The organism is Microbacterium sp. GXF0217, from assembly GCF_054798195.1.
In genome coordinates this window covers 226,160-452,354 of record NZ_JBSJZG010000001.1, presented here as the reverse complement: position 1 = coordinate 452,354, position 226,195 = coordinate 226,160, and the positions used below count along the sequence as shown (strand labels likewise).

The window sequence follows — 226,195 nt, the reverse complement described above, 5'->3', positions numbered from 1 at the left end:
GAGTGGATCGCCGCGCTCGAGGGCGTGGATGCCGCTCTCGCGCACCCGGTGCCGGACGGCGTCGGCGTTGTCGTCACCGCCGATCACGGGATGATCGACGTCCCGTCCCATCGTCAGAGCGTGTTCGACGAGACGAGTCCTGGGATGGACCGGGTCCGTCATTTCGGCGGCGAGCCGCGCATGGTGCACCTGTACCTCGAAGCGGACGCCGACCACGACCGGGCCGCCGAGCTCTGGCGGTCGGGCACGGACGGTGTCGCGGACGTGGCGACGCGTGCTGAGGCGATCGCCTCCGGGCTGTTCGGCCCGCGGGTGACCGAGGCCGCGGCATCGCGCATCGGCGACCTCGTGCTGGCAGCTCGTGGCAACCGGGCGCTGTACGACGGAACAGCGGCTGATCAGCGCAGCCGGGGGATGATCGGCCAGCACGGCTCGCTCACGCCGGAGGAGCGGCAGGTCCCGTTGATCCGCCTGGGCGCGCTCGCGCGCTGACCGCTACTCGTCGGTGCGTGCGCCGAAGACGATCTCGTCCCACGACGGCATCGCGTTGCGCCGACGCTTGCGCGACGAGGAATCCGTGCCGTTCGCGTCGCTCTCGGGCTCGGAGGCGCGCTCGACGTCGTCGTGGACGCTCTCCGGAGTGTCGAACAGGGCGATGGGACTCGGCGGCGCGACATCCTCGTGCTCATCGATCACAAGCGGTGCGCTCTCGCGCTGACCTCGACGCCGACGCAGGGCCTCGAGCAGATCCGCGGTCTCCGGGCTGGTGTTCGACTCGTCCGGGGCGCGCTTGATCGCGGCATCCTGAGCGGCGGAGCGCTCCGGTGCTGCCGAATCGACGTGCTCGGGCTCGGACTCCGCCACCAGACGAGGACCGAATGCTCCGGAATCGAATCGCGTGTCGTCCTTGTAGGGCGATTGCTGACGCTCCCTCTCCACGGCGCGCAGCCGGGGGATGAGCCCGTCGGGCAGCGAGCCCTGGCGCGACAGCTGCGTGGCATCGCCGTTCAGCGGGGCCAGCGTGCTGCGGCGGGGGTCGAAGCTCCAGCGGGCGTCGTGATCGACGTCGTTCGCCGTGAACTCGAGCTTGATGATCCAGCCGGAGTCCTCCTTCCAGCTGGCCCAGCGCTCGGCCTCTGCGGCGACATCGGCGAGCTTCGCGCGGATCGCGGTTCCGAACGTCGGCTGCGCATCGGGCTCGACCTCGCTGCCGATCAGCACGGGGACGGCGAGCGCCTGGCCGACGATGTGCTCGCGCTCGGCGAGTACCGGGCCCTCGAAGCGCTCGACATCGGAGCGCTCGATGCCGAGCAGCTCTGCGACCTCGGCCGCCGACATCCCGGACCGGATGTGCGCCTGGATCTCGCGCGGACTCGCGGCGAGCTTCGGGGCCGCCGGCGCAGCCTGGGCGCCTGCGCGTCGGATCTCGGCGCGGAGAAGGTCGTCGATGGGCAGCGCGAAGCGCTGGCCGTTCTCGGTGGCGAGCACGAGGACACCGGCTTCGGTGCCCACGATCGTGACGTTTTCCATTCGAATGCCCCTCTGATGGGTGTCAGATCATCGTGTCACGCGGGCCCTTCGGAGGCCGGGAATAGCCTGGGCGTGCCGTGAGTTTGATCGGGTGCGATGATCGGCATTTGCGTAATCCGCTCCGGTCGTGCAAACTATGGCCGCCGATTACCCGACGGCGCCCCGCCCACTAGCACCATGAAAGTGGAGATCTACCGCATGGCAACCGACTACGACGCCCCTCGAAAGAGCGAAGACGACTCCGAGTCGATCGAAGCCCTCAAGGAGCGTGTGCCGGACAAGCTCTCCGGCTCGACCGGGGACGAAGACTCCGACAACCCGTCGAGCTTCGACCTCCCAGGGGCCGACCTGTCCGACCTCGAGCTCGACGTCGTCGTGCTGCCCGCGCAGCAGGACGAGTTCACCTGCATGAACTGCTTCCTCGTGAAGCATCGCTCGCAGCTCGACCACGAGGGTCCGGATGGACCCATCTGCAAGGAATGCGCGGCCTGACCGCAGCAGAACCGAACGCGCCCCGACCGATCAGGTCCGGGGCGCGTCGTCGTTCCTGGGCGCTCAGGCGCCGGCGTTCCTGATGGCCGCGGCCAGTCGGTCGGGCGTGCGCGTCGAGATCGTCCACTCGGAAACCGGGTCATCCGGGTCCGTGTTCGGGACGACGACGACGCCGTCGATGCCCCCGCGGATGAGGTGCCAGCCGGATGCCGCCAGTGCGGGCCCTCTGGCCGCGCGGGCCTCCTCGCCGACGAGTGCCACCGGCTCTCCGAGCCAGCGGACGTCGATGTGCGCGCGTCCGGCGCGCAGGACGCCGTCCTGGACGGCGACGACCGGCGCGGCGACGACGAGCAGTGCGATCACCGTCAGGCCGACGAGGACGCCGATCGCAAGTCCCAGCGCCGAGCTCACCGGCACGAGGGTGAGCGCGACCATGGGCGCGAGGACCGCAGCGGACACCAGCAGCCAGAGGCTCGGTGCGAGGCGCTCCCGATAGCGCGGGCGAGTAGCGGGGACCGTGTTCTGCATTAGCCTCTTGGGGTGAGCGATTCCATCGACCTTCCCATTATCGCCTCCGTGGTCCCGCACTACGCGCATCCAGGGGACGCGGGCGCCGATCTCGTCGCCGCCGAGGCCGTGCATCTCGAACCGGGGGAGCGTGCTCTCGTCGCGACCGGTGTGCGCCTTGCGCTGCCGGAGGGATACGCGGCGTTCGTCGTCCCGCGCAGCGGTCTCGCCGCCAAGCACGGCATCTCGATCGTGAACGCGCCGGGCACCGTCGATGCGGGGTACCGCGGCGAGATCAAGGTGAGCCTGATAAACACGGACACCCGCAGCGCGTACGATGTGGCGATCGGCGATCGCATCGCCCAGCTGATCATCATGCCCGTCACCCGGGCCGTGTTCCTCCCCGTCGACGAACTCCCAGAGAGCGCACGGGGCGAAGGCGGATTCGGTTCGACGGGATACCAGGCAGGAAAGAACTCATGACCGACAACAACGCCAGCGGATCGAAGTCGGCGCCCGTGGACCGTGCCGTCGACGGCCCGTTCGACGAGTCCGAAGTGAATCCGGTCCGCCCGTACATCGACCTCGGCGGAATCAAGATCCTCCCTCGGGACGGACTCAATCTTCGCCTCGAGGTCGAGGAGCAGACCAAGCGCATCGTCGCTGTCGGCCTCGACTACGCGGAATCGTCGCTTCAGGTCCAGCCCTTCGCCGCGCCCCGGTCGGGCGGCCTGTGGGACGAGACCCGGGTGCAGCTCAAGGATCAGGTGCGCTCGCAGGGCGGTCGTGTGGAGGAGCGCGAAGGGCCTCTCGGCAAGGAACTGCTCGCGGAGGTCCCCGCGACGGCAGCCGAAGGATCGGGCCTGCGGCTCGCGCGCTTCGTCGGCGTCGACGGGCCGCGGTGGTTCCTGCGCGGCGTGATCGGCGGAGCGGCGGCGTCCGATCTGGACGCGGCGGCGAAGATCGAGGATCTCTTCCGCTCGCTCGTCGTGGTCCGCGGCGGATCGCCGATGCCGCCGCGCGATCTGATCCCGCTCAAGATGCCCGCGTCCCCCGGCTCGGCGTGAGCGAGAACCTCTCGCGTCCGGATGACGAGCGCGATCAGGATGCTGAACCCCGGGTCTCTGAGGTGCTCGGCGCCGCACTGGGCGGCGCTGCGCGCAAGGCCGGTCTGGATCCGGACGCTCGGTCAGGCACGCACCGGGTCGTGTGGTCCGCGATCGGCGGATGGCGCGGCATCTTGGAATCCGTCCTGCCGAGCCTCGCGTTCGTCATCATCTTCACCATCCGCCCAGAGCCGCTTGTGCTCTCGCTCGGTGTCTCGGTCGGTCTGGCCGCTGTCTTCACGGTCATCCGGCTGATCCAGAAGTCGCCGCCCTCGGCCGCGATCGGCGGCCTCGTCGCGGCGGGAGCCGCGGCGGCGCTGGCGTTGTTCACCGGCCGGGGGGAGGACAACTTCGTCCCCGGATTCCTCACGAACACGCTGTACGGCAGCGCGCTGCTGATCTCCGCGCTCGTCGGCTGGTCGTTGATCGGACTCGCCGCCGGATTCCTCATGGGCGAGGGGACCGCATGGCGACAGGATCGCCGCAAGAAGCGCGCGTTCTTCTGGCTCGGCATCGCCTGGGCCGCCCTCTTCTTCGCGCGTCTCGCCGTGCAGCTGCCGCTGTACTTCGCGGGCGACGTCACCGCGCTGGGGACGTTGAAGCTCATCATGGGTCTGCCGCTGTTCGCTCCGATGATCGCTGTGACCTGGCTCGTCGTCCGTGCGCTCTACCCGCGTGACTTGCCGAAGGAAGACGCCGCCGACTCGTGATAGATTTATCTTGACATCAAGATAAATTGAAGGCTTTCGCACACGGCTTCGGCGGAGCAGACTGGTTAGGTCCGCCTTGCTGGCAGTGCGGGCTCGCTGGCGAGCAAGATGGAGTCGCCAGTTGCCTCCATCCGAGTAGAAGGAGACGTATTCGTGTCCACGGTGAACAGCTTCGGTGCCCAGAGCACCCTGACGGTCGGCAGCACCGACTACGAGATCTTCCGTGTGGACACCGTTCCCGGTTACGAGAAGCTCCCGTTCAGCCTCAAGGTCCTCCTGGAGAACCTGCTTCGCACCGAGGATGGCGCGAACGTCACCAAGGCGCAGATCGAGGCGCTCGGTTCGTGGGATGCCTCGGCCGAGCCGAACACGGAGATCCAGTTCACGCCGGCGCGCGTGGTCATGCAGGACTTCACCGGTGTGCCGTGCATCGTCGACCTCGCCACCATGCGCGAGGCTGTGACGGCACTCGGCGGCGACGCCAGCCGGATCAACCCGCTCTCGCCCGCTGAGATGGTCATCGACCACTCGGTCATCGCCGATCTCTTCGGCAGCGACAACGCCCTCGAGCGCAACGTCGAGATCGAGTACGAGCGCAACGGCGAGCGCTACCAGTTCCTGCGCTGGGGCCAGACCGCCTTCCAGGACTTCAAGGTCGTCCCGCCGGGGACCGGCATCGTCCACCAGGTCAACATCGAGCACCTCGCCAAGGTCATCTACGACCGCGACGTCAACGGCGTCCTGCGCGCGTACCCGGACACCTGCGTCGGCACCGACTCGCACACCACCATGGTCAACGGCCTCGGGGTTCTGGGTTGGGGCGTCGGCGGTATCGAGGCCGAGGCCGCTATGCTCGGCCAGCCGGTCTCGATGCTCATCCCGCGCGTCGTCGGCTTCAAGCTCACGGGTGAGATCCCCGCCGGCGTCACCGCCACCGACGTGGTGCTCACGATCACCGACATGCTGCGCAAGCACGGTGTGGTCGGCAAGTTCGTCGAGTTCTACGGTGCCGGAGTCGCATCGGTGCCGCTCGCCAACCGCGCCACCATCGGAAACATGTCGCCGGAGTTCGGTTCGACCGCCGCGATCTTCCCGATCGACGACGTCACGACCGACTACCTGCGCCTGACCGGTCGCGACGAGCAGACGGTCGCGCTCGTCGAGGCGTATGCGAAGGAGCAGCGCCTCTGGCACGATGCGGACAACGAGCCCGTGTTCAGCGAGTACATGGAGCTCGACCTCGGCACGGTCGTCCCCTCGATCGCCGGCCCGAAGCGCCCGCAGGACCGCATTCTGCTCTCGGAGGCCAAGGGCCAGTTCGAGCAGGACATCCTGAACTACGCCACCGCCTCGACGACCGAGGACGTCGTCGACCTGGAGTCGAAGCACTCGTTCCCGGCATCCGACCCTGGATCCGTCCCCGGCGAAGAGGACACCCACACCCGGCCGGTGCACATCTCCAGCGGTGTGAAGGGCGCATCCAAGCCGGTGCCGGTCACGACGCCGAACGGGGAGAAGTACATCCTCGACAACGGCGCCGTCACGCTCGCGGCGATCACGTCGTGCACCAACACCTCGAACCCCTCCGTGATGATCGCGGCCGGGCTCGTGGCGCGCAAGGCGCTCGAGAAGGGCCTCAAGCAGAAGCCCTGGGTCAAGACGACGCTCGGCCCCGGCTCCAAGGTCGTCACCGACTACTACGAGAAGTCCGGTCTCGACAAGGATCTCGAGGGTCTCGGCTTCTACACGGTCGGCTACGGCTGCACGATCTGCATCGGAAACTCCGGCCCCCTGATCGAAGAGGTCTCGGCCGCGATCAACGACAACGACCTGGCCGTCACCGCGGTGCTGTCCGGCAACCGCAACTTCGAGGGTCGCATCAGCCCCGATGTGAAGATGAACTACCTGGCTTCGCCCCCGCTGGTCATCGCGTACGCGCTCGCCGGATCCATGCACTTCGACTTCGAGAACGACGCGCTCGGACAGGGCGCCGACGGTCAGGACGTCTTCCTCAAGGACATCTGGCCCACGCCGGACGAGGTCCAGGAGATCGTGGACTCGTCGATCTCGCGCGAGCAGTTCATCAAGCAGTACGCCACCGTCTTCGACGGCGACGAGCGCTGGACGAGCCTGCCCACGCCGACCGGTCCCGTTTTCGAGTGGGACGAGGACTCGACCTACGTCCGCAAGGCGCCGTACTTCGACGGCATGACCATGGAGCTGACTCCGGTCGCCGACATCTCCGGCGCCCGCGTGCTGGCGACCCTCGGCGACTCGGTCACGACCGACCACATCAGCCCGGCCGGGAACATCAAGGCCGGCACGCCGGCCGCTCAGTACCTCACCGAGCACGGCGTCGCTCAGAAGGACTTCAACTCCTACGGTTCCCGCCGAGGCAACCACGAGGTGATGATCCGCGGCACCTTCGCGAACATCCGCCTGAAGAACCAGCTCGTCAGGGCGGTCAACGACGGCGCTGAGGTCGAGGGCGGCTACACCCGCGACTTCACGCAGCCCGGCGCTCCGCAGTCGTTCATCTACGACGCCAGCCAGAACTACCAGGAGCAGGGAACACCGCTGGTGATCTTCGGCGGCAAGGAGTACGGCTCAGGGTCGTCGCGCGACTGGGCCGCCAAGGGCACGAGCCTGCTGGGCGTCAAGGCCGTCATCACCGAGAGCTTCGAGCGCATCCACCGCTCGAACCTCATCGGCATGGGCGTCGTGCCGCTGCAGTTCCCGGCAGGCGAGAGCTGGGAGTCCCTCGGACTCGACGGCACCGAGGTCGTCTCGATCTCGGGTCTCGAAGAGCTCAACAACGGTGTCACACCGAAGACGGTCCGCGTCACGGCCACCCCGAGCGCGCAGTCGCCCGAGGGCAAGCAGGCAGTCGAATTCGACGCGGTCGTCCGCATCGACACCCCCGGTGAAGCGGACTACTACCGCAACGGCGGAATCCTGCAGTACGTGCTGCGCTCGCTGGTCTGATCCCGCGTTCGCTGAGGGCCCGGATGCTTCGGCATCCGGGCCCTCAGCGATGACGCGGGTGGGTGCATGCAGCATCCGACTGCGGGTTTCCCGGAAGTGCACACGGGGGATTCCCGGAGCCCGGCGGTAAGATCGATGAAGACTTCAGGAGGTGCGGATGCCCATTCTTCCCGGCATCACGGGGCCGCGGGATCTCGACGGACTCAGCTCGAAGCAGCTGGGACAGCTCGCCGACGAGATCCGGTCGTTCCTGATCGAGAACGTGTCCCGCACCGGCGGGCATCTGGGGCCGAACCTCGGCGTCGTTGAGCTCACGCTCGCGCTGCACCGGGTGTTCCAGTCACCGGCGGACCCGATCATCTTCGACACCGGTCATCAGTCCTACGTGCACAAGCTGCTCACCGGCCGTCAGGACTTCTCGCAGCTGCGGCTGCGCGGGGGACTGGCCGGATATCCGCAGCGCTCCGAGAGCACGCACGACGTCGTGGAATCGTCGCACGCCTCGAGCTCACTGAGCTGGGCGGACGGGGTGTCTCGGGCTCTGACCGCCACAGGTCGCTCCGACCGGCACGTGGTGGCCGTGGTCGGCGACGGCGCACTCACGGGCGGGATGACCTGGGAGGCGCTCAACAACATCACGGACGACAACGATCGGAATCTGGTCATCGTCGTCAACGACAACGGACGTTCCTACGCGCCGACGATCGGCGGGATGTCACGGTATCTGAACCGCGTGCGCACGGCGGCCGCGTACAAGGATCTGCACCGCAGATCCGACCGGCTGTTCCGGTCGTTCGGCGCGTTCGGCCGGGCGATGTTCCGCGGCGTCCGCGGCGGTACGCACGGGTTCCTGTCCCGCTTCACGAACAACGCAGCGCTGTACTCCAACCTCGACATCAAGTACCTCGGGCCGGTGGACGGGCACGACCTGAACGCGCTGATCGAGACGCTCGAACTCGCGAAGTCGTACGGCGCACCGGTGATCGTCCACGCGATCACCGAGAAGGGACGCGGCTATCAGCCCGCGCGCGATGACGTCGCCGATCAGTTCCATGCCGTGAACCGCATCGATCCGTCGACCGGTGAGCCGCTCTCGAGCAGCGGCACCGGCTGGACCGACGTGTTCTCCGAGTCGCTCGTACAGGCGGGGGAGCGCGACCCGAAGGTCATCGCGATGACCGCGGCGATGCTGCGCCCGACCGGGCTCGCCCCTTTCGCCGAGCGGTTCCCCGAGCGCGTCTACGACGTCGGCATCGCCGAGCAGCACGCGGTCACGGCCGCCGCAGGCCTCGCCTACGGCGGCCTGCACCCCGTCGTCGCGCTGTATGCGACCTTCATCAACCGGGCGTTCGATCAGGTGCTCATGGATGTCGGCCTGCACAAGGCCGGCGTCACGTTCGTGCTCGATCGAGCCGGTGTGACGGGACCCGACGGGCCGAGCCACCACGGTATGTGGGATCTGGCCATGCTCCAGATCGTGCCGCACATCCGCATCGCCGCCCCCCGCGACGGGGCGAGACTGCGCGAGGCACTGGATGAGGCCGTACTCGTGGATGACGCACCGACCGTGATCCGGTTCCCCAAGGGCGAGGTCGCCCCCGACCTTCCTGCTCTGGAACGTCTGCAGGACGGCGTGGACGTGCTGGCGCGCGGTGAGTCGGAGGACGTGCTGCTGGTCGGAATCGGCCCGTTCGCCGCGCTGGCGGTGGATGTCGCGACGCGCCTGCGTGCGCAGGGGATCGGCGCGACCGTGATCGACCCGCGGTGGGCGATTCCGGTTCAGCCGTCGGTCATCGACCTCGCACGCCGCCATCGGCTCGTCATCACGCTCGAGGACGGCATCCGGGTGGGAGGAATCGGGACGCGGGTGCGTCAGGTGCTCCGCGAAGCGGGGATCGACACCGCGGTCGACGAGCTCGGCCTCCCCGACGAGTTCATCGATCATGCCTCACGCGACCAAATCCTCGCCGATGCGGGCCTGACCGCTCCCAAGATCGCGCAGGACGTCGTCTCGCAGGTGCTCGGCATCCGCATCCCGGTGGCGCGCAACGCCGGCGAGACCGGCGCGATCGACCTGCCGCTGCACGAGAAGCGCTGACCCCGCCGCGCGTTCAGTTCAGAGCGTGCAGCGCCGCGACAGCGGCCTCGGCATCCCGATCCCCGGCGCGCAGCGCCTGCGACAGCAGGTAGCCGTCCGTCAGGGCGTCGCCGGTGATCATGACGCGCACGACCTCGACGCCGCAGTCGCGGAGAGCCGTCTGGGCGCAGGCCGAGAGCACCTGAGCGCCGAGATCGGCGTTCTCCGGCAGGACGTCGCCCGGCAGACCCCGGATCACGTCGCGCATCGCCGAGCCGACGATGTTGGCCGTGCGTTCGGTGACATTCACGACGTCGAGCTCGAACACGCGCAGCTCGCGTCCTGTCGCCACGGGGCGCCATTCGAACGAGGCGTGCACCAGATGCTGGTGGCCGGAGGCGCCGGTGAGCTGACGGGCAGGCAGATCCGTGGCGCGGCAGCGGACGTCGATCAGCTTGTACCAGTAGAACATCGGGAACGCGCCGTGCGTGCCTGGCGGGAGGACCACGACTTCGCCCGGTGCACCGGGAACGCCCTTGGGCTTTCGGACGATGGGTTTGCCGTTCCGCGTGCGGATCGCGGCCCACCCCTCGTCGATCGTCACGAGGAAGAGTTTCAGCAGGGCCGGAACCACAAGCAGCACGGTCAGGATGGCCGTGCCCGTCTTCAGAAGGCTGCTCATGCCGGGAACGCTGAAGAACGAGAGGAACGTGTCCATGGGTCCACTTTCACGGATGCGCGAGTGCGCGGAGGCCGATCAGGGCCCGTGGACCGAGAAGTTCACCGAGCCTTCGCCGGCTGTTCGCGGATCCGCCGCCTGGGACGCCGAAGGCGGGGCGGTCACGAGGACCGTCCCGCCTTCGACGCTGAGATCAACGGTGTGCGATGCCGCGAATCGGCGGCGTGTGGAACGCGCCGCCGAAGACCCGCTCCGACGCGCCTTCACGGTCGAGATACGGCGATGCGCCGCCATCGATGAACGGCCAGCCCGCGCCGAGGATGAGGCACAGGTCGATGTCTTCGACTTCGGGCACGACGCTCTCGTCGAGCATGAGGCGGATCTCCTGCGCGAGACCGTCCTGCACCCGGGTGAGGATCGTGGCGGCGTCGGCGGGGGTCGTCCCGACGGCGCCCTTGATCGCCTTCTCTGCCGCCTTCGTCCAGCCGGTCACGCGACCGCCCTTGTCCTTCTCCACGACCTGATCGAGCTCGGCGAGAGCGTGGAAGTTCTCGTTCGCGTAGAAACGGTCGGGGAAGGCGTGCACCATGGTGTCCTGGACGTGAGCTGCGACCTTCCAGCCGACCAGATCGATGAGCTGGAACGGCCCCATAGGCAGTCCGAGCGGCGCGAACGCCTTCTCGACGTCCTGCACCGGTGTGCCCTCGTACACGGCTCTGGCCGCCTCGCCCATGACCTTGGCGAGGAGCCGGTTCACGACGAATCCCGGCGCGTCCGCGGTGAGCACCGCGTTCTTGCCGAGGGCCTTCGCGACCACGAACGCCGTCGACAGCGTCTGCTCGTTCGTCACCGGCGTCTTGACGACCTCGATCAGCGGCATGACCGCGACCGGGTTGAAGAAGTGGAAGCCGACGAGTCGCTCGGGATGCGCGAGGTTCGCGCCGATCTCCTCCACCGACAGCGATGATGTGTTCGTCGCGAGGATCGCGTCCTCGGCGACGATCTTCTCGATCTCGGCGAACACCTGCTGCTTGACGCCGACCTCTTCGAAGACGGCTTCGATCACGAAGTCGGCATCCGCGTACTCCGACTTGTCCACCGTGCCGTGGACGAGCGCGCGCAGCTTGTTCGCGGTGTCGGCGTCGAGACGGCCCTTCGCCTCGAGCGTGTCGATCTCTCCGTGGATGTAGGCCACGCCCTTGTCGACTCTGGCCTGGTCGATGTCGGTGATGAGCACCGGCACCTGCAGCTTGCGCACGAACAGGAGCGCGAACTGGCTCGCCATGAGACCGGCGCCGATGATGCCGACCTTGGTCACCTTCTTCGCGAGCGCCTTGTCCGGTGCTCCGACCGGGCGCTTGGCCCGCTTCTGCACCAGATCGAAGGCGTACATGGATGCCGCGAACTGGTCACCCGTGACGAGCTCGGCCAGGGCTTCGTCCTCACGGGCGAATCCCTCGGCCTTGGTGCCTCCGCGTGCCTTGTCGAGCAGGTCGAGCGCGGCATAGGGCGACCGCGGAACGGTGCCGATCTTCGACTCCAGCATTCCGCGGGCCATCTTGATCGCGATCGGCCACTTCGTGAGTCGCTCCAGCTTGCCGGGCTCGTTCTTCCGCTCGACCTTGACCGTACCGGTGAGAACAGCATCCGCCCAGGCGAGCGAGCTCTCCAGGTAGGTCGCCGCCGGGAAGATCGCGTCGAAGATGCCGTACTCGAACGCCTGCTGCGGCTTCAGCATCCGGTTCTGCTTGAGCGGGTTCGAGATGACCACTTCGAGCGCGTTCTCGATGCCGATGAGGTTCGGCAGCAGATAGGCGCCGCCCCAGCCGGGGATGATGCCGAGGAACACCTCGGGCAGCGCAACCGCGGCGGCGGAAGCATCCACCGTGCGGTACGTGCTGTTCAGCGCGATCTCGAGGCCACCGCCGAGCGCGAGGCCGTTCACGAAGGCGAAGGACGGCACGCCGAGCTCGCCGAGCGAGCCGAGGACCTTGTGCCCGAGTTGCGCGATCAGGCGCGCGTTGTCCTTCGACCCGACCTTGCTGATGTCGGAGAGATCGGCGCCGGCGGCCATGATGTACTGCTTGCCGGTGATGCCGACCGCTTGGATCTCTCCGGCCGCTGCCCGGCTCTTCAGCTGTGCGAGCGTCTCGCCGAGCTGGGTGAGCGTGGCCGGTCCCAGAGTGTTCGGGCGCGTGTGATCCCGCCCGTTGTCGAGCGTGATGAGGGCCAGCGTCCTGCCCGAGGCGAGCCGGACGTCGCGCACAGGGGAGTGCGTGACGACTTCGCCGTCGGTGAGCGCCAGGATCGGGGAGAAGTCGACGTCGTCGTAGTTCGTCATGCCTTCGCTCACTTCCGCTTCTTCTTGCCGTCGTAGTAAGGGTTCTCCCAGATCACGGAGCCGCCCTGGCCAAGACCGACGCACATCGCCGTGAGGCCGTAACGGACATCAGGCCGCTCGGCGAACTGAGCCGCGAGCTGGATCATCAGGCGGACACCGGATGCCGCGAGCGGGTGGCCGACCGCGATCGCGCCGCCCCACTGGTTGACACGGGGATCGTCATCGGCGATGCCGAAGTGATCGAGCAGCGAGATCACCTGGATGGCGAACGCCTCGTTCAGTTCGAACAGGCCGATGTCCGAGATGGTGAGCCCGGCCTTCTTGAGCGCCTTCTCGGTGGACGGGATCGGTCCGATGCCCATGATCTCGGGCTGCACCCCCGCGAACGCGAACGAGACCAGCTTCATCTTCGGACGCAGACCGAACTCCTTCACGGCGCCACCGCCGGCCAGCAGCGACATCGTGGCCCCGTCGGTCAGAGGAGAGGACGTGCCGGCGGTCACGCGTCCGTGTGGACGGAACGGGGTCTTCAGGCTCGCGAGGTCCTCCATCGTGGTCTGGGGGCGACGGCCCTCGTCCTCGGTGGCCAGGCCCCAGGCGCCATCCGCTCCCTTGATCGCGACGGATACGAGGTCGGGCTGGATCCTGCCGGCGTCATAGGCGGCCTGCACCTTGTGCTGGCTCAGCATCCCGTAGCGGTCGGAGCGCTCCTTGGTCAGGTGCGGGAAGCGGTCGAAGATGCGCTCGGCCGTGACGCCCATGTTGAGTGCGCCGGGGTCGACCATCTTCTCCGCGACGAACCGAGGGTTCGGATCGGCGTTGCCGCCGATCGGGTGGTGCCCCATGTGCTCGACGCCGCCGGCGAGGGCGAAGTCGTACATGCCGACGCCGATGGATGCCGCCATCGTGGTCACGCTCGTCATGGCGCCCGCGCACATGCGCTCGACGGCGAGACCGGGGACGGTCTGCGGCAACCCGGCGAGGATCGCAACAGAGCGTCCGAGCGTGAGGCCCTGGTCGCCGGTCTGGGATGTCGCGGCGATCGCCACGTCATCGATGCGATCCGCCGGGACGGAGCCGTTGCGCTCCATCAGACCGATCGTCGCCTTGACGGCGAGGTCGTCTGCGCGGGTGTTCCAGTACATGCCTTTTTCGCCGGCGCGCCCGAACGGGGTGCGCACTCCATCGACGAAGAAGACGTCCGAGATCTCGGCCACTCTGCCTCCTGGGTTGGGTATGACCTCAGCCTAGGAGTGGGGGTGGACGGGAGGGAATCGGTTGGACCGACTCTACGAACCGGCTTCCTCGGCCACTCCGGGCGATTGCGCGGCTTCTACAAAGGCATCCGCGATCCTCTGTGCAGTCTCCGCAATCTGCCAGGGCCGCGCGCCGAGCTCTTCGAGCGCGGTGCCGATGGTCTCCGCGGTCGCCGGCACCGGCGGCTCCCACGCGACACGACGCAGGTGATCCGGTGTCAGGAGGTTCTCCGTCGGCATGGTCATCTCCACCGCGCGGGCTTCGATGACGGGGCGCGCCGCTTTCAAGCGCGCATCGGCCTCCGGGTTGCGGTCGCTCCAGGCCCGCGGCGGAGGCAGCGTGTCGCTGGGGACGCGCTCCTTCGGCAGGTCGGCGGTCGTTCGCCCCGCTTCGATCGCGCTCCACCAGCGATCCAGCTGGGTGCGACTTGCGCGCCCGGTGAAATCGGACAGCGAGGCGAGGGCGTGCTTGTTGGACGGCATGGTCAGGACAGCGGCGATGAGCGAACGGTCCGGGACGAGCCGGCCGGGGGAGACATCCTGCTCCTGGGCGTACTGCTCGCGCGCTTCCCAGAGCGCTCGGGCGATGGCGAGGTTGCGCGCTCCGCGCACGCGGTGCAGGCCGCTCAGACGGCGCCAGGGCTCGGTCCGCGGCGGCTTCGGCACGCGCGTGAGCGTCGCCGCGAACTCTTCGGCGGCGATCTCGACCTTGTCCTGAGCGACGATCTCGGCCGCGAGCACGTCGCGGACGTCGACGAGATGCAGCACGTCGAGGGCCGCATAGTCGAGCCACGCGTCCGGGAGCGGCCTGGTCGACCAGTCCGCGGCAGAATGCTCCTTCTTCAGCGTGATGCCCAGCGTGTCTTCGACGACGGCGGCGAGGCCGACGTGCTCGTGTCCGAGGAGTCGGGACACGAGTTCCGTGTCGAACAGGGACGCCGGCTCGAGCGCCAGTTCGCGCAGCGACGGCAGATCCTGGCTGGCCGCGTGCAGCACCCACTCCTCGTCGCCGATGGCCTCCTGGAGGGCACGAAAATCGCCGATCGCCGGAGGATCGAACAGGAACACTCCGGCATCCCGCCGGTAGACCTGCACCAGATACGCGCGCTGCGAATAGCGGAATCCCGAGGCCCGCTCCACATCGACCGCCGCGGGCCCTGAGCCTGCGGCCAGCTGCGCGCACGCGCGCTCGAACTCATCCCGATCATCGATCACGGAATACTCAGTCACGGGCCGCCTTTCGCGCACCGAACACGGCGATGTCCTCAGAACCGGGCGGAAGCCCGGCGAGCATCCCCACCAGCTCTGCCCATGCTTCCACATGCGGGCGCAGACTGCCCTCCGGCGTCCACGACGCGCGCAGTTCTATCTGGGCTCCGTCGCCCTCGGACGCCAGGCCGCCGAAGCCTTTGGACAGCGTCTTGGTCGAGGTCCCGGATGCCGAGTGGTACACGGCATCCCGAGACTCGAGCGCATCCACGAGCCAGGACCAGGTCACGTCGGCAAGCAGAGGGTCCGTGCCGATCTCGGGTTCCAGGGGAGCCTGGGCGAACGCGACGATGCGCCATTGGCCGGACCACGCATCCGGAGCATCCGGATCGTGCAGCAGGACGAACCGAGCGGTTCCGTAGATCGAGTCGCCGTGATCGTCCGGGCGGACGTCGGCCGCGAACGCGATCGAGAACGGGGCGAGGCCCTGCGGAGAGGGGATCTCGCGCACGGTGATGTCCGAGCGGAATCGCGTCTCACGCAGTTCGGCTGCGGCATGCTCGAAGCGCGCCCCGGCATCGGAATGTGCGTCCACGCTGACAGGCTAGAGTCAGGAGGCGATGAAGAGTATCAGGCACGCCGTCACGGCCCTCGTCCTCACCCTGCTCGCTCTGGTCACGGCGGGCGGCCTGCTCGTGCTCGCCGTCGCCCGACGTGTCGTCACGCCCGAGAAGCGCGGGATGGACACCGAGATCCTCGCGGTCGACACCGGCGCGCAGACCATCGAACTGAGCCGCACGCTCGACACCGAGCTCCCGGGCCGCTATGGGCTCTTCACGACCGGCACGTACGGCTACGTGAAGCTCGGTGCGGTGCTGAGCGCGGATGCTGCGAGCGTGCGTCGCAAGCTGCTCACGCAGATCGACCCCGGCGCGCGCATTGATCGGGTGGCGGCGTTCAGCGGCTGGTATTACAGCTCGCCCCGCGAACTGCATCTGCGGTGGGAGAACGTGCTGGTCGGGTCGCCGAGCGGACCGTGCCCCGCCTGGCTGTTCCCGGCGGCTCCGGATGCCCCGGCATCCGACGTCTGGGTCATCCAGATCCACGGGCGGGGCGGCAACAGGGCCGAGTGCCTGCGTGCGGTCCCGATCTTCCACTCGTTGGGCATGGCGAACCTCGTCGTGTCCTATCGCAACGACGGCGAGGCGCCCCGCACGCAGGGCGGCGCGTATGCGCTGGGGGCATCCGAGTGGCGCGACGTCGACGGCGCGATCGAGTACGCGCTGCGACACGGAGCGCGACGGATCCTCCTGATGGGATGGTCCATGGGTGGGGCGATCGCGCTGCAGACCGTGGTCTCCTCCGAGCACCGTGCGGCGGTCATCGGCCTCGTGCTCGAGTCGCCCGTGATCGACTGGCGCTCGGTGCTGCGGTTCCAGGCACGCGAGCAGGGTGTTCGCGATCCTCTGCCCGAGTTGGCGATGACCGTGCTGTCCTCACCGGTGACGGCGCGGTGGGGCGGTGCGGACGAGGCGATCTCCTTCGACCGGCTCGACATGCTCGCGAGAGCAGAGGAGCTCGACATCCCCATCCTCATCCTGCACAGCGACGACGACGGCTTCGTTCCCGCTGATGCGTCGCACGCTCTCGCCCAAGCGCGGCCGGACATCGTGACGATGCCGCATTTCGCCGGAGCCAGGCACACCAAGCTCTGGAACTACGATCAGACCGGCTGGACGGGCGCGATCACGGAATGGGTCGCAACGCAGAGCTTCAGCGCTTCTGCCTGACCTGGTTCTTCGCGCGCAGCAGCATCCCGGTCATCCCGGAGATCCGCAGGGGAGAGACGACGCGGGTCAGCCCGATCGATTGAGGGTAGTCGTCCGGGATCGCCAGGACCTCATCGGCCGTCAGGCCCGTGATCCCCTGCGTCAGGATGCTGGCGAAGCCACGTGTGGTCGGCGCCTCCGGCGGCGCGGTGGCGTGCATCGTGACCACATCGTCGTGCACCTCGACATGGATGTAGACGGGGGATTGGCACTCGGCGACGCGTTCCGTCATCTCGGGGTGTGCGGCGACCTCGGCGGACACCGGCGGCAGTTCGTTCGAGAACTCCAGCAGCAGCTGCAGCCGCTCGGATTCGTCGAGCGCCAGGAAGTCGTCGCGGAATTCGGCGAGAGTGGCGGGAACGTGCGTAGTGCTCATCCCCGACATTCTCCCACGGTCAGATCGATCCAGGCTCGGCACCGGTCGCGATCGGCACGCGGACGGCACTGCCCCACTCGGTCCATGAACCGTCGTAGTTGCGCACGTTGTCGAAACCGAGCAGGTGCTTGAGGACGAACCAGGTGTGGCTGGAACGCTCGCCGATGCGGCAGTACGCGACGACCTCGTCGCCGTCCTGCAGTCCAGCGTCGCCGCGGTAGATGGCGTCGAGCTCTGCCCGGGTGCGGAAGCCGCCGTCCTCGGCAACAGCCCTGGCCCATGGCACGCTCTGCGCCGTCGGGATGTGGCCGGCGCGCAACGCGCCCTCCTCCGGATAGGCGGGCGCGCTCGTGCGCTCTCCGCTGTACTCCTCGGGGGAGCGCACGTCGATGAGCGGCTTGCCGATGTGGGCGAGCACGTCGTCCTTGTACGCGCGCAGGATCGTGTCGTCGCGCTCGACCACCGGGTACTCGGTCGGCGCCGCAGCACTCGCTTCCGTTGTCAGTTCGCGTCCCTCGGCGATCCACCGGTCGCGTCCGCCGTCCAGCAAGCGCACGTCCTCGTGGCCGAACAGGGAGAAGACCCACAGGGCGTACGCCGCCCACCAGTTGTTCTTGTCGCCGTAGATGACGACCGTGTCCGAGCGGGAGATGCCCTTGCGACTGAGCAGTGTCGCGAAGCCTTCCCCGTCGACGTAATCGCGGACCACCGGATCGTTGAGCTCGGTGTGCCAGTCGACCTTCACCGCGCCGGGGATGTGCCCGGTCTCGTACAGGAGCACGTCCTCGTCGGACTCCACGACGACGAGACCAGGGGAGCCGAGGTGCGCGGCGAGCCACTCTGTCGTGACGAGGCGTCCCGGTTCCGCGTACTCGGCGAACTTCTCAGATGTGGTGTCGAACTCGATGGTCACAGCGCGCTCCTCGATGGTGTGCGAGCGAAGGCTCAGGCGTCGACGGCGTAGTGTTGTGCCGTCCCCTTCGACGATAGATCCATTCGGTGCGCCCGGCGCCCGATCCGTAAGACTCCGACACAGGACCTCATGACCGAATCGACGCCCCGCGCCGGCACCGTGCGCCTCTCCGACCGGCAGCCCGTGGTCACGGGTCCCGAGATGCTCGCCGGGCTCGTTCCGCCGCCGCAGTTCGACGACGCGACGTTCGAGAGCTACCGCGCCGATCCGGAGTATCCGTCGCAGGAGCAGGCCAAGGACCTGCTGCAGCGATTCGCGGGGCGCACGGCAGCAGTGAAGCGCGGTGGGTTCTTCCGACGGGCGCCGAAGGAACCGGACCTCAAGCCGGGCTTCTACCTCGACGGCGGCTTCGGCGTCGGCAAGACCCACCTGCTCGCGTCGATCTATCACGCCATGCCGGCGAGACGGAAGTACTTCGGCTCGTTCATCGAGTACACCGCACTCGTCGGAGCGCTCGGATACAAGAACACCGTCGATCTGCTCCGCGGCGCCGATCTGCTTTGCATCGACGAGTTCGAGCTGGATGATCCGGGCGACACCATGGTGATGACCCGCCTGCTGGGCGAGCTGGTCATCTCGGGCACGCGCCTCGCCGCTACCTCGAACACGCCGCCGAACGCACTGGGCGAGGGGCGGTTCGCCGCGCAGGACTTCCTGCGCGAGATCCACCAGATGTCGGACAGCTTCCAGACGCTGCGCATCGACGGCGTCGACTTCCGTCAGCGCGCAATCGACGGGCACGCGATCGTGCTGGACGATGCGGCCTACGGCGTGCGGGTGGATGCTGCGACGGCGGCGGGCGCGGCATCCGACGACGAGTTCGACGAACTGATCCGGCACTTGGCGCGCGTGCACCCGTCGCGCTACATCCGCCTGATCGACGGCGTCGACCTGATCGGCCTGCGCGGCGTCCGCGAACTGACGGACCAGTCCGAGGCGCTGCGGTTCGTCGCCTTCGTCGATCGCGTCTACGACGCGCAGATCCCGATCGCGGCGACGGGGCGGGCTCTGGATGCCGTCTTCTCCGAGGAGATGCTGGCCGGCGGCTACCGCAAGAAGTATCTGAGGGCCATCTCCCGACTCAACGCGCTCACGCATTCTGTGTGAGCGCGCAGGTCTGCGTAACGCGATGTTCACGGACAAAGCCCTGGTGTAACCGCGGCGAAACAAATCACACGCATTTCCGAAATCGGGCCTCGCCACACTGAAGCTCTCAATTACTTCGGATGTGAGGTTTTCCTATGGATGCTCCCGGCAACATCTCGTGGGGTATTACCGCGACGGCGCTGGTCCTGCTGATGACGCCAGGCGTCGCGTTCTTCTACGGCGGTCTCGTGAAGGCCAAGAGCGTCGTCAGCATGATGATGATGAGCTTCGGCTCGATCGGACTCGTCGCCGTGCTGTGGATTCTCTTCGGCTTCTCGATGAGCGCCGTCGATTCTCCGACGGCGTTCGCCGGCAACCCCTTCGCCGATTTCGGTCTGGGCGGCCTGGCTTCCGGTGAGGGCTCGAACGTCGCGCTCATCGGCGTCGCCTACGGCGCCACGTTCGCGATCATCACCATCGCGCTGATCTCGGGTGCGATCGCGGACCGCGCCAAGTTCGGCAGCTGGCTGATCTTCGCCGGCATCTTCGCCACGGTCGGCTACTTCCCGATCGCCGCCTGGGTATGGGGCGGCGGCTGGATCATGAACCTCGGCGCCACCATGTTCGGTGAGGACAGCGGTATCGCCGTGATCGACTACGCCGGTGGCACCGCGGTGCACATCAACGCCGGCGCGGCTGCCCTGGCGCTCGCGCTCGTGCTCGGCAAGCGCATCGGCTTCCAGAAGGGCATCCTCAAGCCGCACAACGTGCCGCTCACCCTGCTGGGTGCGGCCCTGCTCTGGTTCGGCTGGTTCGGCTTCAACGCCGGTGCCGAGTGGCTCGCGGAGGACATGGGCGGCGTCGGCCTGATCGGTCTGAACACGCTGGGCGCCACCGCTGCGGCCATCCTCGGCTGGATCCTCATCGAGCGCATCAAGGACGGCAAGGCGACTTCGGTCGGCGCCGCCTCCGGTGCGGTCGCAGGTCTCGTCGCCATCACCCCGGCCTGCGCCGCGCTGACGCCCGGATGGTCGCTCCTGCTCGGCGCTCTCGCCGGAATCCTCTGCGCGCTGGCCGTCGAGCTGAAGTTCCGCCTCGGCTTCGACGACTCGCTCGACGTCGTCGGCATCCACCTCGTCGGTGGCCTGTTCGGCACCCTGTACCTCGGCTTCTTCGCCACCGGAACCGGACTCTTCGTCGGAGGCGACTTCCGCCAGCTGGCCGTCCAGGCGATCGCCGCGATCGGTGTGCTGATCTACTCGTTCGTCGTCGCGTTCATCATCGGCTTCGCGATTGAGAAGACGATCGGCTTCCGCATCACCAACGAGGACGAGATCGCCGGTGTCGACTCGGTCGTCCACGGCGAAGAGGGCTACGCACTCGTCGACGCCTGATCGGTCGATAGGGTGACGGGGTGAGTTCGTCTCGAAGCCTTTTCACCCGGATCGCCGCAACGGTGATCGATGTTCTGACCAGCCGTACGTCCCGGACTCCTGCGAAGGGGCCGGGACGTACGGCTGTTCCTGTTCCGGGGCAGGCGAAGGGGCGACAGACCACGCGCGTGGATCCGAGCAGTATCCGGCGGCTGACGCTCGCGTATTCCCCTGCGCTGGACGGTGCTCCGGATGCCGGGGAGATCATCTGGACCTGGGTGCCGTACGACGAGAACGACGGGCGCGGCAAGGATCGCCCTGTACTCGTGCTCGGCCCTCAGTCGACGGATCGCGTCTACGCGGTCCGTATGACGAGCAAGCCGCACGACGGGCGCCGCGACTACCTCTCGATTGGATCGGGATCATGGGATCGCGAAGGCCGAGAGTCGTGGGTCGACATCGAGGAACTGTACAGCGTGCACCATCAGGGGATGCGTCGCGAGGCGGCCATCCTGGACAGGGAACGCTATCGACGCGTGACGTCGGCGCTCGCGCACAGGTACGGGTGGCTGGCGAGCTGATCCGTGCGACCCGGTGCGACGCGAGGCGACGTGCTGAGCAACCCCTATGCGGCGCGAGCCGCCACCGCATTGCTGCGTTGGCGGAACGCCGAGACGAAGGGAGCGTTCGGTATAGGCATGTGGCCGCTCCTCATCGACGACACGACGGGGTGCCTTGTCCGGATCACCGAGCGGCCGGTTCGCGGACCGGCGACACTCTTGCCTGCGGCTCTGTCCACCGCATTGCTGCGTTGGCGGAACGCCGAGACGCTGCATCGTCTCGCCTACCTCGCCGAAGGCGGGGCAGGAGGCAGCGCTGCGGGACTCGAACACCGCGAACGAAGCGCTTCGGGGGTTGATCGGCCGATCGCCTCTGCGGCCGTTCACCTCACCACCCACTCGGCGGCAGATGCAAGCATCGACCAGCGGCGGAGCGCCGCAGGCCGTCGCATCAACGATGCGCTGGGCAGCGTGTTGCGCCGCGCGTCGCGCGGACAAGCGCTCCCGACGCGGGCATCGTCGGCAGGCGTCGACGGTTCACGTCGAGTCGCGCGCCCAGAATGGTCACCCGCGAGTCGCTCAAGGCCGAAACTGCCGTGGCGAGTCCGGCGATCGCGAGTTTTTCCCCCGGGCAGCGGTGCCCGATGGGGACGGACCCGCCTCCGTGTGGGATGAACTCCTCGATCGCCTCGTAGTCGTCCTGCCCGATGAATCGCTCTGGCGCGAACCGCTGCGCGTCGGCCCACGATGCCGCGTCGAGATTCGTCCCCAGGATGTCCAGCACGACGCGACCGCCCTCGGAGACCCGCTGACCGTCGAGTTCGACATCGGCCACCGCGCGCCCCGGAAGCATCGGTACGAACGGCGCTGTGCGGCGGATCTCCTGCGCGAATGCGGTCGCGATGGGTCCGCCGGTGAGCGCACCGCGCGCGGCGCTCTCCTCAGCGATACGGGCCCGCCACTGCGGATGAGTGTGCAGACGAAGGCCGGCGAAGGCGGTGAAGCGGGCGACGGCGACCATCGGACGGATGCTGTTCTGCAGTTCGACACTCGTAGGCGGAGCGTCGACCGCCTCCGATCCAGGCCGTCAGTTCCCTCTGCCATTCCTGTTCGAGAAGAGGTGCGAGCCTGGCGGCCTGGGCGTCCTCGTACGCGGCTGCGACGAAAGCGGACTTGCGATGGTGCTGCTGGTCGCCGTCGAGGCCGTGCACGGATCCATGACCGAAGAGAGTCTCCTGGACGATGCGAGGCATCGCTCCCTGCCGAGCGATGGCTGTCTCGTCGTAGAACAGGCGAACACCCTCGGCGCCGCGCACGAGCAGCGCATCATCGCCGAGGAGCCGCATGGGCGCCGCGCGGGAACCGGGGGAGACGCGCTCCCAGATCCGTTCCGCGAAGTCGTAACCGCGCAGGAGGAGGAAGAGCGAATCATCGTGGAGCAGGTTCCTCATGCCGCCACAGTGACACGGCGCCTCGCCCCTGCGAAGGGGGAGGCGCCGTGGCAGCACGTGTGCGAAATGCGCTCAGTCCTCGAAAGCGCGACGCACCTCGTCCTCCTCGCCGGACACGAGGTTGCTGGCGATGAGCGTGCCGTTCAGGCCGTGGAAGCGCTCGGCGAGGCGGTCGCGGTCGCTGTCGTGATTCACGACGAACAGCGCCGACGTCCCGGGGATGACTGCCTTGCCGATGGTGTCGAGCTGGTCCTTGGTGATGCCGACGGCATCCATCTTCTTCGCCAGCACGCCGATGGCGGCTCCCGCCGCGGCCCCGATCAGGGGCAGGAAGAACAGGGCGCCGATCAGGACGCCGAGGAGCGCGCCCCAGCCGGCGCTGCGCGCTTCGTCGCGATTCTCGTACTTGACCTTCGGACGGTCGGCACCGGGCTCCCACTCGATGACCGCGTAGTCCTCGATCTTGATGAGGCCCTCGCTGGCAGCCTCGCGCAGAACAGCAGTGGCGTTCTCGGCTCCCTCAACGGTCTCGAACTTCCAAGCGGTGAATGTCGTCATTGTGATCCCTTCGTCGGGGTGGTGGTCGCGCAACCATTATGTCTATGGCGCGGTCGCTTCGCCGGGAGGATCGAAAGCGCGTCGCGCCCGCGCAGGGTGACCCACAATGGGAAAGCAAGCGAAACGGAGTCCTGATGGTCGAGACCGCGTCGGAACGTCCTCTCGGACGCACCTTGCTGGTCGGTTACGGCAAGCTCGGGCGTCGGGTCGCGTCACTGCTCAGTGCGGATGCCGAGCTGCTGTACGCCCTGCGCCGAACAGCAGTCGACCTGCCGCCCGGTGTCGAGGGCATCACCGCGGATGTGTCGTATGCGATCGAGCGGCTTCCGTCCATCGATTCGATGCTCGTCACGTTGCCGCCTGGCGATTCCCGCAGCAGTTACCGGACCGCGCTCTCGAACATCGCCGCCGCGCTGCCGAGCAGTCCCGCTCGCACAGTCTTCGTCTCCTCCACGGCCGTCTTCGAAGGCGCCGGTCCCCATCGTGTTCTGACCGAGGACGATGAACCGATCGCGGTGTCCGACCGCTCGCACCGGCTGATCGAGGGCGAACGCGCGGCGGTCGATTTCTTTGGCGCGACCATCCTGCGCCCTGCCGGGATCTACGGCCCCGGGCGCGAGTTCATGCTGCGCCGAGTCCGCGCGCAGACTCCTGCGGATCACTCTCGATGGACGAATCGCATCCACCAGGATGACCTGGTGTCGGCGCTTGCGGTTCTTCTGCGCGCACAGGAGGCGCCCTCGCTGCTGCACGCCGTCGACGGACACCCTGCACAACTGGGGGAGGTGCTGGAGTACGTCGCGACGATGCTGGGTCTGCCCGTCCCGCACGACGAGGGAACGGGACTCGCGAGCGGCCACATCCTCGACGGGACGCGCCTGCGCGGCTGGATCGGAGAACTGCAGCATCCGTCGTATCGCTCGGGATACGCCGAGATGAATCGGCCTGCTGAATGATTGCGGTGGTGGGCGATGCCGGACTCGAACCGACGACCTCTTCCGTGTGAAGGAAGCGCGCTACCAACTGCGCCAATCGCCCATGACCTGTGTGGTCGAGAACCGATACTACCGGACGCCGCAGGGGCATCTTGACCATTTGATCGGACACACCCGAGATCCCGTGTCGGTTTGGCGTCGCGCAGAACGTCGGCTATTGTTTTACAAGTGCCCGGTCAGCCGGAACACAACGCGGATGTAGCGCAGTTGGTAGCGCACAACCTTGCCAAGGTTGGGGTCGCGAGTTCGAGTCTCGTCATCCGCTCGAGTGCAGGGACTCCTTCGGGAGTTTCGGCATGTGGGTTCGAATCCACCTCCTGGTGGCGTGGCCGAGAGGCTAGGCACCGGCCTGCAAAGCCGTTTACACGGGTTCGAATCCCGTCGCCACCTCTCTGCACAACTGAATAGCCCGAACGGGCGCGATTGGCGCAGCGGTAGCGCGCTTCCCTGACACGGAAGAGGTCACTGGTTCGATCCCAGTATCGCGCACAGATAAAACCCCCGGATCTCCGGGGGTTTTTGCGTTTCCGGGAAGAGCGGGTCGTCCAGCGCCGCCGACGTGCGACCGGCGGGAAACTCGTCCCCCTTTCGGCCTACAGACAGCCGCGCACATCTCCGCAAGGCTGGGTGAGTACACCCACGAACGGAGCGACATGGTCAGCGAAGGCCTGATGATCGGATACGTCCTGCTCGGCTGCGGAGTCGTCGGCGCGGTGCTGGCGACGGTGCAGGCGGTGCGCAGCACGCGACGCGGAGCACGCGACCACGCCGTATCACGATGACGATCGACACCGACGCGGTAGAGCCGCAGACTTCGGATGCCGTGCGGGCCGAGCGGCCGGCATTGATCGGCGGGGGACTGCTCTCGCTCATGCTCGCGGTCGTCGGATCCGTGACCTCGTGGTCGGCCGTCGGATCGGCCAGCGCAGACGGCGTCCGCTATCTCACCGTCAACATCGGCCTGGGGGTGCTGGGCGCGGTGCTGCTGCTGACAGCCTGGCGACGACGACGTCGCGAGTCGGACCCCATCGCCGACGCGCAGGTCTGAGCGCACGCGACGGACCAGCGGCGGGCCGGAACGCATCGCACACGAAGACCGATCAGCCTCGGTTCTCAGCCATCCAATCGGCGGCGTGAGCGACGGCATCCGACATCGGAAGCAGCCGAGCATCCGCCGCACCGACCATTCCCGAGCTGACCGCACCCGTGCGGTCGAAAGCGGCGCCGATCGCCTCGAAGTCGTCGTCATCGAGCGCGACGTCGGCCCACGTCTGCCACGTTCGCACCCCTCGTGCATCACGCGTCGCGGCGCTGACGCGCTCCATCGGCGGCGCGTCCTGTCGGTACTCGGCGAGGTGGAACGCCGTGCAGCTGCCGTATCCGACGCCGAGCAGCAGGACGACCGCATCAGCACGCTCCAACGCGCCCAAGGGCGAGTCCGGCCCCAGGGAGCACTCGAGCGGATGCCGGGTTACGAGACTCCCCGACTGAGCGCCGACCGCGGCGAACGAGGTCTGTGGATGGACGCTGCGCTCCGCCGCCGGCCACGTGCGCACCTGCTCGGCGATGGCTCCCATGCCGCGACTCGGCGTGATCGCGGGGTCGAACGCGGGCATCTCGTCGCGGATGATCGGCCACCAGGACGCCGGAACAGGTGGGTGCGCCCAACCATCGGGGTCGGAGTTGTCGTTCGTCTGGGTCGGTACGACGATCGTGCCCTCGGTACCCAGCACGTCGAGCAGGGCTTCGACGACAGTCTGGCTGCCGCCGCACACCCAGCCGAGGGAGCGCAACGAGCTGTGCACGAGCAGGGTCTGTCCGGCCCGCAGGCCGAGTCTGTCGAAGTCCGCCGCGAGCGAGGTGCGCGTCTGCGGGGCATCCGTATCCATGGCGGCAGTCAACCGCGACGCGCAACGAGGGTCAATACGGCGAGTAATCTTGAACACGACCCAGATGGAGTGTTCTGTGCCTGAAAACGCCCAGCCGCAAGACGGCTTCGCCCTGTTCACCGACCGATCCGTCGTCGCCATGCGCGTCAACGGCACGCTCAAGGATCTCGCAGCGACCGTGACCGATGCCGACGAGGTCGAACCGGTGACGATCGACAGCCCCGATGGCCTGAACATCCTGCGCCACTCCACCGCGCACGTGCTCGCGCAGGCCGTCCAGCGCCTGCGCCCCGAGGCGAACCTCGGCATCGGCCCGTTCATCACCGATGGCTTCTACTACGACTTCGGCACCGAGACGCCGTTCACGCCCGAAGACCTGAAAGCCGTCTCCAAGGAGATGCAGCGGATCGTCCGCGAGGGCCAGCGCTTCACTCGCCGCGTCGTGTCGGCAGATGAGGCGCGGGCCGAGCTGTCGAACGAGCCGTTCAAGCTCGAGCTGATCGATCTCGCCGGAGGGCCCGGATCCGGTGCGGATGCCGCTGAGGGCGCCTCCGTGGAGGTCGGAGCCGGCGAGCTCACGATTTACGACAACGTCACGCGTGACGGCGAGACCGCCTGGAAGGATCTCTGCCGGGGTCCGCACGTGCCGAGCACCCGAATGGTCGGCAACGGCTGGGATCTGACCCGCGTCGCCGCCGCCTACTGGCGCGGCAGTGAGAAGAACCCGCAGCTGCAGCGCATCTACGGCACCGCATGGCCGTCTAAGGACGAGCTGCGGGCCTACCAGGAGCGTCTGGCCGAAGCCGAGCGCCGCGATCACCGCAAGCTCGGCGCGGAGATGGACCTGTTCTCGTTCCCGGACGAGATCGGATCGGGGCTGGCGGTGTTCCACCCCAAAGGCGGAATCATCCGATACGAGATCGAGGAGAACCTCCGTCGCCACCTGCTGCGCAACGGGTACGACGTGGTCAACAGCCCGCACATCACGAAGAAGGATCTGTTCCAGACTTCGGGGCACCTGCAGACGTATGCCGACGGGATGTTCCCGCCGATGCACCTCGACGAGCTGCGCGATGAGGACGGCAACGTCACCCGTCAGGGCCAGGACTACTACCTGAAGCCGATGAACTGCCCGTTCCACAACCTCATCTACCGTTCGCGCGGGCGCTCGTACCGCGAGCTGCCACTGCGGTTGGCCGAGTTCGGCACCGTGTACCGCTACGAGAAGAGCGGCACGCTCTCCGGCCTCACCCGCGTGCGCGGACTGACTCAGGACGACGCGCACATCTACGTCGCCCAGGAGCAGGTGAAGGAAGAGCTCACCACCAACCTCAACCTCGTCCTCGAGCTGCTGCGCGACTACGGGCTGAACGACTTCTACCTCGAGCTGTCGACGAACGAGGAGGGCAACCCGAAGTTCCTCGGTGCCCCCGAGCAGTGGACCGAAGCCATCGACACGCTGCGCGAAGTGGCCGAAGCATCCGGTCTGGAACTCGTCGCAGACCCCGGAGGGGCCGCGTTCTACGGCCCCAAGATCTCGGTGCAGGCGCGCGACGCGATCGGGCGCACCTGGCAGATGTCGACCATTCAGCTGGACTTCAACCAGCCGGAGCGCTTCGAGCTGGAGTACACCGGATCCGACGGGCAGAAGCATCGTCCGGTGATGATCCACCGCGCGCTGCTCGGCTCGGTCGAGCGGTTCTTCGCGATCCTGCTCGAGCACTACGCCGGCGATTTCCCGCTCTGGCTCGCGCCGGCGCAGGTCGTCGCGGTCCCCGTCGCCGAGCAGTACGCCGGCTATCTCGAGGAGGTCGTCGGCCAGCTGCGCTCGGTCGGCGTCCGGGCCGAGGTCGATCATTCGGATGATCGGATGCAGAAGAAGATCCGCAATCACACCACGGCCAAGGTGCCGCTCATCCTCATCGCGGGGGAGCAGGACAGCGCGGCGGGCACCGTCTCGTTCCGCTTCCGTGACGGCACCCAGGAGAACGGCGTGCCCATCGCGGATGCGGTCGCCCGGATCCGCACGGCGATCGAGGGGCACACACTCGTGCTGAAGGCAGGGGATCTGGCGTGACCGGCCAGGACCCGGCATCCGGTGCGGCGGTGTTCCCCGAGGACGCCGCACACCTCGCCGGCGTCCCCGACGAGTTCCAGCGGCTGTGGACTCCGCATCGGATGGCCTACATCCAGGCCGGTCCGGAGCCGCTGCGCGAGGAATGCCCGTTCTGCGAGGCCCCGAAGCACGCGGACGAGGAGCGCCTCATCGTCGCCAGAGGTCGAACGTCCTACGTGCTGCTGAACCTGTTCCCGTACAACTCTGGTCATCTGCTCGTCTGCCCGTACCGGCACATCGCCACGTACGATCAGGCGACGCCGGAGGAGGTCGCCGAGATCGGGGCGCTCACGCAGATCGGCATGCGCGTTCTGCGCGAGGTGTCGAACTGCCACGGGTTCAACCTGGGGATGAACCAGGGAGCCGTCGCCGGGGCCGGCATCGACGCGCACCTGCACCAGCACATCGTTCCTCGGTGGAACTCCGACGCGAACTTCTTCCCGATCATCGCGAAGACGAAGGCTCTGCCGCAGCTGCTCGGCGAGGTGCGGCACGCCGTCGCCGCCGCGTGGCCGGAGGGCTGACCGTCAGCGGACCTGTTCTGCGGTGAACTGCATGCGGGGGTTCGCGTAGTACTCCTGCGACTCGATGAGCTGCAGCTCGCGATCGCCCGAATCCAAGGTCGCCTGAAGCAGGTCGAAGACACTCGACACGGTCCGCTCGAGCGCGAGCTTCGCGTCCTTCGTGGCGACGTAGTGCGCAGTGAACAGCGCTGCCGTGACATCGCCAGAGCCGTTCGCCTTCATCGGCAGGTGCGGCGTGGCGACCAGCCAGGCGCCCTGGTCGTCCACCGCGAGCATCTCGATCGTGCCCTCGGCGCGATCGGGGCGCTCGACGCTCGTCACCAGCACGATCGACGGTCCCATAGCACGCGCCGCGTCGACCGACGCGAGCGTGGACTCGAGCGTCGACGGCTCGGTCCCGGTGAGGAAGCCGAGCTCGAACTGGTTGGGCGTGATGATGTCCGCGACGGGGACGACCTTCTCGCGCAGCAGCTCGGGGATCGCCGGCGCGACGAAGCATCCGCTCTTGGCATTGCCCATCACCGGGTCGCACGCGTACAACGCGGCCGGGTTGGCTGTCTTCACGCGAGCGACGGCGTCGATGATGACCTCTCCGATGCCCTCGCCGCCCTGGTATCCGCTCAGCACGGCGTCGACGTGGGCGAAGGCGCCCCGCTCCTCGATGCCGGTGATGACGTCGCGGACGTCGGACGGATCGATGAGCGGCCCGCGCCAGGAGCCGTACCCGGTGTGGTTGGAGAAGTTCACCGTGTACACCGGCAGCACATCGACGCCGATGCGCTGCAGGGGGAACACGGCCGCGGAGTTGCCGACGTGGCCGTAGGCGACGGCGGACTGGATCGACAGGATCTTCATGGGTGCGCTTCTTTCGGGATCAACGGGTGGCGGAGACGAGGTCGGCGAGCAGAGCATCGCCCTCCTCGGCGGTGAGATCGTGGACGGTGAGTCGCAGATGATGCGACGGGGCGGCCTTGTCGGACAGCCGGAACGCGTCCCCGGTGCGGACGAGCCAGCCGCGGCGCATCATGCGCTCGGACACGACGGATGCCTGTTCGGGCAGCTCGACCCAGAGGTTCATGCCGTCGCCCTGGGTGGCGTGCAGACCGTGCTCGCGGAGTCGATCGGCGAACTCGCCGTTGCGCGTCGTGTAATGGCGGCCGGCCTCGGCGATCTGCTTCTGCACTGCGGCATCCGTGACGAGACCGAGCACGAGCCGCTGCAGCAGATGGCTGACCCAGGTCGTCCCAGGGCTGAGGCGCTCTGCCAGGCGGGCCGACGTCTCCGGGTCTGTGGCGGCGACCGCGAGGCACATGTCCGGACCCAGGAACTTCGACACGCTGCGGATCAGAGCGAAGCGCTGGTGATCGGCGCTGATGAGCGACTCGTACGGGTGCGGCGAGAGCATCGAGAAGTGGTCGTCCTCGATGAGCAGGACGTACGGGTGATCGGCCAGCACAGCGCGAAGAGCCGCCGCGCGCGCAGGACTCAGGCGAGCGCCCGTCGGGTTCTGAGCTCTCGGGGTGCAGATCACGGCGCGCACTCCGGCGTCGAGCGCGGCTCGCAGACCGTCGACCGTCATGCCCTCGTCGTCCACCGGCACGGGGACCGCCCGGTACCCGCCGAGACGGACGGTGTGGATGCTGGCGAGGAAGCACGGGTCCTCCAGCGCCACCGCGTCATCGCGCGTCAGAGCCTGAGCGAGCAGTCGCTCGACGGCATCCACGGCCCCGCTGGTGATGGTGATGCGGAACTCGGCGCCCGGGAGAGCCGCGCCCATCCATTCGCGTGCCCAGGCATCCAGCCCTGGGTCGATCACGGGCTCGCCGTACAGCACGGGACGTCCGCCGAACGATGCGAGCACGGGGGAGGGATCGGGGATGAGAGCCGGATCGGGGTTGCCGGTGCCGACGTCCCTGAGCACCGTGTCAGCCGCGTAGCCGTCCTGCGCGGCGGGTGCGCGCCCGGTGATCACCGTCCCGGCGCGCCCTCTGGTCTGAACGAGACCGGCCTGGGAGAGCTGGCGGTACGCGGCGACCGCGGTGTTGCGGTTGATGCCGAGGCGCTCGGCGAGCTCGCGGACGGGAGGCAGCACGTCGCCGCCGCGAAGCACGCCGCGATCGCGCATCCCTCGCACGCTGGCGGCGATCTCGGCGGCCGTCGCGCCGGTGATCTGTTCGTTCGTGTCACCCATCGACACATGAGTCTAGTTCGTCCTGCGACAGTGCTATCTTTTGGCATAGATCAAACGGATCATTGACCTCATCGAAGGGAAACCCGATGTCCCAGCCAGTCGCCAGCGGAACCGGGCGCGTCAAGCGCGGCCTCGCAGAGATGCTGAAGGGCGGCGTCATCATGGACGTCGTCACGGCGGAGCAGGCCAAGATCGCCGAGGACGCCGGCGCGGTGGCCGTCATGGCCCTCGAGCGCGTGCCGGCGGACATCCGCGCTCAGGGCGGCGTCTCGCGCATGAGCGACCCCGACATGATCGACAGCATCATCGACGCCGTCTCGATCCCCGTGATGGCGAAAGCGCGGATCGGACACTTCGTCGAGGCGCAGGTGCTGCAGGAGCTCGGTGTCGACTACATCGACGAATCCGAGGTCCTGTCGCCCGCCGACTACGTCAACCACATCGACAAGTACGGCTTCACGGTGCCGTTCGTCTGCGGCGCGACCCACCTCGGTGAGGCGCTCCGCCGCATCACCGAGGGGGCGGCGATGATCCGCTCCAAGGGCGAAGCGGGCACGGGCGACGTGTCCGAGGCCATGAAGCACATCCGCAGGATCCGCGGTGAGATCGCGGGCCTCACGGCTCTGCCCAAGGACGAGCTGTTCGTCGCCGCGAAAGAGCTGCAGGCGCCGTACGAGCTGGTCGCCGAGATCGCTGAGACCGGCAAGCTCCCGGTCGTCCTGTTCGTCGCCGGCGGCGTCGCCACCCCCGCGGACGCCGCGATGATGATGCAGCTCGGAGCAGACGGGGTGTTCGTCGGCTCCGGCATCTTCAAGTCCGGCAACCCGGCCGAGCGCGCCAAGGCGATCGTGAAGGCGACGACCTTCTTCGACGACCCGAAGGTCATCGCCGAGGTCTCCCGTGGACTCGGCGAGGCGATGGTCGGCATCAACGTGTCCGACTTGCCGGCGCCGCACCGCCTGGCCGAGCGTGGCTGGTAGCCGCCGCGTCGGCGTCCTCGCCCTCCAGGGCGACGTGCGCGAGCACGTGCAAGTCCTGGAGAGCCTGGGCGCTCTGGTGACGCCGGTGCGCCGGCCGGAAGAGCTCGCCGCCGTCGACGGAATCGTCCTCCCCGGCGGCGAGTCGACCGTGATCGACAAGCTCGCGCGCGCCTTCGGGCTCGCGGACCCGCTGCGTGCGCGCATCGCCGACGGGATGCCGGTCTACGGCACGTGCGCCGGGTTGATCCTGCTCGCGGACGCCGTGCTGGACGGCACGGAGGATCAGCAGACGTTCGGCGGGCTTGACATCGTCGTGCGCCGGAACGCCTTCGGGCGGCAGAGCGAGTCCTTCGAGACCTCCCTCGACATCGACGGATTCGACGCGCCGGTGGAGGCGACGTTCATCCGGGCACCCGTGATCGACAGTATCGGTGCGCACGCACGCGCGATCGGCGTGCTGCCGGACGGCGCAGTCGTGGCGGTCGAGCAGGGAGTTCTGCTCGGCACCTCGTTCCACCCCGAGATGACCGGCGAGGATCGGTTCCACCGGCGGTTCCTCGCGCACGTCCGCGCACGCCGCGCATAGTCTGGCCGGCATGCGTCTGCCGATCGGGTCCAGAGATGTCAGCACCAGCGGCGGCAACGCCGTTCTCATCGGCCGGCGCGGCGAGGGATGGCAGCCGATCTCGACCAGCGGATCGTCGCTGGAGGACGCGGTCGCGCTGCTCGAGACGGCTGGCATCCGGGACGCCCACATCGATCCGGCGTTCGCCGACGCAGTAGTCGCCGGAGAAGATGCACCCGTGTTCACGGCCGGCGATCCGATCCTCTGGCGCTACGGCCGCTATGTCGAGACCGCACGCGTGATCCGCGATGACGAGCGCGGTCTCGTCGTGTGGATCGCCTCCGGCTCCGCTCGCCTCGAGTCCGTCCCGGCCGACGGGCGGAGCACGCGCGAGGTGCCGCTGGACGAGAGGTTCAGCGTGCCCTGGGTCACCAGGGAGTCCACCTGGCGCGGCCAGGGCATCGTGAGAGTGGCTCCCGCCGGGCGGCCGTGGTCGATCTGGTACTTCCGCAACCCGGACGGCACCCCCGCCGGCGCGTACGTGAACATCGAGCTTCCGCACCGACGGGTCGCGGGCGACCTGCCCGGCGTCTTCACCCGAGACCTCGTGCTCGATCTCGTGATCGATCTCGAGCATCCTGGTTCGGAGGACATCTGGTTGAAGGATGCCGATGAGCTCGAAGCCGCCGTGACGCAGGGGCGCTTCACCGCGGAGCAGGCCGATGCCGTGCGCGTGCTCGCCGAGCACGCCTGCCGCGACTTCACCACCGACGGATTCTGGCTGCACGATGAGGGCTGGGATCGATGGAAACCGGATGCCGCCATGGACGAGCCGCTGCAGCTGCCCGCGGACCCGGTGATCGACCTCATGCGACAGAGATCAGGGCGATCCAGCATCCACGGCTGATCGGCGCAGTGCCGAACGCGTAGACTGAGGCGCGCGAAACGCGAGAACGAGCGGGAGTCATATGTCCGGGCATTCCAAATGGGCCACCACGAAGCACAAGAAGGCTGCGATCGACGCCAAGCGCGCGAAGTCGTGGGCGAAGCTCATCAAGAACATCGAGGTCGCCGCGAAGCTGGGCGGTGCTGACCTTCAGGGCAACCCGACCCTGTTCGATGCGGTGCTGAAGGCGAAGAAGACCTCGGTTCCGAAGGACAACATCGATCGCGCCATCAAGCGCGGCGCCGGCATCGGCGGCGAAGCCGTCGAGTACACCTCGATCATGTACGAAGGCTACGGACCCAATGGTGTCGCCCTCATGATCGAGTGTCTGACGGACAACAAGAACCGCGCCGCCGCCGAGGTGCGCACCGCGCTGAGCCGTAACGGCGGCACGCTCGCCGACCCGGGCAGCGTCGCCTACAACTTCAGCCGCAAGGGCGTCATCGTGGTCAGCTCCGAAGGCGCCACCGAGGACGACGTGATGATGGCGGCGCTGGAGGCGGGTGCCGAGGAGATCGAGCCGCACGCCGAGGGCTTCGAGATCGTCACGGAGGCCACCGACCTCGTCTCGGTCCGCAGCGCGCTCGTCGATGCAGGCATCGAATACGAATCCGCCGACGTCGAGTTCGTCCCGAACCTCAAGGTCGAGATCGACGCGGACACGGCCCGCAAGATCTTCCGTCTGATCGACGCGCTCGAGGACAGCGAGGACGTCCAGAACGTGTTCAGCAACTTCGACCTGACGGCGGATGTTCAGGCCGAGCTCGCGAACGACGACGAGTAAGCACGCGTGACGGCGCCGCAGATCGTCGCCTACGATCCGTCGTGGCCCGCGCTCGCGGACGAGTGGATGGTGCGGGTGAGCGCCGCGGTCTCGTCTGCGGCCGGGCCGACCACGATCGAGCACATCGGCTCCACATCGGTGCCGGGGCTCGCAGCGAAGCCGTTCCTTGATCTGCAACTGCTCGTGACCGAGCTCCCGGCGCCGTCGGCGCTCGAGGCGGCGCTGCGCGGATCCGGTTTCGTCAGGGCCCTCGGCTCGCGGCCCGACTCTCCGGGGGTGCATGCCGACGTCCCGCGTCCCGGATGCTCGAGCGATCGGCACGAGAAGATCCTGTTCTACGCCGACCTCACTGATTCCTCCGCCGGTGTCGACGGGGTGATCCTGCACGTGCGGCGAGCGGATTCGCCCTTCGCCGATTTCGTCCGGTCGTTCCGGGACTGGCTGCGTTCGGATGTCGCGGCGCGCGGGGAGTACGAGACGATCAAGCGCGAACTCGCCGCCGACTACGCCGATGCGCCGGACTACGACGACTACACCCGCGCGAAGTCGGCGTTCATGGATCGCGCCCAATCGGCGATTGGCTGGGGCGCTTAGTAGGGCGCGCCGCCGCGGTCGGCGTCTGCGGCGCGCATAGCCTGGGGCAGTGACCTCCTCGACGATTCGCGTACTCGGGATCGACCCCGGCCTCACCCGCTGCGGTGTCGGTGTCGTCGACGTGTCCCGATCGCGCCGCGCGAGCCTCGTCCATGTCGGTGTCGTCCGCACTCCGCCCGACGCGCCGATCGGCGAACGCCTCGCGGCCGTGGCCGCCGGCATCCGCGAGGTCGTCGCGACCTACGGGCCGGACGCCGTGGCGGTCGAGCGGGTGTTCGCTCAGCACAACAGTCACACCGTGATGGGCACGGCTCAGGCGAGCGGCGTCGCCCTGCTCATCGCCGCCGAGGCGGGGCTTCCGGCGGCGACGCACACGCCGAGCGAGGTCAAGGCGGCGGTGACCGGGTACGGGTCAGCGGACAAGAGACAGGTCCAGTCGATGATCGCGCGCATCCTGCGGCTGGATGCGCCGCCGCAGCCCGCCGATGCCGCGGATGCTCTCGCCATCGCTCTCTGTCACGCCTGGCGCCGCGACGTCGGAGCCGGGGCGGGGCGGGGCGATCTCACGCCGGCTCAGCGCGCGTGGGCGGAGGCCGAGCGTGTCGCTCGAACATAACTACGATGTCTCTCGTAGGCTGGACGCATGATCTCCTCCCTGCATGGCGTCGTCCTGCATGCCGCATCCGATCAGGTCGTCATCGAGGTCGGGGGAGTCGGCTTCTCCGTTGCCGTGCCGGCTGATGTCGCCCACACGGCGCGTGTCGGGGAACGGCTGCAGCTGCACACCAGCCTGATCGTGCGCGAGGACTCGCTGAGCCTGTTCGGCTTCGCCGAGCGCGACGAACTGGAGATCTTCGGTCTGCTGCTCGGCGTCACCGGCGTCGGACCCAAGTCCGCTCTCGGGGTACTCTCGCACCTCACCGTCGACCAGATCGCCGTTGCCGTGACGGCCGAGGACGACGCGCCCTTCCGACGAGTCTCCGGCATCGGGCAGAAGACGGCGAAGCTCATCGTCCTGCAGCTCGCCGGCAAGGTGCACGCACCGGCCCCTGGGGCGCGCGCGACGACGGCCGCCCCGGATGTCGCCGATCAGGTGACCGCAGCGCTGGTGGGTCTCGGGTGGTCGGAGAAGGTCGCCGTCGAAGCGGCCGCGAAGACGATCGAGGAGGCCAGCGAAGCGGAGCGGACGTCGGTGCCGGCTCTCCTGCGCCGCACGCTCGCCCTGCTCGGACCGGCTCAGGGCGGATCCCGTGGCTGACGCCGGAGACGCCCGCGACGCCGCAGAACCGCAGGACGAGATCGAGCTCGCGATCGAGGGTGCGCTGCGCCCCACGAGCCTCGGCGAGTTCGTCGGCCAGCCGAAGGTGAGAGGGCAGCTGCAGCTGCTGCTGGAGGCGGCGCGCATCCAGCAGCGCCCGGCAGACCACATCCTGCTCGCCGGGCCCCCTGGCCTCGGCAAGACGACACTGGCGATGATCGTGGCGCACGAGAGCGATCGCCCGCTGCGGCTGAGCAGCGGACCGGCGATCCAGCACGCCGGCGACCTCGCGGCGCTGCTGTCGAGTCTCGTCCCCGGCGAGGTGCTCTTCATCGACGAGATCCACCGCATGGCGCGCTCCGCCGAGGAGATGCTCTACCTCGCGATGGAGGACTTCCGCATCGACATCATGGTCGGCAAGGGTGCTGGAGCCACCAGCATCCCTCTGGATCTGGCGCCGTTCACGCTCGTCGGCGCGACGACCAGATCCGGGCTGCTGCCCAACCCGCTGCGCGACCGCTTCGGATTCACCGGCCACCTCGAGTTCTACGACGAGTCCGATCTGGAGCGGGTCATCGCCCGGTCGGCCCTCGTGCTGGATGTCCGCCTCCCGGATGACGCCCTCGCCGAGATCGCCCGTCGCTCCCGCGGCACGCCCCGGATCGCGAACCGGCTGCTGCGCCGCGTCCGCGACTACGCACTCGTGCACGGTGCCGGAAACCAGGCGTCGCTGGCGGATGTGCGCGCTGCGCTCGAGCTCTACGACGTCGACCCCATCGGACTCGATCGGCTGGACCGCGCTGTCCTGGACACGCTCGTCCGTCGTTTCCGCGGGGGACCGGTCGGCCTCAGCACGCTCGCGGTCGCGGTCGGCGAGGAGGCCGAGACCGTCGAAAGCGTCGTCGAACCGTACCTGGTGCGCATCGGATTCCTGGGACGGACACCACGCGGTCGCGTGGCGATGCCCGAGGCGTATGCGCACCTCGGCATCGTTCACCCGGACGGGTCCGCATTGTTCGATGACTTATAATCGCTGGAGACTTCACCCGATCCCCCCACTTCTGCACGCTCTGGCGCGTGCGCCCCGGAAAGGTTCCTCCTGATGGAAATCATGCTGTTCGGTCTTCTTGCTGTTCTCGTCATCTTCATGGTGATCAACACGCGCAAGCGCAACAAGCAGATGAAGGCCGAGCAGGAGGAGAAGGCGCAGAAGACGGTTCCCGGCGCCAAGGTTCTGCTGCAGGGCGGTCTGTACGGCACGGTGGTCTCGTTCGACCCTGAGAACCTCGACCAGCCGGCGCAGATCGAGCTGGCCCCCGGTGCGGTCGTCGAGGTGCACAGCCAGGCGATCCTGCGGGTCGTCGACCCGACGGACGATGCTGAGGACGACGTCGAGGACGAGTCCGAGTCCGAGACCGCGGATGAGGACGTCACGACGGATGCCCTCTCCGATGAGCTCCCACCGCTCACGGTCGAGACGCCCGAGCAGACGCGCGCGCGCCTCGAGGGCGACGCCGACGCCAAGTAGCATCGCAGCGAGCACGCACACCCTCCCCGCCGGCCTTCTCAGAAAGCGCGACCCACGTGGCATCCTCCACTCCGACTCGTCATGCATGGCGAGTCCTTCTCGGCCTGCTCCTGGTGACGGCCGCCCTCTTCGGAATCAACGCGATCGGCGTCTACGGGGTCAAGCAGAGCTCGTGGACGCCTGAGCTCGCGCTCGACCTCCAGGGCGGGACGCAGATCATCCTGAGCGCGGTCACGGAGGACGGCTCCGATCCGACGCAGGAGCAGCTCGACCAGGCGGCGGACATCATCCGCCAGCGTGTCGACGCGTCCGGCGTCGCCGAGTCGGACATCACGACCGAGGGCGGCCGCAACATCGTCGTCCAGATCCCCGGCGAGGCCGACGCGGAGACGCGCGAGCGCATCCAGTCCGCAGCCCAGCTCGAGCTACGCCCCGTGATCTACACCAGCGCGGCAGCGACGGAGTTCACCGGCGAGGACGGCAACGCGACCCCGTACCCGTCGCCCGATCCCGCGGCGAACGCCACACCGAGCGTCGAGCCGACAGACTCCAGCGATCTGTCCTGGGTCACCGAGAGGCTCCAGCAGGAGTTCCTGGCCTACGACTGCGCGAACCCCCAGAACGACCCGGCCAACGCGCCGTCGGATCAGCCTCTGATCACCTGCGACGACCTCGGTTCGGTGAAGTACATCCTCGGTCCGCAGGAGCTCGACGGCACCGCGATCGACGATGCGACCAGCGGCCGCGACCCGCAGAGCGGCGCGTGGCTCGTGCAGCTCGACCTCGACGACGACGGCGCGAGCGTCTTCGGCGAGATCAGCCAGCGCCTCTACCAGAACAAGCTCGACAACCTGTCGCCGCGCGACCAGTTCGCGTTCGTGCTGGATGGCAAGGTCATCTCCGCTCCGCAGATGAACGGCGTGATCCTCGACGGGCGGCCCAGCATCTCCGGCAGCTTCGATCAGGAGAGCGCACAGGCACTCGCCGATCAGCTCAAGTACGGCGCGCTGCCGCTGAGCTTCACGGTCGAGAGCACCGACACCGTCTCCGCCACGCTCGGCACCCAGCAGCTGCAGATCGGTCTCATCGCCGGCCTCATCGGCCTCGTCCTGGTCGCGCTCTACTCGCTGCTCAGCTACCGCGCCCTCGGCTGGGTGATCATCGCGTCGATCGCCGTCATGGCGGTGCTGACGTACATCATCATCTGCATCCTGGCGTGGCGCATCGGCTACCGCCTTTCGCTCGCCGGCGTCGCGGGTCTGATCGTGTCCATCGGCTTCACCGCCGACTCGTTCATCGTCTACTTCGAACGCATCAGAGACGAGCTCAGAGACGGCAAATCCGTCACCTCGGCGGTCGAGGACGGCTGGGGCCGCGCGAAGCGCACCATCTACATCTCGAAGTCGATCAACATCCTCGCCGCCGTCGTGCTGTACATCCTCGCGGATGCCACGGTGAAGGGCTTCGCGTTCACGCTCGGCCTCACGACACTCATCGACGTGTTCATCTTCGTGATCTTCACGCACCCCGTCATGCAGCTGCTGGCGCGCACGAAGTTCTTCGGCGAGGGCCACAAGCTGTCCGGGCTCGACCCGGAGAGCCTCGGCGCTGTCTACCGCACCCGTGTGCAGTACCGCGAGGTATCCACCGCGAGCACCGGTCGAGCCGCCAAGAACGCTCGTTCGCGCTCCGAGGCGGATCGCCGTCAGACGATCGCCGAACGCAAGCGCGCCGAGGCGCTGTCCGCCACCGATTCGACGAGCACGACCGGAAACGAGGGCGAGCACTGATGTTCTCCATGAATGAGTTCGGAAACAACCTCTACACGGGCAAGACGTCGTTCCCCTTCGTGGGAAGGCGCGTGCTCTGGTTCTGGATCGCCATCGCCCTCGTGGTCGGATCCATCCTCGTGCTGTTCATCCGCCCGCCGCAGTTCTCGATCGAGTTCACCGGTGGGTCGCAGTTCACGGTGGCCGCCCCCGAGTCCACGGACCAGGGCCTCGCTACCGACGCCGTGCACGAGATCGTCCCCGAGGCGACGACGAAGGTGGCGGTCATCGGCGGCACGGACGTCCGTGTCCAGACCTCACAGATGAGCTCAGAGGAGACCCAGCAGGTCGCCGGCGCTCTCGCCGATGCCTACGGCGTCGAGCCGAGCGAGGTCACGTCCTCGTTCATCGGTCCGGCCTGGGGCGAGAACGTCACGCGGCAGTCGCTGTGGGGTCTGGCGATCTTCCTCGCGCTGACCTTCCTGATCCTCGCGATCTACTTCCGCACCTGGAAGATGTCCGCCGCAGCCATCCTGGGCCTCGTCGATGTGCTGATCATCACGGTCGGGATCTACTCGCTCGCCGGCTTCGAGATCTCTCCTGCCGCGGTGATCGGCTTCCTCACGATCCTGGCGTACTCGCTGTACGACACGACCGTCGTGTTCGACAAGATCAGGGAGAACACCACAGAGGACGGCGAGAAATCGGCTCGCACGTTCGGAGAGTCGGTGAACCTCGCGGTGAACCAGACGCTGGTCCGCTCGATCAACACGTCCATCGTCGCGGCGCTGCCGGTCGGTGCGATCCTCTTCATCGGCGCCTTCTGGCTCGGCGCGGAGACGCTCACGGACATCTCGCTGTCGATCTTCATCGGCATCCTGGTGGCGACATACTCCACGCTGTTCGTGGCAGCTCCGCTGTACTCGCTGTTCCGCGAGAAGGAGCCGGCGCTCGCTGAGCGCGACGCCCGCATCCTCGACGCACGCGAGCGCGCTGTCGAGAGTGTCTGACGCATCACGGTGGGGCCGGGGTCGCTCCCGGGCGCGTAGGATTGCAGAGCCCAGGAGGTAGGCCATGGCGGAGGCGAACACGCAGGCGCAGGGATCCAGTCTGAGACGACTCGTGCCCCGCATCTTCTCGCGCGCGCCTCGCGTCGACGATCTCGACATGCTCAACCGCACGGTGCGGGCGAACCACCCCAAGGGCGACCTCGCGATCATCGATCGCGCGTACGCGGTGGCGAAGGAGAAGCACACCGGGCAGAAGCGGCAGAGCGGTGAGCCGTACATCACGCATCCGCTCGCCGTCGCCCAGATCCTGGCCGAACTCGGCCTCGGGCCTCGGGCGATCGCGGCAGCGCTGCTGCACGACACGGTCGAGGACACTGGCTACGCCCTGAGCGAGCTGACCGCCGAGTTCGGCGACGAGGTCGCGATGCTCGTCGACGGCGTGACCAAGCTCGACAAGGTCAAGTACGGCGAGAGCGCTCAGGCCGAGACCGTGCGCAAGATGATCGTGGCGATGTCGAAGGACATCCGCGTGCTGCTCATCAAGCTCGCCGACCGCCTGCACAACGCGCGCACGTGGGGCTTCGTCCCGCCGGAGAAGGCTGCGAAGAAGGCCAAGGAGACGCTCGAGATCTATGCGCCGCTGGCGCACCGCCTCGGAATCCAGGCGATCAAGAGCGAGCTCGAGGATCTCTCGTTCGCCGTACTGCACCCGAAGATCTACGCCGAGATCAACAGCCTGATCGCTCAGCGCACTCCGCAGCGCGAGAAGTACCTGGGTCAGGTGATCGAGGCGATCGACCAGGATCTGCGGGATCTCCGCATCCGGGGCAAGGTCGTCGGCCGCCCGAAGCAGCTGTACTCGGTGTACCAGAAGATGGTCATCCGCGGCCGCGAGTTCGACGACATCTACGACCTCATCGGCATCCGCGTCCTCGTGAACTCCGTGCGCGACTGCTACGCCGTGCTCGGTGCGATCCACGCGCGCTGGACGCCGCTGCCCGGGCGCTTCAAGGATTACATCGCCACGCCCAAGTTCAATCTCTATCAGTCGTTGCACACGACCGTGATCGGCCCGAGCGGCCGTACCGTGGAGATCCAGATCCGTACGCACGAGATGCACCAGCAGGCCGAGTTCGGCGTCGCGGCCCACTGGATGTACAAGGAGCGTATGAACGGCGGCAAGGCCGAGCTGCGCGCCTCCGACACCGACATGGCGTGGCTCGCGCACATCTCGGACTGGCAGGCGGAGACCGCCGACCCCGGCGAGTTCCTGGATTCGCTCCGGTTCGAGATCGGCGCCAAGGAGGTCTACGTCTTCACGCCCAAGGGCCGCGTGATCGGACTGCCCGCCGGTGCGACGCCCGTGGACTTCGCGTACGCCGTGCATACCGAGATCGGCCACCGCACGATGGGCGCCAAGGTCAACGGCCGCCTCGTCCCGCTGGAGTCGGTGCTGACGAGCGGTGATGTGGTCGAGGTCTTCACATCCAAGAATCCGGATGCCGGGCCCAGCCAGGACTGGCTCAGCTTCGTCAAGAGCACCCGCGCCCGCAACAAGATCCGCGGCTGGTTCACGAAGGAGCGCCGGGAAGAGGCGATCGAACAGGGCAAGGAGGCCATCGCCCGCGCGATGCGTCGTCAGAACCTGCCGCTGCAGCGTCTGATGAGCCAGGAGTCGTTCTCCGAGCTCGCCCGTCAGCTGCACTTCGAGGACGTCTCGGCGCTGTACGCCGCGGTCGGCGAGGGGCACGTCTCCACGCAGTCCGTGATCGAGAAGGTCACGGCGCTGGTCGCCGCTGCCGATACGAGCACGGGTGCGATCACGATCCCGGTCGTCCCGTCCCGAGAGCCGCGGGCGGGGGACTCCGGCGTGCTCGTTCGCGGCGCCTCCGACATCCTGGTCAAGCTCGCGAAGTGCTGCACCCCCGTGCCGGGCGACGCGATCGTCGGCTTCGTCACCCGCGGAAGCGGCGTGTCCGTGCACCGCACCGACTGCGTGAACGTGAAGGCGCTCAGCGGAGACGAGCAGCGCTTCGTCGAGGTCGAGTGGGGCCCGACCTCGAAGAGCGTGTTCCGCGTGCAGATCCAGGTCGAGGCGCTCGATCGCTCCGGTCTTCTGTCCGACGTCACTCGCGTGCTCAGCGAGCACCACGTCAACATCCTGTCTGCGACCGTGCAGACGACCGACGAGCGCCTCGCGCTCAGCCGGTTCGTGTTCGAGATGGGGGACGCCGTGCATCTGGATCGCGTCCTCAACGCCGTGCGTCGCATCGACGCGGTCTACGACGTCTACCGCGTCACCTCTTCGTAAGCCGACTCGATCGCTGCGATCGCCTGCCGCTTTCCGGGCAGACGATCCCGCGCACGCAGCAGTTCGACTGCGGGCGAGGCCTGGCTCGGATCGAGGGCTAGCAGTCCGGTCAGCCACCCGTCGGCTGGTCCCGCCCCGCGCACCCGCGCGAGGTCGACGAGGGCGGCCGGCACGGTGAGGACCCGGACGCCGACGAAGAGCTGGATCTCGGATGCCGGGACCACCCCGTCGTGCAGCACGACATCGGTGTCGGCTGACGCGCGCAGTCGACGCGCGACGTGCGGCCGCACATGGCAGCGTCGCGGCCGCGCATCGCCCGCCCCGTGCACCCATGCAGCGGTGGCTCCGGACACCACGTACTCGTCGCGCAGATGGACAGCGAGCGACAGCGCGCGCACCTCGGCCGTTTCAGGGACATCGGCGGGAAGAAACGCGCCGCCGACGTCGAACAGCAGCCCGTCCAGGCGCAGGGCGCGCAGCTCCGCTTCGGAGAGGGGACCGTCCGCTCCGTAGATCAGTGTCGGGTGCATGTCCCACAGCATGCACGAAGCCGCCCTCCGGAATCATCGGAGGGCGGCTTCTGTGGATAACGCGGTGGTCCGGTCAGCCGCCGAGCGCGTTGAGCCAGGTGCGACGTGCCTCGAGGGCCTCAGCAGCCTCGGCCGCCGCCTTCTTGTTGCCGGCCTTCTCGGCTGCGGCCTTCTCGGCTTCGAGCTTCTCGATCGCGTCGACCAGCTGCTGGCTCATGTCGCCGACGCGCGCCTTCGTCTCCGGATCGTTCTTCTTCCAGTCGACGTCCTCGCGGGCCTTCAGCGCCTGCTCGATGACGCGCAGCTTGTCATCCAGTGCGCGTTCCTTATCGCGCGGGAAGATCCGCCCGACCTCATCCCACTGCCGCTGGATGTTCGTGAGCAGGGCCCGAGCACGCTTGATGTTCGGCTCATCGGCGACGGCCTTGGCCTCCACGAGCAGCGCGGTGCGGGCCTCGATCTTGGGTGCGGAGTCGGCCTCATCGGCTGCGCTCTGCTCTGCACGGGCGGCGTAGAGCGCGTCGCCTGCGGCCTTGAACCGAGCCCACAGCGCGTCGTCGACCTTGCGGCCGGCGCGACCCGCAGCCTTCCACTCGTCGAGCAGGGCGCGGTACGAAGGGATGCCGTCGACACCCCGCGGCGCGAGTGCCTCGGCACGCTCGACCAGCCGTGCCTTGACGTCGCGAGCGGCCTTGTGCGTCTCATCCAGCTCGGCGTAGAACGCGCGACGCTGGCGGTCGATCGTCGCCCTGGCATCGCGGAATCGCTTCCACAGCTGCTGCGAGACGGACTTCGGCAGACGCGGGCCGTTCTGCTGCTGCGCCTGCCATGCGTCGAAGAGCTCGGTCACCTCGGCGGTGACCTGCTTCCAGTGCGCCTTGGTCAGGTCGCCGGCGGCGATGGCTTCGATGCGCTCCACCAGAACGGTGCGCTCGGCGATCGCCTGGTCGAGAAGCTCCTTGGCCTGCTCGGCCTCCTGTGCGGTGGCCTCGGCCAGCGACGCCGTCAGCACGTCGAGGCGCTCGCGCAGGCCGGCGAGATCGCCGACGGCCGCGGCATCCGTCACCTCTGCGACGAGATGCGACGCCTGTGCGGTCAGTTCGCCCGCTGCGGCGCCACCGGCCGCGTGCCGCTGCTCGAGCGTGGTGATCTTGAAGGCGATGTCCTCGAACTTGCGGACGAAGTAGGCGATCGCCTCATCGCCGGACGCATCCGGGTACTGCCCGACGACGCGCCAGTCTTCGCCTTCGCGCACTTCGACGGTGCCGTCCTCGGTGACGCGACCCCAATCGGCTGCGCCGGCGATCGTCGGCGCAGAGGGCGCGGCGGGCGCGACAGCGACGCGCGGCGGACCGGGCACGCGCGGCGGGGCGGGGACAGGGGGAGTCGGCTTCGGCGATTCCGATTCGGTGGCAGACACGATGGTGCTCCTTGCGCGGTCATCCCGCGGGAGGTGGAAGGGACGGTGTTCAGCCTAGTATGCGCGGCGCCGCCGCTCGGCTTCCGGCTCAGCCTGCCGGCCTCACATGTTCGTTACGGATTTGTGAGCGGATCGTTCGAAGCGCGTAACGGGCATCGAACACTGCGCGAAACACCGCCGATCTAGCTTCGGGAGCACCGAACACAGGAGGCACCGTGAGAGACCGAACAGCATCATCGTCCGATGTGCTCGTCGTGGGCGCAGGCATGGTCGCGCACCGCTTCGTGGAGAGCCTGCTCACCCGCACCGATGAGAACCTCACGGTCACCGTCATCGGCGACGAGGGGCGCGCCCCGTACGACCGGGTCGGTCTCACGTCGTTCTTCGCCGGCGCGACGCCGGAGGACCTCACGCTCGACCCCCAGGTGCTCGACGACGAGCGCGTGCGGCTGATCGGCGGCGACCGCGTGACCGGCATCGACCGTCGCGCCCGCACCGTCCGGACGCGCTCCGGTCTCGACTACGGCTACGGCACCCTGGTGCTCGCGACCGGTTCGTACGCGGCGCGCGTCGCCGTCGACGGCTCCGACCTGCCCGGATGCTTCGTCTATCGCACCCTCGACGACGTCACCCGGATGCGCGAATTCGTCGCCCGCCGGACGGCCGAGCTCGGTCGCCCCCTACGCGGCGCCGTGATCGGCGGCGGGCTGCTCGGATTGGAAGCCGCCGGCGCACTGCAGGGCCTGGAGGTCGAGTGCACCGTCGTGCAGTCCTCCGACCGGCTGATGTCCGCGCAGCTCGATCTCGCCGGCGGCACGATGCTCCGTCGGCTCATCGAGTCCCGCGGCATCGCTGTGCGCACGCAGAGCCGCACGACGCGCCTGGACCCCGATGCCTCAGGTTCCGTCACTCAGCTGCAGTTCCAGGACGGCAGCATGCACGCCGCGGACATCGTCGTCTTCACAGTCGGTGTGCGCCCCCGTGACGAACTCGCCCGCATCGCGCAACTGGCCGTCCACCCGACCGGCGGCGTGCTGATCGATGATCGCTGCCGGACGGCGGATGAGCACATCCTCGCGATCGGAGAGGTCGCGAACTACGACGGGCGCTCGGTCGGACTCGTCGCTCCCGGCTACGCCATGGCGGAGGTGGCCGCGACCCGACTGCTCGGAGGCGATGCGACCTTCCCCGGCTACGACGAGTCGGCGAAGCTCAAGCTCTCGGGCGTCGACGTCGCGAGCTTCGGCGACGCCATGGCGACGACCCCGAATGCGCTCGACGTGGTCTACGCCGACCCGGTCGCCGGTGTGTACAAGAAGCTCGTTCTCTCCGATGACGCGAAGACGCTGCTCGGCGGCATCCTCGTGGGCGACGCCTCCGCCTACGGCTCGCTGCGCCCGCTCGTCGGCGCACCCCTCGGAGCAGACCCTGCGGCGTACCTGATGCCCGAGGGCGGTGTGGAAGCTCCCACCGGCGAGCTGCCGGATGCCGCGGTGGTGTGCTCCTGCTCCAACGTGTCGGCCGGGCGCATCCGGCAGGCGGTGCATGAGGAGGGCTGCGCGGATGCCGGGGCCGTCAAAGCCTGCACCAAGGCCGGCGCGACCTGCGGCTCGTGCATCTTCAGCGTCAAGAAGATCGTCGGGCAGGAGCTCGCGAAGCTCGGTCAGACCGCGTCCAACGCTCTGTGCGAGCACTTCGACATGTCGCGTCGTCAGTTGTTCGACGCGGTCCGCGTCTCCGGCCTCACGACGTTCAGCACGGTCATCGCGCGCTTCGGCCGAGGCCGCGGCTGCGATGTCTGCAAGCCGGCACTCGCCAGCATCCTCGCGGTGCTCGTGGGCGAACATGTGCTCGCCGGCGAGAACGCGGCGCTGCAGGACACCAACGACCACGTGATGGCCAACATGCAGAAGGACGGCACTTACTCCGTCGTGCCGCGCATGCCCGGTGGCGAGGTCACCCCGCAGGGTCTCATCGCGATCGGGCGCATCGCCGACGACTACGGGCTCTACACGAAGCTCACCGGCGGGCAGCGCATCGACATGTTCGGGGCGCGACTGGAGCAGCTGCCCGAGATCTGGCAGCGCCTGGTGGATGCCGGCTTCGAGTCCGGCCAGGCCTACGGCAAGGCGCTGCGAACCGTGAAGTCCTGCGTCGGCTCGACGTGGTGCCGCTACGGAGTGCTCGATTCGGTCGGCATGGCCGTCCGCCTCGAGCTGCGCTACCGCGGCCTTCGCTCACCGCACAAGCTGAAGATCGGCGTCTCGGGCTGTGCACGAGAGTGCGCCGAGGCCAGGGGCAAGGATGTCGGCGTGATCGCCACGGAGACCGGCTGGAACATGTACGTCGGCGGCAACGGCGGGTTCTCGCCGCGTCACGCTGAACTGCTCGCGTCCGATCTGGACGATGAGGGCCTTATCCGCGCCATCGACCGGTTCTTCATGTACTACATCCGCACCGCCGATCGTCTGCAGCGCACTGCGGGCTGGTGCGAGGAGCTCGAGGGCGGTCTGGACGGACTCCGCGAGGTCATCTTCGACGACAGCCTCGGCATCTGCGCCGACCTGGACGCCGCGATGACGTCGCACGTCGACCGGTACGAGGACGAGTGGGCCGCGACGCTGAAGGACCCGGAGAAGCTGCGGCGGTTCGAGTCCTTCGTGAACGCGTCGGACACGCCTGATCCGTCGCTCGCCTACGTCCCGGAGCGCGGTCAGGTCCGCCCCGCGACCGCACAGGAGCGCGCCGAGGGCGGCGTGCTCATCGCAGGAACGACTCTGGAGGTGCGTCGATGACCATCGCAGCAGACCAGCAGACACTGATCCGTGTGTGCGGCGTCTCGGATCTCGAGGTGGAGAGAGGGAGGGCTGCCCTGTTCGGGACCACGCAGATCGCACTGTTCCTGCTCGCCGACGGGAGCGTGCACGCCCTCGACAACTTCGATCCGTTCAGCGGCGCGAACGTCATGTCGCGCGGGATCGTGGGTTCGAAGGGCGAGGCCCCCACGGTCGCCTCGCCCATGCACAAGCAGATCTTCGATCTGCGCACCGGCGAGTGCCTCGAGGCGCAGGGCAAAACGCCGGTCGCACTGCGCGTCTGGCCCGTCACGGTGGTGGACGGCACCGTCTACATCGACTCCGAGGAGCTGCGATGACGCTCATGCTCGGGGTGACGCTCGCCGGACGCGATGTCCTGCTCGTCGGCGGCGGCGCTGTGACGGCACGTCGCCTGCGCCGGTTCCTCGCCGAGGGCGCGCTGGTGCGGATCGTGGCGCCGGGGCTGAGCCCGGAGACCGCAGCTCTCATCGAGGCCCATGACCTCCCGTGGAGGCAGGGACGATTCCGGCCCGCGGATCTCCGCGGCGCCTGGCTCGTCCATGCCGCCACGGGCGACCAGCGCGTCGACCGCGACATCGCGGCGCGCTGCGACCGGCTCCGTGTCCTGTGCGTGAACGCGAGCGACGGGGGGCACGGCTCGGCGAGGCTGACCGCACAGGTGGATGCCGGTGACATCACGGTCGCGGTCACGAGCGCCGTGGGCGCTGATCCACGTCGTTCGGTCACGCTGCGCGATGCGATCGGGGACCTCCTGGCGAACGGCAGGCTGCCTCTTCGTCGTCGCCGCAGCGGCGGTGCAGGACGCGTCGATCTCGTCGGCGGTGGCCCGGGTCCTGCCGACCTCATGACGGTGCGCGCTCGACGACTCATCGCCGAGGCCGACGTGATCGTCGCCGACCGGCTGGGCCCGACCGCCGAGGTGCTTGAGGGTCTCGATCCGGACGTCGAGGTGATCGACGTGGGCAAGCGCCCTGGCAACCACACGGTCCCGCAGGAGGAGATCAATCGCATCCTCGTCGCGCACGCGGCCGCTGGTCGGCGTGTCGTGCGTCTCAAGGGCGGCGACCCCTTCGTTTTCGGTCGTGGTGGTGAGGAGATGCAGGCGTGCCATGCGGCCGGCATCCCCGTCGACGTCGTGCCTGCTCCGTCCAGCGCGATCGCGGTCCCGCAGGCGGCGGGAATCCCCGTGACCCATCGCGGCACGGCGTCGGCTTTCCACGTCGTGAACGGGCAGGGACCCATCACGGCCAGTACGCTGGATTCGATGGCGGATGACTCTGTGACCACAGTCGTGCTGATGGGCGTCGCAGCCCTCGGCGGGATCGTCGACGCCGCGCTGCGCCACGGCATCCCGTCCGACCGTCCCGTGGCGTTCGTGGAGAGCGGGCACACGCCGCAGCAGCGCACGACGCGGACGACTCTCGGACTCGCGGTGCGGGATGCCGAGGCGATCGCGCTCCGCAACCCCGCGGTGATCGTGATCGGCGACGTGGCACGGGCGGACCTGCTCATGCCGGCACCCGAGCGGATCGGGGCATCCCTGGCGTGACCGAACGACCCACGCTCGATGCTGTACTGACCGGCTGCACGATGGTGATCGCCGCCGATCGGCGCTCCGGCGACCTCGCGACCGCGCTCGAACGCCGCGGCGCCCAGGTCTACCGCGCCCCGGCTCTGACCATCCTGCCCAACGCCGACGACGATCTGCTGCTCCAGCGCACGCGCGAGCTCATCGATCAGCCGCCAGACATCGTGATCGTCACTACCGGAGTCGGATTCCGCGGGTGGATGGATGCCGCGCACGAGAACGGGCTCGTGGACGACCTCACGGAGGCCTTCCGAGGCACGCAGTTCGTGGCCAGAGGCCCCAAGGCGCACGGCGCTATCCAGCAGGCCGGTTTCGTGGCCGACTGGGTCGCCGAGACCGAGACGGCGGCCGAGGTGGGGGAGTACCTCACCCAGGCCGGAGTCGCCGGCAAGCGCATCGCGATCCAGCATCACGGTGCCGGATCCGACGGTTTGGACGAGCTCATGACCGCGCACGGAGCGGATGCCGTGAACATCACGGTGTACCGCTGGGGGCCGCCACCGGATCCCAAGATCGTCAGCCGTTCGGCGATGCAGGCGGCGACCGGCGAAGTCGACGCGGTGCTGTTCACCTCCGCCCCGGGAGCTGCGGAATGGATCAGGGCCGCTGAGCGCGGCGGGCGACTCGACGCGATCCGTCATCGCGCGGCAACCGGACGCCTCCTGCTCGCCTCCGTCGGCCCAGTCACCGCCACGCCGCTCGTCGAGGCAGGGCTGAGCACCACGCTGGCGGTCCGCGGCCGCCTCGGCTCGCTGGTGCGCTGCGTCGTCGACCACTACGCGAACGGTGCGGCACCGACCCTGGTGACCGTGGCGGGCACGATCGAGGTCCGAAGCGGCGGCGCCGTGCTGGACGGGCGGTTCATCCCCCTGTCCCGCGCATCGGCCAACGTGCTCGGAGCGCTCTTCGACGCGGGCGGACGCGTGCTCTCGCGCGAAGAACTCGGCCGTGTGCTGCCGCGCGGAGGAGAGAACGCGCACGCCGTGGAGATGTCCATCGCACGCCTGCGCGAGGCTCTCGGCTGCCCCGAGGCCGTCAAGACCGTGATCAAGCGAGGCTACCGGCTCGCCGTCCAGGAGGAGTGACACTCATGACCACACTCATCGCCTGCTCGCACGGCACGGATTCGCCCGAAGGTCGCCGCACCGTCGAAGAGATCGTCGAGCTGGTCCGCGCACGGAGTCCGCAGACGCGAGTCGTCCAGGCGTTCGTCGACGTGCAGGAGCCGGACATCGTGACGGTCGTTGACGAGGAGATCGCCCACGATGACGTGGTCGTCGTCCCGCTGCTCCTCTCCGTCGGCTTCCACACCGCTGTCGACATCGCCGGTGCCGTGCGCCGCCATGCCGGAGCGCGCCAGGGCGATCCGCTCGGCACGCATCCGCTCATCGCGCAGATCCTCGCGACGCGCCTGCGCGCGTCGATCGGCGGCACCTGGCTCGACGGCGACGCCGTCGTCCTCGCCGCCGCAGGTTCCAGCAACCCGGCCGCCGTCGCGGACGTCGAGGCCGCAGCCCATCGGCTCGCGACCCTGATTCCCGCACCGGTGACGATCGGCTACGCCTCGGCCATCGAGCCCCGCATCCCACAGGCGGTGCAGACCGCACGGGATGCCGGAGCGCGCCGGGTCATCGCAGCGAGCCACGTGCTGGCACCGGGTTACTTCGCGGGTCTCGTCGAGGCGGCCGGCGCGGATGTAGTGTCGGCACCGTTGGGCGCGGACCCTCGGATGGCCGACGTCATCATCGATCGGTTCCGCGCGACCTGATCGAGTACGCAGAAGAGCCGGGGCGCCCATGGCGCCCCGGCCCTTTGTGCACTCCGGGATCAGGAGACCTTGACCGGCTCCCGGTCGATCACGGGAGCGGTCGCCTCGGCATCCGTGCGCACAGGCTCCTGCGGAGCGGCCGCGGCGACGCGGCTCGCGCGCTTGGCCGCACGAGCCTTGCGCGCCTTCGGACGACCGTGCGTGAAGTACAGCGGGAGTCCGACGAAGAGCAGTCCGCCGACGAGGTTTCCGAAGACCGTGGGGATCTCGTTCCAGACCAGGTAGTCCCACAGGGTGAAGTCAGCGCCGAGCAGCAGGCCGGACGGGAACAGGAACATGTTGACGATCGAGTGCTCGAAGCCCATGTAGAAGAAGAGCATGATCGGCATCCACATCGCGACGATCTTGCCGATGGTCGAATCCGAGACCATCGCGAGGACGACGCCGGTGGAGACCATCCAGTTGCACAGGACGCCGCGGATGAACAGCGTCAGCATTCCGGCTGCGCCGTGATCGGCGTACCCGACCGTACGGCCGTGGCCGATCTCGCTGATCGCGTTTCCGACGGCACTCGGCTCGGTGGAGAACCCGTAGGTGAAGTAGATCGCCATGAGGATCGCGACCAGGAAGGCACCGCCGAAGTTGCCGAGGAAGACGAGCCCCCAGTTGCGCATGAGAGCGCCGAAGGTCGCTCCCGGCCTGCGGTCGATGACGGCGAGCGGCCCGAGCGTGAACACACCGGTCAGCAGGTCGTAGCCGAGCAGGTAGAGCATGACGAACCCGACGGGGAACAGGAGCGCTCCGAGAAGCGGCTGCCCGGTCTGGGTCGAGACGGTCACGGCGAACGCGGCCGCGATCGTCAGCATCGCCGCGCCCATGAACGCGCGGATCAGCGTGTCGCGGGTGGACAGCTGCATCTTGTAGGCGCCGGCGTCGACCATGCGGGTGACGAGCTCGGCAGGTTTGATGTAGGACACGGGACCTCCACGGGGGACGGGAGCACTCTGGCGAGGCTGCGTCCAGCGTGGCGGAGGCGCGTTTCGGCGGCCGACCGCAGAAGTTACGACTGTGGTGCGAAGTTCTCACATCGTCGGATGGCGACGGTGAGCATCACTCCGCTGCGGGTGCCGTTGGCGTCGGTGTGGGGACCGTGCTGGGCAGCAGCGGATCCAGCGGCGCGGTGGACTGCGTCGGGCTTGGAGTGGGCGTCGGCTCGGGCGTCGTGACCTGCGCATGCGCGAACTGGCTCGCCATCGCGCCGACGACGATGAGGCCGCCGGCGATGCCCGCGATCGTGTTGTCGCGCACGCGCCGACGGATCTGGCCCTCGTGCCACTGGGAGCGGGCGGCATACAGGCGGGCGCGCTCGTGATCGGCGCGCTGGGCGTTCTTGCGTCCGGCCATCGGTGACCTCTTCTCCGTCGTGGCAGCACCTGCGAGCCTACCGGCCGCGGCGGCGCGTGCTCATCGCACAGGGGCTGCGTGTCCGCCGCCCGCATTAGCCTGGAGTCATGAGCTCATCCGCGTCCCTGATGTCAGGGCAGACCCCGCTTGCGGTGCGGATGCGTCCGGTCTCACTCGACGAGGTCGCCGGGCAGAAGCATCTGCTGCGTGCCGGATCCCCGATCCTCGCGCTGGCCGACCCCGATGCGACGTCTCCCGGAGCCGTGTCGATCATCCTGTGGGGGCCGCCCGGCACGGGGAAGACGACTCTCGCCCAGGCGATCGCACGCTCCTCGGGGCGGCGGTTCGTGGAGCTCTCCGCGATCACCGCGGGAGTGAAGGACGTGCGGGAGGTCATGCAGGAAGCCGTGACCCAGCGCGACCTCTACGGCCAGACGACGATCCTGTTCCTCGACGAGATCCACCGGTTCACCAAGGCCCAGCAGGATGCGCTGCTGCCCGGTGTCGAGAACGGCTGGGTCATTCTCATCGCCGCCACGACCGAGAACCCGTCGTTCTCGGTCATCTCGCCGCTGCTGTCCCGGTCGCTGCTGCTGACGCTGCAGCCCCTCACGGACGACGAGGTCGGCGAACTCGTCGACCGCGCGGTCGCCGACGCCCGCGGTCTGCGCGGCGCGGTGATCCTGAGCGACCCCGCTCGTGCCGCGCTCATCCGTCTCGCCTCCGGCGATGCGAGACGCGCGCTCACCGGTCTCGAAGCCGCGGCGGCGGTCGCGGCATCCGGATCGCAGGACGAGTCCCCGACCCTCACAGACGACGACGTCGCGCAGGCCGTCGACCGTGCGCTGCTGCGCTACGACCGCCAGGGCGACGAGCACTACGACGTCATCAGCGCCTTCATCAAATCGATCCGTGGATCGGACCCCGACGCCGCACTGCACTACCTCGCGCGCATGATCGAAGCGGGGGAGGACCCGCGCTTCATCGCCCGGCGGCTGGTGATCTCGGCGGCGGAGGACATCGGACTGGCGGATCCCCAGGGGCTCGTCATCGCCACGGCCGCAGCGGACGCGGTGGCCTTCATCGGGATGCCGGAGGGACGCATCCCGCTCGCCGAGGCGACGGTGTATCTCGCGACGACGGCGAAGTCGAACGCCGCGTACGTCGGCATCGATGCCGCGATCGCGGACATTCGCGCCGGCGGCTTCGGTCGCGTGCCCGTTCATCTGCGGGATGCGCACTATCCCGGTGCGAAACGGCTCGGCCACGGCAAGGGCTATCGATACCCGCACGACAGCGAGCACGGCGTCGTTCCCCAGCAGTATCTGCCGGATGAGCTCGACGGGCGGCGCTACTACAACCCCAAGACGCTCGGAGCCGAGCGCGATGTCGCGGCGCGCCTGGAGCGGATCCGGCGCATCCTCGGCGATCGCTGATCCACTGCGGGCGATCTGTTAGACTTGATCGGCTCGAAACCGTGTTTTCGGGCATCCCCGTGTTCATCCCCACCTTCTCAGCGCCCCGGCGTGCGCGAGCAGGCAGAGCGCGGGAGATACGCCCGTGCGACGTGAAAGACACGTCCACGTCATCGGAAGGAAGTACTTCGTGGTTACGAAGTCCCAGGACCGCCGCAAGGTCCGTCTGAGCCGTGCCCTCGGCATCCCGCTCACCCCGAAGGCCGCCCGCTACCTCGAGAAGCGTCCCTACGCTCCCGGCGAGCACGGCCGCACCAAGCGCAAGACCGACAGCGACTACGCCGTCCGTCTGCGTGAGAAGCAGCGTCTGCGCGAGCAGTACGGCATCCGCGAGAAGCAGATGCGCAACACCTTCAACGAGGCTCGTCGTCGCGACGGCCTGACCGGTGAGAACCTGGTCGAGCTGCTCGAGATGCGTCTGGATGCCCTCGTGCTCCGTGCCGGCTTCGCCCGCACCACGGCACAGGCGCGCCAGATGGTCGTGCACCGTCACATCCTCGTCGACGGCCAGCTCGTCGACCGCCCGTCCTTCCGCGTGAAGCCGGGCCAGCTCATCCACGTCAAGGCCAAGAGCGAGGGCACCGAGCCCTTCCAGGTGGCGGCAGCCGGCGGTCACGCCGAGGTGCTTCCCCCGGTTCCGGGCTACCTCGAGGTCGAGCTCGACAAGCTGCAGGCACGCCTGGTCCGTCGTCCGAAGCGCGTCGAGGTCCCCGTGACCTGTGAAGTGCAGCTCGTCGTCGAGTACTACGCGGCTCGCTGATCCGCTTCACTGCGAAACAGCTTCAGAGAGGCGTCGGGGATACCCGACGCCTCTCGTCGTTTCCGCATACGATGGAACCACCGCGCCTGGGCGGATTGAGGGCAAGGACATCGTCATGAAGAAGCTGCTGTGGTTCCTGATCGGAGTGATCGGCGGATTCGTCGCTGCCCACTTCATGAACAAGGACCCTCGCGGTCACGACATGCTCGCCGAGATGGATGCCCGCATCAATGGGTTCACCGCCATCCTCAGTGAGTCGTACCGGGCGCAGGAAGCCCGCCTCACTCAGCCAGACGAGAACTGATCTCCGATCGGCCCCGCGACCGGGGAGCCGATTCCCATCCACACGAGGACAGCCGTACCCCTATGAAAACTGCGGACATCGCGCAGCGCTATCTCGCTTACTTCGAGAAGAACGACCACACCATCGTCCCTTCGGCGTCGCTCGTCAGCGATGACCCGACGGTGATGTTCACGATCGCCGGAATGGTGCCCTTCGTGCCGTACCTGACCGGTGTCGTCCCCGCGCCGTTCTCCCGCGCAGCCGACGTGCAGAAGTGCATCCGCACCAACGACATCGAAGAGGTCGGCAAGACCGCGCGTCACGGCACGTTCTTCCAGATGCTCGGCAACTGGTCCTTCGGCGACTACTTCAAGGAAGGCGCCATCAGCTACGCCTGGGAGCTGCTGACCACGCCAGAGCGCGACGGCGGACTCGGCTTCGCGGAGAAGGACATCTGGGTCACGGTCTACGAGACCGACGACGAGGCAGCAGCACTTTGGCAGAAGATCGCAGGCCTCCCGGCCGAGCGCATCCAGCGCATGGGCAAGGAGGACAACTACTGGCACACCGGCCAGCCCGGTCCCGCCGGCCCCTGCTCCGAGATCTACATCGACCGCGGACCCGCATACGGCCGCGACGGCGGACCGATCGTCGACGACAACCGGTTCACCGAGATCTGGAACCTCGTCTTCATGCAGGAGCTGCTGAGCGAGGTCCGCTCGAAGGTGGACTTCGACATCGCCGGCCCGCTGCCGAAGAAGAACATCGACACCGGCATGGGCCTCGAGCGCGTCGCGATGTTCAAGCAGGGCGTCGAGAACATGTACGAGACCGACCAGGTGCGCCCTGTGCTCGATCGCGCCGAGCAGATCTCCGGCCGTGCCTACGGCAAGGTCCACGAGGACGACGTGCGCTTCCGCGTGATCGCCGACCACGTGCGCTCTTCCCTCATGCTGCTCTCCGACGGCGTGAAGCCGTCCAACGAGGGGCGCGGCTACATCCTGCGTCGCCTGATGCGCCGTACGGTGCGCGCCATGCGCCTGCTGGGCGTCGACGCTCCCGTCTTCCCCGAGCTGTTCGAGGCCTCCCGCGACGCCATGAAGAGCGCTTATCCGGTGCTCGACACCGACTGGGCTCGTCTCTCCGCCACGGCGAACGCCGAGGAGGAAACCTTCCTGCGCACCCTCGCCCAGGGCTCCACCATCCTCGACCTCGCCCTGACCGAGACCAAGAAGACCGGCGCCTCGACGCTGGCGGGTTCCGAGGCGTTCCTGCTGCACGACACCTACGGCTTCCCGATCGATCTCACGCTCGAGGTCGCTGAAGAAGCCGGTCTGTCCGTGGATCGAAGCGCGTTCGACGAGCTGATGCGCGAGCAGCGCACCCGCGCCAAGGAGGATGCGAAGAGCCGCCGCCGCCAGCTGGCCGACGTCTCCGTCTACCGCGAGCTGCGCGGCCTCGGGGAAACCGGCTTCGACGGTTACAGCGAGCTCGAGACCGATTCGACCGTGCTCGGCATCCTCGTCGACGGCGTGCCGGTAACGAGCGCGACCGAAGGCCAGGTCGCCGAGGTGATCCTCGCCGAGACGACGCTCTACGCCGAGTCCGGCGGCCAGGTCGCCGACAAGGGCACGATTACCGGCCCCGGGTTCTCACTCGAGGTCCTGGACGTGCAGAAGCCCGTCCCAGGGCTCATCAGCCACACCGTCGAGGTGACGACCGGCACCGTTGCGGTCGACGATCGCGCGACCACCGTCGTGGACGCGGCCAACCGCCGCGCCGCTCGCCAGGCGCACTCCGCGACCCACCTCGTACACGCCGCGCTCCGCGACACGCTGGGTCAGAACGCCACGCAGGCGGGTTCGCTCAACCGCGCCGGCTACCTGCGCTTCGACTTCTCCTGGAGCCAGGCGCTCTCGTCCGAGACGCGCACCGAGATCGAGGAGATCACCAATCGCGCCGTCCACGACGCTCTCGAGGTCACGACGCGCGTCATGACGCTCGACGAGGCGAAGGAAGCCGGCGCCATGGCGCTGTTCGGCGAGAAGTACGGCGAGGTCGTCCGCATGGTCGACATCGGCGGTCCGTGGTCGCGCGAGCTGTGCGCCGGTACGCACGTGTCGTCGAGCGCCGAGATCGGTCTGGTGAGCATCACCGGCGAATCGTCGGTCGGCGCATCGAACCGGCGCATCGAGGCGCTCGTCGGACAGGATGCCTTCCGCGAGCTCGCTGCGGAGCGCACACTCGTCTCGCAGCTGACCTCGACGCTGAAGACGCCGCGTGATCAGCTCGCCGAGCGCATCGCCGAGATCGCCGCGAACCTGAAGACCGCCGAGAAGCGCATCGCGCAGTTCGAAGCCAAGGAGCGCGAGGGCCGCGTGCCCGCGATCGCCGAATCCGCTGAGCGCGTCGGCGCCTACCGTGTCGCTGCGCAGTCGCTGGGCGAAGTCGGCTCGGCCGACGACATCCGCGGCGTGGCACTGAGCGTGCGCGACCGCCTGGGCGCGGACGCGGCTGTCGTCGCCCTCGGCGGCGTCGTGTCCGGACGGCCGATCGTCGTGGTCGCCACGAACGACGCGGCGCGGTCCGCGGGTGCGAAGGCCGGATCGCTGGCCAAGATCGCCGCCGGCGCTCTCGGCGGCGGTGGCGGTGGCCGTGATGACGTCGCCCAGGGCGGCGGCGCGGACGCATCGGCTCTTCCGGCTGCCCTCGACGGCATCGTCACGGAGCTGCGCAGCGCGTGAGCGGCTTCCGTCGCGGCATCCGCCTCGGGATCGACGTCGGAAAGGCGCGGGTCGGGGTCGCCAGGTGCGACCCCGACGGGATGCTGGCGATCCCCGTCGAGACAGTGAAGCGCGACGACGCCTCGATCGAACGCCTCACGCAGCTGGCGGGGGAGTACGAGCCGCTGGAATTCGTCGTGGGGCTCCCCGTCAACATGCAGGGCGCGGACACGGCTTCGACGACGGACGCCCGCGAGTTCGCGACGGCTCTCGCGCGCCGCACCGGTCTGCCGGTGCGGCTCATCGACGAGCGACTGAGCACGGTCTCCGCACATCAGGCGCTGCGCGCTTCGGGGAGATCCCAGAAGAACTCTCGTAGCATTGTCGATCAGGTTGCGGCAGTGGTCCTGCTGCAGCAGGCGATCGACATGGAGAAGAGCTCCGGAATCCCGGCCGGAGCGTCCGTCGATCTCGATGAGGAGACCCACTGACATGCCCCAGGGAGACCTGTTCGACAACCTCCCCGATCCGTCGACCGAGCATCCGACGATCGACCAGGCACCCCCGCCGCCCGGATCCCGCAGAGCCGCTCGCGAGGCTGCTCAGCGCACCGGCGAGACGGGCGCCATCGCGACCGACGCCGCCGAGCTGTCCGGCTCTGCCAGGGCTGAAGCGCCCGCGGCACCAGCATCCGCTCCGGTCACCGGCGGAACCCTCGACGATCTGTTCGCTCCGCATGCCGACGACCACCACACCGTGCCGAAGCGCAAGCGTCGCGCCGGCTGCTTGGTCGCACTGATCATCGTGCTCCTGCTGCTCGGCGGCATCGCCGCCGGCGGGGTCTGGGTCATGAACACCTACGGCGACCGGATCAACGAGGCGATGGGGTGGGGCGAGCCCAAGGACTACGAAGAGGGTCAGACCGGCGCGGATGTCCTCATCACGATCGAAGAGGGCGACACCGGGCAGCCGATCTCGCAGGCCCTGTACGCGGGCGGCGTCACGAAGACCGAGGACGTCTTCTACGACATGCTCATCGACGAGGGGCTGAACCCGAACTTCCAGCCGGGGGTCTACCAGCTTCAGGAGCGGATGACGGCTGCCGCCGCTCTGGAAGCGATCGAGAACCCAGAGAACCGCATGGAGCACTCCGTCGGCTTCGCCGAAGGCGCATCGCTCAAGGTCATCGTCCCGACGATCGCCGAAGCCCTGGAGCTCCCGGTGGAGGACGTCCAGGCCGCCGTGGCCGACCCGGCAGCGTACGGCGTCGCGGCAGACACGCTCGAGGGATGGCTGTTCCCGGCCGTCTACACGTTCGATCCGGACGTCACGCCCGCCCAGGCCATCCAGACCATGGTCGACCGCACGCGCGAGTCCTTGGCCGCCGCTGGCGTTCCGGATGCGGATGCGCAGCGCATCCTCACGATCGCATCGGTCATCCAGCGGGAGGGACGCACCGCCGATTTCTCGAAGGTCTCGCGGGTGATCGAGAACCGTCTGCAGGAGGGGAACCAGGAGACCCACGGGCTGCTCCAGATGGATTCCACCGCGCAGTACGGGTACGGGCTCACGCACGACGGCCCCGTGTCCGAGTGGCCGTGGAAGGACGTCGTCGGCGACCAGAACCCCTGGAACACCTACCAGCACGTCGGGCTCCCGGCCGGTCCCATCTCCGCCCCGAGCGCCGCCGCGATCGACGCGGCGATGCATCCGGCCGACGGCCCGTGGTTCTACTTCGTGACGGTGAACCTGGACACCGGAGAGACGGTGTTCTCGGCGACGTACGCGGAGCAGCAGCAGGCCGAGCAGCAGTACCAGCAGTGGTGCGACGACAACCCGGATGGCGGCTGCTATTGACGCGGTGACCCGTGGATCGCGGCTCGCCGTCTGGGGCGACCCGATCGCGCATTCGAAATCGCCGGCGCTGCACGCCGCCGCGTACGCGGTGCTCGGGCTGGACTGGACGTACGACCGCCGCCAGGTGACGGAAGCGGCTTTCGCGCAGACCGTCTCGTCACTGGACGAGTCCTGGCGCGGGCTGTCGCTCACCATGCCGCTCAAGGACGAGGCGTTCCGCATCTCGGACACGCACGACCGGCACGCCGAGCTCACCGGCGTGGTCAACACGCTGATGCTCGGCGACAGCATCCACGGATTCAACACCGACGTCGGCGGCATCGTCGACGCGCTCGGCGAGAACGGCATCACCGCGCTCGAACACGTGCGCCTGCTCGGTGCCGGAGCGACCACGTCCTCCGCCCTGGTCGCGGTCGCCGACCTCGGAGCGACCAGCGTGGATGTGCGTGCGCGCCGTCCGGAGCGTGCGGCATCCGTGGTCGCACTCGGTGCGCGTCTGGGCGTGGACGTGCGGGTGTCGACGTTCACGTCGGCGGCCGACGACGTCGACCTGACGATCGCATCGCTGCCGGGCGGCACCGTGCTCGCCCCGGACATCGTCGTTCCGCTCGCGGACACCGGGGGCGCGCTCTTCGACGTCGCGTACTCGCCGTGGCCGTCCGCACTGGCCTCGTCCTGGTCGGATGCCCCGGCGATCTCCGGCCTGGGCATGCTTCTGCACCAGGCGATCCGCCAGATCCGGATCTTCCGGCACGGCGATCCTGCGGTCGTCCTGCCGGACGAGGCAGCGGTTCTCGCCGCGATGCGCACCGCACTCGCGTCGTAGGACGACACGCGGCGCATCCGGGTCCGGAACACGTGGGAGACTGGAGCAATGCTCCGCGTGCTCACGGCCGGCGAATCGCACGGCCCCGAACTCATCGCCGTCATGGAGGGACTGCCCTCCGGCGTCCCCATCTCTCCCGACCAGATCCAGGCGGATCTCGCGCGCCGCAAGCTCGGCTACGGCCGCGGCTCGCGGATGAAGTTCGAGCAGGACGAGCTGACGCTGTCCTCCGGCATCCGGCACGGCAAGACCCTCGGCAGCCCGATCGCGCTGCGCATCGGCAACACCGAGTGGCCGAAGTGGACCGAGGTCATGAGCCCGGAGCCGGTCGAACTCACCGAGAAGTCCCGCGGTCGCGGGGCTCCGCTCACGCGCCCGCGCCCCGGCCACGCCGATCTGGTCGGCATGCAGAAGTACGACTTCGACGAGGCCCGACCGATCCTCGAGCGCGCCAGCGCGCGTGAGACCGCTGCCCGCGTCGCCCTCGGTGCCGTCGCCCGCGCTTTCCTCTCCGAGCTCGGCATCTCTCTCGTCAGCCACACCCTCTCGATCGGCCCCGTGCAGGTGCCGGCCGACGCTCCGCTGCCCGTCCCGGACGATGTGGACACGCTGGATGCCGATCCGTTGCGGTGCTTCCACTCGGAGACCTCCGCGCGGATGGTGGCCGAGGTCGACGACGCGAAGAAGGACGGCGACACGCTCGGCGGCATCGTCGAGGTCCTCGCGTACGGTCTGCCGCCTGGACTGGGATCCCACGTGCAGTGGGACCGCCGCCTCGACGCGCGTCTCGCCCAGGCGCTCATGAGCATCCAGGCGATCAAGGGCGTCGAGGTCGGCGACGGCTTCGAGACGACCCGCCGTCGCGGTTCCGCGGCGCACGATGAGCTGTTCACCGCGGATGCCGGGATCACCCGATCGTCCGACAAGGCCGGCGGCACCGAAGGCGGCATGTCCACGGGCACCGTGCTGCGGGTCCGCGCAGGCATGAAGCCGATCGCCACGGTGCCGCACGCGCTGCGCACGATCGATGTCGCGACCGGTGCCGAGGCGACCGCCCACCACCAGCGCTCCGACGTCTGCGCGGTCCCCGCCGCCGGCGTCGTGGCCGAGGCGATGGTCGCGATCGAGCTGGCCGGCGCCGTACTGGAGAAGTTCGGCGGCGACAGCGTCGGCGAGACCCGTCGCAACCTGCAGGGCTACCTGGACGCGATCCCTGCGGAGCTCCGCACCGCGGCCGCGTCGGAGGCAGGCCTCGCCGTCGGCGATGTCTGACGACCGGCCGTTGACAGTCGTGCTCGTCGGTCCGATGGGCGCGGGCAAGACCAGCGTGGGGCGCCGCGTCGCGAAGCACCTCGGTGTGCCGTTCATCGACACCGACAAGCGCGTGGTGGTCCAGCACGGGCCGATCCCCGACATCTTCGCCGCGCACGGCGAGGCGCACTTCCGAGAACTCGAGCGCGTCGCCGTCGCGGAGGCCGTCCGTAAGGGCGGCGTCGTCTCGCTCGGCGGCGGTGCTGTCACGGACGACGGCACGAGGAAACTGCTGCAGGAGGAGCCCGTCGTGTTCCTCTCGGTGAGCCGGGAGGCGGTCGCCGAGCGCATCCGCGGGACCGGTCGTCCGCTGCTGGCCGGCGACGAGGATCCGCTGGATCGCTGGGAGCGCATCATGCAGGCGCGACAGGAACTGTACGAACAGGTCGCGACCGTCGAGTTCGACACGTCGCGCCGACCGATGGCGCGCATCGCGCGGGAGATCGCCGATTGGCGGAGAGGACTGGCATGAGCATCACGACCATCAGCGTCACGGGGCAGAGCGCGTACGACATCACGGTGGGGCGCGGCATCCTGGACCAGGTCTCGCGAGCGCTGGATCCGGCCGTCCGCAAGGTACTCGTCGTGCACCCGCCGACGCTCGGCGCCCGCGCGGCCGAGCTGCGCGATCGGCTGCTCGCCGACACGGCCGAGGGCCCGCGGGAGGTGCTGCTCGCCGAGATCCCGGATGCCGAGCAGGGCAAGCGCATCGAAGTCGCCGCGTTCTGCTGGCAGATCATGGGGCAGGCGGACTTCACCCGTACGGATGCCGTCGTCGGCTACGGCGGGGGAGCGGTGACCGACGTCGCCGGCTTCGTCGCGGCCACCTGGCTGCGCGGCATCCAGGTCGTGCAGGTCCCCACCACCGTGCTCGGCCTCGTCGACGCGTCCGTGGGCGGCAAGACCGGCGTGAACACGGCCGAGGGCAAGAACCTCGTGGGTGCGTTCTGGGCGCCGCGCGCCGTGATCGGTGACCTGGACGAGCTCGCGAGCCTCAGTGCGCACGAGGCCACCGCCGGGTACGCCGAGGTCGTCAAGGCCGGCTTCATCTGGGCGCCGGAGATCCTGGACATCGTCGAGGCCGATCCGCAGCGCGCGGTCGACACCACGACGGACGAGTTCCGGCGGACGATCGAGCTCGCGATCGGCATGAAGGCCACGGTCGTCTCCGAGGACTTCCGCGAAGCCGGCCAGCGCGAGATCCTCAACTACGGTCACACCCTCGGACACGCCATCGAGCACGCGGAGCGGTACCGCTGGCGTCACGGCGCGGCGATCTCGGTCGGGATGCTGTTCGCCGCCGAGCTCTCGCGGCTCGCCGGACGACTTCCGGATGCCGCTGCCGAACGCCACCGCGCCATCCTGGAGTCCCTCGGTCTGCCGACGAGCTACCGGGCCGGCGCCTGGAAGACGCTGCTCGCCACCATGCAGCGCGACAAGAAGTCCCGCGGCGGGATGCTGCGATTCATCGTCCTCGACGACATCGCCAAGCCCACCGTGCTGCAGGCCCCGGATGAGTCGCTGCTGTTCGCTGCTTACCAGGAGGTGAGTGAGTGAGCGTCGAGATCCGCCGTGTGCACGCGCACGAATGGCACGCCGTGCGGGAACTGCGCCTGCGCGCGCTGGCCGACGACGCGGCACCCATCGCGTTCCTGGACACCCTGCAGAACGCGTCGGTGCGTCCGGACGAGTTCTGGCAGGAGCGCACATCCCGCGCCGCGGACACGGATGAGAGTGCACAGTTCGTCGCGGTCGAGGGCGCCGATTGGATCGGCTCGGTCTCAGTGATCCGGCGTGCGGCGGGGGAGTCGGACCATCACGGCACCTGCCTCACCGAGGCGCGGGCCGACGTCGTCGGCGTCTTCCTGGATCCTGCTCACCGCGGGAGGGGCCTCATCGACGCCCTGCTCGAAGCGGCCGCCGCATGGGCGAGCGCTCGGGGCGACGCTGCGCTGTGGCTCGACGTGCACGCCGACAACGCGCGGGCGCAGGCGGCCTATGCGCGCTGCGGATTCGCGCCGACCGGCCACCGCTTCACCGGCCCCATCGGAGCGGAGGTCGAGATGGCCCGCCCGCTCACCGACGGCGATAGGGTGCCAGCGTGACCTCCCGCCGCCTGCTGCTCGTCAACGGACCGAACCTCAACCTGCTGGGAACGCGTGAGCCGGACGTCTACGGCACCGCCACCCTCGCGGACGTGGAGCGCATCACGGCGGCGGCCGCGGCATCCGTCGGGTTCGAGATCCAGTCGATCCAGAGCAATCACGAGGGTGTGCTCATCGATGCGATCCATGCCGCACGCGAAGACTGCGCCGGCATCGTGATCAATCCGGGTGGACTGACGCACACGTCGGTGTCGCTGCGCGATGCGCTCACCGGTGTGACGCTGCCCTTCGCCGAGGTGCACATCTCCGACGTGCACGCGCGCGAGTCCTTCCGGCACTTCTCCTACCTCGAAGATGTCGCTGCGGTCCGCGTGATCGGTGAGGGCGTCGACGGGTACGCGACCGCGGTGCGGCAGCTGACCGCCCTCATCCCGTAGAATCGACTGTCGGCCGTCCGCGCGGCCGCGCACCCCTCGAAACGAAACGGAACCCGCTCCTCATGGCATCCACCGCAGACATCAAGAACGGCGTCGTCATCAACATCGATGGCCAGCTCTGGAGCGTGGTGGAGTTCCAGCACGTCAAGCCGGGCAAGGGCGGCGCCTTCGTGCGCACCAAGCTGAAGAACGTCATGACCGGCAAGGTCGTCGACAAGACCTACAACGCCGGCACGAAGATCGAGCTCGAGAACGTCGATCGCCGCGACTTCACCTACCTGTACACCGACGGCGACGGCTTCGTTTTCATGGATGTCGCGGACTACGACCAGATCACGGTCGGCGCCGCCACCGTCGGCGACGCGAAGAACTTCCTCCTGGAGAACCAGCAGGTCACGATCGCGACCAACAACGGCAACCCGCTCTACATCGACCTCCCGGCATCCGTGACCCTCGAGGTCACGTACACCGAACCCGGCCTGCAGGGCGACCGTTCGTCCGCCGGCACGAAGCCCGCCACCGTCGAGACCGGCTACGAGATGCAGGTTCCGCTGTTCGTCGAGACCGGCACCAAGATCAAGGTCGACACCCGTACGGGTGAGTACCTGGGCCGCGAGAAGTAAGGCGTGGGCGCACGTACGAAGGCGCGCAAGCGCGCTCTCGACATCCTGTTCTCGTCCGACGTCCGCGGCGACACGATCGGCGTGACGCTGGCCGCTGAGGCCAAGCGCGCTGCCGGTGAACCGGCCCGCGAGGCCAGCTGGCTGTATGCCCGCGAGATCGCGGACGGGATCGTCGACCACCAGGACGAGATCGACGAGCACATCACGACCCACAGCCGGGACTGGAAGCTCGAGCGGATGCCCGCAGTCGATCGTGCCCTGCTGCGCATCGCGGTGTGGGAGATCCTCTACAACGACGAGATCCCGACGGCTGTCGCGATCGACGAGGCGGTCGAACTCGCCAAGGAGTTCTCCACGGACGACTCCGGTGCGTTCGTGCACGGTGTCCTCGCTCGCGTGGCGCGCGCGAGCTGACGCACGCGCACGCCGCTGAATCCCGGCCGATGTCGGATGCCGAGAAGATGACGGACATGACCGCGCCGTATGTCCTCGAGGAGGACATCCTCGCGCATACGGATCCGGGCAGTTTCGAGCGCGGATTCGCGTACGCACGCGACGGCAAGGTGCTGTACGCGATCTGGAACTCCGAACGCCGCCGTCTGAACGGACAGGTATCAGGCTCCGGCGGCCGGCCGTACAGCTGCGCGATCGAGTTCGCCGACGACGGGTCCATCGCCGTGAGCCGGTGCGCGTGCCCCGTACGTTCGCAGTGCAAGCACGTCGTCGCTGTGCTCCTGGTGAGCAACGAGAAGCAGGATCGGCCCGCATCGACGCGGGCGACGTCGTCACGCACGCAGGTCCCCGCATGGCGCACGCTGCTGGCGGAATCCGCGCGCTCGGAGGATCCGGTGCCTCTGGCGCTCGGCGTCGAGGTGCGCCAGCGCGCTGCGCGCGGCGCCCATCAGTGGGCACCGCGTCCGGTGACCGCAGCGCACCCGCGCGAACTCGCCCGCGAGGGCGGCGATGTGCTGCTGGCGGTTCGGCCGCTCATGCGCAGCGCATCGACCGGCAACTGGATCCAGGGCGACGCTGGTTGGGATTCGATCCGCCGCTCGTTCGGCCGGTTCGCCCCCGATCAGGTGCGCTGGTTCGGCGATCTGCTCAGCATCGCACGCGAATCGTTGACCTCCGGCACGGCGGGGGAATGGATACTTCTCGATCTCGTCGCCTCGCGCCTGCTGTGGAGCCACCTGAGCGGGGCGCGCGACCTCGGCATCGAGCTCGTCGCGACGCAGAAGCACACTGATCTCCGATTCGCCGACCACGCATCGGTAACCGCCGCGATCAGCGCCGCGGACGACGGACTGCTGCTGTCGTCGCAGGTCGAGATCGACTCGACCCCGCACGCGTCGAGCCGGGTGCGCCCGCTCGGCCGTTCCGGCATCTACGCGTGGGACGTGCAGGGCTCCCGCATCCAGGTGATCCTGGCTCCGGTCGAACTCCAGCCGATGGAGTACGCGCTGCTCACCGGGCCGGGAACGATCGAGATTCCCGAGGCGGAGCGCGACGCCTTCCTCGCCGAGGCCTACCCGCAGCTGGTCCGCCAGACCGACGTGCGCGTCGCGCCGGGCATCGAGCTCCCGGAGCCGAGCGAACCGCGAGCCGTCGTCACGGTCGCGTATCGGGCAGGGCACGTGATCGAGCATTCGCTGCAGTGGGAGTATCCGGGATTCGGACGCTTCGGCGTCCAGCCGACGAGCGATGCCGTGCGCGATCCAGCGCAGGAGTCCGAGATCCTCCGCGCCCTGCGCGCGATCTGGGACCTGGTGCTCCCCGAGACGTACGAGGGCGGTGGCGCTCTGCTCGACACGGATGCCGCCGAGTTCGTTTCGCACATCGTCCCGCAGTGGGAGTCGATCGGCGTGATCGTCGAGACCCGGGGCACGCCGCAGGCCTATCGCGAACTCACCGGAGACCCGCTCATCACGGTGTCGACCGTCGAGACGACCTCGACGGACTGGTTCGATCTCGGCATCCTCGTGACGATCGACGGACGCACCATCCCGTTCCAGCCGTTGTTCACCGCCCTGGCCATGCGCCGGACGAAGCTGCTGCTCGTGGACGGAAGCTACTTCTCGCTCGCACATCCTGCGCTGCAGCGCCTGCGCGATCTGCTCGATGAAGCGGCGGAGCTCGCGGAATGGGAGGCGGGACCGAAGATCAGCCGCCATCAGGTCGCGCTCTGGGAGGAGTTCGAGGACCTCGCCGACGAGGCGCAGCCGGCGGTCGCCTGGCGGGAGACCGTCGCGGGGCTGCGCGGCGCGGAGGGCGTACCGACCACGGACGTTCCGGCACGGCTGCGAGCGGAGCTGCGTCCGTACCAGAAGGCCGGGTTCGACTGGCTCGCGTTCCTCTGGCGCCATCGCCTGGGCGGTATCCTCGCCGACGACATGGGCCTCGGGAAGACGCTGCAGCTGCTCACGCTCATCCTGTACGTCCGCGAGACGGACGAACAGCGGCCGATTCTCGTGGTCGCTCCCACCTCGGTCCTCGGCACCTGGCAGGACGAGGCGGCGCGTTTCGCTCCGGACCTTGACGTGCGGATCATCGACGGCACCCGCGCGAAGAGCGGGCGCCGAATGGCGGATGCCGTCGCCGGCGCCGATCTCGTCGTCACGAGCTACACCGTGGCCCGACTCGACCAGGACGAGTTCCAGACCGTCGAGTGGGCAGCGCTCATCCTCGACGAGGCGCAGTTCGTCAAGAACCCGGCGACGCTTCAGCATCGGGCCATCGCGGCTCTGCGCGCGGACGTGACCTTCGCCGTCACCGGAACCCCGATGGAGAACAGCCTCAGCGAGCTCTGGGCTCTGCTGCGCCTGGCGGCCCCCGGCCTCTTCCCGTCAGCGCGCAAGTTCCGGCAGGAGTACATCCAGCCGATCGAGCAGGGCAAGGTGCCGGAGAACGAAGAGGGCGCACCGTACCGCCAGCGGCGTCTGGAACGGCTGCGCCGTCGCATCCGCCCGCTCATGCTGCGTCGCACCAAGGACCTGGTCGCCGCCGATCTGCCGCCCAAGCAGGAGCAGCTGCTGCACGTGGATCTCACCCCTGCGCATCGCGCGCGCTACGACACCGTGCTGCAGCGCGAGCGGCAGAAGGTGCTCGGTCTGCTGCAGGATCTCGATCGCAACCGCTTCATCGTGTTCCGCTCGCTCACGATGCTGCGCATGCTGAGTCTCTCGCCCGCGCTCATCGACGGCGAGGATGCGCGGATCGGCTCCGCGAAGCTCGACGTGCTGCTCGAGCGCGTGCAGGAACTGCAGGCCGAGGGGCACCGTGCGCTGGTGTTCAGTCAGTTCACCTCGTTCCTCGCCCTCGCCGCCGAGCGGCTGGACGCTGCCGGCGTTCCGCACGCCTACCTCGACGGCTCCACACGCAACCGCCGGGCCGTGATCGACGGATTCCGCTCCGGCGAGCAGCCGGTGTTCCTCATCAGTCTGAAGGCCGGCGGGTTCGGGCTGACGCTCACCGAGGCCGACTACGTGTTCCTGCTGGATCCGTGGTGGAACCCGGCCGCCGAGGCGCAGGCCGTCGATCGCACCCACCGGATCGGCCAGACCGAGCAGGTGTTCGTGTACCGGATGATCGCATCAGGAACCATCGAGGAGAAGGTGCTCGCGCTTCAGCAGCGCAAGGCACGGCTGTTCACCGCGGTCATGGACGACGAGCAGCTGTTCGCCCAGTCGCTGACGGCCGATGACATCCGCGGATTGTTCGAGTCCTGACGCCGCTCGGTCGATTGTTTCCAGCACATGACGACGCCCTCACCGCGCGCGCGACGGCGGGTGACACAGAAGTGACCATGCGGTAATCCGCGGCGACGTCGGATGAAACACCGTGCTCCTATCTTCAGTGGCATGAGCACATCTGACGTCGCCATCGCGCAGCCCGACACCGCCGTCGTCCTCACCCGCCGTCCCGGTCGCTGGGTCGACGGCTTCGACCCCGAGAACAAGACCTTCTGGGAGGCGGAGGGCCGCTCGATCGCCCGCCGCAACCTCGGCTGGTCGATCTACGCCGAGTTCCTCGGCTTCATCGTCTGGCAGCTGTGGAGCATCGTCGTCGTCATGCTTCCCGCCGCAGGATTCACCTTCACCAGTTCCGAGATCTTCTGGCTCATCTCGCTGCCGAGCCTCGTGGGCGCGACGCTCCGCTTCCCGTACACGTTCATGGTGCCCCGCTTCGGCGGCCGCAACTGGACCATCGTGTCCGCCCTGCTCCTGCTGATCCCGGCGGTCCTGCTCGGTTTCGCCGTCGGCAACCCGGAGACTCCGTTCTGGATGATGCTCTGCATCGCCGCACTGGCCGGCTTCGGCGGCGGCAACTTCGCCAGCTCGATGTCGAACATCACCTACTTCTTCCCGCAGCGCGAAAAGGGCTGGGCGCTCGGCCTGAACGCCGCAGGCGGCAACCTCGGAACGTCGGTCGCCCAGTTCCTCGTGCCGATCGTCGTGTCCCTGACCGCCGGAATCGGACTCGGCCTGCCCCTGGCAGGCTGGATGTGGGTGCCGTTCATCCTCGTCGCAGCCTGGGGCGCCTGGCGCTACATGGACAACCTGTCCTCCGCGAAGGCGGACTTCGCCGGCTCCGCCGCCGCACTGCGCGAAGGGCACCTATGGCTGCTCTCGTTCCTCTACATCGGCACCTTCGGATCGTTCATCGGCTTCGCGAGCGTCTTCCCGAAGCTCATCGCCGACCAGTTCCCGGAGTTCTCGGCGCTGCACATCGGCACGGCATCCGTCACGCTCGCGTTCCTCGGTGCGCTGGTCGGCTCGCTCTTCCGGCCGTTCGGCGGGCGGCTGGCTGATCGCTTCGGCGGTTCGCGTGTGACGATCGCGGCCTTCGCCGTCATGGCGCTGGGCGCCTTCGGAATCCTCGCCGTCCTCGCGGTCGGACAGTTCTGGGCGTTCCTGCTCTGCTTCCTCGTGCTGTTCGCGGCCACAGGGGTCGGCAACGGGTCGACCTACCGCATGATCCCGATCGTCTTCACCGCCCGTGCGGTGGCGCGCAGGGAAGGCGACGCCGCCGCCGTTCAGCGCCGCGCAGCAGCCGCGCTCGGGATCATCTCCGGCATCGGCGCCTACGGCGGATTCCTCGTGCCCCAGGTCCTCAACGCCTCGCAGCTCGCCTCCGGAGGCTACGAAGGGGCCTTCATCGGCTTCGGCATCGTCTACGTCGTGATGCTCGCCATCACGCTGTTCGTCTACGGCGTTCCGCGCGCCGCCCTCGACGGACGGCGGATCTGACCGTGCCGACGCCCCTCCGCGTCGTGGTCGTCGGGTTCGGTCCCGTCGGAGCGCGCCTGTGCGAGGACCTCCTTCCCGCGGTCCAGGACGGCACGATCGACCTGTCGGTCATCGGGGCGGAGGAGCACGCCCCGTACAACCGCGTCCTCATCGCCGAACTCGCCGCTGACAGGGCCGATCGGGAGGGCATCGTCCTGCACGACCCGGCAGACAGCGAAGCCGCCGGCGCACGGGTGATCCTCGGAACGCGCGTCGTCGGCATCCATCGCGACGTCAAGGCGGTCGAGCTCGAGACCGGAGAGCGGATCGCGTACGACCGGCTCGTGATGGCCACGGGGGCACGGGCGAACGTCCCGACGCTCGCCGGGCTCGAGCGCCCGCGCTACGACGAGGCCTCCCTGGTCCGCGCCGGCACCGCGGTCGTCGGAGCGGAGCCGGCGCTTCCCGCCGGTGTGACAGTGCTGCGCGATCTCGCCGACGCGGAGCGCGTGCGACAGGCCGTCGAGGCGAAGGCGCGGATCATCGTGCTCGGCGCCGGCGTGCTCGGTCTCGAGTTCGCCCTGCTCGCCGCCGACGCCGGTGCCGAGGTGAGCGTCCTGCATCACGGACCGACGCCGATGCCCCGGAACCTCGACCGGGGGGCAGGCACCGTGCTCGCCAGGGCTCTGAGGGCCAGGGGAATCACGGTCTTCGCGCACAGCCGCGCCGAGGCGATCGCCTTGCGCACCGTCGTCGACGGCGAACGCGCTTTCGACGCGGTCGTGACCGCCGACGGCAACTACGTCCGCGGCGACCTGCTCGTGCTCTCCTGCGGTGTCGGCGCGCGCACCGAGCTGGCGACGCTCGCCGGCATCCGCGCGGGCGCAGGAATCATCGTCGACGAGCAGTTGCGCTCGTGGACCGATGCGGACGTCTACGCGATCGGCGACTGCGCGCACATCGTCGCGCGCACCCCGGAGAACGAAGCGCTCTCGCGCCTGCCCGGCGCACCGGCTGGGCTCATCGGTCCAGGGTGGCGCCAGGCGTCCTGGCTGGCCGGACGCCTCGTCGCGGAGGCCGGCGGCGACGCGCACGCTGAGCCGGCCCCGGGGGAGAAGGACGCCGTGGTGATGCTCAAGGACCAGGGAATCGACGTCGTCGCGGTCGGCGATCTCGACATCGACATCTGGGACCAGCCGCACGGCGATGATCCGCACCGTCATGTGGCGCAGTGGGCTGACCCGCAGCACGGTCGCTACGTGAAGATGGTCACGGTCGACGGCGTGCTCGACGCCTTCGCCTGCGTCGGGATGCCGCGGACGGCGGCCGAGCTGACCCTGCTGTACGACCGTCAGGGCGAACTGCCCTCGGACCGTTCCCTGCTGCTGCGCCTGGACGGCGCGGACGACGTCGGTACCGGGGAGGACGCCTTCGCACCGACCTCAACGGTGTGCTCCTGCAACGGCGTCAGCGTGCAGCAGATCACGGATTCCATCGCCGACGGCAACGACACGGTCGCCTGTCTCGGGCGCGACACCAGAGCCGGGACCGGCTGCGGCGGATGCAAGCCGCGCCTGACCGAACTAATCGAGCGGTTCGCGCTCGTGGAAGCAGCACGCGCATGACCAGCACCCACTGCCCGTACTGCGCGCTCCAGTGCGCGATGACGCTCACGCCTCGCGCTGCGGATGCCGCGGCATCCGATCCGACCATGACCGTCGCCGGACGCGATTTCCCGACGAACCGCGGAGGTCTGTGCAAGAAGGGCTGGACGTCATCGACACTGCTCGATGCGCCCGACCGCCTCACGCAGCCGCTCATCCGGCGGGCGGACGGTGCGCTGACGGAGGCGAGCTGGGACGAGGCGCTGGATCTGCTGGTGTCCCGGATCCGGAGTCTGCAAGCCGAGTCGGGCCGGGATGCGATCGGGGTGTTCGGCGGCGGCGGACTCACCAACGAGAAGGCCTACCAGCTCGGCAAGTTCGCTCGGATCGCGCTCGGGACGTCGCGGATCGACTACAACGGCCGGTTCTGCATGTCGTCGGCCGCGGCCGCCGCGAACAGGGCCTTCGGGATCGACCGCGGCCTGCCGTTCCCGTTGACCGATCTCGACGATGCGCACACCGTGCTGCTGCTCGGTTCGAACGTCGCCGACACGATGCCCCCGTTCCTGTCGCATCTGGCGGGTGTCCGCGAAGCCGGCGGCCTGATCGTCGCGGACCCACGACGCAGCTCGACGGTGCGTCTGACCGACGACGGCCAGGGGATCCACCTCGCCCCAGCCCCGGGAACGGATCTCGAACTGCTCCTCGGGCTCACGCACATCGTGATCGCCGACGGACTGCACGATGCCGCCTCCGTCGAGCGGTGGACGACCGGTTTCGACGCGCTGCGCCGCAGCGTGTCCGCCTGGTGGCCGGCCCGCGTGCAGCAGGTCACGGGCGTCCCCGTCGAGCTTCTCCGCCGCGTCGCACGCCGGCTCGCTTCCGGCGAGAACACGTTCATCCTGACCGGACGCGGCGTGGAGCAGCATTCGAACGGCACCGACACCGCGACCGCGGCGATCAATCTCGCCCTCATCCTCGGCCTGCCCACGCGCGAGGGCAGCGGCTACGGCACGCTCACCGGGCAGGGCAACGGCCAGGGCGGACGCGAGCACGGTCAGAAGTGCGACCAGCTCCCGGGCTATCGCAAGATCACCGATCCGGATGCCAGGGCGCACGTCGCCGCGGTGTGGGGCGTGTCGCCCGACGACATCCCCGGTGCAGGCCTTCCCGCCGTGCAGCTGCTGCAATCGATCGGCGAGGACGACGGCATCCGTGCGCTGCTCGTGCACGGATCGAACCCCGTGATCTCAGCGCCGGACGCCGGAGCCGTGCGCGCGCGCCTGGCCCGGCTGGATCTGCTGGTCGTGTGCGACATCTTCCTCTCCGAGACCGCCGCGATCGCGGACATCGTCCTTCCCGTCACGCAGTGGGCGGAGGAGGAGGGCACGATGACGAACCTCGAAGGTCGTGTCATCCGGCGCCGCCACGCACTGACCGCGCCGGACGGAGTCCGCAGCGAGCTGTGGATCCTCGCCGAGCTCGCTCGACGCCTGGACGCCCCTGGGCGCTTCGATCTGGACCCTGCGGCGGTGTTCGACGAGCTGGCCCGTGCCTCGGCCGGCGGGATCGCAGACTACTCCGGGCTCAGCCACGCGGTTCTGGATGCCGAGATCGACGCCTTCTGGCCGTACCCGACGGGTTCCCGCGGCACGGCGCGGCCGCTGCTCGGCGGCTACCGGCATCCGGATGGCCGCGCTCGGATCGTGCCTGTCGCGGTGCGGCCGAGACCGGAGGCTCTGGCGGTGGGCGACGAACTCACCCTGATCACGGGGCGCCTGCTCGAGCACTACCAGTCCGGCGCTCAGACGCGGCGCGTCGACGAACTGGTGACCGCGCGTCCGGGGCTCGAGGCGACGGTTCATCCCACGACCGCGGCCGACCGGGGGATGCGGGACGGCGACCGCGTCGTGCTGGTCAACGCTCGGGGTTCCGTGAGTGCCGAGATCGTCACCGACACCGGCATCCGACCGGACACGGTTTTCCTCCCGTTCCACTATTCGGATGAGCATTCGGCCAACCTGCTGACGATCGCGGCGACCGATCCGATCTCGGCCATGCCGGAGTTCAAGCGCTCGGTGGTTCGGGTGCTGTCGGCGCCCTGACGCCGGTTTTGCCCGGCTCCGCTTCGGCGGCCTTCCTGCGCGCGCCGGGTAGACTCGGTCGGTCCAGTTCGGGAGGAATCAGCATGCGGATCACGGGACTCGGCCACGCCGGGATGTTCATCGAGACGGCCAGCGGGAACATCATCTGCGACCCCGTCCTCGGTCCCTCGTTCTTCGGATCCTGGTTTCCGTTCCCCGACAACCGCGGTCTCGACTGGGAGAAGTTCGGCCGCGAGGCCGACTTCCTGTACATCTCGCATCGGCACAGGGATCACTTCGACCCCCGACTGCTCGAGCGGTACATCCGCAAGGACATCGAAGTGCTGCTGCCGGAGTACCCGACCGACGAGCTCGAGCAGGACATCCGTGCCCTCGGCTACACGAACATCACGTACGCACCGGCCGGTGAGATCATCCATCGCGGCGAGCTGAAGATCATGATCACCCCGCTGCGCGCGCCCAGCGACGGCCCGATCGGCGACTCGTCGCTGAGCGTCGACGACGGCACCGGATCCGTGCTCAACCAGAACGATTCGCATCCCCTCGACCTCGAGAAGCTCCTCGGGTTCGGCAAGCCGGATGCCTACTTCACCCAGGTCTCCGGAGCCATCTGGTGGCCCATGGTCTACGACCTGCCCCTGGACGCGAAGCAGAACTTCGCCCAGCTCAAGCGGGACGCGCAGAACAAGCGCGCGATGTACTACATCGAGAAGGTCGACGCGCCGCACGTGTTCCCGATGGCGGGCCCGCCGATGTTCCTCCGTGACGATCTGTTCGACTTCAACGGCCTCGGCCGCAACGGACAATCGATCTTCACGGACCAGAAGCAGTTCCTCGAGCATCTCTCGGAGAAGGCGCCGCAGTACGACGGCCGGCTGTTCATCCCCGGCACCGTGGTCACGGTGTCGGGCGGCGACGTCTCGACCGAGCAGACGCTGTACACGGATGCCGAGATCGCGCACATCTTCGACGAGAAGTGGGACTACCTCGAGTCCCAGCGCGCATCGCGACAGCAGGAGATCCGCGACGAGGAGGCCTCGCGCGCCGAGGTCATCGCGCCGGCGGAGATGCTCCAGGCGATCAAGGAGTGGTGGGAGCCGCTGCTGAAGAAGTCGCGCACGATCCGGCTCGGCGTGGGCGGGTGCGTCCGCTTCCGTATCGGCGATCTGGACATGGTCGTCGACTTCCCGAAGGCGAAGGTCCGCGAGTACGCGGGGGAGGAGTGCATCTACTGGTACACGATCCCCGCCGACCTCGTCTCGACGAACATCCGCGACCACGAGATCGACTGGTCGAACTCGATCTTCCTGTCGATGCAGTTCTCGGTCGGTCGCAGCGGCAAGTTCAACGAGTTCCTCACCACCTTCCTCAAGTGCCTGTCCGTCGACCGGATCGAGTACGTCGAGAACTGGTATCAGGAGCAGACCGACCAGACCGAGGATGCCGAGATCGGCGACTGGGTCGTGCAGCGCCGATGCCCGCATCTGCGTGCCGACCTGACGCGCACAGGCAAGATCGACGACGACGGCGTCCTGACGTGCAGCATGCACGACTGGAAGTGGGACCTGAAGACCGGCAAGTGCCTCTCGACCGCCGGCCACGAGATCCGCGCGGCGAAGGTCGACGACGTCACGGATGAAGTGCTCCGCCTGGGCGCATAGACGATCGCCGTCGCGCCAGACGGAGGTGCCGACGACACCCGCTAGACTGGAACCACTGAGCAACCTTTAACACCGTCCTGTGAGGCGGAGAAGGGAGCGGCGGATGAGCACGCGCACCGTGCTGCAGCAAGCCGATATCTCGCGGGCACTGACCCGCATCGCCCACGAGATCCTGGAATCCAATCGTGGAGCGACCGATCTGGTCCTCCTGGGAATCCCCACTCGCGGCGTCGCCCTCTCCGAACGACTCGGCGCCCTCATCAGCGACATCTCGCAGCAGCCTGTCCCGGTCGGCGCGCTCGATGTCACCCTGTTCCGGGATGACCTCGCCAAGCACCCGACCCGCTCGCCGCGGCCGACCGAGATCCCGGCGGGCGGCATCGACGGGAAGACGGTCGTGCTCGTCGACGACGTGCTGTTCTCCGGCCGAAGCATCCGCGCGGCGCTGGACGCGATCCAGTCGATCGGCCGTCCGTCGGTCGTGCGACTCGCGATCCTCGTCGATCGCGGCCACCGCGAACTGCCGATCCGGCCGGACTTCGTCGGCAAGAACATCCCGTCGTCCCGCCAGGAGCGCGTGAACGTGCGCCTGTTCGAGTACGACGGCGCTGAAGAGGTGACGATCGAAGCATGAGGCACCTGCTCGACACCCAGACGCTCGACCGGGAGACGGCGCTGCGCATCCTCGATGTCGCCGAAGACATGTCGGACACGCAGTCGCGCGAGGTCAAGAAGCTCCCGACGCTGCGCGGCAAGACGGTCGTGAACCTCTTCTTCGAGGACTCGACCCGCACGCGCATCTCGTTCGAGGCAGCGGCCAAGCGCCTGTCGGCCGACGTCATCAACTTCGCTGCGAAGGGATCCAGCGTCTCGAAGGGCGAGAGCCTGAAGGACACGGCCCAGACGCTGCAGGCGATGGGCGCGGATGCCGTTGTCATCCGCCACGGGGCCTCCGGCGCCCCGCGGACGCTCGCCACGAGCGGCTGGATCAGCGCCGGCGTCGTGAATGCGGGCGATGGGACGCACGAGCACCCGACGCAGGCGCTGCTGGACGCCTTCACGATCCGCAAGCGCCGGTTCGGCGCCGACAGCCGCGGGCGCGATCTGTCCGGCATCCGCGTCGTGATCGTCGGCGACGTGCTGCATTCGCGGGTCGCGCGATCGAACGTCTGGCTGCTGACAACGCTCGGTGCCGAGGTCACGCTCGTGACCCCGCCGACCCTGATCCCGCAGAACGTCTCGCTCTGGCCGGTGCAGGTCCGGTACGACCTCGACGAGGCGCTGGCTGACGGCCCGGATGCCGTGATGATGCTGCGCATCCAGCTGGAGCGCATGAGTGCTGCGTATTTCCCCAGTGAGCGGGAGTATTCCCGACGCTGGGGGCTCGACGCAGTGCGCGCAGCAGGCCTCCCGGACGGTAGCATTGTGATGCACCCTGGCCCGATGAACCGGGGCCTGGAGATCTCCTCCGAGGCAGCCGATTCGCCTCGCTCCACCGTGCTGGAGCAGGTCACGAACGGCGTCTCGGTGCGAATGGCCGTGCTCTACCTGCTGCTGGCAGGAGAACGCGAAGACGAACGAGGGGAAGTGAAATGAGCCAGACCCTCGTCATCGAAGGCGTCCAGCTGCTCGGGCGCGACAGCGCCGACATCGTGATCGAGAACGGCGTCATCGCCGAGATCGGCTCCGGCCTCAGCCGCGCCGGTGCGCAGAAGGTCGATGCCGCCGGCCTCGTCGCGCTCCCCGGCCTGGTCGACCTGCACACGCATCTGCGCGAGCCGGGCTACGAGGCATCCGAGACGGTGCTCTCCGGAACCCGCGCCGCCGCCGCGGGCGGATTCACCGCGGTGTTCGCGATGCCCAACACGTCGCCGGTCGCCGACTCGGCCGGTGTCGTCGAGCAGGAACTCGCGCTCGGCGAAGCGGCGGGCTACGCCACCGTGCAGCCGATCGGCGCGGTGACGGTCGGGCAGAAGGGCGAACGCCTCGCCGAACTCGGTGCGATGGCCTCCTCCCGTGCCCAGGTGCGCGTGTTCAGCGACGACGGCTTCTGCGTCTGGGACTCGCTGATCATGCGCCGCGCGCTCGAGTACGTGAAGAGCTTCGGCGGCGTGATCGCGCAGCACGCGCAGGATCCCCGGCTGACCGAGGGCGCCCAGATGAACGAGGGCACCGTGTCGGCCGAGCTCGGTCTCGCCGGCTGGCCGGCCGTGGCCGAGGAGTCGATCATCGCGCGCGACGTCCTGCTCGCCGAGCACGTCGGATCCCGCCTGCACGTCTGCCACCTCTCCACCGCCGGCTCTGTCGACATCATCCGCTGGGCCAAGAAGCGCGGGATCGCGGTCACCGCTGAGGTCACTCCGCACCACCTTCTGCTGACCGACGAACTGGTGCGCGGCTACGACGCGCGCTACAAGGTCAACCCTCCGCTGCGCCGCGAAGAGGACGTCCTCGCCGTGCGCGAGGGGCTGGCCGACGGCACGATCGACATCGTCGCGACCGACCACGCACCGCACCCCAGTGAGAACAAGGCCTGCGAGTGGCAGGCGGCGGCCAACGGCATGGTGGGGCTTGAGAGCGCCCTGCGCGTCGTCCACCAGTCGATGGTCGAGACCGGACTGCTCGACTGGGCCGATGTCGCGCGGGTCATGAGCGCGAACCCGGCACGCATCGGCCGCCTGGACGGCTTCGGCACGCTCGAGGTCGGCGCGCCGGCCAACGTCACCGTGTACGACCCGTCCGTCCCCGGCGTGTTCACCGAAGCCGACCTGCACGGTCGGAGCACGAACTCGCCGTACCTCGGCCGCGAGCTGCCAGGACGCGTGCAGTGGACGATCCACCGCGGCCGCGCGACCGTCGCCGACGGCATCCTGGTCGAAGGGCTGAACGAGCGGAGCGCGTCGAAGTGACCAGGGAGCTCCTGTTCCTCGTCACCGGGCTCGTCGCGCTCGGCATCCTGCTGGCGATGTTCTTCGCCTGGCGTCGGCGCCTGCGCAGGGATGCCGGGCTGTCCGCTCCGCTCGGAGTTCCCGAGCACGCCGAGGTGCACGCCCGCTACGAAGTCCTGTACGTCTCGACGACCAGGCATGACGAGCCGCTCGAGCGCCTCACGATCTCGCCGCTCGCGTATCGCGCCCGCGGCGAGCTCGCGGTGACGGACCGCGGTGTCGCCCTGTGCCTGGACGGCGCACCGACCGTGTTCCTGAGCCGCAGCCGACTCCAGGCCGTCGACAGCGCGACCGTCACCATCGACCGGGTCGTCGAACCGGGCGGCTTGATCAAGATCGTGTGGGACGTCGCCGACGCCCACCCGGTCGACTCCTACCTCCGCGTCGCCACCGGCGACCCGGCGCACCTCATCTCCGAACTGCGGCCGCTCATCGCGGCCCCCAAGACGGGAGCCACCTCATGACTCACCTTCCCGAACCGGCCGTCCTCGTCCTCGAAGACGGATCACGCCACCGCGGCCGCGCATACGGCGCCCGGGGCACGACCCTCGGCGAGGTCGTCTTCGCCACCGGCATGTCCGGCTACCAGGAGACGCTCACCGATCCCTCCTACGCGGGCCAGATCGTTCTGCAGACCGCGCCGCACATCGGCAACACGGGCATGAACGATGAGGACACCGAGTCCCGTCGGATCTGGGTCGCCGGATACATCGTGCGCGACCCCTCGCGCGTCGTGTCGAACTGGCGCGCGAAGAGCTCGCTCGACGACACGCTCGAACGCGACGGCATCGTCGGCATCAGCGGCGTCGACACCCGCGCGATCACCCGCCACATTCGCTCCGCCGGTTCCATGCGCGGCGGTATCTTCTCGGGAGACGCCGCCGGCCTGGATGCAGAGGAGCAGCTGCGCATCGTGCAGGAGGCGCCGCAGATGGCCGGCCAGAACCTTTCCGCTCAGGTCTCGGTCGAGGTCGCAGAGGTGACGCCCGCAGTGGGGGAGCGCATCGGCAACCTCGCCGTTCTCGACCTCGGCGTCAAGCAGGCCACCCTCGACAACCTCGCCGCGCGGGGCTTCGACGTGCACGTGCTGCCGCAGTCGTCGACGTTCGCAGACATCCAGGCCATCGATCCGGTGGCGGTGTTCTACTCGAACGGTCCCGGTGACCCCGCAGCCTCCGATTCCCAGGTCGCCGTGCTCCGCGAGGTCCTCGACGCGAAGCTGCCCTACTTCGGCATCTGCTTCGGCAACCAGCTGTTCGGCCGTGCGCTCGGTCTCGGCACGTACAAGCTGCCGTTCGGACACCGCGGCATCAACCAGCCGGTGCGCGACAAGTCCACCGGCAAGGTGGAGATCACGGCCCACAACCACGGCTTCGCGGTCGACGCCCCCATCGAGGGCACGTTTGCGAGCCCCGCGGGCTACGGCACCGTCGAGGTCAGCCACGTGGGTCTCAACGACAACGTCGTGGAGGGCCTGCGCGCCCTCGACATCCCGGCCTTCTCGGTGCAGTACCACCCGGAGGCCGCGGCCGGACCGCACGACGCCAACTACCTCTTCGATCGCTTCCGCGACCTCGTCATCGCAACCAAGAAGGACTCCGAGTAATGCCCAAGCGCGACGACATCACCTCCGTCCTCGTCATCGGCTCCGGCCCGATCGTCATCGGTCAGGCCTGCGAGTTCGACTACTCCGGCACCCAGGCCTGCCGCGTGCTGCGCGAAGAGGGCGTCCGCGTCATCCTCGTCAACTCCAACCCGGCGACGATCATGACCGACCCCGACTTCGCGGACGCGACGTACATCGAGCCGATCACCCCCGAGGTGATCGAGACGATCATCGCCAAGGAGCGCCCGGATGCCATCTTGCCGACGCTCGGCGGCCAGACGGCCCTGAACGCCGCCATGGCCCTCGACGAGCGCGGCATCCTCGCCAAGTACGACGTCGAGCTGATCGGCGCGAAGGTCGACGCCATCAAGAAGGGCGAGGACCGCCAGATCTTCAAGCAGCTCGTCCTGGATGCCGGGGCGGATGTCGCGGCATCCGTCATCTGCCACACCATGGACGAGCTGATCGCCGGCGCGGAACAGCTCGGCTACCCGCTCGTCGTCCGCCCGAGCTTCACCATGGGCGGCCTCGGGTCAGGCTTCGCGTACGACGAGGCCGATCTGCGCCGCATCGGCGGCGCCGGCCTGCACGACTCGCCCACCAACGAGGTGCTCCTGGAGGAGTCCATCCTCGGTTGGAAGGAGTACGAGCTCGAGCTCATGCGCGACACGGCCGACAACACCGTTGTCGTCTGCTCGATCGAGAACGTCGACCCGGTCGGCGTGCACACCGGTGACTCCATCACGGTCGCCCCGGCGCTGACCCTCACCGACCGTGAGTACCAGAAGCTGCGCGACATCGGCATCGACATCATCCGCGCGGTCGGCGTGGACACCGGCGGCTGCAACATCCAGTTCGCGGTGGACCCGTCGAACGGGCGCATCATCGTCATCGAGATGAACCCGCGGGTGTCGCGCTCGAGCGCGCTGGCCTCGAAGGCCACCGGCTTCCCGATCGCGAAGCTGGCAGCCAAGCTGGCGCTCGGCTACCGCCTGGATGAGATCCCGAACGACATCACCGGTGTGACGCCCGCGAGCTTCGAGCCCACGCTCGACTACGTCGTCGTGAAGGTGCCGCGCTTCGCGTTCGAGAAGTTCCCTGCCGCCGACCCGACCCTCACGACGACCATGAAGTCGGTGGGCGAGGCGATGGCGATCGGCCGCAACTACGCCACGGCGCTGCAGAAGGCGCTCCGCTCGCTCGAGAAGCGCGGTTCCAGCTTCCACTGGGGCGCCGAGGACCGGAGCGTCGCGGAGCTCCTCGAGATCTCCCAGACCCCGACCGACGGTCGCATCGTCACCGTGCAGCAGGCGCTGCGCAAGGGTGCGACGGTCGAGCAGGCGTTCGAGGCCACCGCGATCGATCCCTGGTTCCTCGACCAGATCGTCCTGATCAACGAGGTCGCCGAGGTCGTGCGCACCGCGGCGGAGCTGGATGCCGAGACGCTCCGCTACGCCAAGGAGCACGGCTTCTCGGACGCGCAGATCGCTGAGCTCCGCGGCGACTCTGAGGCTGAGGTCCGCGGCGTCCGCCACGGTCTCGGCATCCGCCCGGTGTACAAGACGGTCGACACCTGCGCCGGCGAGTTCCCCGCCCTCACGCCGTACCACTACTCGAGCTACGACTTCGAGACCGAGGTGGCCCCGTCCGAGCGGACCAAGGTCGTCATCATCGGCTCCGGCCCGAACCGCATCGGCCAGGGCGTCGAGTTCGACTACTCGTGCGTGCACGCATCCTTCGCGCTGTCGGATGCCGGATACGAGACGATCATGGTCAACTGCAACCCCGAGACCGTCTCGACGGACTACGACACGAGTGACCGGCTCTACTTCGAGCCACTCACGCTCGAGGACGTTCTCGAGGTGCTGGATGCCGAGGCCGCCAGCGGCACCATTCTCGGCGTCGTGTGCCAGCTCGGCGGCCAGACCCCCCTGGGTCTCGCGAAGGGCATCGAGGCAGCCGGCTACACCGTGCTGGGCACGAGCCCCGCGGCGATCGACATCGCCGAGGAGCGCGAGCTGTTCTCGCAACTGCTGGACAACGCCGAGCTCGTGGCGCCACGCCACGGCACGGCCACCGACGCCGACGGCGCGGTCGTCATCGCCGAAGAGATCGGCTACCCGGTGCTGGTGCGTCCGAGCTTCGTGCTCGGCGGTCGCGGCATGGAGATCGTCTACGACACCGCGAGCCTCCGCGACTACTTCGTGCGCACCGCAGGCGAGGTCGTCATCGAGCAGGGCAAGCCGCTGCTGGTCGACCGCTTCCTCGATGACGCGATCGAGCTCGACGTCGATGCGCTGTACGACGGTCACGAGCTGTACGTCGGCGGCGTCATGGAGCACCTCGAGGAGGCCGGCATCCACTCCGGCGACTCGAGCTGCACCCTGCCGCCGGTGTCCCTCGGACGCAGCGACATCGATCGCGTGCGCAAGGCGACGCTCGCGATCGCCGAAGGCGTCGGCGTGCGCGGCCTGCTCAACGTGCAGTTCGCGATCAGTGCCGGCGTGCTCTACGTCATCGAGGCCAACCCTCGTGCAAGCCGCACGGTGCCGTTCGTCTCGAAGGCGCTGGGCATCCCGCTCGCCAAGGCGGCGAGCCGCATCATGGTCGGCGCGACGATCGACGAGCTGAAGAACGAGGGCATGCTGCCCGTCCAGGATGGCTCGCAGGTGCCGCTGGACGCACCGGTCGCCGTCAAGGAGGCTGTGCTGCCGTTCAAGCGCTTCCGCACCCGCGACGGACGAACCGTCGACTCCGTCCTGGGCCCTGAGATGCGCTCCACCGGCGAGGTCATGGGCATCGACAAGGACTTCCCGACCGCGTTCGCGAAGAGCCAGGCCGCGGCCTACGGCGGTCTGCCGACCTCTGGCACCGTGTTCATCTCGGTCGCCGATGCCGACAAGCGCGCCGTGATCCTGCCGGCGCACCGCCTCCACCAGCTCGGGTTCACGCTCGTCGCGACCGAGGGCACGGCCGAGATCCTCTCGCGCAACGGCATCCCGGTGACCGTCGTCGCGAAGTACAGCGAGACGCAGGACAGCGGAGGCCGCAACATCGTCGACCTGATCAACGACGGTGAGATCGACATCGTCGTGAACACCCCGTCCGGGGGAGCGGCGCGCGCAGACGGCTACGAGATCCGTGCCGCGGCGGTCGCCGCCGACAAGGCGCTGTTCACGACCATGGCAGTGCTGGGCGCCGCCGTCAGCGGAATGGATGCCGCGGACGAGGGCTTCGAGGTCAAGAGCCTGCAGGAGTATGCGATCGACAGGAAGAACGCGCTGTGACGACGAGCTTCGGAGAGCGCACCAGGGCGGCGCTGGCCCAGTACGGCCCGCTGTGCGTGGGGATCGACCCCCACGCCGCTCTGCTGGATGCCTGGGGCCTGCCGCAGAGCGGTGACGGCGTTCGCGAGTTCGGTCTCCGCGCGGTCGAGGCCGCGCGAGGCCGTGCCGGCGTCGTGAAGCCCCAGGTGTCGTTCTTCGAACGCTTCGGCTCTCCCGGCATCGCCGCTCTCGAGGACGTGCTCGCCGCCGCGCGCACGGCCGGTCTGCTCGTGATCGCGGACGCCAAGCGCGGCGACATCGGCACCACCATGGACGCCTATGCCGAAGCCTGGTTCACGCCGGGCTCGCCACTCGAGGCCGACGCGCTCACCGTCAACCCGTTCCTGGGCGTCGGTGCGCTGGACAGCACGTTCGCGCTGGCTGCTGCGCACGGCAAGGGCACGTTCGTGCTCGTCGCGACCAGCAATCCGGACGCGGCGCCTGTCCAGCGCTCGATCGACGCGGACGGACGCACCGTCTCCGCCGCCGTGATCGCGGCCGTGTCCGCGCGCAACGCCGCCGTGACGCCGACCGGCGAGTGGGGGAGCAACGGCTTCGTCATCGGGTCGACCGTCGACTGGGCGGATGCCGGTCTTTCCGCGTTCACCCCTGAGGCACCGATCCTCGGACCGGGATTCGGCGCTCAGGGGGCGGGTCCTGCAGACCTTCGCGCGCGCTACGGTGCGCAGGCCGAGCTCGTGCTGGCGAGCGAGAGCCGCAGCATCCTCTCCGCCGGTCCTGAGGGCGTCGCGGACGCGATCGACAGCGCGGCCGAGTCGTATCGGAGGGCGCTCCGTGACTGAGCAGCGCACCGTCCCCGACGTCGACCGCGTCGCCGCCGCACGCCGCGCGGTGGAACGACGCCGAGCGCGCGCCGCCCTCAAGCGCGACCTGACCACTCGGGTCGCGGCCCCGCAGCGGGTGCTGGAAGAAGCGATCGCCGACCCGGATTCCGTGCCCGGGTCGTTCCGGGTCACCGACTTCCTGATGGCGCTGCCGGCGATCGGCGTCGGCAAGAAGGACCGCGTTCTCGAAGAGCTGCACATCTCTCCCGTGAAGAGGCTCGGTGGGCTCGGCATCCGTCAGCGCGAAGTCCTCGCCGCCTGGCTCGACGAGCGCTTTCCCCCGCACACTCCGCGCGCAGGGCGCAGTCGTCTGCTCGTGCTCGCCGGCCCCACGGCGGTGGGCAAGGGCACGGTCGCCGCGCACATCCGCGAGGCGCATCCGGAGATCCATCTGTCGGTCTCGGCGACGACGAGGCCCGCTCGGCCCGGCGAGATCGACGGCGTGCACTACTACTTCGTCGACGATGCCGAATTCGATCGGCTGATCGCCGACGGCGAGCTGCTCGAGTACGCGGTCGTGCACAACAAGAGCCGCTACGGCACGCCGCGCGCTCCGATCGACGCCGCTCTGGCCGCAGGAAAGACCGTCCTGCTCGAGATCGATCTGCAGGGCGCGCGCCAGGTCAGGGCGGCCGAACCGTCCGCGACGCTGATCTTCCTGCTCCCGCCGTCCTGGGACGAACTCGTGCAACGGCTCGTCGGCCGCGGCACCGAGAACGAGGAGGAGCGCGCCAGACGACTGCGCACGGCGAAGGTGGAACTGGCCGCTCAGAGCGAGTTCGATTACCTCATCGTGAACGAGGATGTCTCCTCGGCGGCCCGCGAGGTCGTAGAATTGTCTGAGGCGACTGCGCGCTGACCGATATCGCGCGCCCGCCGATTCGACTTCGCGACGATCCCGTCGCCTGATCTGGAGGTCCCACCATGGCCGGACACCACACCAACGGAATCATCGACCCGCCCATCGACAACCTGCTCGACCGCGTCGAGTCGAAGTACGAGCTGGTCATCTACGCGTCCAAGCGTGCACGTCAGATCAACGACTACTACTCCGATCTGCACGAGGGCAACCTCTTCGACAACGTCGGCCCGCTCGTGGACTCGTCCGTCGAGGACAAGCCCCTCACGATCGCGCTCCACGAGATCAACGAGGACAAGCTGCGCATCCGTCACGCCGAGTAAGAGCGCGACAGCCTTCATGACCGCACTGCGTCTGTTCACGTCCGAATCCGTCACCGAGGGCCACCCCGACAAGATCTGCGACCAGATCTCGGACAGCATCCTCGACAGTCTGATCTCCCAGGACACCGGCTCCCGCGTCGCCGTCGAGACCCTCGTCACGACCGGCCTCGTCCACGTCGCCGGTGAGATCCGCACCGAGGCGTACGCCGACATCCCCACGATCGTCCGCGACGTCGTCAACGGGATCGGGTACACCTCGAGCGACACCGGCTTCGACGGCTCGTCGTGCGGTGTGAGCGTGTCCGTCGGGGAGCAGTCCAGTGACATCGCGCACGGCGTGGACCAGGCGCAGGAGCATCGAGACGGCAGCTCGACGGACGCGCGTGACGCGCTCGGCGCCGGCGATCAGGGCATCATGTTCGGCTTCGCGACCAACGAGACGCCGCAGCTCATGCCGATGGCCGGCTGGACGGCGCACCGGATCGCGGAGCGCCTCACCGAGGTCCGCCGGTCCGGGCTGCTGCCGTTCCTGCGCCCGGACGGCAAGACGCAGGTCACACTCGGCTACGACGGCTTCACGCCGAAGACGGTGGATGCCGTGGTCGTCTCGACCCAGCATCACCCCGACATCTCCCAGGAGGACCTGCAGTCGCAGGTCCGCGAGCACGTCATCGATCCCGTTCTCGCGTCGACCGGACTCGACATTCCGTCGGACCTCACGTACTACATCAACCCTGCCGGCCCGTTCGTCACGGGCGGGCCCAAGGGGGATGCCGGTCTCACCGGTCGCAAGATCATCATCGACACCTACGGCGGCGCCGCCCGTCACGGCGGTGGTGCGTTCAGCGGGAAGGACCCGTCCAAGGTCGACCGCTCCGGCGCCTATGCGATGCGCTGGGTCGCGAAGAACGCCGTCGCCGCCGGACTCGCGGATCGGATCGAGGTGCAGGTGGCGTACGCGATCGGCGTCGCGCGGCCGGTCGGCCTGTACGTCGAGACGTTCGGCACCGGCCGTGTCGCCGACGACGTGATCACGCGGGCGATCACCGAGGTGTTCGACCTGCGCCCGCAGGCCATCATCGAGGAGCTCGACCTGCTGCGCCCGATCTACGCGCAGACCGCCGCGTACGGGCACTTCGGTCGCGAGCTGCCCGACTTCACGTGGGAGCGGACAGACCGCGCCGAGCAGCTGCGCCGCGCCGCCGGCGTCTGAGGCACGTCCTGTCCACGCTCCCCGAGCCTGTCGAAGGGCGGCGCGTCGCGCGCGTTCTCCTGGACTCGCCGCTGCCGCAGCTGGACAGGCTGTTCGACTACGCGCTCCCCGAGCAGCTGGGGGAGGTCGTGCCGGGCATCAGGGTCAAGGTCCCGTTGCGGACCGCAGGGCGCGTCGTCGACGGGTACGTCGTCGAGATCGACGTCGAGAGCGACGCGGACCGCCCGCTGTCCGAGGTCGACAGCGTCGTCTCGTCGGTTCCCGTCCTGACCGATGCCGTATACCGGCTCGCGCGGCGCACCGCCGATCGCGCCGCCGGCTCGGCATCCGACATCCTGCGCCTGGTGATCCCGAAACGGCAGGTGCGGGTCGAGAAGGCCTGGACGGCGGATGCCGAGACACCGGTGCCCTCGCCGGAGGTGCTCGAGAGCGCGTCCGCCGTGATCGACCGCTACGACGGGCTCGGCGAAGTCCTCGACGACGCAGGGCGGGCCTCCGTCGAGGCGATCCCGGTTCTCGACCAGGGGCTCCCCGGCTGGACGGCTCTCGTCGCCGCGGCCGCCGTGCGCACGCTGGCCGCCGGGCGCTCCACCGTGGTCGTCGTCCCCGACCATCGGGACCTCGATCAGGCGATCACCGCGCTCGAGGCCTTCCTCCCGACTGAGGCGATCGTGCGCCACGATGCGCGTCAGTCGAATCCCGATCGCTACCGGGCGTTCCTGCGGACCCTCGAAGACGCGCCGTGCGTCGTGATCGGCAACCGCTCCGCGGTGTACTCGCCGGCGCGCGCAGGTCTCGTGATCGTCTGGGACGACGGCGATCCGCTGCTCTCCGAGCCGCTCGCCCCGTATGTGCACGCGCGAGACGCCGCGCTGCTGCGGCAGGAGCAGGAGGGCAGCGCGCTCCTCTTCGCCGGGCACACCCGCACCACCGATGTCGAGCGTCTCGTCCAGCTCGGCTGGCTCCAGGACGTCCGGGCGACGAGACGCGTGCTGCCGCGCGTGCAGCTGAGCACTCCGCAGGAGCTCGAACAGGGTGCGGCGCGCATGCCGTCCAGCGCGTTCCGGTCGGCTCGGGATGCCGCAGCGGAAGGGCCGGTCCTCGTCCAGGTGGCCCGCCCCGGATTCGCTCCGTCGCTGGTGTGCGCCGACTGCCGTCGCCCCGCCCGCTGCCCGCAGTGCGCCGGACCGCTCGGGGCCCGCAACCGCGGCGCCGTGCCGGTGTGCGGCTGGTGCGGCCGCGCGGCGCGGACCTGGACCTGCCCCGAGTGCTCATCCACGCGGCTGCGCCTGGCGTCGTCCGGCAGCGAGCGGACCGCCGATGAGCTCGGTCGCGCGTTCCCCGGCATCCGCGTCATCGTGGCGGACGGAACACATCCGATCACGCGCGTCGACGACAAGCCGAGCCTCGTCGTGGCGACTCGCGGAGCCGAACCACTCGCCGACGGCGGGTACCGCGCCGTGATCCTGCTCGACGGTGCACGGATGCTGCAGGCGCCGGATCTGCGGATCGGCGAGTCCTGCCTGCGCTGGTGGTCGAACGCGGCGGCACTGGCCGCTCCAGGCGCGCCCGTGCATCTCGTCGGCATCCAGGGACCGGCGGCCATGGCGCTGGCGACCTGGAATCATGCCGGCTACGCCCGCAGCGAGCTCGAGACACGCGCACCCCTGCACATGCCGCCGACCGTGCGCGTCGCCCAGGTCGAGGGCACCTCGGCATCGGTGCGGTCGGCGATCGAGGCCGTCCGCGCGCTCGGGCTCCCCGCCGAGGCGGTACTCGGTCCTGTACCGCTGGCCGACGAAGACGACGGGCGCGTGCGTGCGCTCATCCGCTTCGACTACGGCGCGGGGACTGCCGTCGCGACCACTCTGCGCGCGCAGACGATCGCCGATGGCGTGCAGCGCCGACGCGGCAAGGGACGGCCGACCAGGGCCTCTCTCGCACTGCGGCTCGATATCCTCGAACCTGAGATCTGATCCCACCGGAGAACCTTCATGCGCCTCGTCTTCGCCGGCACACCCGCTGTCGCCGTCCCCACCCTGCGGCTCCTGGCCGCCCGTCATGAGATCGCGGCGGTCGTCACCCGCCCTGATGCACCCCTGGGCCGGAAGCGGATTCTCACGCCGTCGCCGGTCGCCCTCGCGGCGGAGGAGCTCGGTCTGCCCGTCATCAAGGCCGCGCGGCTGGATGCCGAGGCGACCGAACGGATCGCCGCCGTGCAACCCGAGCTGGGCGTCATCGTCGCGTACGGCGGACTCGTCAGGGAACCGCTGCTCTCGACGCCTGTGCACGGCTGGATCAACCTGCATTTCTCGCTGCTTCCCGCCTGGCGCGGCGCCGCGCCGGTGCAACGCGCGCTGATCGCCGGCGACGCCGAACTCGGCGCGAGCGTCTTCCAGCTCGTCGAGGCGCTGGACGCCGGCGACGTCTACGCGGCACGCGTGTTCGACGTGCCCGCTGACGCCACGGCCGACATCGCACTCGAGACTCTGGCTGCGGCAGGTGCGCCGCTGACCGTCGAGGTGGTCGACGCGATCGCGGAGGGATCCGCTCAGGCGCAGCCGCAGACCGGCACGGTCACCCTGGCGGCCAAGCTGACGCTCGAGGACGGGCTGCTCGACTTCACGAAGCCGTTGGACGAGGTGTACGCGCGGTTCCGAGGTGTCACGGGCGAGCCAGGCGCGCACACGAGCGTCGACGGAGCGCGGCTGAAGATCCTGGCGGCCGAACCGGGCGACGACACCCCTCTCGCGCCCGGCGTCATGCACGGGACCAAGAACGCCGTGCTCATCGGAACCGCGACGTCGCCGCTCGCCGTCACGCGCGTGCAGCCGGCGGGCAAGGCCGCGATGGCGGCCGCCGACTGGTGGCGGGGCCGCCGAGAGGGCGAGGGCGCGGTGGCCGGATCATGAGCGGTCAGCAGCGTTCGTCCCGTCGTCCCTCCCGCCCCGGTGGCAATGCGCGTCCTGATCGCACCGTGCAGGCCGCTCGTCGTGTCGCATACGACGTGATCCGTGCCGTGAGCGAGTCCGACGCGTACGCCAATCTGCTGCTCCCAGGCGCGATCACCGACGCGGGGCTCTCCCCGCAGGATGCCGGGCTCGCGACCGAGCTCACCTACGGCACGCTGCGGCGGCGGGGCACCTATGACGCGATCATCTCGTCGGCCGCCGGCCGGGATGCCGCCGAGATCGATGCACCAGTGCTCGACGCGCTGCGCCTCGGCGCGCACCAGCTTCTCGCCACCCGCGTCGCCTCGCACGCGGCCGTCAACGAGTCGGTGAACCTCGCCGCCGCCCACAGCCGGGGCGCTGCCGGATTCGCCAACGCGGTGCTGCGGCGGATCGCGCGCGACACACCGGGGGAGTGGGACGAGAGGATCGCGGCCGGTGCGCGCTCCGACGATGAGCGCCTCGGGCTGCAGACCGCGCATCCGGTCTGGGTGATCCGAGCGCTGCGTCGCGCACTGACCGCTGAGGATCGCGCGGACGAACTCGAAGCGCTCCTGGAGTCCGACAACGTCTCGCCCGAGGTGACGCTGGCCGCACTCCCTGGCCTGGCCCAGCCCTCGGACCCGCGGCGCCCCTACGCCCCGACCGCCTTCGGCGCGCCAGGCGGCGACCCGCACCGCTATCTCGGAGATGCCGCAGGCGCGGTACGCGTGCAGGACGAAGGCTCTCAGCTCGTCGCCCTGGCTCTCACCGCGGTGACCCCGATCGACGAGGGCGAACGCTGGCTCGACCTGTGCGCCGGCCCGGGGGGCAAGACGGCCCTGCTCGCAGCGATCGCGCACATGCACGGCGCCCGGCTCGAGGCGAACGAGGTCATTCCGGCCCGTGCCGGCCTCGTGCGCAAGGCGCTCCGTCCGATCCCCGGCGACGTCCCGGTGCATGAGGAGGACGGTCGTGCTCTGGCCTCCGCCCGCCCAGGGGAGTTCGATCGGATCCTCGTCGACGCGCCCTGCACCGGCCTCGGCGCTCTCCGTCGCCGCCCGGAGGCGCGCTGGCGCAAGACGCCGGCGGACGTCGCCGATCTCACCGGGCTCCAGGCCGAGCTGCTCGACGCTGCGGCCGATGCGCTCCGTCCGGGCGGCATCGTCGCGTATGTGACGTGCTCACCGCATCTCGCCGAGACCACCGGTGTGGTGTCCGAGGTCCTGCGCGGCCGCACTGATCTCGTCGAGCTCGACGCGCGCGCCGTGATCGCGCAGCTGAGCCGCTCTCCGATCGACCTCGCCTCCGACGGCTCAGGCCGTGTCCAGCTGTGGCCGCATCGCCACGGCACCGACGCCATGTTCCTCGCGCTGCTCCAGCGCACCGAGAAGGGATCCCGATGACCACGCTGCCCGACGCACCGCGCATCAACCCCAGCATCCTCGCGGCCGACTTCGTGAACATGCAGGCCGAACTCGCCCGTATCGCGACAGCCGACTTCGTGCACGTCGACGTCATGGACAACCATTTCGTCCCCAACCTCACATTCGGCCCGCAGATGGTCGAGCGCATCCAGGCGACGAGTCCGGTGCCGCTCGATGTTCACCTGATGATCAGCGATCCCGATCTGTGGGCACCGGGGTACGCCGAGCTGGGCGCTGCGAGCGTGACATTCCACCTCGAGGCGGCGCACGAGCCGATCGCGCTCGCACGCCGGCTGCGCAGCATCGGTGCCCGCGCCGGCGTGGCCATCAAGCCGGGGACGTCGGGCGAGGCCCTCTACGAGATCCTCGACGAGTTCGATCAGATCCTCGTGATGACGGTCGAGCCCGGGTTCGGCGGCCAGGGCTTCATGCCCGAGACGATGCCGAAGCTGCGTGCACTCGCCGACGAGGCTCGGCGTCGCGGATCGAACGTCTGGTTCCAGGTGGACGGCGGAATCTCCGCTGCCACGATCGAGCAGGCGGCAGCGGCCGGGGCCGACACGTTCGTCGCCGGTTCCGCTGTGTACGGCGCCGAGAACGTCGAAGCGGCCGTCATCGGGCTGAGGGACCTCGCGCGAGCGGCTAGCCTGGGATCGTGAAGACTTTCGACGAGCTGTTCGCCGAGCTCCGTACCAAGGCAGAGACCCGTCCTGAAGGGTCTGGCACCGTCGCGGAGCTCGATGCCGGAGTGCACACCATCGGAAAGAAGATCGTCGAAGAGGCCGCCGAGGTCTGGATGGCCGCGGAGTACGAGTCCGACGATGCCGCTGCCGAGGAGATCTCGCAGCTGCTCTACCACCTGCAGGTCATGATGATCGCCAAGGGGCTGAGCCTCCAGGACGTGTACCGACATCTCTGATGCGCTCCGCCCTGTCGCTCTCCTGAACTGAAAGACCCCCATGCTGCGCATCGCTGTTCCCAACAAGGGTTCGCTGTCCGAAACGGCCGCTGAGATGCTCGCCGAGGCCGGTTACGCCGGTCGCCGCGACTCCAAGACCCTGCACGTCATCGACGCCGACAACGACGTCGAATTCTTCTTCCTCCGTCCGCGCGACATCGCGACCTACGTCGCCTCGGGCGCGCTGGACGTCGGCATCACCGGTCGCGACCTGCTGCGGGACGTTCCCCAGCAGGCGCGCGAGATCCAGGCGCTCGGCTTCGCGCACTCCACGTTCCGCTTCGCGGCGCCCCCAGGGGCGTTCTCGAGCATCGGGGATCTCGCCGGCGTCCGGGTCGCGTCCGCGTACCCGGGTCTCGTGGATGCCTATCTGCGCGAACACGGCGTCGAGGCCGAGCTCGTGCCGCTCGATGGTGCCGTCGAATCCGCCGTCCGGCTCGGAGTCGCGGATGCCATCGCCGACGTCGTGGAGACCGGGACGACGCTGCGCCAGGCAGGGCTCGAGATCTTCGGCCCCGTCATCATCGAGTCCGAGGCCGTGCTGATCAGCCGGCCGGGGGATGCCGATGGCACCGAGACCCTCCTGCGGCGTCTGCGCGGCGTGATCGTCGCGCGCCGGTACGTGCTGCTGGACTACGACCTGCCGGCCGACCTCGTCGACCAGGCCGTCGCCATCACCCCGGGTCGCGAATCGCCGACCATCTCGCCGCTGAAGGACCCCAGCTGGGTCGCGGTGCGCGTGATGATCCCGCGCAAGGGCGTCAACCAGGTGATGGATGCCCTCTATGCGCTGGGGGCGCGCGCGCTGCTGGTCACCGCGATCCACGCCGCGAGGCTCTGATGGCTCTCGCGAGCAGGGTCATCCCATGCCTCGACGTGGCCGCTGGTCGCGTCGTCAAGGGAGTGAACTTCGAGAACCTGCGCGACATGGGCGACCCGGTCGAACTCGCGGCGCACTACGCCGCGCAGGGTGCGGATGAGATCACCTTCCTGGATGTCACGGCCACCGTCGACGAGCGTGCAACAACCTACGACGTCGTGCAGCGCACCGCCGAGCAGGTCTTCGTTCCGCTGACGGTCGGCGGGGGAGTGCGCAGCGTCGACGACGTCGCGCGCCTGCTCTCCGTCGGAGCGGACAAGGTCGGCGTGAACTCCGCAGCGATCGCCCGCCCCGCCCTGCTCGGCGAGATCGCCGACCGCTTCGGTGCGCAGGTCCTCGTGCTCTCGCTCGACGTCAAGCGCGCGGCAGGCACCGAATCGGGCTTCGTCGTCACCACGCACGGCGGCCGCAGCGAGACCGCATTGGATGCGCTCGACTGGGCGCGCGAGGCGACCGAACGCGGCGCCGGCGAGCTGCTCGTGAACTCGATCGACGCCGACGGAACGCGCGACGGATTCGACCTCGAACTCGTGCGCCTCATGCGCGAGGTCGCATCGGTTCCGGTCATCGCCTCCGGCGGTGCGGGCAGGGCATCCGACTTCGCACCGGCGATCAAAGCCGGAGCGGATGCCGTCCTCGCAGCGAGCGTGTTCCACACCGGGGCGCTCACGGTGGGCGATGTCAAAGAGGCGCTGCGCGCCGAGGGGGTGCTGGTCCGGTGACTCGTATCGAGGAGCGCATCGCCCAGGTCGCGTTCAACGCCGACGGCCTCGCACCCGTCATCGTGCAGCAGTGGGACACGCTCGAAGTGCTCATGCTCGCGTGGATGGATGCCGAGGCGCTGCGGCGGACGCTCACGGAGGGCCGCGCGACCTACTGGTCCCGGTCGCGTCAGGAGTACTGGCGCAAGGGCGACACCTCCGGCAACACCCAGCTCGTCCACGGCGCGCGTCTGGACTGCGACGGCGACGCCATCCTGCTCCAGGTGCATCAGAACGGCCCGGCCTGCCACACCGGCACCCGCACGTGCTTCGACACGACCGATCTGGAGGCCGCTCCGGCGGCGGACGCATGACCGCAGCCGCACGCGGACGATCCATCGCCGTCCTCGGGTTCCTCGCCGCCGGGGGAATCGGGGTGCTTTCGGCGACGCAGACCTGGCTCATCGCCACGCGGCACGACGCTGCGGAGCCGATCCTCGTGACCGGTTCCCAGGCGCTTCCGCTGCTCACGCCGCTCAGCCTGGCTGTGCTGGCGCTGGCGGCGGTGCTCGCGATCGTCGGGCCGGTGCTGCGCTACATCCTGGCCGTGCTGGGCGCGTCGATCGCCGTACTGCTGGGCTGGTCCACCCTCGACCTGCTGCTGAACCATCCGCTGAGCGCCGTGGCCGCCACCGTCACCGAGGTGACGGGACTCGCCGGCGACGCCGGCATCGCAGACCTGGTCGACTCCGTGCAGACGACCGCCTGGCCGTCCGTGGCGCTGGTCGGGTGGGTGCTGCTGCTCGCCGCCGCCGTGTTCGCGATCGTGACCGCGCGCCAATGGAAGGCGGGCGGCAAGCGCTTTCGCACTGATGCGGAGGCGAGCCCGGCATCCGGCCCCGTCGACGCGATCGATTCCTGGGACGAGCTGTCCCGCGGAACCGACCCGACGCGCTGAGCCGATAGACTGACGACGCCCATCACCGACCCGGAGGAATCCCCATGAGCAACGCCATCGCAGACCCCGGCCACGGACACTCGCCTGCCGCCTGGACCGCTGTCGTGGTCATGCTGGTCGGTGTCGCCGCCGGTACTGTCGCCTACTGCTTCGAACAGCCCCTGTTCGTCTGGATCTCGGTCGGGATCATCGTCATCGGCGCGCTGCTGGGGTGGATCCTCGCGAAGGCCGGTTACGGCGTGAAGGGCCCCAAGTACTCGCCGAAGGCGCACTAGTGGTTCTCGCCGACCTCACGGCCGGCGCTGTCGAAGACGCCGAGCGTCGTGCGCTGACGCGCCCGCTCGCCGACGTCGAGAAGGCGGCCCTGGCCCGTCCGGCCGCGAAGGATGCCCGTGCGGCGCTCGCCCCGGCATCCCGCGTCAAGATCATCGCCGAGGTCAAGCGGGCGAGCCCGTCCCGCGGTGCTCTCGCCGAGATCCCCGACCCCGCGCACCAGGCGTCGCTGTACGAGACCGGCGGTGCCTCCGCGATCAGCGTGCTGACCGAGGAGCGCCGTTTCGGCGGCAGCCTCGCCGACCTCGAGGCGGTCACGAACCGCGTCTCCGTGCCGGTGCTGCGCAAGGACTTCATCGCTACGCCTTACCAGGTGTTCGAGGCGCGCGCTGCGGGTGCGGATCTCGCCCTGCTGATCGTCGCCGGCCTCGAACGGCCCGTACTGGCCGAGCTCTTCGACCTCATCACCCAGCTCGGGATGACCCCGCTGGTCGAGACGCACTCCGCCGATGAGATCGCCGTGGCCGCGGACCTCGGAGCTCCTCTGATCGGCGTCAACGCCCGCGATCTGAAGACCCTCGAGCTCGATCGCGCCCTGTTCAGCCGGATCGGGCACCTGATTCCGGACGGCGCGACGAAGATCGCCGAGTCCGCTGTGCTCGCGCCGGAGGATGTCGCGCACTACCGCGCTGCGGGTGCGGATGCCGTGCTGATCGGCGAAGCCCTCGTCACCGGTGACCCCGTCGCCACTCTGCATCGTTTCCTGGAGGTCGGATAAGTGAGTCTGCGTGATCAGCCAGGACCGTTCTTCGGAGACTTCGGCGGCCGCTACATGCCGGAGTCGCTCATCGCCGCGATCGACGAACTGACCGTCGCCTACGAGCAGGCCATCGCAGATCCGGCCTTCCGCGCCGAGCTGGCTGAGCTGCTCAGCAGCTACGCCGGTCGCCCGTCCGCTCTGACCGAGGTTCCGCGCTTCGCCGAGCACGCCGGGGGAGCACGGATCTTCCTCAAGCGGGAGGACCTCAACCACACCGGCAGTCACAAGATCAACAACGTGCTCGGGCAGGCGCTGCTGACCAAGCGGCTCGGCAAGACGCGTGTGATCGCCGAGACCGGCGCCGGCCAGCACGGCGTGGCGACCGCGACGGCCGCTGCGCTGTTCGGTCTGGACTGCACGATCTACATGGGCGAGGTCGACACCGAGCGGCAGGCGCTGAACGTCGCACGCATGCGCCTGCTGGGGGCAGAGGTCGTCCCTGTCAGGACCGGGTCGCGCACCCTGAAGGACGCGATCAACGACGCGTACCGCGACTGGGTCGCCACCGTCGAGACGACGAACTACATCTTCGGCACCGCGGCCGGTCCGCACCCGTTCCCCGCCATGGTGCGCGACTTCCAGAAGATCATCGGCGAAGAGGCGCGCGAGCAGCTGCTGGCCACGGCGGGTCGTCTGCCGGATGCCGTGGTCGCCTGCGTCGGCGGCGGATCCAACGCGATCGGGATGTTCGACGCGTTCCTCGACGATGAGGCCGTCGCGCTGTATGGCGTCGAGGCGGCCGGCGACGGGGTCGACACCCCGCGCCATGCGGCATCCATCGAACGCGGACGCCCAGGCGTGCTGCACGGTGCGCGCACGTACGTGCTCCAGGACGAGGACGGCCAGACCATCGAATCGCATTCGATCTCGGCCGGACTCGACTACCCGGGAGTAGGACCAGAGCACTCCTGGCTCGCCGACATCGGCCGGGCAGAGTACATCCCCGCCTCAGACGACGAAGCGATGCAGGCGCTGCGGCTGCTGAGCCGGACCGAAGGCATCATCCCCGCGATCGAATCGGCGCACGCGCTGGCCGGAGCCATCCGGATCGGGCGGGAGCTCGGCCAGGACGGCATGATCGCCGTCTGCCTGTCCGGCCGCGGCGACAAGGACATGGACACCGCAGCGCAGTACTTCCACCTGTACGACGAGGAGCCCGGCGCATGAGTCGTGTCGAGGACGCCATCCGCCGGGCGAACGAACAGGGCCGCGGCGCCTTCGTCGGATATCTGCCCGTCGGCTACCCGGACCTGGACACGAGCATCAGAGCGGCGATCACCCTCGCCGAGAACGGCGCGGATGTCATCGAGCTGGGCCCGCCGTACAGCGACCCGGTGATGGACGGTCCGCTCATCCAGGAGGCCACGCAGGCCGCGCTGGCGGCCGGCTACCGCACGAAGGATCTCTTCACGGCGCTGCGCGCGATCACCGCGGCGACCGACGTTCCCGTCGTCGTCATGACCTACTGGAATCCCGTCGTGCAGTACGGCGTCGACCGTTACGCCGACGACCTCCTGGCCGCAGGCGCGGCCGGGCTCATCACGCCGGACATCACCCCGGAGTCCGCGGCCGACTGGATCGCCGCGAGCGGGCGGACGGGCCTCGACCGCATCTTCCTCGCCGCTCCGACGTCCACGGATGAGCGGCTCGACCTCGTGTCGTCATCGTCGACGGGCTTCATCTACACCGTGTCGACCATGGGCATCACGGGGGAGCGCGCCGAGCTCGACAAGGCCGCTCGTACGCTCGTCGGGCGTCTCCGCGAACACGGCGACAACCGCGCCTGCGTGGGCATCGGCATCTCCACCGCCGAGCAGATCGCCGCCGTCCTCGAGTACGCGGATGGCGCGATCGTCGGCACGGCCCTCGTCCGCGCTCTCCGCGACGGCGGCATCGACGGCCTCGCCGCCGCGACACGCACCCTGGCAGCCGGTACGGCGCTGTCCGCTCGCTCCGACCAGAGAAACTAGAATCGCACTCATGTCCCTCGCGCTCTCCAGCACCCTGAACGGTGTGCTCACCAGCATCCCGAGCCCGCCCGAGAACACTTTCACGCTGTGGCCCGGCGGTCCGACGATCTACTACTACGCGCTCTGCATCATCGCCGGCATCATCGTCGCCACACTGATGACCAACCACCGCCTCACGAAGCGCGGCGCCGAGCCCTGGATCGTCATCGACATCGTGATCATCGCGGTGCCGCTCGCGATCATCGCGGCCCGGTTCTACCACGTGTTCACCCACCCGAACGATTACTTCGGCGAGGGGATCAACACCTGGAATCCCTTCCAGCCCGGTTCGATCTGGGCGATCTGGGAGGGCGGAATCGCCATCTACGGCGCGCTCATCGGCGGTGCGGTCGGCGCATGGCTAGGCTGCCGCTGGGCGAAGATCCGATTCTGGAGCTTCGCGGACGCACTGGCGCCCGGCCTGCTGCTCGCTCAGGCGCTCGGCCGCTTCGGCAACTGGTTCAACCACGAGCTGTTCGGTCTGCCGACCGACGTCCCGTGGGGACTGGAGATCGAGTCCGACAACGCGGCGTTCCCCCCGGGGCTCGCCGACGGCACGCTGTTCCACCCGACGTTCCTCTACGAGGTCATCTGGAACGGTCTTGGAGTGCTCGTCCTGCTCTGGCTCGGTCGCAACCTCTACTTCCAGTGGGGCCGGCTCTTCGCGGTCTACCTCATCTGGTACAGCGCCGGGCGCATCGTCTGGGAATCGATCCGGATCGACCCGAGCGAGATCATCCTCGGCCTGCGCAGCAACGTCTGGGCAGCCATCTTCGGCGTCGTCGTCGGCATCATCATCCTCATCGTCCAGACGCGCCGTCACCCCGGCCGCGAGACGTCGGTGTACCAGCCCGGCTACAGCCGGAAGGATGTCGACGCTGATGTACAATCGCAGGACAATCCCTCTGACTTCGTCGACGTGAGCGAGCCTCCGGCCGGAGAGGTCACCGCAGGAGCCACCGCCACAAGCACCGCTCCCACGAACGGGGCTGGCACCCGATAAAGCCGCCTCGTAGCGGGAGATCCATTGCACTGAACGAGCGGGCCGACGTCGTCCCCGGTGTCACTTGAATATCTGAGGACGGTAACTGGTGTACTTCCAGCCTCCCTACGGCGCCTCCGGCGCCTACCCCCCGAAGCAGGGCATGTACAACCCGGCGTTCGAGAAGGACGCCTGTGGCCTCGCCATGGTCGCGACTCTCCGCGGTACGCCTGGGCACGACATCATCCAGCAGGCTCTCGAAGCACTGCGCAACCTCGAGCACCGCGGCGCCATCGGCTCGGATGCCGGCACCGGTGACGGCGCGGGCATCCTGACCCAGATGCCGGACGAGTTCCTTCGGGCGGTGGCCGGATTCGAACTGCCTCCGGTCGGCGAGTACGCCGTCGGACTCGCCTTCCTCCCGCTGCACGCGGGGGAGCGCCGCACCCAGAAGGCGGGCGTCGAGAAGATCGCTCGCGAAGAGGGACTCACGGTTCTCGGCTGGCGTGTCGTCCCCACCGTCAACGAGCACCTCGGCAAGCTCGCGGACGAGGCCCGTCCCGCGTTCGAGCAGCTCTTCGTCGCCCGACCGGCGAAGGGCGATGTCCCTGCGCTGTCGGGGATCGAGCTCGACCGCGTCGCCTACCGGCTCCGCAAGCGCGCAGGGCACGAGATCGGCGCCTACTTCGTCTCGCTGTCCAGCCGCACCCTCGGCTACAAGGGCATGGTCACCACGCTGCAGCTCGAGCCGTTCTACCCCGATCTGCAGGATGAGCGCTTCGCCAGCGAACTCGCCGTCGTGCACTCGCGCTACTCCACCAACACCTTCCCGTCCTGGCCGCTCGCGCAGCCGCTGCGGATGCTCGCGCACAACGGTGAGATCAACACCGTCGGCGGCAACCGCAACTGGATGCGCGCCCGCCAGTCGCAGCTCGAATCCGAGCTGCTCGGCGACATCCGCCCGCTGCTGCCCATCTGCACAGACGGCGCCAGCGACTCGGCATCCTTCGACGAGGTGCTCGAGCTGCTCACCCTCACCGGACGCAGCCTTCCGCACGCCATCATGATGATGGTTCCCGAAGCGTACGAGAAGCAGGCCGACATCTCGCCGGAGCTGCGCGCCTTCTACGAGTACCACTCGAACCAGATGGAGCCGTGGGACGGGCCCGCCGCGCTCATCTTCACCGACGGCACGCTCGTCGGTGCGACGCTCGACCGCAACGGTCTGCGCCCCGGACGCTGGACGGAGACCACCGACGGGCTCGTCGTGATCGGATCCGAGACCGGTGTGCTCGAGTTCGAGCCGGAGCGCATCAAGCGCCGCGGCCGACTGCAGCCCGGCAAGATGTTCGTCGTCGACACGGCCGCAGGCCGCATCGTCGAGGATGCCGAGATCAAGCAGCACCTCGCAACGCTGCACCCCTGGCAGGAGTGGCTCGACGAGGGTTCGGTGCGTCTGGCAGATCTGCCGGAGCGCGAGCACATCGTGCATCCGCCGGCATCCATCACGCGCCGCCAGCGCACCTTCGGCTACACCGAGGAAGAGGTGCGCATCCTGCTGACCCCGATGGGTCAGAACGGTGCGGAGCCGCTCGGCGCCATGGGATCGGACACACCCATCGCCGTCCTCAGCGAGCGTCCTCGTCTGCTGTTCGACTACTTCACGCAGCAGTTCGCTCAGGTGACCAACCCGCCGCTGGACTCGATCCGCGAAGAGGTCGTCACGAGCCTCAAGCTCGGACTCGGACCGGAGCGCAACCTGCTCAGCTGGGGTCCGGACCACGCGCACACCGTGACGCTCGATTTCCCGGTCATCGACAACGACGAGCTGGCGAAGATCCGGCACATCGACAAGGCGATGCCGGCACGGCGTTCCGTCACGATCCGCGGTCTCTACCACTTCGATGCGGGCCCGCAGTCGATGCCCGACCGCATCGAGGAGATGTGCGCCGAGGTGGATGCCGCGATCGAGGACGGCGCCGAGTTCGTCATCCTCTCGGACCGCGACTCCAACAAGGACCTCGTTCCGATCCCGTCCCTGCTGATGGTGTCGGCGATCCACCACCACCTCATCCGCCGTGAGAACCGCATGAAGGTCGGTCTCATCGTGGAGGCGGGCGATGTCCGCGAGGTGCACCACGTCGCGACGCTGATCGGCTACGGCGCTTCGGCGGTGAACCCGTACCTGGCGATGGAGACGGTCGAGCACCTGGTGCGCACCGGCTTCATCACCGGCATCTCGCCCGAGAAGGCCGTCCGCAACCTGATCTACGCGCTGGGCAAGGGCGTGCTGAAGATCATGTCGAAGATGGGCATCTCCACGGTGTCGTCGTACGCCGGCGCCCAGGTGTTCGAGGCCGTCGGCCTGAGCCAGGAGATCGTCGACGCCTACTTCACGGGCACCGAGACCAAGCTCGGCGGCATCGGCGTCGACGAGGTCTACGCCGAGAACCAGGCGCGTCACGACTACGCCTACCCCGAGGATGCCGCGGCACGCGCTCATGAGCGGCTGTGGACCGGCGGCGAGTACCAGTGGCGTCGCGACGGCTCGCCGCACCTGTTCAACCCGGAGACCGTCTTCCGGCTGCAGCATTCGACCCGCACCCGTCGATACGACATCTTCCGCGAGTACACGAAGCTCGTGGACGACCAGGCCTCCGAGCTGAAGACGCTCCGCGGACTGTTCTCGCTGCGCACCGGGCACCGCAAGCCGGTGCCGCTCGACGAGGTCGAGCCGGTCAGCGAGATCGTGAAGCGGTTCTCCACCGGCGCGATGAGCTACGGCTCGATCTCCCGCGAGGCCCACGAGACGCTCGCGATCGCGATGAACCGCATCGGCGGCAAGTCGAACACCGGCGAGGGCGGCGAAGAGCCGGATCGTCTGATCGACCCCGAACGCCGCAGCTCGATCAAGCAGGTGGCATCCGGCCGATTCGGCGTGACCAGCCAGTACCTCACCGAGGCCGACGACATCCAGATCAAGCTCGCGCAGGGCGCCAAGCCAGGTGAGGGCGGCCAGCTGCCCCCCGGCAAGGTCTACCCGTGGGTGGCTCGGACGCGTCACGCCACGGCTGGTGTCGGTCTGATCTCGCCCCCGCCCCACCACGACATCTACTCGATCGAAGACCTCAAGCAGCTGATCTTCGACCTGAAGCGCGCGAACCCCGAGGCCCGCATCCACACCAAGCTGGTGAGCCAGTCCGGTATCGGCGCGGTGTCCGCCGGCGTCGCGAAGGCGCTCAGCGACGTCATCCTGGTCTCCGGACACGATGGTGGCACCGGTGCGAGCCCGTTGAACTCGCTCAAGCACGCGGGCACCCCGTGGGAGCTCGGTCTCGCCGAGACGCAGCAGACGCTCATGCTCAACGGCATGCGCGACCGCGTCGTCGTCCAGGTGGACGGTCAGCTCAAGACCGGGCGCGACGTCATCATCGGCGCGCTGCTGGGCGCCGAGGAGTTCGGCTTCGCGACGGCTCCGCTCGTCGTGAGCGGATGCATCATGATGCGCGTCTGCCACCTCGACACCTGCCCCGTGGGCGTCGCGACGCAGAACCCGGTGCTCCGCGAGCGCTTCACCGGAAAGCCCGAGTTCGTCGTGAACTTCATGGAGTTCATCGCCGAAGAGGTGCGCGAGATCCTCGCCGAGCTGGGGTACCGCTCGCTGGACGAGATCATCGGCCGCAGCGACCTCATCGAGACCAACGCGGCGATCGCGCACTGGAAGACCGACGGACTGGATCTGTCGCCGATCCTCGAGGGACCGGTTTTCCCGGCATCCGAGCCCCGCCGCAGCGGCCGCGAGCAGAACCATGAACTGGACGAGCACTTCGACGTCCAACTGATCGAGATGGCGCAGGAGGCGCTCGCGGACGGTTCACCCGTCCTCGTCGAGCTGCCGATCCGCAACACCGAGCGCGCTGTCGGCACGATGCTCGGCCACGAGGTCACATCGCGCTACGGCGCGGCAGGTCTGGCGCGCGAGACGATCGACGTGACGCTCACCGGCACCGCAGGACAGTCGCTGGGCGCGTTCATGCCCGCCGGCATCGCCCTGCGTCTGGAGGGCGACGCGAACGACTACGTCGGCAAGGGTCTCTCCGGTGGCGACATCACGATCCGTCCGCCTCGCGGAGCGACGATCGTGCCGCAGGAGAACGTCATCGCCGGCAACGTGATCGGCTACGGCGCGACCGGCGGGACGATCTTCATCTCCGGTGTCGTCGGCGAACGGTTCCTGGTGCGCAACTCGGGTGCCACGGCCGTCGTCGAGGGCGTGGGCGACCACGCGCTGGAGTACATGACCGGTGGCCTCGCCGTGATCCTCGGGACGACGGGCCGCAACCTCGGCGCCGGGATGTCGGGCGGCATCGCGTACATCCACGCGCTGCGCACGGACAAGATCAACGCGCAGTCCCTGGACAGCGGCGAGCTGCGTCTCGAGCAGCTCGATCGCGCCGACCTCGAGGTGCTCCGGAGCCTTCTCACGGAGCACGTCGAGCGCACGGCATCCCCGTTGGCGGCAGACATGCTCGCCGATTTCGACAACGTGGCGAATGAGTTCGTCAAGGTGCTTCCGCGCGACTTCGCCGCGGTGCAGAACATGCGCCAGGAGGCGGAACAGGCCGGGCTCGACCCGGACGGCGACGTCATCTGGAACCGGATCCTGGAGGTGACCGGTGGCTGACCCCAAGGGCTTTCTGAAGGTGACGGAGCGCGAGCTTCCCGCCCGCCGCCCCGTCCCGGTTCGCATCATGGACTGGAAAGAGGTCTACGAGGCGGGTGACCAGGCGGTGCTGCGCCGCCAGGCCGGCCGCTGCATGGACTGCGGCGTCCCGTTCTGCCATTCCGGCTGCCCGCTGGGCAACCTGATCCCGGAGTGGAACGATCTCACCTGGCGCGGCGAGGGCCGCTCGGCGATCGAACGTCTGCACGCGACGAACAACTTCCCGGAGTTCACCGGTCGGCTGTGCCCAGCGCCGTGCGAGAGCTCGTGCGTACTCGGCATCAACCAGCCTGCGGTGACCATCAAGCAGATCGAGGTCTCGATCGTCGACGAGGCGTTCTCGCACGGCTGGGTCGAGGCCGAGCCGCCGGAGCGGCTCACCGGCAAGACCGTCGCGGTCGTCGGCTCGGGTCCTGCAGGACTCGCCGCGGCCCAGCAGCTGACACGTGCAGGGCACACCGTCGCCGTGTTCGAGCGCGACGACCGCATCGGCGGCCTGCTGCGCTACGGCATCCCCGACTTCAAGATGGAGAAGAGCCACGTCGAGACGCGCCTTCGCCAGATGCAGGAGGAGGGCACGCGCTTCCGCGCCGGCGTCGAGATCGGCAAGGACATCAGCTGGGCCGACCTGCGCGCCCGGTACGACGCGGTCGTCATCGCGACCGGATCGACCGTTCCGCGCGACCTGGCGATTCCGGGTCGCGACCTGGACGGCGTGCACTTCGCGATGGAGTACCTCGTCGAATCGAACCATGCGGTCGCCGGCGACAAGGTCGCCAACCAGATCACGGCCGAAGGCAAGCACGTCGTCGTGATCGGCGGCGGTGACACCGGAGCCGACTGCATCGGCACCGCCCACCGCCAGGGTGCGCTCAGCGTCACGAACCTCGCGATCGGCCGTCAGCCGGGCGACACCCGGCCGGATCACCAGCCGTGGCCCATGATGCCGACCGTGTTCGAGGTGTCCTCGGCGCACGAGGAGGGCGGCGAGCGGATGTATCTCGCGTCGACCGTCGAGTTCCTCTCCAACGACGCCGGTGAGGTGCGCGCGCTGCGCGTCGCCGAAACCGAGTTCGTGGACGGCCGTCGTGTGCCCAAGAGCGGCACAGAGCGCGAGATCCCCGCCGACCTCATCCTGATCGCGATGGGCTTCACCGGCCCCGAGCAGGACGGGTACACCGAGGAGACGCTGCCCCAGGTCACCGACCGCGGCAACTTCCAGCGCGACGACGCCTATGAGTCGACGATCCCCGGCGTGTTCGTGGCCGGAGACGCCGGCCGCGGGCAGTCGCTCATCGTGTGGGCGATCGCCGAGGGGCGTGCCGCCGCGGCGAGCGTTGACCGCTTCCTGATGGGCGAGACGGTGCTGCCTGCACCGGTGCGTCCGACGGATGTCGCGATCGGTCTGCAGCCCGCGTAGGCTGACTGCGGCACCGTCGCCAGTTCCATTCATCTTCTACCCTGGAGACTTCTGTTGAGACGCGCGAAAATCGTCGCCACCCTCGGCCCCGCAACGAGTTCCTATGAGAACGTGCGGGCCATCATCGAAGCCGGAGTGGATGTCGCCCGACTGAACCTCAGCCACGGCGACTACTCCGTCCACGACGCCAACTACGCCAACGTGCGCCGCGCCGCCGACGACGCAGGCAAGGCCGTGGCCGTGCTCGTCGATCTGCAGGGCCCGAAGATCCGTCTCGGCAAGTTCGAGGCCGGCCCCTACGAGCTCGAGGTCGGTGACATCTTCAAGATCACCATCGAGGACATCATCGGCAACCGCGAGATCTGCGGAACCACGTTCAAGGGCCTGCCGCAGGACGTCAAGCCCGGTGACTTCCTGCTCATCGACGACGGCAAGGTCCGAGTCGAGGTCGTCGAAACCGACGGCACTGTCGTCACGACCAAGGTCATCGTCGCCGGTGCCGTGTCGAACAACAAGGGAATCAACCTGCCCGGTGTCGCCGTCAACGTGCCCGCGCTGAGCGAGAAGGACGAAGCGGACCTCCGCTGGGGTCTGAAGATCGGTGCCGACCTCATCGCGCTGTCGTTCGTCCGCAACGCCTCGGATGTCGTCCGCGTGCACGAGATCATGGCCGAAGAGGGCGTCAAGGTCCCCGTCATCGCCAAGATCGAGAAGCCGCAGGCCGTCGACGCGCTCGAAGAGATCGTCGACGCGTTCGACGGCATCATGGTCGCCCGTGGCGATCTCGGCGTCGAGCTGCCGCTCGAGGCGGTCCCGATCGTGCAGAAGCGCGCTATCGAGCTGGCCCGTCGCAACGCGAAGCCTGTCATCGTCGCCACGCAGATGCTCGAGTCGATGATCTCCAGCCCGGTTCCGACGCGCGCCGAGACCAGCGACGTCGCCAACGCCGTCCTGGACGGCGCCGACGCGGTCATGCTGTCCGGCGAAACGAGCGTGGGGGAGTACCCCATCGTGGTCGTCGAGACCATGGCGCGCATCGTCGAGTCCACGGAGGAGCACGGCCTGGAGCGCATCGGTCGTCTCACGAACAAGCCGAAGACGCAGGGCGGGGCCATCACGCTCGCGGCCCTCGAGGTCGCCGAGTTCGTCGACGCGAAGTTCCTGTGCGTGTTCACGCAGTCCGGCGATTCGGCACGCCGCCTGTCGCGACTGCGCTCGCGCATTCCGATGATCGCGTTCACGCCGGAGCCCGGCATCCGTCGCCGCATGGCGCTCACCTGGGGCATCCGATCGAACCTCGTCGAGGTCGTGCAGCACACCGACCTGATGTTCCACCAGGTCGACGACTACCTGCTCGGCAACGGCCTCGCCACCGAAGGCGACAAGGTCGTCGTGATCTCCGGATCCCCTCCCGGAATCGTCGGCTCGACGAACGACATCCGCGTCCACAAGGTCGGGGATGCCGTCGGCGGCGCCGCTCCGATCTACAAGGCCGCAGGGGTCTGATGCGCGGCGTCGAGGGGAGCGGGTCCGCGATCTCGCTCCCCTCGACGTTCCTGCGATGACGAACCTGCTGCGCCGCGCGGGGTGGTGGGTCCGCGACTACGCCTACGCGCTCGCGTGGCAGGCGCGGGCCTACGTCGATCGGACGGACCCCGAGTCCTACGCCTCGGGCTCGCGGCTTCCCGTCATCGTGCTTCCCGGCGTGTACGAGACCTGGCAGTTCATGCGGCCTCTCGTGACGGCGATGCACGAGAGCGGTCACCCCGTGCATATCGTGCGGGCGCTGCACCGCAACCGACGTCCGATCCTGGAGATCGCGGCAGATGTGACGGAGTTCCTCGAGAGCGCCGATCTGCAGGACGTGATCATCGTCGCCCACAGCAAGGGCGGTCTGGCGGGAAAGCTCGCCATGACGGGAACGGCCGGCGGCCGCATCCGCGCCATGCTGGCGATCGCGACGCCCTTCCAGGGGTCCGCGTGGGGACGGATCATGCCGTGGCGCACACTGCGGGCGTTCTCTCCGCTGGATCCCGCGATCGTCGAGCTCGCCAGGGAGCTGGACGCGAACACCCGGATCGTGTCGATCTATCCGCGGTTCGATCCCCACATTCCCGAGGGCAGCGAACTGTCCGGCGCGAAGAACGTGCCGCTCGACACCGGCGGCCACTTCTGGGTGCTCACGCATCCCCGCATCCTCGACGAGCTCGAAGAACTCGCGGACTGATCGGAGCGGGCCGCGTTTCGACGCGGCATCCGTCTCGATTCGGATGCTCGGGGGGAGACTTGGCTCATGGCGTTCACGCCGGACCCGATGATCTCGTCGATTCGCGAAGACTCGCCGGCTCGCTCTCGGACGAGCACGCGTCGAATCGGCCTCGTGATACGTCTGGGGCGCCGTGTCCGCCGGCCTGCTTGCGGTGCTCAGGGAGCTGTTCCACCCGCGTCAGCGGTCGTTCTTCCGGCAGGTGTCGAACTTCTCCGGGAGAGCAGTGACTGCGCGAGCGGCGGATGCTGGACCGAACTCACGCTCCAACCCCGCGACGGGCAGACGCTCCCGAGGAACTCGCTGCGGAGATGGGTGTGACCCGTCAGCGTGAGCGTTCTGAACGCAGGCGTCAGTACCACGAGCACTACCGCCGGGTCGCGATGAGGGTCAGCGACGCCCCCATGAGATCAGGTTCCGACCTCGACAGAAACCACTACGCCCCGAAGATGCCGAGGGCCTCGATGCTAATCGCGCTGGCGACAGAAGCCAGGGCTCGCCTCTTGCTCGACGTCTCGAGGTGACGAACGACAGGGTTGGTCATCGGTTCCCACTCTGGTGAAGTGATCCGGGCGCGGTGCCCCCGGGCACACGCAGAACGCTGACGCTCGCGATGCTGCGTCTCAGTTCTTCGATGTTCTGGTGCCGGCGGTGGGACTCGAACCCACACGCCCTTTCGGACAAAGCATTTTGAGTGCTCCGCGTCTGCCATTCCGCCACGCCGGCCTGTATCGCGTCTACGACTGTAGCGCAGGATCATGCGCTCTCCGCCGTCGCCGCCGCGCCTGCGTCCGGAGAACGCCCGCTCTCCCGTAGAATGAACGGGTGACCGAAGAACAGGCTGAACAGTCCACGGCATCCGCTCCGCGACGGGTCGTCGTCGCTGAAGACGAATCGCTGATCCGTCTCGACATCGTCGAGATCCTGCGAGACAACGGATTCGATGTGGTCGGAGAGGCCGGAGATGGCGAGACCGCCGTCGCGCTCGCGACCGAGCTCCGCCCCGATCTGGTCATCATGGATGTCAAGATGCCGCAGCTAGACGGCATCAGCGCCGCCGAGAAGCTGCACAAGGGAAACATCGCTCCCGTCGTGCTACTGACTGCATTCAGCCAGAAGGAGCTCGTCGAGCGCGCAAGCGAAGCCGGCGCCCTGGCGTATGTCGTCAAGCCGTTCACGCCGAACGACCTGCTTCCCGCGATCGAGATCGCGCTGGCCCGCCACGAGCAGATCATCACGCTCGAGGCCGAGGTCGCCGACATGGTCGAGCGCTTCGAGACTCGCAAGCTCGTGGATCGCGCCAAGGGCCTGCTGAACGAGAAGATGGGCCTGAGTGAGCCCGAGGCCTTCCGGTGGATCCAGAAGGCATCCATGGACCGCCGTCTCACGATGCAGGATGTCGCGAAGGCGATCATCGAGCAGCTCGCTCCGAAGAAGGCCTGATAGACCTCGCGTCAGGCATCCGCCTCCGTCTGCTGGAACCCGGCGACGGGGAGATGCTCGCTGCTGCATACCAGCGCAACAGTCAGCATCTGGCGCCGTGGGATCCGCTCCGTGAGGACGACTTCTTCACGTCGGACTGGCAGGAGGCGCACGTCGCGACTTCACTCGTCGAAGCGGATGCCGGGCGAAGCGCTCGTTTCGTCCTGGTCGACGACGCCGAACACACCATCGTCGGTCGCGTCAACGTCAACAACATCGTGCGCGGTGCGTTCTGGAGCGCGGACCTCGGCTACTGGATCGACGGCGCACTGTCCGGTCGAGGGCTGATGACGCGTGCGGTCGCCGCAGCGCGCGCGCACGCGGCATCCGTTCTGCAGCTGCACCGGCTGCAGGCGGCGACGCTGCTGCACAACACGGCGTCGCAGCGCGTGCTCGCGGCCAACGGCTTCGAACGGATCGGCGTCGCCCCGAAGTACCTGCACATCGCGGGGGAGTGGCAGGATCACATCCTGCTCCAGCGCATCCTCACGCCCTGAGCACGCTCAGGCGGGCAGATCCTTGATCAGGTTCGTGATGCGGACCGTCGAGCAGCGGCGCCCCTGATCATCGGAGATCGCGATCTCGTGCACGGTCATGCTGCGACCCAGGTGGATCGGCGTGCACACACCGGTGACGGTTCCCGAGGTGGCCGAGCGCGTGTGCGTGGCGTTGATGTCGATGCCCACGGCAAGGCGCCCCGGTCCCGCATGCAGATTCGCGGCCATCGAGCCCAGCGACTCGCCCAGGACGACGTACGCACCGCCGTGCAGGAGCCCGACCGGCTGCGTGTTGCCCTCGACGGGCATCGTCGCGACCGCGCGGTCGACGGCAAACTCGGTGAACTCGATGCCCATCTTCTCGGCCAGGGCTCCCATGCCCCGTGCGGTCGCCCACTCCAGGCCGGTCATCTGGATGCTGTCGCTCACTGATCCTCCTCAGCGCGTGTCTGTCGTCCTCGTTAGGCTGACAGGGTGACGGACTCCGCAAAGCCTACCCTCATGGTCGTCGACGGCCATTCGCTCGCCTATCGTGCTTTCTTCGCGCTCCCGGTCGAGAACTTCACGACGAAGGACAACCAGCACACGAACGCCATCTACGGCTTCCTGTCCATGCTGGTCAACCTCATCAAGGCCGAGAAGCCGACGCACATGGCGATCGCGTTCGACACGTCACGGCACTCGTTCCGCACCGACGAGTACCCCGAGTACAAGGCCACCCGCTCCGAGACGCCGCAGGAGTTCCGCGGCCAGATTCCGCTCCTGCAGGACTGCCTCGCGGCGATGTCGATCCCGGTGCTCACGAAAGAGGGCATCGAGGCCGATGACATCCTCGCGACGCTGGCGCAGCAGGGCTCGGCACAGGGGTACGACGTGCTGGTCGTCTCTGGCGACCGCGACACGATCCAGCTGGTGAACGACGAGGTGACCCTGCTGTATCCGTCCGTGCAGGGCGTGTCTCAGCTGAAGCGCTACGACCCGGCCGCGGTCCAGGAGCGCTACGGCGTTCGACCGGAGCAGTACCCCGACATCGCCGCTCTCGTCGGCGAGACCAGCGACAACCTTCCCGGGGTGCCGAAGGTGGGCGAGAAGACCGCCGTGAAGTGGCTGACACAGTTCGGCAGCCTCGACGAGCTCATCGAACGCGCGGACGAGATCAAGGGCGTGGTCGGCGGCAACCTGCGCGATCACATTGATGACGTGCGCCGCAACCGCCGACTGAACCGTCTGCTCACCGACGTCGAGCTGCCCCTCGCCCCCGGCGACCTCATCGTCACTCCGATCGACGCACAGGCCGTGCGCGACATCTTCGCGCGACTGGAGTTCCGCACACTGCTGCCACGCGTGTTCGAGGCGGTCGGCGCGGAAGCGGTCGAGGACGACGCTCCGGCCGTCGCGATCCCCGCGCCGGCCGGAGCGTCGGCCGGCGACATCGCCGCGTGGCTGTCCGAGCAGAGCGATGAGCTCGCTGTCACGCTGGTGCTCGCCGGCGGGCTTCCCATCCGCATCGGCGTCGCCGGAAGCGCGGGCCTGCACGAGGTCGACTGGAATGCTGAGACGGCAGAGGCTCTGCGCGCCTGGCTCGAGTCGACGGCACCGAAGGCCATGCACGATGCCAAGCCGCAGGTGAAGGCGCTGCTGCGCGCCGGCATCCGCATCGGCGGCCTCGCGTACGACACGAGCCTCGCCGGCTGGCTCCTGCGCCCGAGCTTCCCGGACAAGACGCTCGGGAACCTCGTCGAACGCTACCTCGGCGAGAAGCTCCCCGAGGCGGACCCCACCCAACTCGTCCCCGAGACCGACGGCGCGACCCCGGCGCAGGAGGCCTGGTTCACCCTGCGGACCGCAACGGCGCTGCGCTCCGACCTTCCGGAGTCCGTCGCGGCCGTGCTCACCGACATCGAGCTGCCCACGCTCCTCGCACTCGCCGACATGGAGATCGCCGGCGTGGCCGTATCGCACGATGTCCTCTCGGCGTTCTCGGGAGAGCTCGGCTCGCGCGCAGATGCGATCGCTCAGGATGCCTTCGCCACGATCGGGCGCGAGGTCAACCTCGGTTCGCCGAAGCAGCTGCAGGAGGTGCTGTTCGAAGAGCTGCAGCTCCCGAAGACACGCAAGACGAAAACCGGCTACTCCACGGATGCCGCGTCGCTGGCCGACATCCAGGAGAAGAGCCCGCACCCGTTCCTCGAGCAGCTGTCCCAGCACCGCGAGGCGACAAAGCTGCGGCAGATCATCGAGTCGCTCGACACCGCGATCAAGGACGACCACCGCATCCACACCACGTACGTGCAGACCGGCAGCCAGACCGGTCGGCTGTCCAGCACCGATCCGAACCTGCAGAACATTCCCGTGCGCACTGAGGAGTCGCGGCGCATCCGCAGCGCGTTCCAGGTCGGCGAGGGCTACGAGACCCTGCTCACCGCGGACTACTCGCAGATCGAGATGCGCATCATGGCGCACCTGTCCGGCGACGAGGGGCTCATCGAGGCGTTCAACAGCGGCGAGGACCTGCACCGCTTCGTCGGGGCCAGAGTGTTCGGCGTCGACCCGGCGGATGTGACGTCAGCGATGCGCACCAAGGTCAAGGCGATGTCGTACGGTCTCGTCTATGGTCTCAGCGCCTTCGGGCTCTCCAAGCAGCTGCGCATCGAACAGGCCGAGGCCAAGCAGCTCATGCTCGAGTACTTCGCGCGGTTCGGTGCCGTGCGCGATTACCTGCGCGCGTCGGTGCTCGCGGCCAAGGAGGTCGGGTACACCGAGACGATCTTCGGCCGTCGCCGACCGTTCCCCGACCTCACCAGCCCCAACCGTGTCCTCAGGGAGAACGCGGAGCGGGCGGCGCTCAATGCACCGATCCAAGGGAGCGCGGCCGACATCATGAAAATCGCGCTGTTCCGCATTCACGAGGATCTGGTCTCGGCAGGGCTGCGTTCGCGCGTGCTCCTGCAGATCCACGACGAACTCGTGGTCGAGGTCGGGCCGGGGGAGTGGGACGCCGCCGAGCAGATCGTGCGCACCCGCATGGCGGATGCCGCGGATCTCTCCGTCCCGCTGGACGTCCAGGTCGGTCGAGGGCACGACTGGAACGAGGCAGCGCACTAGGTGGCGGCGGGGGTGCGCGCAGTACGCTGGACGGATGACCACAACTCCGCGCACCCCCACCGCGATCGATCAGGTCGCCGAGGAATGGGTCGATGATCTCGCCGTCCTCGCGCCGACTCTGGGCACGTACATCGGCCGCAACGAGGCGAACGACCGCTATGCCGATCTGAGCCCGGAGGGCCAGGAGCATTACGCATCCGAAGTCCGCCGCACATTGGCGAAGCTCGATGCCCTGCAGCCCGCCGACGCGATCGACGAGGTCACCAAGGCGGATCTGAGCAGCGAACTGCGGCTCGAGCTCGAACTGCACGATGCGCAGTGGCACCTGCGCGATCTCAATGTGATCGCTTCGGCACCGCAGGACATCCGTTCGGTCTTCGATCTGATGCCGATCGCGACGACCGACGATTGGGACATCGTCTCCGCGCGTCTGGGCGCGATCCCGGCGGCGCTGCGCGGCTACACCGCCACTCTGCGCGAGGGCATCTCCCGCGGCGTCACTCCGGCCAGGCGTCAGGCGGTCGAGGTGGCGAAGCAGATCGAGCGCTACACGGCCGACGACGGCTTCTTCGCCGCGTTCGTCGCGGAAGCAGCTCCCGCGGAAGGCGAGCTGCCGGCGTCACTCGCGCGCACGCTCGCCGACAACGCTTCAGCAGCGCGCGTCGCCTACGACGAACTGCGCACATTCCTCGCGACGACCATGGCCGATGCCGCCGGCGAAGTGGATGCCGTCGGGCGCGACCTCTACGCCCTGAACTCGCGGCGATTCCTCGGCGCGACGATCGACCTCGATGAGACGTACGAGTGGGGCATCGAGGAGCTGAAGCGCATGGTCGCCGAGCAGACGGCGATCGCGAACGAGATCCTGCCGGGGTCCACGGTCGAGGAGGCCGTCGCGCACCTCGAATCGGATCAGGCGCGCAAGCTCCACGGCACGGAGGCGCTGCAGCAGTGGATGCAGGCGACGAGCGATCGCGCCGTCGCCGAGTTGGGGGCCACGCACTTCGACATCCCGGAGGAGATCCGCACGCTGGAGTGCATGATCGCGCCGACCCAGGAGGGCGGGATCTACTACACCGGCCCGACGGACGACTTCTCCCGCCCAGGGCGCATGTGGTGGTCGGTTCCGGAGGGCGTGACCGAGTTCGACACCTGGCGTGAGCTCACCACGGTCTACCACGAGGGCGTTCCCGGCCATCACCTGCAGATCGCCCAGGCGGTCTACAACCGCTCGGAGCTGAACTCCTGGCGACGCCTGCTCGCCGGCACATCGGGGCACGCCGAGGGCTGGGCCCTGTACGCGGAACGGCTCATGCAGCAACTCGGTTACCTGGACGATCCCGCCGACCGGCTCGGGATGCTGGACGGACAGCGCATGCGCGCCGCCCGCGTCGTGCTCGACATCGGCGTGCACCTCAACAAGCCGCGCCTCGACGGCCAGGGCGTCTGGGATGCGGACTACGCGCTCGACTTCATGCGCAAGAACGTGAACATGTCCGACGAGTTCGTCCAGTTCGAGGTCAATCGCTACCTCGGCTGGCCCGGGCAAGCACCGTCGTACAAGGTCGGGCAGCGGATCTGGGAGCAGGTGCGCGCCGAGTATCAGGCACGCCAGGGCGACAGGTTCGACGTCAAGGACTTCCACAAGCGCGCCCTCGACATGGGCGGCGTCGGACTCGACACGCTGCGAACCGCCCTGCTGCGCTGAACTCCGGTTGGGGGAATGCCACGGCGACCGCCATGGTTCATTCACCTGAATAGGAAAGGGTTGACATGGACATCGAGTTCGGGCTGGACACCTTCGGCGACATCACGCGGGGCGCGGATGGCATGCTGATCACGGCATCGCAGACAATCCGCAATATCGTCGAGCAGGCCGAGCTCGCCGACAAGGTCGGCGTCGACTTCTTCGGCGTGGGGGAGCACCACCGGGCCGAGTTCGCCGTGTCGGCGCCGGAGATGGTGTTGGCCGCGATCGCTTCGCGCACCGAGCGCATCCGGCTCGGCACCGCCGTCACGGTGCTGTCCTCCGACGATCCGGTGCGCGTGTACGAGCGCTTCGCGACGCTGGATGCCGTCTCGAACGGCCGCGCGGAGGTCGTCCTCGGGCGCGGATCGTTCATCGAGTCCTTTCCCCTCTTCGGCTTCGACCTGCGCGACTACGATGCGCTGTTCGAGGAGAAGCTCGACCTGTTCGTCGAACTGCTGAAGGAGAAGCCAGTCACGTGGTCGGGCACCATGCGGCCTGCGCTCGACGCCGCCGATGTGTTCCCCAAGACCGAGCACGGGCTGCGCACGTGGGTCGGTGTCGGAGGAAGCCCGGAGTCCGTCGTGCGGGTCGCCCGTCACGGCCTGGGTCTCATGCTCGCCATCATCGGCGGTCCGGCCGCGCGCTTCGCCCCGTTCGTCGATCTCTACCACCGCTCGGTGGCCAGCTTCGGCACCACATCACACCCGGTCGCGGTGCACTCGCCCGGCCACATCGCGCAAACGGATGACGAAGCGTGGGATGCCGCCTACGAAGGCTTCGAGGCGATGAACAACACGATCGGTGCCGAGCGAGGCTGGCCGCCCTACAGCCGCGCGCGTTTCCAGAACGATGTCGGTCCAGCAGGTGCGATCTACTCGGGTTCACCCGAACGCGTCGCCCAGAAGATCGCGGAGACCGTCCGCACGCTCGGCCTCGGACGCTTCGATCTGAAATACGCCACCGGCACGCTCTCGCACGAGCAGATGATGCAGAGCATCGAGCTGTACGGCACCGAGGTGATCCCGCGGGTTCGCGAGCTCCTCGCCGGCTGATGCACGCCGCGAGCCCTGCTCGGCTCTACGATGAGGGACATGGCTGACACTCTGCCGAGCCGGGCATCTCTCGCCGGTCGGCTCGACGATCTCCCGTTCACGCGGCGCCACCTGAAGGTGCTGACCGGCTCCGGCATCGGCTGGGCCCTGGATGCGATGGATGTCGGGCTCATCTCGTTCATCATCGCGGTGCTCGCACAGCAGTGGGATCTGACCAAGACCGAGTCGGGCTGGATCGCCTCCGTCGGATTCATCGGCATGGCGATCGGCGCGAGCGTCGGCGGGTTGCTCGCCGATCGCCTCGGTCGGCGGCAGGTCTTCGCGCTGACGCTGCTGATCTACGGTGCCGCCACCGGCGCGAGCGCCCTCGTGGGCGGCGTCGCCGCCCTTCTCGTGCTGCGGTTCTTCGTCGGCCTCGGGCTCGGCGCCGAGTTGCCGGTAGCCTCGACCTACGTCAGCGAGTTCGCGCCGAGCCGGATCCGCGGACGCCTGATCGTCATCCTCGAGGCGTTCTGGGCGGTCGGGTGGACGGCGGCGGCGCTCATCGGATACTTCGTCATCCCGGCATCCGACGATGGCTGGCGCTGGGCCTTCGCCCTCGGTGCCGTTCCCGCGATCTACGCGATCGTCGTTCGGTGGGGTCTGCCCGAGTCGCCGCGCTGGCTCGCCGGGCGCGGCCGCATCGCGGAAGCCGAGCGGATCGTCTCGACCTTCGAAGCGGATGCCGGAATCATCACGGGCCCAGCGATCCGCAAGGAGCCGCCGTCCCGCGCGCTGGCCGTCACGACCCGCGCACGGCTCACCAGCCTGTGGAACGCGGAGTTCCGCGTGCGCACGATCTGCATCTGGCTGGTCTGGTTCTGCGTCAACTTCGCCTACTACGGTGCCTTCATCTGGATCCCCAGCATCCTCGTGGATGCCGGGTACGACCTGGTGCGCTCCTTCGGCTTCACACTGTTGATCACGCTCGCCCAGTTGCCCGGCTACGCTGTCGCGGCGTGGCTGATCGAGGTGTGGGGCCGGCGGCTCACGCTCTCCGTGTTCCTCGCGGGTTCGGCGATCTCGGCCGTGCTGTTCGGCACCGCGACCGGCGAGGTCTCGATCATTGCAACAGGCATGGCACTGTCGTTCTTCAATCTCGGCGCCTGGGGCGCTCTCTACGCCGTCACGCCCGAGATCTATCCGACATCGCTGCGGGGGACCGGCACCGGATGGGCCGCTGGTGTCGGCCGGATCGCGTCGATCATCGCACCGCTGCTCGTGCCGGTGCTGCTCGCCGCTGGGGGCGCTCCACTGCTCTTCGTCATCTTCGCTGCGGTGTTCGTCGTCGCCGCGGTCGCCGTGTGGGGGCTCGTCGACCGCAGGGGGAAGGCACTCGACGACCGCTGACGCGCTCCGGAACGCCCGCGCGCAATAGGCTGGAGGGCGTGAGTGCAGTGAGATTCGTGGCGATCGGCGATTCGTTCACCGAGGGCGTCGGCGACGAGCTTCCGGACGGTCGCGTGCGCGGCTGGGCCGACATCGCAGCGCAGGGCTGGGCGGATGCCGCAGGCCATCCCATTCAGTACGCGAATCTCGCGATCCGCGGAAAACTGGCTTGGCCGATCGTCGAGCAGCAGCTCGAGCCGGCGCTCGCGCTGCATCCGACGCATCTGTCGTTCAACGGGGGCGGCAATGACATGCTGCGACCCCGGAGCGATATCGAGCACATCGCCGATGCGTTCTCGCGCGTGCTCCGGCGCTGCGATGAGGAGGGCGTCACGCTGATTCTGCTGTCCGGCGCCAATCCCTCGGGTCAGCTGCCGCTCGGGGCTCTCGTGCAGCGCAGGGGAGATGAGCTGTCGGATGCTGTGATCCGCCGCGTGGAGAATCGCTCAGACGTCGTGCGCGCCTTGAACTGGCAGGATGCCGAGCTGTCGACGACGCCGTACTGGTCGGAGGACCGGCTCCACATGAACGCGGCCGGGCACCACCGCGTCGCGGCGCGCGTCCTGCACGGTCTCGGGCAGGAGCCGCCCGCAGCGTGGTGGTCGCCCACCGCGTACCCGCCGGCGGGTCCGAGCGGCTTCGCGTACTATCGCCAGCATGTGGGTCCGTGGGTGAAGCGTCGCGTCACCCGGACCTCATCCGGCGACGGGCGCGAGCCCAAGTTCCCGACCTGGGTCGAACTGGCCCCCCGATGACGACGGCGCGGAGCCGACGGCTGCCACGCCGGATCACGCAGCTGCTCGTCGGACTGTTCCTGTACGGCATCGGGATCGCCTTCATCGTGCGCGGCGAGATCGGCGCGTCCCCGTGGGACGTGCTGACGCAGGGGATCGCGAATCACGTCCCGCTCACCTTCGGGACGATCACCGTGTTCACCAGTGTGGTGGTGCTGCTGTTCTGGATTCCGTTGCGGCAGAAGCCCGGAGTCGGAACGCTGCTGAACGCGCTGCTCGTCGGTCCGGCTGCGGATGTCGGGCTCGCGCTGATCCCGCCTGGTCAGGCTCTCTGGTTGCGGATCGTCTTCTTCGTGGTCGGCCTCGTGATGCTGTCCGCCGCGACCGGTCTGTACATCGGAGCGCATTTCGGTCCAGGCCCCCGCGACGGCCTGATGACGGGACTGCACCGCGTCACCGGGTGGCGGATCTGGATCGTGAGGACCGCGATCGAGGTCACGGTCGTGCTGGTCGGCTGGGTGCTGGGTGGCAACGTGGGCATCGGCACGTTGGCGTTCGCGCTGCTCGTGGGCCCGCTGTGCCAGTACTTCATGCGGATCTTCGCCATCCGTCTGCCCGAGCGAGACATGGCGCCGACGACGTGAGCGACTTCGAGCTCGCCCGGATCCCCGCGGGGACCGTCACTCTGCACGACGCGCGACGCAATGAGCACCGGCGCGTCGTGCTCGAGGAGTTCGAGATCGGCGTGTTCGCGGTGACAGAGGAGCAGTTCGCCGAGGTCCTCGGCATCGCATCCCGGCATCCGAGGCGGCCGGCGGCTGACCTCAGCTGGCTGCGCGCGGTGCGGTTCTGCAACGCGGCATCCGAGTGGGAGGGCCTGGACCCGGCATACACATTCGACGGCGAAGACGTGACGTGGCACGTGGACAGCGACGGCTATCGTCTGCCGACCGAGGCCGAATGGGAGTACGCGTGCCGGGCAGGGTCGACGGGTCCGCACTACGGTCCACTCGCGGACGTCGCCTGGACGAGCGCGGACGGTGTCCGGCACCCTCAGGACGTCGGCGGCCGGCTGCCGAATCTGAACGGGCTGTTCGACACACTCGGGAACGTGTGGGAGTGGTGCTGGGATCTGCTGGATCCGGCGCGCTACGACGACTACCGAGTGTTCCGAGGCGGCGGATTCGACGACGACGCCTGGAGCGTCAGGGCCTCCGTCCGTCGCGGCGGAGCACCGCGCATGTCGCATGCCGACGTCGGCATGCGACTCGCCCGCGGCGGGTTCGACGCCGTGGATGCTGCGCAGGGCTGGTCCGCGCGCACAGACCGGGAGCGCGCGTTCGTGGACGGAGCCCGACCGATCGGCTGGACGCCGCGGCGCTGATCCGGACCGTGTGTCAACCCCCTGGTGGCAGGGAACAGGCTTCGAGAGAATGGGAAACCCCTGGCGCACCTGCGCCCGACCGGACCTTGGTCCCGGAAGGAGTTCTCATGAGCATCGGAACCGGAGTCGTTCTGTTCGTCATCGGCGCCATCCTCGCGTTCGCGGTGAACGTCGACGTCGAGTGGGCCGACCTCGACATGATCGGTTACATCCTGATGGGCGCCGGAGCCGTCGTCTTCATCATCGGGCTGATCATGCTGGCGAAGCGGCGCCGCACCGACGTCGTGACGCGCACGGAGACCGATCCGGTCGCCGGCGAGCAGGTCTCTCGACGCTCGACGCGGGCGGACGATCCTGGCACGCTCTGATCGTCACGCCGGCTCAGGGCATCGGGCGGATCATGTAGCGCGTCGGGTCATCCGGATTCTCGAAGCCGTACTGCGCGTACAGCCCCTGTGCGTCGGTGGTCGCGAGCAGAATCCGGGTGATCCCGAACGGGCGGAGGTCGTCGATCACGCCCTTCACGAGCATCTTTCCGATGCCGTTTCCTCGTGCCGCTTCATCCACGAACACATCGCACAGCCACGCGAAGGTGACCCGATCGGTGACGACCCTCGCGTACGCGACCTGTGCGCCGGAGGCGTCGTCCCAGACGCCGTAATTGCGCGAGGCATCGATCGCGGCATCCTGCTTCTGACGCGGACGTCCTTTCGCCCAGTAGGACTGCTCGCTGAGCCAGGCGTGCACGCGTGCACGGTCGACCCGGTCGTCGTCCTGCGCGAATGTGAAGCTCATGGGCGTCTCCGATCCGGGTCCAGGCCGATGCGGATGCGGGTGCGCTTCCGCTCGATGATGATGAAGATCGCACCCAGCAGCCACAGCGGCACTTGGGCGAGGAAGGCGATGCGGAAGGCATCCAGCGCGTAGGTGTCCGGCGTCCCGGCACCCTGCAGATCGAGGGCGAGCCCGATCAGGAAGATCGCGACCAGCGCGGCGATGAAGCCGCCGGCGTTCGTGACGCCCGTGGCGGTGCTGAGCCGGTGCGATGGGTTGTGCGTGCGGGCGTGATCGAAGGCGATCATGGACGCCGGCCCACCCGTCGCGAGGGCGATCGCGAGGCCGTACAGCAACCAGATCGGCGCCTGACCCGGCCAGAGGATCACGGTGAGCCAGGCGACCATCTGGATGATCACCGCAGGCAGCACGAGTCCGACGGAGCGATAGTTCGGCATCCGTCGGGAGAGGTCTCCGATAAGCGGTCCGAGAAGCATGCCGGAAACGACATATACCGAGATGATAGCCGCCGCCTGCGCGGTCGAGAGGCCTTCGCCCGCCGTGAGGAACGGCATGCCCCAGAGGATCACGAATGCGGTTCCGGCGAAGGGTGTCGTGAAATGCGACCAGAAGGCGAGACGGGTTCCCGGGTGCGCCCATGCCGCGCGAATGCCCACGCCCGTGTCGATGGCGCTCGTCACGACCCGCACGACGCCGGTGTCGGTATTCACGGTGACATCGGCATCCCGCTCAGGGGGATGATTGCGGATCACAGCGAACACGAGGACCGCGAACAGGATGCCGAGGCCGGCGATGCTTCCGAAGGTGATGGTCCAGCTCGTCGCGTGCAGCAGTGCCGCGAGCGGGATGAGTGCGACGAGCTGCCCGGTCTGCCCGATTAGTCCGGTGAACTGCACCATCACCGGACCGCGTTGGGCGGGGAACCAGGTCGCGACCAGGCGCAGCACGGCGGGGAACACCGCGGCGTCGCCGGCGCCGAGCAGGATGCGAGCGACGAGCGCGATGCCGATGCTGGGGGAGAGCGCCATCACGAGCTGCCCGGCCGCCATCAGCACCATGCCGATCGTGATGATCGGACGCGAGCCGAACTTGTCCAGCAGAACGCCGATCGGGATCTGCATACCGCCGTAGACGGCGAGCTGAACGACGGCGAACAGCGAGAGGGTGGACGCATCCGCCTGGAATCGCTCAGCCGCATCGACGCCGACGGCACCGAGCGAGGTGCGATTGGTGATCGCGAGCGTGTAGGCCGCGACGCCGACGGACCAGATCAGCCAGGCCCGCCACCCCGGCGTGGAAACGGGGGAGAGGGGAGCTGACTGCACCCCTCTACGCTACTCCCGGTTCACGGCAGGTCCCGCGCGAGCACGCACAGAGCAGGCGAGTCGCCGAACCGGATTCCGGAGGCGATCTCGTGCCATCCCCGCGCCGCGTAGAACTCGCCGGCCGCGTGCGCAGCCTCGTAGCGGCTGAGCACTGCGGTCGCGTATGGCAGGTCGTCAAGAAGGGCGTTCAGCAGGCTCGATGCGACACTCGATCGGCGGAACGCGCGGTCGACGGCGAGCTCCTGCACGCAGAAGCACGATTCACGCAGCCAGCGCGCCCGTGTCTCTTCATCGAGAAGCGGCACGATCCGATCGCGCCACCAGTCGCCGTCGACGATGCCCGTGCCGAGTGCCAGACCGCGGACGCCCGCGTCGTCCCGGGCGAGCATCAGACGGAAGTCCGGTTTCGAATCCGCATAGCGCGCGATGCGCTCCAGGAACGATGCCCGGCTCGCCCCGGCATCCTCCGCGTACGGCTCCTCGGCGAACGTCCGCGCGTAGAGCTCGGCGGCGGACGCGAGCTGCGCGTCGCCGCCGTCCCACGGCGAGATCGCCAGCGGCGTCATGGGGCGCTCGCCTCCATCATGGAGTCGACCAGATCACCGGATGTGCTGGATGCCGACGCGGAAGCGCCGCAGCTGATAACGCCACGGGGCCAGCCGCGGCTCGGTCAGTACCAGTCCGGCATCCTGGGCGATCCATTCGACGACTTCGTCGGTCGTGCGGAGATCGGTGGCCACGTGCGTGCCGTACCGTTCCCGCGCGAGCGCGCCCACGCAGCGCGGAATCTGCTCCATCGCCCACGTCTCGCGGTGAAGACCGGAGGCGACGAAGGCGATGCGCGTGCTGAGGCGCGTGCGGAGCGTCTCCGGGCTGGCGACGAGAGCGTAGTGGCGGATGTCCACCCCGCGCCCGCGCAGCCCGCCGATGATCTCGTCGAAGTAGTCGTCGCGCACGATCGTCATCGGCACGAGCACGGGTCCGACGTGCGACAGCTCGGCGCGCTCCAGCGTGTCGACGATCGAGGTCCTCCACTGCGGCAGATCCTGAAAGTCGCCGCGCTCCGCCGGTGGCAGCATCTTGTGCAGGGCGAAGCCCAGCAGTTCGGGGTCTGCGACGTGAGCGCCCGCGAGCCGCCGCTTGAGTTCGAACGCGGTATGCGTCTTGCCGGAGCCGAAAGCTCCGTTGATCCAGATCAGCACGGCATCAGCCTAAGGGCAGGTCTGGAAGGATCGACGATGGGGCCGACGATCACCGCCGTGCTCGGTGTGCTGGCCGAACATCCCGACGATGCGAACGTGCTCTACGAGGTCGGTGGTGCGTACGACACGGATGGGCAGGAGGACGTCGCAGTCGACTACCCGGCTATGGGTGCCGGGCTCGAGGGGCACCGTCTCCGACAGTGCTACCTGCAGCTCGGCAGCACTCTCCGCAATCTGGGTCGGTTCGTCGAGAGCCTGCGGGTGTTCGATGAGGGGTGCGCTCGGTTCCCCGAGTCAGAGTCGCTGGTCTTGTTCCGCGCGGCCGGCCCCGATTCGGGCTCCGACGCGGGGCGCGATCATGGCTCCTATGAACCCGCCCACACCACCGCCTGCGAGTGCGATGCCGAATGCCCACGCCGGCAACGCCAGTTCGCGCATCGCATAGACCGCGAACACCGTCGTCACGATGCTGTTGCCGAGGAACCAGATGTGGATCGACCAGGCGAGCGGCCGGAGCGTCGGATGCCGGTAGGCGTAGCGCATTCCCTCGACGACGTCGTGTCCGACGTGGCGACCACGCGTTCGTCGTTCGGCCCGCGGTTCGACGATGCGCATGCGCCATTGCAGAACGGCGGCGAGAGCGTTGATGACGGCATCGAAGAAGGCACGATGCCGAGGACGACGGCGCGTCCGATGCTGGTGATCACGAGTGTGCGCTGTCGTCGCCAACGGTCTCTCAGTGCGCCGACGATCGTCAGCTGCGTGGGGCACGGCTTCAGATTACTGACCAGGGGAGTGGTGCTCTGGTGATGACGACCAGGGGAGTGGACGTCATTTGTCCGGCATCCGTGCTGAACCCGGGATAGTGTCCCCACATGGAATTGGATGAGATCTGGCCGTTGTTCGGACTCGAGATCACGACGCCGCGACTCATGCTGCGTCCGATGCGGGATGCAGACCTGCCTGGGCTCGTCCAGGCGGCAGTCGATGGCGTACACGACCCGGAGCGGACGCCGTTCAGCGTTCCGTGGACCGACGTGGAGCCGGACAAGCTTCCGCAGAACCTCGCGGCCTACCAGTGGAGTCTCCGCAACCGGGTCAGCGCGCGTCATTGGACGGTGGCCTTCGCAGTCCATTTCGAAGGACGCGTCATCGGTTCGCAGGACCTCTCGGCTTACGACTTCGCTGAGCGTCGCACTGTGAGCACGGGATCATGGCTCACGAGATCCGTGCACGGACGCGGGCTCGGCACAGAGATGCGCGCAGCGCTGCTGTCGTTCGCGTTCGACGAACTCGGGGCCGAGTGGGCGGAGTCGGGCGCAGCGATTTGGAACGAGGCGTCGCTGAGCGTGTCGAGGAAGCTCGGCTACGAACTGAATGGCGTGACGCGAGTATCGCCGCGGCCCGGTGAGCCGACCGATGAACAACGCGTGCGGCTTGCGAAGGCATCTTTCATCCGGCCCGATTGGACGATCAGCGTGCGCGGAGCGGAGCGAGCGTTGTCCCAGCTCGGCGTGCACGAGTGACGCGGGCGGGGAGCCCCTCTCCACCAGCGCACCCTAAGGTGATGGTGAAGTCAGTTGGGAGGATTTCCGCTAACTGCGTGCCATGGTGGGTGCGGTGATAGTCCGGAGACCAACTCGCGCGACCCCGCAGCGCGCAACCGGCCGTCCGCGACGAGTTCTGTCAAAGCCTTCCAGGTCGAGACGCAGCCGCGGTGGTACCGCGTCGCCAGCGGCCAGTGGACACGGAGATCTTCATGGATTGCTGGGGTCCTTTCAGCGGTTGACGTAGCCCATGTGCTGGCTGTTGTAGCGGTCGCCCTGGACACCGATTCGCGTGGCCATCCCGTTCAGGTCGGCGATCTCGTCTGCTGACAGCCCGACAGCGGTGGAGGCGAGGTTCTCGTCGAGTCGAGAGACACGGCGGGTGCCCGGGATCGGGACGATCCAGGGCTGTTGTGCGAGCAGCCATGCCAAGGCGATCTGCCCCGGTGTTGCGCCCTTACCATCGGCGAGCTGGGTGACGTGGTCTACGAGGGCTTGATTCCGCTCGATGTTCTCGGTTTCGAACCGGGGCACTCGGCGACGAATGTCTCCGTCGTCTAACGCGGTCGTCGAGTCGACGGTACCCGTCAAGAAGCCCTTGCCGAGCGGACTGAAAGGTACGAAACCGATCCCCAGCTCCGCGAGCGTGGGAAGGATCTCTTCTTCCGGGTCGCGGGTCCAGAGCGAGTATTCGCTCTGGAGAGCCGTCACGGGAAACACTGCATGGGCGGCGCGGATGGTGGCCGCGGATGCCTCCGACAGGCCGAAGTGCGCCACCTTTCCTTCTGCGACGAGCTCGCCGACCGTTCCTGCGACGTCCTCGATGGGCACGGCGGGGTCGACACGGTGCTGGTAGAACAGATCGATCCGGTCTGTCCGCAGGCGACCGAGGGAGGCTTCGGCGACCGCTCGAATCTGTCCCGGTCGACTGTTGAGTCCGACGCTGCGACCATCCTGAATGTCCCAGCCGAACTTGGTAGCGATGGTGACCTGGTCACGGACAGGTTCGAGGGCCTCACCGACGAGTTCTTCGTTGACTTACGGTCCGTAGACCTCCGCGGTGTCGAATAGCGTGACCCCTCGATCCACGGCGGTGCGGAGAACATTCATCATGTCCTCGCGGGTGCCGGGGTTGGGGCCGTAGCTCTGCGACATGCCCATGCATCCCAGCCCTATGGCGGAGACTTCGAGACCTTGGCCCAGTGTGCGCGTGTGCATTGGTGTCACTCCTTGTTCGCTGCGTTGTAATCGTCTTCTGTGACGTGCTCGTACCAGCCGTCGCGCTCGTCAGCACCGTCGGCGGATTCGAGCATCGCGAGGTGTTCCATGAAGCCCTCGGTCGTCGCACCGTGCCAGTGCTCTTCACCGGGAGGGGTGTAGATGGTCTGTCCGGGCGCTGCTCGGATGACGGTCCCGTCGCGGGTGCCGATGAGCGCGACGCTGCGTCTTTCGGCGTTGCGATGGGATCGATGTGAACATCGCCGATGAACCAGTCAGTGCTCCCGCGGGTCGTGCCCGGCCTCGGTTCGAGGTTCATGAGACCTCCGTTGCACTTGGGGTGGGTTGTTTGCTCGGGGTGGTGGCCAGGCTGGCAAGGAGCTGCAGGCGCTCGTGGGTCGCTGACCCCGGTTCGGCGGTGTAGATGAGCAGCGACAGCCCCGGATCGGCGTTGAGGCTCATCTGCTCGTACGTGAGAGTGAGCTCACCGACGGCGTGGTGATGGAAACCTTTCTCGCCGGCCGTGTGCTGGCGCACGTTGTGCGCACCCCAGCGCGTTCGAAACTCGTCACTGCGCGTCGAGAGTTCGCCGACCAGATCTTGCAGGCCCTTGTCGTAGGGATCCCTCCCGGCCTCGGTGCGAAGGATCGCCACCGTGATATCCGCCGCACGGGACCAATCCGGGTAGAACGATTCTGCTCGGTCATCGAGGAATGCATATCTGGCGATGTTCCCCTTGCCGGGACCGTTGAGCGCCTCGTCGTAGAACAAGTGGCCCAACGGATTCGTCGCGATGATGTCCATCCGCCCGTTGCGGACGAACGCGGGGCCGCCCGTGATGGCATCCAACACCAGCTGCAACGAGGCCCGCGGTGGCCCCAGCTTCGGGGTCCGTCTAGGTTTGCCGAGAGCGGGCCCCGTCGCCGCTCGGGCGAGGTCGAACAGGTGGGATCGTTCCGCGGCATCGAGTTGAAGCGCGCGGGAAATCGCCTCCAACACGGCCTCCGATGCCCCGACCAGGTTTCCCCGTTCGATCTTCGAGTAGTACTCCACACTCACATCGGCGAGAACGGCCACCTCGCCGCGTCTCAGCCCGGGAACGCGGCGGTTCGAGCCCGCCGGGAACCCGGCCTGTTCGGGCGTGAGACTCGCGCGACGCGAGGTGAGGAACTCGCGCACTTCACTCCGGTTGTCCATATCGCCGACGATACGCGCGAGCGTGCAGATAAAGGATGCTCTGCCAATACATGTTCTGACAGAGACTCCCTTAGCCCGATGAGCGGGTGTTCACTGGACGAGAAGAATCGGAGCACACCTGATGACGCGTCCCGGCACACCGCGAACAACCTCTTGGTCGGGTTCGCAGCCTTCGCCGCACCGTCCATCGCGGTTCCGGCTCTGCAGTCCGAAAGGTTGGACCGCACCTCAGATCGGCTATTGGCCGACACGCTCGGGCTGGACACCATCACTCAGAAAGGAATCGAACGATGACACACAGTGATAGCCGCACAGGTTGGACCGGCGGGCAACGCTCCGTTGGCGACATCGCCCCCGCGCTGGCGCACTACACCGACAAGGTCCTGTTCGACGAAGTGTGGGAGCGCACCGAGCTGTCCAAGCGTGACCGGAGCCTCGTCACAGTCGCCGCGCTCACCGCTATCGGCGCCACCGAGCAGCTCACGTTCCACCTCGACTTCGCGCGCCAGAACGGCGTCACCGAGAATGAGCTCGTCGAGGGCATCACTCACCTCGCGTTTTACACCGGTTGGCCTCGCGCCATGGCCGCCATCAACTTCGCGAAGCAGGTCTTCGAGAGAGAAGGGAACTGACGCAACGCAGGAGCATGACTCTATAGCTGACATAATGCGCATTATCGGATAAGGAACTACCCGAGTCGCATTAGATGCAATCACTCAGTATTCAAGCGTGCCAGCAAGGAAGTCCCGATCGAACGTGGATTCCAGGAACGTGAGGAACGCTGCAAGGAACCGGTGCCCGGCGTCGCGGCGGGCTCTGACTCGTCCGGAACTTCAGACGTTGTTCGACCATATGGACGACGCGGTCGACAGGGAGTATGCCGACGGCTCGAAACGCTGGATGAGTCTGCTCAGGAACTCCGTGGCGTTCAAGCTCTGCTATGCCTTCGGCCTTCGTAAACGCGAGCTCACGATACTCGAACTGGTGGATTTCGGGCCCAATCCTCACGTCCCGGCCTACGGCGCCTACGGCGCGCTGACGGTTCGCTGGGGCAAGGGCACTGCCGGCTCAGGCCCGCGACGGCGCACAGTCTTGACTGTCCCGAAGTTCGAGTGGGCGATCCCTCTTCCCGAGTATTGGCTCTCCCCTGGTCAGCGAGATCGCTTTCCGAAGGCTGAGGGCGGCACGACTCTATGGCCCAGCGAACGTCAACCACGCGTCGGGTTGAGCACCTTCGGCAACGCCTTCGTGAAGGCGCGAGCCGAAGCCGGTCTCCCGGCCGGGCTGGGGCTGCATTGCCTGCGCCACTCGTATGTCACCCACCTCCTCGAAGCCGGCTACGATCCGACGTTCGTCCAGACACAGGTTGGACACCAGAACGCCTCGACAACCGGCATATACACGAGCGTCTCAGCCGACTTCAAGCAGAAGGAAATCCACCGGATGATCGCGCAACCCGTCGCACAGCTGCAGGAGGATCGAAGTGCCTGAGCACCGCCGCATCGCCTACAACTGGCATCTCCGACAGGTGATGGCGCAGAGGAATCTCTGGAAAAGCACAGACCTCATGCCGCTGCTGAAAGCACGCGGGATCTCTCTCTCAGAGAGTCAGATCTGGCGTCTGGTCACCGGAACCCCCGAACGCATCCCCGCACGAACGTTCGCCGCCCTCTGCGACATCCTCGACTGCACTCCCAATGACCTGTTCGAGCCCGTCGTCGAGATGCGCGCGGCCACTCGCGTGAATGCACCGACCGCAGGCGGGGACCCGCTGGCATCGCGCCCTGAAACCAGCTCTCACCGGGTCCGGATCGTCGAGGACGATGGCTAGACCCAAGGGCGCCGAGGACCCCGCAAGTCACCCCGAGCGCTGCGGCCGCTGCGGCGAGCACCGCGCCCTCGCCGTCCGCTGGCCGGATGGGAAGGTCTGCCAGAACTGCCGGCGCAGTTAGTACACGCTTCGGTTAATTCATGGAACGCTGTATTGTCGGTCGCATGGCAACCCTCACGGCAACCGCGACAGCCACCCACACTGCAGCGCTGGCACGACTCGGGAACGCACTCTCCGACAGCACGCGCACGGGGGTATTGCTCGCCCTCCGCGAGGCGCCCGCCTACCCCTCAGACCTGGCCGACGCGCTCGGCGTCTCCCGCCAGGTGATGTCGAACCAACTCGCCTGCCTCCGCGGCTGCGGGCTCGTCGAGGCAATGCCAGACGGTCGCCGCACCTGGTATCGGCTCGCCGACCCCCATCTGGCCCCGGCACTCGACGAGCTGCTGCGCGTCGTCCTCTGCGTCGAGCCCGGCTGCTGCGCCGGAGAAAGCTGCACCTGCGCATGACCACGACGGCTGCCCCGCTGGCGGACGGCCGCCGGCACGTCCTCCAGCGACGCATCCGCTGGATCGTCACTGCGACCATCGGTTACAACCTGATCGAGGCGATCGTTGCGATCGCCGCTGGCACCGTCGCGTCGTCCTCCGCGCTCATCGGCTTCGGACTCGACTCCACGATCGAGGTCCTCTCCGCCGCCGCGGTCGCCTGGCAATTCACCCGACGCGACCCCGAGCGCTGGGAGAAGGGCACGCTCCGCGTAATCGCGATCGCATTCTTCGCTCTGGCCGTCTACGTCACAGCGACATCCGTGCTCGCGCTCATCGGTCAAGCCGACGTCGAGCACTCCACCCTCGGCATCGTCATCACCGCGCTCAGCGTCATCGTCATGCCTTTCCTGTCCCTCGCCGAACGTCGGGCCGGACGCGAGTTGGGATCCGCCACCGCGGTCGCTGACTCGAAACAGACCCTCATCTGCACCTACTTGTCCGCCGCAGTGCTCCTCGGACTCATCGTGAACAGCTTGTTCGGATGGTGGTGGGCAGACGCAGTCGCGGGCCTAGTCATCGCCGCAATCGCGATCCGGGAGGGCATCGAGGCCTGGCAGGGCGATGCCTGCGCCACATCGGTCGGGATGCTCCTCGAAGACGAGCATGACGACCACCACGACACACACGAGAATCGAACAAATCTCTGAGGCTCACCGGAGCCGAAGAGGAGTCGATGTCAGGCCAGTGGAGCTCACGCGTCACTTAACTCAGTACGACCTGACACGGGTGTTTGCCAGTCCCGGATAACCGAACCAAGCCCGCACAGCCAGCCTGCGGCGAACTGGCATGATCGGATCATGCCAGCGACGCGCCCCCTGACCCTCTGCTGTCTGCTCTGGGCCCGCCCCGGCCTCGCGGCGGAGATGAACGCCTACGAAGACGCCGTGATCGCGCTGCTCGGCGACCACGACACGACGCTCGTGCAACGCGCGTTCGGCGACGGCACTGCCGAGCATCCTGACGAGGTTCAGATCTACTCGTTCCCGGACCAAGACGCTCTGGACGGGTTCCTCGCCGATCCGCGACGAAGCGATCTCACCGACGAGCGTGACCGGGTGATCGCCCGCACCGAGCTCTTCCCTGTGACCGTGCCGACTTCGGACACGGCTGCGCAGAGTGCCGACGTGCACATCGACTGGGCATCCGCACGAGCCGCGAATCGCGAGAACTGGGACGACCGCGCGGCGCTGCACGAGCAGGCGTATGGGCTCGACGACTACGACGATCCGACCCACCTCAGCGACGTCGTGCGTGCGGATCTGCCCGTCCTGAAGAACTTTCTCGCCGGCGGCTCGATCGAGGGCCTCGACGTGTGTCACCTGCAGTGCCACATCGGCACTGACACCGTTTCGCTCGCCCGCGCCGGTGCTCATGTCACCGGGCTCGACTTCTCCCCCGCAGCCCTTCGCACGGCTGAGCGCCTCGCCGGCCGCGCCGGCACGTCCGTGACGTGGGTCGAGTCGGATGTTCTGGATGCCCGCGCCGCCGTCACGGGTGATTTCGACGTCGTCTACACGAGCATCGGCACCATCACCTGGCTGAACGACCTGGACCGCTGGGCCGAGCAGGTGCACGCCCTGCTGAAACCCGACGGGACGTTCTACATCCGAGACGGCCATCCAGCCCTCTATGCACTCGACGAGCAAGCACCGGCGCTCACCGCGCGCTACCCGTACTTCGGCGATGGCCGAGCACAGCAGTGGGACGATGACAGCACATACGCCGGTGACGGGACCGTCGCGCATGCTCGCACGTACGAGTGGCCGCATCCGCTGTCCGAGATCATCGGATCCCTCCTGCGTGCCGGTCTTCGTCTGATCCACTTCGATGAGGGGCGGACGCTCCCCTGGCGATTCAGCCCGCGCATGGTCGAAGTAGACGGCGGTTTCGCATGGCCCGCCGCCGAGCGCAATCTCGTGCCCTGTACGTACACGATCGTCGCCCGGCGCGACACCGCGGGCGACCAGTGAAGAAGTTCCTCCTCTTCGACAACGACGGCGTCCTGGTCGATACCGAGTACTGGTACTTCACCGCCGGCGAACGCGCGCTGGCCGACATCGGAGTACGTGTCGATCTCGACCAGTACCTGCAGGACATGGCTCACGGTCTCGGCACCTGGCACCAGGCAACCCTCGCGGGCGTCGACGATCGACCGGCTGAAGACGGTGCGCAACGAGTGTTACCAGGAGTCGCTGCGGACCGAGGCCATCGAGATCGGCGGCGTCATCGACGTCCTCGCCGAGCTTTCGCTTCACGTCCGCATGGGGATCGTCACGACATCGAAGCGGACCGACTTCGACCTGATCCACACGGGTCGCGGCATCACGCGGTTGATGGAATTCGTCCTGGCACGCGAGGACTACGCGCACCCCAAGCCGCATCCGGAGCCCTATCTGACCGCTGTCGAACGCTTCGGCGCCACCGCGGCCGAGACGCTCATCGTCGAGGACTCGGCCAGGGGGCTCCGCTCAGCCGTGGCCGCGGGAATCGACTGCGCGATCGTGCGCAACGAGTTCACGAAGACCCAGGAATTCTCCGGCACGACGCATCGGATCGACTCGCTTCGCGAACTGGTCGACCTGGTGAGCTGACCGTCAGCGTTCGCCCCGTCTTCCGGCGCTCATCTCACGCACCCACGTACTGGGCCAGGTGCTCCCCCGTCACCGTCGACCGTCCAGCGACCAGATCCGCTGGCGTCCCCTCGAACACCACGCGTCCGCCGTCATGACCCGCGCCCGGTCCGATGTCGACGATCCAGTCGGCATGCGCCATGACGGCCTGGTGGTGCTCGATGACGATCACGGTCTTGCCGGCATCCACCAACCGGTCCAGCAGTCCGAGAATGGTGTTCACGTCCGCGAGGTGGAGCCCAGTGGTCGGCTCGTCGAGGACGTACACGTCGCCCTTCTCTCCCATCTGGATCGCGAGCTTGACCCGTTGGCGCTCACCACCGGACAGTGTCGACAGCGGCTGCCCCAGCGACAGATAGCCGAGCCCGACGTCCTCGAGTCGACCCAGGATCGCCATGGCCGCCGGGATCTTCGCCTCCCCCTCGGAGAAGAACGCGCGGGCCTCGGCGACCGGGAGATCCAGGACCTGGGTGATGTCCTTGCCGCCGAGCTTGTACTCGAGCACCGCCGCCTGGAAGCGCTTGCCACCGCAGTCCTCGCACGGCGTCTCGATCGTGTCCATGAAGCCGAGCTCGGTGATGATGACTCCGGAGCCCTTGCACGTCGGGCACGCACCCTCGGAGTTCGCGCTGAACAGCGCCGGCTTCACACCGTTCGCCTTCGCGAACGCCTTCCGGATCGGCTCGAGCAGACCCGTGTAGGTCGCCGGGTTGCTGCGTCGCGAGCCCTTGATCGCGCTCTGATCGATCGAGACGACGCCGTCGCGCGGCGCGACGGAACCGTGGATGAGCGAGCTCTTCCCCGAGCCGGCCACGCCCGTCACGACGGTCAGCACGCCGGTCGGGATGTCGACGTCGACGTCGCGCAGATTGTTCTCGTTCGCCCCGCGCACCTCGATCGCACCGGCGCCCTCGCGCACGGCATCCTTCAGCGTCGCACGATCGTCGAGGTGCCGCCCCGTGATGGTGTCGCTCGCCCTGAGACCCTCGACCGTGCCCTCGAAGCAGATCTCGCCGCCGGCGGCTCCGGCACCGGGGCCGAGGTCCACGACGTGGTCCGCGATGGTGATCGTCTCCGGCTTGTGCTCCACCACCAGCACGGTGTTGCCCTTGTCACGCAGCTGGTAGAGCAGCGAGTTCATCCGCTGGATGTCGTGCGGGTGCAGCCCGATCGTGGGCTCGTCGAAGACGTAGGTGATGTCGGTGAGCGATGACCCGAGGTGCCGCAGCATCTTGATCCGCTGCGCCTCTCCCCCGCTCAGCGTGCCACTCGGACGTTCCAGACTGAGATATCCGAGACCCAGGGTGACGAACGCATCCAGATTCGCGCGCAGCGCCTCCAGCAGCGGACCCGCGCCCGGCAGATCGAGCCCTGCAACCCACTCGGCGAGGTCGGTGACCTGCATCCGGCAGGCGTCCGCGATGCTCTTCCCCGCGATCTTCGACGACCGAGCGCCCTCGGTCAGGCGGGTCCCATCGCACTCCGGACACGTCTTGAACGTCGCCACCCGCTCGACGAAGGCGCGGATGTGCGGCTGCAGCGCATCCAGATCCTTCGAGAGCATGGCCTTCGTGATCTTCGGGATCAGACCCTCGTAGGTCATGTTGATGCCGCTGATCTTGACCTTCGTCACCTCGCCGTAGAGGAAGAGATGCCGCTGCTTCTCGGTGAACTCGGCGATCGGCTTGTCTGCCGGGTAGAACCCCGACTGCGAGAAGCCCTTCACCATCCACCCGTCGGCGGTGTAGCCGGGCACCATGATCGCGCCCTCGTCCAAGGATCTCGATTCGTCGACGATCTGCGCGAGGTCCAGATCCGACACCGCTCCCCTGCCCTCGCAGCGCGGGCACATGCCGCCGAGATAGATCGCATCCTTCACGATCTTCTTCTCACCGCCTGGGCCGGTCATCACGCCACTGGCCTTCTGGGTCGGGATGTTGAAGGAGAATGCCGTCGGGCCACCGATGTACGGCTCCCCGAGCTTCGAGAACAGGATGCGCAGCATCGCGTTCGCGTCCGTCACCGTCCCGACCGTCGAACGGGGGTTGGCGCCCAGACGCTCCTGGTCGACGATGATCGCGGTGGTCAGGCCTTCCAGCACATCGACGTCTGGTCGCGGAACCGAGGGCATGAAGCCCTGGACGAACGCACTGTAGGTCTCGTCGATCATCCGGCGGGATTCCGCGGCGATCGTGTCGAAGACCAGCGAGCTCTTCCCCGAGCCTGACACGCCGGTGAACACGGTCAGTCTGCGCTTGGGGAGGACGACGCTGACGTCCTTCAGGTTGTTCTCACGGGCACCGGCGACGCGGATGCTGTCGTGCGAATCGGCGATGTTCGCCATCGTCGTCCTCTCTGGTTCAAACCTGCTGCAGACGGACCATATTGCCCGCGGGGTCGCGGAAGGCGCAATCACGGATCCCGTAGGGCTGGTCGATCGGCTCCTGCACGACGTCCGCGCCCTTGGCCTCGATGCTCGCGAAGGCTCCGTCGACATCGTCCGTCGCCAGAACGATACCGCCGAAGCTGCCCTTCGCCATGAGTTCCAGGATCGTGGTGCGCTCGGAGTCGTTGATCCCGGGGTCGACCGCTGGCGGTGTGAGCACGATCGCCGTGTCCGGTTGGCCGACCGGCCCCACCGTGATCCACCTCATCTCCTGATAGCCGACGTCCTTGCGGACCTCGAATCCGAGCATGTCTCGATAGAAGGCGAGGGAGGCCTCGGCGTCGGTGTGGGGCAGGAAGCTCGCGTTGATCGTGATGTTCATGTCTCCGACGCTACGAGCCCCCGGCGGTTTTCGCTTCTCGATTCCTGATCGGTCTCGTCGCCTGCTTCTCCACCCAGGACGGGATGCCTGGACCGAGGCCGGGATTCTCCCGATACACGCTCGGCGGCACCCCGACCAGCTCGGAGAACCGGGTGCTGAACGTGCCGAGAGACGAGAACCCGACTTCGAAGCACACGTCCGTCACGCTGAGATCACCCCGCCGCAGCAGGGCCATCGCGCGCTCGATCCGCCGCGTCATCAGGTAGGCGTAGGGCGACTCCCCGTACGCCTGCTTGAACTGCCGACTCAGATGACCCGCGGAGATGTGGATGCCGCGGGCCAGCGCCTCGACGTCGAGCGGCTTCGCGTACTCGCGGTCGATGCGGTCGCGCACCCGGCGCATCAGAGCGCGTTCTTGCAGCGCTCTGGTCTCGGCATCACTCACCGGATCGATCTTTCCACCTCGTGAACAAGAATGACGCCGTCTGCGTGCGCCTTCGACCCCGACGTTCGCCGCGCGCTACGCTGGGCGACGACCTTCACAGGTTCTTCCCAGAAAGGCATTCTCATGTCGGACGCACTCTCCGAAGCCAAATCCGTATTCACCTCCCTTCGTGTCGCGCTCGCGGTCTCGGGCGTGCTCTCGCTGATCGTCGGCATCCTGCTGCTGGTCTGGCCCGCCAAGTCCGCCGGGGTCCTGACCTGGATCCTCGCGCTGTTCCTGCTCGTCGCCGGTCTCATCTCGATCGCGATCGGCATCTTCTCCGGCAAGGGCGGATGGGCCCGCGTCGGGCACATCGCGCTGGGCCTGCTGTACATCATCGCGAGCATCGTCGCATTCGCGAACATCGCGAGCACCACGGCTGTCCTGGCCGTCATCGTCGTCATCTTCATCGGCGTCAGCTGGATCGTCGATGGGATCGTCTCGCTCACGCTGCTCAGCCAGGCAGCCTCCAAGGGCTGGACGATCGCGTTCGCGATCATCAGCATCGTCGCCGGTGTGGTCGTGCTGTTCTCGCCGCTCTACGCCGCACTGGTGCTCTGGTGGATCCTCGGGATCACCCTGGTCGTCGTCGGCATCGTCCAGATCATCCGCGCGATCACGCTGGGCAAGGATGAGAAGACGATCACGAACGACATCCGCACCGAGCTCGCCTGATACCGCCCGCTCACGAAAGAACGGCCCGACCTGCGCGCAGGTGGGGCCGTTCTTTCGTGCGATCACTCGGCGATGAAGCCCGAGGTGTCTCCGACGAGACGCGTGTTGTCGTCCGGCACGGCGTCGAGGGCCGCCTGCGCGACCTCGGCCGCGAACTCCGACACGTTGTAGAGCTTGCCCGCGTCCTCGCGGCGCGCCGAGATCGCGCCGGGGTTGGCGCGCTCGAGCAGCGTTGCGGTGATGGTGCCCTCGATCATGTCGCCCGAGACGATCGTGAACCCGATGCCCTTCTCGGCAAGAGACGGGATCAGCTCGCGCAGCGCGTCCTCGCCTGCGCGCTTCGACAGGGCGACGGGCTCGTACTCCGGCATGGTCGGGGTGGTGCGGATGAAGTGGGCCTGGTGGCTCGTCACGAACACCACACGCGATCCATCGCCCAGCAGCGACAGCGCCGCGTTCAGGACGCTCAGCTGAGCGTCCCGGTTCAGCAGCAGCGCGTAGTCCTCGGCCATGCCGGACTCCATACCGCCCGAGGCATTCAGAACGAGGATGTCGAGGCGACCGAACTCCGCACGCACCTGCTCGAACATGCCGGCGACGGACTCCGGGTCGGTCAGGTCGGCCCCGACGACGAGTGCGCGGCCTCCGAGTTCGCGCAGTTCGGCCGCGAGCTTCTCCGCGCGCGGCGCCTTGTTGCGGAAGTTGATCACGACGTCGGCACCGGCCTGCGCGAAGTAGCGGACGGTGTCGGCGCCGATGCCACGCGACGAACCGGTCACGAGCGCGACCTTGCCGGTGAGGGATCCTGCGGGCAGAACGTCGGTCACGATGACTCCTTGAGATGCGGTGAACACCGCGTTCACGCGGCCTGCCCAGCCTACCAATCGGGCCCTCCCGTTCGGCGTCGAGGCCCCGTGATAGGTTGACCGCAAGGAGGGTGTATGGACGGCTTCGCCACGTTCGTGGAACTCGTGGATCAATGGGCCTGGATCGGCTGGCTGGTCCTCATCGCGACGTTCCTCGTCATCGAGATGCTCTCGCTCGACTTCACGTTCCTCATGCTCGCGCTCGGCAGCGCAGTCGGCCTCATCACCGATCTCGCCGGAGTGCCGATCTGGGTGCAGGTCCTCGCCGCCGCGCTCGCCGCCGCCCTGTTCATCCTGTTCCTGAGACCGCCGCTGCTGAAGCGTCTGCGTCGCGGCGAGGATCCGACCAAGTCCAATGTCGAAGCGCTGATCGACCTGCGCGGCTTCGCGCTCTCCGACATCACCCAGCTCACCGGACAGGCGAAGCTCGCGAACGGCGACACCTGGACGGCCCGCAGCGCGACCGTGACGCCGATCCCCCAGGGCGCTCAGATCATCGTCAGTTCCATCAACGGCGCCATCGCCGTCGTACGCCCCGCAGGCGAATAAGGAGACACCCAGTGGACGACTCGTTCATCCCGGCCGCGATCGGATGGATCCTCGCGATCGCCGTCATCATCTTCGTGGTGGTGACCGTCGCTCGATCGATCCGCATCATTCCGCAGGCCACCGCCGGAGTCGTCGAGCGCCTCGGCCGCTATCACAAGACGCTGACGCCAGGTCTCAATATCCTGGTCCCGTTCATCGACCGGCTGCGCCCGCTCATCGACATGCGCGAGCAGGTCGTCTCGTTCCCGCCGCAGCCGGTGATCACCGAGGACAACCTCGTCGTCTCGATCGACACCGTCGTGTACTTCCAGGTCACGGATGCGCGCGCTGCCACATACGAGATCGCCAACTACCTCGGCGCCGTCGAGCAGCTGACCACCACGACCCTGCGCAACGTGGTCGGCGGACTGAACCTCGAAGAGGCTCTCACCAGTCGTGACAACATCAACGGCCAGCTGCGCGTCGTGCTCGACGAAGCGACCGGCAAGTGGGGCATCCGCGTCGGACGCGTCGAGCTGAAGGCGATCGATCCGCCCGTCTCCATCCAGGACTCGATGGAGAAGCAGATGCGCGCAGAGCGCGACCGCCGCGCGGCGATCCTCACGGCGGAAGGCTCCAAGCAGTCCCAGATCCTCGAGGCCGAAGGCCAGAGGCAGGCGGCGATCCTCCAGGCCGAGGGTGACAAACAGGCCGCGGTCCTGCGTGCGCAGGGCGAGGCGGAGGCGATCCAGAACGTGTTCACCGCCATCCACCAGGGCCAACCGGACGACAAGCTCCTCGCCTACCAGTACCTCCAGATGCTGCCGAAGATCAGCGAGAGCCCGTCCAGCAAGCTGTGGATCATCCCCAGTGAGCTCACCGAGGCTCTCAAGGGCATCGGGACGGCGTTCATGCCCCGCCAGGGTCCGCCTTCGACTTCGAACACGCCGGGCGCGTGACGCACCCGTACTTCACGGGTTCGCGGCATCCTCGAGTCCTCGCCCATCGCGGCCTTGCCGCCGCGGGCGAGGACTCGTCCGTGTGGGAGAACACGGCCGCTGCGTTCGCGGCAGCCCATGCGGCCGGTGCCGAGTACATCGAGACCGATTGCCGCGTATCCGCCGACGGCGACGTCATCCTGTTCCACGATGAGACGCTCGAACGTCTCCTGGGGGATCCGCGCCCGGTCGCCGAAGTCCGCACGTTCGAGCTCGCGGAGCTTCTCGCGCCGCATGGCGGTCTGCTGACGGTCGCAGAGGCCCTCACGGGCTTCCCCGAGGTCCGGTTCAACATCGATGTCAAAACGGATGCCGCGGCCCAGCCGGTCGGTGCCGTCGTCGCTCCGCACGCGCACCGCGTGCTGCTGACGAGCTTCTCCGACGCTCGACGCCGGCGAGCCGTGGATGCCGCGATCGCGGCCGGCGCGGCCGTGCGCCCCGCGACTTCGGGCGGACGCCGGACGATCGTCGCGCTGCGCCTGCTCTCCGCGCTCCGCCTCTCCCCCGCGCGCATCCTCCGTGATGTGGATGCCGTGCAGATCCCCGAGCGGCAGGGCGCGATCCGGGTGTTCACGGCATCCCTGGTCCGCGCGGCGCACCGGGCCGGCGTCGAGGTCCACGTGTGGACGGTGAACGATCCACGCGACATGAGTCGGCTCGTCGCGGCCGGGGCAGACGGCATCGTCACGGATCGCGCGGATATCGCTCTGAAGGCTCTCACTGCTCCCTGAAGCACGTCCCGCTGGGATTCGACTGTGAATCGCGCCGTGGAATCGGCTGCGTGGATGAAGCGCACAGGTCAGAGCGTTATACCTGAGAGCGACGAGAGGACCACACAATGGCAGATCGCAGCCTGCGCGGCATCCGACTCGGCGCCCAGAGCCTACAGAGCGAAGAGGGCGTCGTTTTCATGGAGCGCCGTGAGACCACCTACACCTGTGACGCGTGCGGACACGTCACGACCCTGATGTTCGCGGCCGATGCAGAGCCGCCGCAGACGTGGGAGTGCCGTTCCTGCGGCGCCGAAGCCGTGCTGCAGGTCGACGGCAGGTCCGTCGTCGTCGAAGAGAGCGACGAGAAGGCTGCTCGCACCCACTGGGACATGCTGCTGGAGCGCCGCACGCGCGCCGAACTCGAGGAGCTCCTCGAGGAGCGACTCGCCTTCCTTCGCGCCCGCCGCGGCGCGGGTGAAGACCCCAGCCGCGAGAAGATCGGCGCCTAGACGCGTCGCCGGGCGCGCCACCACCCGAACAGGAGCGCCGCGAGCCCGCCCCACAGCAGAAGCTGCTGTACCCAGGGCCCCAGAACGACCCCCGCCGTGAGGCCGGAGCGCAGCTCGACATCCTCGAGCATCGCCCCGGCCTCGTCTGCGTCCAGGAACGAGAGCGTCGAGCCGTCCGGCCGAATGATCTGGCTGGTGCCCACCGTGGAGATGTTGACGACCGAGCGCCCCGTCTCGATCGCACGCATGCGCGCGAACGCGAGCTGCTGAAGGTTCTCGTCGGTACCGCGGAAGTCGGCGTTGTTGGTCTGGAAGATCAGGACCTCGGCTCCCCCGTTCACGCCCTCGCGGATCACGTCGTCGTAGATCACGTCGAAACAGATCGCGAGCCCGATCAGCGCGTCGTCGACCTGCATGATCGGGGCATTCGTCCCCGGCGTGTACTCGCGCTGGATGAGGCCGATGAGGTCCGGCACGATCGCGTTGTAGAACGCGCGGTCGGGGACGTACTCGCCGAACGGCACCGGATGCCGCTTGTCGTGCGTCTGCTCGGCCGTCCCGTCCTCGAGCCAGAGCATCGAGGTGTTGAAGTACTCGCCCTCCCGTTCCGTCGCCGCATTCGCCAGCAGCGGCGCCCCAGCGCGATTCGCCACCAGGGTCATCCGGCGGGCGAGGTTCGCGTTCTGGAACGGGTCGCCGTCGATCGATCCCTCCGGCCACACCAGCAGGTCGACGTCCTCGCCGTACAGCGGTCGGGAAGCATCCGTCTGCGCGTCGATGATCGAGTACGGCTGCCGTTCGTCGAAGTAGCCGGACGGGCCGTTCCCCTGCACCGCACCGATGCGCAGGCTCCCCGCTGCGGCCGTCGGGAAGGCCGGAACGACGAAGAGCACCGCGATCGCGACGGCGGGCAGCAGCAACCGGACGGGGCGACGCCACAGACGCAGGCGCACCGACTCGATGAGAACCGCGACGGCGAACACCATGAGGAAGCTCAGCCCGCTCACCCCCACCCAGGACGAGAGCGCGGCCAGCGGGCTCGTCGATTGGGTCATGCCCAGTCGCGCCCAGGGGAAGCCGGAGTACGGGAGTGAGCCCACGACGAGTTCACGCCCGACCCACAGCGCCGCGACCAGAGCCGGCAGCGCGATCAGGCGTCCCGCAGCGCCGGGGAACGCGCGCGGCATCCACCGGTACGCGAGTGCGATCGGGATCACGCACACGGCCGTGAGCAGCGCCTCGACGCCCGCGAGCGCCGCCCAGGGGATCGGCCCGAGGTAACGCGACGTCCACGAGACGAGCAGCAGATAGAACACGAGTCCGTGCACGAGCCCGACCAGCAGCGCACCCCCGGCGCGACGCCCGATCAGCGAGACAAGCAGCAGCGCGATCGCCGGGAACGCGAGGATCCATGCCGACACGTCCGGGTACGCCAGGTCCATGAGCCATCCACCGGCGGCAGCGGCGAGCACGGCGAGCCACAGCGGAAGGAGCGCGCGTGGGCGCCGCGAGATCGTGGATTCCGGCATCCTGAGCCCTCAGAGTCCCGAGTAGGCCACGATGCCGCGGCGGACGCCGTCCAGCGCACGTCTGGCAGTCCGTGCGACATCCGCATCGTCCGCGACGATCGAGAGCTGATCGAGCAGATCGATCGTCTGCTTCGCCCAGCGGACGAAGTCGCCGGCTGCCATGTCGGCGTCCACCAGGACGCGATCCAGCATGCCGCCGCGCGCCCACGCGTGCATGGCGCCGGCGAGGCCCGCAGCCAGCGGCTCCGACCCTGGCAGGTGATGGTCGTGCTCCAGATCATCGAGCTGTGCCCAGAGGTCGGTGGTCCGCTCGTACGCGGCACGGAAGGCTCCACGGGGCAGGCCCCGCTCCCCCGAGTTCGCCTCATCGCGCCGCGGCTCGTAGACGAGACAGCAGGCCATCGCGGCGAGCGACGGAGCGTCCAGGCCCTTCCAAAGCCCCTGCCGCAGACTCTCGGCGACGAGCAGATCGCGTTCGCCGTAGATACGGCGCATCGTGCGGCCGGCATCCGTCAGTTCGAGAGCGTCGCCGGAACCGGTGACGTACTCCAACGCGCCGAGCACGTCGAGAACGCGGTCGAAGATGCGCGCGACCGTGCCGGTGCGCGTCTCGATCTGGCGACGCTTGCGATCCGTGTCGCGCTTGAGCTTGTAGTACCGCTCGCCCCAGCGCGCGTGCTTCTCCCGGTCAGGGCAGTTGTGACAGCCATGCCGCTGCATCCGACGGCGGAGGCTCTCGATCTTCTTCACCCGCTTGTCCCGCTGGGCACGGGGCGCGTGGGAATCCTGGCGGTTCTTCTTCTCGAGGTCGCTGAGCTCGCGTCGGATCGCCGCATAGTCCGCGAAGTCGCCGTGCTCGCACGTCATCGCGCTGAGGTATCCCTCGAGCGACGCCTCCGCCTCTCGCACGTCACGGGCGAGACCGACCACGGCGCGGTCGGCCTGGAACTGGGCGAACGAGCTCTCCAGGATCTCTCGCGCACGGGCGCGGCCGAACCGGTCAACGAGGTTGACGGCCATGTTGTATGTCGGCCGGAAACTCGAGTTGAGCGGGTAGGTGCGCCGGGAAGCGAGGGCGGCCACGGACTGCGGGTCCATGCCTTCGGTCCACTGCACGACGGCGTGGCCTTCGACGTCGATGCCGCGCCGTCCTGCGCGACCGGTGAGCTGGGTGTACTCCCCCGACGTGATCGCCACGCGGGCCTCGCCGTTGAACTTCTCCATCTTCTCGAGCACCACGGTCCGAGCGGGCATGTTGATGCCGAGTGCGAGCGTCTCGGTCGCGAAGACGACCTTCACGAGCTTGAGTCGGAAGAGCTCTTCGACGATCTCTTTGAAGGCGGGCAGGAGACCGGCGTGGTGCGCCGCGACGCCGCGCTCGAGGTTCTCCCGCCATTCCCAGAACCCCAGCACCCCGAGGTCCTCGTCCTGGAGGTTTCGCGTGCGCTCCTCGACGATCGCGCGGATCTCCGCCCGGTCCTCGGCCGTCGTCAGACGGATGCCGGAACGACTCACCTGCTGGACCGCTGCGTCGCAGCCGACCCGGCTGAAGATGAAGAAGATCGCCGGGAGGAGGCTCGAGCGCTCCAGCAGCGCCACGACGTCCGGCCGGTCCATCCGCTCGATACGACGCGTGTTCGACGCCCGCACCGGACGCTTCCCGCCGCGTGGCGGGCGCTGCGCCTGGCGCCCGGCGTGCCGGTTGCTGACGTAGCTCTGCGTCTGCCGGTTGCTCTCGTAGCGCGACCCCGTGAAGGATCGGATGCGCAGTAGCTCCTGGTTCACCTGTGCCGTCGCGATGCCGGCGCGGTCGTCGAACAGCGGCAGCAGGTCGTCGCGGACCAGGACGTGCTGCTCGAGCGGTACGGGGCGGATCTCGGAGACGATAACCTCGGTGTCGCCACGCACCGTGTCCAGCCAGTCGCCGAACTCCTCGGCGTTCGACACGGTCGCGCTCAGCGCGACGAGGCGCACGGTCTGGGGCAGGTGCAGGATGACCTCTTCCCACACCGGCCCGCGGAAGCGGTCGGCGAGGTAGTGCACCTCGTCCATGACGACGTAGCGGAGGTCGGTGAGCGCGGACGAATCCGCGTACAGCATGTTGCGCAGCACCTCGGTGGTCATCACCACGATGCGCGCATTGCCGTTGATGTTCGTGTCACCGGTGAGCAGACCGACCTGATCGGCGCCGTAGACCTCGACGAGCTCGCGGAACTTCTGGTTCGACAGCGCCTTCATCGGCGTCGTGTAGAACGCCTTCTGGTTGGGCGTCTGCATGGCCAGGTGGATGGCGAACTCGCCGACGATCGTCTTGCCCGCGCCGGTAGGAGCGGCGACGAGCACGCTGTGACCGCGCTCGAGCGCATGGCATCCGGCGATCTGGAAGGGATCCAGCTCGAAGGCCTGACGTGCCGCGAACACAGACGTCTCCGGCGATTCAGCCGCCGCTCTGGCCGCAGCGTAGCGATCGGCCGGCGAGGTCATGCGCCCGTGTCCGCAATGAGACCGGCCGCGGCATCGCGCTTGCGCTTGCGCCGGTCGAACAGCATCGACAGGAAAGCGGCCGCGAAGAACAGCACGATGAGGATCCCGCCGAGGATCAGCATGCTGACCACATCCGCCGCCGGAGTGGTCAGTGCGGCGAACACCGTGGCAATGAGGATGGCGACGCGCCAGCCCTTCAGGATGGCCTTGCCCGACATGATCCCGGCGAGGTTGAGCGCGACGAGGAACACCGGCAGCACGAAGGCGACGCCGACGACGATCATGAGCTTGAACACGAAGTCGTAGAACTTGGATGCCTCGTAGAGGTTGTTGCCGCCCTCGGGAGTGAACGTCGCCATGAGTTCGATGACGTGCGGGACGAGGAACGTCGCCACGTAGCATCCGGCGAAGAAGAGCGGCACCGCTGCGGCGACGAAGCCGAGCGTGTACTTGATCTCCTTGCGGGTGAGTCCAGGCATGAGGAACGCCCAGATCTCCCACAGCCACACGGGGGCGGCGAGGAAGATGCCGATGGAGAACGAGATGCGCATACGCAGGTCGAACGGGGCGGTCACCGAAGAGAACGTGAGGCCCGTCAGACCCTGGTTGCCCTTGGCCTCAGCCACGACTTCGAACGGTCGCGTGATGTAGTCGATGATCGGGTCGGTGATGAAGAACGCGATCACCATCGCGACGATCAACGCGGCAGCGGAGATCAGCAGACGCTTGCGCAGTTCGACGAGATGCGCCCCGAGCGACATTCTGCGCTCACGCCGATTGGAGTCCCCTTCAGGCGGGGACGTCACACCTTCTGACACTGCGGTCAGGGGGTGCGATCAGTGCCGGACGCCGCTCCGTTGTCCGTTGCCGTGGACGGCGAGGTCGAGGGCTTCTCGGGATCGGTCGCCGTCGTCTCTGACTTGCGAGCTGCGTCTTCATCCTTCATCGCGCTCATCTCGCCTTTGAAGACGCGCGCGGACTGTCCCATGCTCTTCGCGAGTGCAGGCAGCTTCGCTGCACCGAAAAGGAGCAGGATGACAGCGAGGATGATGAGCAGGTGCCATCCGGTCAAGCCGGCCATGTGGATCTCCTCGGTTCGGGGGTTCGTTACAGTCTAACCACGGACGACGCTGTCGTCGGGTTGATAATAGAGCGCGAGTCCTGCGGCGGCCCATTCGCGCGTCGCGGTTCGCGCCACGGACGGACCGAGCACCCGCACGCGCCCGCCGAAACGACCGGCGAGGCGCTTGATGCCCCGGGGATCGGACAGGCGCACGTGCGCGACGATGTCGTCGCCCACCGCCTCGCTGTCCGCCGCGAATCCGCTGAGCAGCGGAAGCAGCTGAGCGGGCAGGCGCACCGAGACGTTGCCGTCGGCGGCTCCGTCCGTGAACAGGTCGGGCACGCTCTCTCCCTGGTGGGTGCTCGCGATGTCCGTGAGCCGCGGCTCGCTGACGCGGTCGAGGTGGAACGTGCGCATCGCCTCACGAAGATGGCACCAGCCCTGCAGATACCACTGTCCGTTGGTGATCATCACCTGGACGGGGTCCACGGTGCGCGTGGTGGGCGCGGCATCCGGTGCCTGGTAGGTGAACGAGACTGCGACACCGGCGCGCACGGCGTTCGAGACGACCTCCCGCACCTCGTCGACCGCGTCTGTCGCGACCACGACGGCGGCCGGCACGTCCGCCGCACCACGGGAGAGCTTCGCAATCAGACCGGAGACCAGTCCGGAGCCGGCGACCTCCGGCACGGAGGCGACCATCTGGAGTCCGGCCAGAAGGGCGGCAGCCTCGCGGGCCGTGAAGCGGGGGACGCGCCGCAGGGCGACGTCGTTGGTGATCTCGATCACGTCCTGCTCGTCGAGCAGATCCCAGTCGATGTCGAACATCTCGTGCGGCTGCTGCCAGTAACCGGAATCGCCGGGCAGTCCGATCACCGTGAGCTTCTCGACCATCGCACGCAGTTCGTCCGGGGTGACCTGGAACTCGGCGGCAGCCTCGGCGAGCGACACCTGGCCACGCTCGAGCAGATACGGCACGAGCGTCAGGTAGAGGCGCACGCGTTCGGACGCGAGCAGAGGCTTCGGCTTCGCCATCACGACTGCACTCCGTCCTCGTGCGCAGCGATGATCGCCATAAGCCGATCGACGACCGCGTCCCGCAGTTCCGCCGGCTCAACGACGCGCACCTCCGGTCCGTACGAGGCGAGCTCGTCGGCGAAGATGTGCAGGTCGACGTAGTGGACGTGAATGCCCTGCGCCGCGGGAACCGCTCGGCGTCCCAGTCGCAGAGCGGCCTCGGTTCCCGGGGTGATCTCGAGCAGCGCACGGTTGCGGCGCGCGACCTCTTCGAGGCCGGACATGGCGCGGTCGCCCGCGCCTTCGCGCTGGCCCGCATCGAACCGCTGCGGTGTGAGCTTCACTTCGCCGACGATGCGGCTGAGCAGGAAGGTGCGCTCGTCCTCGGCATCCACGTCGATCCCGTAGACGTGCCACCGCGCCTCGTAGTCGACCAGTGCCAGCGGTCGGACGCGACGCGAACGGGCGGTATCCTCCCCGGGCTTCAGGTACTCGAAGCGGACGACGCGGCTCGATTCGATCGCCTCCTGGAGGGAGCCGAAGGCGGGGTCGCGCGTCGTGATGCGCGGCGCGAAGCCGATGATCGGCGCGTCGCCGTCGATGCCGAGCGCACGGATCTTCCGGACACCGGCCTGGGCGTCGCCTGAGACGGACTCGGCGCTCCAGACGCTGCCTGCGAGCTGCAGGACGGCAAGCTCCGCGGGGGTGAACTCGATATCCGCCGGCAGGTCGTACTCGGCCTGCGGGATGCGATAGCGGGCTTCGCGCAGGTCGTTCGGGTCGGTCGCATCGCCGATCGTCTCGACGGGGATGCCGAGCGAGCGCAGCTCGTCCTTATCGCGCTCGAACATCTTCTCCAGCGCGTTCGGGCGGGTTCCCGCATCCGCTCGCTGACGGTAGCCCGACACGTTGTCGAGGATCTGCTGCTTGGTCAGTCCGATCTCCGTGGCCATGAGCGCCACGACGAGGTTCGTCAGGCGCTCCTCCGCGGGGATCTGGACCGCCATCACTGCCCCGTCGCGGGGCTGGCCCCCAGGATGTCGACCACGTACGCCGTCGCCTCGCCATCCTCGGCAGCGGGGACGACGACCAACAGCTGGGAGCCGATCGGCTGTCCGACGAGGGCCTCCGCCACGGTCGGCTCGATCTCAGCCAGGTTCGAGACCGGGTTCGCGTCCCAGCTCGTCCCGGACACGGTCTTCGTGTCCCAGCCGACCGCCGTGTAGTTGACCCATGGGATCGTGTCCGCCTCGACGGTCTCGCCGTCGCCCTTGATCAGCACCTGCTCGACCTGCTCGGTCGGTGCGGCGTCATCGGGGACGATGATGCCGGGACGGCCATCGGGTGCGCGAACGACGGTGGGAAGGTTGCGCGCGTTGTTGAACTGCTTGGATCCGGTCGCCTGCGCCAGATAGGTGTCTAGCACGTCGATGACCGCGACGACGGTGGTGTCGTCGTCCAGCTGGAACCCGCTGAGCGCTTCGGCGCCGAAGTCCTCGGGCGCGATGGCCGCGACCATGCGCGTGCCGGGTGTCGCGCACTCGAGCACCTCGCCGATCCCGGGGATCTGCTGGCTCCACGAGGCGATGTTCGACAGCCGGGACAGGTCGCCGTCGAACTCGGTCTGGACGATCTGGTCACCGGTGGTGCCGTCGAAGAGCGCGATGTCCAGCACGGCCAGCTGCTGCGGCGAGGTCAGTGCGGTGCCCTCCCCCGTGACGACGTCCGTATACGACGTCGTCTCCACATGCAGCGGCGCGAACAGCTCGACGTCCGGTGCGACGCCGACGTCTCCCGTCACCGTGACGGCGTCGTCGATCCCGCTCGTCGATGCGGCACGATCGCAGGTTGCCCCGTCGAATGTCGGGGCGGCTGTGCACCCGGTCAGAGCGAGGACGGCGAGACTGAGGCTGGCAAGGGCAGCGGACGTTTTACGCACGCGTTCCAGTCTATTCCGTCGACTGCTCGGTTCCGCGCGCTTCGGCGGCCAGGCGTGCCGCGGAAGCGGCCTTCTCCGCGTCGCGGACGCGCTTGCGGAGGTTCTTGTCCGTGATCTGGCGGTCTCCGACGGCGCCGGGAGTCCACAGCTCGACGTCCTCGTCTCCGTAGCTGCTCTTCGATGCCCGGCGCTTGACCTCGGGTGCGATCGATCCAGGGGCGAGACGCCTGGCCGTGATGAGGAAGCCGGTGTGCGCGACCATCCGGTGATCGGGGCGCACGGCAAGACCCTCGACGTGCCAGCCGCGCACCATGGTCTCCGATGCGTCCGGCTCGGTGAACAGGCCGGTGCCCCGGATGTACTCGGCGACGCGGGAGAGCTGGGTCGCCGTGGCGACGTAGCAGAGCACCACGCCGCCGGGCGTCAACGCGTCAGCGACGACGTCGATGCACTCCCACGGTGCGAGCATGTCGAGCACGACCCGGTCGACTCCCCCGGCCGGCAGCTCTGCGGGAAGCGCCTCGACGAGGTCACCGACCACGACCCGCCACGTGTCGGGAAGGCCGCCGAAGAACGTCTCCACGTTCGCCGTCGCGACATCGGCGAAATCGTCGCGGCGTTCGAACGAGACGAGACGCCCTGTGGAGCCGATCGCACGCAGCAGCGACAGCGAAAGCGCACCGGAACCGACACCCGCTTCGACGACCACGGCGCCGGGGAAGATGTCGGCCTGCATGACGATCTGCGCGGCATCCTTCGGGTACACGATAGCCGCGCCGCGCGGCATGGACATCGCGAAGTCGCGCAGCAGCGGCCGCAGGGCGAGGTAGTCGTGGCCGGAGCTGTTCACCACGACCGAGCCGTCCGGCTGACCGATCAGATCAGCGTGCCGCAGCACGCCGTGGTGGGTGTGCAGCTCGCCGTCGGCGCGCAGGGAGATGGTGTGCATGCGACCCTTCGGGCCGGTCAGCTGGACACGGTCGCCTTCGCGGAACGGGCCGCTCGGGCGGGTGGTGTGCGTGTCGGTCATGAGGGGATCTCCGTCTGGGAGGTGCGATGCGCGCGGTAGAGCGCGATGATGTCGTGTGCGGTGCGGCCGTGCAGCGTCGGCCACAGGTCATGGGCACCGATGCCGTCGAGCGGCAGGATGTGCGGAACCCCGAGCGTCACGGCGCCGGACGCGAGACCGGCGCGCAGACCCGTCGGCGAGTCCTCGATCACGACGGCGTCATCGATGTCGACGCCGAGCAGCGCTGCGCCGAGCAGGTACGGCTCGGGGTGCGGTTTGGGGTTCTCGACGTCGTCGCCTGCGACGATCAGCCGGAACGCGTCGAACTCGATGAGCTCCGTCACGCCCTCCGCCATGCGGCGCAGCGACATCGTGACGAGGGCCGTAGGGATGCCGGCATCCTGCAGATCGCGCAGCAGTTCCTGCGCGCCGGGGCGGAACGGCACGCCGTGCGTTCCCAGCATGTCGCGCACACGGTCGGTCAGGTGCTGGATGATCGCGTCGCCGTCCATCTCGACGCCCGCCTGCTGCAGAATGGCCGCACTGTCGGTCAGACCGTTCCCCACGAGCTGCAGCGCGTCCTGATGCGTCCAGGTTCCGCCGAAGGATTCCACGAGGTCGGTCTCGGCCGTCATCCAGTACGGCTCGGTGTCGACGAGGGTCCCGTCCATGTCCCACAGGACTGCGCTCGGCGTCTCACTCACTTCACCATGCTATCCGGCGCATCCCCGCGCGCCTGCGCCGCCGCTGTGCTCTGGGACTAGCCTTGAGGGATGGATGCACTGGGACCCCGCATCATCATCGCGGCGTTCGACGGCTGGAACGATGCCGGCGAAGCGGCGAGCGGCGCCATCGAGGCGATCCGCCAGTCGGGCGACTACGAGCTCGCCCACGCCGTCGACCCCGAGCTCTATTTCGACTACCAGTACACCCGGCCGGCCACGCGCATGGATGCCCAGGGGCACCGCGAGCTGCAGTGGCCGGGGGCTGCACTGTGGCGTCCGGTGCCCGCCGCACAGCTCGGCCCCGAGTTCTGGTTGCTGACCGGTTCGGAGCCGGCGCGCACGTGGCAGGCGTTCGCCACCGAGTTCATCGACGTCGCGCTGCGCGATGACGTCACCGGGTTCCTCACGCTCGGCGCCATGCTGTCCGATGTGCCGCACACGCGCCCCATCTCGATCTTCTCGTCGAGCCCGAACGAGCAGGTCAGGGAAGAGCACGGTCTCGAACGCTCCCTCTACGAGGGGCCGGTTGGCATCCTCAGCGTGCTCGAGCACTTCGCCGAGCGCGCCGGCATCCCGACCGCCGGGCTCTGGGCGAGCGTGCCGCACTACGTCGCCTCAGCGGCTCCGTCGCCGAAGGCGACCCTGGCGCTTCTCGATCGGCTCGAAGAGCTCACCGGCGTCGATGTGCCGCGCACGCATCTGCGGACCGAAGCGGCCGCATGGGAGGCGTCGATCGATGCCGCGGCCGCCGACGACGAGGACATGACCGAGTACATCCGCCAGCTGGAGCGCACTCGGGACACGTGGGACTCCCCCGAGGCATCCGGCGATGCGATCGCCCAGGCCTTCGAGCGCTACCTCCGCCGCCGCGGCGACGGACCGGGCGACCACAAGCGCTGACCCGAAGCGCGCCTGTTCGCGCTCAGGCGGCGATCACCCCTGTGGCGAGCAGGATCAGCAGCGTCGTCCCCAGCAGGATGCGGTAGATCACGAACGGCAGGAAGCTGCGCTTCGAGATCCAGTTCATGAAGAACGCGATGACGCCGAGCGCGACCACGAAGGCGATTCCGGTCGCCGCCAGGGTCTCGCCGAGCGAGAAGTACTGATCCGGTGCGTCCCAGTTCTTGAACAGCTGGAAGAAGCCGCTGCCGAACACTGCGGGGATCGCGAGCAGGAAGGCGTAGCGCGCGGCGGCGGCGCGCTCGTAGCCGAGGAACAGCCCCATCGTGATCGTGCCGCCTGAGCGGGAGACGCCCGGCACGAGTGCGAGGGCCTGCGCCGCACCGAACAGGATTCCGTGCGGATACGTCAGATCGTCGAGACTGCGCCGCTTCGCACCGACGTGATCGGCGACGCCGAGCAGGATGCCGAAGACGATCAGCATGATCGCGACGATCCACATCGAGCGGAGGACGGATTCGATCTGATCCTGGAACAGCAGGCCGAGAACGACGATCGGGATGCTGCCGATGATGATCAGCCAGCCCATCCTGGCATCCGGATCGTTGCGCGGGAGCTTGCCCACAAGCGAGCGGCACCAGTGCCCGATGATGCGCACGATGTCGCGCCAGAAGAACACCACGACGGCTGCCTCGGTGCCGATCTGGGTGATCGCGGTGAACGCTGCACCCGGATCCTCGCCGGACCCCGTGAAGGTTCCGACGATGCGCAGGTGTGCGCTGGAGGAGATCGGCAGGAACTCAGTGAGCCCCTGGATGATGCCGAGGAACAGCGCTTCGAGCAGGTGCATGGAGGGACTTTCTGGTCAGACAGGCTGAAGTCGGTGCAGTGATCAGTACGACCGCAGCAGATCGGTCAGGACCTGCTGACCGAAGACAAGCGAGTCTACGGGAACCCGCTCGTCGACCCCATGGAACATGCCTGTGAAGTCCAGGTCCGCAGGCAGACGCAGTGGCGCGAAACCGTAGCCGGTGATGCCGAGCGTCGAGAGCGCCTTGTTGTCCGTGCCCGCACCGAGCAGGTAAGGGATCACCGGGACGCCAGGGTCGTGCCGTCCGAGCGCGGCGACCATCGCGTCGACGAGGTCGCCGGCGAACGGCACCTCCATCCCGATGTCGCGCACGACGGTCTCGATCACGATGTCGTCGCCGATGATCTGCTGCAGCTCGGCGAGCACCTCGTCCTCGGTGCCCGGCAGGACCCGCACGTCGATGAGCGCCTCTGCGCGCTCTGGGATGACGTTGTGCTTGTATCCCGCGGTCAGGACGGTCGGGTTGGTCGTCGTCCGGAACGTCGAGCGCAGGAAGGCTTCCGCCGGTCCGGATGCCGCGGCCAGCGCGTCCGGGTCATCCACCGAACGTCCACTCAGGGCACTGAGCCCTTCCAGCAGCGCCTCGGTCGTCGGCGTGAGCCGGATCGGCCAGCGCGTCCGGCCGATCTTCGCCACCGCCTCGGCGAGTCGCGTGATCGCGTTCTCGTCATGGAGGCGGCTGCCGTGGCCGGCGCGCCCCTTCGCGACGAGACGGATCCAGATCAGCGCCTTCTCGCCCACCTGGAGCAGATACGCCCGGCGGTCATCGACGGTGATCGAGTAGCCGCCGACCTCGCTGATCGCGTCGGTCGCGCCTTCGAACCACTCCGGCCGATCCTTCACGACCAGGGCCGAGCCCTCGACTCCGCCGTTCTCCTCGTCCGCGAAGAACGCCAGAACCAGATCGCGTTCGGGCTGCTCCCCCGCGCGCAGGATGTCCGCGACCGAGGTGAGGATCATGGCGTTCATGTTCTTCATGTCGACGGCGCCGCGGCCCCACAGCATCCCGTCGCGGACGAGACCGGCGAAGGGATCGACGCTCCAGTCCTCGGCCATGGCGGGGACGACATCCAGGTGTCCGTGCACGACGAGCGCCGGCTTGGTGCGATCGCGACCCGGGACGCGCGCCATCACGTTGGTCCGACGCGGGATCGGCTCGTAGTAGGCCGTCTCCAGTCCCAGGCTCTCGAGGTAGGCGCCGACGTACTCGGCCGCCTCGCGCTCGCCCTTGGCGTTGCCGCCGCCGAAGTTCGACGTGTCGAAGCGGATCAGGTCCTGCGCGATGCGGACGACCTCTGGCAGCTGCGGATCGGACATGCCCCCAGGCTATCGAACCCGTGCGGCACGCCCGGCGGGAGCCCTGGTTCGAAGCACCCCCGAGAACGTGCTAATCTCATTCTTCGGTCGGCAACGACGATTCATCACCTGCGCGGGTGGCGGAATAGGTAGACGCGCTAGCTTGAGGTGCTAGTGCCCGAATAGGGCGTGGGGGTTCAAGTCCCCCCTCGCGCACAGCACGAGAAAGACCCCGGATCTTCGGATCCGGGGTCTTTTTCATTGCGCCAGGTGTCCGCGGTCCGCAGCTCGCCCAGTGTCCACATCGAAGGCGCACCGTCAAGGCCCTGCGGCCTGCGCCGTCTCGGTCGTACGGTGACGTGATCGAGGGAAGGAGAATCGCATGAGCGATCCGCAGAACACGCGAGGAGTACCGGGACAGAGCGAAGAGGCCGACACGGCCTCGGGCGGCCCGGCCGAACGAGTCGACGGAACGGACCCGGAGCCCGACACCGCAGACCGGGAGCGCGAGGACTCAGACGACGACCAGGCGGATGACGATCTGCCCCGTCTTCACTGACCTGCCCGCATGAACTCCTCGGCCGCGCGAATCTGCGCGTCCGAGGGACGGATGCCGGTGTACAGGACGAACTGCTCCAACGCCTGAAGCGTCGCGACCTCTGCACCGCCGATGATCGTCTTCCCGGCGGCGCGTCCTGCGACGACGAGCGGCGTTTCGGACGGCAGCGCCACGACGTCGAACACGACAGCAGCCGCCGCCACTACGCTCTCCGGGAAGGCGAGCGAGTGCTCGTCCGGTCCGCCGGCCATGCCGATCGGCGTGACGTTGACGAGGACATCCGCCGTGCGCTCGCCCAGCTCTGCGATCCACGCGAAGCCGTAGAGATCGGCGAGGGGTCGGCCGACCTTCTCATTGCGGGCCACGATCGTGACGTCTGCGAATCCCGCGTCGCGGAACGCCGCCGCGGTCGCTTTCGCCATGCCTCCCGAACCACGCAGCAGCACCGACGACGCAGGATCGAGACGGTTGCGCTGGATGAGCTGGGCGATCGCCGAATAGTCGGTGTTGTACGCCGTGAGCACACCGTCGTCGTTCACGATCGTGTTCACCGACTCGATCGCCGTCGCCGAGGCATCCATCCGATCGATGAGTGCGATGACCTCTTCCTTGTAGGGCATCGAGATCGCGCAGCCGCGGATCCCCAACCCACGGACACCGGCGATCGCCTGAGTGAGATCAGTGGGTGCAAACGCCTTGTAGATCCAGTTCAGCCCGAGCGCCTCGTACAGGTGGTTGTGGAAGCGCGTGCCGTTGTTGCTCGGCCGGGCCGAAAGCGAGATGCACAGCGTCATGTCCTTGTTCAGCATGGTCACCGGATCAGATTACGCCGCTGCGACCCGGCCACTGCGTCAGAGTGCGCCGACCCCGAACACGAGCCCGAGCAGGTACGTGATCGCCGAGGCGCCGAAACCGATCGCGAGCTGCCGGAGCGCCCGTCGCAGCGGCGGACCACCGGACAGGATGCCGACCATCGCGCCGGTCGACAGGAGCGCGATTCCGACCAGGACGAGCGCCAGCACGATGGCCGCGGTGCCCTGCATCCCGAAGATCCACGGCAGCACCGGAACGATCGCACCTGAGGCGAACAGCAGGAAGCTGGAGATCGCGGCAGTCCAGTCGCTCCCCACGATCTCGTGGTCATCGCCGGCCGTCCGGATCGGGCCGGTCGACGCGGCCCGCACTCCGGCCTGCGCAGCGGTCACGATGCGACGCGCCCTGCTCAAGGCTTCAGCCTCGTCGATGCCGCGCGCACGGTAGACGAGCGCGAGCTCGTTCTCATCGATGTCGAGGTCGGCAGCCGAATCGTGCGCGTCGTCGTTCGCTTCGGTGGATGCCAGCAGCTCTCGCTGCGAGCGGACGGACACGAACTCGCCCGCACCCATCGAGAGGGCACCGGCCAGCAGACCCGCGATCCCGCTGAAGAGCACGAAGCTCGAGCTGACGCCGGTGGCGCCGATGCCGAGCACCAGCGCGAGGTTGCTCACGAGACCGTCGTTGGCACCGAACACGGCGGCGCGGAACGAGCCTGAGAGACGGCGCCGACCGCGCGCTGCGAGTCCGCGGACGACCTCATAGTGGATCTTCTCGTCGGCACGCATCGCGGGGGTCGCATACTGCTCGGTGTCGTACGGAGAACGCGCCTCGGCGCTCTGCGCCAGCGCGAGCACGAAGATCGAGCCGAAGCGTCCGGCCATCCAGCCCAGCATGCGCGAGCGGATGCCGGCACTGGGCAGTCTCTTCGGTTCGCTGCCGAGCAGGTCGAGCCAGTGCTGCTCGTGTCGACGCTCGGCGTCGGCGAGGCTGAGGAGGATGTCGCGCTCCTCCCCCGTGCGTCGTGCGGCGAGCTTCTGATAGACCAGTCCCTCGGCGCGTTCCTCGACGAGATATCGGGCCCAACGTCGACGATCAGCCGCGGTGGGCTCAGCGGAAGCGGGCGCGCTCATCGGGTCTCCTGAATCTGTGGGGGATGCCTCAACGCTATCGATGCCGACACGCTCGACCCGCCGAAATCCGCGGATTGACAGCATTTCGGGCCCCCGAACGGGCCCGGTGAACGCTGCTGGTCAGCGGCTCTTCACGCGCTTGCGCAGCACGTCGATGCGCGACTGCAGCTGTGCCACAGTCGCCTGCGCGACCGCCGGCCCGCCGCAGATCCGCCGCAGTTCCGCATGCACCGCACCGTGCGGCTCGCCGGCCTGCCTGGCGTAGAGACCGACCAGGCTGTTCAGCAGCTGGCGCTGCTCGCGCAGCGTGCGGTGCAGGGGCGCCGGCAGCGTTGTGACCGCTTCCGGCCCCTGCTCGGCCTCGCGTGCCTCGCGCAGCTTCGATTGTCTGGCGCTGCGCTGCATGAGCAGTTCGTGCACGTGCTCCGGCTCGAGGAGACCGGGGATCCCGATGAATTCCTCCTCTTCGGGCGTACCAGGCTCCGCGAGCTGCCCGAAGTCCTGGCCCTCGAACACGACACGGTCGAAATGCGCCAGTGAGGAGATCGCCTGATAGCTGAACTCCTGAGTGAGCGCATCCGATGCGTCGTCTTCGCGGTTCGCGCTGTCGAGAAGCGAGTCGTCGAGTCCGTCGTCGTCTTTGGACTGCCGATCGAGCGCGTGATCGCGCTGCTTCTCCATCTCGTTCGCGAGCCCCATGAGCACGGGAACGTTCGGCAGGAAGACGCTCGCCGCCTCACCCCGACGCCTGGCGCGCACGAATCGCCCGATGGCCTGGGCGAAGAACAGCGGAGTGGACGACGATGTCGCGTACACGCCCACGGCGAGTCGCGGCACGTCGACGCCCTCGGACACCATGCGCACGGCGACCATCCACCGCGCGTCGTTCTGGCTGAACTTCTCGATCCGCTCCGAGGCCGCCGCATCGTCGGAGAGCACGATCGTCGGCTGCTGCCCCGTGATGCTGTGCAGGATCTTGGCGTAGGCGCGCGCGACCGTCTGGTCGGTCGCGAGCACCAGTCCCCCGGCATCCGGAACGTGGTGCCGGACCTCGGTCAGCCGGCGATCCGCTGCCGAGAGCACCGCGGGCATCCAGGCGCCCTCGGGATCGAGAGCCGTTCGCCAGGCCTGCGAGTTGACGTCCTTGGTGTTGTCCTGCCCGAGATGCGCTTCGAGCTCGTCGCCGGCACTCGTGCGCCAGCGCATCTTGCCGGAGTACATGTGGAACAGCACGGGGCGCACGACGCCGTCCGCGAGGGCGCGTCCGTACCCGTAGGCGTAGTCGGTGCTCGAGATGCGCGCTCCGGATTCGTCCGGTAGGTACTCCACGAACGGGATCGGAGCGGTGTCGCTGCGGAACGGGGTGCCCGAGAGCAGCAGGCGGCGCTTGGCGGGCCCGTAGGCATCCCGAATCGCATCGCCCCAGCTGAGCGCGTCGCCGCCGTGGTGGACCTCGTCGAGGATGACGAGCGTTCTTGCGTCCTCGGTGAGGTGGCGGTGCACCGAGGATTTCGCCGCGACCTGCGCATACGTCACCACGGCACCGTGGTAGTGGGATGCCGGGGCCCAGTGGTTGTTGCGGAAACGCGGGTCGAGTCGGATGTGCACGCGGGCCGCGGCGTCCGCCCACTGGGTCTTCAGATGCTCGGTCGGAGCGACCACGATGATGCGGTTCACCTCGCCCATCCGCAGTAGTTCGACCGCGAGCGTCAGGGCGAACGTCGTCTTTCCTGCGCCGGGGGTCGCCGCGACGAGGAAGTCGCGCTTGTCCTCCTGGAAGTACTGCTCGAGCGCCTCCTGCTGCCACGCCCTCAGCTTGTTCGCGGTACCCCAAGGAGCGCGCTGGGGGAAGGACGGAGAGAGCATCGCATCCACGATAATCGCTCCCACGGACACCGGGCTCCGCACGCCCCGCGTCGACGTCGGCCGGGTAGGCTCGAAGCTTGCGAAGCCGCGATCCCTGGCTCCGCGAGTCGGCAAGGAGATGGCGATGACCGATCAGGAATCCTCCCGGAGCCCCTTCGTCCCGAACGAGGGCCCGCACCCGTGGCGCCGTTTCGTGGCCGTGGGAGACTCGTTCACCGAGGGCATCGGCGACCCGGATCCCGACGCGCCCGGTGGACATCGCGGCTGGGCAGATCGCGTCGCCGAGGTGCTCTCCCGGCAGGTCGACGACTTCGCCTACGCGAACCTCGCCGTCCGCGGGAAGCTCATCGCTCAGATCGTCGCCGACCAGATCGAGCCGGCCGTCGCCCTCCGCCCGGATCTCGTGTCGATCTGCGCCGGCGGCAACGATGTCATCCGCCCGGGCACCGATCCGGACGCGATCGCCGTCCAGCTCGAGGATGCCGTGGCCCGCCTCGCCTCGACCGGAGCGGCCGTCGTGCTCTTCACCGGCATCGACACGGGCTTCACGCCGGTGTTCCGCGCGTTTCGCGGAAAGGTCGCGATCTACAACGAGAACGTCCGGACCATCGCCGACAGGCACGACTGCATCGTCGCCGATCAATGGGCGCTCAAGACCGTGCAGGATCCGCGCTTCTTCGATGACGATCGGCTGCACTACAACGCGCTCGGCCATCACGAGGTCGCGCGCATGGTGCTGCGTGCGCTGAACGTCCCGAACGATCTGCAGGCCATGCGGCCGGACCCGCTGCCGATCCGCACCTGGCGCGAGGCGCGCGCGGAGGATCTCGGCTGGGCCCGAGAGCACCTCATGCCCTGGGTGCTGCGCCGGCTGCGCCACCAGTCCTCCGGCGATGCCGTCGCGGCGAAGCGGCCCGATGCCGTGCCGTACGAGATCCGCCTCCCCGACTGACGCGTTCCTCGTGGGACGCGACGGCAATCTTTCTCCATCAAGGAAGATGAGTTGCTGGTGCTCAGGCTCGCGCCCTCACCTGGCCCTCACCGCGTGGCGTAGAACGCCACCGCCGACGACGCCGCGACGTTCAGCGAGTCGACCCCGCCCGTCATCGGAATCGTGACGCGACGGTCGACGAGCTCCTCCGTGTCCGGCTTCAATCCGTGCCCCTCGCTGCCGAACACGAGAGCGAGACGCTCGTGCGCCTCATCGACGAGGTCGTCGAGCGCGATCGCGCCCTCCCCCAGCGTCATGCCTGCGACGACGAACCCGGCATCCTTCAGCTCCTGGATGCCGCCCGGCCAGCGCTCGATCCGCGTCCAGGGCACTTGGAACACTGTTCCCATCGACACCCGCACCGAACGGCGGTAGAGCGGATCCCCGCAATCCGGTGTCACGAGCACGGCGTCGACGCCCATGGCCGCCGCCGAACGGAAGCAGGCGCCGACGTTCGTGTGATCGAGCAGCCCTTCCAGGATCGCGATGCGCGAGCGGCCGGATCCTGACCGGCTTCGGGAGACGCGCTCGATGATCTGCCCCACCGAGGCGAGCTCCGGTCGATGCATGGATGCCAGCGCACCACGATGCACGGCGTACCCGGTGACGCTCTCGGCGACGTCATCAGGCACGAGGTAGACCGGCACATCCCGATCTCCGAGGATCGACGCGATCCCTGCGACCCAGCGCTGCTGGGCCATGACCGAGCGCGGCGCATGGCCGGCGGCGCACGCCCGTTCGATCACCTTGGCCGATTCGGCGATGTACAGACCTCCGGCCGGTTCCTGCACGCGGCGCAGCGCGGTGTCGGTGAGGTTCCGGTAGTCGTCGAGCCGCGGGTCATCCGCGTCGGTCACGTGCTGGAGGTCCACGCGTCCACTCTGCCACCTCGGTGTCGGGGACAGCGCCGGCGCCCGTCCGGCGAGCTCACCGGATGACAGGCTCTAGAATCGCTCCGGGAGGTTCCGTGAGCGTGACGATGACTGCTGATCTGGCTGATGGCGTCGCGCGCACCGTGGAACTGCTCCAAGGGAAGAAGATCGCCCTGCTCACCGGAGCGGGCATCTCCACCGATTCCGGCATCCCCGCCTATCGCGGAGCGGGTGCAACCACGCGGGCCGACCCGATGACGGCGCAGCGTTTCCTCGCGGACGAATCCGCGCGGCGACGCTACTGGATCGGCGGGCACCTGGGCTGGCGCGCCTTCGCGCAGGCCGCGCCGAACGCCGGGCACCGGGCACTCGCCGAGATGGAGCGCGACGGGCTCGTGAGCGGTGTGATCACCCAGAACGTCGACGGATTGCACCTGCGTGCCGGCAGTTCGCACGTCATCGAGGTGCACGGCACCATGCGGCGCGTGCTCTGCCTGCAGTGCGGTCAGGTCTTCGACCGCCGCGACATCGCGGCCCAGATCGAAGACCTCAACCCCTGGATCACGGTCCCCGAGAACATTCCGCTGAACCCGGACGGCGACGTCACACCCGCCACCGCCGACGGTTTCGTCGTCCCGACGTGCACGGTGTGCGGCGGGATGCTGAAGCCGGACGTCGTGTTCTTCGGCGAGTTCGTCCCGGCCGGCCGCTTCCGCGCCGCCGAGTCGCTGCTCAGGGCGAGCACCGCTATGATCGTCGCCGGCTCGTCACTCGTCGTGAACTCCGGGGTCCGCCTCGTCGAGCGCGCCAGGCGCCGCGGCATCCCCCTCATCATCATCAATCGCGAGCCGACCAGGGCCGATCCCTGGGCGGACGTGACGCTCGCGGGCGGCACGAGCGATGTCATCCCCGCGATCCAGGAGCAACTCTCGTGACTCTGATCACCCTCGTCCGCCACGGCCAGACCGACTGGAACCTCGACCGACGCATCCAGGGGTCCACCGACATCCCGCTGAACGAGACCGGTCGCGGGCACGCGCGCGAAGCCGCGGCAGCCCTCGCGACGGGCACGCACCACGCGATCTACGCCAGTCCTCTGGTCCGCGCCCACGAGACCGCGCGGATCATCGCCGGGGAGATCGGGCTCGGTGAGCCGGAACTGGTCGCCGATCTGCGCGAGCGGGAGTTCGGCGAGGCCGAAGGAATGCTCGTCGCCGACTACATCGCCTCCTACGGCGACTGGCACGCCGACGTTCCGGGCGCCGAATCCTTCGACGAGGTCCGCGATCGAGCGCTCGGCGCACTGGACCTCATCGCCCGAGATTCGCGGCGCCGTTCCGCGCCGGTCGCGGAATCCGTGATCGTCGTCGCCCACGGCGGAGTGATCAGGGCTCTGCTGGATCACGCATCCGGCGGGACCATGCCGCCGGTCGGTGTGCCGCTCGCGAACGGCTCGGTGCACCGCTTCGAGGCCTCGCCGGATGTGCTGCGTCTGCTGGAGACGGTTCGGGCTCCGTAGCCGTCACGCCGAATCGGAACGCTGCGCCCTCGCGATGACCGACGAGGCATGGCGCAGCACGGGCTCGTCGATCATGCGCCCTTCGAACCGGAAGACGCCGCGCTCCTCGACCGCCGCCGCCAGTACGCCCTGCGCCCACGCGACCTCGGACGCGGCAGGCCGATAGGCGGCGCGGATCACCGCGACCTGCCCCGGATGGATGCACGCGGTCGCCGAGAACCCGCTCGCCGCAGCATCCTGAGCCTCGGCGGCCAGGCCGTCGAGATCGTCGATCGCGATGTGCACGGCGTCGATTGCCGCCTTGCCACGAGCGCCGGCTTCGAGCAGCACGCGCGCGCGGGCGTAGCGAGCGATGTCGCGGTACGCGCCGTCCGGGCGTCTGCTGGACGTCCCGCCCAACGAGGCGACGAGATCCTCCGCGCCCCACATGAGCCCGACGACCCGCGCGTGCGCGGCCAGCCGGTCCGCCGCGGCGACGCCGCGTGCCGTCTCGCACAGCGCGATCAGCGAGAACCGCGCATCGAAGGCATCCAGTGCGGACGGATCCTCGGCCTTCGCCACCATGACGGTGCGGAAATCGGTCTGCGACAGCGTGGCCAGATCGCTCACGAAATCGGCCGAGTGCGACGCGTTGACCCGGACGATCACCCGGTCGGGGTCGACGTCCGCGTCGATGAGATTCCCGCGGGCGGCAGCCTTGTCTGCCGGGGCGACGGCGTCCTCGAGGTCGAGGATCACCGCATCCGATCGGTCCAGCGCCTTGGCGAAGCGCTCCGGGCGATCGGCGGGGCAGAACAGCAGCGCGGGACCGAGTTCGAACGTCATGCGTCTCCTCCGGGTCGGCAGCGCACGAGCACCGTGCGGACGGCCGTCGCGACGACCGTCCCGTCCTGGTTGCGCCCGGTGTGGGCGATCGTGCAGATGCCCTGCCCCGGCCGCGAGGACGACAGCCGTTTGTCGGTCACGGTGCTCTCCGTATAGAGGGTGTCCCCCGCGAACAGCGGATGCGGAAACCGGATGTCGCTCAGTCCGAGCTGTGCGACGAGCGTCCCCTGGGTCAGCTGGGCCACGGACGAGCCGACCATCGTCGACAGCGTCCACATCGAGTTGATCAGCGGACCGCCGAACTCCTGCGCGGCGGCGTACGCGGCATCCAGATGCAGCGCCTGCGTGTTCATGGTCAGCGTCGTGAACAGCACGTTGTCGGCCTCGGTGGCGGTGCGCCCAGGACGATGCAGGTAGGTCGCGTCGAGGTCGAACTCCTCGTAGTACAGGCCGCGCTGGACGATCTCCGTCATGATGCCACGCTACCCCGCGAGCCCCAGTGTCCGTGCGATCACGAGCAGCTGGACCTCGGTGGTGCCCTCGCCGATCTCGAGGATCTTCGAGTCGCGGTAGTGCCGCGCCACGGGGAACTCGTCCATGAAGCCGTTGCCGCCGAAGATCTGCGTCGCATCACGGGCGTTGTCCATCGCGGCCTCTCCCGCGACCAGTTTCGCGATCGCCGCCTCCTCGCCGATGCGCCGGCCCGCATCGCGCAGCCGCGCGGCGTGGTGCCACGCGAGTCGTGCGGTGTGCACGCGTGCGCGCATGCGCGCGAGAGTGAACTGTGCGTTCTGCCGGGTACTGAGCGCGGCGCCGAACACCGTGCGACTGCGAGCGTAGGCGGTCGCCTGCTCGAGGCATCCCTCCGCCGCACCCGTGGAGAGCGCCGCGATCGCGACGCGGCCCTCGTCCAGGATGCTGAGGAAGTTCGCGAAGCCCCGTCCTTCCTCACCGAGCAGGTTCTCCGCGGGGACCCGAGCATCGATGAACGTCAGCGGATGCGTGTCCGATGCCCGCCAGCCGAGCTTGTCATACGACGGCTCGACCGTGAACCCCGGCGTCCCGTTCGGGACGACGATGGTCGAAATCTGCTTGCGGCCGTCCCGCTCCCCGGTGACCGCCGTCACCGTGACGAAGGCGGTGATCGGAGTGCCGGAGTTCGTGATGAACTGCTTCGCGCCGTTGATCACCCACTCGTCCCCGTCGCGCCTGGCCGTGGTGCGCGTGGCACCGGCGTCGCTGCCGGCCTCCGGCTCCGTGAGACCGAACCCCGCGAGGGCACGCCCGGCGAGCAGATCGGGCAGCAGCGCTTCGCGCTGGGCATTCGTGCCGAACCGGAACACCGGCATCGCGCCGAGGCTCACACCGGCCTCCAGCGTGATCGCGATCGACTGGTCCACCCGCCCGAGCGCCTCGATCGCGATGCCGAGGGCCATCAGATCGCCACCCTGTCCGCCGACCTCCTCGGGGAACGGCAGCCCGAACAGCCCGAGATCGCCCATCTGCCGCACCACGTCCATGCTGAGCGTGTGCGTCCGGTCGGCCTCATAGGCCTGCGGTGCGACGACGGCATCGGCGAACTCGCGGACCATCCCGGCGAGTTCGCGCTCTTCTTCGGTCAGGTCAGTCATGGCTCTCCTCCGCCTCGACGCGAGCGACCGGTTGGTCGCGCCGCACCTGGTCGCCCTGCGCGACCAGGAGGTGCACCGTGCCGTCGTGCGGCGCGAGCACCGGATGCTCCATCTTCATCGCCTCGACCGAGGCGATGACATCTCCCTGCGCGACCCGCGCCCCCTCGGCGACGTGCACCGCGACAACGCTGCCGGGCATCGGCGCACGGACATCCGGGTGGGTGGCGACGGCCTCGGGATGCTTCGCCGCCAGACGATGCTCCATGACCTGACGTCGGGTGAGGGGCTGCAGGCGCGCGGTGCGTCCGGCTTCGGCGGCCCACACGGACCCATCCGCGGCGACAGCGGCCTCGGCGTGAACGCGAGGCGACGCGCTGCGGTCGCTCGATGAACCTGCAGGGGCGTCGGCGCGGACGACGTCGCCGTCGTCGGTCAGGAAGGCGACGTCGTTGTCCGCGGCATCCGTTCCGCTCAGCTGCCACCCGGCCAGCGCGGCCCAGACCGCGCCCGCACGAGACGTACGCTGCGCGGTGAGACTTCGCCCGGCGAAATCGGTCTCACCGCACAATGCACGTCTCGCCGCATCCAGCAGGGGCGCGGACGGCGCGGCAACGTCGAACGGCAGCAGAGTCTCGATCAGGCCGGTGTCCAGATCGGCAGCGATGACGCGCTCATCCGCGCACAGCGTCCGCAGGAAGGCGATGTTCGTGTCCACGCCGAGTACGACTGTCTGCGCCAGCGCCTCATCGAGCTGCGCGAGGGCGGCCGCACGATCATCCGCATGCGCGATGACCTTCGCGATCATCGGGTCGTAGAAGCCGGTGATCTCGGATCCGGTCTCGATCGCGGCATCCACACGCACGCCGACCGGTGCGACGAAGCGCAGGACGTCTCCCGTCGAGGGCAGGAAGCCGCGCTCGGGCGACTCAGCGTAGACGCGCGCCTCGATCGCATGACCTCTCGTCTGCGGAATGTCCGGCAGGGCTTCTCCGGCCGCGACCCGCAGCTGCAGTTCGACGAGATCGAGCCCGGTGACCGCCTCGGTCACGGGGTGCTCGACCTGCAGCCGCGTGTTCATCTCGATGAAGAACACGTCGTCGGGAGCATCCGCATCGACGAGGAACTCCACCGTTCCTGCACCGACGTAGTCGACGCTCGCCGCGACGCGGACGGCCTCGCTCCACAGCCGCTCCCGAAGCCGATCGGAGATGCCTGGTGCCGGTGCCTCCTCGATGACCTTCTGGTGTCGGCGCTGCAGCGTGCACTCGCGCTCGCCGATCGCGACGACGGTGCTGTGCGCGTCGCCGAACACCTGCACCTCGAGGTGGCGCGGACGAGCGATGAGGCGCTCGAGCACGAGGGCGTCATCGCCGAAGGATGCCGCTGCCACCCGCCGCGCCGAGCTCAGCGCCGCAGCGAGAGTGTCTTCACCGCGCACGACCTCCATGCCCTTTCCCCCGCCGCCGGCGCTGGGCTTGACGAGCAACGGGTATCCGATCTCGGCGGCACGCGCGCCGATCTCGGCGTCCGACAGGCCGGCTGCGTCGAAACCCGGGACCACCGGGACGCCGCGCTCGGATACGTGAGCACGTGATCGGGCCTTGTCGCCCATGATCTGCAACGCCTGTGCGCCTGGACCGATGAACGTGAGGCCGGCGTCCGCGCAGGCGTCGGCCAGCGCCGCGCTCTCCGACAGGAAGCCGTACCCGGGGTGCACCGCCTGCGCACCGCTCTCCCGCGCCGCGGCGATGATCGCCTCGACGTCGAGATACGACTCCGGCGCGGGCGCCGGACCGATCCGGACCGCCTCGTCCGCCTCTCGGATGTGGGGGGCGCCGGCATCCGCATCGGAGTAGACGGCGACGCTGCGGATGCCGAGAACGGAGAGCGTGCGGATGATCCGGCGAGCGATCTCACCGCGATTCGCGATCAGGACAGAGGAGAACACGGGCATCACATCCGGAAGACGCCGAAGCCCGGCGCAGGCAGTGGAGTGCGGGAGACGACATCGAGGGCGAGCCCCAGCAGGTCGCGCGTGCGGTCAGGATCGACGATGCCGTCGTCCCAGAGCCGTGCGGTCGCGTAGTAGGGTTCGCCCTGGTTCTCGTACTGTTCGCGGATCGGTTCCTCGAACGCGGCGCGCTCGTCGGCCGTCCAGGATTCGCCGCGCGCCGTGAGCTGATCCTCTTTGACTGTGGCGAGCACCGAGGCCGCCTGGTTGCCTCCCATGACCGAGATGCGGCTCGCCGGCCAGGTCCACAGGAAGCGAGGCGAGTACGCGCGCCCGCACATCGAGTAGTTGCCCGCTCCGAACGATCCGCCGATGATGAGGGTGAGCTTCGGAACCCGCGTGGTGGCGACGGCCGTGACCATCTTCGCGCCGTCCTTCGCGATGCCGCCCGCCTCGGCGACGGACCCCACCATGAATCCCGTGATGTTCTGCAGGAACAGCAGCGGGATGCCGCGCTGATCGCACAGCTCGATGAAGTGCGCCCCCTTGAGAGCGGATTCGCTGAACAGGACGCCGTTGTTCGCGACGATTCCGACCGGATGGCCGTGCAGACGAGCGAAACCGGTGACGAGCGTCGCGCCGTAGTCGGGCTTGAACTCCAGCCAGGACCCGCCGTCGATCAAGCGGATGATGACCTCGTGGACGTCGTAGCCCGCGTTCACATCGACCGGGACCACGTCGTACAGGCTGCTCGTCTCCGCCGGGTCGACGCTCTCGCGGACCTCCCATGCCGGCTCCGGCGACGCCGGCAGCGTCGACACGATGTCGCGCAGGATCTCGAGCGCGTGCTCGTCGTCCTCAGCGAGATGGTCGACGACGCCGGAGCGGCGGGCGTGCAGCTCTCCCCCGCCCAGCTCTTCCGCGGACACGATCTCTCCGATCGCGGCCTTCACGAGCGGCGGCCCGCCGAGGAAGATCGTCCCCTGGCGGCGGACGATCACGCTCTCATCGCTCATCGCCGGCACGTACGCGCCGCCGGCCGTGCAGGACCCGAGCACAGCTGCGAGCTGCGGGATGCCGGCAGCCGACAGTCGCGCCTGGTTGAAGAAGATGCGCCCGAAATGATCGCGGTCGGGGAAGACCTCGTCCTGCTTGGGGAGGAAGGCGCCGCCGGAGTCGACGAGGTACAGGCACGGAAGGCGATTCTCGAGGGCGATCTCCTGCGCCCTCAGATGCTTCTTCACCGTCATCGGCAGGTAGCTGCCGCCCTTGACCGTCGCATCGTTGCAGACGACCATGACGTGGCGGCCGTGCACCAGTCCGATGCCGGCGATCACGCCGGCGCCGGGAACCTCGGCGTCGTACATTCCGTCGGCCGCCAGGGGCGCCACTTCCACGAACGGGCTGCCCTCGTCGAGCACTCTCGCGACGCGTTCGCGCGGCAGCAGCTTGCCGCGCTGGACGTGACGGCGTCGTGACGTCTCCGGTCCCCCGAGCGCCGCCTGCGCCAGCTTCTCTCGAAGGCTCTCTGCGAGCTCGCGCTGCGTCTCTGACATCGTGACGTCCTCCTCGACACACGAGAGCTGGTGCCCGACCGGTCCGGTCGGTTAGTGTGCACTAACCCGTTCATTTAGGTTAGCGAGCATTAACTGAGATGACAACCCCGATCACGGCGCGCGATCGCGCCAAGGCCGAGCGGTCCGACGCTCTGCTGTCCGCGGCCGCCACGCTCTTCGCCGACCGGGGCTTCTCCGGTGTGAGCCTCGAGGACATCGGCACAGCGGTCGGCGTGTCAGGGCCCGCCGTGTACCGCCACTTCTCCGGGAAGCAGGCTCTGCTGGGCGCACTGCTCGTCGGCGTCAGCCGCGACCTCGTGGCGGGCGGAACAGCCGTCTCCGAAGCCGCGTCCGGCGACGAGGATCGTGTGCGCGCGCTCATCCGATTCCATGTCGACTTCGCGCTCGGCCACGCCGACGTCATCCGCGTGCAGGACCGCGATCTCGCGCATCTTTCGGAAGAGGATCGCGCAGATGTCCGAAGACTGCAGCGCGCGTACATCGAGCTGTGGATGTCGGCGCTCTCGCCGTTGCGTGCCGTGTCCACGGACGAACTGCGCCTGCGGGTGCAGGCGGGGTTCGGTCTGATCAACTCGACCCCGCACAGCACCCGCTCGGCCTCACGCACGCAGGCAGCCACGGCGGCCGTCCTCGCGGAGATGGCGTACGCAGCGCTGACGGCCTGACGACGCGGAGCCGTCAACCCATCAGCATCGCGCGGCCCGGTTCCTCGAGGATGTCGGCGACGTCCTTGAGGAACCGCGCCCCCTCGGCCCCGTCGACGACGCGGTGATCGAACGACAGACTCAGCGTCATGACCTGGCGAATCGCCAGCTCGCCTTTATGCACCCACGGCTGCGGGCGCACGGCTCCGACCGCGAGGATGCCGGATTGCCCCGGCGGCAGGATCGGCGTTCCAGCGTCGATGCCGAACACCCCGATGTTCGTGATCGAGAACGTCCCCCCGGCGAGTTCCGCCGGCGATGTGCGCCCCGATCGCGCCGTATCGGTGAGCCCCGCCAGCGCGTCCGCGAGTCCGGTGAGAGACATCCGCTCGGCATCCCGGATGTTCGGGACGATCAGCCCGCGTTCGGTCGCCGCGGCGATGCCCAGATCCACGTAGCGGTGCTCGACGATCTCGCCGGCTTCGGCGTCCCAGCTCGAGTTCAGCCCCGGGGTGCGCCCCAGCGCGAGGCACACGGCCTTCGCGATCACGACGAGCGGTCCGATTCGGGTGCCTGCCAGCGACTTGTCTTCGCGCAGCGACGCGATCAGTTCCATGGTCGCCGTGACATCGACCGTATGGAAGCACGTCACGTGCGGTGCCGTGAACGCACTGTCGACCATCGCCTGAGCGGTGTGCTTGCGCACGCCGCGGATCGGGATCCTGGTCTCGCGCTCTCCGACGTCGCGCGGGCTCGCAGGCGCGACGGGGCGGGACACCGGGGCCGCGAGGGCGATGCGCTCGGCATACGCGTCGACGTCGACGCGCGTGATCGCGCGGTCGCCGACCTCGGCCGCGACGAGCACGAGGTCGATGCCCAGACCCTTTGCGTACGCGCGCACCGGCGGCGTCGACCGCGGCCGTTCCCCCTGGACGGTCTCGATCGGCCCTGTCGGCAGCACGTCGTGCGGTGCCGCTTCGAGCACGGCGGTGTCGACGGCGGAGGATGCGGCGTCGGCCGTGCGGCGGGCGCGCCGCGCAGGACGCGATCCGCCGGTCGGCGCAGCGCCGTAGCCCACGAGGTTCGCCTGCGCGGCAGGCTCGGCGGCGTCGGATGCCGTGGTCGCCGCCTCACCGGCATCCGGCGCATCCGTGGACGGTCCCGCGATGTCGAACGCGATCAGCGGGGCGCCGACGGCGACCGTGTCGCCGGCTTCGGCATGCAGCGTGGCGACGACGCCGTCGTACGGCGAGGGGAGCTCGACGATCGCCTTGGCCGTCTCGACCTCGGCGAGAGTCTGATTGAGCGCGACGGTGTCGCCCGGGGCCACCAGCCACTGCACGATCTCGGCCTCGGTGAGGCCCTCACCCAGGTCGGGAAGGCGGAAATCGGTGGTCATGCGCCTGCCTCCGTCATGCTGTTCGGGCGGTCGAGCACGCGGTCCACCGCGTCCAGAATGCGGTCGAGATCGGGCAGATGGTGCTTCTCCAGCTTCGCCGGCGGGTACGGGATGTCGTGCCCGGTGACGCGCAGCGGTGGAGCCTCGAGGTACTCGAAACAGCGCTCCGTGACGCTCGCGATGACCTCCGCGGCGACACCGGCTTCTCTGGACGCCTCGTGTGCGACGACCACGCGGCCGGTGCGGCGCACTGATGCCGCCACGGTGTCGTAATCCACCGGGGACAGCGATCGCAGATCGATCACTTCGAGGTCGATGCCGTCCTCCTCGGCGGCGGCCGCGGCATCCAGCGCAGTGGTGACCATCGCACCGTACGTGAGCACCGTGGCATCAGCGCCCTGACGCACCACCTGGGCGAGCCCCATCGGCACGGCATCCGCCAGGGGTGCTTCCAGATCGACCTCGCCCTTGTGGTGGTACAGGCGCTTCGGCTCGAAGAAGATCACCGGATCGTCGCTCGCGATCGCCTGTCGCAGACACCGGTAGGCGTCCTGCGGATTCGACACCGCGATCACCCGAAGCCCCGCGGTGTGGACGAAGTACGCTTCCGGCGACTCGGAGTGATGCTCGGCGGCGCCGATGCCGCCGGCCCACGGGATGCGGATCGTGATCGGCATCCGAACTCTGCCCTGCGTGCGATAGTGCAGCTTCGCGACCTGCGACACGATCTGATCGAACGCCGGATACACGAAGCCGTCGAACTGGATCTCGACCACGGGCCGGTAGCCGCGGAACGCCAGCCCAACGGCGGTGCCGACGATGCCCGATTCCGCGAGCGGAGTGTCGATCACGCGTGCGGCACCGAACTCGTCGATCAGGCCGTCCGTGATGCGGAAGACGCCGCCGAGGCGACCGATGTCCTCGCCGAGGATCACGACCTTGTCGTCATCCCGCATCGCCTGCGCGAGGCCGGCGCCCAGCGCCTTGCCGAGCGTCATCTCGGTCATCTCAGGCCTCCTCGTCGAACGAGTGCAGGTAGGCCGCGTACGCGTCCCGTTCGCGTGCGAGCCCGGTGTGCGGCTCGGCGTACACGCCGTCGAAGACCGCCATCGGCTCGCGGGTCACCATCCCGATGCAGGCCGCGCGCATCTCGCGCGCTGCGATGTCAGCCTCGGCCTGCGCGGCGGCGACCTGCGTCTCATCGAGCTCGCCGCGCGCCGTCAGGAAGGCTTCCAGGCGCGCGATCGGATCGCGCGTGCGCCACGCCTCGAGCTCCGCCTGATCGCGGTAGCGCGTCGGGTCGTCGGCTGTCGTGTGCGGGCCCATCCGGTATGTGACGGCCTCGATGAAGGCCGGCCCCTTGCCGCTGCGTGCGTGATCGAGCGCCCAGCGCATCGCTGCCAGGCAAGCGAGGACGTCGTTGCCGTCGACACGGAGGCTGGGAATGCCGAAGGCCGGGGCACGGCCGGCGATAGGGAACCGCGACTGCACCGAGACCGGCTCGGAGATCGCCCAGTGGTTGTTCTGGCAGACGAACACGGCAGGAACGCCGTAGGACGACGCGAAGATCATCGCCTCATTGACATCGCCCTGGCTGGTGGCGCCATCACCGAAGTATGCGACGGCCACTTCATCCGTGCCCTCGCGCTGGATGCCCATCGCGTAGCCGACCGCGTGCAGACTCTGCGCACCGATGATGATCTGCATCGGAGCGCAGCGCAGGCGATCCGGGTCGTACGCCGCGCCCTCTTCACCTCGCCACGTGCGCACGAAGTCGGCCGGCTCCGCACCGCGCGCCAGGATGACGCCGGTTTCACGGTAGCTGGGGAACACGAAGTCCTGCGGTGCCAGTGCGCGGGCGGTGCCGATCTGCGCCGCCTCCTGTCCCTGACAGGGCGCCCAGAGGCCGAGCTGCCCTTGGCGCTGCAGTGCGAAGCCTTCGGCATCGATTCGTCGCAGCACCACCATGTCGCGGTGGAGCGCCCGAAGCCGGGCCGCATCGATGTCTGCGACGTACCGATCCAGATCGGGGTGCGTCAGACGAGTGCCATCCGGAGCTATCAGACGCTCGACGAGGTCCAGGTCCTGAGCGGTGTCGGTGATCGGAGTGGTCTGTGGTGACATCTTCGTCCTCCTCGGTCGCGTCGCCCCTTGTGGGGGCGGTGCTGCACGGCGCCGACATCGTCATCGGCTGTTCCGAGGCTACGTCTGCTGATCACGTCGCTCAAGCATTTCCGCAGGCATTGAGCATGTTGCGAATTCTCGGCGCTCTGGAGGGTGCTACCGTTTGGCACTATGTCAACCCTCGATCGCATCGACCTCGAGCTGCTGACGGCGCTCGCGGAGGATCCGCGCGCCACGATCGTGGCTCTCGCGGAACGGCTCGGACTGTCGCGCAACACGATCCAGGCGCGGATGGCCAGGCTCGAGCAGACCGGAGTGCTCCTCTCCTACGAACGCGCGTACTCCCCCGAGGTCCTCGGGTTCCCGCTGCAGGCCTTCATCAGCATCGGACTGCGCCAGACGGAACTGCCTCGGATCACGGCGGAGCTCGCGCGGATCCCGGAGATCCTCCAGGTGCACGGCCTGAGCGGCTCGATCGATCTGCTCGCCAGCGTGGCCTGCCGGGATGCGCGCCACCTGTTCGACACGGATGCCCGCATCCTCTCCATCGAAGGCGTCGAGCGCACGGAGACGTCGCTCGCGATGGGCGAGGTGATCCCCTACCGGGTCGCCGGGCTCATCGGGCTTGCACGACGGGAAGCCTGAGGAAGCGTCGGATCGCGCCGGCCGCCTCTGCCGGCGTCTCGTAGTGGATCAGGTGACCGACATCGGCGATCTCGACGATCTCGGCATCCGGGAACCGGGTCGCGAGCAGTCGCTCGGCCTCGATCGGCGTGATGTCGTCCTGCTGCGCGGCGATGAGCAACGTCGGCTCCGTGATCCGAGGCGCGAACGCGCCCACGTCATGCGACACGCTGGCCACGAACGCGTCCTTGAGGACGTCCCGGTCCGCGAACAGCGAGAAGTAGGTGTCGTGCTGCGCATGGATGAAGCGCCGCAGCTCGGGGTCCCGCGTCTTCGCCATCGTGATGCTCATGACGCGCACGATCACGCGGTTGCGCAGCAACGCTGTTCCCCACCGGTTCGGCAGCTTCGCACCCAGCGCGTAGTAGAGCACCGCGAGACGGGTCATGAGGCCCTTGGGTCCCTCGAGCGCGGGGGCGCCGATCGGGTTGATCAGGATCAGTCGAGGGGTCTCCAGACCGCCGGCGACGGCGGCCGAGGCGACGATCGAGCCGAACGAGTGGCCGAGGATCACCGCTCCGGGGGCGACGCGTGCGGCGAACTCGGTCAGCCATTCGGCGTACCGATCGAGGTCATGCCGGCCACCGGGCAGGGGAGCGGTCTCGCCGAACCCCGGCAGGTCGGGGGCGATCACATGGAGATCGGGCAGGTAGGCCAGCACGGGCTCGAGACCGTGGTGCTCTCCTCGGAATCCGTGCACGGCGATCACCGTCGGCCCCGTGCGCTCGGGGTCGCCGTACTCCCAGTACGCCGTCGTGCCGCCGCCGACCTCGACGTCTCGGCGCCGAACCGGCAGCGCGTTCAATCGGTCGGCGTAGGGCGAAGACATGACTTCGATTCTACGGGCGCCCGTGCCCCGGAGAGCCTCCGCGGCGATGTCGGAGCCTCGATCTAGCGTGAAGAGCATGACCGACGAGACCATGCTTCCCGACTGGCTCACCCGCGTCGGCGTCTTCGACCTCGAGACCACGGGGGTCGACGTCCGCACCGACCGCATCGTTACCGCTCATGTGGGTGTCCTGGATGCGAAGGGACGACAGATCGCTGCCCGCTCGTGGATCGCCGACCCCGGCATCCCGATCCCCGATGGCGCCGCCGCGATCCATGGCTTCACCACCGAGCGCGTCCGTCGTGAAGGCCGCCAGCCGGCCGAGGTCGTCGCGGAGATCACCCGGTCCCTGCGCGCACTCCTCGCGCAGGGCATTCCCGTCGTCGCCTACAACGCCTCGTACGACTTCTCGCTGCTGTTCCACGAGTGCATCCGCCACGGCATCGAGCCGCTGCAGGACCCATCGCCCGTGATCGATCCGCTCGTCATCGACAAAGCCGTCGACCGCTACCGCCGCGGCAAGCGGACTCTCGAGGTCGTCGCCGAGCACTATGCGGTGGCCCTCGACGCCGCGCACGAGGCGTCGGCTGATGCGATCGCTGCCGGACGCGTCGCGCAGGCGCTCGCCGCCCGGTTCGCCCTTCCGCCGACCGCCACCGAGCTGCACACGCGCCAGATCGGCTGGGCGCGCACGCAGGCCGAGAGCCTCACGGAGTACTTCATCAGCATCGGGCGGCTCGAGCCCGAAGAGACCATCGACGGCACCTGGCCGGTGCGGGACGGCGCGGATTCCGTCTGACGGGGGATGCCGATGACGCGCGGGATGCCTAGGCTCGCAGCGTGAACGATTTCCTGGGGTGGATGACCATCGCGGTGGTGTTCGGCATGCTTCCGGTGCTGCTGTTCACCGGCCTGCGGCATGTGTTCTCGCGCAGGAGCATCGAGGAGAAGTACCGCGGCATGGCGAACGCTGGGCTCGTGGGCGTCTTCGACGCCGTCTGGTCGCCGAGCGCGCATGAGGCGACTCAGGAACGCGACCGACAGCAGCGGGCGTCGATCCCGGCGCCCACGCCGGACAAGGGTCCTGGTGTGATGGGCGCCGACGGTCGCATCGTCATCGAGGTCGACGCGGACTGACGCCGTGAACGACGAAGGTCCCGGCTCCATGGAGCCGGGACCTTCGTGAAGCGGGTGGCTGCTTACTTGCTGCCGCCGAAGCCCTTGAAGCGCTGGTTGAACTTCTCGACGCGACCGGCCGAGTCCATGATGCGCTGCTTGCCCGTGTAGAACGGGTGCGAGGCCGAGGAGATCTCGACGTCGATGACGGGGTACTCCACGCCGTCGAGCTCGATCGTCTTGTCGCTCGACACCGTCGAACGGGTGAGGAACGTCTCTCCCGAGCCGAGGTCGCGGAACACGACTGCCTGGTAGTCGGGGTGAATGTCAGTCTTCATGGGATTCCTTACGTGGCGCCCTGGATTGTGCCAGGGACGAGGGAAGTCTGTCGGTGCAGAGCGCACCGAGGATCCAGTTTAGCAGATCAGGCCGCGCGTGCCGCGTAGCGGCCGGCGTCCTCGCTCAGGGCGATCGGCAGTCCGAATGCCTCGGTCAGCGACTCGGAGGTGAGGGCCTGCGCGATCGGACCCTGGGCGACGGCAGCGCCGTCGCGCACGAGCAGCGCGTGGGTGAAGCCGACCGGGATCTCCTCGACATGGTGTGTGACCATGACCATCGCCGGCGTGGTCGGCGACGAGGCATAGCCGCTCAGCAGGGCGAGCAGCTCCTCACGGGATCCGAGATCCAGCGACGCGGTCGGCTCGTCCAGCAGCAGCAGCTCAGGGTCGGTCATGACCGCGCGCGCGATCTGCACGCGCTTCTGCTCGCCGTCGCTCAGCGTTCCGAACAGGCGATCGGCAAGATGATCGAGCTTCCACTCCCCCAGCACACGCAGGGCGCGGCGCTCGTCGATGTTCTCGTACTGCTCGTTCCAGCGGCCCATCACGGAGTAGGCAGCGGTCAGCACGGCGTTGAGCACCGTCTCATCGCGAGGAATGCGCTTGGCCATCGCGGACGAGGCGAACCCGATACGCGGACGCACCTCGAACAGGTCGCTCCTGCCGAGTGTCTCCCCGAGGACCGTCACGGTGCCGGACGTGGGGTGCAGCAGCGTGTCAGCCAGCTGCAGCAGCGTGGTCTTGCCCGCCCCGTTCGGGCCGAGCACGGCCCAGCGCTCGTCGTCTGCGACCTGCCAGGTCACATGATCGACGATGTTCCGCCCATCGCGGCGCACGACGACATCGGTGAGATCCAGGGCACTCGGCATGTCTTCAGCCTAACGGCTCAGCCGGCGAGCTCCCGGTAGAGCTCACGCGTGGTGTCGGCAATCGCCTCCCAGCTGAACCGGGTGCGCGCGCGTTCCCGCCCCGCAGCTCCGTACTGCTCCGCGCGCTGCGGATCGCCGACGACTTCGGTCAGCACCGCGGCGAGATCCGACACATAGCGGTCCGGATCCACCGGCGTCCCCGTGCCGTCCTGAACCTGCTCGATCGGCACCAGACGTCCGGTGACGGATTCGTCCACAACCTCGGGGATGCCGCCCGTCGCGGTACCGACGACCGCAGCTCCGCAGGCCATCGCCTCGAGGTTCACGATCCCGAGCGGCTCGTACACCGACGGGCACACGAATGCGGTCGCCGCTGTGAGGATCGCGGAGAGTTCGGCTCTCGGCAGCATCCGCTCGATCCAGATCACGCCGTCTCTGGTCTGCTGGAGCAGGCGGACGCCCTCCTGCACCTCGGCCATGATCTCCGGGGTGTCCGGCGCGCCGGCGCAGAGCACGATCTGCACCTCGCGCGGAAGCTCGGCGACGGCGCGCAGCAGATACGGCAGACCCTTCTGACGCGTGATGCGGCCGACGAACACGACGGACGGCCGATCCGGGTCCATCCCGATGCTCGCGAGGAATCCGGGATCGGAGACCGGATGCCACTGGTCGACGTCGATTCCGTTGTGGATGACGCGCACGCGCGCAGGGTCCACCTGCGGATAGCTGCGCAGGATGTCGGCACGCATGCCGGCGCTCACGGCGACGATGGCCGCTGCGTTCTCGTAGGCGAGCCGCTCGATCCCGCTGGACACCGCGTAGCCGCCGCCGAGCTGCTCGGCCTTCCACGGCCGCAGCGGCTCCAGGCTGTGCGCGGTCAGCACGTGCGGGATGCCGTGCAGCTGCGAGGCGATGTGGCCGGCGAAGTTCGCGTACCAGGTGTGCGAGTGCACGAGATCCGCTCCGGCGATGTCGCCGATCATGCTCAAGTCGGTGCCGAGCGTCTGGATCGCCGGGTTCGCGTCGGCGAGTTCCGGCGGCGTGCGGTACGAGCTCACACCGGGTTCCGCACGGTCGGCGCCGAACGCACGGACCTGCACCTCGATGCTGCGGCGCAGCGCCGTGACGAGCTCTGTGACGTGGACACCTGCCCCTCCGTAGATCTCCGGCGGGTATTCCTTCGTGATCATGTCGACGCGCATGTCTGAAACGTAGTACAGCGCGGCCTCGTGCATCTATGGTGGAGCCATGGCGGCTCCGCAGAAGGTTTTCGGCATCATCCTCGCCGGCGGTGAGGGCAAGCGACTCATGCCTCTCACGGCGGATCGAGCGAAACCCGCGGTTCCGTTCGGCGGGCAGTACCGCCTCATCGACTTCGCCATCTCCAACCTGATCAACTCGGGCCTGCGACAGGTCGTCGTGCTCACGCAGTACAAATCGCACAGTCTGGATCGTCACATCTCCCAGACGTGGCGGATGTCGGCGCTGCTCGACTCCTACGTCACATCCGTCCCCGCGCAGCAGCGCCTGGGCAAGCGCTGGTTCTCCGGGTCCGCCGACGCGATCCTGCAGAGCCTCAACCTCATCAACGACGAGAAGCCGGACATCGTCGTCGTGATCGGGGCCGATCACGTGTACCGGATGGACTTCCGGCAGATGCTCAAGGCGCACGTCGCGTCGGGCGCGAAGGCGACCGTCGCCGGCATCCGTCAGCCGCTCGCCCTGGCGAACCAGTTCGGCGTGATCGATGCGGATCCGGACGGCTCCGGCCTGATCAGGGACTTCCTGGAGAAGCCGACGGATGCCGAGGGCCTCGCCGATTCGCCGCACGAGGTGCTGGTGTCGATGGGCAACTACATCTTCGACACGGATGCCCTCATCGCGGCCGTCGAGGCGGACGGCGAACTGCCGACTTCCGGTCACGACATGGGCGGCGACATCATCCCGTACTTCGTGAACCGCGGCGAAGCCGGGTACTACGACATGAAGCAGAACGACGTCCCCGGTTCCTCGCCGCGGGATCGTGCGTACTGGCGCGATGTCGGAACGATCGACTCGTTCTTCGACGCTCACATGGACCTGATCTCGACGCTCCCCGTCTTCAACCTCTACAACACGGCGTGGCCGATCCGCACGCAGAGCGTGAATGCTCCGCCGGCGAAGTTCGTCCGCGATGCGGTGGGACGGATCGGCAACACGATCGACTCGATCGTGTCGCTCGGCTCCGTGCTGTCCGGCACTCATCTGGAACGCAGCGTCGTGGGACCAGGCACCCTCGCGGGTGGCGGATCGACCATCACCGACTCGGTGCTGTTCGACCACGTGCGCGTGGGTCAAGGGGCGCGGATCCACCGCGCGGTTCTCGACAAGAACGTGATCCTCGAAGATGGCGCCACGGTCGGAGTCGACCGCGAACGCGACCTCGCCCGTGGGTTCACGGTCACGGAGTCCGGGATCACGGTGGTCGGCAAGGGCATCCGCATCGACCGCTGAGACCGGGTCATGCGGGACGAGCGACGTTCGGCCGTGCCCTAGGCTTTCACGCGTGAGTTCCGCGCGCTTCCTCGTCGTCCTCGATGCCGATTCGACCCTCATCCGCAACGAGGTGATCGAGCTTCTCGCCGACGAAGCGGGGCGCCGCGACGAGGTCCAGGCGGCCACCGAGGCCGCCATGCGCGGCGAGGTCGATTTCGCCGCAAGTCTTCGCTCTCGCGTGGAGGCGCTGACCGGCGTGCCGACCTCGGCGTTCGAGCGCGTCCGCGCGCGCATCGAGCCGACCCCCGGGGTGCGCGAACTGACCGCGGCCGTGCACGAGCGCGGTGGCGTCGTCGGGGTCGTCTCCGGTGGGTTCCACGAGATCCTCGACCACATCGCACCGGTGCTCGGCGTCGATCGGTGGCGCGCGAACCGTCTCGAGATCGAGGGCGACGCGCTGACGGGACGCGTGGACGGCGATATCGTCGATGGCGAGGCGAAGGCGGCGTCGCTTCTCGAGTGGGCTGACGAACTGGGCGTGCGCGATCGGGCGACGATCGCGATCGGCGATGGAGCGAACGACCTGCGGATGATGTCCGTCGCGGGCCTCGGGCTCGCCTTCAACGCCAAGCCGCCCGTGCGCGAACGCGCCAGCCTCGTGATCGGCGCCGTCGATCTGCGCGAGGTGATCCCGCTGCTCCCCTAGCGCGTGTTCGATGCCCCGATTACCTTCGTGGCATGGACATCATCCTGGTTCCGGGACTCTGGCTCGACGCGTCATCGTGGGACGACGTGATGCCCGCTCTCACTGCGGCGGGGCACCGCGTGCATCCGCTGACGATGCCAGGACTCGGCGCGCCCGCTGCCGCATCCGGCGATGTCGGCATCGCGGACTGGGTGAACGCCGTGGTGGAGCGCATTGATGAGCTCACCGGCCCTGTCGTGCTCGTCGGCCACTCGGGCGGAGGAAACGTGGTGTGGGGCGCCGCGGATGCGCGACCTGACAGGGTCGCGCGCGTCGTCTTCGTCGACTCCGCGCCGCCCGCACCGGGTTTCGGCATCTCGGAGTTCGAGCTCGTCGACGGCGTCATCCCCTTCCCCGGCTGGGATTTCTTCCCCGCCGAGGACGTGTCCGATCTCACGCCCGAGATCCGTGAGAGGACGGCGCCGACGATGCAGAGCGTCCCCGCGCGCGTTCCGACTGATCCCATCGCTCTGACGGGCGACCGCCGGCGCGTGCCCGTCACGCTCCTCATGGGAATGATGGACCAGCAGGCGTTCGAGGCGGCACTGGCCGAATGGCCCCCGTTCGCCGCAGAGTACGCGGCGATCTCCGACACCACGGTGATCCGCATCGGATCCGGTCACTGGCCGCAGTTCAGCGTTCCCGACCGACTCGCTCAGCTGATCCTGGATACCGTGGCCGAAGCATCCTGAACAGGCGAAGCGTCGCGGTCAGTGCCCCATGCCGAGGCCGCCGTCGACCGGGATGACCGCACCCGAGATGTACGCGGCGTCATCGCCGGCGAGCCAGGTGACGACGCCGGCGACCTCGTCGGCCGTCGCGAAGCGGCCGGCGGGGATGTTCGACTTGTACTGCTTCTGGGTCTCCTCGGGGAGCTCAGCCGTCATGTCGGTCTCGATGAAGCCCGGCGCGACGACGTTCGCGGTGATCCCGCGTCCGCCGAGCTCGCGGGTGAGCGAGCGGGCGAAGCCGACCAGCGCGCTCTTGGAGGCGGCGTAGTTGATCTGCCCGGCGGATCCGTAGAGCCCTACGACGCTGGAGATGAGGATGACGCGACCGAAGCGGGCGCGCAGCATTCCCTTCGATGCGCGCTTGACGACGCGGAAGGATCCGCCGAGGTTCGTCGAGATCACGCTGTCGAAGTCGTCTTCGCTCATGCGCAGCAGGAGCGTGTCCTTCGTGATGCCCGCGTTCGCCACGACGACCTCGATCGGACCGAGCGTGCTCTCGACCTCGGTGAAGGCGGCGTCGACAGCTGCAGCATCCGTCACATCGGCGCGGACCGTGAGAGTGCCTTCGGGGCCTTCTCCGCTGCGAGCGGTGACCGCGACGCGATAGCCGTCGCGGACGAAGCGCTCGGCGATGGCGCGCCCGATGCCGCGGTTTCCTCCGGTGACCAGGACCACGCGTCCTTCGCTCATGTGTCAGCACTCCCGCTCGATCGATTTCCGGCGTGGCAATCCTATCGGGGCGTTTGACAGTGCCTGACGCGCCTGGGAGCCTGTCCCTGACGAAAGGCGCACCGTGAGCGACAGCAGCATCCCCACCCCGCCGCCCCTGCCGGGGACGCCCCCGCAGGCTCAGTACCCCGGCGCCGTGCCGGCCGGCCGGCCCACGGTGCCCTCCGCTCCCGCATCGCCACCGCAGTACGGCGCTCAGGTGCCCGTCGCGCCGGCCGGCCACACGCCGCCTGCGCTGACCGGATACGGTCAGCCGGCGCCGGGAACCGCCGTATACCCCGCAGCGGGCTACCCCGCTTCCGGTTACGCGCCCGGCTACGGCGCGCCGGTGTACGCCGCTCGCCCGAACAACGGCGCCGCGGTCGCAGCCATGGTGTGCGGCATCGTCGGCGTAGTCTTCGGCTGGGCGACATTCTTCATCGTGTTCCCGGTGCTCGTCTCCGTCGCCGCGGTCATCCTCGGCCACATCTCGCTGTCGCAGCTCAAGAAGACTCCCGCGGTCGGCGGGCGCGGGATGGCGATCACCGGACTCGTCCTCGGATACATCCCGATCGCGCTGACCGTCATCCTGGTCGTCGTCGCCATCATCGCCGCCGTGGTGTTCGGAGCCTTCTCCCTCCCGTTCATCTGGAACTCCTGACGGGCATCCGCCGCGCCGCATGCGGCGTAGGCTGGATGCATCGTGAAACGCTCCCGTGACGCCGCATCCGTCACCTCGCTTCCGCAGGCGCCGAAGGTCGAGGCTGACTCGCGCACGCGCCGGTATCTGATCTCGATGAGCATCCGCATGGTGTGCTTCGCGCTCACCCTGTTCGTCACGCCGTACGGCTGGTACACCTGGGTATTCGCGATCGCCGCTGCTGTGCTGCCCTATATCGCCGTCGTCGCTGCGAACGCCGGAAGCGACAGCAGCGTGACGCGGGCGGAATCGCCGCAGCAGGCTCTGGATGCGCCTCCGGCGACGCCGGACGTCGAGCCAGGCCGCCCGACGGTCATCCGCATCGCTGAGCATGGCCGGACCAGCGAGTCGTGACGGATCTGGAATGCTCCCGCGCTGGATGCCGTGACACCGCAACCCATCAGGTCGTGTGGCGCAATCCGCGGATCCACGCGGCGGATCGCGAGAAGATCTGGCTCGCGTGCGAGGCGCATGTCGGCTTTCTGAGTGACTATCTGCGGGCCCGCGACTTCCCGGTGACCGTGCGAACGGAGGTACCGGAGTGAGCAATCGATTCGTGCGCTGGGGCATCTACGTCCTCGTCGCGATCGGATTCGCCGTGGCGTGCGCCTTCCTGTCGCAGTGGCAGTTCGACCGCAGTGAGACGCGCAGCGCCGAGCTCGCTCTCATCGAGCGCAACTACGACGCCGACCCTGTTCCGCTGTCCGACGTCGTCGGTTCGGACGGCGCTCTGGCCGCAGACGACGAATGGCGACCTGTCAGGCTCGAAGGCGAGTATCTGGCCGACGAGCAGATGCTCGTGCGCAACCGTCCGCACGGAGGCACCAGCGCCTTCGAGGTGCTCGTGCCGTTCCGGGACACCGAGGGTCGGAGCCTCATCGTCGACCGCGGATGGGTGCCGCCGGGTGAGGGCGCGCTGCCGGACTCGATCGCCGCCCCGCCGCGGGGCGAGGTCGAGATCATCGTCCGACTGCGCCCGACGGAACCACTGCCCTCTTCCGGCCGCGGCGCCCCGGAGGGTCAGGTCCCGACGATCCATGTGCCGACGATCGCCGATCGGCTGACCGAGGACGACGTCATCACGCAGGCCTACGGCCAGCTGGTGAGCGAGTCGGCGGATGCTGAGCAGCTCGGCGGATTCGACCGGCCCACTGCTGATCCGGGGATGAACTTCTCCTACGCGATCCAGTGGATCCTGTTCGCGATCATGGGCTTCGTCTTCATCGCTTACATCATCCGGACCGAGATCACGAAGCATCGCGAAGAGGTCGAGGGGCGCCCGGCCGCACCGAAGAAGACGCGCCGCCGTGACAGGGATGCGGACACCGAGGACGAGCTGCTCGACGCTGCGCACTGAGCGGTCCGGGGCTCGCAGTCCCCGCGCGGCTGTTACCGCGGTCGCTGCGTCGGAGAAATCCCCTCCGTCGGACGCGAATCACGGAATCCGTCTGACGCTCGCACTATCTCCGACGCTGGCGACGGGATGCGTGCTACGCGACGCGCGCCGGGCTCAGGCCAGCTCGATGAGGTCCTGGTACTCCTGGCTCCAGATGTCCTCAACCCCGTCGGGCAGGATCAGCACTCGCTCGGGGTTCAGCGACTGCACGGCACCGGGGTCGTGCGAGACGAGCACCACGGCGCCCTCGTAGTGCGCGAGCGCATCGAGGATCTCCTCGCGGGACGCGGGATCAAGGTTGTTCGTCGGCTCATCGAGCAGCAGCAGGTTCGCGGAAGACACCACGAGGGTCGCCAGCGACAGACGCGTCTTCTCACCACCGGAGAGGACACCGGCCGGCTTCAGCACGTCGTCACCCGTGAACAGGAACGATCCGAGCACCCTGCGCGCCTCGGTCTCGGTGATGTGCGGAGCGGCCGAGACCATGTTCTCGAGCACCGAACGCGAGACGTCGAGGTTCTCGTGCTCCTGCGCGTAGTAGCCCACCTTCAGACCGTGACCGGGCTCGAGCTGACCCGTATCCGGCTGGTCCACGCCGGCGAGCATACGCAGCAGCGTGGTCTTGCCCGCGCCGTTGAGCCCGAGCACGACGACCTTCGAGCCGCGATCGATCGCCAGGTCGACGTCGGTGAAGATCTCCAGCGAGCCGTACGACTTCGAGAGTCCGGACGCCATCAGCGGAGTCTTGCCGCACGGTGCCGGCTTCGGGAAGCGGAGCTTCGCGACGCGGTCGACCTGGCGCACGTCATCGAGCCCTGCGAGCAGCTTCTCGGCGCGCGCGACCATCTGGTGAGCGGCGGCGGCCTTTGAAGCCTTCGCACCAAATCGGGCTGCCTGCTGCTGCAGCGTCGTGGCCTTCTTCTCGGCGTTGGCGCGCTCCTTCTTGCGGCGCTCCTCGTCGGCGGCGCGCTGGCGGAGGTAATTCTTCCAGTTCATGTTGTACGCGTCGATGACCTGACGGTTCGCGTCGAGGTAGAACACGCGGTTGACGGTCTCGCCGACGAGCTCGACGTCGTGGCTGATCACGATCAGACCGCCCTTGTACCCCTTGAGGAACTCCCTCAGCCAGACGACGCTGTCGGCGTCGAGGTGGTTGGTCGGCTCGTCGAGGATCATGGTCTCGGCATCGGAGAACAGGATGCGGGCCAACTCGATGCGGCGGCGCTGACCACCGGAGAGCGTCTTGAGCGGCTGGTCGAGGATGCGGTCAGGCAACGACAGGTTGTTCGCGATCGATGCGGCCTCCGCCTCGGCGGCGTACCCGCCCTGCCCCTCGAACTGCTCGGTGAGCCTGGCGTACTTCTTCATCGCCTTCTCGGCCACGGCAGGGTCGTCCGACCCCATCGCCACCGTCGCCTCGGCCATGCCGAGCGCGAGCGTGCCCAGACCGCGGGCATCGAGGATGCGGGTGCGTGCGAGCATCTCCGGGTCGCCGGAGCGCGGATCCTGCGGCAGATAGCCGAGTTCTCCTGAGCGCGTCACGCTGCCGCCGGAGGGCAGGACATCGCCGGCCAGCACCTTGGTCAGCGTGGTCTTCCCCGCGCCGTTGCGGCCGACGAGGCCGATCTTGTCGCCGTCGGATACGCGGAACGACACGTTCTCCATCAGCAGGCGCGCGCCAACGCGGATCTCGAGTTCGTGCACGGCAAGCACAGCGGACGTCCGTTTCGTCAGGGGGTGGATGCGGCCGGAGAAGGGGCCAGCCTCCCAGTATAGATCGGGCACGATGGGTGCTCCCCCGACTCGGGCTACACCAGTCCCCGCGCGGCCAGTGCGTCCCCGACATCGTCGGCATGACGCAGCGCCAGGACGAACAACGGCACGGCCGCGCGGATGCCGAGACGCACGCTGCGCGCCTGCTGCGCCTCACCCACCCTGGCGGCGAAACCAGCCACCACCGGAACCATCGTGATCGTCAGCGACACGGTCATCGCCACCGCCGGCGGATCGACTCCGAAGCGCGTCAGCGGCTGGAGCATCCTCTGCAGCACGGCGAGCAGGTCGCCCATCGTCGTCGTGAGGGTGAGCAGGCCGGCCAGGAGCACGATGGCGACGACGCGGCCCGTGCCGATCAGCGCGGCGTGCGGTGAGGAGAACACGAGCAGCAGCCCACACATCACGACGACCATCCACCGCAGCTGCCACACCTGGGCGGCGAAACTCCGCACCGGGACCCGCGCGAGTGCATACAGCGCGACGACGACGCCCAGCGCGATGCCGATGCTCGCGAGGTCATCCGGGGAGAGCGACACGAGGAGCACGAGCACCGCCAGCCCTGCCAGCTTCGCGCCGGCCGGCGCGCGATGAAGCACGCTCGATCCCGGCAGATACAGGGTCTTCACGGGTGCACCCCGCGATACCGGCGGATGAGCTCTGCAGGATCACCGACCCCCGCGACGCAACCGCTTTCGAACAGCACAGCGGTGTCGCATCGCTTCGCCAGCTCGAGATCATGCGTGATGAGCACGATCTGCGCGTCCTGCGCCAGCAGCAGGTCGCCGATGCGGCGCGCATTGTGCAAGTCCAGCAGCGTGGTCGGCTCGTCTGCAACGATGAGCTCCGGTTCGGTGATGAGCACCGAGGCGAGCGCCAGCATCTGCTTCTGCCCGCCGGACAGCGCGGATGCCGGAACATCGGCGTGGTCGGCGAGCCCGTGCTCGGCGAGCGTCTGCGCGACGCGCGCCTCGATCGTGCGCTTGTCCTGCCCGCGCAGCGAGAGCGCGAGATCCTCCGCAGGAGTGGGCATCAGGATCTGCGCGTCCGGATTGGTGAAGACGAAGCCGACGCGCCGCCGCAGCGCTGTGCGCTCCCTGACGGTGTCGAGTCCGAGCACACGCACCCGGCCCTTGGTCGGCGTGATCAGGCCGTTCAGGAGCCGCGCGAACGTTGATTTCCCCGACCCGTTCGCCCCGATCACTGCGATCCGGCGAGCCGTCAACGCCATGTCCACGTCCGAGAGCACACGCCGACCGTCGATCTCCAGCGAGACCCCCTGCAGGTCGATGGGGGCGAGCCGCGTCTCAGACGGCATGCGCGCGCACAGGTGCGCCGAAGGCGGGTGGGTACGCCCGGCGCAGCGCGAGCGTGAGAGCGGTCGCGGCGACGGCCTTGATCACATCGCCAGGCAGGAAGATCAGACTCGCCATCGCCGTCGGGCCGAGCCCCAGGCCCATCACGGCCGCCTGCACAGGGATGCCGAGCAGGTAGACCGCTCCGATCCCGCCGACGAGCGTCGCGAGGCCGGTGCGCCACCAGGTGATCCGGCCACTGTGCGCGATGAGACCCGTGACGCACGCTCCGACGATCCAGCCGATCAGGTAGCCGGCACTCGGTCCGACGAACGCGGCGATTCCGCCGTGCCCTCCGGCGAGCACCGGCAGACCGATCACCGCCAGCACGAGCACCAGGAGCACGGCCAAGGGACCACGACGCGGACCGAGGACGGTTCCGGCGAGCATCACGCCGAGCGTCTGCCCGGTGATGGGGACCCCGGTGGGGAGGGGAATCGTCACCATGCCCAGCACGATGATGAGCGCCGCGAAGATCGCGATGCGGGCCAGATCGCGACCGACGTCGCTGCGGGTCTCGAACACGGGTGCCTCCTCGAGTATCTTGAACACAGCGTCCTGAACACTGTTCACCTGAACGGCGTTCAGTATACTGAGCGCATGATGGTTGCCCGCAACTCCGACCGGCGCCACGATCGCGACAGCGTCACGGCGACCGCGCTGCGCCTGCTCGACGATGTCGGCCTCCCCGACCTGAGCATGCGCCGACTGGCATCCGAGCTCGGCGTGCAGCCGAGCGCGCTGTACTGGCACTTCGCGAACAAGCAGGAGCTGCTGGGAGCGGTCGCCGAACGCATCCTCGCCCGCATCCCCGTCGTCGACCCCGCCGATGCGGCGACCGATTCCGACATCCTGGCCGCCGCCCGCAGCATCCGTGACGCGCTGCTCGCCTACCGGGACGGTGCCGAAGTCGTGCTCAGCTCGTATGCCCTCGGCTTCGGAGTCGCGCGCGCGCAGGAGCACCTGTGCATGGTGCTCAGCGCCAGGGCACAGGATGCCGCGGTGGCCGCGACCACGCTGCTGCAGTTCATCATCGGCCACGCGCTGCTCGTGCAGCAGCGTCTGCATGCCGAGAGCCACGGGGCGGTGCTCCCTGACGCCGGCGACGATGCGACCGGCGTCCTCTCGGCATCCTTCGACGACGGCGTGATGCTGTTCCTGCACGGCGTCCACGAGCGGGTCGACAGGCGAAAGACCCGTCTGAAGTATGACCCTGTCGATACCAGGGAGTGATGTGCGGCTACCCGCCGGCTTCGTAGCGTCAGTGGCATGGACGTCATCAACGAGCTCATCCTCGCCGCCGCGGCATCCCCGTGGTTGCTGCTCGTCATGTTCGCTGTCGCGATCATCGACGGTTTCTTCCCGCCGGTGCCAAGTGAGACGGTGCTCGTCGCTGCGGCGGCTGCCGCGGCATCCACGGGAGGTGCCAACCTCTTCCTGCTTGCAGGAGTCGCAGCCGTCGGCGCCATGATCGGCGACAACGTCGCGTATGCGATCGGGCGTGGGACGGGAACGCGGCGCTTCCGCTGGATGCGTCGCCCCCGAGTCGCGGCGGCGTTCGGCCGCGCTGAACAGACTCTGACGACCAACGGTGCCGGCCTCATCCTGGGCGCACGCTACATCCCGGTCGGCCGGGTCGCCGTCAACATGACCGCTGGCGCACTGCGCTACCCCTGGCGCCGCTTCCTGCCGCTGAGCGCACTCGGCGGACTCTGCTGGGCGGCCTACAGCGCCGGGATCGGCGTGCTGGCCGGGCACTGGCTCGAGGAGCAGCCGCTGCTGAGCGCGGTGCTCGGCGTCGCTTTCGCCCTGGTCATCGGCTTCGCGATCGACCGGATCTCGGCTCACCGGCGCCGACGCACGGCGGCGCGCGTGACCGCCGAGCAGGAACCGTCGCTCGACTGCCCCCTGCCGACGACCGCGCTCGTGAAGGTGGAAGGATGACTCCCATGACGGCGGAACGAGGTCCAGAGGCGACGGAGGAGTCGCCGCTCGGCCCGCGCGACCGACGAAAAGCCGAACGAGCGCAGGCAGCGCACGAGCGGACCCAGCGCAAGACGCAAGCCAGGGCGGACAGGGCGCAGTCCAAGCAGGCCGAGAAGCAGCGCCGACGCGAGGCGCGCATCGCCCGGCTCCCCGCCTGGATGCGCGACCGCGAGATCGTGCTGGTCGTGATCCTCTCCGTGATCGCGGTCACGCTGTACGCGGTCCTGGTTCCCGTGCACGCGGCGGAGTACGGCAGCCCCACGGCGTTCACGATGCTGCTCGCAGCGCCCCTGGTCGCCGCGCCCCTGGTGTCCAGACGGCATCCGAGCCTGGCGGTCATGCTCTTCGCCGGCTCCGCACTGCTGCTGGCGCTCATGGTCCCGCGCGACGTTTCGCTCGCCCTGCCGTGGCCGTGGTCCGTCCCGATGCTGCTCGCGTTCGCCGTCGCGGTCGTCGTGCCCACCTTCCTGCACGGCTGGCGCACCGGCCTCGTGATGTTCGCCTCCGGCACGGCGGCGGGCTTCGTCGCAGCACTGATGCTCCCCGGTTTCGCGAGCGGCTCATCCCTCATCGTCACCACGTCCGTGGTCGGCGGCATCTATCTGATCGCCGTCCTGCTCACCAGTCGTCTGCGCGTCGGGAAGGAGCTCACGCGCGAGCGAGCGCTGACCGCCCAGGAGCAGGCCAAGCGCGAACTCGTCGAGGAGCGCACGCGGATCGCCAGAGAGCTGCACGACGTCGTCGCACACAGCATGTCCCTGATCCAGGTGCAGGCATCCACCGCGCGCTATCGCGTCGACGGCCTTCCCGCCGAAGCGGTGACCGAGTTCGACGATATCGCCGGCACCGCCAGGAACGCCCTCGTCGAGATGCGGCGCATCCTCGGCATCCTGCGCACCGAGGACCACACGGCCGAGCTCGCACCGCAGCGCGGGATCGATGACGTCCCCGGGCTCGTAGAGACGACCAGACGCGCCGGTGCGGACATCAGGCTGTCGATGGCGATCTCGGGAGACATCGCCGCTGCCACGCAGATCGCCGCATACCGGATCACGCAGGAGTCGCTGAGCAACGCCGTCCGACACGCGCCCGGCTCCGCGATCACCGTGGTCATCGCCTCGGACGACACGAATGTGACGCTCACCGTGCGCAACGCGCCCGTCGCCGCTGTGGCACAGGCGACCGGCGGCCATGGGCTGCGCGGCATGGCCGAACGGGCGGGCCTGCTCGGCGGTAGCGTGGAAGCCGGGCCGGATGCCGACGGCGGCTGGACCGTCGGTGCCGCACTCCCCCGCCACCCCGGCACTCCAGCGCAGAAGGGCTCCGTGTGACGATCGAGGTTCTCATCGCCGACGACCAGGCCATGGTCCGGGCGGGCTTCGCGGCCCTCCTCGACGCGCACGACGGCATCCGCGTGACCGGTCAGGCGGCGAACGGCGCCGAGGCCGTCGCGCTCTCGGCACGCCTCGATCCGGACATCATCCTCATGGACGTGCGAATGCCGGAGCTCGACGGCATCCAGGCCACCAGACGGATCCTCGGCACGGCCTACCCGGCAGCGAAGGTGCCGCGCATCATCATGCTCACCACCTTCGACATCGACGACTACGTGTACGACGCGCTCCAGGCCGGGGCGAGCGGATTCCTGCTGAAGGACGCACTGCCGGAGGAACTCGTGCAGGCGGTGCGCGTGGTCGCCGCCGGCGACGCCCTCCTGGCCCCGAGCATCACCCGGCGCATGATCGCGCAGTTCGCCGCCCAGAAGCCGCGCGCCTCGCGTGTCACGGCCCAGCTCGCCGACCTCACCGACCGTGAGCGGGAGGTGCTCGTGCTCATGGGGCAGGGGCGGTCGAATGCCGAGATCGGCCGAGAGCTCTTCATCGCCGAGCAGACCGTCAAGACCCACGTCGGCAAGGTGCTCGCCAAGATCGGCGCGCGTGACCGCGTGCAGGCGGTCATCTTCGCCTACGACGCCGGCCTGGTCGAACCCGCCTGAATGCTCACACCACGGTAGGGCCGTCGTCGACACCGTGGTGTGATGTGCCGCCGGTCACCGGCTCCATAGCCTCCTGGGACAGACCAGAGGAGGCCTCCTGTGACCACCGTCCAGCCGCGCATCGCGGCCTCACCGTCACTGCCCCGCAGCATCCGGCGCGACACCGGAATCGATCTCGTCCGTGCGTTCTGCGTCATCGCGGTCGTCGTGCTCCACGCCCTCATGGTCGGGGTGACGGCGACTCAGGCGGGTCCGGTGTTCGCGAATGCCTCGGAGGGCTCGTGGTGGATCGCACCGGTGAGCTGGGTGCTGCAGGTCATGCCACTGTTCTTCGTGATCGGCGGCTTCGCCGGGTTCATCGCGTACCGCGGCGCTCGCGCGCGCGGCGGCTCGCCCGCATCCTTCGTCGCCGGGCGACTGCATCGACTCCTCATCCCTGCGGTGGTCGTGATTGCGGTCGTGGGTGCCGCGCTGGTGCTGCTCGCCGTCGTGGGTGTGCCGTCCGAACTTCTTCAGATCGCCGGGTACCGGTACGGGCAGCCGCTCTGGTTCCTCGGTGTGTTCCTGCTCTGCCAGGCGATGCTGCCCGCGCTCTGCGCTCTCCACGAACGCGCCCCGTTGCGCACGATCGGTGCTCTGGCCGCCGCAGCGGTGGTCGTGGACGCGCTGCGTCTGTCGACCGGCATCGACGGGCTCGGCTTCGTGAACCTCGCCTTCGTCTGGCTGACGATGCAGCAGCTGGGGTTCTTCCTCGCCGACGGACGCATCGATGCGCTCTCCCGACGCACCCGCGTGGTCGTCGCCCTCGGCGCAGCCGGTCTGCTGGTGCTCAGCATGATCTCCGGCATCCACTCGCCCGATCTCATCGCGAATATCAATCCGCCCACCACCGCGCTGATCCTCGTCGGCACCGCGCACACGATGGTACTGTCCCTGTTCCGCAGTCGGCTGTCGACATGGAGCCGCCGGCCGCGCGCCGCAGCGCTGCAGCAGTTCGTCAACAAGCGGGCCATGACGATCTACCTCTGGCACGTGCCCGTCCTGCTCGTGATGGCCGGCGCCAGCGCCCTGTGGGCGATGAGCGCACAGGAGGCACTCCCCGAGCCGAGCTCATTCGAATGGTGGCTGACCCGTCCGCTCTGGCTTCTCACGGTCCTGGGCCTCACTGCGCTGATCGTTCTGCCCCTCGCCGCATGGGAGTCGCGGCCTGCGCCTCCGGCGGCGGCGGCGCTGCGCGTGGGCGGCGCGGTGCTCAGCGGGCTCATCGCGATCGTGCTGCTGCTCGTCGTCGGCACGAGTCCGCTGACGGCGCTCGCCGCCGCGCTGCTGATCCTGCTCGCGCTGCGCCTGGCCCGCGGGCCGGTCACATCACGAAGTACACGGGGTGATGCAGCGCGCATCCGGGGTTGAACGGGGCGGCGCAGTGCGTGCAGTTCGTCGCGGCGAGATACGCATCGATCGTGAGCGTCGAACGGCAGACCCCGCACAACACGGCCCGCTCGTCCCGCTGATCGATCGGCCAGGGCAGGATGCCGTGATCCACCGCCTCGTCATGGCAGCGCAGACAGGGGTACCACTCCCCGCAGCACGCGAAGCGGATGGCGATCACGTCCAGCGGTCCGTTGTAGTGGACGCAGCGGGTGTGCTCATCGACGGCCGAGCCGCGCACGACAGGGGAGGTCATGAACGCTCCGCCGCGTGTCCGAGCCGGAATCCGGGGATCGCCGCGACGAGCACCAGCGCGATCGCGAACACGAAGACGAACCAGAACGCGCCTGCTCCGCCGCCGAACGTCGCGACGCCGAGGCCGGCCAGGGCGATGGCCACAGCCGATCCGCCGGAGTCCGAGATCGACAGCGCCGACGAGTTGAAGCCCTGATCGTTGCCGTGCGAGTACGCGAGCGTGAGCACCGTCAGCCGCGGGTACACCAGGCCCATGCCTCCGCCGGCGAATGCCCAGCAGATCACGACGATGATCGGCGAGAGGCCGAGAACGGCTGTCGCCACGACCGCGATCAGTGCGACCAGGACCAGTCCGAGGCTGAGAGCGGCGATGCGGGTGTTGCCCAGGCGATCGCCGTAGCGGCCCTGCAGCGCGGATGCTCCTGCCCACGCGAACGCCGAGAATGTCAGCGCGAGACCGGCGAGCGTAGCCGAGAAGCCGAATCGCTCCATGAGCAGATACGGGATGTACGCCTCGGCGGCGAAGAACGCGCCGGCGACGATCCCGCGCATGAGAACCACGCTCGGCAGACCCCGCGCGGCGCGCAGGGTTCCACGCGGCACGAGCGGCAGAAGGGCGAATCCGATCACGAGCACCGACACCACGGCGATCGGCCACCCGATCGCGGGAGCGGCGTCCGCGGAGAAGCCGACCGCGACCGCGGCACCCGCGACGATGACCGAGAGCACCAGCCGCACCGCGACCACGCGACGCTGAAGCGGCTCTCCCCCGCCGATGTCGACACCGCGAAGGCGGACGGCGACCATGGCGAACGCGGCGGCGGTGAGCACGGCCACACCGAGAAACGCCCAGCGCCAGTCGAGATAGTCCGCGATCGCACCGGCGAGGAACGGCCCGATCATCGAGGGAACGACCCAGGCCGCAGCGAACGCCGCGAACACGCGTCCGTGCAGATGGGCCGGGTAGAGCCGCGCGACCACGACGTACAGCGCGACCGTCTGTCCACCGGCGCCCAGTCCCTGGACGAGCCGACCGATGAGAAACTGATGCATCGTCACGGCAGCGCCGGAGAGGACGAGACCGACGAGGAAGAGGAGGACGGCGACGTACAGCGCCGCTCGAGGACCTCGAGAGTCGGATGCCGCGCCACTGGCGACCATTCCGATCACGCTCGTCGCCAGCGTGCCGGCGAACGCGACAGCGTACAGCGCCTCGCCATCCAGCGCAGCGCTCACCACTGGCATGACCGTCGTGACCGCCAGCGCCTCGATGGCCGCGAGGAAGATCAGAGCCACAGCGCCGAGCGTCACCCAGCGCCGCTGCCGATCCCAGATCGTCGGCTCGACGTCGTTCGCGTCGACACCGGTCATCGCAGTGACGCGATCCGCTCGATCGCCTCCGTGAGGATCGCAGGGCTGGTGCCGAAGTTCAGCCGCACGTGTCCGGCGCCCTCGACGCCGAACGCGGGTCCGAAGTGCAGCGCGACCTTGGCTTCGCGCAGGATCCGGCGTGACGGATTGTCCCCCCACCCGAGCGCGGTGAGATCGATCCACGCGAGATACCCGGCATCCGGGATCCGATACCGCGCCTCGGGCAGGTGCTCGGCGAGCAGATCGGCGAGCAGTCTGCGGTTCTCGTCCAACGTGAGCAGAAGACCGTCTAGCCAGGGATCGCTCGCGGGCGAGAAGGCCGCCACGGCGGCCAGCATCCCGAACTGTCCGGTGCGCCATTCCACCTCGACCGGCAGGTCGCGCACGAGCCGGGTCGGCCCGTCGGATGCCGTGACCATGAGCGCGCACTTCAGACCGGCGAGATTGAACGCCTTGCTCGCGCTGACGACCGCGTAGCCGACCTCGCGGGCGGCCGCCGACACCGACAGGAACGGCGCGAACGCCGTGCCCGGCTGAACGAGGGGCGCGTGGATCTCGTCGGAGACCACGGCAGCGCCGAACTCGGCCGCAAGCTCGGCCAGCGCCGCCAGTGAGGCCGCCGAGTGCACGGTGCCGGTGGGGTTGTGCGGGTTGCACAGCAGGATGGCCCGCGCCCCGGCATCCAGGGCCAGCCGGATGCCGTCGAGATCCAGCTCCCACCCCGCCCCCGTGTCGCGCAGCGGCACGCGCTCGGCGACGGCACGCGCCTCGGCGACGAGCTCGTAGAACGGCGGATAGACCGGCGGATTCACGATCACGCGGTCGCCGGGGGACGTCACACGCCGCAGGATCTCGACGATCCCCATGCTGACGTCGGCGGTCGAGCGCATCCGCGCGGGATCGGGCGTCCATCCGAATCGACGGTCCGCGAACGCGGCGTACGCGTCCGGCAGCGGTGTGCGCGACGCGACGTAGCCGGTGTCGCCGATCGCGACGGCGCGCTCGAGCGCGCGCACGACCTCCGGCCCGAGCGCGAAGTCCGTCTCAGCGACGAACAGCGGCAGCACGTCAGCCGGATACTCGCGCCACTTCTCGCTGGAGCGCTCACGGAGCTGATCCAGCGAGAGCGCTTCGACCCTCATCTCAGATGGCGAAGCCGAGCGCGCGCATCATGTCGCGCCCGTCGTCCGTGATCCGCTCCGGACCCCACGGCGGCATCCAGACCCAGTTGATCCGGAACCGGTCCACCACATTGTCCAGCGCCTGCGCCGTCTGCTCCTCGAGCACGTCGGTGAGCGGGCAGCCGGCGCTCGTGAGCGTCATGTGGATCACCAGAGCGTCGTTCTCGTCATCCCAGGCGAGATCGTAGATGAGTCCGAGGTCGACGACGTTGATCCCCAGCTCGGGGTCCATGACGTCCTTGAGTGCCTCAGTGACCTCGTCGTACTTCTCGGGGGCAAGCGTCGCGGTCATGCGCTCAGCCTACGCCTCGATGGGCGACGCGGGGTCGAGGAAGCGGTCGTAGCCCTCGTCCTCGAGCCGGTCGGCGAGCTCGGGGCCGCCCTCCTCGACGATCTTGCCCGCGACGACCACGTGCACGAAGTCGGGACGGATGTAGCGCAGGATGCGGGTGTAGTGCGTGATCAGCAGCACACCGAGGCCGGTGGCCTCCTTGGCGCGGTTGACGCCTTCCGAGACGATCTTGAGCGCGTCGACGTCGAGACCGGAGTCGGTCTCGTCGAGGACGGCGAACTTCGGCTTCAGCACCTCGAGCTGCAGGATCTCGTGACGCTTCTTCTCACCGCCGGAGAAGCCCTCGTTGACGTTGCGCTGCGCGAACTTCGGGTCCATGCGCAGGTTGCCCATCGCCTGCTTGACGTCCTTGGTCCACGATCGGATCGAGGGAGCCTCGCCGTCGAGCGCGGTCTTGGCCGTGCGCAGGAAGTTCGTGACCGTCACACCGGGGATCTCCACCGGGTACTGCATCGCGAGGAAGAGGCCGGCGCGCGCGCGCTCGTCGACGCTCATCGCGAGAACGTCCTCGCCGTCGAAGGTGATCGTGCCGGAGGTCACGGTGTACTTCGGGTGCCCGGCGATCGTGTAGGCCAGCGTCGACTTGCCGGAACCGTTGGGCCCCATGATCGCGTGGGTCTCGCCGGTGCGCATGGTCAGCGTGATTCCGTTGAGGATCGGGGTGGTCCCGGCCTCGGTCTCGACCGTCACGTGCAGGTCGCGGATCTCGAGAACAGACATTCAGACTTCCTTAATGACAGTGGGGTCGATGAGCACGTCGTCTCCGTCGATCTCGACGATGTAGACGGGGACGGGCTCGAAAGCGGGGAGATTCAGGGGCTTGCCGGTGCACAGCGAGAACGCCGAGCCGTGCGCCCAGCATTCCAGCGTGTCGCCCTCGACGAAGCCCTCGGCGAGGGAGATGTCGCCGTGCGTGCAGGTGTCGCCGATGGCGTGCACAGTTCCTTCGGAGTCCAGGACGAGCGCCATGGGGACGCCGTCCAGCTCGACGCGCAGCGGAGTGTCCTGCTCGAGATCGCTCAGACCGCAGGCACGCTGAGCGCTCACGCGCTCACCGCCGCGAGCTCGACCTCGATCGCCGCGAGCAGCTCCGCCTCGAGAGCGGGGATGCCGAGGCGCTGCACGATGTCGCTGAGGAAGCCGAGCACGACGAGACGACGGGCCTCCTCCTCGGTGATCCCTCGCGCCTGCAGGTAGAACAGCTGCTCGTCATCGAAACGCCCGGTGGCGCTCGCATGGCCGGCGCCGAGGATGTCACCGGTCTGGATCTCGAGGTTCGGGATCGAGTCGGCGCGTGCGCCCTCGGTGAGCACCAGGTTGCGGTTGGCCTCGTACGAGTCCGTGCCGGTGGCGTCCGGTCCGATCAGGACGTCGCCGATCCAGACGCTGTGCGCGCTCGTGCCCTGCAGCGCGCCCTTGTAGAGCACGTCGCCGACCGTATGCGCACCCTTGTGGTGCAGGTAGACCTGGCTCTCGAAGTGCTGACCGGCATCCGCGTAAGACAGACCGTGCATGCGGCCCTCTGAGCCGTTGCCGCTCAGCTCGAGGTTCGGGTTCACGCGCACCAGGCTGCCGCCGAAGGTGACGACGGAGTGCTTGAGCTGTGCGTCGGCATCGACACGCGCCTGGTGGGATGCCGCGTGCACCGCGTCATCGTCCCACTGCTGCACGGTGATGACCGACAGGCGCGAACCCGGCCTGGCGATGATCTCGACGTTCTGCGCATACTGCGCCGATCCGGTGTGGCGCAGCACGACGGTCGCCGAGCTGTGCTCGAGGGCCTCGATGACGATGTGCGCGTCGGCCCGACGGTCGGCGCCCTGGCCGATGATCGAGATGACCACAGGCTCGGTGACTTCTTCTTCGCGCGGGATGCGCACGTGCAGGCCCTCGGCGGAGCCCTGCCATGCGACGGCCGAGATGACGTCCTCGGGGACGAAGAACTCCCCGCGGGGCGCCGTGCCGGCGGCGAGCGGCGTCGAGACGTACTCGGATCCGCTGATGGCCTCGTAGGTCACGCCGTCGTTCTGCTCCGCGACGGCGAAGAGCCGTGCGAGCTGGTTGACCGGGGTGTGCTTCCAGTTGACCTCGCGGCCGGTGGGAGCGCCGAAGTCGCCTGGCTCGTAGGAGCGCGGTCGCTCAGAGCGGGTCTGGACGGGGACGAATCCGGCGTCCGCCACCTGGGCTGCGGGGTCGATGTGCGCGTTCGTATCCTGCGCCTGAGCGGGCGCTGTCGCCTGGGCCGCCATTCAGCCGACCGATCCTTCCATGCCCATCTCGATGAGCTTGTTGAGTTCCATCGCGTATTCCATCGGCAGTTCGCGCGCGATCGGCTCGATGAAGCCGCGCACGATCATCGCCATCGCCTCGTCCTCCGGCATGCCGCGGGACTGCAGGTAGAACAGCTGCTCCTCGCTGACCTTCGAGACCGTGGCCTCGTGGCCGAGCTGGACGTCGTCCACGCGGATGTCGATCGCGGGGTACGTGTCGGACCGCGACTTCGTGTCGACGAGCAGCGCGTCGCAGCGGACGGTGTTCGCCGAGTGGTGCGCGTTCGCGTCGACGCGGACCTCGCCGCGGTAGCCCGCGCGTCCGCCGCCACGTGCGATCGACTTCGAGACGATCGAGGACTGCGTGTACGGCGCCATATGGATCATCTTCGCGCCAGCATCCTGGTGCTGGCCAGGACCGGCGAAGGCGACCGAAAGGGTCTCGCCCTTGGCGTGCTCGCCCATGAGGTAGATGGACGGGTACTTCATCGTCACCTTGGAGCCGATGTTGCCGTCGACCCACTCCATCGTCGCGCCCTCGTGGGCGACGGCGCGCTTGGTGACGAGGTTGTAGACGTTGTTCGACCAGTTCTGGATCGTCGTGTAGCGAACGCGCGCGTTCTTCTTCACGATGATCTCGACGACGGCTGAGTGCAGCGAGTCCGACTTGTAGATCGGGGCGGTGCAGCCCTCGATGTAGTGGACGTAGCTGTCCTCGTCGGCGATGATCAGCGTCCGCTCGAACTGTCCCATGTTCTCGGTGTTGATGCGGAAGTAGGCCTGCAGCGGGATCTCGACGTGCACGCCCTTGGGGACGTAGACGAACGATCCGCCGGACCAGACGGCCGTGTTGAGCGCGGCGAACTTGTTGTCGCCGGCCGGGATCACGGTGCCGAAGTACTCCTCGAAGAACTCGGGGTGCTCGCGCAGGGCGGTGTCGGTGTCCATGAAGATGACGCCCTGCTCCTCCAGGTCCTCGCGGATCTGGTGGTAGACGACCTCGGACTCGTATTGCGCGGCGACGCCGGCGACCAGGCGCTGGCGCTCGGCCTCGGGGATGCCGAGGCGCTCGTAGGTCTCCCGGATGTCCTCGGGGAGGTCCTCCCACGACTGCGCCTGCTTCTCCGTGGATCGCACGAAGTACTTGATATTGTCGAAGTCGATCTCGCTGAGGTCAGCGCCCCAGGTCGGCATAGGCTTGCGACCGAAGAGCTGATAGCCCTTGAGGCGCGTCTTCAGCATCCATTCGGGCTCGCTCTTCAGCGCAGAGATCCCGCGGACCACCTCTTCGGAGATGCCGCGCTTGGCGACGGCGCCTGCGGCATCCTCATCGTGCCAGCCGAATTCGTACACCCCCAGGCCATCCAGCTCCGGGCGGTCGATCAGCACATCCGACATCTCACACTCTCCTCGTAGAACCCTGGCGGTGTCATCCGCTCCGGCATGCCGTAGCCCCGTCGAGTGACCGGGGTGTGGATGCCGCTGTGGGGCCCTCATCACGACGCGATCATCGCGCCTAAACTGTTGGTGATGCATCCCGCGCTTTCTCGCGCGCATCGCAACAATCCGATTCTACAGGTTCGCCCTGTCCTCCGGGCCGCCCCCGAGTAACAGAGCGCGAACCGGAGGCCCCATGCTCACGAGTTCCGCTACGCCGTCCACCGACACCCGGATCGTGATCGGCGCGCCGTTGCGCGTGCTCGCCTGGCTCTCGTTCCTCGCGGAAGTGATCATCATCGGCACCGGCGGTGCCGTTCGCCTGACCGGCTCGGGCCTCGGATGCTCGGAATGGCCGCTGTGCACGCCAGAGTCGCTCGTTCCGCTGCCCGAACAGGGCATCCACGGCATCATCGAGTTCGGCAACCGCACGATGACGGGCCTGGTGGGCATCCTGGCGCTGGCGGTCCTGTTCCTCACGCTCGCGGCGATCGCCGGCAGGGCCCTCGTGCTGCGCGCGGTGTGGTTCGCCCTCGGCGGCATCGCCGTCGGCATCGTGGCCTATGCGGTGACGGCGCCTTTCGGCCTGCCCGCCTTCGGCTTCTTCTCCGGGGCGCTGCTGCTCGCCGTGGTGCTCGCCATGATCGATTCGCTGCGCCGCGTCCCACGCCGCCGCGACCTCGCGGCGCTGGCCTGGATCGTCCTGGCCGGTGTCATGGCGCAGGCGGTCGTTGGCGGCCTCGCCGTCGTGACCGACCTGAACGCCTTCGTGGTGGGATTCCACTACGTCTCATCGCTGCTGCTGGTGTGCGTCACAGCGGCCTATCTCGTGCGCATGCGCGCCCCCGGCGGCGCACGGGAGCGCGCGGTGCCCCGCTGGTTCGCGATCCTCACGCACGTCACCGGACTCGTGCTCGCCGCGACGATCCTCTTCGGCGTGCTGACGACGGGATCGGGCCCCCACTCCGGGGACGCGGCGATCGTGCGCAACGGCTTCGATGCGACGATCCTCGCGCACGTGCACTCCTGGCCCGGCTATATCCTCGCGGCGCTGATCGCCGTGCTCGCCGTCTCGGCATGGATCCTTCGGACGCCGGTGCGCGGCTGGCTGCTCGTGCTGGCCGCGGCCGTCCTGGTGCAGATCGGCGTGGGCGTCTGGCAGGCGAGGGAGGGCCTGCCGGAGATCCTCGTCGGGATCCACATGGTGCTGGCTTCGCTGTCCGCGGCCGCCTACACGGTCGTGGTGCTGAACCTGAAGCAGCCGGCCGCCTCGCACTGAGTCCGCGCACAGCCCAGTCATAGGCCGCGCACACGTCACTCATCGCCGCGTCGCGCAGAGTGGCGGGCATGAAGAACACGGCACTCCTCCGCAGCATCCCGTACTGGCTTCTGCTGGTCCTGTCCCTGGCCGCTCTGGGCCTCGGGGCATGGATCACGACGGATCAGATCGGGGTGATGACCACCACGCTCCTCGACGGTACCGCCACCGGAGTCGAGGTGTACGCCGGTCAGGCGTGGGTCGTCTTCGGCGGCGCGCTGGTCGCGGGCGGCATCATCGGGCTCTTCCTCGCCCTCGCCGTCGCCGCGGCGAAGACCCTGGTCCCTCGCGCGAACGTCCAGGTCGTCGAGACGATCGACTGGACGGCAGCGGATGCCGCAGACGACGCCTCGGCGAAGGCTGATGAGCCCGCGGCATCCGATGACGCGACCATCGAGCCTGCACAGGACGCAGAGCGGCCCGTCGAGGAGCCGAACACGGTTCGCTGACCAACGCATGGTGCCCGCACCGGAACCGGTGCGGGCACCATCGTCACAGCGTCAGAACGGCAGCAGCGGGTCGATCGCCACGGCGACGAAGATCAGCGTCAGATACGTGATCGAGGCGTGGAAAACGCGCATGGGACGCGGCTCGGTGCCGCGCACCGCACGGTTGTACAAGCGGTGCGATTCGTAGATGAACCAGCCGCCGAAGACCACAGCCGACACCGTGTAGACCAGGCCCATCCCGGCGACCGGGATCAGCAGAAGCGAGCACGCGATGGTCGCCCATGCGTACAGGATGACCTGCAGTCCGACCTGCGACGCGTGGCGCGTGACGCCCAGCATCGGAACATCGACGTCCTCGTAGTCGTCCTTGTACTTCATCGACAGCGGCCAGTAGTGCGGCGGCGTCCAGAGGAACACGAGCAGGAACAGGATGAGCGCCGGCCAGTCCAGCGAACCGGTGACCGCGGCCCAGCCGATGAGCACGGGGAAGCACCCGGCGATTCCGCCCCAGACGATGTTCTGCTCCGTGCGGCGCTTGAGGATCATCGTGTAGATCACGACGTAGAAGAAGATGGCGACGGCCGACAGCGTGGCGGCCAACCAGTTCGTGGTCAGCAGGAGCCAGATCGTGGAGACGATCGCCAGCGTCCAGGAGAAGATCAGCGCACCACGGGGGGTGACCTCGCCCGTCACGAGCGGACGGTTCTCCGTGCGGTGCATGTGCGCGTCGATGTCGCGGTCCAGATACATATTGAACGCAGCGGCCGAACCGGCGCTCATCGCGCCGCCGATGACGGTGGCCAGCACGAGCCAGAGATCGGGGAGCCCGCCCTCGGCCAGGAACATCACGGGGACGGTGGACACCAGCAGCAGCTCGAGGACACGAGGCTTGGTGAGGGCGATGTACGCCTTCACCGTGCGTCCGAGCGAGTGCTTCGGTGCGACCGACTGCGTCTGCGTCGAGATCTCGATCCCCTCCTCCGCGCGAAAGCGCCATACCGCATCCAGTCTACGACACCCGGGCGGCCGAGCCGTGTCGCGGCGCATTCCGTGACCGGTCACGCGATTGTTACCTCACTCCGTAAGACACGCGTTGTGAGCGAATCAACCGGGCTATGCTGAAACCACTCGCGCGCCCGGCGCTGTGCACCCTCCGTGACGATGCGGAGCGCCAGGGAATTCGGGCGCCCTCGAAATTGTCGGAAAGGGCATGACCGTGTCGCAATTGCAGTGGGAAGAGATCGATCGACGCGCGGTGGACACCGCACGAATTCTGGCGGCTGACGCCGTCCAGAAGGTCGGCAACGGTCACCCCGGCACCGCTATGAGCCTCGCGCCGGTGGCTTACCTCCTCTACCAGCGCGTGCTCCGCCACGACCCGACCGACACGGACTGGCTCGGTCGCGACCGCTTCATCCTCTCGGTGGGTCACTCGTCGCTCACCCAATACGTGCAGCTCTACCTCGGCGGTTTCGGCCTCGAGCTGTCCGACCTCGAGGCGCTGCGCACCTGGGGCTCGCTGACCCCCGGTCACCCGGAGTACGGGCACACTAAGGGCGTGGAGATCACCACTGGTCCGCTCGGCCAGGGCCTCGCCTCCGCCGTCGGCTTCGCGTACGCCGCACGCTACGAGCGCGGACTGTTCGACCCCGAGGCCGCTGAGGGCACCAGCCCGTTCGACCACAATGTGTACGTGATCGCGGGCGACGGCGACCTCCAGGAGGGCGTGACGAGCGAGGCCTCCTCGCTCGCCGGCCACCAGCAGCTCGGCAACCTCATCGCCATCTACGACTCCAACCAGATCTCGATCGAGGGCGACACCAACGTCTCGTTCACCGAGGATGTCGCTGCCCGCTACCGCTCGTACGGCTGGCAGGTGCTCTCGGTCGACTGGACCCGCACCGGCGAGTACATCGAGGACGCGCAGGAGCTCCTCGACGCGATCGAGGAGGGCAAGGCCGAGACCGGCAAGCCCACGCTCATCATCCTGAAGACGATCATCGGCTACCCGGCGCCCAACAAGAAGGGCACCGAGTCCGTGCACGGCAACGCGCTCGGAGCGGACGAGGTCGCCGCGACCAAGGAGGTCCTCGGATTCGACCCCGAGAAGAGCTTCGTGGTCGAAGAGGCCGTCATCTCGCACACTCGCGCACTCGCCGGTCGCGCCGCTGAGACGCGCGCCGCCTGGCAGGCGGACTTCGACGCATGGGCCGTAGCCAACCCGGAGCGCAAGGCTCTGCTCGACCGCCTCGAGGCGCAGGTCCTCCCCGATGGCATCGAGAAAGCCCTTCCCGTCTTCGAGGGCGGCACCGAGGTCTCCACCCGCGCGGCCTCCGGCAAGGTCATCAACGCCCTGGCCCCCGAGCTCCCCGAGCTGTGGGGCGGGTCGGCCGACCTCGCCGGGTCCAACAACACCACGATCTCGCCGGCGTCCTCCTTCATCCCCGCCGAGTGGTCGACGCACGACTGGTCGGGCAGCCCCTACGGTCGTGTCCTGCACTTCGGCATCCGCGAGCACGCCATGGGCTCGATCCTCAACGGCATCACGCTGCACGGCAAGACCCGCTCGTTCGGCGGCACGTTCCTCATCTTCAGCGACTACATGCGCCCCGCGGTGCGTCTGGCCGCGCTGATGGACATCCCGAGCATCTTCGTCTGGACGCACGACTCCGTCGCGCTTGGCGAGGACGGGCCGACCCACCAGCCGATCGAGCAGCTCGCGACGCTCCGCGCGATCCCGAACTTCACAGTGGTCCGCCCCGCAGACGGCAACGAGACGGCAGCCGCATGGCTCGAGATCCTGCGTCGCCATGGCGGGCCCGTCGGCATCGCGTTGACCCGACAGAACGTGCCGAACGTGGCACGTGGTGAGGGTGCGGCATCCGGCGACGTCTTCGCCGCAGCGGACAACACCGCCAAGGGCGCGTACGTGCTGGCCGAAGCGCCGAACGGCACTCCGGACGTCATCATCGTCGCGACCGGCTCCGAGGTTCAGCTGGCGGTCTCCGCCCGCGAGACCCTGGCCGCCGAAGGCGTGAACGCTCGTGTCGTGTCCGCTCCGTCGCTGGAGTGGTTCGCCGAGCAGGATGCCGAGTACCGCGAGTCCGTCCTTCCCGCTGCGGTCACGGCGCGCGTCTCGGTCGAGGCCGGTTCCGTGCTGAGCTGGCGCGGCATCGTCGGCGACAAGGGCCGTTCCATCGGCATCGACCACTTCGGCGCATCCGCCGATTACAAGACCCTGTTCCAGAAGTTCGGCATCACCGCCGAAGCCGTCGTCGAGGCGGCGCGCGAGACCATCAAGGAGAACGCATGAGCACCCCCACAGCCCAGCTCCACGACGCAGGCGTCAGCATCTGGCTGGACGACCTCTCGCGCACCCGCATCAACTCCGGCAACCTCGCCGAGCTGATCGAGTCGCGCAACGTCACCGGCGTGACCACGAACCCCACGATCTTCGCGAACGCGATCACGAACCCGGACGACACGTCGTACGACGCCCAGGTCACCGAGCTCGCCGCATCGGGAGCCACGGCCGAAGAAGCCGTGTTCGCCGCGACGACGCAGGACGTGGGCGCCGCCCTCGACGTCTTCCGCCCGGTCTGGGAGGCCTCCGGTCACGTCGACGGCCGCGTGTCGATCGAGGTCTCCCCCGACCTCGCGCACGACACCGACGGCACCGTGGCTCAGGCCAAGGAGCTGTGGGCGAAGATCGACCGCCCGAACCTTCTCGTGAAGATCCCCGCGACCAAGGCCGGCCTGCCCGCCATCGCGCAGGCGATCGGCGCCGGCATCAGCGTCAACGTCACGCTGATCTTCAGCCTGGAGCGCTACGCCGCCGTCATCGACGCCTACCTGACCGGGCTCGAGACCGCCAAGGCCGCAGGCATCGATCTGTCGACGATCCAGTCGGTCGCCTCGTTCTTCGTGTCGCGCGTCGACACCGAGACGGACAAGCGCCTCAGCGCGATCGGAACGGACGCCGCCGAGGCGCTCAAGGGCAAGGCGGGCCTCGCGAACGCGCGTCTCGCCTACGAGCTCTACGAGCAGACGTTCGCCGGCGACCGCGCCAAGGCGCTGCTGGATGCCGGTGCGAACCTCCAGCGTCCGTTGTGGGCATCCACCGGCGTCAAGGACCCTGCGCTCCCCGACACCCTGTACGTCACCGAACTCGTCGCTCAGGGCGTCGTCAACACGATGCCGGAGAAGACCCTCGAGGCGACCTTCGACCACGGCGTCATCACCGGCGACACCATCACGGGCGGCTACGAGGACGCGAAGGCCGTGTTCGCCGGTCTGGCCGAGGTGGGCGTCGACTTCGACGACGTCACCCAGGTGCTCGAGGACGAGGGCGTCGCGAAGTTCATCGACTCCTGGCACGATCTGCTCACGCAGGTCGCCGCCGGCCTCGAGGCGCAGCGATGACATTCTCCCTGCACGCCACCGGCGTGCCGAAGGTCGCCATCGACGAGGTCGTTCCCGGCCTCGTCGGCGACCTGGTCGCCTCGCGGATCACCGCGGGCGACTCGACGCTGTGGGGCGAGGCGGCCGAGGCCGAGGCGGCTGTCCGCCTCGGCTGGGTCGAGGCCGTCTCGACCTCGCGTCCGCTGGTCGCCGAGATCTCGGCGCTGCGCGCCGAGCTCGGCGCCCGCGGCGTCGACCGCGTCGTCCTCGCGGGTATGGGCGGATCGTCGCTCGCGCCTGAGGTCATCGCGCAGACCGCCGGCGTGCCGCTCACGATCCTCGACTCGACTGCGCCGGGGCAGGTGCTCGCGGCCCTCGATGAGGGGCTCGAGCGCACCGTTCTCGTCGTCTCGTCGAAGTCCGGTTCGACCGTCGAGACCGATTCGCAGCGCCGCACGTTCGAGGCAGCGTTCCGCGACCTCGGGATCGATCCAGCCGAGCGCATCGTGGTCGTGACCGACCCCGCATCGCCCCTGGACGCGTCCGCGCGTGCGGCCGGCTACCGGGTGTTCAATGCCGATCCGAACGTCGGCGGGCGCTACTCCGCGCTCACCGCCTTCGGTCTCGTGCCGTCCGGCCTCGCCGGCGTCGACATCGCCGAGCTCCTCGACGAGGCCGAGGCCTCGCTGCTCGAGGTCGCGGTCGATGAAGCATCCAATCCGGCGCTGCGCCTCGCTGCCGCGATCGCTGGCTCCTCGCCGCGCCGCGACAAGCTGGGCCTGATCACCGATGGTACGCACATCAGCGGGCTGCCGGACTGGATCGAGCAGCTGATCGCGGAGTCCACCGGCAAGGGCGGCACCGGCATCCTGCCCGTCGTGCTCCTGGAAGTGTCGCCGGAGCTCGACCCGCTTCCGGACGATCTCCAGATCGTCCGCCTGGTCGACGACGCGAACGAGTTCCACCTGCATGAGCGTCACCCCGGTGAGATCCTCGTCAGTGGAACGCTGGGCGCGAACTTCATCGTGTGGGAGTACGCGACCGCGATCGCCGGTCATCTGCTCGGCATCAACCCGTTCGATCAGCCGGACGTGGAATCGGCGAAGGTCGCGGCACGCGGCCTGCTCGATGCCCGGCCTGAGCAGACCGCGCCGGTCTTCGTCGAGAACGGCGTCGAGGTCAGGGTCAGCGATGCGGCCCTCGCGGCATCCGGAACGCTCGAGGGCGTCCTTGACGCGCTCTGGGCGCAGCTCCCCGCCGACGGCTACGTGTCCATCCAGGCCTACGTCAACCGTCTCGAGCTGACCCAGCTGCCCGGCCTGCGCGAGCTGGTCGCCGCCGATTCCGGTCGCCCGACGACGTTCGGCTGGGGACCCCGGTTCCTGCACTCGACCGGCCAGTACCACAAGGGCGGGCCCGAACAGGGCGTGTTCCTGCAGATCCTGGAGCGCACGGATGTGGATCTCGAGATCCCCGAGCGCCCCTTCACGTTCGGACAGCTCATCCAGGCGCAGGCCGCCGGAGATGCCGCTGTCCTCGCCGAGCACGGGCGACCCGTGGTGTCCTTGACGATCACGGACTCCGCCGACGACGTGCTATCCCTTTTCGAAGCCGCTCAGAAGTAGCTCACAGGAGAATCCCCCACCGATGTCTGTCCCTGTTACGCGCGGGCACAACCCGTTGCGCGATCCCGACGATCGCCGCCTCAACCGGATCGCAGGGCCTAGCGCCCTCGTGATCTTCGGTGTCACCGGCGACCTGTCGCGCAAGAAACTCATGCCGGCTGTCTACGATCTGGCCAACCGCGGCCTGCTGCCCCCCGGGTTCGCCCTGGTCGGCTTCGCGCGCCGCGACTGGGAGGATCAGGACTTCGCGCAGGTCGTCTACGACGCCGTCAAGCAGTACGCGCGCACCCCGTTCCGCGAGGAGACCTGGCAGCAGCTGCTGCAGGGTATCCGCTTCGTCTCCGGCGAATTCGACGACCCGGAGGCCTTCGCACGCCTGCGCGCGACCGTCGAGAAGCTGGATGTCGAGCGCGGGACGATGGGCAACCACGCGTTCTACCTGTCGATCCCGCCGAAGGCGTTCCGCGTTGTGGCGCGCCAGCTCAAGGAATCCGGTCTCGTCGGCGACGAGGCGAGCGAAGATCACTGGCGCCGCGTCGTCATCGAGAAGCCGTTCGGGCACGACCTCGAGTCCGCGCGCGAGCTGAACCAGTCGCTCGAGGTGGCGTTCTCCGCCGACTCGATCTTCCGCATCGACCACTACCTCGGCAAGGAGACGGTCCAGAACATCCTGGCGCTGCGCTTCGCGAACGAGCTGTACGAGCCGATCTGGAACCGCAACTACGTCGATCACGTGCAGATCACGATGGCCGAGGACATCGGAGTGGGCGGCCGTGCCGGCTACTACGACGGCGTCGGTGCTGCCCGCGACGTCATCCAGAACCACCTGCTGCAGCTGCTCGCGCTCACCGCGATGGAAGAGCCGATCAGCCTCTCCGCCGAGCACCTGCGTGCCGAGAAGGAGAAGGTCCTCGCGGCCGTCAGCCTGCCAGAGGACCTGTCGCTCGCCCAGGCGCGCGGTCAGTACGACGGCGGCTGGCAGGGCGGCGAGCAGGTCAACTCCTTCCTCGGCGAGGAGGGCATGCACCCGCAGTCCACCACGGAGACGTATGCCGCGATCAAGGTCGAGATCGCCACACGCCGCTGGGCGGGCGTTCCGTTCTACCTGCGCACCGGCAAGCGCCTCGGACGCCGTGTGACCGAGGTCGCCGTCGTCTTCAAGCGCGCACCGGAGCACCTGTTCGGCCGCTCGAATGCCGCTGAACTCGGGCAGAACGCCCTGGTCATCCGCGTGCAGCCCGACGAGGGCGTCACGATCCGCTTCGGCTCGAAGGTCCCGGGCAACGGCACCAACGTCCGCGACGTGACGATGGACTTCGGCTACGGCCATGCGTTCACCGAAGCCAGCCCTGAGGCGTACGAGCGGCTCATCCTCGATGTGCTCCTCGGCGACCCTCCGCTGTTCCCGCGGCACGAAGAGGTCGAGCTCAGCTGGAAGATCCTCGACCCGTTCGAGAAGTACTGGGCCGCGCAGGACAGCTCCCTGGAGCAGTATGCGCCCGGCTCGTGGGGCCCGGCATCCGCCGACGCCCTGCTGGAACGCGACGGACGAGTCTGGAGACGACCGTGATCATCGACCTTCCCGACACGACCATCAGCCAGGTCGCCAAGAAGCTCGTCAGCGTGCGCGAAGAGGGCGGCGCCGTCGCCCTCGGCCGTGTGCTGACGCTCATCATCGCGGCCCGCAACGGGGTCGCCGAAGCGGCGATCGACGCAGCCAACGACGCCTCGCGCGAGCACCCGATGCGCGTCATCGTGCTCACCGTCGGCGACGGAGACGCCCACCTCGACGCGCAGATCCGCGTCGGCGGGGACGCCGGAGCGAGCGAAGTGGTCGTGCTGCGCGCCTTCGGCGATGCCGCCAGCAACGCCGAGAGCCTCGTCACCGGTCTCCTGCTGCCCGACGCCCCCGTGGTGGCGTGGTGGCCGGAGGAGGCACCGGCGGACCCGGCGTCCTCTCCGCTCGGCCGCATCGCCCAGCGTCGGATCACTGATGCCGCGGCATCCGCCGATGTCCGCGACCGTCTGGGTCTCCTCGGCCAGGAGCACTCCCCCGGCGACACCGACCTGGCGTGGACGCGACTGACCCACTGGCGCGAGCAGCTCGCCGCCGTGCTGGATCAGCCGCCGTTCGAGTCCGTGACCGCCGTCGAGGTGCGCGGTTCGATCTCCTCCCCGTCGACCGCGCTCCTCGCCAGTTGGCTGGGTCTCGCGCTGGACGTCCCGGTGACCTGGGCCTACGAGGACCCGGAGGACTGGTCCGAGGGCATCAAGTCGGTCCGCCTCACGCGGGAGTCCGGCGACATCCTGCTCGAGCGCCCGGAGCCGGGAACGGCGATCCTGACGCAGCCGGGTCAGCCCGACCACGACCTGCATCTGCCGCGGCGCACGCTGCGCGAGTGCCTGGCTGAGGAGCTGCGCCGGCTGGACCCCGACGTCCTGTACGGTCGAGTCATCACCGAGGGCTGGGAGAAGCTGGGTCCGCCAGCGTCGGCCGCATGAGCACCAGGGAGGCTGCTGCCGTGGAGAAGACCGTCGTCGTCGAGGCGACCCCGCAGGCTGTAGCCGACCGCGTCGCCGACCGTTTCCTCGCACGGGTCCGCGCCCGGACGAGGAACGGTCGGATCGCGCACGTCGCCTTGACCGGTGGCTCCATGGGCGGAGCCGTGCTCGGCGCCGTGCGCGTGCATCCGCGGGTGTCGGAGATCGACTGGTCGCTGGTGCACTTCTGGTGGGGCGACGAGCGGTTCGTGCCGCGCGCGGATGCCGATCGCAACGCCGTGCAGTCCCGGAACGCCCTGCTGAACCACATCCCTGTCCCGGCTGAGAACATCCACGAGGTCGCAGCCTCCGACGGCGGCGCGACCCTCGACGAGGCCGCAGCCGACTACGCCGCTGAGCTGGCGGAGCACGGTACGGAAGAGCACCCGTGGCCGTCGTTCGCGGTGTGCTTCCTCGGTGTCGGTCCTGACGGACACATCGCCTCGCTGTTCCCCGACCGCCCTGAGGTCACGGTGACGGATGCCGCGGCCCTGGCCGTGCGCGACTCCCCCAAGCCTCCGTCGGAGCGCGTCACGCTGACCCGCCCGGTCCTGAACGCATCGAAGCGCGTCTGGCTGGTGCTGACCGGTGCTGACAAGGCCTCGGCGCTCGGACTCGCACTGGCGGGAGCCAACTACGCGAACGTTCCCGTCGCCGGGGCGAAAGGCCGCAAGCGCACGGTGTTCTTCGTGGACTCCGCTGCCGCTTCCGAGGTCTCGCCCGACCTCTTCGATCAGAGCTACTGACGCGGTTCGGGTGCCGGCGGCTGATCCCCGGCATCCGGTTCCGCATCCGGCGTCGTGCCGCCCTCGCTGCCGCGCTGGATGCCGAGGTCCTGGCTCTCGCTGAGCACCTGAGGGTGAAACCGGGCCAGGCCGATGACGCCCCAGACGGCGATGGCGCCGGAGATCAGGAACGCGAGCATCACGCAGGTCGGGGCAGCATCCGCCTCGCCGAGCACGATGACGCCGATGAGGACGGCCACCAGCGGGTCGACGACGGTCAGGCCAGCGATCACCAGGTCCGGGGGGCCGGAGCTGTACGCGGTCTGCACGAAGTAGGCGCCCACGACTCCTGCCGCGATCAGCGCGATCACGCACACGAGCGTGATCCAGTCGAACGTGCCGTGCTGCACGCGCGAGATGACAGCCTTGGCCAGCGTCGCGACGAAGCCGTACAGGATGCCGGCGCCGACGACGTAGAAGAGGGCGCGCATGCGGTGGCGGAGGATGAGCCAGCAGGTGCCGAGCAGGATGATCACGACGAGCAGGATCGCGAGGATCGTGAAGAGCTCGTTGTTCGTGATCTCCTTCTCGACCGCATAGATCGCCGCGAAGAACACGAAGATGAAGATGCCGCCGACGCACGCCGCGATCGCCGTGAGGGATTGTCGTGTGGGCGTGTGGCCGGAGATGCGCGCGTTGAGCAGCGTCGTGATGACGAGCGCGACCGCGCCGAGCGGCTGCACCACGATCAGCGGCGCGACGGCGAGGGCTGCCAGTTGGCAGATGACCGCGAGGCCGAGCATGAGCGTGCCGATGATCCAGGAAGGACGGGTCAGCAGCCGCTTGATCTGGTCCATGCTGAGCCCGGCGGTGCCATCGGCGCCGCTCAGCTTCTCGACCTTCTCGACGCCTCGGTGCTGATACTGCGCACCGAGCGACATGAACACCGCGCCGGCCAGAGCCAGCGGGATGCCGAGCAGCAGAGCGGGGTTCTCGAACACGCCGACCAGCTGATCGGTGACGTCGATCTCGGCCATCCAAACCCCCGCGCTCACAGTACGACCTTACCGGGCGGTTCTGGCGCATTAGGGTTGTGGCGTGGCTGTTCTTCCGATTCGCATCATGGGCGATCCCGTCCTGCATTCCCCCGCCGTCGCCGTCGATGAGATCACGGATGAGATCCGCTCACTCGTCGCCGACATGTTCGAGACCATGGATGCCGCGCCCGGCGTCGGTCTCGCCGCTCCCCAGGTGGGCGTCGCGCTGCGGATCTACACCTACGCGTACGTGGACGACGAGGATCGACCATGGCGCGGAGTGCTCATCAATCCCGTGCTCTGGATGAGCCCGCCGGAGCCCGGGTCCCCCGACCCCGATGAGGAGTCCGAAGGCTGCCTGTCCTTCCCGGGCGAGCGGTTCCCGCTGCGCCGAGCCGACCGGGTACTCGTCACCGGCCAGGATCTCGCCGGCGACGAGGTGCGCATCGAGGTGGACGGATGGCGTGCACGGATCATGCAGCACGAGTTCGACCACCTGGACGGCATCCTCTACGTCGATCGGCTCGCCGATGGCGACTGGAAGACCGTGCAGAAGATCGCGCGCAAGCGCGGCTGGGGCAAGCCAGGACGCAGCTGGATGCCAGGGGTCGACGACCTCGAGGCGTGAGGCCGCCGCCGTTCAGAACTTTCATCAGGTCTTCGAAGTTGCATCACAGGTAAGGTCCTGGATAGCGTTCAAGGGCGGCGGGGGCTTCGTTTCTTTCCCGCGCCAAAATCTCTGGAGGGGGAAACCATGATGAAGCTTCGGAAGCGCCGAGCGCTCGCGCTGGCAGGTTCGGCGGTCGCGCTGAGTATCGCACTGACGGGATGCAGCGCGATCACGAGCGTGTTCTCGGGCGATGCGCCGCGCGACGAGGAGACCGGCGAGGTCACCGAGGAGTCGAACATCGACATCTTCGCGCTGAAGGTCGGCGACTGCATGCCGGCGAGCGACGCGACCGGTGAGATGCAGGATGCAGACGTCGTCCCGTGCACCGAGCCGCACGCCGACGAGATCTTCTACGAGTTCGAGCTGCCCGAGGGCGAGTTCCCGAGCGACACCGACATCCAGTCGGCCGTCGAGACCGAGTGCGTCCCGGCGTTCGGCGACTTCGTCGGCCTCGCGTACGCGGATTCCACGCTGGACTTCTGGTGGATCAGCCCGACCGCCGAGAGCTGGGATCAGGCCGATGACCGTCTCGTTCAGTGCGCGATCTACGACCCCGCCGACGACGCGCTGGTCGTCTCGCTCGAGGGCGCCGCGCGCTGACACGCGTTCACAAAGGAGTGAAGGCCCCGCCGATCGGCGGGGCCTTCTTCTGTCTGCGGTCGTTCAGCCGAGCAGCTTGGCCTTGGCGGCGGCGAACTCCTCGTCCGACAGCACGCCGGATTCCTTCAGAGCCGCGAGCTGCTGCAACTGCGCCAGCATGTCGTTGGCCGCCGGTGCCGGCGCGGCAGGGACAGCGGGGGCCGCCGGAGCGGGCTGCGCGTACTGCGACGCGGCCGCCTGCGCCGCCGCATCGATCTGCGCCTGCTGCTGCGCGGCCTCGTACTGCTGCTGCTCGTACTGCGCCTGCGCCTTCTGCTGCTGGTTGCGCGCCATTCCGCCTGAGACGGCGGACGCCGTACCGGCGACCACGGCCGTGCGTGCGGCGAGCCCGATCAGACCGGGGCGTCCGAATCTGCGAAGCGGCATGTCATTCTCCTTCGTTCTCGAGGACGTCCACCATCGCGTTGACGATGGGGGCGGGGACGCGCTCGCTGCGCAGCAGCACGCCACCGGAGGCGTTGAACTGCTCAGCGAGTGCACGGGCGTAGCTCAGTTCGAGCACGACGAGGGCGGCGGAGCCCCCGGGCGGGATCTGCTCCGCCAATTCATCGATGTCCTCGCCGCCGGCGATGCCGGATGCGTGGATCTCGACGCCACCGAGTCCGAGAGCGTCAGCCTCGGCATCCACCTCGATGACCTCGATCTCGCCGTCCTCGGACTTCGCGACGAGCACGAAATCGAGGAGGCGGACGAGACCACTGGCGAGCAGGTCGGTGAGAGCTCCGAGCGTCGCCGGATCGGGACGCTCTCCCTCGAACCCGACGAGGTACAGCTCGACGGGACCGAAACGGAAGTCGGCCATGTGATTCCTTTCTTCGATGGTGCGGATGATGCGAGCGGGTCAGCCGGCATCCGGCGCCGTCGTGATCGCGTTCTGCCGCGGAATCACGACCTGCCGGATGATGATCAGAATGGATGCCGTGATCGGAATCGCCACCAGGGCTCCGAGGAGCCCCATGAGCGTCGCGCCGACCATGGCGCCGATGATGACGAGCACCGCAGGCACGGCGACCGCCTTGCCCATGACGCGCGGGGTGACGAAGTACGCCTCGACCTGGATGTAGATGAAGTACAGCACCAGGAAGATCACCGCCGCCAGCGGGCTGATGAACAGCGCTCCGACCGTGCCGATGAGCAGGAAGATCAACGAGCCGAGCAGCGGGATCAGCGTGATGAAGAACGCCGCGATCGCCATGACCGCCGGAACCGACGACCCGATGATGAGCTGGATGATCAGCACGACGGCGGCATTGATCGTGGAGAGAGTGATGCCGCCGGCGACGACGGATCCCACCGAACCCGTGATCTGCTCGAGCAGGTCGGTGAAGCGTCTGCGCTGATACGCGGGCACGAGATTCGCGATCGTCTGCTTCATCGTGGAGAGCGAGGAGACGAAGTAGAGCGTGAGCACGACGACCATCACGAAGCTCGACACCGCTCCGACGACGCCGAATCCGACGCGCAGCACGCCACCGGAGATCGCGAGGAAGGATGAGATGCTCGTGATCGACTTCAGCCCCTCGGCGATGAGCGCGTCGAGGTCGACGCCGAGATTCGCCTCGAGCGACAGATACCAGTCGCTGGTCTGCATCGCGTCGATCGCTTCCGGCGCCGCCTCGAGCGCGGCGACGAACTGGCGGACCGTCGCGGGGATCACGACCAGCAGGATGATGACCATCAGGGCGAGGAACGACACCGCGACGATCGCGATGCCGATGCCGCGGCGGATCCCCCGGCGCTCCAGTGCCTGGACGGCCGGGTCCAGCCCCAGGGCGAGGAACAGGCCGAGGAAGATCGAGATCAGCACGGTCGAGAGCGAGGCGACCGTCGCGGACAGGGCGATCGCGAAGATCACCCCGAGCGCGACCGTGAATCCCGAGACGAGCGGATGCGCAGGAACGAGCCGCAGCAGCGCCGAACGCCGTGGCTTCATCGTCCCGTCGTCCACGGGTTCCAGCTCGAGTTCGGGATCGCTCACGGACAGAACGCTACCCGCGGGCTGCGGGCGGGCCGTCGCGACTCACCCACGGGAGATGACCTCGCCGGGCGATGAAGGACGCACCGGGACCTCGGTGTCTCTGCGCAGCGCGTCCGCATTGCGGATGAAGAGGATGATCCAGGTGAACACGAGGATTCCGGCGACCAGTTCCACGGCCGTCAGCGTGTAGTAGCCGATGCCGAACAGCACGGCGAGCGTCACGATGACCATGACGAACAGGTATCCGAGCAGCAGGAACGTGCTCGGCATCCCCGGGATCCAGCGCCGCAGCGCGAAGACCAGGATGCTGAACGACACGGCCATCCCACTGGCCACGCCCGTGTGGATCGCGAAGAAGTCGTCGACGTGGAAGACGCCGACGAGCCCGAGGAAGATGCCCACGATCACCAGGCACGTCCGGACTCTGGCGATGCCGCGAGGGTGCGAGGTCGGCACCCGAAGGGTGGCGTAGCGGGCGAGCGTCGTGACGAGGATGCCGGCGACGATCAGCGTCAGGTTGAAGGTCCGGGCCGACAGATCGTCCGTCATGCCCAGAGCGCTCAGGTTCTCCTGCCACCAGTGCGGGTCGCTGGCAGTGAGCATGCTGGTGATGATGCCGAGGCAGAGGAAGGTCGCGAGCACGATCGCAAGCAGCTGCATGTCGAGATGCGTCGCCGACAGGAACGCCACATAGGCCGTGAGCGCGGCAGCGGCACCCGACAGCAGCAGAACGGGGAGCGGGAACACGACGGCGTCCACGAAGCCGTGCGTGAGGATGGTCGCCGTCAGCGTCCATCCGAGCAACGCGATCACCGCGTGCGCGAATCCGAACGCGGCGATGTCGATCACATCCAGCACGCCGATCCGGCCCTGTCTGGTCGGGCGGTCCACGACGAGACGGCCGCCGATGAACGCCACCACCGCGGTCACCGCCGATGCGATCGCCGCGTACTGGCCGACCGACCCTTCCCCCGCGATCGCAGCGGATCCGAAGCCGAACACCGGCAGCGCGATGACGGCCACCAGTACGAAGGAGACAATGGCCATCCAGAGGCCGAGCGTCTCGAGCGATCGCTCCGATGCGGTGCTCTGCGCGCGCGTGGCGGAGAGGGGACTGACTGACGTGCGCGGTGTCGACATGAGATCAGTGTGCCGTACGTCCGGCTAGCATGAGTCGCGACCCGTGGAGCCGCACGCCGTGGCTCCCAGAACCGGAGTGACCGTGGATCTGTCGCAGCTCATCCCGACCAACGTCTCGGTGTGGAGCGTCGTGTTCGCCGTGCTCTCGGTGGTCGCCGGGTGGATCGCATCGCATTTCGCCCGCAAGGGCGTGCTCACCCTCGGCCACCGGGCGGCCGGCCTCTCGGACACGATGGTGGATGTCGCCGCACGGCTCGTGCAGTACGTGCTGATCTTCCTCGGGATCGGCATCGCCCTCGGCTTCCTCGGTGCGAGTATCCAACCGCTGCTGGCCGTCACGATCATCGCAGCCGTCATCATCTTCCTCGTGCTGCGGGGCGTCGCGGACAACTTCGCCGCCGGTGTGCTCGTGCAGTCGCGCCAGCCGGTCAAGCTGGGCGAGGAGATCCTCTTCGAAGGTCCGGACGGCCAGATCTCCGGTGTCGTCAAAGAGCTCAACGGTCGCGCAGTGATCGTCACGACGTCCGACGGTCGCACGGCCCACATCCCGAATCTCCAACTGCTGTCCAACGTCCTCGTCAACGACTCCCGTCACGGCGCCAGGCGAAGCGAGGTGCAGGCGCGCATCGCGAGGACCGACGACCGCGAGCTGGGCACGATCATCGGCCTCCTCACGGACTCCGCCGCCCTCGTCGAGGGAGTGCACGCGCGGGAATCGGTGCGTGCACTCGTCCGGGAGGTCTCGGACGAGCGGTGGATCATCCGGCTGCAGTTCTGGCACCACCCGCTGCACGGCCCCGTCGTGACGTCGGACGTGATCACCGCGGTCGCTGGCGCGTTGAGCGATGCCGGCGTGGCCGGCGTCGTGACGGATGATCCTGCACCGGCGCCGCTCGCCCCACCCGGGAAGCTGTGATGCCTGGCGCGCGGGCTGCGCGGGACACGGGCGGGATCATGACGAGACGAGGAATGCAGTGCTGACGGCGGAGCGGCGGGCGTACCTGCTCGAGACGTTGAGCCGCGACGGGAAGATCGTCGCGAAGACCGTTGCCCTCGAGCTCGGACTCTCGGAGGACAGCATCCGCCGCGACCTGAGGGAGATGGCCGCCGAAGGGCTCTGCCAGCGGGTGTACGGCGGCGCCCTGCCGGTCTCCCCCGCCGTGGTCGGCTACGAGCGTCGCCGCGAGGTGGAGGTCGCGGGCAAGCAGCTCGTCGCGGCCAAAGCCGTCGAGTTCATCGATCAGGGAAGCACCGTCATCCTCGACGGCGGCACGACGGCCCTCGCCGTCGCAGCCCTCCTCCCCGCGTCCTTGCGGTGCACGATCATCACGCACAGCCCGACCGTCGCGGCGGCGCTGATCGAGCATCCGACCGTCGACGTGTTCATCCTCGGCGGCCGACTCTTCAAGCACTCCGCCGTCGCGAGCGGTTCCGCGGCGGTCGAGGCCGCAGAGCGCATCAGCGCGGATGTGTTCCTGCTCGGCGTCACGGGCATCCATCCCGACTCCGGCTTGACGACAGGCGACCCGGACGAGGCGGCGATGAAGCGCGTGCTGGCATCCCGCGCTGCGGAGACGTACGTGCTCGGTTCGTCGGAGAAGATCGGGGCGGCGTCGCCGTTCGGCGTGATCGGCTTCGACGAGACAGCGGGAGTGATCACCGACGCGGACCCGCAGAGCGAGGTGATACGGCACCTGGGCACTCAGGTGCGGGTAATCGACGCACGCTGACGAGCAGGAGGGCACAGCAAAAAGGCCCGGAATCCGAAGGGTTTATTTCTCAACCTCCGCGGAATTCCGGGCCGATCTTGCTCCCCGAGTTGGACTCGAACCAACAACCTGCCGGTTAACAGCCGGCTGCTCTGCCAATTGAGCTATCGAGGATCAGGCATGCTGCCGAAGCAACTCGACTAGCTTAGCAAACGTCCGGCGATGCGAATGACATCGACGGGGGTTTCCGTGCCGCCGGGTGTGTCGCGCTCAGCGACGCGAATCCGCTTCGGCGTTCGGGACCCAGAGCAGATCGTCTCCCACGCCGCGGGCAACGACGTGACCTCCGCGCAGCATGAGCGTCTCCGCCTTGAGCTCACGGATGAACGCGGCATCGTTCGTGACGAGCAGCGCCCCCATCCCCTGCTCCGTCCGGCGGCGCGTGATCGCGTCGAAGACGACCGGACGCACCTCCAGGTCGAGGTTCGCGAGCACCTCGTCGGCGACGAGGACCTTCGGCTCCAGGACGAAAGCTCGGGCGATCGCGACGCGCTGCCGCATGCCCGCGCTCAACTCGTACGGGAACTTGTCGGCTGTGCCGAGCGGCAGGTGCAGTTCATCCAGCAGGGTCGCGATGCGGATGGACAGCGCTTTGGCGTTGACGCGCTTCTCGCGGATGAGAATCGGTTCCGCGATCACCTCGGTCACGGTGAGGCTCGGCGGCAGCGTCGCCCCGGCCCCCTGCGGCACGAAGCCGCTGAGGTAGGTCAGTTCGCGATGACGACGGCCCGGCTTCCGCACGTTGACGCCGCACACGTCTGCCGTGCCGCCGACGATCCGCACCGACGGGTCCGTCGATCCGGCGAGGGCCGCGACGAGCGTCGATTTCCCCGACCCTGTCGGCCCCGCGACGCAGAGCAGCCCACCCGACTGGATCTGGAACGACACGCCGTCGACGGCTCTCGTCGCACCGCCGTGCCCGACCCGGTCGATCACCAGATCCGAGCAGTCGATCACGTTCGGAGAGGGAGACCGGCGAGACATGCGTCCATCCTCCCCCGGCGGCGACGCCCGGCGCCGTTACGACTCGGTGAAACGGCGACGTTCGAGATCGATATCACGCAGCCGCACGCGCAGCGCTCTGCCGCCGTCGGACTCGGCCGGCACGCGCTGCACCGCGCCGAGCAGCTCCTGCTTCTCCTGCTCGAGCCCCCGGACGATCAGTCGGCGCGCGAGGTCGGTCGTCGACGCCACCGCGCCGGTCTCGTCCCGAGCGGGGAACGACGTCATGAGCAGTTCGCCGGCGAGCGAGCGATACGGCTCGCGCACCGAGTTGACGGCATCCATGACCCAGCCGGGCCTGGTCCGGTCGCCGTCGACGATGGACTGCCGCACCGCTTCGAGCGCGGCGTTGCGGAACGGCTGCGCCAACGCGCGTCCGAGCAGCTCCGTATCGACCTGATGCCCGTACTGCAGGGTTCCGATCAGAGCGTCGCGCTCGAGCGCGACCTCGGCCGTCCTCGGCAGGCTCGCGATCGTGACGGCCTCGACCACCGGCGCTGACGAGACCCCATCGGATGCCGTCGCCACCGATTCCCGTCGTGCCGGCGGCTGCGAGACACCGCGCGCGGCGCGCTCGACCTCGGCGTGCACGTCGGTGGGGTCCATGCCGAGCCGGCGCGCGAGCACCCGCTCGTACCCGGGCCGCAGCAGGCGATCGCGGATCTCGGCGACGATCGGCGCCGCCGCGCGCAGAGCCCCGACGCGTCCTTCGACCGTGGCGAGATCGAAGCCGGCGAGTTTGCGGTCGATCGCGAACTCGAACATCGGCTGCTTCGCATCCATGAGGCCGCGCACCGCGGCATCCCCGCGCTGCAGACGCAGATCGCACGGGTCAAGACCGTCCGGCGCGACCGCGACGAATGTCTGCGCGTTGAAGCGATCGTCCTCCGTGAACGCGCGCAGCGCGGCCTTCTGCCCCGCCTCATCACCATCGAACGTGAACACGACCTCGCCGGCGCCCGAATCATCGCCCATGACGCGGCGGAGCACCTTGATGTGGTCGGTGCCGAACGCGGTGCCGCAGGTCGCGATCGCGGTGGTGAGACCGGCCAGGTGGCACGCCATCACATCCGTGTATCCCTCGACGACCACCACACGGCGCGGGTCGCCGCGCGAGATGTCGCGCTTGGCGAGGTCCAGGCCGTAGAGCACCTGCGCCTTCTTGTAGATCGGCGTCTCCGGGGTGTTCAGGTACTTGGGTCCCTGATCGTCGTCGAACAGCTTCCGCGCGCCGAATCCGATCGTCTGCCCTGTGACGTCGCGGATCGGCCAGACCAGCCGCCCGCGGAAACGGTCGTACACACCGCGCTGCCCCTGTGAGAGCAGTCCGGCAGCGAGCAATTCCTCGCGGCTGAAGCCCTGCGCGGTCATGGCCTTCAGCAGGCCGTCCCATCCGCGCGGTGCGAAGCCGACGCCGAAATGTGCTGCGGCTCCCGCGTCGAACCCGCGTTCGCCCAGGAAGCGCCGGCCGGTCTCGGCATCAGCGGTGAGCAACTGCGAGCGGAAGAACTCGGCCGCAGCCGTGTTCGCCGCGTACAACCGGCTGCGCCCGCTCGTCTCGGGAGCGGCGCCGCCGTCCTCGTAGTGCAGCGAGTAGCCGACGCGGCCGGCCAGCCGCTCCACCGCCTCGGTGAAGCTGACGTGATCCATCTCCCGGAGGAACGAGTACACGTCCCCCGATGCCCCGCAGCCGAAGCAGTGGTAGTAGCCCACCTGCGGGCGCACATGGAAGCTCGGGCTCTTCTCATCGTGGAACGGGCAGAGCCCCTTGAGGGATCCGACGCCGGCCGACTTCAGGGCGACGCGCTCCCCCACGATGTCCGCGATGTTGATCCTGGCTTTGACCTCGTCGACGTCCGCCTGACGGATGCGCGGCATCAGCGCGCCCCTTCGACGACCGCCGCTGGTGCCCCGTGCGTACGAGGGCGCGCATGGCGCGGCGACCAGATCCCGACCTCGGCCGGATCGATGTCTCCGACGAGCCGGGAGTGCCAGTCGAGCGCCGTCTGGTCGGTGAGGCTCGCGATCTGGTCGATGACGACCCGTGCGCGGGCGGCATCCGTCTGGGCATCCAGGAAGTCGGCGGCGAAGGCCGGCTCGAGAACGTCCGCACCCGCGGTCCACAGGGTGTCCGTGGACCACAGCGCGTCGGCCAGGCGCTTGAGCACTCTGCGCTGCTCCTTGTAGACCCCGCGACGCGCGTCGATCGTGACGATGGCCTGGCCCATGATGCCCTTGAGCACCGCGATCTCGACCTCGATCACGCGCGGCACGACCACATGCGCGTTGTAGCGCGCGAGCGCGGGACCGCTGTACGCCTCCCGCGTCGCGGATACCGCAGCGCGGGCGAACCGGCCGATCATGTCGCTCGTGAGGTTCTTCAGTCGGGCAAGGTCCCGACGCGAGCGGTCGAACGAGAGCAGCCACATCGGCTGACGAGTGAGGCGGTACAGGCCGTCGGCCAGTTCCTCGCGCGTGTAGTCGTACCCCACCCACTGCTGGACGCGACCGACGAGCGCGTGGTGCTCGGCCGGGTCGGAGAGCTGAGCGACGTCGAGGTAGCCGTTGACGATGGCGTCCTCGAAATCGTGCACCGAGTAGGCGATGTCGTCCGACAGATCCATGATCTCGGCCTCGATGCAGCGCAGGCGCCCTGGCGCCCCTTCGCGCATCCAGCGGAACACGGCCTCGTCCTCGGGGTAGACGCCGAACTTCAGCCGGCCACCAGGGTCGGGAATGGGGCTGTCGACGGTCCAGGGGTACTTGCACGTGGCGTCGAGCGTCGCCCTCGTCAGGTTGAGTCCGACCGAGCGGTCGTCGTCGTCCAGGGTCTTGGCCTCGAGCCGGGTGAGGATGCGCAGCGACTGCGCGTTGCCCTCGAAGCCGCCGATGGGTTCGGCCCACTCGTTGAGCGCCCGTTCGCCGTTGTGTCCGAACGGCGGATGACCCAGATCATGGCTCAGGCACGCCGTGTCGACGACATCGGCCGAGACGCCGAGCGCGATCGCGAGCTCGCGGCCCACCTGGGCGACCTCGAGCGAGTGGGTGAGACGGTTGCGGGCGAAGTCCGCAGTGCTCGCCGGGCTCAGCACCTGCGTCTTGGCCGCGAGTCGGCGGAGGCCGGCCGAGTGCAGCACTCGCGCCCGATCGCGAGCGAAATCATCGCGCTCCGAGCGATGGGTCTCCGCGAAGAAGCGCTCGGTGTCGTGCGCGTCGTAGCCGTCGAGGCGGCCGAGTCGATCCGGTCGCGCGCCTTCTCGCGGGTCAGCCGCCACTGTTCTCGATCTCCGCTCCGCGCAGCATCTGACGAGTGTCGTCGGCGACGTCACGCGAGTCCAGCCATTTGTCGGGAAGCGCCGGCCGCTTGGGGTGACCGGCGCGGCCGCGCTGGCCCTCGGCATCCGCACCGGGATACGGCGCGTCGCGATCGAGCTGGCCGAGCAGCTCGTCCATCTGGGCGAGGCTCTCGACCTTGGCGAGCGCAGTGCGCAGCTCGCCGCCGACGGGATAGCCCTTGAAGTACCAGGACACGTGCTTGCGGATGTCGCGGCACCCGCGGTCCTCATCCTCGAAGAACTCCACCAGCAGGTCGGCGTGGCGACGGAACGCGTCGGCGACGAAGCCGAGGGTCGCGTCGACGGGTCGGGACTCGGCCCCGAAGGCCGCTGCCAGGTCGCCGAACAGCCAGGGCCGACCCAGGCAGCCGCGGCCGACCACGACGCCGTCGCAATCCGTCTCGGCCATCATCCGCACGGCGTCCTCGGCCGACCAGATGTCGCCGTTGCCGAGCACCGGGATGCTGGTGACCGCCTGCTTCAGCTCACCGATGGCGTTCCAGTCCGCATGGCCGGAGTAGAACTCGCTCGCCGTGCGGGCATGCAGCGCGATGGCGGCGACACCGGCATCCTCTGCGGCGCGACCGGCATCGAGGAAGGTGAGGTGGTCCCGGTCGATGCCCTTGCGCATCTTGACCGTCAACGGGATGTCACCTGCCGCCTTCACCGCCTGGTCGACGATGTCTGCGAAGAGCTTCGTCTTCCACGGAAGAGCCGCTCCCCCGCCCTTGCGGGTCACCTTGGGCACGGGGCATCCGAAGTTCAGGTCGATGTGGTCGGCGTGGTCCTCGGCGACGATGATCCGCACGGCCTCGGCGATCGTGGTCGGGTCGACGCCGTAGAGCTGGATCGACCGCGGCGTCTCGGATTCATGATGGCGGATGAGGCGCATGGTGACCTCGTTGCGCTCGACGAGCGCGCGCGACGTGATCATCTCGCTGACGTAGAGGCCTGCGCCGTATTCGCGGCACAGTCGACGGAACGCGGTGTTCGTGATCCCGGCCATGGGCGCGAGGACGACGGGCACGTCGATGTCGATCGGACCGATGCGCAGTGAGCGCGCTGGGGCTGTGGCAAGACTCATATCCCCTCCATTCTCCCACCCTCCGGAGCCGGCATGGCTCAGGCGATCTAGGCTGTGGACTATGACCGATGAGAACCTCCGCCAGATCCCCTTCACGGATGCCGAGGGAAAGACCAGGACCCTCGACGACTACGCGGCCGATGTGGTCCTCGTCGTCAACGTTGCCTCGAAATGCGGCCTGACCCCGCAGTACGAGCAGCTGGAAGAACTGCAGCGCACGTACGGCGACCGCGGCTTCTCGGTCGTGGGCTTCCCGTGCAACCAGTTCATGGGCCAGGAGCCCGGGTCGATCGAGAAGATCCTCGACTTTTGCTCGACGACCTACGGCATCAGCTTCCCGATCAACGACAAGATCAAGGTCAACGGCCGCAACGCCACCGACCTGTACAAGCAGCTGAAGCAGACTCAGGATGCCGGAGGCAAGGCCGGACGTGTCGAGTGGAACTTCGAGAAGTTCCTCGTGGCTCCGGACGGCTCCGTGCAGCGGTTCCGCCCGAAGCAGCGCCCGGACGACCCCGAGATCGTGTCGGCGATCGAGGCGGCCCTCACGCGCTGAGAGCACTTCTCACCGCCTGGAGCGCACGAGGTCGCGCCGAGTGAACGACGTGGTCACGTCGATACGTCGTTCACTCGGCGACGAGCCGTGCGCTCGGTGTTCGTCAGGCCGCGGACTCGTCGCGCTTGGCCCAGAGATCGCGCAGCACGCTCTCGAAGGTGCTCGGCGGCTGCGCGCCCGAGATGCCGTACTGGCCGTCGACGACGAAGAACGGGACGCCCTGGATGCCGTAGGCCTGCGCCTGGGCCTGATCCTGTCGAACGGCGGGGAGGTAGGTCGCGGCCTCGAGCGCCTGTCGGGTCTCGTCGGCATCCAGCCCGACTTCGACCGCCAGCTCGACGAGGTCGTCGATGCGGCCGACGTGCTTGCCCTCGGTGAAGTAGGCGGACATCAGCCGCTCCTCCATCTCGTGCTGGAGCCCCTTGGCCTTCGCGTGATGGAGCAGCTCATGCGCCTTGACGGTGTTGGTGTGCTGCAGCAGGTCGAAGCGGTAGTCCAGGCCCGCATCCTTCGCAACGCCCGTCACGCGCGCCAGCATCTGCTCGACCTGCTCGCGCGGCATCCCCTTGTGTCCCGCGAGGAAGTCGATCTCGTCGCCGTCGAAGTCGACAGGGGTGTCGGGCGACAGCTCGAACGAGTGGAACGTGATGTTCACCTCCGGGGCGTCGTCGTCGCCGGCGACGGCTTCGAGCCCCTTCTCGAGATTGCGCTTGCCGATGTAGCACCACGGGCAGGCGATGTCGGACCAGATGTCGATCGAGATGGGTTCAGTCACACCAGAGTCCAACCCGGTGCAGTCGGCACGTATTCCACAGGCCACGCGACAGTTCACGGATGCGATGACGAATCACGAATCGATCGGGCACGAACGTCCGCGATTCGTCATCGCATTCGTCATTCGTCGCGGCGCCGTCCGTTACGATCTTCGGATGCTCTCGTTCGACGACCCGCCGCCGTCCGACGTCGAGCGGGTTCTGGTCGCCGGAGTCACGGGTGCCGGGAAGACGACGTTCGCGCGTCGGCTCGCTGCGGCGTGGGGGCTGCGCCATGTCGAGATCGACGCTCTGTTCCACGGGCCCGAGTGGACGCCCCGGCCGGAGTTCCTGGACGACGTCCGCGCGTTCGCCGCGGAGGACCGCTGGGTCACCGAGTGGCAGTACACCAGCAAGGGCACGGATGAGATCCTCGCCCCGCGGGGCGATCTGCTCATCTGGCTCGACTATCCCTGGTCGCTCGTGCGCCGGCGACTCGTCCGCCGGACGCTGAAGCGCCGGATCCTGCGCACCGAGCTCTGGAACGGGAACATCGAACCGGCGATCTGGTCCAGGGACGCCTGGACGGGGGAGAACGACATCCTGCGCTGGCAGGCCAGCACGCGTCACAAGTGGAACGAGCGGATGCCGAGCATCGCCACACGCTTCCCGCACCTGACGATCGTGCGGCTGCGGCATCCCCGCGAAGCGGATGCCTGGCTGCGGCGGTGCTCTGCGGACTAGGCCGACTCGCTCGGCGCGTCGATGGCGCCTCCGAAGCGTCGGTCCCTCGAGAGGTACACCTCGATCGCTCGCCATAGCTCCGTACGGGAGAAGTCCGGCCAGAGCGTGTCGAGGAACACCATCTCGGCGTACGCCGACTGCCAGAGCAGGAAGTTCGACGTGCGCTGCTCCCCCGAGCTGCGCAGGAACAGGTCGACATCCGGCATGTCGGGCACGTAGAGGTGACGGCGGATCAGCTTCTCGCTGATCGCGTTCGGCTTCAACCGTCCTGCGGCGACCTCGCCGGCCAGGGAGCGCATGGCATCGACCAGCTCGACCCGCCCACCGTAGTTCACGCACATCGTCAGGGTGAGTCCGTCATTGCCACGGGTGAGCTGCTCCGCGTGCTGCAGCTCCTTGATGACGGAACCCCACAGACGCGGCTTGCGCCCCGCCCAGCGGATGCGCACGTTCCACTCGTTGAGCTGGTCGCGCCGGCGATGAAGGACGTCTCGGTTGTACCCCATGAGGAAGCGGACCTCCTCGGGCGAACGCGCCCAGTTCTCCGTCGAGAAGGCGTAGACCGACAGATGCGTGACGCCGGCCTGGATCGCCCCGGCGACCACGTCGAGCAGCACCTCTTCGCCGGCTTTGTGGCCCTCGATGCGACTGAGCCCCCGACGGTTCGCCCAGCGCCCGTTGCCGTCCATGACGATCGCGATGTGTTCGGGAACCTTCGGGAACTCCGGCGGGTACAGTCCGGTCCAGTCCAGTGGACGATACGCGACCGCGTCCTTGTGCGTGTACGGCTTCGGTGTCACCGTGCTCCCTCTTCTGTCTTGCTGCTCACATGGGCGAGCGAGCGGATGCCGCGTTCCAGATGCCATTGCGCGTACGCGGCGATCACGCCGGAGGCCGCGGCGGCATCCGACCCAGGGGCCGCGTCGATGACGTCCCACTCGCCCGCTATCAGAGAGCGCAGCAGGCTCAGCGTCGATCCGGCGATGCGCGGGCTGCCCACCGGAGCGCAATCGGCGCACACCGCCCCGCCGAGCTGGCCGACGAAAGACGGATGCGGCCCCGGCTTCGAGCAGCGCGCGCAGTCCGAAAGAGACGGCGCCCACCCGGAGAGCGCCATGACGCGCAGCAGGTAGGAGTCCAGGATGCTGCGGGGCCGATGCTCGCCGCGCGAGAGCGCGCGGAGGCCGCCGACCAGCAGCAGGTACTGGTCGGTCGTCGCCTCGGAGTCGCTCAGGCGATCGGCGGTCTCGACCATCGCGCTCGCCGAGGTGAACCGGTCGTAGTGCACGGCGATGTCGGTGCCGTAGTGACCGAGCGACTCCGCCTGCTGCACGATGTCCAGTGTTCGCCCCTGGTACAGCTGCACGTCGGCGACCATGAACGGCTCCAACCGTGCGCCGAACTTCGAGGAGGTCCGTCGAACGCCCTTCGCGACCGCGCGGATCTTGCCGTGCCGTCGCGACAGCATGGTCACGATCCGATCCGCCTCACCGAGTTTGTGGGTGCGCAGGATCACCGCTTCGTCTCGATAGGTGGGCACTGTCCGATTATCCTCCGCTCACGGGAGAATGGACGCGTGACCGAACCGCTCTTCACCATTCCGCTCTGGGCCGATCTGCTCGGCGTCGGCCTCGGCGGCATCCAGGGCGCGATGTTCGCATCCGGGTTCCAGGGCCAGCGGCGACTCGATTTGCTCGGGGTCACGATCATCGGCATCCTGATCGGGATGGGCGGAGGTCTCATCCGCGACCTTCTGCTGGGTCAGCCCCCGGCGACGCTCCAGAACAACTGGTATCTGGTCACCGCCGCCGGGGCCGCCATCATCGGCATGCTCTTGGCAGGCCTGTTGAACCGGGCGAACGCGGTCATCGTGGGTCTCGATGCCGTGGTCATCGGCATGTTCGGTGCTTTTGGCACGAGCAAGGCACTGGGTCTGGGGGTTCCGCCGGTGCCCGCGGTCTTCATCGGCGTGTGCGCCGCCGTCGGCGGCAGCATTCTGCGCGACGTGATCATGGGGCTGCCCGTCGCGATCATGCACGTCGGGTCGCTCTACGCCGTCGCTGCCGCCGTGGGGTGCACGGCGATCGTCATCCTGCACGCGCTCGGCGTCGACATCGTCACGGCCGGGGTGATCGGGATCGTGGTGACGGCGATCATCCGCGTGCTCGCGGTGATCTTCGACCTCTCGCTGCCGGAGCAGCGTCGGCTCTACCGCCGCAAGGTGGCGGCTGAAACCGGCACGATCCCGATCGTCAAGCCCTGAGTCAGACGGCGGCGAGTTCCCGTGCGCCCTCACGCGCGCGGATCGAGCGGTTGACCGCCGACACGATCGCCTTGAGGGATGCCGTGGAGATGTCGCCGTCGATGCCGACGCCCCACAGGCGATCGCCCTCGACCTGCAGCTCCACGTACGCCGCGGCCTGAGCATCCCCGCCGGTGGAGAGGGTGTGCTCGACGTAGTCGTACAGCGAGATGTCGAAACCGCGCGACCGGATGATCTCCAGGAACGCGGCGATCGGGCCGTTGCCGTGTCCGACCTCGTCGCTGGCCGCTTCTCCGTCGCGCAGGCGCACGTTCAGTTCGACGTCTCCGGTCATCTCGCTCGCGGTGCGCGTGGCGAGGAGCTCGAAGCGCCCCCACTTCTCGGCGATGTCGGCCGACGGAAGGTACTCGTCGCTGAAGATCGACCAGATCGCGTCGCTCGTGACCTCGCCGCCCTCGGCATCCGTCTTGGCCTGCACGACGCCCGAGAACTCGATCTGGAGCTTCCTAGGCAGATCCAGCGAGTGGTCGGCCTTCAGCAGGTAGGCGACGCCGCCCTTGCCGGACTGCGAGTTCACCCGGATCACGGCTTCGTACGAACGACCGAGGTCCTTCGGATCGACCGGCAGATACGGCACGGCCCACTCGATCTCATCGATGCTCACACCCTGCTCCTCTGCACGGGCCGCCATCGACTCGAAACCCTTCTTGATGGCGTCCTGGTGCGATCCGCTGAAGGCGGTGAAGACGAGGTCGCCGCCCCACGGGCTGCGCTCCGGTACGGGCAGCTGGTTGCAGTACTCGACCGTGCGCTTGACCTGATCGATGTCGCTGAAGTCGATCTGCGGGTCGATGCCCTGCGTGAACAGGTTCACCCCCAGCGTGATCAGGTCGACGTTTCCGGTGCGCTCTCCGTTGCCGAACAGGCACCCCTCGATGCGGTCCGCGCCGGCCATATAGCCCAGCTCAGCCGCGGCCACGGCCGTGCCGCGGTCGTTGTGCGGATGCAGCGACAGGATCACGTTCTCGCGCTGGGCGAGATGACGGTTCATCCACTCGATCGAGTCGGCGTAGACGTTCGGCGTCGCCATCTCGACCGTGGCGGGCAGGTTGATGATGACCTTGCGGTCAGGGCTCGGCTCGAGCACCTCGATGACCGCGTTGCACACGTCGACGGCGTACTCGAGCTCGGTGCCTGTGTAGCTCTCCGGCGAGTACTCGTAGAAGACCTGGGTCTCGGGAATCCGCTTCTCGAACTCGCGGCAGAGGCGCGCGCCCTCGAGGGCGATCTGCTTGACCCCCTCGCGGTCCGACCGGAAGACGACCTCGCGCTGCAGGACGCTGGTGGAGTTGTAGAAGTGCACGATGGCCTGCTTGGCACCCGTGATCGCCTCGTAGGTGCGCTCGATCAGATGCTCGCGGCACTGCGTCAGGACCTGGATCGTGACGTCGTCCGGGATCAGGTCCTCTTCGATCAGCTGTCGGACGAAGTCGAAGTCCGTCTGACTGGCAGAGGGGAAACCGACCTCGATCTCCTTGTAGCCCATGCTCACGAGCAGCTCGAACATGAGGCGCTTGCGCTCCGGCGACATCGGATCGATGAGCGCCTGGTTGCCGTCGCGGAGGTCGACGGCGCACCAGCGCGGCGCCTGGGTGATGCGGGCATCGGGCCAGGTGCGGTCCGGGAGGTCGACGGTGATCTGCTCGTGGAACGGCCGATACTTGTGGATCGGCATCGAGGACGGGCGCTGAGTGCTCTGCATGATGGGCTTCTTCTCTTCGTCAATGTGAACGGGCCAACACAAGCGCCGCGACGAGGAAGGCCCTAATGTCAGGACTCGTCGCGGCAGCTAAGAAGAAGCAGACCGCCGAATGGCATGCGCCCATGCTACCAGCCTGACGGCATGCTCCGACCAGGTCAGGAGACGCAGGCGATGCGGCTGACGGATCCGTACACGTTCGCCCAGCCGCCGGCGTACGCGGTCGCGCGGACGGTCGTGCCGTACTTCGCCTGAACGTAGCCGGTGGAGCGCGCATCGGCGATGGAGCGCACCACGAAGGTTCCGACCGGATACGAGGTGTTGCAGGTCCCCCAGCTCAGCTTGGCGCCGTTCGTGCCCGACAGGGAGAATGCGCACACCTTGCCGGAGGCGCATGCGCCGACCGACGCGAGCGCCGCGGACGACCGCGCTGACAGCGCATCGACCTGCGCGGCGCCGACGGTCATCTCCATGTCGAGCTGCGGCCACACGGCGTGATGGGCATCGAGAAGGACCCCGCCAGGCACAGCATCGAGCATCGCGCTGATCTGCGGATCCGGTGCCTCGGACGCGGACGCGGATGTTGCGCCGAGCGCACTGGCGATCAGGATGGCCGCTCCGACCAGGGCTGCGGTGGCCACTCGCTTCATCGGGACTCCTCGGTTCAGATCCACAGGTTGTACATGATGACCGCTCCAGCCGGGATGATGCCGTCCGCCCTCGCCTGTTCGGTCTCGACCCCGACGATCCGCCCCGAGTCCCTGCTGATCAGCACCGTCTCATCGGTGCCGTCGCCGTCGTCGGGCACGCTCAGAGCGTACACCGGCCGGCCGAGACGATCGGTGCTCGCGCCGAGCACGCTCACGCCGTCCTCTGCTTCGAGCATCTCGAGCATCACCGCGTGCTGCGCATCCGTGAGGGTCCACTGGTCGAACGCCGTGACGAACGAATCGAGGAGTTGCGAGGCGTCGGGGTCGGCGGGCATCCCGTACGCGATGAGCATGTCGAGCACGTCGTCCGCACCGTCGCCCGGTGCCTCGACGACCGGGGTGTTGAACTCACCGGGTGCCATCTGCAGATCGAGGAGAACGGTCTCGCCCTGAACGATCTCCGCGGAGCCGTCCCCCGCAGCGGAGGACCTCTGCGACTCACCCGCGACCGTGAGCAGCCGCCCGGAGAGATCTTCGTTCCAGGTGAGCGTCGAGAACTGCGGAACCACGGCCATCTGCTGCTCGTCGACGTCGACGGAAAGGGCCCAGATCGCCGACTCCACGCTGCGGAGCGGCTCGACGGGCCCGGCGCCCTCCGCCAGGAGCGCGGTCGATCTCTCCACGATCTGCTGCATGCTGCCCGCGTCGGCGAAGGTCAGCGGTGCGGGCGTCACGGCGACAGCCTGACCTGCGGGAAGCGCAAGACCGAACACCACGGCACCGGCAGCGACCGTCGCGGTCAGAGTCGTCGCCCAGGCCACACGCACCGTCCGGCGCTGCGCATGGCGGTGCGACGGCCGGCTGCTCCTCACGATCCTTTCGCGCATCCGGATGGCCGCCGCGTCCAGCTCGGCATCCCTCGGAGTCCGCGCGGGATTCGCGTCGATCAGCAGACGCGTGAGCGCGTCGTCGTCCAACACGGTGACCATCACGACCCACCCTCCAGTACGGAGCGCAACCTGTCCCGCGCCCGCCGAAGCGTGGCGCGCACCGCCCCCGGCCGGCTGCGCATGACTTCTCCGGTCTCCCCGATGGAGAGTCCATCCCAATACACCAGGACGACGACCCTGCGTTCGCGTTCGCTCAGCTGCGTCATCGCGTGGAGGACG

226 protein-coding genes, 7 tRNA genes and 2 pseudogenes (2 of these 235 cut by a window edge) are annotated in these 226,195 nt (G+C 68.3%); 144 read left to right on the top strand and 91 right to left on the bottom strand.

Annotation, left to right across the window (positions count from 1 at the left end; genetic code table 11):
• Positions 1-492: the end of an alkaline phosphatase family protein gene (locus tag ACWAT3_RS02295; protein ID WP_460795549.1), read on the top strand. It extends 630 nt beyond the left edge of the window; 492 of the gene's 1,122 nt are visible here — the last part of the coding sequence; the start codon falls outside the window, past its left edge; its stop codon occupies positions 490-492.
• A 3-nt stretch (positions 493-495) separates the two neighbouring features.
• Here ACWAT3_RS02295 and sepH read toward each other — a convergent pair whose 3' ends face one another.
• Positions 496-1,530 (bottom strand): septation protein SepH, encoded by a 1,035-nt coding sequence (gene sepH / locus ACWAT3_RS02290; protein WP_460795547.1) that lies wholly within the window; start codon positions 1,528-1,530, stop codon positions 496-498.
• Between the two features lie 198 nt (positions 1,531-1,728).
• Between sepH and ACWAT3_RS02285 the strand changes: the two genes are divergently transcribed.
• A complete protein-coding gene (locus ACWAT3_RS02285; protein WP_460795868.1) occupies positions 1,729-2,022 on the top strand; it encodes a DUF4193 domain-containing protein in 294 nt (97 codons plus the stop codon).
• Between the two features lie 63 nt (positions 2,023-2,085).
• Here ACWAT3_RS02285 and ACWAT3_RS02280 read toward each other — a convergent pair whose 3' ends face one another.
• Positions 2,086-2,550: a DUF3093 domain-containing protein gene (locus tag ACWAT3_RS02280; protein WP_460795546.1), complete on the bottom strand. Its 465-nt coding sequence runs from the start codon at positions 2,548-2,550 to the stop codon at positions 2,086-2,088.
• Between the two features lie 24 nt (positions 2,551-2,574).
• On the opposite strand from ACWAT3_RS02280, the gene dut reads away from it, so the two are divergent.
• The 5 genes from dut to dxs all read left to right on the top strand — a co-directional run bounded on the left by dut (position 2,575) and on the right by dxs (position 9,428).
• On the top strand, positions 2,575-3,012 hold the full coding sequence (gene dut, locus ACWAT3_RS02275) for a dUTP diphosphatase (protein ID WP_460795866.1): 438 nt from the start codon (positions 2,575-2,577) through the stop codon (positions 3,010-3,012).
• Positions 3,009-3,596, top strand: a complete 588-nt coding sequence (locus ACWAT3_RS02270; RefSeq protein WP_460795544.1) for a DUF3710 domain-containing protein — start codon at positions 3,009-3,011, stop codon at positions 3,594-3,596. Before dut ends, ACWAT3_RS02270 begins: the two co-directional genes overlap by 4 nt.
• Positions 3,593-4,345, top strand: a complete 753-nt coding sequence (locus ACWAT3_RS02265) for a DUF3159 domain-containing protein (RefSeq protein ID WP_460795542.1) — start codon at positions 3,593-3,595, stop codon at positions 4,343-4,345. The genes ACWAT3_RS02270 and ACWAT3_RS02265 overlap by 4 nt, the downstream gene beginning before the upstream one ends.
• 108 nt (positions 4,346-4,453) lie before the next feature.
• Positions 4,454-7,330, top strand: coding sequence for an aconitate hydratase (locus ACWAT3_RS02260; protein WP_460795540.1), 2,877 nt, complete (start codon positions 4,454-4,456; stop codon positions 7,328-7,330).
• A gap of 157 nt (positions 7,331-7,487) precedes the next feature.
• Positions 7,488-9,428 carry a 1-deoxy-D-xylulose-5-phosphate synthase gene (gene dxs / locus ACWAT3_RS02255; protein ID WP_460795538.1) on the top strand — a complete coding sequence of 647 codons (1,941 nt, stop codon included), beginning with the start codon at positions 7,488-7,490 and terminating at the stop codon, positions 9,426-9,428.
• Between the two features lie 13 nt (positions 9,429-9,441).
• Here dxs and ACWAT3_RS02250 read toward each other — a convergent pair whose 3' ends face one another.
• The 5 genes from ACWAT3_RS02250 to ACWAT3_RS02230 form a co-directional block, all read right to left on the bottom strand.
• The gene (locus ACWAT3_RS02250) at positions 9,442-10,125 is read right to left on the bottom strand and encodes an SPFH domain-containing protein (RefSeq protein ID WP_460795536.1); all 684 of its coding nucleotides are present in this window, start codon (positions 10,123-10,125) and stop codon (positions 9,442-9,444) included.
• Positions 10,126-10,279: 154 nt separating this feature from the next.
• Positions 10,280-12,427 (bottom strand): 3-hydroxyacyl-CoA dehydrogenase NAD-binding domain-containing protein, encoded by a 2,148-nt coding sequence (locus ACWAT3_RS02245; protein WP_460795865.1) that lies wholly within the window; start codon positions 12,425-12,427, stop codon positions 10,280-10,282.
• A gap of 8 nt (positions 12,428-12,435) precedes the next feature.
• Positions 12,436-13,644, bottom strand: a complete 1,209-nt coding sequence (locus ACWAT3_RS02240) for a thiolase family protein (protein ID WP_460795535.1) — start codon at positions 13,642-13,644, stop codon at positions 12,436-12,438.
• Between the two features lie 72 nt (positions 13,645-13,716).
• On the bottom strand, positions 13,717-14,913 hold the full coding sequence (locus ACWAT3_RS02235; RefSeq protein WP_460795533.1) for a ribonuclease D: 1,197 nt from the start codon (positions 14,911-14,913) through the stop codon (positions 13,717-13,719).
• Entirely contained in the window at positions 14,906-15,487 is a 582-nt protein-coding gene (locus tag ACWAT3_RS02230) for a DUF3000 domain-containing protein (RefSeq protein ID WP_460795532.1), read from the bottom strand. The genes ACWAT3_RS02235 and ACWAT3_RS02230 overlap by 8 nt, the downstream gene beginning before the upstream one ends.
• Before the next feature lie 25 nt (positions 15,488-15,512).
• Between ACWAT3_RS02230 and ACWAT3_RS02225 the strand changes: the two genes are divergently transcribed.
• Positions 15,513-16,682, top strand: coding sequence for an alpha/beta hydrolase family protein (locus ACWAT3_RS02225; protein ID WP_460795530.1), 1,170 nt, complete (start codon positions 15,513-15,515; stop codon positions 16,680-16,682).
• Here the strand turns inward: ACWAT3_RS02225 and ACWAT3_RS02220 are convergent.
• A complete protein-coding gene (locus ACWAT3_RS02220) occupies positions 16,666-17,097 on the bottom strand; it encodes a SufE family protein (protein WP_460795528.1) in 432 nt (143 codons plus the stop codon). The genes ACWAT3_RS02225 and ACWAT3_RS02220 overlap by 17 nt on opposite strands.
• Positions 17,098-17,116: 19 nt before the next feature.
• The gene (locus ACWAT3_RS02215; protein ID WP_460795526.1) at positions 17,117-18,010 is read right to left on the bottom strand and encodes a sulfurtransferase; all 894 of its coding nucleotides are present in this window, start codon (positions 18,008-18,010) and stop codon (positions 17,117-17,119) included.
• Between the two features lie 129 nt (positions 18,011-18,139).
• On the opposite strand from ACWAT3_RS02215, the gene zapE reads away from it, so the two are divergent.
• The 3 genes from zapE to ACWAT3_RS02200 all read left to right on the top strand — a co-directional run bounded on the left by zapE (position 18,140) and on the right by ACWAT3_RS02200 (position 21,110).
• Positions 18,140-19,177, top strand: coding sequence for a cell division protein ZapE (gene zapE / locus ACWAT3_RS02210; RefSeq protein ID WP_460795525.1), 1,038 nt, complete (start codon positions 18,140-18,142; stop codon positions 19,175-19,177).
• 134 nt (positions 19,178-19,311) lie between these two features.
• A complete protein-coding gene (locus tag ACWAT3_RS02205) occupies positions 19,312-20,550 on the top strand; it encodes an ammonium transporter (RefSeq protein WP_460795523.1) in 1,239 nt (412 codons plus the stop codon).
• Between the two features lie 167 nt (positions 20,551-20,717).
• Complete coding sequence (locus tag ACWAT3_RS02200; RefSeq protein ID WP_460795521.1) at positions 20,718-21,110, top strand: type II toxin-antitoxin system PemK/MazF family toxin; 393 nt, start codon at positions 20,718-20,720, stop codon at positions 21,108-21,110.
• A gap of 430 nt (positions 21,111-21,540) precedes the next feature.
• Here the strand turns inward: ACWAT3_RS02200 and ACWAT3_RS02195 are convergent, their stop codons facing one another.
• The 3 genes from ACWAT3_RS02195 to ACWAT3_RS02185 form a co-directional block, all read right to left on the bottom strand.
• Positions 21,541-22,110 carry a cytochrome P450 gene (locus tag ACWAT3_RS02195; RefSeq protein ID WP_460795519.1) on the bottom strand — a complete coding sequence of 190 codons (570 nt, stop codon included), beginning with the start codon at positions 22,108-22,110 and terminating at the stop codon, positions 21,541-21,543.
• The gene (locus tag ACWAT3_RS02190) at positions 22,031-22,540 is read right to left on the bottom strand and encodes a hypothetical protein (RefSeq protein WP_460795517.1); all 510 of its coding nucleotides are present in this window, start codon (positions 22,538-22,540) and stop codon (positions 22,031-22,033) included. Before ACWAT3_RS02190 ends, ACWAT3_RS02195 begins: the two co-directional genes overlap by 80 nt.
• Before the next feature lie 72 nt (positions 22,541-22,612).
• On the bottom strand, positions 22,613-23,098 hold the full coding sequence (locus ACWAT3_RS02185) for a DUF1269 domain-containing protein (RefSeq protein ID WP_460795516.1): 486 nt from the start codon (positions 23,096-23,098) through the stop codon (positions 22,613-22,615).
• A 134-nt stretch (positions 23,099-23,232) separates the two neighbouring features.
• On the opposite strand from ACWAT3_RS02185, the gene ACWAT3_RS02180 reads away from it, so the two are divergent.
• Entirely contained in the window at positions 23,233-24,054 is an 822-nt protein-coding gene (locus tag ACWAT3_RS02180; RefSeq protein WP_460795514.1) for a Rossmann-fold NAD(P)-binding domain-containing protein, read from the top strand.
• A gap of 6 nt (positions 24,055-24,060) precedes the next feature.
• Here the strand turns inward: ACWAT3_RS02180 and ACWAT3_RS02175 are convergent.
• Positions 24,061-24,136, bottom strand: a tRNA-Val gene (locus ACWAT3_RS02175).
• A gap of 149 nt (positions 24,137-24,285) precedes the next feature.
• Between ACWAT3_RS02175 and ACWAT3_RS02170 the strand changes: the two genes are divergently transcribed.
• From ACWAT3_RS02170 to ACWAT3_RS02150, 5 genes are all read left to right on the top strand, one after another.
• Positions 24,286-24,358 (top strand) — tRNA-Gly (locus ACWAT3_RS02170).
• Positions 24,359-24,412: 54 nt separating this feature from the next.
• A tRNA-Cys gene (locus ACWAT3_RS02165) sits at positions 24,413-24,483 on the top strand.
• 27 nt (positions 24,484-24,510) lie between these two features.
• Positions 24,511-24,582 (top strand) — tRNA-Val (locus tag ACWAT3_RS02160).
• A 164-nt stretch (positions 24,583-24,746) separates the two neighbouring features.
• Positions 24,747-24,875 (top strand): hypothetical protein, encoded by a 129-nt coding sequence (locus ACWAT3_RS02155; protein ID WP_460795512.1) that lies wholly within the window; start codon positions 24,747-24,749, stop codon positions 24,873-24,875.
• The gene (locus ACWAT3_RS02150) at positions 24,872-25,141 is read left to right on the top strand and encodes a hypothetical protein (protein WP_460795511.1); all 270 of its coding nucleotides are present in this window, start codon (positions 24,872-24,874) and stop codon (positions 25,139-25,141) included. The genes ACWAT3_RS02155 and ACWAT3_RS02150 overlap by 4 nt, the downstream gene beginning before the upstream one ends.
• Positions 25,142-25,193: 52 nt before the next feature.
• Here ACWAT3_RS02150 and ACWAT3_RS02145 read toward each other — a convergent pair whose 3' ends face one another.
• A complete protein-coding gene (locus tag ACWAT3_RS02145; RefSeq protein ID WP_460795509.1) occupies positions 25,194-25,982 on the bottom strand; it encodes an AAC(3) family N-acetyltransferase in 789 nt (262 codons plus the stop codon).
• Between the two features lie 64 nt (positions 25,983-26,046).
• Between ACWAT3_RS02145 and thrS the strand changes: the two genes are divergently transcribed.
• A complete protein-coding gene (gene thrS, locus ACWAT3_RS02140; protein WP_460795508.1) occupies positions 26,047-28,059 on the top strand; it encodes a threonine--tRNA ligase in 2,013 nt (670 codons plus the stop codon).
• Positions 28,056-28,622 (top strand): HIT family protein, encoded by a 567-nt coding sequence (locus ACWAT3_RS02135; RefSeq protein ID WP_460795506.1) that lies wholly within the window; start codon positions 28,056-28,058, stop codon positions 28,620-28,622. The genes thrS and ACWAT3_RS02135 overlap by 4 nt, the downstream gene beginning before the upstream one ends.
• Before the next feature lie 3 nt (positions 28,623-28,625).
• Here the strand turns inward: ACWAT3_RS02135 and pdxY are convergent, their stop codons facing one another.
• Both pdxY and ACWAT3_RS02125 read right to left on the bottom strand, forming a co-directional pair.
• Positions 28,626-29,477: a pyridoxal kinase PdxY gene (gene pdxY, locus ACWAT3_RS02130; protein WP_460795504.1), complete on the bottom strand. Its 852-nt coding sequence runs from the start codon at positions 29,475-29,477 to the stop codon at positions 28,626-28,628.
• Between the two features lie 19 nt (positions 29,478-29,496).
• Complete coding sequence (locus ACWAT3_RS02125) at positions 29,497-30,813, bottom strand: aminotransferase class I/II-fold pyridoxal phosphate-dependent enzyme (RefSeq protein WP_460795502.1); 1,317 nt, start codon at positions 30,811-30,813, stop codon at positions 29,497-29,499.
• A gap of 86 nt (positions 30,814-30,899) precedes the next feature.
• On the opposite strand from ACWAT3_RS02125, the gene pdxS reads away from it, so the two are divergent.
• From pdxS to ACWAT3_RS02065, 12 genes are all read left to right on the top strand, one after another.
• Complete coding sequence (pdxS, locus tag ACWAT3_RS02120; protein WP_460795500.1) at positions 30,900-31,793, top strand: pyridoxal 5'-phosphate synthase lyase subunit PdxS; 894 nt, start codon at positions 30,900-30,902, stop codon at positions 31,791-31,793.
• A complete protein-coding gene (gene pdxT, locus ACWAT3_RS02115; protein ID WP_460795498.1) occupies positions 31,783-32,379 on the top strand; it encodes a pyridoxal 5'-phosphate synthase glutaminase subunit PdxT in 597 nt (198 codons plus the stop codon). Before pdxS ends, pdxT begins: the two co-directional genes overlap by 11 nt.
• Positions 32,380-32,389: 10 nt before the next feature.
• A complete protein-coding gene (locus ACWAT3_RS02110) occupies positions 32,390-33,265 on the top strand; it encodes a DUF402 domain-containing protein (RefSeq protein ID WP_460795496.1) in 876 nt (291 codons plus the stop codon).
• Between the two features lie 61 nt (positions 33,266-33,326).
• Entirely contained in the window at positions 33,327-34,088 is a 762-nt protein-coding gene (locus tag ACWAT3_RS02105; protein WP_460795494.1) for a YebC/PmpR family DNA-binding transcriptional regulator, read from the top strand.
• 6 nt (positions 34,089-34,094) lie between these two features.
• Positions 34,095-34,682, top strand: coding sequence for a GrpB family protein (locus ACWAT3_RS02100; RefSeq protein ID WP_460795492.1), 588 nt, complete (start codon positions 34,095-34,097; stop codon positions 34,680-34,682).
• Positions 34,683-34,731: 49 nt separating this feature from the next.
• The gene (gene ruvC / locus ACWAT3_RS02095; protein WP_460795490.1) at positions 34,732-35,298 is read left to right on the top strand and encodes a crossover junction endodeoxyribonuclease RuvC; all 567 of its coding nucleotides are present in this window, start codon (positions 34,732-34,734) and stop codon (positions 35,296-35,298) included.
• 27 nt (positions 35,299-35,325) lie between these two features.
• Positions 35,326-35,940 (top strand): Holliday junction branch migration protein RuvA, encoded by a 615-nt coding sequence (ruvA, locus tag ACWAT3_RS02090; RefSeq protein ID WP_460795489.1) that lies wholly within the window; start codon positions 35,326-35,328, stop codon positions 35,938-35,940.
• Positions 35,933-36,970, top strand: coding sequence for a Holliday junction branch migration DNA helicase RuvB (gene ruvB, locus ACWAT3_RS02085; protein ID WP_460795487.1), 1,038 nt, complete (start codon positions 35,933-35,935; stop codon positions 36,968-36,970). The genes ruvA and ruvB overlap by 8 nt, the downstream gene beginning before the upstream one ends.
• Before the next feature lie 72 nt (positions 36,971-37,042).
• Positions 37,043-37,468 (top strand): preprotein translocase subunit YajC, encoded by a 426-nt coding sequence (locus ACWAT3_RS02080; RefSeq protein WP_460795484.1) that lies wholly within the window; start codon positions 37,043-37,045, stop codon positions 37,466-37,468.
• Positions 37,469-37,524: 56 nt separating this feature from the next.
• The gene (gene secD / locus ACWAT3_RS02075) at positions 37,525-39,258 is read left to right on the top strand and encodes a protein translocase subunit SecD (protein ID WP_460795483.1); all 1,734 of its coding nucleotides are present in this window, start codon (positions 37,525-37,527) and stop codon (positions 39,256-39,258) included.
• Positions 39,258-40,247 (top strand): protein translocase subunit SecF, encoded by a 990-nt coding sequence (gene secF, locus ACWAT3_RS02070; protein ID WP_460795481.1) that lies wholly within the window; start codon positions 39,258-39,260, stop codon positions 40,245-40,247. Before secD ends, secF begins: the two co-directional genes overlap by 1 nt.
• Positions 40,248-40,311: 64 nt before the next feature.
• On the top strand, positions 40,312-42,558 hold the full coding sequence (locus tag ACWAT3_RS02065; protein WP_460795479.1) for a RelA/SpoT family protein: 2,247 nt from the start codon (positions 40,312-40,314) through the stop codon (positions 42,556-42,558).
• On the opposite strand, the gene ACWAT3_RS02060 is transcribed toward ACWAT3_RS02065, so the two are convergent.
• Both ACWAT3_RS02060 and ACWAT3_RS02055 read right to left on the bottom strand, forming a co-directional pair.
• Positions 42,537-43,088 (bottom strand): type IV toxin-antitoxin system AbiEi family antitoxin, encoded by a 552-nt coding sequence (locus ACWAT3_RS02060; RefSeq protein WP_460795478.1) that lies wholly within the window; start codon positions 43,086-43,088, stop codon positions 42,537-42,539. The two genes, ACWAT3_RS02065 and ACWAT3_RS02060, sit on opposite strands and share 22 nt — an antisense overlap.
• 73 nt (positions 43,089-43,161) lie before the next feature.
• The gene (locus ACWAT3_RS02055) at positions 43,162-44,508 is read right to left on the bottom strand and encodes a DUF349 domain-containing protein (protein WP_460795476.1); all 1,347 of its coding nucleotides are present in this window, start codon (positions 44,506-44,508) and stop codon (positions 43,162-43,164) included.
• Between the two features lie 215 nt (positions 44,509-44,723).
• Between ACWAT3_RS02055 and nirB the strand changes: the two genes are divergently transcribed.
• The 5 genes from nirB to ACWAT3_RS02030 are packed head-to-tail and all read left to right on the top strand — an operon-like array spanning position 44,724 to position 50,701.
• Positions 44,724-47,303, top strand: a complete 2,580-nt coding sequence (nirB, locus tag ACWAT3_RS02050) for a nitrite reductase large subunit NirB (RefSeq protein WP_460795475.1) — start codon at positions 44,724-44,726, stop codon at positions 47,301-47,303.
• A complete protein-coding gene (gene nirD / locus ACWAT3_RS02045) occupies positions 47,300-47,662 on the top strand; it encodes a nitrite reductase small subunit NirD (protein ID WP_460795473.1) in 363 nt (120 codons plus the stop codon). The genes nirB and nirD overlap by 4 nt, the downstream gene beginning before the upstream one ends.
• The gene (cobA, locus tag ACWAT3_RS02040) at positions 47,659-48,894 is read left to right on the top strand and encodes a uroporphyrinogen-III C-methyltransferase (RefSeq protein ID WP_460795471.1); all 1,236 of its coding nucleotides are present in this window, start codon (positions 47,659-47,661) and stop codon (positions 48,892-48,894) included. Before nirD ends, cobA begins: the two co-directional genes overlap by 4 nt.
• A 41-nt stretch (positions 48,895-48,935) precedes the next feature.
• On the top strand, positions 48,936-50,018 hold the full coding sequence (locus ACWAT3_RS02035) for a uroporphyrinogen-III synthase (protein ID WP_460795863.1): 1,083 nt from the start codon (positions 48,936-48,938) through the stop codon (positions 50,016-50,018).
• Between the two features lie 5 nt (positions 50,019-50,023).
• The gene (locus tag ACWAT3_RS02030; RefSeq protein WP_460795469.1) at positions 50,024-50,701 is read left to right on the top strand and encodes a sirohydrochlorin chelatase; all 678 of its coding nucleotides are present in this window, start codon (positions 50,024-50,026) and stop codon (positions 50,699-50,701) included.
• Positions 50,702-50,760: 59 nt separating this feature from the next.
• Here ACWAT3_RS02030 and ACWAT3_RS02025 read toward each other — a convergent pair whose 3' ends face one another.
• Both ACWAT3_RS02025 and ACWAT3_RS02020 read right to left on the bottom strand, forming a co-directional pair.
• Positions 50,761-51,678 carry a formate/nitrite transporter family protein gene (locus ACWAT3_RS02025; protein ID WP_460795468.1) on the bottom strand — a complete coding sequence of 306 codons (918 nt, stop codon included), beginning with the start codon at positions 51,676-51,678 and terminating at the stop codon, positions 50,761-50,763.
• A gap of 133 nt (positions 51,679-51,811) precedes the next feature.
• A complete protein-coding gene (locus ACWAT3_RS02020; RefSeq protein WP_460795466.1) occupies positions 51,812-52,105 on the bottom strand; it encodes a hypothetical protein in 294 nt (97 codons plus the stop codon).
• Between the two features lie 107 nt (positions 52,106-52,212).
• Here ACWAT3_RS02020 and ACWAT3_RS02015 point away from each other — a divergent pair, with 107 nt between their 5' ends.
• From ACWAT3_RS02015 to ACWAT3_RS01785, 47 genes are all read left to right on the top strand, one after another.
• Positions 52,213-53,541, top strand: a complete 1,329-nt coding sequence (locus ACWAT3_RS02015) for a replication-associated recombination protein A (RefSeq protein WP_460795464.1) — start codon at positions 52,213-52,215, stop codon at positions 53,539-53,541.
• Positions 53,542-53,710: 169 nt separating this feature from the next.
• Positions 53,711-54,340, top strand: coding sequence for a 30S ribosomal protein S4 (gene rpsD, locus ACWAT3_RS02010; protein WP_460795462.1), 630 nt, complete (start codon positions 53,711-53,713; stop codon positions 54,338-54,340).
• A gap of 115 nt (positions 54,341-54,455) precedes the next feature.
• The gene (locus ACWAT3_RS02005) at positions 54,456-54,644 is read left to right on the top strand and encodes a hypothetical protein (RefSeq protein WP_460795460.1); all 189 of its coding nucleotides are present in this window, start codon (positions 54,456-54,458) and stop codon (positions 54,642-54,644) included.
• A gap of 62 nt (positions 54,645-54,706) precedes the next feature.
• Positions 54,707-57,367 carry an alanine--tRNA ligase gene (alaS, locus tag ACWAT3_RS02000; RefSeq protein ID WP_460795458.1) on the top strand — a complete coding sequence of 887 codons (2,661 nt, stop codon included), beginning with the start codon at positions 54,707-54,709 and terminating at the stop codon, positions 57,365-57,367.
• The gene (ruvX, locus tag ACWAT3_RS01995) at positions 57,364-57,837 is read left to right on the top strand and encodes a Holliday junction resolvase RuvX (RefSeq protein WP_460795456.1); all 474 of its coding nucleotides are present in this window, start codon (positions 57,364-57,366) and stop codon (positions 57,835-57,837) included. Before alaS ends, ruvX begins: the two co-directional genes overlap by 4 nt.
• Position 57,838: 1 nt before the next feature.
• Complete coding sequence (mltG, locus tag ACWAT3_RS01990; protein ID WP_460795454.1) at positions 57,839-59,203, top strand: endolytic transglycosylase MltG; 1,365 nt, start codon at positions 57,839-57,841, stop codon at positions 59,201-59,203.
• Between the two features lie 4 nt (positions 59,204-59,207).
• A complete protein-coding gene (locus ACWAT3_RS01985) occupies positions 59,208-60,029 on the top strand; it encodes a shikimate dehydrogenase (RefSeq protein ID WP_460795453.1) in 822 nt (273 codons plus the stop codon).
• Positions 60,030-60,077: 48 nt separating this feature from the next.
• On the top strand, positions 60,078-61,301 hold the full coding sequence (aroC, locus tag ACWAT3_RS01980; RefSeq protein ID WP_460795451.1) for a chorismate synthase: 1,224 nt from the start codon (positions 60,078-60,080) through the stop codon (positions 61,299-61,301).
• On the top strand, positions 61,294-61,812 hold the full coding sequence (locus ACWAT3_RS01975) for a shikimate kinase (RefSeq protein WP_460795449.1): 519 nt from the start codon (positions 61,294-61,296) through the stop codon (positions 61,810-61,812). The genes aroC and ACWAT3_RS01975 overlap by 8 nt, the downstream gene beginning before the upstream one ends.
• The gene (gene aroB, locus ACWAT3_RS01970; protein ID WP_460795448.1) at positions 61,809-62,897 is read left to right on the top strand and encodes a 3-dehydroquinate synthase; all 1,089 of its coding nucleotides are present in this window, start codon (positions 61,809-61,811) and stop codon (positions 62,895-62,897) included. The genes ACWAT3_RS01975 and aroB overlap by 4 nt, the downstream gene beginning before the upstream one ends.
• A complete protein-coding gene (locus ACWAT3_RS01965) occupies positions 62,894-63,445 on the top strand; it encodes a GNAT family N-acetyltransferase (RefSeq protein WP_460795446.1) in 552 nt (183 codons plus the stop codon). Before aroB ends, ACWAT3_RS01965 begins: the two co-directional genes overlap by 4 nt.
• Entirely contained in the window at positions 63,442-63,882 is a 441-nt protein-coding gene (locus ACWAT3_RS01960; RefSeq protein WP_460795444.1) for a type II 3-dehydroquinate dehydratase, read from the top strand. The genes ACWAT3_RS01965 and ACWAT3_RS01960 overlap by 4 nt, the downstream gene beginning before the upstream one ends.
• A 62-nt stretch (positions 63,883-63,944) precedes the next feature.
• The gene (gene efp, locus ACWAT3_RS01955; RefSeq protein WP_264157830.1) at positions 63,945-64,505 is read left to right on the top strand and encodes an elongation factor P; all 561 of its coding nucleotides are present in this window, start codon (positions 63,945-63,947) and stop codon (positions 64,503-64,505) included.
• Positions 64,506-64,508: 3 nt separating this feature from the next.
• Complete coding sequence (gene nusB, locus ACWAT3_RS01950; RefSeq protein ID WP_460795442.1) at positions 64,509-64,919, top strand: transcription antitermination factor NusB; 411 nt, start codon at positions 64,509-64,511, stop codon at positions 64,917-64,919.
• A 56-nt stretch (positions 64,920-64,975) separates the two neighbouring features.
• Positions 64,976-68,230: a DEAD/DEAH box helicase gene (locus ACWAT3_RS01945; protein WP_460795440.1), complete on the top strand. Its 3,255-nt coding sequence runs from the start codon at positions 64,976-64,978 to the stop codon at positions 68,228-68,230.
• 132 nt (positions 68,231-68,362) lie between these two features.
• Positions 68,363-69,751: an MFS transporter gene (locus ACWAT3_RS01940; RefSeq protein WP_460795438.1), complete on the top strand. Its 1,389-nt coding sequence runs from the start codon at positions 68,363-68,365 to the stop codon at positions 69,749-69,751.
• A 2-nt stretch (positions 69,752-69,753) separates the two neighbouring features.
• Entirely contained in the window at positions 69,754-71,355 is a 1,602-nt protein-coding gene (locus ACWAT3_RS01935; RefSeq protein WP_460795436.1) for an FAD-dependent oxidoreductase, read from the top strand.
• Positions 71,352-73,439 carry a molybdopterin oxidoreductase family protein gene (locus tag ACWAT3_RS01930; protein ID WP_460795435.1) on the top strand — a complete coding sequence of 696 codons (2,088 nt, stop codon included), beginning with the start codon at positions 71,352-71,354 and terminating at the stop codon, positions 73,437-73,439. Before ACWAT3_RS01935 ends, ACWAT3_RS01930 begins: the two co-directional genes overlap by 4 nt.
• Before the next feature lie 83 nt (positions 73,440-73,522).
• Positions 73,523-75,100, top strand: a complete 1,578-nt coding sequence (locus tag ACWAT3_RS01925) for a Rieske 2Fe-2S domain-containing protein (RefSeq protein WP_460795433.1) — start codon at positions 73,523-73,525, stop codon at positions 75,098-75,100.
• Positions 75,101-75,203: 103 nt separating this feature from the next.
• Complete coding sequence (pyrR, locus tag ACWAT3_RS01920) at positions 75,204-75,734, top strand: bifunctional pyr operon transcriptional regulator/uracil phosphoribosyltransferase PyrR (protein WP_460795431.1); 531 nt, start codon at positions 75,204-75,206, stop codon at positions 75,732-75,734.
• The gene (locus ACWAT3_RS01915) at positions 75,731-76,696 is read left to right on the top strand and encodes an aspartate carbamoyltransferase catalytic subunit (protein WP_460795429.1); all 966 of its coding nucleotides are present in this window, start codon (positions 75,731-75,733) and stop codon (positions 76,694-76,696) included. The genes pyrR and ACWAT3_RS01915 overlap by 4 nt, the downstream gene beginning before the upstream one ends.
• Complete coding sequence (locus ACWAT3_RS01910) at positions 76,693-78,009, top strand: dihydroorotase (protein WP_460795427.1); 1,317 nt, start codon at positions 76,693-76,695, stop codon at positions 78,007-78,009. The genes ACWAT3_RS01915 and ACWAT3_RS01910 overlap by 4 nt, the downstream gene beginning before the upstream one ends.
• Entirely contained in the window at positions 78,006-78,512 is a 507-nt protein-coding gene (locus ACWAT3_RS01905) for a PH-like domain-containing protein (protein ID WP_460795426.1), read from the top strand. The genes ACWAT3_RS01910 and ACWAT3_RS01905 overlap by 4 nt, the downstream gene beginning before the upstream one ends.
• A complete protein-coding gene (gene carA / locus ACWAT3_RS01900; RefSeq protein ID WP_460795424.1) occupies positions 78,509-79,654 on the top strand; it encodes a glutamine-hydrolyzing carbamoyl-phosphate synthase small subunit in 1,146 nt (381 codons plus the stop codon). The genes ACWAT3_RS01905 and carA overlap by 4 nt, the downstream gene beginning before the upstream one ends.
• The gene (gene carB, locus ACWAT3_RS01895) at positions 79,654-82,941 is read left to right on the top strand and encodes a carbamoyl-phosphate synthase large subunit (RefSeq protein ID WP_460795422.1); all 3,288 of its coding nucleotides are present in this window, start codon (positions 79,654-79,656) and stop codon (positions 82,939-82,941) included. The genes carA and carB overlap by 1 nt, the downstream gene beginning before the upstream one ends.
• Positions 82,938-83,783, top strand: coding sequence for an orotidine-5'-phosphate decarboxylase (gene pyrF, locus ACWAT3_RS01890; RefSeq protein WP_460795420.1), 846 nt, complete (start codon positions 82,938-82,940; stop codon positions 83,781-83,783). The genes carB and pyrF overlap by 4 nt, the downstream gene beginning before the upstream one ends.
• Positions 83,776-84,684, top strand: coding sequence for a guanylate kinase (gmk, locus tag ACWAT3_RS01885; protein WP_460795418.1), 909 nt, complete (start codon positions 83,776-83,778; stop codon positions 84,682-84,684). The genes pyrF and gmk overlap by 8 nt, the downstream gene beginning before the upstream one ends.
• Before the next feature lie 65 nt (positions 84,685-84,749).
• Positions 84,750-85,007 carry a DNA-directed RNA polymerase subunit omega gene (rpoZ, locus tag ACWAT3_RS01880; RefSeq protein WP_120228631.1) on the top strand — a complete coding sequence of 86 codons (258 nt, stop codon included), beginning with the start codon at positions 84,750-84,752 and terminating at the stop codon, positions 85,005-85,007.
• Between the two features lie 16 nt (positions 85,008-85,023).
• Positions 85,024-86,220, top strand: coding sequence for a methionine adenosyltransferase (gene metK, locus ACWAT3_RS01875; RefSeq protein WP_460795416.1), 1,197 nt, complete (start codon positions 85,024-85,026; stop codon positions 86,218-86,220).
• 8 nt (positions 86,221-86,228) lie between these two features.
• Entirely contained in the window at positions 86,229-88,196 is a 1,968-nt protein-coding gene (locus tag ACWAT3_RS01870; RefSeq protein ID WP_460795861.1) for a primosomal protein N' family DNA-binding protein, read from the top strand.
• Positions 88,197-88,214: 18 nt separating this feature from the next.
• Positions 88,215-89,132 (top strand): methionyl-tRNA formyltransferase, encoded by a 918-nt coding sequence (locus ACWAT3_RS01865; RefSeq protein WP_460795415.1) that lies wholly within the window; start codon positions 88,215-88,217, stop codon positions 89,130-89,132.
• Positions 89,129-90,556: an RsmB/NOP family class I SAM-dependent RNA methyltransferase gene (locus ACWAT3_RS01860; RefSeq protein ID WP_460795413.1), complete on the top strand. Its 1,428-nt coding sequence runs from the start codon at positions 89,129-89,131 to the stop codon at positions 90,554-90,556. The genes ACWAT3_RS01865 and ACWAT3_RS01860 overlap by 4 nt, the downstream gene beginning before the upstream one ends.
• Positions 90,553-91,236 (top strand): ribulose-phosphate 3-epimerase, encoded by a 684-nt coding sequence (gene rpe, locus ACWAT3_RS01855; RefSeq protein ID WP_460795411.1) that lies wholly within the window; start codon positions 90,553-90,555, stop codon positions 91,234-91,236. Before ACWAT3_RS01860 ends, rpe begins: the two co-directional genes overlap by 4 nt.
• Positions 91,233-91,496, top strand: a complete 264-nt coding sequence (locus ACWAT3_RS01850) for a phosphoribosyl-ATP diphosphatase (protein WP_460795409.1) — start codon at positions 91,233-91,235, stop codon at positions 91,494-91,496. The genes rpe and ACWAT3_RS01850 overlap by 4 nt, the downstream gene beginning before the upstream one ends.
• Before the next feature lie 40 nt (positions 91,497-91,536).
• On the top strand, positions 91,537-92,376 hold the full coding sequence (gene hisG, locus ACWAT3_RS01845; RefSeq protein WP_460795407.1) for an ATP phosphoribosyltransferase: 840 nt from the start codon (positions 91,537-91,539) through the stop codon (positions 92,374-92,376).
• A complete protein-coding gene (hisF, locus tag ACWAT3_RS01840) occupies positions 92,376-93,137 on the top strand; it encodes an imidazole glycerol phosphate synthase subunit HisF (RefSeq protein ID WP_460795405.1) in 762 nt (253 codons plus the stop codon). The genes hisG and hisF overlap by 1 nt, the downstream gene beginning before the upstream one ends.
• Positions 93,134-93,490 (top strand): phosphoribosyl-AMP cyclohydrolase, encoded by a 357-nt coding sequence (hisI, locus tag ACWAT3_RS01835; protein WP_460795403.1) that lies wholly within the window; start codon positions 93,134-93,136, stop codon positions 93,488-93,490. The genes hisF and hisI overlap by 4 nt, the downstream gene beginning before the upstream one ends.
• Entirely contained in the window at positions 93,487-94,074 is a 588-nt protein-coding gene (locus ACWAT3_RS01830) for a Trp biosynthesis-associated membrane protein (RefSeq protein ID WP_460795401.1), read from the top strand. Before hisI ends, ACWAT3_RS01830 begins: the two co-directional genes overlap by 4 nt.
• A gap of 44 nt (positions 94,075-94,118) precedes the next feature.
• Positions 94,119-94,349: an HGxxPAAW family protein gene (locus ACWAT3_RS01825; protein ID WP_460795399.1), complete on the top strand. Its 231-nt coding sequence runs from the start codon at positions 94,119-94,121 to the stop codon at positions 94,347-94,349.
• Entirely contained in the window at positions 94,349-95,125 is a 777-nt protein-coding gene (trpC, locus tag ACWAT3_RS01820; RefSeq protein WP_460795397.1) for an indole-3-glycerol phosphate synthase TrpC, read from the top strand. Before ACWAT3_RS01825 ends, trpC begins: the two co-directional genes overlap by 1 nt.
• A complete protein-coding gene (gene trpB, locus ACWAT3_RS01815; RefSeq protein WP_460795395.1) occupies positions 95,126-96,334 on the top strand; it encodes a tryptophan synthase subunit beta in 1,209 nt (402 codons plus the stop codon). It abuts the gene before it with no gap.
• A complete protein-coding gene (trpA, locus tag ACWAT3_RS01810) occupies positions 96,331-97,137 on the top strand; it encodes a tryptophan synthase subunit alpha (protein WP_460795393.1) in 807 nt (268 codons plus the stop codon). Before trpB ends, trpA begins: the two co-directional genes overlap by 4 nt.
• Positions 97,138-97,147: 10 nt before the next feature.
• Positions 97,148-98,179, top strand: coding sequence for a prolipoprotein diacylglyceryl transferase (gene lgt, locus ACWAT3_RS01805; RefSeq protein ID WP_460795392.1), 1,032 nt, complete (start codon positions 97,148-97,150; stop codon positions 98,177-98,179).
• A gap of 142 nt (positions 98,180-98,321) precedes the next feature.
• Positions 98,322-102,842 (top strand): glutamate synthase large subunit, encoded by a 4,521-nt coding sequence (gene gltB / locus ACWAT3_RS01800; protein ID WP_460795860.1) that lies wholly within the window; start codon positions 98,322-98,324, stop codon positions 102,840-102,842.
• Positions 102,835-104,301: a glutamate synthase subunit beta gene (locus ACWAT3_RS01795; RefSeq protein ID WP_460795390.1), complete on the top strand. Its 1,467-nt coding sequence runs from the start codon at positions 102,835-102,837 to the stop codon at positions 104,299-104,301. Before gltB ends, ACWAT3_RS01795 begins: the two co-directional genes overlap by 8 nt.
• 54 nt (positions 104,302-104,355) lie before the next feature.
• Positions 104,356-105,807 carry a pyruvate kinase gene (pyk, locus tag ACWAT3_RS01790; protein WP_460795388.1) on the top strand — a complete coding sequence of 484 codons (1,452 nt, stop codon included), beginning with the start codon at positions 104,356-104,358 and terminating at the stop codon, positions 105,805-105,807.
• 55 nt (positions 105,808-105,862) lie between these two features.
• Positions 105,863-106,528 carry an esterase/lipase family protein gene (locus ACWAT3_RS01785; protein ID WP_460795386.1) on the top strand — a complete coding sequence of 222 codons (666 nt, stop codon included), beginning with the start codon at positions 105,863-105,865 and terminating at the stop codon, positions 106,526-106,528.
• Positions 106,529-107,207: 679 nt separating this feature from the next.
• On the opposite strand, the gene ACWAT3_RS01780 is transcribed toward ACWAT3_RS01785, so the two are convergent.
• Positions 107,208-107,293, bottom strand: a tRNA-Leu gene (locus tag ACWAT3_RS01780).
• A gap of 99 nt (positions 107,294-107,392) precedes the next feature.
• Here ACWAT3_RS01780 and ACWAT3_RS01775 point away from each other — a divergent pair.
• Together ACWAT3_RS01775 and ACWAT3_RS01770 are read left to right on the top strand one after the other, a co-directional pair.
• Entirely contained in the window at positions 107,393-108,010 is a 618-nt protein-coding gene (locus ACWAT3_RS01775; RefSeq protein ID WP_429460418.1) for an ANTAR domain-containing response regulator, read from the top strand.
• A complete protein-coding gene (locus ACWAT3_RS01770) occupies positions 107,920-108,546 on the top strand; it encodes a GNAT family N-acetyltransferase (protein ID WP_460795384.1) in 627 nt (208 codons plus the stop codon). The genes ACWAT3_RS01775 and ACWAT3_RS01770 overlap by 91 nt, the downstream gene beginning before the upstream one ends.
• Positions 108,547-108,552: 6 nt before the next feature.
• On the opposite strand, the gene ACWAT3_RS01765 is transcribed toward ACWAT3_RS01770, so the two are convergent.
• Complete coding sequence (locus ACWAT3_RS01765; protein WP_460795858.1) at positions 108,553-108,957, bottom strand: hotdog fold thioesterase; 405 nt, start codon at positions 108,955-108,957, stop codon at positions 108,553-108,555.
• Between the two features lie 63 nt (positions 108,958-109,020).
• Here ACWAT3_RS01765 and polA point away from each other — a divergent pair, with 63 nt between their 5' ends.
• The 8 genes from polA (at position 109,021) to ACWAT3_RS01725 (ending at position 118,367) form a co-directional block, all read left to right on the top strand.
• Complete coding sequence (polA, locus tag ACWAT3_RS01760) at positions 109,021-111,651, top strand: DNA polymerase I (protein ID WP_460795383.1); 2,631 nt, start codon at positions 109,021-109,023, stop codon at positions 111,649-111,651.
• A 34-nt stretch (positions 111,652-111,685) separates the two neighbouring features.
• The gene (locus ACWAT3_RS01755; protein ID WP_460795382.1) at positions 111,686-113,359 is read left to right on the top strand and encodes a DUF885 domain-containing protein; all 1,674 of its coding nucleotides are present in this window, start codon (positions 111,686-111,688) and stop codon (positions 113,357-113,359) included.
• Positions 113,360-113,424: 65 nt separating this feature from the next.
• Entirely contained in the window at positions 113,425-114,453 is a 1,029-nt protein-coding gene (locus tag ACWAT3_RS01750; protein WP_460795380.1) for an LLM class flavin-dependent oxidoreductase, read from the top strand.
• A 39-nt stretch (positions 114,454-114,492) separates the two neighbouring features.
• Complete coding sequence (locus ACWAT3_RS01745; RefSeq protein WP_460795378.1) at positions 114,493-115,842, top strand: MFS transporter; 1,350 nt, start codon at positions 114,493-114,495, stop codon at positions 115,840-115,842.
• A gap of 38 nt (positions 115,843-115,880) precedes the next feature.
• The gene (locus ACWAT3_RS01740; protein WP_460795377.1) at positions 115,881-116,636 is read left to right on the top strand and encodes an SGNH/GDSL hydrolase family protein; all 756 of its coding nucleotides are present in this window, start codon (positions 115,881-115,883) and stop codon (positions 116,634-116,636) included.
• Positions 116,633-117,259 carry a membrane protein YczE gene (gene yczE / locus ACWAT3_RS01735; protein WP_460795375.1) on the top strand — a complete coding sequence of 209 codons (627 nt, stop codon included), beginning with the start codon at positions 116,633-116,635 and terminating at the stop codon, positions 117,257-117,259. The genes ACWAT3_RS01740 and yczE overlap by 4 nt, the downstream gene beginning before the upstream one ends.
• Complete coding sequence (locus ACWAT3_RS01730; RefSeq protein WP_460795373.1) at positions 117,256-117,999, top strand: formylglycine-generating enzyme family protein; 744 nt, start codon at positions 117,256-117,258, stop codon at positions 117,997-117,999. Before yczE ends, ACWAT3_RS01730 begins: the two co-directional genes overlap by 4 nt.
• Before the next feature lie 107 nt (positions 118,000-118,106).
• Positions 118,107-118,367: a DUF6458 family protein gene (locus tag ACWAT3_RS01725; RefSeq protein WP_460795372.1), complete on the top strand. Its 261-nt coding sequence runs from the start codon at positions 118,107-118,109 to the stop codon at positions 118,365-118,367.
• A gap of 13 nt (positions 118,368-118,380) precedes the next feature.
• Here ACWAT3_RS01725 and ACWAT3_RS01720 read toward each other — a convergent pair whose 3' ends face one another.
• The 4 genes from ACWAT3_RS01720 to ACWAT3_RS01705 are packed head-to-tail and all read right to left on the bottom strand — an operon-like array spanning position 118,381 to position 121,321.
• Entirely contained in the window at positions 118,381-118,794 is a 414-nt protein-coding gene (locus ACWAT3_RS01720; RefSeq protein ID WP_460795370.1) for a GNAT family N-acetyltransferase, read from the bottom strand.
• Positions 118,791-120,119 (bottom strand): MFS transporter, encoded by a 1,329-nt coding sequence (locus ACWAT3_RS01715; RefSeq protein ID WP_460795368.1) that lies wholly within the window; start codon positions 120,117-120,119, stop codon positions 118,791-118,793. Before ACWAT3_RS01715 ends, ACWAT3_RS01720 begins: the two co-directional genes overlap by 4 nt.
• A 20-nt stretch (positions 120,120-120,139) precedes the next feature.
• Positions 120,140-120,685 (bottom strand): N-acetyltransferase, encoded by a 546-nt coding sequence (locus ACWAT3_RS01710; protein ID WP_460795367.1) that lies wholly within the window; start codon positions 120,683-120,685, stop codon positions 120,140-120,142.
• 33 nt (positions 120,686-120,718) lie between these two features.
• Entirely contained in the window at positions 120,719-121,321 is a 603-nt protein-coding gene (locus ACWAT3_RS01705; protein WP_460795365.1) for an AAA family ATPase, read from the bottom strand.
• Between ACWAT3_RS01705 and ACWAT3_RS01700 the strand changes: the two are divergent.
• Positions 121,277-121,594: pseudogene (locus tag ACWAT3_RS01700) on the top strand (tetratricopeptide repeat protein); the annotation flags it as partial. The gene ACWAT3_RS01705 and the pseudogene ACWAT3_RS01700 overlap by 45 nt on opposite strands.
• Before the next feature lie 21 nt (positions 121,595-121,615).
• Here ACWAT3_RS01700 and ACWAT3_RS01695 read toward each other — a convergent pair.
• The gene (locus ACWAT3_RS01695) at positions 121,616-121,936 is read right to left on the bottom strand and encodes a hypothetical protein (RefSeq protein ID WP_460795856.1); all 321 of its coding nucleotides are present in this window, start codon (positions 121,934-121,936) and stop codon (positions 121,616-121,618) included.
• Between the two features lie 260 nt (positions 121,937-122,196).
• Between ACWAT3_RS01695 and ACWAT3_RS01690 the strand changes: the two genes are divergently transcribed.
• A complete protein-coding gene (locus tag ACWAT3_RS01690) occupies positions 122,197-122,847 on the top strand; it encodes a GNAT family N-acetyltransferase (protein WP_460795363.1) in 651 nt (216 codons plus the stop codon).
• A 252-nt stretch (positions 122,848-123,099) separates the two neighbouring features.
• On the opposite strand, the pseudogene ACWAT3_RS01685 reads toward ACWAT3_RS01690, so the two are convergent.
• Positions 123,100-124,086: pseudogene (locus tag ACWAT3_RS01685) on the bottom strand (aldo/keto reductase).
• 315 nt (positions 124,087-124,401) lie between these two features.
• Entirely contained in the window at positions 124,402-125,283 is an 882-nt protein-coding gene (locus ACWAT3_RS01680) for a helix-turn-helix transcriptional regulator (RefSeq protein WP_460795362.1), read from the bottom strand.
• A gap of 290 nt (positions 125,284-125,573) precedes the next feature.
• On the opposite strand from ACWAT3_RS01680, the gene ACWAT3_RS01675 reads away from it, so the two are divergent.
• From ACWAT3_RS01675 to ACWAT3_RS01645, 7 genes are all read left to right on the top strand, one after another.
• Positions 125,574-125,915 (top strand): carboxymuconolactone decarboxylase family protein, encoded by a 342-nt coding sequence (locus ACWAT3_RS01675; RefSeq protein ID WP_460795360.1) that lies wholly within the window; start codon positions 125,574-125,576, stop codon positions 125,913-125,915.
• 220 nt (positions 125,916-126,135) lie between these two features.
• A complete protein-coding gene (locus ACWAT3_RS01670; RefSeq protein ID WP_460795358.1) occupies positions 126,136-126,774 on the top strand; it encodes a tyrosine-type recombinase/integrase in 639 nt (212 codons plus the stop codon).
• Positions 126,767-127,114: a helix-turn-helix domain-containing protein gene (locus ACWAT3_RS01665; RefSeq protein WP_460795356.1), complete on the top strand. Its 348-nt coding sequence runs from the start codon at positions 126,767-126,769 to the stop codon at positions 127,112-127,114. Before ACWAT3_RS01670 ends, ACWAT3_RS01665 begins: the two co-directional genes overlap by 8 nt.
• A 164-nt stretch (positions 127,115-127,278) precedes the next feature.
• A complete protein-coding gene (locus ACWAT3_RS01660) occupies positions 127,279-127,623 on the top strand; it encodes an ArsR/SmtB family transcription factor (protein WP_460795354.1) in 345 nt (114 codons plus the stop codon).
• A complete protein-coding gene (locus ACWAT3_RS01655) occupies positions 127,620-128,312 on the top strand; it encodes a cation diffusion facilitator family transporter (protein WP_460795352.1) in 693 nt (230 codons plus the stop codon). The genes ACWAT3_RS01660 and ACWAT3_RS01655 overlap by 4 nt, the downstream gene beginning before the upstream one ends.
• A 150-nt stretch (positions 128,313-128,462) precedes the next feature.
• On the top strand, positions 128,463-129,635 hold the full coding sequence (locus ACWAT3_RS01650; protein ID WP_460795350.1) for a class I SAM-dependent methyltransferase: 1,173 nt from the start codon (positions 128,463-128,465) through the stop codon (positions 129,633-129,635).
• A gap of 195 nt (positions 129,636-129,830) precedes the next feature.
• Positions 129,831-130,256 (top strand): HAD family hydrolase, encoded by a 426-nt coding sequence (locus ACWAT3_RS01645; protein ID WP_460795348.1) that lies wholly within the window; start codon positions 129,831-129,833, stop codon positions 130,254-130,256.
• Between the two features lie 34 nt (positions 130,257-130,290).
• Here the strand turns inward: ACWAT3_RS01645 and ACWAT3_RS01640 are convergent, their stop codons facing one another.
• Genes ACWAT3_RS01640 through ACWAT3_RS01630 form a run of 3 tightly spaced genes read right to left on the bottom strand, consistent with a single transcriptional unit; the run spans position 130,291 to position 133,466 of the window.
• Positions 130,291-132,639, bottom strand: a complete 2,349-nt coding sequence (locus ACWAT3_RS01640; protein ID WP_460795346.1) for an ATP-binding cassette domain-containing protein — start codon at positions 132,637-132,639, stop codon at positions 130,291-130,293.
• Between the two features lie 16 nt (positions 132,640-132,655).
• Positions 132,656-133,063 (bottom strand): VOC family protein, encoded by a 408-nt coding sequence (locus ACWAT3_RS01635; RefSeq protein ID WP_460795345.1) that lies wholly within the window; start codon positions 133,061-133,063, stop codon positions 132,656-132,658.
• Positions 133,064-133,073: 10 nt separating this feature from the next.
• Positions 133,074-133,466, bottom strand: coding sequence for a helix-turn-helix transcriptional regulator (locus ACWAT3_RS01630; protein ID WP_460795855.1), 393 nt, complete (start codon positions 133,464-133,466; stop codon positions 133,074-133,076).
• Between the two features lie 165 nt (positions 133,467-133,631).
• On the opposite strand from ACWAT3_RS01630, the gene ACWAT3_RS01625 reads away from it, so the two are divergent.
• A complete protein-coding gene (locus tag ACWAT3_RS01625) occupies positions 133,632-134,222 on the top strand; it encodes an HdeD family acid-resistance protein (protein WP_460795343.1) in 591 nt (196 codons plus the stop codon).
• A gap of 62 nt (positions 134,223-134,284) precedes the next feature.
• On the opposite strand, the gene ACWAT3_RS01620 is transcribed toward ACWAT3_RS01625, so the two are convergent.
• The gene (locus tag ACWAT3_RS01620; protein ID WP_460795342.1) at positions 134,285-135,049 is read right to left on the bottom strand and encodes an SDR family oxidoreductase; all 765 of its coding nucleotides are present in this window, start codon (positions 135,047-135,049) and stop codon (positions 134,285-134,287) included.
• A gap of 114 nt (positions 135,050-135,163) precedes the next feature.
• On the opposite strand from ACWAT3_RS01620, the gene ACWAT3_RS01615 reads away from it, so the two are divergent.
• The 4 genes from ACWAT3_RS01615 to ACWAT3_RS01600 all read left to right on the top strand — a co-directional run bounded on the left by ACWAT3_RS01615 (position 135,164) and on the right by ACWAT3_RS01600 (position 137,836).
• Positions 135,164-135,637 (top strand): NfeD family protein, encoded by a 474-nt coding sequence (locus ACWAT3_RS01615; RefSeq protein ID WP_460795341.1) that lies wholly within the window; start codon positions 135,164-135,166, stop codon positions 135,635-135,637.
• Positions 135,638-135,648: 11 nt separating this feature from the next.
• Positions 135,649-136,575, top strand: coding sequence for an SPFH domain-containing protein (locus ACWAT3_RS01610; protein WP_460795339.1), 927 nt, complete (start codon positions 135,649-135,651; stop codon positions 136,573-136,575).
• The gene (locus ACWAT3_RS01605; protein WP_460795338.1) at positions 136,572-137,345 is read left to right on the top strand and encodes a glycerophosphodiester phosphodiesterase family protein; all 774 of its coding nucleotides are present in this window, start codon (positions 136,572-136,574) and stop codon (positions 137,343-137,345) included. The genes ACWAT3_RS01610 and ACWAT3_RS01605 overlap by 4 nt, the downstream gene beginning before the upstream one ends.
• A gap of 107 nt (positions 137,346-137,452) precedes the next feature.
• Positions 137,453-137,836 carry an RNA polymerase-binding protein RbpA gene (locus ACWAT3_RS01600; RefSeq protein WP_460795336.1) on the top strand — a complete coding sequence of 128 codons (384 nt, stop codon included), beginning with the start codon at positions 137,453-137,455 and terminating at the stop codon, positions 137,834-137,836.
• On the opposite strand, the gene lnt is transcribed toward ACWAT3_RS01600, so the two are convergent.
• The 9 genes from lnt to ACWAT3_RS01555 all read right to left on the bottom strand — a co-directional run bounded on the left by lnt (position 137,833) and on the right by ACWAT3_RS01555 (position 147,581).
• On the bottom strand, positions 137,833-139,365 hold the full coding sequence (lnt, locus tag ACWAT3_RS01595; protein ID WP_460795335.1) for an apolipoprotein N-acyltransferase: 1,533 nt from the start codon (positions 139,363-139,365) through the stop codon (positions 137,833-137,835). The two genes, ACWAT3_RS01600 and lnt, sit on opposite strands and share 4 nt — an antisense overlap.
• A gap of 9 nt (positions 139,366-139,374) precedes the next feature.
• On the bottom strand, positions 139,375-141,849 hold the full coding sequence (locus ACWAT3_RS01590; protein ID WP_460795333.1) for a DEAD/DEAH box helicase: 2,475 nt from the start codon (positions 141,847-141,849) through the stop codon (positions 139,375-139,377).
• The gene (gene tatC, locus ACWAT3_RS01585) at positions 141,846-142,610 is read right to left on the bottom strand and encodes a twin-arginine translocase subunit TatC (RefSeq protein WP_460795331.1); all 765 of its coding nucleotides are present in this window, start codon (positions 142,608-142,610) and stop codon (positions 141,846-141,848) included. Before tatC ends, ACWAT3_RS01590 begins: the two co-directional genes overlap by 4 nt.
• Before the next feature lie 62 nt (positions 142,611-142,672).
• Positions 142,673-142,930, bottom strand: coding sequence for a Sec-independent protein translocase subunit TatA (gene tatA, locus ACWAT3_RS01580; RefSeq protein ID WP_460795330.1), 258 nt, complete (start codon positions 142,928-142,930; stop codon positions 142,673-142,675).
• A 33-nt stretch (positions 142,931-142,963) separates the two neighbouring features.
• Positions 142,964-143,947, bottom strand: coding sequence for a helix-turn-helix transcriptional regulator (locus ACWAT3_RS01575; protein WP_460795853.1), 984 nt, complete (start codon positions 143,945-143,947; stop codon positions 142,964-142,966).
• Positions 143,947-144,936, bottom strand: a complete 990-nt coding sequence (locus ACWAT3_RS01570; protein WP_460795328.1) for a helix-turn-helix transcriptional regulator — start codon at positions 144,934-144,936, stop codon at positions 143,947-143,949. The genes ACWAT3_RS01575 and ACWAT3_RS01570 overlap by 1 nt, the downstream gene beginning before the upstream one ends.
• Positions 144,936-145,868 carry an FKBP-type peptidyl-prolyl cis-trans isomerase gene (locus ACWAT3_RS01565; RefSeq protein ID WP_460795326.1) on the bottom strand — a complete coding sequence of 311 codons (933 nt, stop codon included), beginning with the start codon at positions 145,866-145,868 and terminating at the stop codon, positions 144,936-144,938. The genes ACWAT3_RS01570 and ACWAT3_RS01565 overlap by 1 nt, the downstream gene beginning before the upstream one ends.
• A gap of 10 nt (positions 145,869-145,878) precedes the next feature.
• Positions 145,879-146,898, bottom strand: a complete 1,020-nt coding sequence (locus ACWAT3_RS01560) for a tRNA (adenine-N1)-methyltransferase (RefSeq protein ID WP_460795324.1) — start codon at positions 146,896-146,898, stop codon at positions 145,879-145,881.
• Positions 146,895-147,581 carry an HAD family hydrolase gene (locus ACWAT3_RS01555; protein WP_460795322.1) on the bottom strand — a complete coding sequence of 229 codons (687 nt, stop codon included), beginning with the start codon at positions 147,579-147,581 and terminating at the stop codon, positions 146,895-146,897. Before ACWAT3_RS01555 ends, ACWAT3_RS01560 begins: the two co-directional genes overlap by 4 nt.
• A gap of 69 nt (positions 147,582-147,650) precedes the next feature.
• On the opposite strand from ACWAT3_RS01555, the gene ACWAT3_RS01550 reads away from it, so the two are divergent.
• Entirely contained in the window at positions 147,651-148,502 is an 852-nt protein-coding gene (locus ACWAT3_RS01550) for a PAC2 family protein (protein WP_460795321.1), read from the top strand.
• Between the two features lie 22 nt (positions 148,503-148,524).
• Here ACWAT3_RS01550 and ACWAT3_RS01545 read toward each other — a convergent pair whose 3' ends face one another.
• Complete coding sequence (locus ACWAT3_RS01545) at positions 148,525-149,352, bottom strand: undecaprenyl-diphosphate phosphatase (RefSeq protein ID WP_460795320.1); 828 nt, start codon at positions 149,350-149,352, stop codon at positions 148,525-148,527.
• Between the two features lie 42 nt (positions 149,353-149,394).
• Positions 149,395-150,690 carry a M20/M25/M40 family metallo-hydrolase gene (locus ACWAT3_RS01540; protein WP_460795318.1) on the bottom strand — a complete coding sequence of 432 codons (1,296 nt, stop codon included), beginning with the start codon at positions 150,688-150,690 and terminating at the stop codon, positions 149,395-149,397.
• Between the two features lie 110 nt (positions 150,691-150,800).
• Between ACWAT3_RS01540 and ACWAT3_RS01535 the strand changes: the two genes are divergently transcribed.
• Positions 150,801-150,885, top strand: a tRNA-Leu gene (locus ACWAT3_RS01535).
• Between the two features lie 166 nt (positions 150,886-151,051).
• A complete protein-coding gene (locus tag ACWAT3_RS01530; RefSeq protein ID WP_460795316.1) occupies positions 151,052-151,228 on the top strand; it encodes a hypothetical protein in 177 nt (58 codons plus the stop codon).
• On the opposite strand, the gene ACWAT3_RS01525 is transcribed toward ACWAT3_RS01530, so the two are convergent.
• The 3 genes from ACWAT3_RS01525 to ACWAT3_RS01515 form a co-directional block, all read right to left on the bottom strand.
• Positions 151,222-152,043: a shikimate 5-dehydrogenase gene (locus ACWAT3_RS01525; RefSeq protein ID WP_460795314.1), complete on the bottom strand. Its 822-nt coding sequence runs from the start codon at positions 152,041-152,043 to the stop codon at positions 151,222-151,224. The two genes, ACWAT3_RS01530 and ACWAT3_RS01525, sit on opposite strands and share 7 nt — an antisense overlap.
• 36 nt (positions 152,044-152,079) lie before the next feature.
• Positions 152,080-153,174: a VIT1/CCC1 transporter family protein gene (locus tag ACWAT3_RS01520; RefSeq protein WP_460795312.1), complete on the bottom strand. Its 1,095-nt coding sequence runs from the start codon at positions 153,172-153,174 to the stop codon at positions 152,080-152,082.
• 120 nt (positions 153,175-153,294) lie between these two features.
• Positions 153,295-155,040, bottom strand: coding sequence for a DEAD/DEAH box helicase (locus tag ACWAT3_RS01515; protein ID WP_460795311.1), 1,746 nt, complete (start codon positions 155,038-155,040; stop codon positions 153,295-153,297).
• 124 nt (positions 155,041-155,164) lie between these two features.
• Between ACWAT3_RS01515 and ACWAT3_RS01510 the strand changes: the two genes are divergently transcribed.
• Complete coding sequence (locus ACWAT3_RS01510) at positions 155,165-155,992, top strand: SGNH/GDSL hydrolase family protein (protein ID WP_460795309.1); 828 nt, start codon at positions 155,165-155,167, stop codon at positions 155,990-155,992.
• An 86-nt stretch (positions 155,993-156,078) separates the two neighbouring features.
• On the opposite strand, the gene ACWAT3_RS01505 is transcribed toward ACWAT3_RS01510, so the two are convergent.
• A complete protein-coding gene (locus ACWAT3_RS01505; RefSeq protein ID WP_460795307.1) occupies positions 156,079-156,903 on the bottom strand; it encodes a TrmH family RNA methyltransferase in 825 nt (274 codons plus the stop codon).
• A 107-nt stretch (positions 156,904-157,010) separates the two neighbouring features.
• Here ACWAT3_RS01505 and ACWAT3_RS01500 point away from each other — a divergent pair, with 107 nt between their 5' ends.
• Complete coding sequence (locus ACWAT3_RS01500) at positions 157,011-157,838, top strand: Sir2 family NAD-dependent protein deacetylase (protein WP_460795851.1); 828 nt, start codon at positions 157,011-157,013, stop codon at positions 157,836-157,838.
• The gene (locus ACWAT3_RS01495) at positions 157,835-158,422 is read left to right on the top strand and encodes a histidine phosphatase family protein (RefSeq protein ID WP_460795306.1); all 588 of its coding nucleotides are present in this window, start codon (positions 157,835-157,837) and stop codon (positions 158,420-158,422) included. Before ACWAT3_RS01500 ends, ACWAT3_RS01495 begins: the two co-directional genes overlap by 4 nt.
• 3 nt (positions 158,423-158,425) lie before the next feature.
• On the opposite strand, the gene ACWAT3_RS01490 is transcribed toward ACWAT3_RS01495, so the two are convergent.
• From ACWAT3_RS01490 to ACWAT3_RS01470, 5 genes are read right to left on the bottom strand one after another with little or no spacing between them, the layout of a single operon-like run.
• Complete coding sequence (locus ACWAT3_RS01490; protein WP_460795305.1) at positions 158,426-159,247, bottom strand: HpcH/HpaI aldolase/citrate lyase family protein; 822 nt, start codon at positions 159,245-159,247, stop codon at positions 158,426-158,428.
• Positions 159,244-159,720, bottom strand: coding sequence for a MaoC family dehydratase (locus ACWAT3_RS01485; protein ID WP_460795303.1), 477 nt, complete (start codon positions 159,718-159,720; stop codon positions 159,244-159,246). The genes ACWAT3_RS01490 and ACWAT3_RS01485 overlap by 4 nt, the downstream gene beginning before the upstream one ends.
• 9 nt (positions 159,721-159,729) lie before the next feature.
• Entirely contained in the window at positions 159,730-160,878 is a 1,149-nt protein-coding gene (locus ACWAT3_RS01480; RefSeq protein ID WP_460795301.1) for an acyl-CoA dehydrogenase family protein, read from the bottom strand.
• The gene (locus ACWAT3_RS01475) at positions 160,871-162,832 is read right to left on the bottom strand and encodes an acetyl/propionyl/methylcrotonyl-CoA carboxylase subunit alpha (protein ID WP_460795300.1); all 1,962 of its coding nucleotides are present in this window, start codon (positions 162,830-162,832) and stop codon (positions 160,871-160,873) included. Before ACWAT3_RS01475 ends, ACWAT3_RS01480 begins: the two co-directional genes overlap by 8 nt.
• Complete coding sequence (locus tag ACWAT3_RS01470; protein WP_460795298.1) at positions 162,832-164,385, bottom strand: carboxyl transferase domain-containing protein; 1,554 nt, start codon at positions 164,383-164,385, stop codon at positions 162,832-162,834. The genes ACWAT3_RS01475 and ACWAT3_RS01470 overlap by 1 nt, the downstream gene beginning before the upstream one ends.
• Before the next feature lie 98 nt (positions 164,386-164,483).
• Here ACWAT3_RS01470 and ACWAT3_RS01465 point away from each other — a divergent pair, with 98 nt between their 5' ends.
• Positions 164,484-165,071, top strand: a complete 588-nt coding sequence (locus tag ACWAT3_RS01465) for a TetR/AcrR family transcriptional regulator (RefSeq protein WP_460795296.1) — start codon at positions 164,484-164,486, stop codon at positions 165,069-165,071.
• 13 nt (positions 165,072-165,084) lie between these two features.
• On the opposite strand, the gene ACWAT3_RS01460 is transcribed toward ACWAT3_RS01465, so the two are convergent.
• The 3 genes from ACWAT3_RS01460 to pdhA are packed head-to-tail and all read right to left on the bottom strand — an operon-like array spanning position 165,085 to position 168,573.
• On the bottom strand, positions 165,085-166,449 hold the full coding sequence (locus ACWAT3_RS01460) for a dihydrolipoamide acetyltransferase family protein (RefSeq protein ID WP_460795295.1): 1,365 nt from the start codon (positions 166,447-166,449) through the stop codon (positions 165,085-165,087).
• The gene (locus ACWAT3_RS01455) at positions 166,446-167,456 is read right to left on the bottom strand and encodes an alpha-ketoacid dehydrogenase subunit beta (protein WP_460795293.1); all 1,011 of its coding nucleotides are present in this window, start codon (positions 167,454-167,456) and stop codon (positions 166,446-166,448) included. The genes ACWAT3_RS01460 and ACWAT3_RS01455 overlap by 4 nt, the downstream gene beginning before the upstream one ends.
• 1 nt (position 167,457) lies before the next feature.
• Positions 167,458-168,573 carry a pyruvate dehydrogenase (acetyl-transferring) E1 component subunit alpha gene (gene pdhA, locus ACWAT3_RS01450; RefSeq protein ID WP_460795291.1) on the bottom strand — a complete coding sequence of 372 codons (1,116 nt, stop codon included), beginning with the start codon at positions 168,571-168,573 and terminating at the stop codon, positions 167,458-167,460.
• 171 nt (positions 168,574-168,744) lie between these two features.
• Here pdhA and ACWAT3_RS01445 point away from each other — a divergent pair, with 171 nt between their 5' ends.
• Positions 168,745-169,218 carry an Lrp/AsnC family transcriptional regulator gene (locus tag ACWAT3_RS01445; RefSeq protein WP_429460533.1) on the top strand — a complete coding sequence of 158 codons (474 nt, stop codon included), beginning with the start codon at positions 168,745-168,747 and terminating at the stop codon, positions 169,216-169,218.
• Here ACWAT3_RS01445 and ACWAT3_RS01440 read toward each other — a convergent pair.
• The gene (locus tag ACWAT3_RS01440) at positions 169,190-170,086 is read right to left on the bottom strand and encodes an alpha/beta fold hydrolase (RefSeq protein ID WP_460795289.1); all 897 of its coding nucleotides are present in this window, start codon (positions 170,084-170,086) and stop codon (positions 169,190-169,192) included. The genes ACWAT3_RS01445 and ACWAT3_RS01440 overlap by 29 nt on opposite strands.
• Positions 170,087-170,162: 76 nt before the next feature.
• Between ACWAT3_RS01440 and ACWAT3_RS01435 the strand changes: the two genes are divergently transcribed.
• The gene (locus tag ACWAT3_RS01435; protein WP_460795288.1) at positions 170,163-170,885 is read left to right on the top strand and encodes an exonuclease domain-containing protein; all 723 of its coding nucleotides are present in this window, start codon (positions 170,163-170,165) and stop codon (positions 170,883-170,885) included.
• A gap of 41 nt (positions 170,886-170,926) precedes the next feature.
• Positions 170,927-171,223, top strand: coding sequence for a hypothetical protein (locus ACWAT3_RS01430; protein ID WP_460795286.1), 297 nt, complete (start codon positions 170,927-170,929; stop codon positions 171,221-171,223).
• A 62-nt stretch (positions 171,224-171,285) separates the two neighbouring features.
• Here the strand turns inward: ACWAT3_RS01430 and ACWAT3_RS01425 are convergent, their stop codons facing one another.
• The 3 genes from ACWAT3_RS01425 to glgA all read right to left on the bottom strand — a co-directional run bounded on the left by ACWAT3_RS01425 (position 171,286) and on the right by glgA (position 173,611).
• The gene (locus ACWAT3_RS01425) at positions 171,286-171,540 is read right to left on the bottom strand and encodes a type B 50S ribosomal protein L31 (RefSeq protein WP_179438025.1); all 255 of its coding nucleotides are present in this window, start codon (positions 171,538-171,540) and stop codon (positions 171,286-171,288) included.
• Between the two features lie 86 nt (positions 171,541-171,626).
• Positions 171,627-172,409, bottom strand: a complete 783-nt coding sequence (locus tag ACWAT3_RS01420; RefSeq protein WP_460795284.1) for an ABC transporter ATP-binding protein — start codon at positions 172,407-172,409, stop codon at positions 171,627-171,629.
• Between the two features lie 17 nt (positions 172,410-172,426).
• Complete coding sequence (gene glgA, locus ACWAT3_RS01415) at positions 172,427-173,611, bottom strand: glycogen synthase (RefSeq protein ID WP_460795282.1); 1,185 nt, start codon at positions 173,609-173,611, stop codon at positions 172,427-172,429.
• Between the two features lie 46 nt (positions 173,612-173,657).
• On the opposite strand from glgA, the gene ACWAT3_RS01410 reads away from it, so the two are divergent.
• From ACWAT3_RS01410 to ACWAT3_RS01400, 3 genes are read left to right on the top strand one after another with little or no spacing between them, the layout of a single operon-like run.
• Positions 173,658-174,902, top strand: coding sequence for a glucose-1-phosphate adenylyltransferase (locus tag ACWAT3_RS01410; protein WP_460795281.1), 1,245 nt, complete (start codon positions 173,658-173,660; stop codon positions 174,900-174,902).
• Positions 174,903-174,954: 52 nt separating this feature from the next.
• Positions 174,955-175,590 carry a phosphoserine phosphatase SerB gene (gene serB / locus ACWAT3_RS01405; protein WP_460795280.1) on the top strand — a complete coding sequence of 212 codons (636 nt, stop codon included), beginning with the start codon at positions 174,955-174,957 and terminating at the stop codon, positions 175,588-175,590.
• Between the two features lie 32 nt (positions 175,591-175,622).
• Positions 175,623-176,321, top strand: a complete 699-nt coding sequence (locus ACWAT3_RS01400; protein ID WP_460795278.1) for an alpha/beta fold hydrolase — start codon at positions 175,623-175,625, stop codon at positions 176,319-176,321.
• Positions 176,322-176,339: 18 nt separating this feature from the next.
• Here the strand turns inward: ACWAT3_RS01400 and fabG are convergent, their stop codons facing one another.
• On the bottom strand, positions 176,340-177,050 hold the full coding sequence (fabG, locus tag ACWAT3_RS01395) for a 3-oxoacyl-ACP reductase FabG (RefSeq protein WP_460795277.1): 711 nt from the start codon (positions 177,048-177,050) through the stop codon (positions 176,340-176,342).
• 103 nt (positions 177,051-177,153) lie between these two features.
• Here fabG and ACWAT3_RS01390 point away from each other — a divergent pair, with 103 nt between their 5' ends.
• The 4 genes from ACWAT3_RS01390 to ACWAT3_RS01375 are packed head-to-tail and all read left to right on the top strand — an operon-like array spanning position 177,154 to position 179,125.
• Positions 177,154-177,729: a DUF4190 domain-containing protein gene (locus ACWAT3_RS01390; RefSeq protein WP_460795276.1), complete on the top strand. Its 576-nt coding sequence runs from the start codon at positions 177,154-177,156 to the stop codon at positions 177,727-177,729.
• A gap of 42 nt (positions 177,730-177,771) precedes the next feature.
• Positions 177,772-178,122, top strand: coding sequence for a DUF3099 domain-containing protein (locus ACWAT3_RS01385; protein ID WP_460795274.1), 351 nt, complete (start codon positions 177,772-177,774; stop codon positions 178,120-178,122).
• Positions 178,119-178,313 carry a hypothetical protein gene (locus ACWAT3_RS01380; protein ID WP_460795273.1) on the top strand — a complete coding sequence of 65 codons (195 nt, stop codon included), beginning with the start codon at positions 178,119-178,121 and terminating at the stop codon, positions 178,311-178,313. The genes ACWAT3_RS01385 and ACWAT3_RS01380 overlap by 4 nt, the downstream gene beginning before the upstream one ends.
• Entirely contained in the window at positions 178,310-179,125 is an 816-nt protein-coding gene (locus tag ACWAT3_RS01375; protein ID WP_460795271.1) for an SURF1 family cytochrome oxidase biogenesis protein, read from the top strand. The genes ACWAT3_RS01380 and ACWAT3_RS01375 overlap by 4 nt, the downstream gene beginning before the upstream one ends.
• Positions 179,126-179,278: 153 nt before the next feature.
• Here ACWAT3_RS01375 and ACWAT3_RS01370 read toward each other — a convergent pair whose 3' ends face one another.
• The 4 genes from ACWAT3_RS01370 to ACWAT3_RS01355 form a co-directional block, all read right to left on the bottom strand.
• The gene (locus ACWAT3_RS01370; protein WP_460795850.1) at positions 179,279-180,877 is read right to left on the bottom strand and encodes an ABC-F family ATP-binding cassette domain-containing protein; all 1,599 of its coding nucleotides are present in this window, start codon (positions 180,875-180,877) and stop codon (positions 179,279-179,281) included.
• Between the two features lie 95 nt (positions 180,878-180,972).
• The gene (locus tag ACWAT3_RS01365) at positions 180,973-181,566 is read right to left on the bottom strand and encodes a CbiQ family ECF transporter T component (protein WP_460795270.1); all 594 of its coding nucleotides are present in this window, start codon (positions 181,564-181,566) and stop codon (positions 180,973-180,975) included.
• Positions 181,563-182,255, bottom strand: coding sequence for an energy-coupling factor ABC transporter ATP-binding protein (locus ACWAT3_RS01360; protein WP_460795268.1), 693 nt, complete (start codon positions 182,253-182,255; stop codon positions 181,563-181,565). Before ACWAT3_RS01360 ends, ACWAT3_RS01365 begins: the two co-directional genes overlap by 4 nt.
• A complete protein-coding gene (locus ACWAT3_RS01355) occupies positions 182,245-182,817 on the bottom strand; it encodes a biotin transporter BioY (RefSeq protein WP_460795267.1) in 573 nt (190 codons plus the stop codon). Before ACWAT3_RS01355 ends, ACWAT3_RS01360 begins: the two co-directional genes overlap by 11 nt.
• A gap of 75 nt (positions 182,818-182,892) precedes the next feature.
• On the opposite strand from ACWAT3_RS01355, the gene ACWAT3_RS01350 reads away from it, so the two are divergent.
• The 5 genes from ACWAT3_RS01350 to ACWAT3_RS01330 all read left to right on the top strand — a co-directional run bounded on the left by ACWAT3_RS01350 (position 182,893) and on the right by ACWAT3_RS01330 (position 187,684).
• Complete coding sequence (locus ACWAT3_RS01350; RefSeq protein WP_460795265.1) at positions 182,893-183,525, top strand: TetR family transcriptional regulator; 633 nt, start codon at positions 182,893-182,895, stop codon at positions 183,523-183,525.
• A gap of 36 nt (positions 183,526-183,561) precedes the next feature.
• Positions 183,562-184,236 carry a DedA family protein gene (locus ACWAT3_RS01345; RefSeq protein ID WP_460795263.1) on the top strand — a complete coding sequence of 225 codons (675 nt, stop codon included), beginning with the start codon at positions 183,562-183,564 and terminating at the stop codon, positions 184,234-184,236.
• Positions 184,237-184,241: 5 nt separating this feature from the next.
• On the top strand, positions 184,242-185,609 hold the full coding sequence (locus tag ACWAT3_RS01340; RefSeq protein WP_460795262.1) for a histidine kinase: 1,368 nt from the start codon (positions 184,242-184,244) through the stop codon (positions 185,607-185,609).
• Entirely contained in the window at positions 185,606-186,274 is a 669-nt protein-coding gene (locus ACWAT3_RS01335) for a response regulator (RefSeq protein ID WP_460795260.1), read from the top strand. The genes ACWAT3_RS01340 and ACWAT3_RS01335 overlap by 4 nt, the downstream gene beginning before the upstream one ends.
• Positions 186,275-186,373: 99 nt before the next feature.
• A complete protein-coding gene (locus tag ACWAT3_RS01330) occupies positions 186,374-187,684 on the top strand; it encodes an acyltransferase family protein (protein ID WP_460795258.1) in 1,311 nt (436 codons plus the stop codon).
• Here ACWAT3_RS01330 and ACWAT3_RS01325 read toward each other — a convergent pair.
• From ACWAT3_RS01325 to sufB, 8 genes are read right to left on the bottom strand one after another with little or no spacing between them, the layout of a single operon-like run.
• On the bottom strand, positions 187,638-187,958 hold the full coding sequence (locus ACWAT3_RS01325) for a CHY zinc finger protein (RefSeq protein ID WP_460795256.1): 321 nt from the start codon (positions 187,956-187,958) through the stop codon (positions 187,638-187,640). The two genes, ACWAT3_RS01330 and ACWAT3_RS01325, sit on opposite strands and share 47 nt — an antisense overlap.
• A complete protein-coding gene (locus ACWAT3_RS01320) occupies positions 187,955-189,328 on the bottom strand; it encodes an MFS transporter (RefSeq protein WP_460795254.1) in 1,374 nt (457 codons plus the stop codon). Before ACWAT3_RS01320 ends, ACWAT3_RS01325 begins: the two co-directional genes overlap by 4 nt.
• Positions 189,325-190,470, bottom strand: a complete 1,146-nt coding sequence (locus tag ACWAT3_RS01315) for a MalY/PatB family protein (protein ID WP_460795252.1) — start codon at positions 190,468-190,470, stop codon at positions 189,325-189,327. The genes ACWAT3_RS01320 and ACWAT3_RS01315 overlap by 4 nt, the downstream gene beginning before the upstream one ends.
• A 1-nt stretch (position 190,471) precedes the next feature.
• Positions 190,472-190,801 carry a metal-sulfur cluster assembly factor gene (locus ACWAT3_RS01310; RefSeq protein ID WP_013586729.1) on the bottom strand — a complete coding sequence of 110 codons (330 nt, stop codon included), beginning with the start codon at positions 190,799-190,801 and terminating at the stop codon, positions 190,472-190,474.
• 9 nt (positions 190,802-190,810) lie between these two features.
• Positions 190,811-191,581: a Fe-S cluster assembly ATPase SufC gene (sufC, locus tag ACWAT3_RS01305; RefSeq protein ID WP_460795250.1), complete on the bottom strand. Its 771-nt coding sequence runs from the start codon at positions 191,579-191,581 to the stop codon at positions 190,811-190,813.
• Positions 191,582-191,908, bottom strand: coding sequence for a non-heme iron oxygenase ferredoxin subunit (locus ACWAT3_RS01300; protein WP_460795248.1), 327 nt, complete (start codon positions 191,906-191,908; stop codon positions 191,582-191,584).
• The gene (gene sufD, locus ACWAT3_RS01295) at positions 191,905-193,110 is read right to left on the bottom strand and encodes a Fe-S cluster assembly protein SufD (RefSeq protein WP_460795246.1); all 1,206 of its coding nucleotides are present in this window, start codon (positions 193,108-193,110) and stop codon (positions 191,905-191,907) included. The genes ACWAT3_RS01300 and sufD overlap by 4 nt, the downstream gene beginning before the upstream one ends.
• A complete protein-coding gene (sufB, locus tag ACWAT3_RS01290; protein WP_460795244.1) occupies positions 193,111-194,529 on the bottom strand; it encodes a Fe-S cluster assembly protein SufB in 1,419 nt (472 codons plus the stop codon). It abuts the gene before it with no gap.
• Between the two features lie 235 nt (positions 194,530-194,764).
• Here sufB and ACWAT3_RS01285 point away from each other — a divergent pair, with 235 nt between their 5' ends.
• Both ACWAT3_RS01285 and ACWAT3_RS01280 read left to right on the top strand, forming a co-directional pair.
• Positions 194,765-195,847: a COX15/CtaA family protein gene (locus ACWAT3_RS01285; RefSeq protein WP_460795243.1), complete on the top strand. Its 1,083-nt coding sequence runs from the start codon at positions 194,765-194,767 to the stop codon at positions 195,845-195,847.
• A 68-nt stretch (positions 195,848-195,915) separates the two neighbouring features.
• Entirely contained in the window at positions 195,916-196,335 is a 420-nt protein-coding gene (locus ACWAT3_RS01280; protein WP_460795241.1) for a hypothetical protein, read from the top strand.
• A gap of 51 nt (positions 196,336-196,386) precedes the next feature.
• On the opposite strand, the gene ACWAT3_RS01275 is transcribed toward ACWAT3_RS01280, so the two are convergent.
• Positions 196,387-197,397 carry a heme o synthase gene (locus tag ACWAT3_RS01275; RefSeq protein WP_460795240.1) on the bottom strand — a complete coding sequence of 337 codons (1,011 nt, stop codon included), beginning with the start codon at positions 197,395-197,397 and terminating at the stop codon, positions 196,387-196,389.
• A 148-nt stretch (positions 197,398-197,545) separates the two neighbouring features.
• Here ACWAT3_RS01275 and tkt point away from each other — a divergent pair, with 148 nt between their 5' ends.
• Genes tkt through pgl form a run of 6 tightly spaced genes read left to right on the top strand, consistent with a single transcriptional unit; the run spans position 197,546 to position 205,648 of the window.
• On the top strand, positions 197,546-199,648 hold the full coding sequence (gene tkt, locus ACWAT3_RS01270; RefSeq protein ID WP_460795238.1) for a transketolase: 2,103 nt from the start codon (positions 197,546-197,548) through the stop codon (positions 199,646-199,648).
• Positions 199,645-200,757, top strand: coding sequence for a transaldolase (gene tal, locus ACWAT3_RS01265; protein WP_460795236.1), 1,113 nt, complete (start codon positions 199,645-199,647; stop codon positions 200,755-200,757). The genes tkt and tal overlap by 4 nt, the downstream gene beginning before the upstream one ends.
• Positions 200,754-202,361 (top strand): glucose-6-phosphate isomerase, encoded by a 1,608-nt coding sequence (locus tag ACWAT3_RS01260; RefSeq protein ID WP_460795234.1) that lies wholly within the window; start codon positions 200,754-200,756, stop codon positions 202,359-202,361. The genes tal and ACWAT3_RS01260 overlap by 4 nt, the downstream gene beginning before the upstream one ends.
• Positions 202,362-202,383: 22 nt before the next feature.
• Complete coding sequence (gene zwf / locus ACWAT3_RS01255; protein ID WP_460795232.1) at positions 202,384-203,931, top strand: glucose-6-phosphate dehydrogenase; 1,548 nt, start codon at positions 202,384-202,386, stop codon at positions 203,929-203,931.
• Complete coding sequence (locus tag ACWAT3_RS01250) at positions 203,928-204,863, top strand: glucose-6-phosphate dehydrogenase assembly protein OpcA (RefSeq protein ID WP_460795231.1); 936 nt, start codon at positions 203,928-203,930, stop codon at positions 204,861-204,863. Before zwf ends, ACWAT3_RS01250 begins: the two co-directional genes overlap by 4 nt.
• On the top strand, positions 204,860-205,648 hold the full coding sequence (gene pgl / locus ACWAT3_RS01245) for a 6-phosphogluconolactonase (RefSeq protein ID WP_460795229.1): 789 nt from the start codon (positions 204,860-204,862) through the stop codon (positions 205,646-205,648). Before ACWAT3_RS01250 ends, pgl begins: the two co-directional genes overlap by 4 nt.
• Here pgl and ACWAT3_RS01240 read toward each other — a convergent pair.
• The gene (locus tag ACWAT3_RS01240; RefSeq protein WP_460795848.1) at positions 205,642-206,664 is read right to left on the bottom strand and encodes a DMT family transporter; all 1,023 of its coding nucleotides are present in this window, start codon (positions 206,662-206,664) and stop codon (positions 205,642-205,644) included. The genes pgl and ACWAT3_RS01240 overlap by 7 nt on opposite strands.
• Before the next feature lie 61 nt (positions 206,665-206,725).
• On the opposite strand from ACWAT3_RS01240, the gene def reads away from it, so the two are divergent.
• Positions 206,726-207,292, top strand: coding sequence for a peptide deformylase (def, locus tag ACWAT3_RS01235; RefSeq protein ID WP_460795227.1), 567 nt, complete (start codon positions 206,726-206,728; stop codon positions 207,290-207,292).
• 126 nt (positions 207,293-207,418) lie between these two features.
• On the top strand, positions 207,419-207,934 hold the full coding sequence (locus ACWAT3_RS01230; protein WP_460795225.1) for a septum formation family protein: 516 nt from the start codon (positions 207,419-207,421) through the stop codon (positions 207,932-207,934).
• A gap of 63 nt (positions 207,935-207,997) precedes the next feature.
• On the opposite strand, the gene ACWAT3_RS01225 is transcribed toward ACWAT3_RS01230, so the two are convergent.
• From ACWAT3_RS01225 to ACWAT3_RS01210, 4 genes are read right to left on the bottom strand one after another with little or no spacing between them, the layout of a single operon-like run.
• On the bottom strand, positions 207,998-208,360 hold the full coding sequence (locus ACWAT3_RS01225) for an SHOCT domain-containing protein (protein ID WP_460795223.1): 363 nt from the start codon (positions 208,358-208,360) through the stop codon (positions 207,998-208,000).
• A 1-nt stretch (position 208,361) separates the two neighbouring features.
• On the bottom strand, positions 208,362-208,796 hold the full coding sequence (locus tag ACWAT3_RS01220; RefSeq protein ID WP_460795222.1) for a DUF6325 family protein: 435 nt from the start codon (positions 208,794-208,796) through the stop codon (positions 208,362-208,364).
• 39 nt (positions 208,797-208,835) lie between these two features.
• Complete coding sequence (locus tag ACWAT3_RS01215) at positions 208,836-209,972, bottom strand: AI-2E family transporter (RefSeq protein ID WP_460795220.1); 1,137 nt, start codon at positions 209,970-209,972, stop codon at positions 208,836-208,838.
• A gap of 42 nt (positions 209,973-210,014) precedes the next feature.
• Positions 210,015-211,112, bottom strand: a complete 1,098-nt coding sequence (locus ACWAT3_RS01210) for a DUF998 domain-containing protein (RefSeq protein ID WP_460795218.1) — start codon at positions 211,110-211,112, stop codon at positions 210,015-210,017.
• 58 nt (positions 211,113-211,170) lie between these two features.
• Between ACWAT3_RS01210 and ACWAT3_RS01205 the strand changes: the two genes are divergently transcribed.
• Complete coding sequence (locus tag ACWAT3_RS01205) at positions 211,171-212,028, top strand: mechanosensitive ion channel family protein (protein ID WP_460795217.1); 858 nt, start codon at positions 211,171-211,173, stop codon at positions 212,026-212,028.
• Positions 212,029-212,086: 58 nt separating this feature from the next.
• A complete protein-coding gene (locus tag ACWAT3_RS01200) occupies positions 212,087-212,842 on the top strand; it encodes a DeoR/GlpR family DNA-binding transcription regulator (RefSeq protein WP_460795215.1) in 756 nt (251 codons plus the stop codon).
• Between the two features lie 80 nt (positions 212,843-212,922).
• Here the strand turns inward: ACWAT3_RS01200 and ACWAT3_RS01195 are convergent.
• The 5 genes from ACWAT3_RS01195 to dusB all read right to left on the bottom strand — a co-directional run bounded on the left by ACWAT3_RS01195 (position 212,923) and on the right by dusB (position 218,302).
• A tRNA-Asn gene (locus ACWAT3_RS01195) sits at positions 212,923-212,995 on the bottom strand.
• Positions 212,996-213,091: 96 nt separating this feature from the next.
• Complete coding sequence (locus ACWAT3_RS01190; RefSeq protein WP_460795213.1) at positions 213,092-213,865, bottom strand: ATP-binding cassette domain-containing protein; 774 nt, start codon at positions 213,863-213,865, stop codon at positions 213,092-213,094.
• Between the two features lie 36 nt (positions 213,866-213,901).
• On the bottom strand, positions 213,902-215,761 hold the full coding sequence (dnaG, locus tag ACWAT3_RS01185) for a DNA primase (protein WP_460795212.1): 1,860 nt from the start codon (positions 215,759-215,761) through the stop codon (positions 213,902-213,904).
• Positions 215,761-217,158, bottom strand: a complete 1,398-nt coding sequence (locus ACWAT3_RS01180) for a deoxyguanosinetriphosphate triphosphohydrolase (RefSeq protein ID WP_460795210.1) — start codon at positions 217,156-217,158, stop codon at positions 215,761-215,763. The genes dnaG and ACWAT3_RS01180 overlap by 1 nt, the downstream gene beginning before the upstream one ends.
• Complete coding sequence (gene dusB, locus ACWAT3_RS01175) at positions 217,148-218,302, bottom strand: tRNA dihydrouridine synthase DusB (protein ID WP_460795208.1); 1,155 nt, start codon at positions 218,300-218,302, stop codon at positions 217,148-217,150. Before dusB ends, ACWAT3_RS01180 begins: the two co-directional genes overlap by 11 nt.
• Positions 218,303-218,363: 61 nt before the next feature.
• On the opposite strand from dusB, the gene ACWAT3_RS01170 reads away from it, so the two are divergent.
• Positions 218,364-218,858 (top strand): glutathione peroxidase, encoded by a 495-nt coding sequence (locus tag ACWAT3_RS01170; RefSeq protein ID WP_460795206.1) that lies wholly within the window; start codon positions 218,364-218,366, stop codon positions 218,856-218,858.
• A gap of 103 nt (positions 218,859-218,961) precedes the next feature.
• Here ACWAT3_RS01170 and ACWAT3_RS01165 read toward each other — a convergent pair whose 3' ends face one another.
• A complete protein-coding gene (locus ACWAT3_RS01165; protein ID WP_460795204.1) occupies positions 218,962-219,633 on the bottom strand; it encodes a DsbA family oxidoreductase in 672 nt (223 codons plus the stop codon).
• Positions 219,634-219,787: 154 nt separating this feature from the next.
• On the opposite strand from ACWAT3_RS01165, the gene ACWAT3_RS01160 reads away from it, so the two are divergent.
• On the top strand, positions 219,788-220,354 hold the full coding sequence (locus ACWAT3_RS01160; protein ID WP_460795202.1) for a P-loop NTPase family protein: 567 nt from the start codon (positions 219,788-219,790) through the stop codon (positions 220,352-220,354).
• On the opposite strand, the gene ACWAT3_RS01155 is transcribed toward ACWAT3_RS01160, so the two are convergent.
• Positions 220,351-221,154 (bottom strand): isoprenyl transferase, encoded by an 804-nt coding sequence (locus tag ACWAT3_RS01155; protein WP_460795200.1) that lies wholly within the window; start codon positions 221,152-221,154, stop codon positions 220,351-220,353. The two genes, ACWAT3_RS01160 and ACWAT3_RS01155, sit on opposite strands and share 4 nt — an antisense overlap.
• Entirely contained in the window at positions 221,151-221,894 is a 744-nt protein-coding gene (recO, locus tag ACWAT3_RS01150) for a DNA repair protein RecO (protein WP_460795198.1), read from the bottom strand. Before recO ends, ACWAT3_RS01155 begins: the two co-directional genes overlap by 4 nt.
• A 36-nt stretch (positions 221,895-221,930) precedes the next feature.
• Here recO and ACWAT3_RS01145 point away from each other — a divergent pair, with 36 nt between their 5' ends.
• Positions 221,931-222,617: a trimeric intracellular cation channel family protein gene (locus ACWAT3_RS01145; protein WP_460795196.1), complete on the top strand. Its 687-nt coding sequence runs from the start codon at positions 221,931-221,933 to the stop codon at positions 222,615-222,617.
• Position 222,618: 1 nt separating this feature from the next.
• Here ACWAT3_RS01145 and leuA read toward each other — a convergent pair whose 3' ends face one another.
• The 4 genes from leuA to ACWAT3_RS01125 form a co-directional block, all read right to left on the bottom strand.
• Positions 222,619-224,379, bottom strand: coding sequence for a 2-isopropylmalate synthase (leuA, locus tag ACWAT3_RS01140; protein ID WP_460795195.1), 1,761 nt, complete (start codon positions 224,377-224,379; stop codon positions 222,619-222,621).
• Between the two features lie 155 nt (positions 224,380-224,534).
• Positions 224,535-225,026 (bottom strand): hypothetical protein, encoded by a 492-nt coding sequence (locus ACWAT3_RS01135; protein WP_460795193.1) that lies wholly within the window; start codon positions 225,024-225,026, stop codon positions 224,535-224,537.
• 14 nt (positions 225,027-225,040) lie between these two features.
• Positions 225,041-226,018 (bottom strand): hypothetical protein, encoded by a 978-nt coding sequence (locus ACWAT3_RS01130; RefSeq protein ID WP_460795191.1) that lies wholly within the window; start codon positions 226,016-226,018, stop codon positions 225,041-225,043.
• Positions 226,015-226,195 carry the end of an RNA polymerase sigma factor gene (locus ACWAT3_RS01125; protein ID WP_460795190.1) on the bottom strand. 368 nt of this gene lie beyond the right edge of the window, so only the last 181 of its 549 coding nucleotides appear in the window; its start codon lies beyond the right edge, outside the window; its stop codon occupies positions 226,015-226,017. The genes ACWAT3_RS01130 and ACWAT3_RS01125 overlap by 4 nt, the downstream gene beginning before the upstream one ends.

Excerpts from the sequence above, each read along its gene's own strand:
- ACWAT3_RS02285 (WP_460795868.1), top strand. The coding sequence starts at position 1,729 with ATGGCAACCGACTACGACGCCCCTCGAAAGAGCGAAGACGACTCCGAG.
- ACWAT3_RS02270 (WP_460795544.1), top strand. The coding sequence starts at position 3,009 with ATGACCGACAACAACGCCAGCGGATCGAAGTCGGCGCCCGTGGACCGT.
- ACWAT3_RS01510 (WP_460795309.1), top strand. The coding sequence starts at position 155,165 with ATGACCGATCAGGAATCCTCCCGGAGCCCCTTCGTCCCGAACGAGGGC.
- ACWAT3_RS01470 (WP_460795298.1), bottom strand. The coding sequence starts at position 164,385 with ATGTCAGAGACGCAGCGCGAGCTCGCAGAGAGCCTTCGAGAGAAGCTG.
- ACWAT3_RS01220 (WP_460795222.1), bottom strand. The coding sequence starts at position 208,796 with ATGGCCGACTTCCGTTTCGGTCCCGTCGAGCTGTACCTCGTCGGGTTC.
- ACWAT3_RS01865 (WP_460795415.1), top strand. The coding sequence starts at position 88,215 with ATGCGCCTCGTCTTCGCCGGCACACCCGCTGTCGCCGTCCCCACCCTG.
- pdhA (WP_460795291.1), bottom strand. The coding sequence starts at position 168,573 with ATGTCACCACAGACCACTCCGATCACCGACACCGCTCAGGACCTGGAC.
- ACWAT3_RS02150 (WP_460795511.1), top strand. The coding sequence starts at position 24,872 with ATGACGATCGACACCGACGCGGTAGAGCCGCAGACTTCGGATGCCGTG.
- carA (WP_460795424.1), top strand. The coding sequence starts at position 78,509 with ATGACTCACCTTCCCGAACCGGCCGTCCTCGTCCTCGAAGACGGATCA.
- ACWAT3_RS01360 (WP_460795268.1), bottom strand. The coding sequence starts at position 182,255 with ATGCCGTCTGAGACGCGGCTCGCCCCCATCGACCTGCAGGGGGTCTCG.
- sufC (WP_460795250.1), bottom strand. The coding sequence starts at position 191,581 with ATGTCTGTTCTCGAGATCCGCGACCTGCACGTGACGGTCGAGACCGAG.
- zapE (WP_460795525.1), top strand. The coding sequence starts at position 18,140 with ATGACCGAATCGACGCCCCGCGCCGGCACCGTGCGCCTCTCCGACCGG.
- ACWAT3_RS01225 (WP_460795223.1), bottom strand. The coding sequence starts at position 208,360 with ATGCCGCTTCGCAGATTCGGACGCCCCGGTCTGATCGGGCTCGCCGCA.
- ACWAT3_RS01210 (WP_460795218.1), bottom strand. The coding sequence starts at position 211,112 with ATGTCGACACCGCGCACGTCAGTCAGTCCCCTCTCCGCCACGCGCGCG.
- ACWAT3_RS01170 (WP_460795206.1), top strand. The coding sequence starts at position 218,364 with ATGACCGATGAGAACCTCCGCCAGATCCCCTTCACGGATGCCGAGGGA.
- ACWAT3_RS01725 (WP_460795372.1), top strand. The coding sequence starts at position 118,107 with ATGAGCATCGGAACCGGAGTCGTTCTGTTCGTCATCGGCGCCATCCTC.
- ACWAT3_RS01590 (WP_460795333.1), bottom strand. The coding sequence starts at position 141,849 with ATGACCTCGCCGGCCGATCGCTACGCTGCGGCCAGAGCGGCGGCTGAA.
- ACWAT3_RS02220 (WP_460795528.1), bottom strand. The coding sequence starts at position 17,097 with ATGAGCACTACGCACGTTCCCGCCACTCTCGCCGAATTCCGCGACGAC.
- ACWAT3_RS01490 (WP_460795305.1), bottom strand. The coding sequence starts at position 159,247 with ATGACGTTCGAACTCGGTCCCGCGCTGCTGTTCTGCCCCGCCGATCGC.
- ACWAT3_RS01570 (WP_460795328.1), bottom strand. The coding sequence starts at position 144,936 with ATGGCGGTCCAGATCCCCGCGGAGGAGCGCCTGACGAACCTCGTCGTG.
- ACWAT3_RS01975 (WP_460795449.1), top strand. The coding sequence starts at position 61,294 with ATGTCTGACGACCGGCCGTTGACAGTCGTGCTCGTCGGTCCGATGGGC.
- ACWAT3_RS01420 (WP_460795284.1), bottom strand. The coding sequence starts at position 172,409 with ATGCCGAGTGCCCTGGATCTCACCGATGTCGTCGTGCGCCGCGATGGG.
- ACWAT3_RS01600 (WP_460795336.1), top strand. The coding sequence starts at position 137,453 with ATGGCAGATCGCAGCCTGCGCGGCATCCGACTCGGCGCCCAGAGCCTA.
- rpoZ (WP_120228631.1), top strand. The coding sequence starts at position 84,750 with ATGGCCGGACACCACACCAACGGAATCATCGACCCGCCCATCGACAAC.
- ACWAT3_RS02260 (WP_460795540.1), top strand. The coding sequence starts at position 4,454 with ATGGAGTCGCCAGTTGCCTCCATCCGAGTAGAAGGAGACGTATTCGTG.
- dnaG (WP_460795212.1), bottom strand. The coding sequence starts at position 215,761 with ATGCCGCGCATCCGTCAGGCGGACGTCGACGAGGTCAAAGCCAGGATC.
- tkt (WP_460795238.1), top strand. The coding sequence starts at position 197,546 with ATGACCGTGTCGCAATTGCAGTGGGAAGAGATCGATCGACGCGCGGTG.
- ruvA (WP_460795489.1), top strand. The coding sequence starts at position 35,326 with ATGATCTCCTCCCTGCATGGCGTCGTCCTGCATGCCGCATCCGATCAG.
- ACWAT3_RS01475 (WP_460795300.1), bottom strand. The coding sequence starts at position 162,832 with ATGCCCGTGTTCTCCTCTGTCCTGATCGCGAATCGCGGTGAGATCGCT.
- ACWAT3_RS01785 (WP_460795386.1), top strand. The coding sequence starts at position 105,863 with ATGACGAACCTGCTGCGCCGCGCGGGGTGGTGGGTCCGCGACTACGCC.
- ACWAT3_RS02015 (WP_460795464.1), top strand. The coding sequence starts at position 52,213 with ATGAGCTCATCCGCGTCCCTGATGTCAGGGCAGACCCCGCTTGCGGTG.
- ACWAT3_RS01285 (WP_460795243.1), top strand. The coding sequence starts at position 194,765 with ATGCTCACGAGTTCCGCTACGCCGTCCACCGACACCCGGATCGTGATC.
- ACWAT3_RS02105 (WP_460795494.1), top strand. The coding sequence starts at position 33,327 with ATGTCCGGGCATTCCAAATGGGCCACCACGAAGCACAAGAAGGCTGCG.
- ACWAT3_RS01325 (WP_460795256.1), bottom strand. The coding sequence starts at position 187,958 with ATGACCTCCCCTGTCGTGCGCGGCTCGGCCGTCGATGAGCACACCCGC.
- ACWAT3_RS02205 (WP_460795523.1), top strand. The coding sequence starts at position 19,312 with ATGGATGCTCCCGGCAACATCTCGTGGGGTATTACCGCGACGGCGCTG.
- ACWAT3_RS01910 (WP_460795427.1), top strand. The coding sequence starts at position 76,693 with ATGAGCCAGACCCTCGTCATCGAAGGCGTCCAGCTGCTCGGGCGCGAC.
- gltB (WP_460795860.1), top strand. The coding sequence starts at position 98,322 with ATGTACAACCCGGCGTTCGAGAAGGACGCCTGTGGCCTCGCCATGGTC.
- ACWAT3_RS01560 (WP_460795324.1), bottom strand. The coding sequence starts at position 146,898 with ATGACCGACACGCACACCACCCGCCCGAGCGGCCCGTTCCGCGAAGGC.
- ACWAT3_RS02060 (WP_460795478.1), bottom strand. The coding sequence starts at position 43,088 with ATGCACCCGACACTGATCTACGGAGCGGACGGTCCCCTCTCCGAAGCG.
- ACWAT3_RS01240 (WP_460795848.1), bottom strand. The coding sequence starts at position 206,664 with ATGGCCGAGATCGACGTCACCGATCAGCTGGTCGGCGTGTTCGAGAAC.
- ACWAT3_RS01860 (WP_460795413.1), top strand. The coding sequence starts at position 89,129 with ATGAGCGGTCAGCAGCGTTCGTCCCGTCGTCCCTCCCGCCCCGGTGGC.
- sufD (WP_460795246.1), bottom strand. The coding sequence starts at position 193,110 with ATGGCGGCCCAGGCGACAGCGCCCGCTCAGGCGCAGGATACGAACGCG.
- lgt (WP_460795392.1), top strand. The coding sequence starts at position 97,148 with ATGTCCCTCGCGCTCTCCAGCACCCTGAACGGTGTGCTCACCAGCATC.
- ACWAT3_RS01830 (WP_460795401.1), top strand. The coding sequence starts at position 93,487 with ATGACCGCAGCCGCACGCGGACGATCCATCGCCGTCCTCGGGTTCCTC.
- ACWAT3_RS01545 (WP_460795320.1), bottom strand. The coding sequence starts at position 149,352 with ATGCACCTGCTCGAAGCGCTGTTCCTCGGCATCATCCAGGGGCTCACT.
- ACWAT3_RS01160 (WP_460795202.1), top strand. The coding sequence starts at position 219,788 with ATGCTCTCGTTCGACGACCCGCCGCCGTCCGACGTCGAGCGGGTTCTG.
- leuA (WP_460795195.1), bottom strand. The coding sequence starts at position 224,379 with ATGCAGAGCACTCAGCGCCCGTCCTCGATGCCGATCCACAAGTATCGG.
- ACWAT3_RS01630 (WP_460795855.1), bottom strand. The coding sequence starts at position 133,466 with ATGCGCCGGGTGCGCGACCGCATCGACCGCGAGTACGCGAAGCCGCTC.
- ACWAT3_RS01345 (WP_460795263.1), top strand. The coding sequence starts at position 183,562 with ATGGACGTCATCAACGAGCTCATCCTCGCCGCCGCGGCATCCCCGTGG.
- sufB (WP_460795244.1), bottom strand. The coding sequence starts at position 194,529 with ATGTCGGATGTGCTGATCGACCGCCCGGAGCTGGATGGCCTGGGGGTG.
- dxs (WP_460795538.1), top strand. The coding sequence starts at position 7,488 with ATGCCCATTCTTCCCGGCATCACGGGGCCGCGGGATCTCGACGGACTC.
- ACWAT3_RS01690 (WP_460795363.1), top strand. The coding sequence starts at position 122,197 with ATGGAATTGGATGAGATCTGGCCGTTGTTCGGACTCGAGATCACGACG.
- cobA (WP_460795471.1), top strand. The coding sequence starts at position 47,659 with ATGACGCTCATGCTCGGGGTGACGCTCGCCGGACGCGATGTCCTGCTC.
- ACWAT3_RS01925 (WP_460795433.1), top strand. The coding sequence starts at position 73,523 with ATGCGGATCACGGGACTCGGCCACGCCGGGATGTTCATCGAGACGGCC.
- alaS (WP_460795458.1), top strand. The coding sequence starts at position 54,707 with ATGAAAACTGCGGACATCGCGCAGCGCTATCTCGCTTACTTCGAGAAG.
- ACWAT3_RS01410 (WP_460795281.1), top strand. The coding sequence starts at position 173,658 with ATGGCGGCTCCGCAGAAGGTTTTCGGCATCATCCTCGCCGGCGGTGAG.
- ACWAT3_RS02245 (WP_460795865.1), bottom strand. The coding sequence starts at position 12,427 with ATGACGAACTACGACGACGTCGACTTCTCCCCGATCCTGGCGCTCACC.
- ACWAT3_RS02250 (WP_460795536.1), bottom strand. The coding sequence starts at position 10,125 with ATGGACACGTTCCTCTCGTTCTTCAGCGTTCCCGGCATGAGCAGCCTT.
- ACWAT3_RS01930 (WP_460795435.1), top strand. The coding sequence starts at position 71,352 with ATGACCAGCACCCACTGCCCGTACTGCGCGCTCCAGTGCGCGATGACG.
- mltG (WP_460795454.1), top strand. The coding sequence starts at position 57,839 with ATGCCCCAGGGAGACCTGTTCGACAACCTCCCCGATCCGTCGACCGAG.
- ACWAT3_RS02225 (WP_460795530.1), top strand. The coding sequence starts at position 15,513 with ATGAAGAGTATCAGGCACGCCGTCACGGCCCTCGTCCTCACCCTGCTC.
- ACWAT3_RS02185 (WP_460795516.1), bottom strand. The coding sequence starts at position 23,098 with ATGACGACATTCACCGCTTGGAAGTTCGAGACCGTTGAGGGAGCCGAG.
- ACWAT3_RS01915 (WP_460795429.1), top strand. The coding sequence starts at position 75,731 with ATGAGGCACCTGCTCGACACCCAGACGCTCGACCGGGAGACGGCGCTG.
- ACWAT3_RS01520 (WP_460795312.1), bottom strand. The coding sequence starts at position 153,174 with ATGAGCGCGCCCGCTTCCGCTGAGCCCACCGCGGCTGATCGTCGACGT.
- ACWAT3_RS01650 (WP_460795350.1), top strand. The coding sequence starts at position 128,463 with ATGCCAGCGACGCGCCCCCTGACCCTCTGCTGTCTGCTCTGGGCCCGC.
- ACWAT3_RS02005 (WP_460795460.1), top strand. The coding sequence starts at position 54,456 with ATGAAGAAGCTGCTGTGGTTCCTGATCGGAGTGATCGGCGGATTCGTC.
- ACWAT3_RS01530 (WP_460795316.1), top strand. The coding sequence starts at position 151,052 with ATGAGCGATCCGCAGAACACGCGAGGAGTACCGGGACAGAGCGAAGAG.
- ACWAT3_RS01445 (WP_429460533.1), top strand. The coding sequence starts at position 168,745 with ATGTCAACCCTCGATCGCATCGACCTCGAGCTGCTGACGGCGCTCGCG.
- nirD (WP_460795473.1), top strand. The coding sequence starts at position 47,300 with ATGACCATCGCAGCAGACCAGCAGACACTGATCCGTGTGTGCGGCGTC.
- ACWAT3_RS02065 (WP_460795479.1), top strand. The coding sequence starts at position 40,312 with ATGGCGGAGGCGAACACGCAGGCGCAGGGATCCAGTCTGAGACGACTC.
- secF (WP_460795481.1), top strand. The coding sequence starts at position 39,258 with ATGTTCTCCATGAATGAGTTCGGAAACAACCTCTACACGGGCAAGACG.
- fabG (WP_460795277.1), bottom strand. The coding sequence starts at position 177,050 with ATGAGCGAAGGACGCGTGGTCCTGGTCACCGGAGGAAACCGCGGCATC.
- ACWAT3_RS01315 (WP_460795252.1), bottom strand. The coding sequence starts at position 190,470 with ATGAGGGTCGAAGCGCTCTCGCTGGATCAGCTCCGTGAGCGCTCCAGC.
- pyrR (WP_460795431.1), top strand. The coding sequence starts at position 75,204 with ATGAGCACGCGCACCGTGCTGCAGCAAGCCGATATCTCGCGGGCACTG.
- hisF (WP_460795405.1), top strand. The coding sequence starts at position 92,376 with ATGGCTCTCGCGAGCAGGGTCATCCCATGCCTCGACGTGGCCGCTGGT.
- ACWAT3_RS01655 (WP_460795352.1), top strand. The coding sequence starts at position 127,620 with ATGACCACGACGGCTGCCCCGCTGGCGGACGGCCGCCGGCACGTCCTC.
- dusB (WP_460795208.1), bottom strand. The coding sequence starts at position 218,302 with ATGAGTCTTGCCACAGCCCCAGCGCGCTCACTGCGCATCGGTCCGATC.
- ACWAT3_RS01750 (WP_460795380.1), top strand. The coding sequence starts at position 113,425 with ATGGACATCGAGTTCGGGCTGGACACCTTCGGCGACATCACGCGGGGC.
- ACWAT3_RS01500 (WP_460795851.1), top strand. The coding sequence starts at position 157,011 with ATGACTGCTGATCTGGCTGATGGCGTCGCGCGCACCGTGGAACTGCTC.
- ACWAT3_RS01640 (WP_460795346.1), bottom strand. The coding sequence starts at position 132,639 with ATGGCGAACATCGCCGATTCGCACGACAGCATCCGCGTCGCCGGTGCC.
- ACWAT3_RS01755 (WP_460795382.1), top strand. The coding sequence starts at position 111,686 with ATGACCACAACTCCGCGCACCCCCACCGCGATCGATCAGGTCGCCGAG.
- ACWAT3_RS01340 (WP_460795262.1), top strand. The coding sequence starts at position 184,242 with ATGACGGCGGAACGAGGTCCAGAGGCGACGGAGGAGTCGCCGCTCGGC.
- ACWAT3_RS01425 (WP_179438025.1), bottom strand. The coding sequence starts at position 171,540 with ATGAAGACTGACATTCACCCCGACTACCAGGCAGTCGTGTTCCGCGAC.
- pdxS (WP_460795500.1), top strand. The coding sequence starts at position 30,900 with ATGTCCCAGCCAGTCGCCAGCGGAACCGGGCGCGTCAAGCGCGGCCTC.
- efp (WP_264157830.1), top strand. The coding sequence starts at position 63,945 with ATGGCATCCACCGCAGACATCAAGAACGGCGTCGTCATCAACATCGAT.
- sepH (WP_460795547.1), bottom strand. The coding sequence starts at position 1,530 with ATGGAAAACGTCACGATCGTGGGCACCGAAGCCGGTGTCCTCGTGCTC.
- hisG (WP_460795407.1), top strand. The coding sequence starts at position 91,537 with ATGCTGCGCATCGCTGTTCCCAACAAGGGTTCGCTGTCCGAAACGGCC.
- tatC (WP_460795331.1), bottom strand. The coding sequence starts at position 142,610 with ATGTCGCTCGGGGCGCATCTCGTCGAACTGCGCAAGCGTCTGCTGATC.
- ACWAT3_RS01635 (WP_460795345.1), bottom strand. The coding sequence starts at position 133,063 with ATGAACATCACGATCAACGCGAGCTTCCTGCCCCACACCGACGCCGAG.
- ACWAT3_RS01485 (WP_460795303.1), bottom strand. The coding sequence starts at position 159,720 with ATGACGGAGATCGTCCAGCGCGGCCTGTACTACGAGGAGTTCGACCTC.
- thrS (WP_460795508.1), top strand. The coding sequence starts at position 26,047 with ATGGAGTGTTCTGTGCCTGAAAACGCCCAGCCGCAAGACGGCTTCGCC.
- lnt (WP_460795335.1), bottom strand. The coding sequence starts at position 139,365 with ATGCCGGAATCCACGATCTCGCGGCGCCCACGCGCGCTCCTTCCGCTG.
- ACWAT3_RS01455 (WP_460795293.1), bottom strand. The coding sequence starts at position 167,456 with ATGACCGAGATGACGCTCGGCAAGGCGCTGGGCGCCGGCCTCGCGCAG.
- glgA (WP_460795282.1), bottom strand. The coding sequence starts at position 173,611 with ATGCGCGTCGACATGATCACGAAGGAATACCCGCCGGAGATCTACGGA.
- ACWAT3_RS01745 (WP_460795378.1), top strand. The coding sequence starts at position 114,493 with ATGGCTGACACTCTGCCGAGCCGGGCATCTCTCGCCGGTCGGCTCGAC.
- ACWAT3_RS01440 (WP_460795289.1), bottom strand. The coding sequence starts at position 170,086 with ATGTCTTCGCCCTACGCCGACCGATTGAACGCGCTGCCGGTTCGGCGC.
- ACWAT3_RS02155 (WP_460795512.1), top strand. The coding sequence starts at position 24,747 with ATGGTCAGCGAAGGCCTGATGATCGGATACGTCCTGCTCGGCTGCGGA.
- ACWAT3_RS01615 (WP_460795341.1), top strand. The coding sequence starts at position 135,164 with ATGGACGGCTTCGCCACGTTCGTGGAACTCGTGGATCAATGGGCCTGG.
- ACWAT3_RS01710 (WP_460795367.1), bottom strand. The coding sequence starts at position 120,685 with ATGACGCCGCTGGCGATCTCGCCGTGGGACGGCGGCGACGCGCAGCTC.
- rpe (WP_460795411.1), top strand. The coding sequence starts at position 90,553 with ATGACCACGCTGCCCGACGCACCGCGCATCAACCCCAGCATCCTCGCG.
- ACWAT3_RS02080 (WP_460795484.1), top strand. The coding sequence starts at position 37,043 with ATGGAAATCATGCTGTTCGGTCTTCTTGCTGTTCTCGTCATCTTCATG.
- ACWAT3_RS02180 (WP_460795514.1), top strand. The coding sequence starts at position 23,233 with ATGGTCGAGACCGCGTCGGAACGTCCTCTCGGACGCACCTTGCTGGTC.
- pgl (WP_460795229.1), top strand. The coding sequence starts at position 204,860 with ATGAGCACCAGGGAGGCTGCTGCCGTGGAGAAGACCGTCGTCGTCGAG.
- ACWAT3_RS02030 (WP_460795469.1), top strand. The coding sequence starts at position 50,024 with ATGACCACACTCATCGCCTGCTCGCACGGCACGGATTCGCCCGAAGGT.
- pdxY (WP_460795504.1), bottom strand. The coding sequence starts at position 29,477 with ATGAAGATCCTGTCGATCCAGTCCGCCGTCGCCTACGGCCACGTCGGC.
- ACWAT3_RS01515 (WP_460795311.1), bottom strand. The coding sequence starts at position 155,040 with ATGCTCTCTCCGTCCTTCCCCCAGCGCGCTCCTTGGGGTACCGCGAAC.
- ACWAT3_RS02110 (WP_460795496.1), top strand. The coding sequence starts at position 32,390 with ATGCGTCTGCCGATCGGGTCCAGAGATGTCAGCACCAGCGGCGGCAAC.
- ACWAT3_RS01625 (WP_460795343.1), top strand. The coding sequence starts at position 133,632 with ATGTCGGACGCACTCTCCGAAGCCAAATCCGTATTCACCTCCCTTCGT.
- ACWAT3_RS01230 (WP_460795225.1), top strand. The coding sequence starts at position 207,419 with ATGATGAAGCTTCGGAAGCGCCGAGCGCTCGCGCTGGCAGGTTCGGCG.
- ACWAT3_RS01695 (WP_460795856.1), bottom strand. The coding sequence starts at position 121,936 with ATGCGCATCGTCGAACCGCGGGCCGAACGACGAACGCGTGGTCGCCAC.
- ACWAT3_RS01675 (WP_460795360.1), top strand. The coding sequence starts at position 125,574 with ATGACACACAGTGATAGCCGCACAGGTTGGACCGGCGGGCAACGCTCC.
- ACWAT3_RS02020 (WP_460795466.1), bottom strand. The coding sequence starts at position 52,105 with ATGGCCGGACGCAAGAACGCCCAGCGCGCCGATCACGAGCGCGCCCGC.
- ACWAT3_RS01940 (WP_460795438.1), top strand. The coding sequence starts at position 68,363 with ATGAGCACATCTGACGTCGCCATCGCGCAGCCCGACACCGCCGTCGTC.
- ACWAT3_RS01575 (WP_460795853.1), bottom strand. The coding sequence starts at position 143,947 with ATGGCGAAGCCGAAGCCTCTGCTCGCGTCCGAACGCGTGCGCCTCTAC.
- aroB (WP_460795448.1), top strand. The coding sequence starts at position 61,809 with ATGAGCATCACGACCATCAGCGTCACGGGGCAGAGCGCGTACGACATC.
- ACWAT3_RS02145 (WP_460795509.1), bottom strand. The coding sequence starts at position 25,982 with ATGGATACGGATGCCCCGCAGACGCGCACCTCGCTCGCGGCGGACTTC.
- ACWAT3_RS01280 (WP_460795241.1), top strand. The coding sequence starts at position 195,916 with ATGAAGAACACGGCACTCCTCCGCAGCATCCCGTACTGGCTTCTGCTG.
- ACWAT3_RS01460 (WP_460795295.1), bottom strand. The coding sequence starts at position 166,449 with ATGACCACCGATTTCCGCCTTCCCGACCTGGGTGAGGGCCTCACCGAG.
- ACWAT3_RS01720 (WP_460795370.1), bottom strand. The coding sequence starts at position 118,794 with ATGAGCTTCACATTCGCGCAGGACGACGACCGGGTCGACCGTGCACGC.
- zwf (WP_460795232.1), top strand. The coding sequence starts at position 202,384 with ATGTCTGTCCCTGTTACGCGCGGGCACAACCCGTTGCGCGATCCCGAC.
- ACWAT3_RS02195 (WP_460795519.1), bottom strand. The coding sequence starts at position 22,110 with ATGGTCGCCGTCGCCCGCTTCACCGCCTTCGCCGGCCTTCGTCTGCAC.
- ACWAT3_RS01190 (WP_460795213.1), bottom strand. The coding sequence starts at position 213,865 with ATGTCTCGCCGGTCTCCCTCTCCGAACGTGATCGACTGCTCGGATCTG.
- ACWAT3_RS01670 (WP_460795358.1), top strand. The coding sequence starts at position 126,136 with ATGGACGACGCGGTCGACAGGGAGTATGCCGACGGCTCGAAACGCTGG.
- aroC (WP_460795451.1), top strand. The coding sequence starts at position 60,078 with ATGCTCCGCGTGCTCACGGCCGGCGAATCGCACGGCCCCGAACTCATC.
- ACWAT3_RS02125 (WP_460795502.1), bottom strand. The coding sequence starts at position 30,813 with ATGGGTGACACGAACGAACAGATCACCGGCGCGACGGCCGCCGAGATC.
- ACWAT3_RS01765 (WP_460795858.1), bottom strand. The coding sequence starts at position 108,957 with ATGACCGGCCTGGAGTGGGCGACCGCACGGGGCATGGGAGCCCTGGCC.
- ACWAT3_RS01945 (WP_460795440.1), top strand. The coding sequence starts at position 64,976 with ATGACCGCGCCGTATGTCCTCGAGGAGGACATCCTCGCGCATACGGAT.
- tal (WP_460795236.1), top strand. The coding sequence starts at position 199,645 with ATGAGCACCCCCACAGCCCAGCTCCACGACGCAGGCGTCAGCATCTGG.
- yczE (WP_460795375.1), top strand. The coding sequence starts at position 116,633 with ATGACGACGGCGCGGAGCCGACGGCTGCCACGCCGGATCACGCAGCTG.
- ACWAT3_RS01260 (WP_460795234.1), top strand. The coding sequence starts at position 200,754 with ATGACATTCTCCCTGCACGCCACCGGCGTGCCGAAGGTCGCCATCGAC.
- ACWAT3_RS02280 (WP_460795546.1), bottom strand. The coding sequence starts at position 2,550 with ATGCAGAACACGGTCCCCGCTACTCGCCCGCGCTATCGGGAGCGCCTC.
- tatA (WP_460795330.1), bottom strand. The coding sequence starts at position 142,930 with ATGGCCGGCTTGACCGGATGGCACCTGCTCATCATCCTCGCTGTCATC.
- carB (WP_460795422.1), top strand. The coding sequence starts at position 79,654 with ATGCCCAAGCGCGACGACATCACCTCCGTCCTCGTCATCGGCTCCGGC.
- ACWAT3_RS01540 (WP_460795318.1), bottom strand. The coding sequence starts at position 150,690 with ATGTCCGATCCGCAGCTGCCAGAGGTCGTCCGCATCGCGCAGGACCTG.
- ACWAT3_RS01465 (WP_460795296.1), top strand. The coding sequence starts at position 164,484 with ATGACAACCCCGATCACGGCGCGCGATCGCGCCAAGGCCGAGCGGTCC.
- ACWAT3_RS01680 (WP_460795362.1), bottom strand. The coding sequence starts at position 125,283 with ATGGACAACCGGAGTGAAGTGCGCGAGTTCCTCACCTCGCGTCGCGCG.
- ACWAT3_RS02035 (WP_460795863.1), top strand. The coding sequence starts at position 48,936 with ATGGTGATCGCCGCCGATCGGCGCTCCGGCGACCTCGCGACCGCGCTC.
- ACWAT3_RS02190 (WP_460795517.1), bottom strand. The coding sequence starts at position 22,540 with ATGAGGAACCTGCTCCACGATGATTCGCTCTTCCTCCTCCTGCGCGGT.
- metK (WP_460795416.1), top strand. The coding sequence starts at position 85,024 with ATGACCGCACTGCGTCTGTTCACGTCCGAATCCGTCACCGAGGGCCAC.
- ACWAT3_RS01400 (WP_460795278.1), top strand. The coding sequence starts at position 175,623 with ATGGACATCATCCTGGTTCCGGGACTCTGGCTCGACGCGTCATCGTGG.
- ACWAT3_RS01135 (WP_460795193.1), bottom strand. The coding sequence starts at position 225,026 with ATGAAGCGAGTGGCCACCGCAGCCCTGGTCGGAGCGGCCATCCTGATC.
- ACWAT3_RS01320 (WP_460795254.1), bottom strand. The coding sequence starts at position 189,328 with ATGACCGGTGTCGACGCGAACGACGTCGAGCCGACGATCTGGGATCGG.
- ACWAT3_RS01825 (WP_460795399.1), top strand. The coding sequence starts at position 94,119 with ATGAGCAACGCCATCGCAGACCCCGGCCACGGACACTCGCCTGCCGCC.
- ACWAT3_RS01350 (WP_460795265.1), top strand. The coding sequence starts at position 182,893 with ATGATGGTTGCCCGCAACTCCGACCGGCGCCACGATCGCGACAGCGTC.
- trpA (WP_460795393.1), top strand. The coding sequence starts at position 96,331 with ATGAGTCGTGTCGAGGACGCCATCCGCCGGGCGAACGAACAGGGCCGC.
- ACWAT3_RS01550 (WP_460795321.1), top strand. The coding sequence starts at position 147,651 with ATGGATGCACTGGGACCCCGCATCATCATCGCGGCGTTCGACGGCTGG.
- ACWAT3_RS01435 (WP_460795288.1), top strand. The coding sequence starts at position 170,163 with ATGACCGACGAGACCATGCTTCCCGACTGGCTCACCCGCGTCGGCGTC.
- ACWAT3_RS01310 (WP_013586729.1), bottom strand. The coding sequence starts at position 190,801 with ATGACCGCGACGCTTGCCCCCGAGAAGTACGACGAGGTCACTGAGGCA.
- ACWAT3_RS01480 (WP_460795301.1), bottom strand. The coding sequence starts at position 160,878 with ATGACTGACCTGACCGAAGAAGAGCGCGAACTCGCCGGGATGGTCCGC.
- ACWAT3_RS01660 (WP_460795354.1), top strand. The coding sequence starts at position 127,279 with ATGGCAACCCTCACGGCAACCGCGACAGCCACCCACACTGCAGCGCTG.